Source organism: Alloalcanivorax dieselolei B5, assembly GCF_000300005.1.
Taxonomy (GTDB): Bacteria; Pseudomonadota; Gammaproteobacteria; order Pseudomonadales; family Alcanivoracaceae; genus Alloalcanivorax; species Alloalcanivorax dieselolei.
In genome coordinates this window covers 2062675-2293360 of sequence record NC_018691.1, presented here as the reverse complement: position 1 = coordinate 2293360, position 230686 = coordinate 2062675, and the positions used below count along the sequence as shown (strand labels likewise).

General features: G+C 60.7%; 192 protein-coding genes, 4 tRNA genes and 2 pseudogenes (2 of these 198 running past the window's edge). 89 read left to right on the top strand and 109 right to left on the bottom strand.

Annotated features, from left to right (window positions below):
• The 10 genes from B5T_RS10325 to B5T_RS10280 form a co-directional block, all read left to right on the top strand.
• Nucleotides 1-1501 carry the 3' portion of a type VI secretion system Vgr family protein gene (locus tag B5T_RS10325; protein ID WP_014994446.1) on the top strand. Its footprint begins 1337 nt before the window's first position, so only the last 1501 of its 2838 coding nucleotides appear in the window; its start codon lies beyond the left edge, outside the window; it ends in the stop codon at nt 1499-1501.
• A gap of 56 nt (nt 1502-1557) precedes the next feature.
• Entirely contained in the window at nt 1558-3201 is a 1644-nt protein-coding gene (locus tag B5T_RS10320; RefSeq protein ID WP_014994445.1) for a hypothetical protein, read from the top strand.
• A complete protein-coding gene (locus tag B5T_RS23450; RefSeq protein WP_014994444.1) occupies nt 3198-4346 on the top strand; it encodes a hypothetical protein in 1149 nt (382 codons plus the stop codon). The genes B5T_RS10320 and B5T_RS23450 overlap by 4 nt, the downstream gene beginning before the upstream one ends.
• Nucleotides 4347-4356: 10 nt before the next feature.
• The gene (locus B5T_RS10310) at nt 4357-5172 is read left to right on the top strand and encodes a hypothetical protein (protein WP_014994443.1); all 816 of its coding nucleotides are present in this window, start codon (nt 4357-4359) and stop codon (nt 5170-5172) included.
• Nucleotides 5173-5463: 291 nt separating this feature from the next.
• The gene (locus B5T_RS23605; RefSeq protein WP_014994442.1) at nt 5464-6240 is read left to right on the top strand and encodes an STY4534 family ICE replication protein; all 777 of its coding nucleotides are present in this window, start codon (nt 5464-5466) and stop codon (nt 6238-6240) included.
• 115 nt (nt 6241-6355) lie between these two features.
• Nucleotides 6356-6862, top strand: a complete 507-nt coding sequence (locus tag B5T_RS10300; RefSeq protein ID WP_014994441.1) for a JAB domain-containing protein — start codon at nt 6356-6358, stop codon at nt 6860-6862.
• An 89-nt stretch (nt 6863-6951) separates the two neighbouring features.
• Nucleotides 6952-7545 carry a DUF3275 family protein gene (locus B5T_RS10295; protein WP_014994440.1) on the top strand — a complete coding sequence of 198 codons (594 nt, stop codon included), beginning with the start codon at nt 6952-6954 and terminating at the stop codon, nt 7543-7545.
• A gap of 121 nt (nt 7546-7666) precedes the next feature.
• Nucleotides 7667-8308, top strand: a complete 642-nt coding sequence (locus B5T_RS10290) for a hypothetical protein (RefSeq protein ID WP_014994439.1) — start codon at nt 7667-7669, stop codon at nt 8306-8308.
• Nucleotides 8309-8402: 94 nt separating this feature from the next.
• Nucleotides 8403-9512, top strand: a complete 1110-nt coding sequence (locus tag B5T_RS10285; protein ID WP_014994438.1) for a DUF6094 domain-containing protein — start codon at nt 8403-8405, stop codon at nt 9510-9512.
• 110 nt (nt 9513-9622) lie between these two features.
• Nucleotides 9623-11890, top strand: a complete 2268-nt coding sequence (locus B5T_RS10280) for a helicase-related protein (protein ID WP_014994437.1) — start codon at nt 9623-9625, stop codon at nt 11888-11890.
• A gap of 112 nt (nt 11891-12002) precedes the next feature.
• On the opposite strand, the gene B5T_RS10275 is transcribed toward B5T_RS10280, so the two are convergent.
• The 6 genes from B5T_RS10275 to B5T_RS23830 form a co-directional block, all read right to left on the bottom strand.
• Nucleotides 12003-12302 (bottom strand): hypothetical protein, encoded by a 300-nt coding sequence (locus B5T_RS10275; protein WP_022995558.1) that lies wholly within the window; start codon nt 12300-12302, stop codon nt 12003-12005.
• A 310-nt stretch (nt 12303-12612) separates the two neighbouring features.
• On the bottom strand, nt 12613-19926 hold the full coding sequence (locus B5T_RS10265) for an RHS repeat-associated core domain-containing protein (protein ID WP_014994435.1): 7314 nt from the start codon (nt 19924-19926) through the stop codon (nt 12613-12615).
• A gap of 17 nt (nt 19927-19943) precedes the next feature.
• Nucleotides 19944-20693, bottom strand: a complete 750-nt coding sequence (locus B5T_RS10260) for a hypothetical protein (RefSeq protein ID WP_014994434.1) — start codon at nt 20691-20693, stop codon at nt 19944-19946.
• A 62-nt stretch (nt 20694-20755) separates the two neighbouring features.
• The gene (locus B5T_RS10255) at nt 20756-21091 is read right to left on the bottom strand and encodes a hypothetical protein (RefSeq protein WP_014994433.1); all 336 of its coding nucleotides are present in this window, start codon (nt 21089-21091) and stop codon (nt 20756-20758) included.
• A gap of 55 nt (nt 21092-21146) precedes the next feature.
• Nucleotides 21147-22457, bottom strand: a complete 1311-nt coding sequence (locus tag B5T_RS10250; protein ID WP_014994432.1) for a hypothetical protein — start codon at nt 22455-22457, stop codon at nt 21147-21149.
• Between the two features lie 344 nt (nt 22458-22801).
• On the bottom strand, nt 22802-23182 hold the full coding sequence (locus B5T_RS23830) for a DUF2493 domain-containing protein (protein WP_014994431.1): 381 nt from the start codon (nt 23180-23182) through the stop codon (nt 22802-22804).
• Between the two features lie 244 nt (nt 23183-23426).
• Here B5T_RS23830 and B5T_RS10240 point away from each other — a divergent pair, with 244 nt between their 5' ends.
• The 5 genes and pseudogenes from B5T_RS10240 to B5T_RS22575 form a co-directional block, all read left to right on the top strand.
• On the top strand, nt 23427-23711 hold the full coding sequence (locus B5T_RS10240; protein WP_014994430.1) for a hypothetical protein: 285 nt from the start codon (nt 23427-23429) through the stop codon (nt 23709-23711).
• Between the two features lie 73 nt (nt 23712-23784).
• Nucleotides 23785-24261 (top strand): RadC family protein, encoded by a 477-nt coding sequence (radC, locus tag B5T_RS10235; protein ID WP_014994429.1) that lies wholly within the window; start codon nt 23785-23787, stop codon nt 24259-24261.
• A gap of 102 nt (nt 24262-24363) precedes the next feature.
• Nucleotides 24364-25687: pseudogene (locus B5T_RS22885) on the top strand (IS3 family transposase).
• A gap of 208 nt (nt 25688-25895) precedes the next feature.
• On the top strand, nt 25896-26168 hold the full coding sequence (locus B5T_RS10220) for a hypothetical protein (RefSeq protein ID WP_022996807.1): 273 nt from the start codon (nt 25896-25898) through the stop codon (nt 26166-26168).
• A 653-nt stretch (nt 26169-26821) separates the two neighbouring features.
• Nucleotides 26822-27076, top strand: a pseudogene (locus B5T_RS22575) (DDE-type integrase/transposase/recombinase); the annotation flags it as partial.
• A 302-nt stretch (nt 27077-27378) separates the two neighbouring features.
• On the opposite strand, the gene B5T_RS10210 reads toward B5T_RS22575, so the two are convergent.
• From B5T_RS10210 to B5T_RS10190, 5 genes are all read right to left on the bottom strand, one after another.
• Nucleotides 27379-27984, bottom strand: coding sequence for a TetR/AcrR family transcriptional regulator (locus B5T_RS10210; protein WP_026949633.1), 606 nt, complete (start codon nt 27982-27984; stop codon nt 27379-27381).
• A 240-nt stretch (nt 27985-28224) separates the two neighbouring features.
• Nucleotides 28225-29457 (bottom strand): NAD(P)/FAD-dependent oxidoreductase, encoded by a 1233-nt coding sequence (locus B5T_RS10205; protein ID WP_026949632.1) that lies wholly within the window; start codon nt 29455-29457, stop codon nt 28225-28227.
• A 75-nt stretch (nt 29458-29532) separates the two neighbouring features.
• Entirely contained in the window at nt 29533-31182 is a 1650-nt protein-coding gene (locus B5T_RS10200; protein WP_014994422.1) for a GMC family oxidoreductase, read from the bottom strand.
• A 17-nt stretch (nt 31183-31199) separates the two neighbouring features.
• Nucleotides 31200-32612: a cytochrome P450 gene (locus B5T_RS10195; RefSeq protein WP_026949630.1), complete on the bottom strand. Its 1413-nt coding sequence runs from the start codon at nt 32610-32612 to the stop codon at nt 31200-31202.
• A gap of 12 nt (nt 32613-32624) precedes the next feature.
• Entirely contained in the window at nt 32625-32945 is a 321-nt protein-coding gene (locus tag B5T_RS10190; protein WP_014994420.1) for a 2Fe-2S iron-sulfur cluster-binding protein, read from the bottom strand.
• A gap of 123 nt (nt 32946-33068) precedes the next feature.
• Between B5T_RS10190 and B5T_RS10185 the strand changes: the two genes are divergently transcribed.
• From B5T_RS10185 to B5T_RS10125, 13 genes are all read left to right on the top strand, one after another.
• The gene (locus B5T_RS10185; protein ID WP_014994419.1) at nt 33069-34133 is read left to right on the top strand and encodes an AraC family transcriptional regulator; all 1065 of its coding nucleotides are present in this window, start codon (nt 33069-33071) and stop codon (nt 34131-34133) included.
• A 195-nt stretch (nt 34134-34328) separates the two neighbouring features.
• Complete coding sequence (locus B5T_RS10180) at nt 34329-35261, top strand: metal-dependent hydrolase (RefSeq protein ID WP_014994418.1); 933 nt, start codon at nt 34329-34331, stop codon at nt 35259-35261.
• Nucleotides 35258-36097, top strand: coding sequence for an SDR family NAD(P)-dependent oxidoreductase (locus tag B5T_RS10175; protein WP_014994417.1), 840 nt, complete (start codon nt 35258-35260; stop codon nt 36095-36097). Before B5T_RS10180 ends, B5T_RS10175 begins: the two co-directional genes overlap by 4 nt.
• 20 nt (nt 36098-36117) lie before the next feature.
• Entirely contained in the window at nt 36118-37113 is a 996-nt protein-coding gene (locus B5T_RS10170) for an alpha/beta hydrolase (RefSeq protein ID WP_167321214.1), read from the top strand.
• 32 nt (nt 37114-37145) lie between these two features.
• The gene (locus tag B5T_RS10165; protein WP_014994415.1) at nt 37146-38795 is read left to right on the top strand and encodes a flavin-containing monooxygenase; all 1650 of its coding nucleotides are present in this window, start codon (nt 37146-37148) and stop codon (nt 38793-38795) included.
• Nucleotides 38792-40297, top strand: a complete 1506-nt coding sequence (locus tag B5T_RS10160) for an acetyl-CoA acetyltransferase (RefSeq protein ID WP_014994414.1) — start codon at nt 38792-38794, stop codon at nt 40295-40297. The genes B5T_RS10165 and B5T_RS10160 overlap by 4 nt, the downstream gene beginning before the upstream one ends.
• Before the next feature lie 19 nt (nt 40298-40316).
• A complete protein-coding gene (locus B5T_RS10155; RefSeq protein ID WP_014994413.1) occupies nt 40317-41501 on the top strand; it encodes an acyl-CoA dehydrogenase family protein in 1185 nt (394 codons plus the stop codon).
• The gene (locus B5T_RS10150) at nt 41473-42393 is read left to right on the top strand and encodes an alpha/beta fold hydrolase (protein WP_026949629.1); all 921 of its coding nucleotides are present in this window, start codon (nt 41473-41475) and stop codon (nt 42391-42393) included. Before B5T_RS10155 ends, B5T_RS10150 begins: the two co-directional genes overlap by 29 nt.
• Nucleotides 42394-42403: 10 nt before the next feature.
• The gene (locus tag B5T_RS10145) at nt 42404-43585 is read left to right on the top strand and encodes a lipid-transfer protein (RefSeq protein ID WP_014994411.1); all 1182 of its coding nucleotides are present in this window, start codon (nt 42404-42406) and stop codon (nt 43583-43585) included.
• Between the two features lie 12 nt (nt 43586-43597).
• Nucleotides 43598-44056, top strand: a complete 459-nt coding sequence (locus B5T_RS10140) for a MaoC family dehydratase N-terminal domain-containing protein (RefSeq protein WP_014994410.1) — start codon at nt 43598-43600, stop codon at nt 44054-44056.
• On the top strand, nt 44053-44472 hold the full coding sequence (locus tag B5T_RS10135; RefSeq protein ID WP_014994409.1) for a MaoC family dehydratase: 420 nt from the start codon (nt 44053-44055) through the stop codon (nt 44470-44472). The genes B5T_RS10140 and B5T_RS10135 overlap by 4 nt, the downstream gene beginning before the upstream one ends.
• 38 nt (nt 44473-44510) lie before the next feature.
• Nucleotides 44511-45335, top strand: a complete 825-nt coding sequence (locus tag B5T_RS10130) for an SDR family NAD(P)-dependent oxidoreductase (protein WP_014994408.1) — start codon at nt 44511-44513, stop codon at nt 45333-45335.
• Nucleotides 45336-45339: 4 nt separating this feature from the next.
• The gene (locus B5T_RS10125) at nt 45340-46500 is read left to right on the top strand and encodes an acyl-CoA dehydrogenase family protein (RefSeq protein ID WP_014994407.1); all 1161 of its coding nucleotides are present in this window, start codon (nt 45340-45342) and stop codon (nt 46498-46500) included.
• A gap of 203 nt (nt 46501-46703) precedes the next feature.
• Here B5T_RS10125 and B5T_RS10120 read toward each other — a convergent pair whose 3' ends face one another.
• The 4 genes from B5T_RS10120 to B5T_RS10105 form a co-directional block, all read right to left on the bottom strand.
• Entirely contained in the window at nt 46704-48488 is a 1785-nt protein-coding gene (locus tag B5T_RS10120) for an AMP-binding protein (RefSeq protein WP_026949627.1), read from the bottom strand.
• A gap of 340 nt (nt 48489-48828) precedes the next feature.
• Nucleotides 48829-50448 (bottom strand): class I adenylate-forming enzyme family protein, encoded by a 1620-nt coding sequence (locus B5T_RS10115; protein WP_014994405.1) that lies wholly within the window; start codon nt 50446-50448, stop codon nt 48829-48831.
• Between the two features lie 116 nt (nt 50449-50564).
• Nucleotides 50565-51608: a BtrH N-terminal domain-containing protein gene (locus B5T_RS10110; RefSeq protein ID WP_014994404.1), complete on the bottom strand. Its 1044-nt coding sequence runs from the start codon at nt 51606-51608 to the stop codon at nt 50565-50567.
• 93 nt (nt 51609-51701) lie between these two features.
• On the bottom strand, nt 51702-53342 hold the full coding sequence (locus B5T_RS10105) for a 3-(methylthio)propionyl-CoA ligase (protein WP_014994403.1): 1641 nt from the start codon (nt 53340-53342) through the stop codon (nt 51702-51704).
• A gap of 659 nt (nt 53343-54001) precedes the next feature.
• On the opposite strand from B5T_RS10105, the gene B5T_RS10100 reads away from it, so the two are divergent.
• From B5T_RS10100 to B5T_RS10075, 6 genes are all read left to right on the top strand, one after another.
• Nucleotides 54002-55399, top strand: a complete 1398-nt coding sequence (locus B5T_RS10100) for an OmpP1/FadL family transporter (protein ID WP_229683006.1) — start codon at nt 54002-54004, stop codon at nt 55397-55399.
• A 35-nt stretch (nt 55400-55434) separates the two neighbouring features.
• Nucleotides 55435-58512 (top strand): Ig-like domain-containing protein, encoded by a 3078-nt coding sequence (locus tag B5T_RS10095; RefSeq protein WP_014994400.1) that lies wholly within the window; start codon nt 55435-55437, stop codon nt 58510-58512.
• A 118-nt stretch (nt 58513-58630) separates the two neighbouring features.
• Nucleotides 58631-59596, top strand: coding sequence for an alpha/beta fold hydrolase (locus B5T_RS10090; protein ID WP_080530903.1), 966 nt, complete (start codon nt 58631-58633; stop codon nt 59594-59596).
• A complete protein-coding gene (locus B5T_RS10085) occupies nt 59577-61079 on the top strand; it encodes a flavin-containing monooxygenase (protein ID WP_014994398.1) in 1503 nt (500 codons plus the stop codon). Before B5T_RS10090 ends, B5T_RS10085 begins: the two co-directional genes overlap by 20 nt.
• A 24-nt stretch (nt 61080-61103) precedes the next feature.
• Nucleotides 61104-61967, top strand: coding sequence for an SDR family NAD(P)-dependent oxidoreductase (locus tag B5T_RS10080; RefSeq protein ID WP_026949626.1), 864 nt, complete (start codon nt 61104-61106; stop codon nt 61965-61967).
• Between the two features lie 32 nt (nt 61968-61999).
• Nucleotides 62000-62911 (top strand): metal-dependent hydrolase, encoded by a 912-nt coding sequence (locus tag B5T_RS10075; protein ID WP_026949625.1) that lies wholly within the window; start codon nt 62000-62002, stop codon nt 62909-62911.
• A 72-nt stretch (nt 62912-62983) separates the two neighbouring features.
• On the opposite strand, the gene B5T_RS10070 is transcribed toward B5T_RS10075, so the two are convergent.
• From B5T_RS10070 to B5T_RS10045, 8 genes are all read right to left on the bottom strand, one after another.
• A complete protein-coding gene (locus B5T_RS10070; protein ID WP_014994395.1) occupies nt 62984-64582 on the bottom strand; it encodes a GMC family oxidoreductase in 1599 nt (532 codons plus the stop codon).
• On the bottom strand, nt 64575-65687 hold the full coding sequence (locus B5T_RS10065; RefSeq protein WP_014994394.1) for an acyl-CoA dehydrogenase family protein: 1113 nt from the start codon (nt 65685-65687) through the stop codon (nt 64575-64577). The genes B5T_RS10070 and B5T_RS10065 overlap by 8 nt, the downstream gene beginning before the upstream one ends.
• Nucleotides 65688-65696: 9 nt before the next feature.
• A complete protein-coding gene (locus B5T_RS10060; RefSeq protein ID WP_026949624.1) occupies nt 65697-66857 on the bottom strand; it encodes an acyl-CoA dehydrogenase family protein in 1161 nt (386 codons plus the stop codon).
• Nucleotides 66858-66900: 43 nt separating this feature from the next.
• Nucleotides 66901-68451, bottom strand: coding sequence for a long-chain-fatty-acid--CoA ligase (locus tag B5T_RS10055; RefSeq protein WP_014994392.1), 1551 nt, complete (start codon nt 68449-68451; stop codon nt 66901-66903).
• Nucleotides 68452-68500: 49 nt separating this feature from the next.
• Nucleotides 68501-68896 (bottom strand): PaaI family thioesterase, encoded by a 396-nt coding sequence (locus tag B5T_RS22570; protein ID WP_014994391.1) that lies wholly within the window; start codon nt 68894-68896, stop codon nt 68501-68503.
• 43 nt (nt 68897-68939) lie between these two features.
• Nucleotides 68940-69401 (bottom strand): PaaI family thioesterase, encoded by a 462-nt coding sequence (locus B5T_RS22565; protein WP_035451349.1) that lies wholly within the window; start codon nt 69399-69401, stop codon nt 68940-68942.
• A gap of 78 nt (nt 69402-69479) precedes the next feature.
• The gene (locus B5T_RS10050; RefSeq protein WP_051015466.1) at nt 69480-70496 is read right to left on the bottom strand and encodes a BtrH N-terminal domain-containing protein; all 1017 of its coding nucleotides are present in this window, start codon (nt 70494-70496) and stop codon (nt 69480-69482) included.
• Nucleotides 70497-71366, bottom strand: a complete 870-nt coding sequence (locus B5T_RS10045) for a metal-dependent hydrolase (RefSeq protein ID WP_014994388.1) — start codon at nt 71364-71366, stop codon at nt 70497-70499. It lies immediately after the preceding gene.
• A gap of 382 nt (nt 71367-71748) precedes the next feature.
• Between B5T_RS10045 and B5T_RS23500 the strand changes: the two genes are divergently transcribed.
• Complete coding sequence (locus B5T_RS23500; RefSeq protein ID WP_197020991.1) at nt 71749-72018, top strand: efflux RND transporter permease subunit; 270 nt, start codon at nt 71749-71751, stop codon at nt 72016-72018.
• 115 nt (nt 72019-72133) lie between these two features.
• On the opposite strand, the gene B5T_RS23825 is transcribed toward B5T_RS23500, so the two are convergent.
• Both B5T_RS23825 and B5T_RS10035 read right to left on the bottom strand, forming a co-directional pair.
• Nucleotides 72134-72310 carry a patatin-like phospholipase family protein gene (locus tag B5T_RS23825; RefSeq protein WP_373287361.1) on the bottom strand — a complete coding sequence of 59 codons (177 nt, stop codon included), beginning with the start codon at nt 72308-72310 and terminating at the stop codon, nt 72134-72136.
• Between the two features lie 2000 nt (nt 72311-74310).
• Nucleotides 74311-74859, bottom strand: a complete 549-nt coding sequence (locus B5T_RS10035) for a hypothetical protein (RefSeq protein ID WP_022996806.1) — start codon at nt 74857-74859, stop codon at nt 74311-74313.
• Between the two features lie 132 nt (nt 74860-74991).
• Here B5T_RS10035 and B5T_RS10030 point away from each other — a divergent pair, with 132 nt between their 5' ends.
• From B5T_RS10030 to B5T_RS10020, 3 genes are all read left to right on the top strand, one after another.
• Nucleotides 74992-75369: a SaoD/DsrE family protein gene (locus B5T_RS10030; protein ID WP_014994383.1), complete on the top strand. Its 378-nt coding sequence runs from the start codon at nt 74992-74994 to the stop codon at nt 75367-75369.
• An 89-nt stretch (nt 75370-75458) separates the two neighbouring features.
• Nucleotides 75459-77333 (top strand): MobH family relaxase, encoded by a 1875-nt coding sequence (gene mobH / locus B5T_RS10025; RefSeq protein WP_080530899.1) that lies wholly within the window; start codon nt 75459-75461, stop codon nt 77331-77333.
• 100 nt (nt 77334-77433) lie between these two features.
• Complete coding sequence (locus tag B5T_RS10020; protein WP_022996805.1) at nt 77434-78381, top strand: tyrosine-type recombinase/integrase; 948 nt, start codon at nt 77434-77436, stop codon at nt 78379-78381.
• 186 nt (nt 78382-78567) lie between these two features.
• Here B5T_RS10020 and B5T_RS10015 read toward each other — a convergent pair.
• The 6 genes from B5T_RS10015 to uvrY form a co-directional block, all read right to left on the bottom strand.
• Nucleotides 78568-78654, bottom strand: a tRNA-Leu gene (locus B5T_RS10015).
• 45 nt (nt 78655-78699) lie between these two features.
• Nucleotides 78700-78773, bottom strand: a tRNA-Cys gene (locus B5T_RS10010).
• A gap of 48 nt (nt 78774-78821) precedes the next feature.
• Nucleotides 78822-78897 (bottom strand) — tRNA-Gly (locus B5T_RS10005).
• An 81-nt stretch (nt 78898-78978) separates the two neighbouring features.
• The gene (pgsA, locus tag B5T_RS10000) at nt 78979-79584 is read right to left on the bottom strand and encodes a CDP-diacylglycerol--glycerol-3-phosphate 3-phosphatidyltransferase (RefSeq protein WP_014994380.1); all 606 of its coding nucleotides are present in this window, start codon (nt 79582-79584) and stop codon (nt 78979-78981) included.
• Between the two features lie 111 nt (nt 79585-79695).
• A complete protein-coding gene (uvrC, locus tag B5T_RS09995) occupies nt 79696-81516 on the bottom strand; it encodes an excinuclease ABC subunit UvrC (RefSeq protein WP_014994379.1) in 1821 nt (606 codons plus the stop codon).
• Nucleotides 81517-81655: 139 nt separating this feature from the next.
• Nucleotides 81656-82306, bottom strand: a complete 651-nt coding sequence (uvrY, locus tag B5T_RS09990) for a UvrY/SirA/GacA family response regulator transcription factor (RefSeq protein ID WP_014994378.1) — start codon at nt 82304-82306, stop codon at nt 81656-81658.
• A gap of 274 nt (nt 82307-82580) precedes the next feature.
• Between uvrY and B5T_RS09985 the strand changes: the two genes are divergently transcribed.
• Genes B5T_RS09985 through B5T_RS09970 form a run of 4 tightly spaced genes read left to right on the top strand, consistent with a single transcriptional unit; the run spans nt 82581 to nt 86269 of the window.
• Nucleotides 82581-84260, top strand: coding sequence for a carbon starvation CstA family protein (locus B5T_RS09985; protein ID WP_014994377.1), 1680 nt, complete (start codon nt 82581-82583; stop codon nt 84258-84260).
• 5 nt (nt 84261-84265) lie between these two features.
• Nucleotides 84266-84541 carry a cory-CC-star protein gene (locus B5T_RS09980; RefSeq protein ID WP_148279384.1) on the top strand — a complete coding sequence of 92 codons (276 nt, stop codon included), beginning with the start codon at nt 84266-84268 and terminating at the stop codon, nt 84539-84541.
• Nucleotides 84542-84580: 39 nt separating this feature from the next.
• On the top strand, nt 84581-85597 hold the full coding sequence (locus tag B5T_RS09975) for an ArsA family ATPase (protein ID WP_014994375.1): 1017 nt from the start codon (nt 84581-84583) through the stop codon (nt 85595-85597).
• Nucleotides 85598-85636: 39 nt separating this feature from the next.
• Nucleotides 85637-86269, top strand: coding sequence for a LysE family transporter (locus B5T_RS09970; protein ID WP_014994374.1), 633 nt, complete (start codon nt 85637-85639; stop codon nt 86267-86269).
• Between the two features lie 5 nt (nt 86270-86274).
• Here B5T_RS09970 and B5T_RS09965 read toward each other — a convergent pair whose 3' ends face one another.
• The gene (locus B5T_RS09965) at nt 86275-86685 is read right to left on the bottom strand and encodes a PaaI family thioesterase (RefSeq protein ID WP_014994373.1); all 411 of its coding nucleotides are present in this window, start codon (nt 86683-86685) and stop codon (nt 86275-86277) included.
• 201 nt (nt 86686-86886) lie between these two features.
• Here B5T_RS09965 and B5T_RS09960 point away from each other — a divergent pair, with 201 nt between their 5' ends.
• Nucleotides 86887-87573, top strand: coding sequence for a GntR family transcriptional regulator (locus B5T_RS09960; RefSeq protein WP_022996798.1), 687 nt, complete (start codon nt 86887-86889; stop codon nt 87571-87573).
• A 22-nt stretch (nt 87574-87595) separates the two neighbouring features.
• Here the strand turns inward: B5T_RS09960 and B5T_RS09955 are convergent, their stop codons facing one another.
• From B5T_RS09955 to B5T_RS09925, 7 genes are all read right to left on the bottom strand, one after another.
• Complete coding sequence (locus B5T_RS09955; RefSeq protein ID WP_014994371.1) at nt 87596-89167, bottom strand: long-chain-fatty-acid--CoA ligase; 1572 nt, start codon at nt 89165-89167, stop codon at nt 87596-87598.
• 127 nt (nt 89168-89294) lie between these two features.
• Nucleotides 89295-90446 carry an acyl-CoA dehydrogenase family protein gene (locus tag B5T_RS09950; RefSeq protein WP_014994370.1) on the bottom strand — a complete coding sequence of 384 codons (1152 nt, stop codon included), beginning with the start codon at nt 90444-90446 and terminating at the stop codon, nt 89295-89297.
• A gap of 42 nt (nt 90447-90488) precedes the next feature.
• On the bottom strand, nt 90489-91667 hold the full coding sequence (locus B5T_RS09945) for a thiolase (RefSeq protein ID WP_014994369.1): 1179 nt from the start codon (nt 91665-91667) through the stop codon (nt 90489-90491).
• Complete coding sequence (locus B5T_RS09940; protein WP_014994368.1) at nt 91664-92053, bottom strand: Zn-ribbon domain-containing OB-fold protein; 390 nt, start codon at nt 92051-92053, stop codon at nt 91664-91666. The genes B5T_RS09945 and B5T_RS09940 overlap by 4 nt, the downstream gene beginning before the upstream one ends.
• A 60-nt stretch (nt 92054-92113) precedes the next feature.
• Nucleotides 92114-93811: a long-chain-fatty-acid--CoA ligase gene (locus B5T_RS09935; RefSeq protein WP_014994367.1), complete on the bottom strand. Its 1698-nt coding sequence runs from the start codon at nt 93809-93811 to the stop codon at nt 92114-92116.
• Between the two features lie 13 nt (nt 93812-93824).
• On the bottom strand, nt 93825-94982 hold the full coding sequence (locus tag B5T_RS09930; RefSeq protein ID WP_014994366.1) for an acyl-CoA dehydrogenase family protein: 1158 nt from the start codon (nt 94980-94982) through the stop codon (nt 93825-93827).
• A 213-nt stretch (nt 94983-95195) separates the two neighbouring features.
• Nucleotides 95196-96260 (bottom strand): AraC family transcriptional regulator, encoded by a 1065-nt coding sequence (locus B5T_RS09925; RefSeq protein WP_014994365.1) that lies wholly within the window; start codon nt 96258-96260, stop codon nt 95196-95198.
• A gap of 303 nt (nt 96261-96563) precedes the next feature.
• On the opposite strand from B5T_RS09925, the gene B5T_RS09920 reads away from it, so the two are divergent.
• The 8 genes from B5T_RS09920 to B5T_RS09885 all read left to right on the top strand — a co-directional run bounded on the left by B5T_RS09920 (nt 96564) and on the right by B5T_RS09885 (nt 105391).
• A complete protein-coding gene (locus B5T_RS09920) occupies nt 96564-97400 on the top strand; it encodes an FAS1-like dehydratase domain-containing protein (RefSeq protein WP_014994364.1) in 837 nt (278 codons plus the stop codon).
• Entirely contained in the window at nt 97400-98563 is a 1164-nt protein-coding gene (locus tag B5T_RS09915) for an acyl-CoA dehydrogenase family protein (RefSeq protein ID WP_014994363.1), read from the top strand. Before B5T_RS09920 ends, B5T_RS09915 begins: the two co-directional genes overlap by 1 nt.
• A gap of 23 nt (nt 98564-98586) precedes the next feature.
• Nucleotides 98587-99939, top strand: coding sequence for an MmgE/PrpD family protein (locus B5T_RS09910; RefSeq protein ID WP_014994362.1), 1353 nt, complete (start codon nt 98587-98589; stop codon nt 99937-99939).
• Between the two features lie 68 nt (nt 99940-100007).
• Nucleotides 100008-101204, top strand: a complete 1197-nt coding sequence (locus B5T_RS09905; protein ID WP_014994361.1) for a CaiB/BaiF CoA transferase family protein — start codon at nt 100008-100010, stop codon at nt 101202-101204.
• A gap of 1 nt (nt 101205) precedes the next feature.
• Nucleotides 101206-102027, top strand: coding sequence for an HpcH/HpaI aldolase/citrate lyase family protein (locus tag B5T_RS09900; RefSeq protein WP_014994360.1), 822 nt, complete (start codon nt 101206-101208; stop codon nt 102025-102027).
• A 282-nt stretch (nt 102028-102309) separates the two neighbouring features.
• Nucleotides 102310-103347 carry a phosphotransferase family protein gene (locus B5T_RS09895; protein ID WP_014994359.1) on the top strand — a complete coding sequence of 346 codons (1038 nt, stop codon included), beginning with the start codon at nt 102310-102312 and terminating at the stop codon, nt 103345-103347.
• Nucleotides 103348-103373: 26 nt separating this feature from the next.
• Nucleotides 103374-104111: an SDR family NAD(P)-dependent oxidoreductase gene (locus B5T_RS09890; protein WP_014994358.1), complete on the top strand. Its 738-nt coding sequence runs from the start codon at nt 103374-103376 to the stop codon at nt 104109-104111.
• A gap of 65 nt (nt 104112-104176) precedes the next feature.
• Nucleotides 104177-105391: an acyl-CoA dehydrogenase family protein gene (locus B5T_RS09885; RefSeq protein ID WP_014994357.1), complete on the top strand. Its 1215-nt coding sequence runs from the start codon at nt 104177-104179 to the stop codon at nt 105389-105391.
• Here the strand turns inward: B5T_RS09885 and B5T_RS09880 are convergent.
• Nucleotides 105388-106233 carry a helix-turn-helix transcriptional regulator gene (locus B5T_RS09880; protein WP_014994356.1) on the bottom strand — a complete coding sequence of 282 codons (846 nt, stop codon included), beginning with the start codon at nt 106231-106233 and terminating at the stop codon, nt 105388-105390. The genes B5T_RS09885 and B5T_RS09880 overlap by 4 nt on opposite strands.
• Nucleotides 106234-106322: 89 nt before the next feature.
• Here B5T_RS09880 and B5T_RS09875 point away from each other — a divergent pair, with 89 nt between their 5' ends.
• The gene (locus B5T_RS09875) at nt 106323-107837 is read left to right on the top strand and encodes an MFS transporter (protein WP_014994355.1); all 1515 of its coding nucleotides are present in this window, start codon (nt 106323-106325) and stop codon (nt 107835-107837) included.
• A 50-nt stretch (nt 107838-107887) separates the two neighbouring features.
• Here the strand turns inward: B5T_RS09875 and B5T_RS09870 are convergent, their stop codons facing one another.
• From B5T_RS09870 to B5T_RS09845, 6 genes are all read right to left on the bottom strand, one after another.
• Nucleotides 107888-108169: a putative quinol monooxygenase gene (locus tag B5T_RS09870; protein ID WP_041716978.1), complete on the bottom strand. Its 282-nt coding sequence runs from the start codon at nt 108167-108169 to the stop codon at nt 107888-107890.
• Between the two features lie 213 nt (nt 108170-108382).
• Nucleotides 108383-109654: an HlyD family type I secretion periplasmic adaptor subunit gene (locus B5T_RS09865; protein WP_014994353.1), complete on the bottom strand. Its 1272-nt coding sequence runs from the start codon at nt 109652-109654 to the stop codon at nt 108383-108385.
• Nucleotides 109651-111840, bottom strand: a complete 2190-nt coding sequence (locus B5T_RS09860; protein ID WP_014994352.1) for a type I secretion system permease/ATPase — start codon at nt 111838-111840, stop codon at nt 109651-109653. The genes B5T_RS09865 and B5T_RS09860 overlap by 4 nt, the downstream gene beginning before the upstream one ends.
• Nucleotides 111837-113228 (bottom strand): TolC family outer membrane protein, encoded by a 1392-nt coding sequence (locus B5T_RS09855; protein ID WP_229683007.1) that lies wholly within the window; start codon nt 113226-113228, stop codon nt 111837-111839. Before B5T_RS09855 ends, B5T_RS09860 begins: the two co-directional genes overlap by 4 nt.
• A 75-nt stretch (nt 113229-113303) precedes the next feature.
• Complete coding sequence (locus B5T_RS23385) at nt 113304-118169, bottom strand: Ig-like domain-containing protein (RefSeq protein ID WP_051015465.1); 4866 nt, start codon at nt 118167-118169, stop codon at nt 113304-113306.
• A 566-nt stretch (nt 118170-118735) separates the two neighbouring features.
• Nucleotides 118736-118823: transfer RNA gene (locus B5T_RS09845), tRNA-Ser, on the bottom strand.
• A gap of 151 nt (nt 118824-118974) precedes the next feature.
• Here B5T_RS09845 and B5T_RS09840 point away from each other — a divergent pair.
• Genes B5T_RS09840 through B5T_RS09820 form a run of 5 tightly spaced genes read left to right on the top strand, consistent with a single transcriptional unit; the run spans nt 118975 to nt 121636 of the window.
• Nucleotides 118975-119661, top strand: coding sequence for a Bax inhibitor-1/YccA family protein (locus B5T_RS09840; RefSeq protein ID WP_041716977.1), 687 nt, complete (start codon nt 118975-118977; stop codon nt 119659-119661).
• Entirely contained in the window at nt 119661-120047 is a 387-nt protein-coding gene (gene tusD / locus B5T_RS09835) for a sulfurtransferase complex subunit TusD (protein WP_014994348.1), read from the top strand. Before B5T_RS09840 ends, tusD begins: the two co-directional genes overlap by 1 nt.
• Nucleotides 120040-120354 (top strand): DsrE family protein, encoded by a 315-nt coding sequence (locus B5T_RS23380; protein ID WP_167321213.1) that lies wholly within the window; start codon nt 120040-120042, stop codon nt 120352-120354. Before tusD ends, B5T_RS23380 begins: the two co-directional genes overlap by 8 nt.
• Nucleotides 120355-120356: 2 nt before the next feature.
• On the top strand, nt 120357-120617 hold the full coding sequence (locus B5T_RS09825; RefSeq protein ID WP_014994346.1) for a hypothetical protein: 261 nt from the start codon (nt 120357-120359) through the stop codon (nt 120615-120617).
• 32 nt (nt 120618-120649) lie between these two features.
• A complete protein-coding gene (locus tag B5T_RS09820; protein WP_014994345.1) occupies nt 120650-121636 on the top strand; it encodes a glycosyl transferase family protein in 987 nt (328 codons plus the stop codon).
• A 216-nt stretch (nt 121637-121852) separates the two neighbouring features.
• Here B5T_RS09820 and cysG read toward each other — a convergent pair whose 3' ends face one another.
• From cysG to B5T_RS09790, 6 genes are read right to left on the bottom strand one after another with little or no spacing between them, the layout of a single operon-like run.
• Nucleotides 121853-123265, bottom strand: a complete 1413-nt coding sequence (gene cysG, locus B5T_RS09815) for a siroheme synthase CysG (protein ID WP_014994344.1) — start codon at nt 123263-123265, stop codon at nt 121853-121855.
• 32 nt (nt 123266-123297) lie between these two features.
• Nucleotides 123298-124590, bottom strand: coding sequence for a serine--tRNA ligase (gene serS, locus B5T_RS09810; RefSeq protein ID WP_014994343.1), 1293 nt, complete (start codon nt 124588-124590; stop codon nt 123298-123300).
• Between the two features lie 46 nt (nt 124591-124636).
• Nucleotides 124637-125044, bottom strand: coding sequence for a fluoride efflux transporter FluC (locus B5T_RS09805; RefSeq protein ID WP_148279248.1), 408 nt, complete (start codon nt 125042-125044; stop codon nt 124637-124639).
• Entirely contained in the window at nt 125041-126372 is a 1332-nt protein-coding gene (locus B5T_RS09800; RefSeq protein WP_041717485.1) for a replication-associated recombination protein A, read from the bottom strand. The genes B5T_RS09805 and B5T_RS09800 overlap by 4 nt, the downstream gene beginning before the upstream one ends.
• A gap of 28 nt (nt 126373-126400) precedes the next feature.
• Nucleotides 126401-127012: an outer membrane lipoprotein chaperone LolA gene (gene lolA / locus B5T_RS09795; protein WP_014994340.1), complete on the bottom strand. Its 612-nt coding sequence runs from the start codon at nt 127010-127012 to the stop codon at nt 126401-126403.
• A gap of 12 nt (nt 127013-127024) precedes the next feature.
• Complete coding sequence (locus tag B5T_RS09790; RefSeq protein ID WP_188832189.1) at nt 127025-129370, bottom strand: DNA translocase FtsK; 2346 nt, start codon at nt 129368-129370, stop codon at nt 127025-127027.
• A gap of 363 nt (nt 129371-129733) precedes the next feature.
• Here B5T_RS09790 and trxB point away from each other — a divergent pair, with 363 nt between their 5' ends.
• The 5 genes from trxB (at nt 129734) to B5T_RS09765 (ending at nt 135531) form a co-directional block, all read left to right on the top strand.
• Entirely contained in the window at nt 129734-130681 is a 948-nt protein-coding gene (gene trxB / locus B5T_RS09785; protein WP_014994338.1) for a thioredoxin-disulfide reductase, read from the top strand.
• 6 nt (nt 130682-130687) lie between these two features.
• Nucleotides 130688-131389 carry a leucyl/phenylalanyl-tRNA--protein transferase gene (gene aat, locus B5T_RS09780; protein WP_014994337.1) on the top strand — a complete coding sequence of 234 codons (702 nt, stop codon included), beginning with the start codon at nt 130688-130690 and terminating at the stop codon, nt 131387-131389.
• A gap of 75 nt (nt 131390-131464) precedes the next feature.
• Nucleotides 131465-131974 carry a sigma-70 family RNA polymerase sigma factor gene (locus tag B5T_RS09775; protein WP_014994336.1) on the top strand — a complete coding sequence of 170 codons (510 nt, stop codon included), beginning with the start codon at nt 131465-131467 and terminating at the stop codon, nt 131972-131974.
• Nucleotides 131975-131984: 10 nt separating this feature from the next.
• Entirely contained in the window at nt 131985-132965 is a 981-nt protein-coding gene (locus tag B5T_RS09770; protein ID WP_041716976.1) for a FecR domain-containing protein, read from the top strand.
• A 142-nt stretch (nt 132966-133107) separates the two neighbouring features.
• Complete coding sequence (locus tag B5T_RS09765) at nt 133108-135531, top strand: TonB-dependent siderophore receptor (RefSeq protein WP_014994334.1); 2424 nt, start codon at nt 133108-133110, stop codon at nt 135529-135531.
• A gap of 46 nt (nt 135532-135577) precedes the next feature.
• Here B5T_RS09765 and B5T_RS09760 read toward each other — a convergent pair whose 3' ends face one another.
• A complete protein-coding gene (locus B5T_RS09760; protein WP_014994333.1) occupies nt 135578-137578 on the bottom strand; it encodes an acetoacetate--CoA ligase in 2001 nt (666 codons plus the stop codon).
• A 197-nt stretch (nt 137579-137775) separates the two neighbouring features.
• On the opposite strand from B5T_RS09760, the gene B5T_RS09755 reads away from it, so the two are divergent.
• Together B5T_RS09755 and infA are read left to right on the top strand one after the other, a co-directional pair.
• Nucleotides 137776-138525 carry an arginyltransferase gene (locus B5T_RS09755; RefSeq protein WP_014994332.1) on the top strand — a complete coding sequence of 250 codons (750 nt, stop codon included), beginning with the start codon at nt 137776-137778 and terminating at the stop codon, nt 138523-138525.
• Nucleotides 138526-138600: 75 nt separating this feature from the next.
• Entirely contained in the window at nt 138601-138819 is a 219-nt protein-coding gene (gene infA, locus B5T_RS09750; RefSeq protein ID WP_014994331.1) for a translation initiation factor IF-1, read from the top strand.
• 75 nt (nt 138820-138894) lie between these two features.
• Here infA and clpA read toward each other — a convergent pair whose 3' ends face one another.
• Both clpA and clpS read right to left on the bottom strand, forming a co-directional pair.
• Complete coding sequence (gene clpA / locus B5T_RS09745; RefSeq protein ID WP_014994330.1) at nt 138895-141168, bottom strand: ATP-dependent Clp protease ATP-binding subunit ClpA; 2274 nt, start codon at nt 141166-141168, stop codon at nt 138895-138897.
• Between the two features lie 69 nt (nt 141169-141237).
• Nucleotides 141238-141621 carry an ATP-dependent Clp protease adapter ClpS gene (clpS, locus tag B5T_RS09740; RefSeq protein WP_014994329.1) on the bottom strand — a complete coding sequence of 128 codons (384 nt, stop codon included), beginning with the start codon at nt 141619-141621 and terminating at the stop codon, nt 141238-141240.
• A 447-nt stretch (nt 141622-142068) separates the two neighbouring features.
• On the opposite strand from clpS, the gene B5T_RS09735 reads away from it, so the two are divergent.
• A complete protein-coding gene (locus B5T_RS09735) occupies nt 142069-142341 on the top strand; it encodes a cold-shock protein (RefSeq protein ID WP_014994328.1) in 273 nt (90 codons plus the stop codon).
• Between the two features lie 28 nt (nt 142342-142369).
• Here the strand turns inward: B5T_RS09735 and icd are convergent, their stop codons facing one another.
• Nucleotides 142370-143632 (bottom strand): NADP-dependent isocitrate dehydrogenase, encoded by a 1263-nt coding sequence (gene icd / locus B5T_RS09730; RefSeq protein WP_014994327.1) that lies wholly within the window; start codon nt 143630-143632, stop codon nt 142370-142372.
• Nucleotides 143633-143741: 109 nt separating this feature from the next.
• Here icd and B5T_RS09725 point away from each other — a divergent pair, with 109 nt between their 5' ends.
• The 8 genes from B5T_RS09725 to B5T_RS09690 all read left to right on the top strand — a co-directional run bounded on the left by B5T_RS09725 (nt 143742) and on the right by B5T_RS09690 (nt 151160).
• On the top strand, nt 143742-144365 hold the full coding sequence (locus tag B5T_RS09725; protein WP_014994326.1) for a pseudouridine synthase: 624 nt from the start codon (nt 143742-143744) through the stop codon (nt 144363-144365).
• Nucleotides 144366-144423: 58 nt separating this feature from the next.
• Nucleotides 144424-144891 carry an NUDIX hydrolase gene (locus tag B5T_RS09720; protein WP_014994325.1) on the top strand — a complete coding sequence of 156 codons (468 nt, stop codon included), beginning with the start codon at nt 144424-144426 and terminating at the stop codon, nt 144889-144891.
• Nucleotides 144892-144916: 25 nt separating this feature from the next.
• Nucleotides 144917-146035, top strand: a complete 1119-nt coding sequence (gene mnmA, locus B5T_RS09715; protein WP_014994324.1) for a tRNA 2-thiouridine(34) synthase MnmA — start codon at nt 144917-144919, stop codon at nt 146033-146035.
• On the top strand, nt 146032-146676 hold the full coding sequence (hflD, locus tag B5T_RS09710) for a high frequency lysogenization protein HflD (RefSeq protein WP_014994323.1): 645 nt from the start codon (nt 146032-146034) through the stop codon (nt 146674-146676). The genes mnmA and hflD overlap by 4 nt, the downstream gene beginning before the upstream one ends.
• 143 nt (nt 146677-146819) lie before the next feature.
• Complete coding sequence (purB, locus tag B5T_RS09705; RefSeq protein WP_014994322.1) at nt 146820-148187, top strand: adenylosuccinate lyase; 1368 nt, start codon at nt 146820-146822, stop codon at nt 148185-148187.
• A gap of 2 nt (nt 148188-148189) precedes the next feature.
• The gene (locus tag B5T_RS09700; protein WP_014994321.1) at nt 148190-149317 is read left to right on the top strand and encodes a cupin domain-containing protein; all 1128 of its coding nucleotides are present in this window, start codon (nt 148190-148192) and stop codon (nt 149315-149317) included.
• A gap of 11 nt (nt 149318-149328) precedes the next feature.
• Nucleotides 149329-149754, top strand: coding sequence for a GNAT family N-acetyltransferase (locus B5T_RS09695; RefSeq protein WP_014994320.1), 426 nt, complete (start codon nt 149329-149331; stop codon nt 149752-149754).
• 44 nt (nt 149755-149798) lie between these two features.
• Entirely contained in the window at nt 149799-151160 is a 1362-nt protein-coding gene (locus B5T_RS09690; protein ID WP_014994319.1) for a TrpB-like pyridoxal phosphate-dependent enzyme, read from the top strand.
• A gap of 45 nt (nt 151161-151205) precedes the next feature.
• On the opposite strand, the gene B5T_RS09685 is transcribed toward B5T_RS09690, so the two are convergent.
• Nucleotides 151206-152600, bottom strand: a complete 1395-nt coding sequence (locus B5T_RS09685) for an MFS transporter (protein WP_014994318.1) — start codon at nt 152598-152600, stop codon at nt 151206-151208.
• Nucleotides 152601-152696: 96 nt separating this feature from the next.
• Between B5T_RS09685 and B5T_RS09680 the strand changes: the two genes are divergently transcribed.
• Entirely contained in the window at nt 152697-154817 is a 2121-nt protein-coding gene (locus B5T_RS09680; protein ID WP_014994317.1) for a hypothetical protein, read from the top strand.
• Nucleotides 154818-154841: 24 nt separating this feature from the next.
• Here the strand turns inward: B5T_RS09680 and trmB are convergent, their stop codons facing one another.
• The gene (trmB, locus tag B5T_RS09675) at nt 154842-155528 is read right to left on the bottom strand and encodes a tRNA (guanine(46)-N(7))-methyltransferase TrmB (RefSeq protein ID WP_041716975.1); all 687 of its coding nucleotides are present in this window, start codon (nt 155526-155528) and stop codon (nt 154842-154844) included.
• 160 nt (nt 155529-155688) lie between these two features.
• Here trmB and B5T_RS09670 point away from each other — a divergent pair, with 160 nt between their 5' ends.
• The 3 genes from B5T_RS09670 to B5T_RS09660 all read left to right on the top strand — a co-directional run bounded on the left by B5T_RS09670 (nt 155689) and on the right by B5T_RS09660 (nt 158476).
• Complete coding sequence (locus B5T_RS09670) at nt 155689-156612, top strand: toxin-antitoxin system YwqK family antitoxin (protein ID WP_014994315.1); 924 nt, start codon at nt 155689-155691, stop codon at nt 156610-156612.
• A gap of 111 nt (nt 156613-156723) precedes the next feature.
• Entirely contained in the window at nt 156724-157452 is a 729-nt protein-coding gene (locus tag B5T_RS09665; RefSeq protein ID WP_014994314.1) for a hypothetical protein, read from the top strand.
• A gap of 19 nt (nt 157453-157471) precedes the next feature.
• On the top strand, nt 157472-158476 hold the full coding sequence (locus B5T_RS09660; RefSeq protein ID WP_014994313.1) for an aldo/keto reductase: 1005 nt from the start codon (nt 157472-157474) through the stop codon (nt 158474-158476).
• A 54-nt stretch (nt 158477-158530) separates the two neighbouring features.
• On the opposite strand, the gene B5T_RS09655 is transcribed toward B5T_RS09660, so the two are convergent.
• From B5T_RS09655 to B5T_RS09635, 5 genes are all read right to left on the bottom strand, one after another.
• Nucleotides 158531-159427, bottom strand: a complete 897-nt coding sequence (locus B5T_RS09655) for a DUF2167 domain-containing protein (RefSeq protein WP_041717479.1) — start codon at nt 159425-159427, stop codon at nt 158531-158533.
• Between the two features lie 119 nt (nt 159428-159546).
• A complete protein-coding gene (locus tag B5T_RS09650) occupies nt 159547-160059 on the bottom strand; it encodes a hypothetical protein (RefSeq protein ID WP_051015464.1) in 513 nt (170 codons plus the stop codon).
• Between the two features lie 195 nt (nt 160060-160254).
• Nucleotides 160255-160716, bottom strand: coding sequence for a hypothetical protein (locus B5T_RS09645; RefSeq protein WP_014994310.1), 462 nt, complete (start codon nt 160714-160716; stop codon nt 160255-160257).
• Nucleotides 160717-161140: 424 nt separating this feature from the next.
• Nucleotides 161141-162172 (bottom strand): aldo/keto reductase, encoded by a 1032-nt coding sequence (locus B5T_RS09640; protein ID WP_014994309.1) that lies wholly within the window; start codon nt 162170-162172, stop codon nt 161141-161143.
• An 83-nt stretch (nt 162173-162255) separates the two neighbouring features.
• The gene (locus B5T_RS09635; RefSeq protein WP_014994308.1) at nt 162256-163458 is read right to left on the bottom strand and encodes an MFS transporter; all 1203 of its coding nucleotides are present in this window, start codon (nt 163456-163458) and stop codon (nt 162256-162258) included.
• 133 nt (nt 163459-163591) lie between these two features.
• Between B5T_RS09635 and B5T_RS09630 the strand changes: the two genes are divergently transcribed.
• Entirely contained in the window at nt 163592-164521 is a 930-nt protein-coding gene (locus tag B5T_RS09630; RefSeq protein ID WP_014994307.1) for a LysR family transcriptional regulator, read from the top strand.
• A gap of 151 nt (nt 164522-164672) precedes the next feature.
• On the opposite strand, the gene B5T_RS09625 is transcribed toward B5T_RS09630, so the two are convergent.
• The 4 genes from B5T_RS09625 to B5T_RS09610 form a co-directional block, all read right to left on the bottom strand.
• Nucleotides 164673-166847, bottom strand: coding sequence for a malate synthase G (locus tag B5T_RS09625; protein ID WP_014994306.1), 2175 nt, complete (start codon nt 166845-166847; stop codon nt 164673-164675).
• Nucleotides 166848-166996: 149 nt separating this feature from the next.
• Nucleotides 166997-167866 carry a tRNA 2-thiocytidine(32) synthetase TtcA gene (gene ttcA / locus B5T_RS09620; protein ID WP_014994305.1) on the bottom strand — a complete coding sequence of 290 codons (870 nt, stop codon included), beginning with the start codon at nt 167864-167866 and terminating at the stop codon, nt 166997-166999.
• Between the two features lie 41 nt (nt 167867-167907).
• A complete protein-coding gene (locus tag B5T_RS09615; RefSeq protein WP_014994304.1) occupies nt 167908-168705 on the bottom strand; it encodes an SDR family oxidoreductase in 798 nt (265 codons plus the stop codon).
• A 240-nt stretch (nt 168706-168945) separates the two neighbouring features.
• Entirely contained in the window at nt 168946-170088 is a 1143-nt protein-coding gene (locus tag B5T_RS09610) for an ATP-NAD kinase family protein (RefSeq protein ID WP_014994303.1), read from the bottom strand.
• A 108-nt stretch (nt 170089-170196) separates the two neighbouring features.
• Here B5T_RS09610 and B5T_RS23375 point away from each other — a divergent pair, with 108 nt between their 5' ends.
• Nucleotides 170197-170370, top strand: a complete 174-nt coding sequence (locus tag B5T_RS23375) for a PA1571 family protein (protein WP_167321212.1) — start codon at nt 170197-170199, stop codon at nt 170368-170370.
• Here B5T_RS23375 and B5T_RS09605 read toward each other — a convergent pair.
• From B5T_RS09605 to B5T_RS09595, 3 genes are read right to left on the bottom strand one after another with little or no spacing between them, the layout of a single operon-like run.
• Nucleotides 170303-171469: a 4-phosphoerythronate dehydrogenase gene (locus B5T_RS09605; RefSeq protein ID WP_014994302.1), complete on the bottom strand. Its 1167-nt coding sequence runs from the start codon at nt 171467-171469 to the stop codon at nt 170303-170305. The two genes, B5T_RS23375 and B5T_RS09605, sit on opposite strands and share 68 nt — an antisense overlap.
• A 38-nt stretch (nt 171470-171507) precedes the next feature.
• Complete coding sequence (locus B5T_RS09600; RefSeq protein ID WP_014994301.1) at nt 171508-172374, bottom strand: fructosamine kinase family protein; 867 nt, start codon at nt 172372-172374, stop codon at nt 171508-171510.
• A gap of 55 nt (nt 172375-172429) precedes the next feature.
• Entirely contained in the window at nt 172430-173497 is a 1068-nt protein-coding gene (locus B5T_RS09595; protein ID WP_014994300.1) for an AraC family transcriptional regulator, read from the bottom strand.
• A 169-nt stretch (nt 173498-173666) separates the two neighbouring features.
• Between B5T_RS09595 and B5T_RS09590 the strand changes: the two genes are divergently transcribed.
• Entirely contained in the window at nt 173667-174095 is a 429-nt protein-coding gene (locus B5T_RS09590) for an SRPBCC family protein (RefSeq protein ID WP_014994299.1), read from the top strand.
• Nucleotides 174096-174128: 33 nt separating this feature from the next.
• Nucleotides 174129-176777 carry an efflux RND transporter permease subunit gene (locus B5T_RS09585; RefSeq protein ID WP_014994298.1) on the top strand — a complete coding sequence of 883 codons (2649 nt, stop codon included), beginning with the start codon at nt 174129-174131 and terminating at the stop codon, nt 176775-176777.
• A gap of 192 nt (nt 176778-176969) precedes the next feature.
• Here the strand turns inward: B5T_RS09585 and B5T_RS09580 are convergent, their stop codons facing one another.
• The 29 genes from B5T_RS09580 to rpsB all read right to left on the bottom strand — a co-directional run bounded on the left by B5T_RS09580 (nt 176970) and on the right by rpsB (nt 208105).
• Entirely contained in the window at nt 176970-177884 is a 915-nt protein-coding gene (locus B5T_RS09580; RefSeq protein WP_014994297.1) for a cation diffusion facilitator family transporter, read from the bottom strand.
• On the bottom strand, nt 177881-178612 hold the full coding sequence (locus B5T_RS09575; RefSeq protein WP_014994296.1) for a peptidoglycan DD-metalloendopeptidase family protein: 732 nt from the start codon (nt 178610-178612) through the stop codon (nt 177881-177883). The genes B5T_RS09580 and B5T_RS09575 overlap by 4 nt, the downstream gene beginning before the upstream one ends.
• A gap of 34 nt (nt 178613-178646) precedes the next feature.
• Nucleotides 178647-179570, bottom strand: coding sequence for a DUF368 domain-containing protein (locus B5T_RS09570; protein WP_014994295.1), 924 nt, complete (start codon nt 179568-179570; stop codon nt 178647-178649).
• Complete coding sequence (locus B5T_RS09565; protein ID WP_041716972.1) at nt 179567-180226, bottom strand: protein-L-isoaspartate(D-aspartate) O-methyltransferase; 660 nt, start codon at nt 180224-180226, stop codon at nt 179567-179569. Before B5T_RS09565 ends, B5T_RS09570 begins: the two co-directional genes overlap by 4 nt.
• Before the next feature lie 39 nt (nt 180227-180265).
• On the bottom strand, nt 180266-181333 hold the full coding sequence (gene truD / locus B5T_RS09560) for a tRNA pseudouridine(13) synthase TruD (protein ID WP_014994293.1): 1068 nt from the start codon (nt 181331-181333) through the stop codon (nt 180266-180268).
• Nucleotide 181334: 1 nt separating this feature from the next.
• On the bottom strand, nt 181335-181817 hold the full coding sequence (ispF, locus tag B5T_RS09555; protein WP_014994292.1) for a 2-C-methyl-D-erythritol 2,4-cyclodiphosphate synthase: 483 nt from the start codon (nt 181815-181817) through the stop codon (nt 181335-181337).
• Nucleotides 181814-182548 (bottom strand): 2-C-methyl-D-erythritol 4-phosphate cytidylyltransferase, encoded by a 735-nt coding sequence (gene ispD, locus B5T_RS09550; RefSeq protein ID WP_237740378.1) that lies wholly within the window; start codon nt 182546-182548, stop codon nt 181814-181816. The genes ispF and ispD overlap by 4 nt, the downstream gene beginning before the upstream one ends.
• The gene (locus B5T_RS09545; RefSeq protein ID WP_014994290.1) at nt 182532-182846 is read right to left on the bottom strand and encodes an FtsB family cell division protein; all 315 of its coding nucleotides are present in this window, start codon (nt 182844-182846) and stop codon (nt 182532-182534) included. The genes ispD and B5T_RS09545 overlap by 17 nt, the downstream gene beginning before the upstream one ends.
• A 43-nt stretch (nt 182847-182889) precedes the next feature.
• A complete protein-coding gene (gene eno, locus B5T_RS09540) occupies nt 182890-184179 on the bottom strand; it encodes a phosphopyruvate hydratase (protein ID WP_014994289.1) in 1290 nt (429 codons plus the stop codon).
• A 26-nt stretch (nt 184180-184205) separates the two neighbouring features.
• Nucleotides 184206-185054, bottom strand: coding sequence for a 3-deoxy-8-phosphooctulonate synthase (gene kdsA / locus B5T_RS09535; protein ID WP_014994288.1), 849 nt, complete (start codon nt 185052-185054; stop codon nt 184206-184208).
• Nucleotides 185055-185057: 3 nt separating this feature from the next.
• Nucleotides 185058-186683, bottom strand: a complete 1626-nt coding sequence (locus tag B5T_RS09530; protein ID WP_014994287.1) for a CTP synthase — start codon at nt 186681-186683, stop codon at nt 185058-185060.
• Nucleotides 186684-187130: 447 nt separating this feature from the next.
• Nucleotides 187131-188399, bottom strand: a complete 1269-nt coding sequence (tilS, locus tag B5T_RS09525) for a tRNA lysidine(34) synthetase TilS (RefSeq protein WP_014994285.1) — start codon at nt 188397-188399, stop codon at nt 187131-187133.
• Nucleotides 188399-189370, bottom strand: coding sequence for an acetyl-CoA carboxylase carboxyl transferase subunit alpha (gene accA, locus B5T_RS09520; RefSeq protein WP_014994284.1), 972 nt, complete (start codon nt 189368-189370; stop codon nt 188399-188401). Before accA ends, tilS begins: the two co-directional genes overlap by 1 nt.
• Nucleotides 189371-189600: 230 nt before the next feature.
• Nucleotides 189601-193104: a DNA polymerase III subunit alpha gene (dnaE, locus tag B5T_RS09515; protein WP_014994283.1), complete on the bottom strand. Its 3504-nt coding sequence runs from the start codon at nt 193102-193104 to the stop codon at nt 189601-189603.
• Nucleotides 193105-193141: 37 nt separating this feature from the next.
• Entirely contained in the window at nt 193142-193780 is a 639-nt protein-coding gene (rnhB, locus tag B5T_RS09510) for a ribonuclease HII (protein ID WP_014994282.1), read from the bottom strand.
• Nucleotides 193777-194922 (bottom strand): lipid-A-disaccharide synthase, encoded by a 1146-nt coding sequence (lpxB, locus tag B5T_RS09505; protein WP_014994281.1) that lies wholly within the window; start codon nt 194920-194922, stop codon nt 193777-193779. The genes rnhB and lpxB overlap by 4 nt, the downstream gene beginning before the upstream one ends.
• Before the next feature lies 1 nt (nt 194923).
• Nucleotides 194924-195694, bottom strand: a complete 771-nt coding sequence (gene lpxA, locus B5T_RS09500; RefSeq protein WP_014994280.1) for an acyl-ACP--UDP-N-acetylglucosamine O-acyltransferase — start codon at nt 195692-195694, stop codon at nt 194924-194926.
• A 116-nt stretch (nt 195695-195810) separates the two neighbouring features.
• Nucleotides 195811-196248, bottom strand: a complete 438-nt coding sequence (fabZ, locus tag B5T_RS09495) for a 3-hydroxyacyl-ACP dehydratase FabZ (protein WP_014994279.1) — start codon at nt 196246-196248, stop codon at nt 195811-195813.
• 78 nt (nt 196249-196326) lie between these two features.
• Nucleotides 196327-197355, bottom strand: coding sequence for a UDP-3-O-(3-hydroxymyristoyl)glucosamine N-acyltransferase (lpxD, locus tag B5T_RS09490; RefSeq protein ID WP_014994278.1), 1029 nt, complete (start codon nt 197353-197355; stop codon nt 196327-196329).
• Nucleotides 197356-197358: 3 nt separating this feature from the next.
• Nucleotides 197359-197856: an OmpH family outer membrane protein gene (locus tag B5T_RS09485; RefSeq protein WP_014994277.1), complete on the bottom strand. Its 498-nt coding sequence runs from the start codon at nt 197854-197856 to the stop codon at nt 197359-197361.
• A 75-nt stretch (nt 197857-197931) separates the two neighbouring features.
• Nucleotides 197932-200295 (bottom strand): outer membrane protein assembly factor BamA, encoded by a 2364-nt coding sequence (gene bamA, locus B5T_RS09480; protein ID WP_014994276.1) that lies wholly within the window; start codon nt 200293-200295, stop codon nt 197932-197934.
• Nucleotides 200292-201605: an RIP metalloprotease RseP gene (gene rseP / locus B5T_RS09475; protein WP_014994275.1), complete on the bottom strand. Its 1314-nt coding sequence runs from the start codon at nt 201603-201605 to the stop codon at nt 200292-200294. The genes bamA and rseP overlap by 4 nt, the downstream gene beginning before the upstream one ends.
• Before the next feature lie 69 nt (nt 201606-201674).
• Entirely contained in the window at nt 201675-202847 is a 1173-nt protein-coding gene (ispC, locus tag B5T_RS09470) for a 1-deoxy-D-xylulose-5-phosphate reductoisomerase (RefSeq protein ID WP_014994274.1), read from the bottom strand.
• The gene (locus tag B5T_RS09465; RefSeq protein ID WP_014994273.1) at nt 202844-203668 is read right to left on the bottom strand and encodes a phosphatidate cytidylyltransferase; all 825 of its coding nucleotides are present in this window, start codon (nt 203666-203668) and stop codon (nt 202844-202846) included. The genes ispC and B5T_RS09465 overlap by 4 nt, the downstream gene beginning before the upstream one ends.
• Nucleotides 203662-204450 (bottom strand): polyprenyl diphosphate synthase, encoded by a 789-nt coding sequence (uppS, locus tag B5T_RS09460; protein WP_014994272.1) that lies wholly within the window; start codon nt 204448-204450, stop codon nt 203662-203664. The genes B5T_RS09465 and uppS overlap by 7 nt, the downstream gene beginning before the upstream one ends.
• Nucleotides 204451-204607: 157 nt before the next feature.
• Nucleotides 204608-205165: a ribosome recycling factor gene (gene frr / locus B5T_RS09455; protein WP_014994271.1), complete on the bottom strand. Its 558-nt coding sequence runs from the start codon at nt 205163-205165 to the stop codon at nt 204608-204610.
• A gap of 43 nt (nt 205166-205208) precedes the next feature.
• Entirely contained in the window at nt 205209-205970 is a 762-nt protein-coding gene (gene pyrH / locus B5T_RS09450; RefSeq protein ID WP_014994270.1) for a UMP kinase, read from the bottom strand.
• Nucleotides 205971-206386: 416 nt separating this feature from the next.
• Nucleotides 206387-207268, bottom strand: coding sequence for a translation elongation factor Ts (gene tsf, locus B5T_RS09445; protein WP_041716970.1), 882 nt, complete (start codon nt 207266-207268; stop codon nt 206387-206389).
• 75 nt (nt 207269-207343) lie between these two features.
• Nucleotides 207344-208105 (bottom strand): 30S ribosomal protein S2, encoded by a 762-nt coding sequence (gene rpsB, locus B5T_RS09440; protein WP_014994268.1) that lies wholly within the window; start codon nt 208103-208105, stop codon nt 207344-207346.
• Nucleotides 208106-208558: 453 nt separating this feature from the next.
• Here rpsB and map point away from each other — a divergent pair, with 453 nt between their 5' ends.
• The 7 genes from map to B5T_RS09405 all read left to right on the top strand — a co-directional run bounded on the left by map (nt 208559) and on the right by B5T_RS09405 (nt 217812).
• Entirely contained in the window at nt 208559-209353 is a 795-nt protein-coding gene (gene map, locus B5T_RS09435) for a type I methionyl aminopeptidase (protein WP_014994267.1), read from the top strand.
• 119 nt (nt 209354-209472) lie between these two features.
• Complete coding sequence (locus B5T_RS09430) at nt 209473-212181, top strand: [protein-PII] uridylyltransferase (RefSeq protein WP_014994266.1); 2709 nt, start codon at nt 209473-209475, stop codon at nt 212179-212181.
• A gap of 20 nt (nt 212182-212201) precedes the next feature.
• The gene (dapC, locus tag B5T_RS09425) at nt 212202-213383 is read left to right on the top strand and encodes a succinyldiaminopimelate transaminase (protein WP_014994265.1); all 1182 of its coding nucleotides are present in this window, start codon (nt 212202-212204) and stop codon (nt 213381-213383) included.
• 33 nt (nt 213384-213416) lie between these two features.
• The gene (locus B5T_RS09420) at nt 213417-213761 is read left to right on the top strand and encodes an ArsC family reductase (protein WP_014994264.1); all 345 of its coding nucleotides are present in this window, start codon (nt 213417-213419) and stop codon (nt 213759-213761) included.
• A 64-nt stretch (nt 213762-213825) separates the two neighbouring features.
• A complete protein-coding gene (dapD, locus tag B5T_RS09415) occupies nt 213826-214860 on the top strand; it encodes a 2,3,4,5-tetrahydropyridine-2,6-dicarboxylate N-succinyltransferase (protein ID WP_014994263.1) in 1035 nt (344 codons plus the stop codon).
• Nucleotides 214861-214883: 23 nt separating this feature from the next.
• Nucleotides 214884-216014, top strand: coding sequence for a succinyl-diaminopimelate desuccinylase (gene dapE, locus B5T_RS09410; RefSeq protein ID WP_014994262.1), 1131 nt, complete (start codon nt 214884-214886; stop codon nt 216012-216014).
• A 226-nt stretch (nt 216015-216240) separates the two neighbouring features.
• A complete protein-coding gene (locus B5T_RS09405; RefSeq protein WP_014994261.1) occupies nt 216241-217812 on the top strand; it encodes an aldehyde dehydrogenase family protein in 1572 nt (523 codons plus the stop codon).
• Nucleotides 217813-217987: 175 nt separating this feature from the next.
• Here the strand turns inward: B5T_RS09405 and B5T_RS23065 are convergent, their stop codons facing one another.
• Together B5T_RS23065 and B5T_RS09395 are read right to left on the bottom strand one after the other, a co-directional pair.
• Nucleotides 217988-218905, bottom strand: coding sequence for a DMT family transporter (locus tag B5T_RS23065; RefSeq protein WP_014994260.1), 918 nt, complete (start codon nt 218903-218905; stop codon nt 217988-217990).
• Entirely contained in the window at nt 218887-219750 is an 864-nt protein-coding gene (locus tag B5T_RS09395) for a Dyp-type peroxidase (RefSeq protein ID WP_014994259.1), read from the bottom strand. Before B5T_RS09395 ends, B5T_RS23065 begins: the two co-directional genes overlap by 19 nt.
• 211 nt (nt 219751-219961) lie before the next feature.
• Between B5T_RS09395 and plsB the strand changes: the two genes are divergently transcribed.
• Nucleotides 219962-222466 carry a glycerol-3-phosphate 1-O-acyltransferase PlsB gene (gene plsB, locus B5T_RS09390; protein ID WP_041716968.1) on the top strand — a complete coding sequence of 835 codons (2505 nt, stop codon included), beginning with the start codon at nt 219962-219964 and terminating at the stop codon, nt 222464-222466.
• Nucleotides 222467-222559: 93 nt separating this feature from the next.
• Here plsB and B5T_RS09385 read toward each other — a convergent pair whose 3' ends face one another.
• The 8 genes from B5T_RS09385 to B5T_RS09350 all read right to left on the bottom strand — a co-directional run.
• Nucleotides 222560-223243, bottom strand: coding sequence for a class I SAM-dependent methyltransferase (locus tag B5T_RS09385; protein WP_014994257.1), 684 nt, complete (start codon nt 223241-223243; stop codon nt 222560-222562).
• 59 nt (nt 223244-223302) lie between these two features.
• On the bottom strand, nt 223303-224118 hold the full coding sequence (locus tag B5T_RS09380) for an undecaprenyl-diphosphate phosphatase (protein WP_014994256.1): 816 nt from the start codon (nt 224116-224118) through the stop codon (nt 223303-223305).
• A gap of 5 nt (nt 224119-224123) precedes the next feature.
• Nucleotides 224124-224561: an acyl-CoA thioesterase gene (locus tag B5T_RS09375; protein ID WP_014994255.1), complete on the bottom strand. Its 438-nt coding sequence runs from the start codon at nt 224559-224561 to the stop codon at nt 224124-224126.
• On the bottom strand, nt 224561-225238 hold the full coding sequence (tsaB, locus tag B5T_RS09370; RefSeq protein ID WP_014994254.1) for a tRNA (adenosine(37)-N6)-threonylcarbamoyltransferase complex dimerization subunit type 1 TsaB: 678 nt from the start codon (nt 225236-225238) through the stop codon (nt 224561-224563). The genes B5T_RS09375 and tsaB overlap by 1 nt, the downstream gene beginning before the upstream one ends.
• Before the next feature lie 61 nt (nt 225239-225299).
• On the bottom strand, nt 225300-227219 hold the full coding sequence (locus tag B5T_RS09365) for an ATP-dependent DNA helicase (RefSeq protein WP_014994253.1): 1920 nt from the start codon (nt 227217-227219) through the stop codon (nt 225300-225302).
• A 347-nt stretch (nt 227220-227566) separates the two neighbouring features.
• The gene (locus tag B5T_RS09360; protein ID WP_014994252.1) at nt 227567-227953 is read right to left on the bottom strand and encodes an SCP2 sterol-binding domain-containing protein; all 387 of its coding nucleotides are present in this window, start codon (nt 227951-227953) and stop codon (nt 227567-227569) included.
• Between the two features lie 138 nt (nt 227954-228091).
• Nucleotides 228092-228907, bottom strand: a complete 816-nt coding sequence (locus tag B5T_RS09355; RefSeq protein WP_014994251.1) for a polyphosphate kinase 2 family protein — start codon at nt 228905-228907, stop codon at nt 228092-228094.
• A 583-nt stretch (nt 228908-229490) separates the two neighbouring features.
• Nucleotides 229491-230686 carry the 3' portion of an ammonium transporter gene (locus tag B5T_RS09350; protein WP_014994249.1) on the bottom strand. The gene runs 124 nt beyond the window's last position, so 1196 of the gene's 1320 nt are visible here — the last part of the coding sequence; its start codon lies beyond the right edge, outside the window; its stop codon occupies nt 229491-229493.

Here is a 230686-nt window from a genome sequence, read left to right as displayed (position 1 = left end):
CCCTGGCGATGCGTCTTCGGGGATTTGGGTGCCGGTGGCCGAGGCTCTGGCTGGTCCCAACTGGGGCGCCAACTTCCTGCCCCGGATCGATAGCGAGGTCTTGGTCGAGTTCCGCCAGGGGGATATCGACCAGCCAGTAGTCATCGGCCAACTCTACAACGGCGAAGTGAAGCCGCCGTTCGGTGTCGCCCGGGAAGACGGCACCAACCACGCCGGCACCGTCAGCGGCCTGCAAACCCGGGAGCACGACGGCCAGGGCGACCACAGCCCGACCCTGCAGCGTCTGCTGCTGGACGACACCCCGAAACAAGTGAGCGTGCGGCTAGAAACCAGCCTGGCCCGCAGCGGCCTGGGGCTGGGCTATCTGGTGGATTACAGCGTCACCCCGGGACCCACCCGGCGTGGCGCCCTGCGCGGTCAGGGCTGGGAACTGGCCACCCAGGCCTGGACCACCGTGCGCGCCGGCCGTGGATTGCTGATATCGGCCAGCGCCAAGGCCAAAGGCCAGGGCACCCAGATGGAAATGAACGAAGCGGTGGCCCAGCTCAAAGGCGCGGAACGCACCGCCCAGGCCCTGCATGACGCCGCCACCGCCGCCGGCGCGCCGGGCCTGGCCGGCAATGCCGCGCAAACCGCCTTCCGCGAGGCTCTGGACCCGCAAGTCGACGGCCGCTACACCGCTCCGGTGGCCGGCCAGTCGCCGTTCAAGCCGAGGCCCGGCAGCCGTGAAGACAGCGACCAGCCAGTGGAAACCTTCGCCGATCCGAAACTGGTATTGGAAAGCCCGGATCACATCGTCCTCAACAGCGACAAAAGCGCCGCCGCCATGGCCGGCGAGCACCTGCACATCACCACCCAGAGCGACGGCCACATCAGCGCCGGCGATAATCTCGCCCTGGCCAGCGGCGGCAGCGCCGGCCTCTACAGCCACAAAGGCCCGCTCAAGATCATCAGCGAAAACGGTCCGGTCTCCCTGCAGGCCAACGGCGGGCCGCTGGAACTGCTCGCCGACCAGGCCATCACCGCCACCAGCAGTGAAGGCAAGGTCAGCGTCCTCGCTAAGGAAAAAATCACCCTGCAAAGCGGCCAGACCGAAATCGTCCTCGACGGCGCCAACATCTTCTTCCGCTGCCCCGGTACCTTCACCATCAAAGGTTCCATAAAGTCGTTGGAGCCGGGCCAGGCCGGCAGCGTTTCGATACCAGCCCTGCCCTCTGCCAAGTCAGACCTTCCAACCCATGAGGCGGTGGATTGGATCGCGTTGGATTATCGAGATCCCGATACGGGGGTGGGCATCGCCCAGGCGGATTACGACATTCTGTTCCAGGACGGTTCCACGGTGTCGGGACAGTTGGACGCGAACGGCGAAGGCCGGCACGAACGAGTGGACAATAAGCCGGTGGAGAACGTGGTGTACAAACCGCGCACACCGGAGACCGATCAGCCCTTAGCCTCCCTCTTCGATCTTCAAATTCCAGACGCCGGTGATAACCATGCCTGAGACGCCAGGCACACCGGACTATCAAGGAAGCGTCGTTCAGTGAAGGAGTCACAAACATGAGCCCGCCTGGCAACGGCCCCGCAACGGAACAGGAGCTACGGGACGCCCTGGCATTCCTGACCGACACCTATGTCCGTTTTGATGAGGGGCGCCGCGATGTGGCGATCTGGCTTTGGGAAGCGATTCAGGGGGATTTCAACCTGGATCGCAGTACCGGACAGGTCACGTTCGACGCCGCGATTTCGATGATCCCGGTGGTGGATCAAATATGCGATGTGCGCGACATCATCGCGAACTGCATGCACCTCAATGAGGACAGCTCGGACAAATGGTCCTGGATCGCGTTGTGTCTGACGCTGATTGGCCTTATCCCCTCCCTGGGTTCACTGCTCAAGGGTGTGTTGAAGATCTTCTTCCTGTTTGTCCGCCGTTTTGGAGGGCGTCAGCTTGCCACAGCGATAGAAGAGGCCATGACCTGGGTGATCACTTTCCTGCGCAAGAAAGAGGTGGAGCAGTACTGGAAGGCCCTTAAGATCGACGACATCTTCGGCTATCTCGCCGACGAAACCCGCAAGTTGAAAGGAAGAGTAGATCCTGGAAGTCTGACTCGGGCGTTCGACACCGGCATCGCAAAATTTCGCGAACTGACGGACAAGGTGAAACTCGTCCCTGTCGTAGGGGCCCGCGCCCAAGCGGTCCTGGAGACCGTGCTGAAGATTCGCCGGCAATTCGACAACTATGTCGGCGAGGCAATTGCTCCGATCCAGGAGGTGCTGGACCAGATCATCCGCCGCCTGGACGCTGAGCACCTGCTGTACCGCGGCGCCCGGGTCAACACCCTCAACGTGCATTTCCGAGGAACACTGCCTCAAACCAAGGCCGTGACCTTGATGCGCCAGTCAGACCCACCGCCGCGGTGGTTGAAGGAAGGCGAGCCGCCGCACCCGGGGTTAAATCCTAAGGATGGGGATCTTATGGATGATCTACGGGGAGACTGGCTTGATTTATTGGAGGAGAAGCGGCTCACCAACAGCGACTTTCCAATGCTATCAGATAGGCAGATTACTACATTTCATCGTGTTCGCCCCGATGTCCTTGAGGGACCGCAAAAGCTATATCGTGTGACTTCACCCTCCAACGGCGCAGCCGGAGACTGCTGGATGTTGGAGGAAGACTTTATGAGGTTGATGAAACAGGCGGAGGACCCGAAAAGCGATTGGCGTCAATTCCTGGCGGTGTGGCCCCAGTGGAACCCCAATGGGCAATTCGTGGTGCTGGATATCCCCGCAGGAGGCCGTGTGAATGTGTGGCGTGGTCCCGCCGCCAGTCAGGTCTTGGAGCAAGTGCCTGAAATGGAAGGCAAGTATCTGGAAGGCGGATGGGAGCAAATCGTTATTATGACTGCAGATCAAGGCAATCCGACCGGTACCGTTTCAGATACTTTCCGGTTTTTCCGGCAGTCCGATGACATGAGTGGACGATTGGACCCGACAGAACTGGACTACTCCGCCTTTAAAGACTTACCAGAGGCAGAAAAGGCTCGTCACGTCAGTCTGCGGGAAGCCGTCAATGACCCGCGCATCCAAGGTCCCTATGATACTGGTTGGGGCACCACGGACTTCGACGCCCAGTTGGAGGACGTCAAACTGGGCCTGCCTAATCTGCCTGGGCAAGTGACGAAACAAGGAGACGGCTCATGAGCGGCTCGCCTATGACCCTGAACGTATGGCAAAAGCGTCAGGCCACGGTGCTGTATCACTACACCTCGCAGGCGTACTTACAGGGCCTGAAGGACCGGCTGGATGTGCTGATCGGTGACACGGAAATCACTCTTGATACGGCGCTTCAACAGGGCCGGGACCAGTACATCGCCAATCCGCGCTGGGGATGGCGGGACACCGCGGCCAACTGGAGCACCTACGGCTTCCCGGCGTTGAAGGAATGGCGGCAAAGTGTGATTCATCAGATCGCCCGGCGGGCCATTGAGGTTTATAGCAACACAGGCGCAGAAAACTGCTCCGGCATGCTCCGGAACCTATCCATGGGCTGGACTACCCCCGAGGAGGAAAAACAGTTCGAGGAGGCTTTCAGCGAAGTTTACGGCTATGCCACTTATATCGACAGCCTGATTGGACCACCAAAAAACATGACGGAAAGCGCCTTTAATTCGTATTGGTACGGCTCCCGCACTGACCCGAGCAACCCGGGGATAGCCCACCTTTTCCCCCGACTCCCCAAGTATGTCGTCCATATGGCTGTCGAAGCGGAGACGGGGAAGAAGCCGCCACGCACAGGCGTGTATGTACCTCAAGACGACCCGCTAGGGGCGCTCCAGTTTTGTTGGACAGGAGGGGAAACCAACGGCAGCCCTGGGAAATGCGTCACTTTCAATGATCTGGGAAGAAAGATCATTCAAGCAGCGGGAAGGGATAACTTTTGGGTCAAAGGCCCCGAGCTTGTTAACGCGGTCAAACAATACGCACCTTCGGAATACGAGACTTTTGTGCGCAACCTAAGAGGGCGCAACTTCTCCCCTTCGGAATTGGATAACCCGAATATGGCCAGTCGTTTCCTGAGAAACGAAGGTATGGCACTCAACTCCTGCAAGTGGTACTTCGTCGAACAGATTGAAGGCGAGTACGACGACGCTGTCGAGCCGGTTGATGTTCCGGTACGCCCTCCCCGAACCCCCGGTGGTCAGCCGTGCCCTGAGTCCGGCTGGTGGTTCACCCCGGCAAAAGCGGGCTCCCGCCGTTATTTCAAGAAGGGAGAGGTCATGCCGAGTTTCAAGGGCAGTGCTTACGGGGATACGTTCTGGCAGTGGGATGCCAGGCAGGGACAGTAAGACCTGAGCGATGAATCGACCAGCATATCCTTGCAAGAGCGGTTATCGGCACCGCACCCAGATCATCGGTGAGGCTTGGGACATTGATGGTGAACACTGGGCCGTCCGCAAGCGGGTGCGCTCCCCCCACGGTATTTTCATTGAATACGGCTGGCGGATGGACCAAGTGCCCGGCCCTGGCATCCCCTCTCGGGGTGTCAGCCTGATCCTCACGCCGGTATTGGCTCAGGCTCTGCATGACCTCCCTATCTTCAATGAGGCCAAGGCGGCCTTGGGGATCAGCCATACCGCCTTGAATCAGTTACGTCGACGGGTGGCCATGCGCCACCGGGACCAGTTGGACCGCTGGTGGCGGGACCGGATTGATGACCTTAAAACCCTGCCGATAGACACTTTCGCTCGCTGCTACGGCGTGCATCCGGACACCGTCAAGGCCTACCACCAGCGGCTGGTCGGCCCAACGCAGCCCGGCACCAACCGGACGTGGGAATACCAGAGGGTAAACCAACTAATGGTGATGTTTCTGGATCACCACGCCGACACCGGGTTCACCGACCTGCGGCACGCCAAGCAGAATCCCACCATCCCCATGGGGGAATACGGCTATCGAGAGGAGACCCCGCAAGGCCCGGTTTACTTGTTCACCTCCGACACGCTGGTCAAGGCCATTCCGGAATTCACACTCAAACGGATCTCCCGCGCCCTGGAGGCAACCGGTTGGGTGGAAGCCTCGACCTGGGTCAACGGCGAAAAACCCATACCGAAGCCACGACGCATCAGCGGGCGCCGTAGTCTGTACTATCACGTGCATCGCCCCAATTCGTGACCTTACTCCGGTGCGAAGGGTTGCGCTGGCCCCAAAAGCTTGACACCCCGCCGCCATCGTTGATTAGATATTGATCGAACACCCTCACCGCTGGGATAAGCGGCCCCTTGAAAAAAGCCTTATCGGATCGTGAAACGAGGCAGCCTTCGGGCTTCGATCCACTCTCAACCTTCGCCAGCCGGCAACCTTCGACACCTTTTTCACTTTCACCCCAACGGGGAAACACGTCCCCATGGGGCACGCTTATGCGTGGTGTTTCTCCGTGTTTTCTTAACGTTAAGGAGAATCACCATGAACCCAGCTCAGTCCACTCAACCGACTCAATCTACTCAAGAAAAGCAATACTTCGATCTGCACACCACCGGCATCGGGTACCTGAACCGTATCCGCGAGGTATCTCCCAAGAAGGGCAATCCCTTCCTGGCGTGCAACATCGCGGCGCTGTCCGGCGCCGCCGACGATGTGGTGTACACCCGCTTCGACTGCCGTGTCAGCGGCAAAGAGGCCGAGGCGTTGGTCCGGCAGTACGAGGACGCCGTGAAGCAGGATCAGAAAGTCTTGATCAGCTTCAAAATCGGCGACTTGTGGGCCGATACTTTCACTTACACCAAGGGTGACAAAACCGGCCAGACCGGCGTTAGCCTCAAGGCCCGCCTGCTGTTCATCAGTTGGATCAAGGTGAACGGTCAGTTGGTCTACAAAGCGGAAAAGGCGGAACGGCCGCAGTTGGAGCAGGATCCGTCCGGTCAAGCCAGTCAGGGTGGCCAGGACGATCAGGCTGAAGCCACGTCTTCCGAGGACAGCCCGGCACCCGCTGCCGAGGCCTCTTCCTCACCGAAGGAAGCACCGCGTCAGTCCGCGCAGATCGCACTACCTGAAACCGTTCAGTTGTCCAAGGACGCGCCGGACTTCCAGGAACGCAAAGCGGCGCTGAAGCAGCAAGGCTATCGCTTCGACGGTCAGGCTAAAGTGTGGCGCCTGCCCACAGATGCGGCCAAGTCCGCCATCGAGGCGCAACACCAAGCCAACGCCCAAGACTGGGCGCGCAGTGCTCAGGCCACCGCTTGATTTTTTTAACCCTCAATCCAGGCCCCGTTTTCGGGGCCCTTCATTCCACCCACCGTCCCGGGGGCCTTGCCCCACGGGGTCAGTGCCTCCTTAGATTATTCATCAGGAGGTTTCCATGTCGTTCAATAACGTCCCTGTCGTCCATGACGGCGCTCTCCGCACCCCCATCGACTACACCAGTATCCAAACGCACCCGGTTATTCGCGAAGCGATTGGTATCCTGGAGGCCCAGCTCTTCAAACGCGAAGCCTCGCTGACCAGCTCTCTAGCTGTCCGCGAATATCTCCGTCTGCAGTTGGCCAGCGAACCTTTGGAAGTGTTCGCCATCGTCTTCCTCGACAATCACCATGGCGTCATCGCCTACGAACCCTTGTTTCGAGGCAGCATCAGCGGCGCTGCGATCTACCCTCGTGCCGTAGTCAGACGGGCCATTGAGCACAACTGCTCCGCGGTCATCTTCGCCCACAATCACCCTTCAGGCGACACTGAACCCAGCCGGGCCGACCGGGATGCAACAACCCGTTTAAAAGCGGCCCTGGACCTGGTGGATGTCCGTGTTCTGGACCATTTCATCATCGGCAAAGGCACGCCTCTGTCCTTCGCCGAAGAAGGCTACTTGTAACCCCCCGGGGCTCATCGGCCCTCCCCCTTTTCCATTCCAAGCTCTGCCCTGCCCGCCAGGGCTTTTCCTTTCCTTCTGGAGTCTGTCCTATGATTTCCTTATCTGGCCAATTGGCCATCCGCACCATTCACGGGCGCAACGGCGCGTTCAACGTTGGCCGCCTTTCCACCTCCATCGGCGATTTTGTCGTCAAGAATGCGGAGCTGGATCAGTACCACGAAGGCAAGTACGACGGTGATTTTCTGATCACCGCCATCCGTCCCACCCACTACCTCGCTAACGGACGACTGGTGATCGAGATTCGCGCTCAGTTGGACGGTATGACGCTGTCCGGTATCGATGCCCTGAGCAACGACGATGCCAGCCGTCTCAGCACGGAAGAACCCGACCCGGCTGACGAGCCCATTCAGCCAACGGCCCCTGCCCCTCAACCCTCAGCGCCCAACGCTGCACCCGCACCGCCGGAGGAATCCTCCGCGCCCCAGGACACACCGTCCGAGGGCCAGGCGAACGCGGACGGGGACGACGCCAAGCTGTTTGGCCCCCTGTGGCCTCTCTCAGACGCCGTGAAACTCGACGCCACCGTGGACCGGCGCCGGCTCCGCCAACAGTGCGACCGGCTCCATCAACTGGGGTACGAGTTCGCGCCCCTCTCTCAGGACTGGCATCGCGTCAGCCCTTGAGAGCCCTTCTCACGTCATCAGCACCACGGTCCTGTGGTGCTTGCGCGCTGCGCTAACCCTTCGGTGTCTTGGGCCTCTGTCGGCCCGCACTGCCTTTCACTCGGATAATCAGGAAACCACCATGTCTACCTCTACTCACTGCACACCGCAGGCGCTCTATCGCATCGAAGAATGCCCCGATCTGATGGTCGATGGGCACGTCGGCGATGAGCGCGGCAACCTGGTGTTCTTGTCCCTCTGGGGCCGGGACACCGCCATCCAATCCTTTCTCGCCCGGCTGACGCTGGGGCGTGATGAACAAGGCCTGGACCATTTCCACCTGATCTTGGAACACGACAGCCGCGTTTCGGTGTTCGTGCCCAATACGGATCACCTGGAAAAACGCACCACCCGGGCCTATCGCCAGACCCTGTTCGGCACCCTGGTCCATGTGTGGCTGTTCGACACACGCTGCCTGACGCCGGACCGCACCAACGGCACCGCGCTCACGCTGCTGCCCCACGGCGTCCCCAATACCGATCCACGGTTATGGCAGGCCGTGCGGGAGACCTGCGCCCTGCCCCTGCTGGATCATTGGCGCGACACCGTGCTGACGCTGCTGTGGGACCTCAACATGCTGGGACGCCTTCCAATGACCCTCGGGCCGCTGGAAGGGGTTCGACTCACGCTGGATCTGCCGCGACTGACGGACCTGCTCGGAGAACGCATTCGGGCCGGGGCGCTGACCGCGTCACCACAGCCTGGCAAAGCCCGGGCCGCCTAGCGGCCTGGGTTCCGGCAACCGCCTTTCAAACCCCATCCGGGCAGGGATTTCCCTGCATGACTTCCACACCGCTTATCACAATCAGGAGAGCCCTATGGCTTTGATGTTCCCGCGCCTGGCGCGCAACTTCGCTCGCAATGGGTACTTCCCCACGGACGAGCCCACACTGGAGCGGACCTTGTCCGCTCTGCGCCCCGCCGACGGTCCCATGGCGATACTCGACCCCTGTGCCGGCGAAGGCGTCGCCCTCGCCGAGGCGGCACACGCCCTGGGCCGCGACGCTGTCACGGCCTACGCCGTGGAGTACGACGGCGAGCGCGCTCAACACGCCCGGACCTTGGTGGATCAGTGTGTTCACAGCGACCTGATGGACATGATGATCACACGCCAATCCTTCGGGCTGCTCTGGCTCAATCCGCCCTATGGTGATTTGGCCAAGAACGCCGACGGGGTGACCGACTACGCCGGCAAAGGCCGGGCACGGCTGGAAAAGCTGTTCTACCAGCGTGCCCTTACTTTACTGCAGTACGACGGCATTCTGGTGTTCATCGTCCCTGCCTACGTGCTCGACCGAGAGTTGGTGGGCTGGCTGACCCGCCATTTCACAGATTTGACGGTCCACCAGGCGGTGGAGACACAATTCAAACAGGTGGTGATCCTCGGGCGCCGAGTTCGGCAACGGGACACCGTGCCCGCCGAGGCCAAAGCGGCCCGCGATCATCTGTTGCGTATTGGCCAAGGAGAAGCGGCCGCGGACACGCTGCCGCCCACTGGGTCCCATCGTCACTACACCGTCCCCTGTACCCGGGTTCTGCCCGAGCACTTCTACCGTGTCACGCTCGAACCTCAGCAGCTGGCCGAAGAGGTGCATCGTCTGCGAGGGCTGTGGCCCACGGCGGACGCCTGCTTCGGCGCCACACACCGCCCGGCCCGGCCGCCGGCTTGCGCGCTCTCGCAGTGGCATCTGGCGTTGGCCTTGGCGGCCGGCGCCATTTCCGGGGTGATTACCGCCCCCAGTGGCAAAGTCCTCGCTCTGAAGGGGGACACCCACAAGGAAAAAACACAGACCTCGGAGTTCGCCGAACGTGAGGACGGCTCCATCGCGGAAACGCGCATTCTCACCGACCGATTTGTTCCGGTGATCCGGGCCTGGGACATGACGCCCGGCTCCGCGACGCAGGGGCAGATCCTGACCATTCGCTGACCCCATTTCGGCGTGTCACGCCGGAATATCCACCCCACATAGCCACCCCACCGGGGCCACACCGCCCCGAAGGGGCGTGGTGGGCCCGTCATTCAATGAGGAGCTTCACCATGAAGACACTTACCCCCTCCACTCCAGTTTCGTCCGTTGTCTCCAGCGACCGTGACGAGGCCGCCCTGACTGTGGGGCTGTCCGACTTCGTCGAGGAATTTGGCGACGAACTGCTGGCCGCCCTGAATCAGGCGAACCCGCCCGTCTTTGACGGGCAGCCCCGCCAGGAACGTGAACAGGTCCTAGATGGCCTCTCCCGGACGTTGTTTCTGGCCCAGGCCCGGACGGTACACGCCGTCACCGAGTTGCTGATCAACCGCGGTGAACCCGCCGCGATCGTCAACGGGGAAATGGGCTGCGGCAAGACCACCGTGGGCATTGCCACGGCGGCGGTGTTGCACCGGACCGCGGGCTACCGGCGCACGCTGGTGCTTTCCCCACCCCACCTGGTCTACAAGTGGCGACGGGAGATCCTGGAGACCATTCCCGACGCCCGCGTCTGGGTGCTCAATGGCCCGGACACGCTGTCCAAGCTGCTGAAACTGCGGGAGACATTGGGCTCTCCCGTCGAAGGGCCAGAGTTCTTCGTTCTGGGCCGCGTGCGGATGCGCATGGGGTTCCACTGGCAGCCGGCGTTTCAGCGCCGGCGGCGCCAACACGGCGAGGAAGCGGTCTGTCCGGACTGCGGCCGGACCCTCACCGACCCGGACGGCGAGCCGATCCGGCCCGCGGTCCTCGACGCCGAGGACACCCGCCGCAAATGCGACGGGTGCGGCACACCGCTTTGGACGTTGGTGCGCCCCAAGGGGCTGTCCGCGACAGACCGCTCCGCAGCGGTGATCAAAGCCCTGAAGCGGATCCCAACCATCGGGGAAGTGACCGCCCGACGGCTGATGAAAACGTTCGGCGAGGCCTTCCTGGCGTCCATGCTGGGGGACAACCTCTACGAGTTCATCAACCTGATGGACGCCAACGGCCAGTTGGTGTTCTCCGACCGGCAGGCTCAGCGCATGGAGCGCGCCATGGCCAATATGGAGTTCGGTTTCGGCGAAGGCGGCTTCCAGCCTTCTGAGTTCATCAAGAGACAATTACCTCAGAACACGTTCGACCTGCTCATCGCCGACGAGGCGCATGAGTACAAGAACCGAGGCTCCGCCCAGGGCCAGGCCATGGGCGTCTTGGCGGCGAAGGCCCGCAAGGTTCTTCTGCTCACCGGCACCCTCATGGGGGGCTACGCGGACGACCTGTTTTTCTTGCTGTTTCGGGCATTGCCTTCTCGGATGATCGAGGACGGCTACCGCCCGACACAGCGAGGCAGCTTGTCTTCCGCCGCCATGGCGTTCATGCGGGACCATGGGGTGCTCAAGGATATTTACTCCGAGAGCACCTCCGCGGCCCACAAGACCGCCAAGGGCAACAAGGTCACGGTTCGGACCACCAAGGCCCCCGGCTTTGGCCCAAATGGCGTACTGCGTTACGTACTGCCGTTCACGGTGTTCCTGAAGTTGAGGGACATCGGTGGCGTGCTGCCCCCGTATGACGAAGCGTTCCGTGACGTGGCGATGACCGAGGAACAGGAAAGGGTCCACCAGACTCTGGCCTGCCAACTCACCGCCGAGCTAAAGCGGGCTCTGTCGCGCCGCGACACGACCCTGCTGGGCGTGGTGCTGAACGTCCTGCTCGCTTGGCCAGACACCTGCTTTCGGGCAGAGACGGTCAAGCATCCTCAAACCCGGGAGCCACTGGCCTTCGTGCCGGCACAGTTCTCCGACACCGACGTCATGCCCAAAGAGGCGGAGCTCGTTGAGATCTGCCGGGAAGCCAAGGCGGAAGGCCGTAACACCCTGGTCTACACCGTCTACACCGGCCACCGTGACACGACGGCCCGCCTGAAGGGCATCCTGGAGCGGGACGGGTTCAAGGTGGCGGTACTGCGCGCCAGCGTGGACGCGGCCCGGCGGGAAGATTGGATCGCCGACCAGTTGGAACGGGGTATCGATGTGCTCATCACCAACCCCGAACTGGTGAAAACCGGCCTGGATCTGCTGGCCTTTCCCACGATCGTGTTCATGCAATCCGGGTATAATGTGTACTCGCTGCAACAGGCCGCCCGCCGCTCCTGGCGGATTGGCCAAACGCAGCCGGTGCGGGTCATTTACCTGGGCTACGCCCGAACATCACAGATGACCTGCTTGGGGCTCATGGCGAAGAAAATCACCGTGGCCCAGAGCACCTCGGGTGACGTGCCGGAATCCGGACTCGACGTTCTGAACCAGGACAGCGATTCGGTGGAAGTGGCCTTGGCCAAACAGCTTGTCACAACGTGAATGACCTTCGGCGGCCCCATGGGCCGCCTCCCCTTCTACCCCCACTATCATCCTGCTCTCAGTCCACCTTATCCGTTAAACAGGCGCATATGAGTACGCTCAAGCCCATCTACTAGTAGAACCGCTCGACAAAAATCAGCCCAAACACGAACCCAATCAGCGCCAGAACGCCGGGAATGACATAAACCCATACAAAGGTATTCCTTCCCATCTCGCCCCTTGAATAGCGCTTATAGCCAGCGTCATAAAAGAAAGCCCCCAAAATCAAAAGGAAAAAGAATGCACTGGAAATATCTAGGACTCGATCCGGGCCGACCCAGACCCACCAGGCACCAGATCGAATAGCCGAAAAGTAGACAACAATCACCTGTAAGACCAGAAAAACAGGTTTAATCATCACTCGTGCCACCATCAACTCTACCCCTCAAGAGCATCAAAAAAGACTCCCAAAGAGACCGATAAGGGATAGAGCAGCCCCCACAACCATCATACTCTTTCCGTATAATGGAAGTCTTTTCTCGGTCCTCTTTCTTGTTTTCCTAACGTTATCAGCAGCGCGATACGCCTTTTGACTCCTGAGAATATGCTCCTGAAGTCGAAAATTAAACTGAAGGTCTCCCGCTTGCGGCAATAGGTAAAAGATAAAACCGAATAGCACCAGTCCTACTCCCAGCCCTGTTAGCCTTATCGCATCAAAAGAGCCATACAGATTATTGAGCCATTCATTTATCATAGGCGGACTGCATCAAGTTTGTATTTGGTTTTCCTGGGTAAAGTACAAACCCTCCCCCTGCCCCGCCAAACAGTGCGTCTTTAACTGATCCATAGTTATTGAGGGTAGTCTGAGCTAACGCCGATCCCTGAAGAATCGACAGTCCCAGAGACACATCCGACGCCCCGTATGAACCGATACTAACTGGCAACTGTCCTATAGCTCTATTGGCCGAAGAATAATCAGCCACCTCAGTGATATTAGCGAATTTCGTTCTTGCCAGAGCGCTTCCGGCCGACACCACGTCTGGAATGCGCCCAACCGGGACACGCCCACTAGCCAGGTCAAACATTAAATTACCGCTCACCGCTGCAAGCTGAGCATCTTGACTACCAGGAAACAGAACCTGCGCACCCAGCTCAAACCCACTCGATGGGACGCCAGCTTCTTGGTCTCTAACCGCGCTGACAAAATTTCGGAAGTTCAGACCGAAATCAAATGAGGACTTCGCAACCGTTGTCGTTCCAAAGCTAATCGCTCCAACGCCCGCAGCCTTTGTAATCAACGTCGGCTCTGGGAGCCCCAACATAACCCCACCTCCAACGGCAGTCGCTCCACCCACGAATACACCGGCCCCACTTGTAATCATGCCAAGCCCCGAACTAAAGGCATCATTCCACTTCACCAAGCCCATTGGATCATTGTAATTGATCGGATTATTTCCAACATAGGCGTAGAAATTAATTCCACCTTCGAAGCGTGCAGGATCTTCACTAATGAAACGGCCGATCTCCGGGTCATAATAGCGAGCTCGATAGTAATAAAGACCAGAGTTTCTATCGTATTCACGCCCCGTGTACAGCAGTGTGTTTTCAGTCCCTGGCATCGACTGGCTTAGGGGCATCCCGAATGCATCGAAAGTTGTTCTCTCTTCCACGGCTCCGTTGTGTCCCGTCAACGCTGAGACACTGTTGAGGTGGTCATTATGGAAGGTATAGTTGGTCCTGTCGTTCTGATCTTCGGAGTAATAACTAAAACCATTGAGCAGCTCATCCACAACCACACCATGCAGGTACGAATTTTTTAAGACTCCGTCCAAGTCGTAAGTCGAGTCCAAATGCTCGTCTTCCAGGTAATGAAGGCGCTCACCATTACGAATACGATAGCCAGCGTGATCGTACTCAAACAACTTTCCATTGATCTCCGAAGCTCGCCCTTTACCGTCATAGGTCACGGTGTACAGTGGCACCCCATTGGCATCAAGCTTCTCTGTGACACGACCACTATCATCATATTTAAACTGTCGATATATCGGCCCGTTCATACTTCCAACCCGGATATTCATAAGGCGGTTTCCAGAAGGGCCTTCGTTACAATCATCGACATCAAAACAGTAGTGGTAGGTAACTCCGTTCCGAACCTCTGTTCGCCGATTGCCCACAGCATCGTAACTATACGCGCGGTCTTCGGCATCGTTCGTACTGTCTACCCTGACCAGCCTATATAGCGCGTCGTAATCATATATAACCGTTCTTCCACTAGCGGTATCACTAATCTGAACTATGTTGCCAACATGGTCATACAGATAGTGTAAATCTTCCACCGCTGAACCATCTGCAGACAGGCTCTGAAGCTGAACTAGCCGGTCGTCATTGTCGTACTGATAGTGTGTTTCAGCGCCATTGGACAGTAGCCGATCGATCAGACGCCCAGCGCCGTCATAGTGATAACTGGCCGTGAGATACTCTGGATTGCTCATTCCGACTAGCCGGTTCATGCTGTCGTACTGGTACGTTGTTACATCCCCTTTTGGCTTGGTTTTCGTAGCAAGATTTCCGGCTGGATCGTAAGAGTAAATCCAATCCTTTATATCCCCCCCACGGTCATCGAACATTTTTTTCCTTTCATACCGCGCAGTGTATTGGTAATAATACTTCTGCTCTTCCTCTTCATCGATGCCGGCTATATGTGGCTTCCCGAAACCGTAGTAACCCCAATCATAAGAAGAGCCATCTTGTAGGTAATCAGCACCTACAAGTCGATTCATTTTATCATAACTGTTGCGTTGTCGGCGCCCAGAGCGATCTTCAGTCAAAAGGGGATTGCCAGCTTCATCGTACAACAAAACTCTGTCCGTCTTGTCCTCCCCTGGTTCAACAACGGGATCTTGAGTTTCAAGTAAACGTCCGAGATCGTCGTAAACAAAGGAGGTCACTTGGCCTTCCGCATCCGTGATACTGGTTACGTTCCCCAACAAGTCATACGTATACCGAGTGTCCCCATTCAAGGCATTTCGCTCTAGTACCAAACGATTCAGCTCATCATACTCACGATAAATCGTTGCGCCTTCATTGTTCCGAGGATGCCCCGTGTCAGCCATCGCGTTCGCATCTTTGACGTGTGTGATGTTACCGTTAGCGTCATAGGTTGTCTGACTAACCCGGCCTGCCTCAGTTTCAACCTGTATAAGGCGCCCCATCGCATCATAAGTATTACGGACACTATGACCGTTGGGATCGGTGGCCAAGATCAACCGACCACCAAGGTTGTATTTAAAAGTAAAACGGTGTCCATTGGCATCGATCCGAGCCGTGCGACGTCCCATACTGTCGTACTCGTGCCTAACCGTATTTCCATTTGGGTCGGTTTCGCTGAGCCGGTTGCCCATTTCATCATAAGTATACGAGGTACTGTACCCTAAAACGTCCGTTACTTTAATTAACCTTCCTGCCGCATCGTATTTGTTTTTCGCATAGGTACAAACTGTATGACCAGACATATAAGGGCATTCCGAAGAAAGAATACTCCCAGTGTGATGTAACTTTTTTTCTACGACCTTTCCATTATCATCGTAAACATTTTCATGAATGTTCCCATCAGGTGTTGTAACTTTCGTAACGCGATCCAAATCGTCATAAGCGTAACGAGTGGTAACTTCCATCAAGCTAGAGTCTGTAGCCGACCTGCGTCGATGTAGCGTTTCTGTCAACACCCTGCCAAGGACATCGTAGGTATAAGTAGTGGTAATGTCTCCGCCACTCGTTGCACCACTGACGACCTTGCTTTGAACATTGATGCCGTCACTTTTGTAGGTGTAGTGCGTTATCCTCTGCCGACTGGGGACAGAAGGGTCGATAAACTCAATATGCTGCTTGATTTGGCCAAACGCCTCACCACTGGCGTAATAGGTGTAACGTTCCAGAAGGACATTTTCTACCCCATTGACCGTCGCTCGAATTTCATACAACTTACCTTTTACCGCATCACCCGCCTCATCCGTAGTTTGGTAATAGGTTCTCGTCATACGGTTCCCACGCTTATCGGTCACGGCGGTGACTTGCCCGTACAACCCATAGCTATAATCGATGGTGTTTCCCAATGGATCAACTTCTCGTGTAATCAGCCCATCAGTATCGGATGGGTCCGAGCTTATGCTTCTATCCATTTGGTAAGAGTATTGGGTTAGACCACCCATAGCATCACGCTTCTTATAACGCAGCCCATCTTCGGTATTCTCAAATTGGAGAACGGCGCCATTGGGTTCCTTAAGTTTGATTAGCGCCCCATTATTCTTATCGTAAAAATGCTCTCTGACAAATCCCCTCGGGTCTGTAACCCGGGTCCTCTGACGATAAAGATCGTAATCCAGAACCTCTGTCTCACCCAACGCGTTCACATAACTGAATGCCTTATTATTGTCGTAGTAGGAAAAAGCGACGGTTTCGCGAGTGCCGTCTCTACCTTGGGGTTTAATGATTTCATTCAGTAGATGTCCATCCCGGTGATAGGTGTATTCCGTCGCATTCCCTTCCGGATCAATGGCTTTTATAAGATTGCCAGCCTCGTCATACTCGTAATGCCTGCGAGGAGCCCCGGACCAGTCCGTCACCGATGAAAGCCTGCCGCTTTCATTATAAGAGAACCAAAGCCCAGAATTACGCTGCCGATCGATATTCCAATTATCGGTGATTTCTTGAAGCCTTCCATTCCTATCATAATGCATAGTGAGTTTATTTCTATAGGGGTCCTCTATAGATATCAGCCTCGCATCCGTTATGTCCCGCTCCAGCAAGTCCCAGTCTACCCTTTCAAAAACATACTTCACCCCATTCGCAAAAGTGAGCGTATACTGGCCACCTTCAGGCGTATGCAGTTCCAAACTCGTGAACTCACCAAGCGGGCCATCCACAATACGGCGCTCACTACTGCTATCGGAGTTGAGAATAAAGGTGTGCTCCCCTCCTCGTTCATCGATATAACTTATAGAGGAAGCAATCCCATTTTCATTCTCTGGAGCATCCTCTACAGAGCAATTTGGGCATTTTCCGTAATCATTGGAGCTTAGGTGCATATTATAAGAGTGCGTCCATCCGTAACCCATCGAATTACGGTTGTACGCCATACCCTTTCTATTTGAATTATAGGTTCGGGTAAACACATATGACATCCCGCGCCCTTTAATTTGAAAATCCGTTTCATCATGATACATATTGCCTGTCACCGTAGAAACCGGATCCACCGTGGAGGGGGTGCGAATCAAATCATTATTGGTAACCGATGCGGGATGTTTGTCCGTAAAAATTTCGTTATTGAATTCTGGCTGAGCAGGAGGCCCTCCAGTATCGGCCAAAGACAGATTGATACTGCCGTCGACCCAACCACCACCGGCCAAAAAAGTGTCATTGCTAATATTAAACCCCAGACTTGCAAGACTGCCATCCGATTCATCATAGATTTTTTCAACATAGACACTAAAAAGATTGTGCCCCGTATCGGTTTTACGAGAAGGGATCGTGTACTCCCATCTCGCGGGATTTTCCCCAATAGTTCCACCAAATAGCAACGCATTCCTGATTCTGAACACTACAGCAGCCTCGTGAAGAAGAGACTCTCTGCTGTCAAGAGTCACATGATTGGCAGTACTAAAGCCTTTATTGTTATCAAGGAAATCGTATTTCCCCTCCTCTCCGACACCAAAAAAATTCTTGTAGTAGGCTTCGAATTGATTCTTGAGTTGACCAAGTGTGGTACCTTGGGAAAAGGAATAACCGCACAAGCTGCCCGCATTAAGCGGCGCGCCAGAGCCATTCTCCGCAATAAGGTCATCTATGTTTTCCGCGCAGTTAACCATAGATATAATGTTTGGACCCCAGAAATCGTTCCAGTACGTGAGAAACGCTGCCCTGTAATTATCTGAGGACTGTGGCACCTCTTTAAATACCTCCACCTTCTCCTGTCCGGTGTTCGTATTGTGCAAGAAGAAGAATGGTCTGGTTCCATATATATCGCGTAAAGAGTATGACCACGGTGCTGCGACCTGCCTGCGATAGTTAAACTTCGAATACATAGCCGTCATTGCACTTTCAGAGGCATCGGCAATGTGCATCAAGTCCACGCTGGCCTCACTGGCCAGAGCCATTTGGATGCCACGCACCGTTGATATAGCATCAAACCCTGTTAGCTCTTGCCATATCTCATGCTCAAGAGAGGACCCTTCGTGTCCAACAAGCTCAAAATGATCATTGGCAAATGAAGACGGCTTGTCGTTCAGCCAAGTGCCGTTGAACCGAACCCCTTTCATATCGATTAGCAGGCCACCGGGCATGATTGAAAACGCCGTTGACCCCAGATAATCCACCTCGTGCGTTGAACTGACGATACCGACGAACCCTTCCATCGGTGAGTACACATGATTCAAAGCATCCAGCTTTTGAGTGTTCTCAACAAATCGGGTGAAGTATTGGTTCATAGCCACGTTAAGAAGTCCACCCGTCAGCTCGTCCTGAGCTATAGGGTCATCCAAAAGACGGGGTTCTCCGGTATTGATAACGCCGTTTCCGTTTTTGTCGACATAAGGCACACCACTGCTGTTGTTGATGATGGGAAAGTGCTCATTTGCTTCCAGCAGCTTTTCCGCCGCCCGGTGTACCTGAGACCAGTTCGAGGTATCGCCCCCGGTGCCGATAAGGTAGTAACCTCCAAAGATCAGATTTTGATAGGTCGCCTCAATGACGTGATCATCACCTCCAGTTGTCGACGGCGCCCCATCCAGTTCGAACGTGACATTGAATCGGCGACCTAGAAAATCATCGCTATCGTTCTGCCAGGCAATGAGAATTGGCGTATGAATGACCTGACCGTCCAAACGCACCGTCATCTGATGATGCTCAAAGGGGCCCCCAGCCGTTTCGCTCCCCTCGAAGTAACTTAGCGTAATGCGCTTTGTTGACAGATCCGCCAGCGCTATCGGATCAGAAGTGGAATCCAAAATAAAAGGAGGAGAGATATTACCTGTGAAAGAGAAGTTACCTAATTCATATCGGATAACCAGGTATTTGGCCCAGTCGGGATCGTTCTGATCATCATGCTCGGAGACGCTGTCATAAGTCGTCACCGCGCCAGTAATGTTATACGGAAGGGAGGCCGGAAGAAGGCCGTCATTCGCGGGTACAATCACCCCTGGGTCAGCTACATCCTCCAGCGTCTTACCTGGATGATTGGCATGTAGCCACGTCAGTATTTGCTCCTCATAGATCTCCAGAGGCCCTTTGTCTCTGTAATCTGCGTCATCATTATCGATGGCGTGGTAGTATCGGTCGTAGTCAAAATCGACGACACCGTATACCTCGATATTCTGGTTGTGAAATTCTCTTAGCTTCCAAGATGGATCGACATCGATCCACTGACAACGACCTGGTGTGGCGGAGCAGTCCACTCTGGGCGGAAAGGCACCACGGTAATCAGAGAATGGCACACTCACCTGAACCCAGGCATGTTCGAACTCGATGGTCGGGGTACCGTCCACATCAGCCAGATTCACATTTTGAATACCCTGGTCATCCATGATCGCCGCCGCCAGTTCGATGTTCTTCACACCGATCCAGTTGGCCACATCTTCGGCAGGCGCACTCACTGTCGCTTTGGCGTAACGGGCCGGAATATTCTGCGACCGGTACATGGCAATCAATACGGATGCGATGTCCACATCGCTGCCCCGCTGGCCCATGAATGTATTGATCGTGTTTGAACGGGATCCGTGATACAGCGCGTACTCGTGAGTGTTGCGAACGTATTCATACATCGCGGCCACACTTTCCAAGGCTTCGGCCTTCTGGGCGATCAGTCCCTGCTCGCAGCCCCCCTCTTCCGGAGGGCACTCGAACAGAATCTCCCGAGTTTGCGCCAGTGGGTCGGCATGCGCGCTCCGTGCGCCAAACAACGCGAACAGGCACAGCACAATGGTGTACACCATCGCGCTCAAGTACCGACGATAGACTAGGAACTCTCGGTTCCCCCCTAATGGAAAATTCGGCAGGCGATTCATGATCTCGTCCTTGATTTTTATGGGTTCAACTTGAACGTTCGGCGGTGTCGAGTGCGCGTCTGGAAGGTCGGCGTGGAGGGGAACCGTTCGGCCTTCCCCCCAATAAAGGCCGAATCCCCCTCCGATGTCGTGATCGGTTCAACGGGCAGGGGCTGTTTTCCAAGGGTGAAGCGCCTTGAAAGCCTTTCGATTGCTCGGGCACGTTCTTCAGGTGGCAGGGCCAATGCAGTGCCCACGTCCTCTTCCAGACTATCCAGCACGTCAAATACTGCGGGCGTGATGGGCTGGATGATCGATGAGCCCCGGTTCGGTGCGGTTGAGCCATTAAATAACGTCGTCAGTCGCCGCCATACTGAGCCCTCTTCTTGATCCTGAGGCTTCAGATGGTGGGTCATGCCCTTGAGCGTGTTGATTTCATTACGTAAGGCAGTCAGCGCCGCCTTGTCCGAATCCACCACTGCCACACTTTGAGTACGAGTCGTCAGCGCGGCGTTTTGGTCGTTGGAGTCTTGAAGCGTCAAGGTTGAACCCGAAGGAACGGCCATGCGTTCAATTTCACGCTTTACCGCACGCACCTGTGCCTTAACCGATTCATACTCTTCCGGTCTTTCTTCAAGACGAATAGCGTCAATGACTGAAGCACCAATGGCCTGCACCGCCGCCCGGTCAGTGGCACTCAGTGGCGTGTTGTGGGACCGTTCGTCTCCTACCGAAGCCACCGCCACGACCATGAGCGCGCTCGCGGCAATGCATTTTGTTTTCTTCATGGTTCTCATCCCTGTATCGATGCTTCAAAACGGTTCAGCTTCGCCTCATGAGGCCGGAGTAGCTATCGGCTGATCCCCATCCGGTCAATAATCGGCGCACCATCGTAATCGCAGGCATTTGCCTCGATCGTCACGCGTTTTCCGGAGAGCATTGCGCCATAGGCCAGCGAGGCGAGTAGTTTCGTACCACCGTCCTCAGTTCCGTCCCCACCGAACACCGCCTGATTATCGATACACCCAGTAGGGCCGACGTCCTGATCAAAGTGGAGATGCACCTTATTTGAAGCCGGTTCGACCACTACTTCAGTAATCAGAGCACTCTGCGACGCCGCATGGGCGACCCCAATGGCAAATACGCCAATCAGTCCCAGTGTGGAAATCTGGATCGTCCGTTTCATCGTCATTTCTCCTTTTTTATTCCATGTAGAAAGAACTCACATCTTCCATTTGTCTCTACATAGAGGACATGAGAGGGATAAGTATTGTCGGGTCGAGATCCGCGGCTCCCACGGCTGGGGTGTCTTCCACCAACTCGGTATCCGTGACGCCCAAGGCACCTCCGTTACCGACACGGCCAGGGCTGGAGGAGCTTTCGGCGTACTGTTGCTCTACTTCCTTTCGGCCACTGCCAACGGGATTGCCCGATGTATCCAGTGTTTCCAGGCTCAATGATGCGATGGGATCGAGGGATACGATTTGATTGTCGGATACGTCCAGGTGGACAAGGTTAACGGCCCACTCCAAACCCGTGAGGTCTGTGATCCCTAAATTGCTGGCATCCAAGGTCGTCAACTGAGCAAGATCACCGCGATTCAGAGCATCCAGAGCACCACGGCCAAGGGCGACGTTGATCGCCCGCCTCAAATTGGCATCCGGAATGCTCACCACGGTGTGTAGATTTCCTGAGTCCAGCCCGTCGGCCGCCGCCATGGCGCGAACCACCAAGGCCGTGTCATACGCCCGCGCTTCCCAGCTCCCATTCGACGCCTGATTCAAGGCCATGGAAGACAGCCAAGCACTTGCGGCCGCGGTGTTGCCGACCAGCAGCGCCGCGTGAGCAGCCAGCGCCTGCAACACTATTGGCTCGGCACTATTCATTTGGCCAACTAGGTTAGCCACTCCGTCCTCTATGAGCGGCGTCAAGGCACTGTCTTGACTGACCCACGGTGCAAGCCCCTTTACCACCAGGGCCGTTACAAAGGGGTCAGAGCCACTCTGCTGCCCCAACGGCCAGCCATCCTGACCAACCTGTGCGTTCTTGAGGTAGTCCAGCGCGGGTTGGATGGACACATTCGAACCCCCGGCTGCAGTACCAATGCGAGCCAGGGCTTCCAAGGCGAGTGCGGTGTCCAAGGGGGATTCCAGGTAATGTGAACTGAGGCCCCAACCTTCGTGTCCGGAAAGGGCTGGGTCTTGAATCTCACTAAGTCGAGGTATCCACTGACTGGCGGTATTGGTACCAGAAGCAGACAAAGCCACCGCGCGGCGGGCGCCATAGTCCACATTATTGCCGGCGCGATTCTGTAGCCAGGTCACACCCCGATAATAGGCCTCTGTACGTGCGCCACTGGCATGGAGAGCCTTGACCACTTCTGTGGTCGCGATAAATCGCTCCGTTTCGAGCACACCCCAACTGCCGTCCGCATTCTGTTGCTGTGTCAGCCAGGAACGGGCCTGCTCAATGGCACTCTCGTAAAGAGCGGATGCGGATAACGGTGCCCCCAATAAAAACACCACCATAAACGGCAGCATAATGCGTCGCATAGCCTTATTCCCTTAGGATTCTTTATGGAGGCCCAATCTCCATAGGGCCTTGTTTCATCCCAAGCTAAGGCTTCTTAATGACACTTATACTCCGCTCTCCCCCGCAGAAAGCCGCAACATCCTGCTCTTTATTATGATTTTTTTATGATATTTTTTTCCTGCCTCCGTTATTTCCTACAGGTGGGCTGAGGCTTCTCTTGCCTCAGCGGCACGCCTATATCAGCCACCAGCAAAAGACTTCAGCCGATAAGGGTTTGGTCAATCAGGCCATCCACGACGTTAGCGCCGCAACCAAGCTTTTCCCACAGAGCCTCTGCATCATCAGCACAGATGGGACAAACCCTCTAACAGGCTTTGGGTTGATGTCGATTTCCATACGGCATCCAAATCGGAATACCTTCCCTCACCGCCAGACTTAATAAATGACCGATGCCTTGCCCGCCGTTCAGAGCGACAATGCCATCGGGATTCCCGTGCTCTATCAGCAGGCGATTCAGGTGCCGCCAAGCGTTGTCACCATGGCGCCGTACATTCAAGGCATAGACAATGTGGTCAATCCCGTTCGATGCGGCCCAGCGTTGCGCAGTCTCCGCATGCGGGTGGCCACCGTGAATCAGCGCCACATCGATCTTCCGGAGCGACAACAACTGCCCCAGCGCCTTGAGACAGGCATGGGGGGAACCGCCTGCCTCACCACCACAAATCAATACTCGATTACTGTCCATAATAACAGTATAGAGTCTCGTCCTTGAATCCTGCAACAATAGGTTTGGCTCTCGCCGCACAAACCGTGTGGCCCCTTGCCTTAACGCCCTGCCGGATCGTGAAACGGGGCGCGGCCGCTTGGCTCGATCCATCTTCTAACCTCGCCTTCCATGGCTCTCTTTCAATCATTTCACCCCACGGGGAAACACTTCCCCATGGGGCGCATCCGCGCGTGTTTCTCCGTGCTTATTCAGGAGACGCACCATGCCTACGATCCAACCCCGTTTCCCTTTGGGAGCAACTGTCATCACACCGGGTGCCGCTGCGGCGTTTGCCGACGCCAACGTTCACCCCGCCCACTATCTTCAACGTCACCGTCATGGCGACTGGGGCGAGATGCCGCCAGAAGACCAGGCATCAAATGAAGAAGCACTCACTGAGGGATACCGACTGATGTCGAGCTATGCCATCGCCCCTCACACCACGATCTGGGTCATTACGGAAGCGGATAGGAGCGTCACCACGCTGCTCCTGCCTTCCGAATACTGATTGACCTCGACTTTTCCTCTCCACCCGGGAGCCCCTCCCGGATGGAGGGACTCCCAGTATTCTGGGATTTATCATGAAACGTCACTCATCACTCCGTGAGGCGGAGCAAGCGATCATCGACGCGGCCTGCGGGCTGTTGGAGCGCCGACTACGCCGGCAGTATCATCGGCACACCGAGGTGTTCGACAAACCCGATGACGCAGCGAAGTACTTTCAACTCAAGCTGTCCAGTCAAGAGCAAGAAATGTTTGTCGGCATCCTCTTGGACAATAAACACCGGATGCTGCGGTACGAGGCATTCTTCCAGGGCACCGTCGACAGCTGTGCGGCGCATCCGCGAGAGATCGTCAAGGCCGCGTTGTCCTGCAACGCCACGAGCCTGATACTGGCGCACAATCACCCATCAGGCGTGCCTCAGCCCAGTGCCGGTGACCGCGAAGCGACAGACCGAATCGACTCCGCGTTGGAATTGATCGGCGTTCGCTTACTGGACCACATCATCGTCGGCCATGGTCAATGGTTCAGCTTCAGCCGACATGGCCTTCTCTAAGCTACGCCCCGCATTTTGAACTGCCCCCCGAAAGTTGGACACTCACCCAATCGTAGGGGGGGTTAGATGAACAAGCACGCGGACTAATTCAAACTTGAGGTTGTGCTTTATCATGAGAGCCAGGGTGGCGGTGCTTTGCGCACCGCCACCCACTTTGGCCTTGACCATGGTACCGTGCGTACGTGGGTGTCGGTTTATCGTCAGCATGGAGCTGACGGTTTGGCTCAACGTAAAGTAAACGCCATCCATACTATGATGTGGCATTCAAACTGGAAGTCCTAGACTTTCTAGATCAGGGCAGATCGATTCGGGAAGCCAGCACTCGCTTTAATATTCCAAGTCGCTCTACCATACGAGAGTGGCAACGCCGTTACGAATCCGGTGGCGCTGATGCCCTAATCCCCCGTCTCCGAGGCCGCCGCCCGATGAAAAAGCCTCCGAAGCCCAGCTATAGACCAGCCGGAAAGATGACATCGAAAGAGATGGAAGAGGAGTTGATGTAACTGCGGGCAGAAAACGCCTACCTAAAAATGCTGAAGGCCTTGGCTCAAACAAAGCGATCAGCCGTCGAGAAAAAACGCTGATTATTAATGAGCTAAGGCCTGAGCATGCGCTTACGCACCTACTGCGTATCTCTGGACTTGCACGTAGTGTTTACTACTACTGGCGCCAAGCACTGAAACGCCCGGATGCCTATGTTGCTGAGAAGCAACGCATCCAATGTATCTTCCACGCTCACGAAGGACGCTATGGCTACCGGCGCGTGACATTGGCATTACGCCGTGAAGGTTGCTGCCTCAATCACAAGACTGTATGGAAACTGATGGGGCAGTTAGGCCTGAAATCCAGGGTGCGCCCCAAGCGCTATCGCTCATATCGAGGGAAAATGGGCCGTGTCGCGCCCAACAGGCTGCAACGAGACTTCCGGGCTGACCGCCCCCACCGTAGATGGGTTACAGATGTTACAGAGTTCAACATCCAAGGAAAGAAGATCTACCTCTCGCCCGTGCTGGACTTGTATAACCGGGAGATTGTGGCCTACGAGGTCGCGCTCACTCCTCAGATACAGATGGTGACGACAATGCTGGATGGAGCATTGGAGCAAGTTGAGGACCCCAAGGGGTTGGTGCTGCACTCTGATCAAGGTCGGCAGTACCAAATGTCAGCCTATCGCAATCGACTAACTGCTCGAGGCGCCGAGGTCAGCATGTCTCGCTCCGGCAACTGCCTGGACAATGCGGTGACGGAAAGCTTCTTCGGGGTCTTGAAAAACGAGTTCTTCCATGGCCAACGATTTGGTAGTGTGGATACCTTCATTGAAGGGCTCAAGGATTATATCCACTACTACAACCACGAACGCATCAAGGTTAATTTAGATGGCCTGAGCCCTGTAGAGTACAGGACTCGGACCTTGAGCATCACCTAGATGAACCGTCCAACTTTCGGGGGGCAGTTCATTTTGCAGGGCGTTTTCGTTTGGGGCACCAGGTCAAGGTAGACGTATTTGCCCAAGACGTTGATACACAAACTATTGAATTTGCCCGCCTTTCAGGCGTATAACGTCTGGCAGTGCCCATTAGAGGATGCGATGGCCACTTTAGGGATAAAATTCCGAGAACTGAGGATGGAGTCCCATGTCTCAAGCGCGATGTTTCGGTGACCGCAACGGCCAGACCGTGTGGGTCACCATAGGGTATCGAGAAAGCCTGCGGGGGTATTACATGGTCGTGGAGTCACAAGACGCGAAGGGCCGCCGGCACGCCATGTACTCCAGTGCTTTCCGGCGGCAGCTGCTGAGTTATCAACGGGAGCTGAAGCGATTAGGCATTACCGTCCCCCAACAGGTATTCCGGCAGGCGGCCGAGCAGGGCTCACGGCACCAGGCGTTGTATTCGCTGGATCCATAGGGCGATCCAGGTAACGGACACCCCTATTCCCACACGCCTTCCGGCGGAAACCCGCCGCTCTATGTCACAATATGCCATCACCCGCCGCCACGACGGTCATCGTGGTCCCTTGCCGCTTGCGGCATGACGCTCTGCCGGATCGAGAATCAGGGCAGCCTTCGGGCTCCGATCCTGCCCTCCCGCCTATAACGACACTATAACGGCGCACCTACGAAGGGAGGCGCTCAACGACGCGCCGGTGGTGAACCGGCGTTTCTTCTTTTTACTGTGGATCCCATCTTCAACGCGACACCATCGGGCTCATCGACGGTGCCGGCACCGGTGCGGGCTATTGCTTTCCCCTGGTCGTTTCCCTTTTTTCTATTTTGAGACGGCCCGGGGAAGGCAATGGCCTTCATCAACCACGCCGGCCGCCTGCCGCCGGACACCGGCAGCGCCCCTTTGTGCGGACCACTCCGGTGGCCGCGCCCGCTCACGTTCCGGTCCCACACCCTGATCTGGACCAGGCAATGGTGATGGTTGCACGGCAAGGCCAAAAGACTATTGCAAGGGTTTTGTTCATCAACACGCGGGTGCTGCATTCCACCTCTTTCCGCACCCGCCCGCATCCCAATCTGAACCGCCCCGGCTTTACCGGAGACTCCATATCTTGAGATGTTTACGCACACTGTATCGTCGGTTGGCGCGTAGCAACGTCGAAGAAAACGGCACTGGTACTGGACGCTCTGGAGCAAGCCCTGTGGTCACGAAAGCACAGGCAAGGATTGATCCACCATAGTGATCGGGGAAGCCAATATCTCTCGATCCGCTACACAGAACGTATGGCTGATGAGGGTATCGATGCCTCAGTCGGCACCACCGGCGACTCCTACGACAATGCGCTGGCCGAGACCATCATCGGCTTATTTGTAGTAATTCAGACTTGACCTGACAGTTGCCGATTCTTCAGCAGGTGTCTGTCAGGTGAAGTTCAGCCTATTAACTTTTACTTCTGGATCGACTTCTTATCCCACAAGGTGCGACTGGCGTTCTACCGCAACACTTCCTCCCCTGGTGGTGTATTATTGCTGTAGCAATTCAGCGTAACGTACAGATCTTCCTTTAACGCTTCCAGGCTGTTGTATATTTTCCGGCATAATGATGAAACTTCTTGGGGAACCTTCTTATGGAAGCGCTCGCAGATGTCACTGGTCTGCGGTAATACTATGAATCACATACCTTCGTTTAGCACCGCGTCGCGGATCATGCGCCAGACAAAATCGCCTATCTCCTCGAGCGTATAGCGACCATCGTCGCTAAACCAAGTGGCTACCCAGTTGAGCGCACCGAGGCCTATAAGACGCAGCAAATCCAGATCCACTTCCTTTCGAATTACCCCTTTCTCCGCCAGTGACTTAAGCATAGTCGCCCAGAGGGACTCATAACGGTCGCGCAGCTTGATCATCTCCTTACGTGCTTCGCCGCGCAGAGAACGCCACTCAAACAACAGTACATAGACCATGTCCGAGCCGCTGACCAGCATCTGAAGGTGCGCATTGATGCCTCTACGCAATTGCTCCACGGGTTCCGCCGCACCGGCCACGGCTTCGGAGACAGCAGTCGAGGTTTGCTCCAAACCAAGGCGCATCAAATCAACAAGAATATCCTCCTTGGCCTGATACCGGTAATGAAGGCTGCCGGGCAGCAGATCACACGCTTTTGCGATTTCTTTCACCGTGGTCCGGTCATAGCCCTGCTCCCGAAACAGTCGAGCGGCGGATGTCAATACAAACTGACGATCAGACCGGGCCGGGCCGACCTGGCGCTTTTTTTTCATGGTTTTCTCCTCCGGCCTCGGGGTGCGGCGCGAATCCGAATTGCGAGAGCCCATTGCCTGCATCAGACCGACGACTCCCCCCGGAATGGCTCGTCGCGCCGAAGATCCGCGCGGCCCCATTGATTTTCTCACAAGTCATCGGGTGAGCACCACCGGCCTTGGTCAGCTGGCCGGGAAAGAGACCCGGGCCGCGTGCGGTCTGCGTCGCACCGCATGGCGGCGCTGCTTCAGTATCAAGCCTTATGCCAACGATTTCAATTCGGTGCTCGGATCCTTCAATGCTTCAACACTGACGTCCTTGCCTTGATATACGAGCTTCTTCCCGACCATGAAGGCCATGGGCATATTTACCGCGTCAACGGCCACCAGCCGGCTTCCCTGTAAATAGAATACCACAAACGCTTCATCCGAGGGATTGCCGCGAACCACCCGCTGATCGTGGTTTTGAGATAACCCCACCATTTGCAAGCGTACGTTAAACTGGTTCGACCAGAACCACGGCACGCTTTTATAGGGCACGCGCTCACCCATAAGCGTCGCGGCCGCCGTACGGGCCTGATCGACGGCATTCGCCACGGACTCAAGTCGTTGCATCTTTTCAAATAACAGATTCCGGTGGCGGGTACAGTCGCCGATCGCCAGGACAGCGGGATCCGCGGTACGAGTAAACTCGTCAACGACAATACCGTCATCACAGGGCAAGCCCGCGGCCTCGGCCAGAGCGGTTTCCGGAAGAACACCGATGGAAACAAGCACGATATCGGCCGGCACGATACCGCCGTTCGCCAATCTCACGCCAGTCACACAACCTTGCTCTCCCGCTTCGAAGCCGGTAACCGCGGTGTTCAAACGTACATCCACGCCGGCGTCAGTATGCTTGGCGTAAAAGAATGCGGACATCTCCGGCCCAGTAACCCGTTGCATAAGCCGATCAGCGGCTTCCAGTACGGTGACATCGACGCCGCTCTTGTTTGCGCTGGCGGCGACCTCGAGACCGATATAACCGCCACCCACGATGACCAAACGTTTCCCTGCAACTAATTGTTGACGCAAGTTATCCGCATCGGCTATATCATGCAAATAGTGAATGCCTTTCAAGTCCGCTCCTGGCGCATTCAAACGCCGAACACGCGATCCCGTGGCCAGGACAAGTTGATCGTATTTCAAGGTGCTCTGGTCCGACAACCGGATGATCTTGTTGTTTCGATCGATTTGCACGACTCGCACACCGAGCCGCAACTGATGACCCGCGTTTTCATATATTGAGATCGGCTTCAAATACAGTGAACCCTGATCAACTTCGCCTGTCAGGTAATTCTTGGACAGAGGCGGGCGCTGATAGGGTGGGTGGGGCTCTTCGCCCACCAGAATCACTTTATGCTGATACTTCTTTTGCAACAGTGTTGTCAAAAGCGCTCCCGCCGCGTGCCCGCCGCCAACGATGACCGTCGTTTGTTTCTGATTGTTCGTCATAGCCTGTCTCTTTTTTACTGTGCCTTGGGGTCCAATTTCACGATTACAAACGCCATGGGGACGAGCACGCCGCACTCAATACCGCGATCGGCCGCGGGACACCTTGAAATCCTCGAGAATCATCTCAGCCCCCTTCTCGCCAATCATGGTCGCCGGCTGATGAGTATTTCCGCCCACCAGGGTCGGCATAACGGAAGCATCAACCACCCGCAGGGACCGGAGGCCATGCACGCGCAGTCGGGGATCGACCACCGCCATTGGATCCAATCCCATCTTACAGGTACCTACAGGGTGGTAGGCCGACTCGCCGCTACGCCTCACCCATCTGGCGAGCTCTTCGTCACTGCGCAGCGTCGGTCCCGGCGATATCTCGACCTCGTGGTGAGACGCGAAAGCCGGCTGCTCCAGAATCCTGCGTACTAAACGCACCCCCCGAACGAGTTTCTCGACGTCGGTGGGCTCAGCCATATAATTGGGGTCTATCAGCGGTGCCGCGAAGGGATCGGCACTGTGCAAACCGACGTGGCCGCGCGACAAAGGCCGGAGCCCATAAATCATCACGATGTAACCATAACCGCTCATCGCGGTCTTCATGTCCCGCCCGTGATCAGCGTACAGCATCGGCCCGAAATGCAGTTGCAAGTCGGGGATCGGCTCTTCCGCACGGGAACGAATAAACCCACCGGCCTCGGCGCCGTTACTCGACAGTACACCGCGGCGACCGCTCAGATACTGCAGCAGGGCCCGAAGGCCCTTGAACCAGTAGCTCGGATGCATGGAAATGCTCTGGCGGTCGCGCGCTCTAACACGCACGAACACGTCGATGTGATCCTGCAGATTCCGTCCGACGCCCTCCAGCTCATGACGTAATTCAATCCCGTGCCGGGACAGTTCACCGCGCGGCCCAATTCCAGAAAGCATCAGCAACTGCGGAGAATTAAACGCGCCGCCGCAGAGTACTACTTCGCGCCGGGCACGGACCTGAGCCAGCCCCTTCACGCTCCGATATTCGACACCGGTGGCATGGCCGCCCTGGAGCAACACACGCGTGACGTGCGCTCCGCTGCGGACAGTCAGGTTGGACCGAAACGCCGCGGGTTCGAGATAGGCACGCGCATTACTACAGCGCGCGCCGTCCTTCTGATAAACATAGTAGTAGCCCACGCCTTCCTGTTCACGTCCGTTGAAATCCGGGTTGCGCCGGTGGCCCGCCTGCATCGCCGCCTTGACGAACGCCGTGCTTAGCGGATTGGTATAGCGGCGCTCGGCAATATTAAGCGGGCCACCCCGACCATGAAACGCCGTTTCAAGAGCCGCCAGCTCCGGCTCGAAATGTTCGGATCTTCGGAAGTAAGGCAACACATCGGCATACGACCACCCTTCGCAACCGAGCCGTGCCCACTCGTCGTAGTCCCGGGCATGTCCGCGAATGTAGACCTGCGCGTTCATGCCGCTGGACCCGCCGACCATCTTACCTCGTGGCTGATATAAGGCACGGCCATACATGTGCCACTGCGGCTCGGTATTGAACTGCCAGTTGACGCGACGACTGAAGATCAGCTGCAGAAAGCCCAGCGGCATATTCACGAACGGATTGCGGCGGCTCTCCGGACCTGCCTCGAGCAACAGCACCGAATGGCGGCCGCATTCGGATAGACGGTTGGCGACGACGCATCCGGCCGAGCCCGCCCCAACCACGACATAATCGAACTGTTCGGGTGACATCGGCTCCGGACGTAAATTCAATTTTTTGCGGTCAACTTGACCATTAGCTTGGAATAGCCCCGCACAAAGTTGGACTGCACACGCTCGGGCTCACCCACGACCTCTATGTTATCAAAGCGCTTGAGTAACTCTTCCCACAAAATCCGCAATTGCAACTCAGCCAGACGGTTTCCCATGCAACGGTGAATGCCGTAGCCAAAGGAAATATGATTCCGCGCGTCCTTGCGATCAATAATAAGCTGGTCGGGATTTTCGAACTTTCGTTCGTCCCTATTACCCGAGGCATACCACATCAACACGCGGTCCCCTTTCTTAATGGTCTGACCACGCAGCTCCACGTCCTGCGTGGCAACCCGGCGCATGTGCGCGAGTGGAGTTTGCCAGCGGATAATTTCCGAAACCATGTTCGGAATCAATTCCGGGTTTTTCTTCAGCTTGATGAATTCCTCGGGGAACTGATTCAGGGCCAACACACCGCCGCTCATGGAGTTGCGGGTAGTGTCATTGCCGCCAACAATCAGCAGCGCCAGGTTGCCGATAAACTCCATCGGACGGTTGATCAAATCCCGGGTATCCTTGTTACTCTGTAGCATGCTGATCAAGTCGAAACCCGGAGGCTCACCAGCCTTGCGTCGTGCCTCCTTGTCTCGCCAAAGCCTCGAGAATGACCAGGCCATGTCCGCGGCATCGTCAAACATGATGTCTTCGTCGGTAAACTCGCCACCAGTCGCCGAAGATGCTCCGGACAGTCGGTCCGACCAATCAACCAGCTTGTGACGCTGCTCGTAAGGGAAATCCAGCAACGTTGCCAACATGCGCCCGGTCAACTCCTTGGACACTGCCGGCACCCAGTTGAAAGCTTTGTCCAGGGGCAGACTGTCGAGCACCTCGGCGGCGCGCTGCCGGATCAGCCCCTCCATTTCCTTGAGATTCTGGGGTGCCACCACACCTTGGACCGCCCGGCGTTGCACATCATGTTTTGGCGGATCCATGGCGATGAACATTTCCACCGACAACCCTTCCGGAGGATCACCCAGAATGATTTGTGGCTCGGAGGAAAAGAGCTCGTGATTTTTATCGACGAACAAAATGTCTTCATAGCGTGTCACCGACCAGAATGGCCCGAACTGGCTGCTTTTCTGGAAGTGCACCGGTGCCTCATCACGTAACCGCTTGAAATAGGCACCCCACTGATCTTGCCGATACAGAAAAGGGTTGCTGGTGTCAATATCCTCAAGTGCCAGGGTATTGACGTCAGGCACGGGCCGTTCGAGAAACTTGACCTGTGGGCGTGTTGACCCCAGTGCCTTTTTCTTCGCTTTCATCAGAGATTTGAGTGCCTTGATCTGTAAGTGCATAGGCACCAATCTCGATGTGGCATTAATCATCTTTGTTTGCATGGCATCGTTCGTGCCTGACTTGGTTGACATGGTGACCTCCCGCTACATCTGAAATTCAGGCAACAGAACGGTCATACCGTCCATCGCCTCAGTGGTTCGAATCTGACAGCCCAGCCGAGAAGTTTCTGCCCGCTCCGGAGTCATGGACAACATCTGCTCTTCAGCATCATTTATTTCCCCGGTCTTTCCGAACCATTCATCGGTCACTATCACGTGGCAGGTGCCGCAGGCGCATTCCCCACCGCAGTCTCCGTCGATGCCGGGCACAGCGTTATTAACAGCAACCTGCATCAGCGAGGAACCAGATTCAAACTCGGCAATGTGCTCGGTACTGTCATGCTCAATGAACGTAATCTTACCCAAGACCTTTCTCCAGCAAGTAACTTAATGACTGCATCGTGGTTGTTGATTCGCTTGCCAGGGAGGTCATTTATTGACACACTGGGGTCATTTAAAGACAGGCATGCCTATCAACGGACAGTATCAATGACACAGCAGAAGGGTGAACCGAAAGCTTCGGAAGGCGGCATTCCGTCGAACTATTCACGACTTATTGCCCGCGAGCTGGACTTAACCGTCAGCCAGCTACCCTCGTTGCTGCAAGGTACCGGTCTCGGTATCGCGCAATTTCTGGGCGAGGACAGTCTGCTCACGCCAGCTCACCAGGTGCGTATTTTGCGCAATGCACTGGCGTTGTCGGGCCAGTTTGAATTCGGCTTACGGCTGGGTAAGCGTCTGACCCCGGCGACCCACGGCGCCATCGGTTTTGCCGCCTCGAGCAGTCCGGACCTGCTCACCGCGCTACAGGCGATTCAGACATTCCTACCTACTCGCGCAAGCATCGTCGAGCTACACCTGCAGGAAGCTGAAGAACACCTGGAATGCCGACTGGACTTCCAAGTGCCGCTGGACGCGGATATCGAGCGTTGCCTGGCGGATACCATGATCGTGGTGCTGCTTGAATTCGGCGAGTTCGTTGTCGGTCGCCCATTACATGAGGCTGAAATTTGTTTTACCCACCGGACACCTGAGTACCACGCGATGTACTCGGACTACTTGCCCGGTCGCATTCGTTTTGGCTCCGATAAGTTCACACTAAAACTGCCGATGGCACTGTGCCGGGAACCGAACGCCTCCGCCAATCATGAAAATTACCGCCTGGCTCTTGAGCAATGTGAATCAATGCTTGCCGAGCTTCAGAACCACAAGCCCAGCTACCAGACCCGGCTTAAGAAGATGATGCTATCGAGACCCCCCGGTTCGCTCAGCGAAGACGAAGCAGCGGCCTCCCTTTTCATGAGCAAACGCACTCTCGCTCGCAAGCTCAAGGAGGAAAACAGTAGTTTTAGGAAAATTCGTGACGAAATCCTATCCCGGCAAGCGATCAGCTACCTGTGTGACAGCAAGCTTTCGATCGAAGCCATCGCCGCGTTGATGAACTATCATGACGGAGCCAATTTCAGGCGTGCCTTCAAGCGCTGGTTCGGTCTTTCGCCCGATCAGTACCGGCAGCACGCCGGTTCCCGGCACACTCTACCCCCTGCCCCCTAGGGTCGTCCGGTACCACGCTCCGGCATTCCGTTTCCTTTCTTTTGTACCGTATCTCGACCGGCCTTTCCCGCCGGTCTGACGCGATCTGTTTCCCGGCGCGCGAAGATATCCACTGACTGCTTTTTTTCGGGCCTTGACATTTGGTCAATCGCCCAAATAAAGTGACTCAACAGTCGAACTACTCAGGAGGTCGACATGGTGATCGCGAGCCGCAAGATTGGTTACGATGAAGTCGAACACAGGGATTTGAATTTCGGCATGAGCCCGGAGACGGTGCCGCGCCACTGGTTCAACAACGATCCGTGGATCACTCACTGGATGAACGCGATCCTGGCCGCGGTGCCGGACGGCGAGCGCTGGGTCATGCAGGCCACGAGTAAGCAACTCGAGAATCTTCACGATCCGTCAGTGCGCAAAGCCGCGATCAGCTTTATTCGACAGGAACGCTCCCATGCACGGGAGCATGACGCCATGAATGAAGCGATGGTCGCGCACGGCATTCCAATAGACCGGGCGGAGGCCGTGTTCAAGGCGATCAGAAAGCCCCTTCAACGCTACCTGGGCGGCGCCACCCAGTGCGCCATGGCCGCGAACTTCGAGCATTTCACGGCCGTGATTTCCCAGGTAATGCTCGATCATCCGGAACTGTGGGACGATACCAGGCAGGAAGTCGCCGCCATGCTGTTCTGGCACTTCGTGGAGGAGACGGAGCACAAGTCAGTCAGTTTCGACGTGTTCGGAGAGGTAAGCGGGGGCGGCGTCCGCGCTTACGCAATCCGCATGGCGACGCTCGCTCTGGGTACAGCCCTTTTCCTGCCTCTGGTGCACGGTAACTGGCTGTATTTCCTCTGGAAAGATCGGCAGCTCACGAACATCCCCTCGGCACTGCGCGCCATTAAGTGGTTGTACTTCGCACCTGGAATCTTCACCCGAGCTTTTGTGATCGATACGCTGCCTTTTCTCTCCCCCCGCTTCCATCCATGGGACGCCGATAACCGGGAAGTCATCCACGCCTGGAAGCGCGCCTACGAGGAAACCGGTGATGCCCAGCAGGCTTACCAAGCATTCCGGCAATGGCATGACGATAACAGGCGTGACACAACAGCGGAACGAGTGACGGCGGCGTGAGCGGTGCCAAGCGTAAAACACTGAAACCCTCCGAGGGGGCAGCGGCCCTGGTCACGGGGGCGGGCAGCGGCATCGGCCGCAGCTTCGCCTATGAGATCGTGCGCCGTGGCGGATCAGTGATCTGCGCGGATATAGACCGCCAGCGCGCCGAGCAAACCGCCAGCATACTCTCGGAATTGGGCGAAGGTCGGGCTGTCGCCTACCGCTGCGACGTAGGTAGCGAAAAGCAGATGGCCACGCTCGCCGACAAGGCCGAATCGCTGCTCGGACGGCCAATGACGTTGGTGGTCAATAACGCCGGGGTGGGCGTAGGCGGCCGCATCGGAGAAGTGCCGCTTGGCGATTGGCGCTGGTGCCTCAAAGTCAATCTTTGGGGCGTCATTCATGGTTGTCACTTCTTCGCACCCAAGCTGCGCGCACTGGGCTACGGCGGCATTGTCAACGTGGCTTCGGCCGCCGGTTTCGGCGCGGCGCCGGAGATGAGTGCGTATAACGTGACCAAGTCCGCGGTCCTTTCACTCTCCGAAACTCTGGCGGCCGAGCTGACCGGCACCGGCGTGCATGTTTCGGCCCTGTGTCCCACCGTGATACCCACCAACATTCTGGACAAGGCGCGCCTGCCCGAGCACCGCGGCGATTTCGCCCATGCGGCCATGCGCAAGTGGACCTTCGCCACCAGCGACCAGGTGGCACGCCGGACCCTGGACGCCCTCGATCGAAAGCAGCTTTATGTGGTGCCGCAGTTCGACGGGCGTTTCATATGGCGGTTCAAGCGCTACGCGCCGCGGCTATACGCTCGCGCGCTGGGCGAGGCGTATCGCCTAGCCGGGGGCTGATATCCGGCAGGAGGCAAATCATGACATCATTCTCGGCAAGAGTTGCCGACCGTGGTTTTCGGCTACTGATGAAGCGCGAGCCGGCTAGTCCCGACGAGTTGGTGATGCGGTTACGGCGCATCGCCGCGGTGGCCCGCCTGCCGGGCGGGCTGCCGTCCGGAGTCACCGCGCGCAAGACCACCATTGGCAATGAACCGGCCGTGCCACCCGGCGTGCCGGCGGTGCGTGTCAGCCCCAGTCAGCCCACGGCCACCGTGCTGTATCTCCACGGTGGCGCTTTTATCAGTGGCCGTTTCCCTACTTATGCTGAGCTTTGCGGGCAGCTGGCCAAGAGACTGAACGCACGCGTGTTCTGGATCGACTACCGCCTAGCGCCGGAGGCGGCCTACCCGGCCGCCCTCGACGATGCCCACCATGCCTACAAGGCGCTGGCCGAGGACTATCCTGACGAGCCGCTGGCCCTGATCGGAGATTCCGCGGGTGGCAACCTCACTCTGGCCACGCTGCTGAGGCTGCGCGATGCGCAGGCCGCCTCGCCCGATTCCTCCCCCCGCATGCCAGCCTGCGCCGTGTCGATCTCGCCCGGCGCCGATGCGGTTGGCGATACACCGTCGCGCCAGGCCAACGCGGCCAGCGATGCCATGCTGACTCCACGCATGATCGAGATGGCCACCAATCTGTATCTGGCCGGCCATGATCCCCGGGATCCCTATGTCTCACCGATATACGGCGATTTCCGTGGCCTGCCGCCTCTTTTGCTCACTGTGAGCGAATCCGAGGCCCTGCGTGATGATGCCTATCGGGTAGCGCACCGTGCGCGCCAGGCCGGCGTGGCCGTGACCCTGCGCGCCCGCTGGAATATGCCACATGTGTGGCCGGTGTTTCATTCCATGTTGCCGGAGGCGCGCCAGGACGTTACCGAAATAGTCGGCTTTATGCGCCGGCATTTGTCGGCGCCCGTAGCATGCACCCGGGCCGTGGCACGGACGAAACTGCGCCTCGCGCATAGCGGCTAAGCGACCTGCCAAAAACTGGAAGGAGGACCACTATGAATGTCGCGGAGGACCGGATTCAACAAAGCCGTCGTGGCCAGCGGGCGCCGCGCCACGGGAGCGCTGAACCCGACCACGAGATTTTGATCATCGGCGCCGGCTTCGCCGGAATGGGCGCGGCCATCGAGCTTCTCAGCCGCGGCGTGAAATCCTTATCGATCATCGAGCGTGCCGCCGATGTCGGCGGCACCTGGCGCGACAACCGCTACCCCGGCGTGGCGGTGGACATCACTTCTTTCGTCTACTCTTTTTCCTTCGAGCAGAATCCGAACTGGTCGCGGGTCTTCGCGCCGGGTGACGAGCTGCAGAACTACGCCCGCCGTGTGGCCAGCAAATACGGCCTCTATCCCTACATACGTTTCGGCGTCAGCGTGAAGCGTGCCGAGTTCGATGAAGGCGAGCACTTGTGGCGGGTGACAACCGACAAGGGATGTGTCACCGCACGCCACCTAGTGTCCGCCACCGGCGGGTTGATCTCGCCGAAGATGCCGGATATCGAAGGGGTCGAGGATTTTCAGGGCGAGCGCATGCACACCGCGCGCTGGGACCACAAAGTGGATCTCACCGGCAAGCGGGTGGCGGTGATCGGTACCGGCGCCACCGCGGTGCAGCTGATTCCCGAAATCGCCCCGCGGGTGGCGCATCTGGATGTCTATCAGCGCACGCCCATCTGGGTACTCAAGAAACCGGATGTCCGTATGCCGGGCTGGATGCGCACCGTCTTTCGTTGGTCGAGCCTGGCCCAGCAGGGAGTACGTACCACCACCGATGCGCTGACCGAATCGTTGATGATCATCGCGGCGGTTTACTATCGGCGCTTTCCCTGCCTGGTGCACTGGGCCCAGCGCGCCGGCGTCAACAACATGCGCGAGCAATTGCCCGATAACCCGGAGTTATGGGACAAATTAACCCCGCGATATGGCTTCGGCTGTAAGCGGCCGACATTTTCCAACAACTACTTTTCCACCTTCAGCCGTAGCAACGTCGATCTGATCACCACTCCTATCCAACGCATCACTCCCAAGGGCATCGAGACCATCGATGCCATTGAGCACGAGATCGACGTGCTGATCCTGGCGACCGGCTACAAGGTTTTCGAAAAGGGCAATCTGCCGTCCTATGAAGTCGTGGGACGCGGCGGTGTGGATCTGGGCGAATTCTGGGAGCGGAACCGTTACCAGGCCTACGAGGGCCTGACAGTACCCGGCTACCCCAATCTCTACATCATGCTGGGTCCATACGCGCTGATTGGTTCATCCTATTTCAAAATGGTCGAGGGTAACGCGATTCATGTGGCGCGCTGCATCGAGGCCGCCCGAAAGCGGGACGCGACTTGCGTGGAGATTCGTCAAGACGTGCACGATCGCTACTTCCGGAATATCCAACGACGCCAACAAGGGACGGTGTTCCTTAACCACAATTGCGCGGCCTCTAACAGCTATTACTTCGATCATCATGGCGACGCGCCCATGCTTCGACCTTCTACCTCTTTCGAGATGCTTTGGCGAGCGAAACGCCTGCCCATGGCTCATTACCATTTCAAAAAGGCCTATCCGGCAGGATGGCTATCAGGTGACTCAAGGCTGACGTCCAACAGCAGGCCTTTTCCCGGAGATGATACCGTTGCGGAGGTTATTCGCCGATGACGACTCATGAGGAAACAACACCGGTGCTGGTCGGCGCCGGCCAGATCAGCGCGCGCGAACCGGATACCGAGCGCACCCCCATAGGCCTGGTCGCCGAGGCTGCCCGAGCCGCGGCGGCGGACTGCGGTGTGACCGGGGTTCTGGGTCAGATCCAGTCGTTAACGTGTCTCAACATATTGGCGCCGTCTTATTCCGATGCCCCGTCCACCCTGGCGCGGCATCTGGGCATCGACCCCGGCGAGCGCTTCTACACCCCCATAGGCGGGAACATGGGTCAATGGCTGGTCGGTTACTATGCCGATCGCATCGCCGCCGGTGGTCTCGATTGTATCTTGATCGCGGGCGGCGAGGCGCTTGCCACACAGATGCGCGGCAAGGGCGCCGGCCTGTCCGGAGTGCTGGACACCGCCACCGGCGAGGGTCCGCGACTGCTCGGCGATGACCGCGAGCCGACCAATTCGGCGGAACAACGCCACGGGCTCAATCTGCCCATCCAGATCTATCCGTTGTTCGAGCAGGCGCTGCGGGGTCGCTACGGCCTTGACCCAGTCGAGCACCGACGAATGCTGGGCGAATTCTATGCCCGATTCAACGCCGTCGCGGTCGACAATCCGCGAGCCTGGCGCCGCGACCCTTTATCGGCGGCCGATATCGCCGAGCGCTCACCCAAAAATCGCATGGTCGGCGCGCCCTACACCAAGCACATGAACGCCCTCATCGCGGTGGATCAGGCCGCCGCGCTGGTGATGATGTCCGTGGCCAAGGCCCGGCGGCTGGGCATCGACCCTGAACGCTGGGTGTACCCCCTGGCCGCGGCAAACGGCCACGATCATTGGTTCGTCTCCCAGCGGGCGGATCTTTCCCGCTCGCCGGCGATCACCGCCTGCGGCGAGCGGCTGGCAGCGACCAGCGGACTCGGGATCGACGCGATCGATCACCTGGACCTGTACAGCTGTTTCCCCAGCGCTGTACAGATGGCGCGCGACGCGCTGGGTATCTCCGTGCATGATCCCCGGCCACTGACCGTCACGGGCGGCTTGGCTTACCATGGCGGGCCCGGCAACAACTATTGCACCCACGCCATTGCCGAGATCATGAACCGTATCCGCGCCGACCGAAGCACCACCGGATTGGTCAGCGGCGTAGGCTGGTACATGAGCAAGCATTCGCTGGGGCTCTACGGCGGAAGACCGCCCGTCGGCGGTTGGCGGCCGATCGATCCGGCCGGGCTGCAAGCCGAGATCGACGCCGGCCCCGTCGTGGAACTGGTGGAGCAGGCGCAGGGCAAGGCCCGCATCGAGACCTACACTGTCATGCACGACCGCGCCGACCGCCCGGTCCAGGGTATTGTGCTGGGCCGCCTGAGCGATGGTCGGCGGTTTGTTGCCAACACTCCCACCGACACGGACCTGCTCAATGCCATGACGAACGAGGAATTTCTCAATCGCACGGGCCGCGTGCACCACGATGGCAAACGCAACCTATTTACCCCGGAGGGGTGAGCGCAAGGAGGAGACGATAATGAGCATCGCGTCCGAAGCCCAGTTCGACCAAGCCCGCGTAGCCGAACGCATGCGTGACATTCGCGAGGCCACCCGCGTCGTGAGCGAAGGCTTTTCCCGGGAATACATGCGCGAATGCATCGATAATCACCGATTCCCTCAGGAGGCCTGGGAAGCGCTGGGCGAATATGGGCTGCTTGGCATCACCATTCCCGAGGACCTGGGGGGCTCGGGCGGCGGCCAGGTGGAACTGGTCGCGCTGATGGAAACGCTGGCCGAGGCCGGGCTGGTGCTGCCCATGCTGTTGCTCACTGGCTTTGCGCGAGTGCCGATCATCCGCAATGGCACACCCAGGCAAATAGAGCGGTTCGTCAAGCCGACAATCAGCGGGGCCGAGAAACTGTGCTTCGCCATCACCGAGCCGGATGCCGGGACCAACAGCTTCGCGATGTCCACGCTGGCGACACCGGATGGTGACGGCTATCGGCTGACCGGGCGCAAGGTTTTTATTTCCGGTGCGGCGGACGCCGATCGAATGCTGGTCGTGGCCCGCACCCAAAAGGCCGGCGAAGTCAAACGACGCACTGAGGGTATGTCCTTGTTCGTGGTGGATACCGACGCGCCCGGCGTGGAACTACAGCCCCTGAATATCGACGTCGGTTGGCCGGAGCGGCAATACCTGGTTTTTTTCGATGACGTCAAACTCGACGCGGGTCGCTTGATCGGCAACCCGGGACAGGGCCTGGCCGGAATGTTCGAGGCGCTGAATTCGGAGCGCCTGCTGGTCACCGCCATGTCCGTGGGCCTGGGCAATTACGCTCTCAAAAAGGCAGTGGCCTACGCCAACGAACGCAAACCTTTCGGCACCCCCATCGGGGGTTATCAGGCTATACAGCACCGGCTGGCCGAGGCCAAGGCCGAATTGGAGGCAGCACGGCTGATGATGATCCACGCGGCTGCGACGTTCGACGCCGGTAGCGATGCCGGTACTCATGCCAACATGGCGAAATTGCTGGGCTCTCGCGCGGCGGTCAAAGCCGTCGAGGCCGCCCTGCAGACCCACGGCGGCTACGGTTTCGACCGGGACTACGACATCATCACGCTATGGCCTTCGGCACGGTTAATGGAGGTTGCACCAATCAACAACGAAATGCTGCTCAACTACATCGGAGAACATGTCCTTGGCTTACCCAAATCCTACTGAGACGCGTGACGTGATCGAGCGTGACGGATTCACTGCCCCGGACGGGCGGCAAATCGCGCTGTGGCGCTGGCCCGGATCGCGCGAACGCCCCACCCTGCATTGGGCCCATGCGACGGGCTTCCATAGCCAGGTTTACCGCTCGCTGCTCGACGAATTGGCTGACGATTGCAACGTGCTGGCCTGGGATATGCGGGGCCACGGGGCCAGCGCCGAGGCGGCCGATATTAAAACATTCCGCGGTTGGGAAACGTACTACGAAGACCTTGTCGCTTGGCTGGAAAGTCTGGATGAGCCTGTCTGGCTTGCGGGTCATTCGATCGGTGCCACGACCAGTATCATGGCCGCGGCCCGACGACCGGACAAGGTGCGGGGCTTGATCCTGGCGGAACCGGTGATCATGGACCCCTGGCAGGGCTGGCGATTGTGGTCGGCCAAGCTGCTACGCCAGTCACAGCGGTTTTCACTGGCCGCCGGAGCCGCACGTCGCCGCAGGGTGTTTGACTCGCGCGCCGCCGCACTGGAGAACTTTCGTGGCCGTGGTGGCTTCAGAACCTGGCCGGAAGCATGGCTGGAAAACTATGTTGAGCACGGCCTCGTGGCCCATGATGATCGTTTTCGCTTGGCCTGTACGCCGGAATGGGAAAGCACCACCTTTGCCCATACCGAACACAACCCCTGGCCCGCCGTCCGACGATTGCGGTGTCCGATGGTCGTGCTGGCCGCGGAACGCGCCTCAACCTTCTCGCCAAGGGCGCGCCGGCGCCTACATGCCTTGCTACCCTCCGCCGAGTTGAACGTTCTGTCTGGAACAACCCATTTTTTGCCCATGGAGAGACCGGAAGTGGTGCGGGATGCAGTGCGACAAGCAATGCACGGTGATACTAGAGGGTAAGGAGAAAAGCATGAAACACACAGCGGTGATCAGCGGCGTCGGCATGGTGCCGTTCGCGAAACCCGGCGCCAGCGCGCCCTACTACCAGATGGGTGCCGAGGCGGCGCGTCAGGCCCTGGCCGATGCCGGGCTGGACTACGCCAAGGTGGAGCAAGCCTACGTGGGCTATGTCTACGGCGATTCCACCTGCGGCCAGCGAGCGCTCTACCCAATCGGCATGACCGGCATTCCCGTGGTCAACGTCAACAACAATTGTTCCACCGGCTCGACCGCCCTGTTCCTGGCACGCCAGGCGGTGGAGTCCGGCGCCGCCGACTGCGTGATCGCCCTGGGCTTCGAGCAAATGAAGCCGGGAGCGCTGGGCAGCTACTACAACGACCGGCCGACCCCCTTCGAACCCTTTGACCGGATCTGCGAGGAGCTGGTGGGACAGCCCGAGGTGCCGCTGGCGATCCGCTATTTTGGCGGCGCGGGCATGGCGCACATGGACAAGTACGGCACCAAGGCGGAGACCTTCGCCAAAATACGCGCCAAGGCGAGCCGGCATGCCGCGCGCAACCCGGTGGCGCTGTTCCGCAAGGAAGTGACAGTGGAGGAAGTGATGGACTCCCCGGTGTTGATCGGCCCAATGACCCGCCTGATGGCCTGCCCGCCGACCTGCGGCGCGGCGGCGGCCATCGTCTGCTCCGAAGCCTTCGCCAGGGCCAACGCTCTCGATCACCGAGTGCGCATCCTGGCGCAGGCGATGACCACCGACACACCGAGCACGTTCGAGGCGCGCAACATGATGCAACTGGTCGGCTATGACATGACGCGCGCCGCCGCCGATCAGGTTTACGAGGCCGCTGGCATCGGTCCGGAGGAGCTCGACGCCGTGGAACTGCACGACTGCTTCGCCACCAACGAGCTGCTGACTTATGAAGCACTGCGGCTGGCGCCGGAAGGTGGCGGCGAGCAGATGGTCGAGGACGGCGACAACACCCACGGTGGGCGCGTGGTTACCAACCCCTCGGGCGGGCTGCTTTCCAAGGGTCATCCATTGGGCGCCACCGGGTTGGCGCAATGCACCGAGCTGGTCCAACAGCTGCGAGGACAGGCCGCGGACCGCCAGGTCGAAGGCGCGCGCATTGCGCTCCAACACAATCTCGGCCTGGGCGGCGCCTGCGTGGTGACGATGTACCAGGCCACCTGAAGAGGACGAACTATGATCGACACTAAACACATTGGGCTGCGCCTGCCGACCGTCAGCTTCGAGGTCGAGAAGGGGCGGTTACGTTTTTTCGCCAAAGCCACCGGCGAAACGCGGCCCGAGTACCTCGACGAGTCGGCGGCCCGGGCAGCCGGCTACCGCAGCCTGCCGGCACCACCAACCTTTCTGATGGGCGCCGACCTCGATGCCGGAACCATGACCACGTTGCTCGAAACGCTGAACGTGCCGATCGGACGCATCCTGCACGGCGAGCAAAGCTTCACCTATCACGCGCCGGTATGTGCCGGCGACGTGCTCAGCGTCGAGTCAAAGATTAGCGACATCTACGGCAAGAAGAGCGGTGCGCTCGAATTCATCGTCAAGGATTCGCTGATCAAGGACGCGACTGGCGAGACCGTGCTCGAGGCACGCAGCGTGATCGTCGTCCGCAACCCGCAGGAGAACGCAGCATGAACGCCCCCACTCGTGACCAGGTCAAGGTCGGCCAGGCGCTTCCGCCGCTCGAGCTTCCGCCCATCACGCGCGCAACGCTGGCACTGTTCGCCGGCGCCTCGGGTGACCACAACCCGATCCACATTGACATCGACTTTGCCAAGGCCTATGGCATGCCGGACGTGTTCGCGCACGGCATGCTGCCGATGGCCTATTTGGGCCGCTTTCTGACCCAGTGGGCACCGCAGACCCGGCTGCGCCGGTTCTCGGTCCGCTTCGCCGCCATCACGCCAGTCGGCGCACGGCTGAGTTGCACCGGCAAGATCGTTGAAATCACCGAGGACGGCCACGAAACACTGGCCCGGCTAGAGATCGGCGTGGTCGATAAACAGGGTGAAGTCAAGCTCGCCGGCGATGCCCTGGTGGCGCTGGCCTGAAACACGTCCTTTCCATCACCAACAAAGCAGGACTGCGTATGAAACTTCAAGATAAAGTGGCCATCGTCAGCGGCTCAGGGCGCGGGATAGGCCGGGAAATCGCCCTCAAACTCGCCGCCGAAGGCGCCAGCGTGGTAGTCAACGATCTTGATGCCTCCCCGGCGGAGGAAACGGTCGCGGCGATCAAGGACGCCGGCGGCAGGGCCGTGACCTGCATCGGCAGCGTGACACAGGAGGATTTTGCCGAACGCTTTGTGAACACGGCAATCGAACAGCTGGGCGGTCTGGACATCATCGTCAACAACGCCGGCTACACCTGGGACAACGTGATTCAGAAAATGAGCGATGAGCAGTGGCAGGCGATCATGGACGTGCACGCCACGGCGCCCTTTCGCATTCTGCGCGCGGCCTCCGAATACTTCCGCGTGCAGGCCAAGAAAGAAGCCGCCGAAGGGCGCGAGGTATTCCGAAAGGTGGTCAACATCGCCTCGATCGCCGGCACCGGCGGCAACGCTGGACAGGCCAACTATTCGGCCGCCAAGGCGGCGGTGATCGGCCTGACCAAGGCGATGTCCAAGGAATGGGGCAGGCTCAAGGTGAACGTCAACTGCGTGGCCTTCGGACTGATCAAAACGCGCCTCACAGAGGCGGAAGCAGGCTCTGATGCGAGCATCGATGTGGAGGGCCGCAAGATCAAGGTGGGCGTCAACCCCGATCTGCTCAAGACCATGGAGGCCATGGTGCCGCTCGGGCGCGCCGGCACGCCGGCCGAGGCCGCCGGGGCCGTCTATCTGTTTTGCACTCCGGAGTCGAACTACATCAGCGGTCAGACGCTGCTCTGTGGCGGCGGGTTCTCAATGTGAGGCCATGGACACCATGACGTTTAATCAATCACCCTGGATGGACGAAGAACTAACGCTGTTCCGCGACAACGTCCGGAAATTCATCGCCACCGAAATCACCCCCTTCGAAGAACATTGGGACGCCCAGCAGCACGTCGAGCGCACGCTGTGGACAAGGGCAGGCGCCGCCGGCCTCCTGTGCACCGACGTGCCGGAGAAATACGGCGGGGCGGGGGGAAGCTTCGCCCATGAGGCCGTGATCCTCCAGGAGCAGGCCCGTGCCGGCAATACCAGTTGGGCCAAGGGCGTTCATGAGATCGTCAGCCACTACATCGTCAGCTGCGGCACGCCGGAGCAGAAGCGTCGCTGGCTTCCCAAGCTCGCCTCCGGCGAGTGGGTGGGGGCCATTGCCATGACCGAGCCGGGCACCGGCTCGGATCTACAGGCCGTGCGCACGCGGGCCGAACGCCAAGGCGAGAACTATGTGGTCAACGGGTCGAAAACCTTCATCTCCAATGGCCATCACTGCGGCCTGCTGATCGTCGTCTGCAAGAGCAATCCGGCCGAGGCCGCCAGGGGCGTCTCGCTGCTGGTCGTCGAACAGCCGGGCGAGCAGCCCGGATTCCGCCGCGGCCGGCTTCTGCACAAGATCGGCCAGAAAGGCCAGGACACCGCTGAGTTGTTCTTCGATGATCTGCGGGTGCCGGCCGAGAACCTACTCGGCGGCGAAGAGGGCCAGGGTTTCTACCAACTTATGAACCAACTGCCACGAGAGCGCTTGATCATCGGCGTCGGCGCCATCGCTGCCGCCGAGGCGGCCCTGGAGCACACCTTGGCCTACGTGCGCGAGCGCAAGGCCTTCGGCAAGCGCCTACTCGACTTCCAGAACACGCGCTTCCGGCTCGCCGAGCGGCGCACCGAAGTGACTCTCGGCCAAGTGTTCATCGACCACTGCATCCAGCGCCTGATCGCCGGCGCACTCGACGCGGAGACGGCCTCAATGGCCAAATGGTGGTGCACACAAAAGCAGTGCGAGATCGTCGACGAGTGCCTTCAATTCTTCGGCGGCTACGGCTACATGCTCGAGTATCCCATCGCGCGCTTGTACGCCGACGCCCGGGTACAGAAGATCTACGGCGGCACCAACGAGATCATGAAGGAGCTGATTGCGCGGGGGCTCGATTGAATGCGATTCACGTCACCGGGCTTCCGTCAGCCGGATGGCGATATCGCCAGTCCCCGGGGCCGCCGCCGCTGGCGTTGACCCCACCTCGCGATAGATGCGCCCGTGGTTGACGTTCTCCATGATCAGCCGGTAACCGGCCGGATCCTATACAAGATTGACAGGTCGGTAACAGCCAGAGCGCGCAAGGCATTTCCAACAGCCCGCTAACCGTGCCGGGCGACACCTTTCCAGTATTTCTCCTCAAGCTGCTTTTTCGGCAGCTTGCCGGCCAAGTTGCGGGGCAGCTCGCCAAAGTCCACGATCTTCGGCAGCTTGAAACCGTACAACCCCTCCGTCTTGCAGTGCTCGATGATCTCCTTGCGAGTGGCCTGCTGGTGCTCTTTGAGCTCAATTACCGCCGCCGGCACCTCGCCCAGGTCCTTGTCCGGCGCCCGCACCACGGCAACGTCAAGAACCGCCGGATGCCGCTTGATAACCGTCTCGATCTCATTGGGGAAAAGATTCACCCCGCCGGAGATGATCATTTCCTTGATCCGTGAAGTCAGGTACAGAAAACCATCCTCGTCCACATAACCAATCAGACCATCGTCGTACCAGAGCTTGCCCTCGACCCCGATGTAATTCTCCTTCATCTTCTCTTCGCTGAGGCCGACATAGTTCAGCGCAAGGGCCATCGGGGAGCGCACGAGCACCTTCCCTTCCTTGCCGGGTGGGGTCCAGGTGCCGGTCTCCTCGTCATAGATCCGGCATTCCGCCGCCCGCAGCTTGCCAACGCTGTCGTAGCGCTTCGGGTTCTTCTGGTAGTCCTCGCTGGCGAGAACGCTGATCAGGCCGCTCTCCGAAGCGCCGTAGTATTCATGGAAGACATCATCCGACGCTCCCTGGCGGCGGAACAGTGCGTTGATCTCGCGCTTGACCTTGGGCGGACAAGGCGCCGCCGCGCAAATGATTACCCGCATGCTGGAAAGGTCGTATTGGGACTTCAGAGCCTCGGGCAGTGCCAGGATGCGCTCGAGCATGGTCGGGGCGACGAAGGTCCAGTTGATACGCTCGTCCTGAATAAGTTTAAGCATGAGCTCGGGATCGAACTTGCTCATGGGCACCGCAGTGCCGCCGAGAAAGAACGGCAACACCGCGATCTGTACCCCGGCATGATACAGCGGCCCCGGAATCAGCGTGCGGATGTTGTTGCTGATCGGATCCCGGATCTTGCCGATCTTGTAGAAATGAAAGGCCGATATCTGCATCAACCCCAACCGGGTCACCTCCTCCTTGGAGGCGCCCCGCCGCGCCTCGGCCGAATCCGATGTCAGCCGGTCCCGGTCGATGTTGATGTATTTCGGCGTCCCTGTGGTACCGCCGCTGTAGGTCTTTGGGGCCATGCCCAGCTTGCCGCTTGGGAGTATGGACCGGCTGTCCCGGATCAGTGACTCGTAGGCGATCATACCCTCGGGCAACTCGTCAGCATCAACCACGATGAAGTGTTCGACGGTGGTCAACTGATCACGAACCGACTGTACCGCTTCCACAAAGGCGCCCCCCAATACCAGAGCCTTTGGCGAGGCCTTGTTGATACATTCCGCCAACTCCTTGGGCTGGAGATGCCAATTGAGCATCGGCATGGGATTGTCCCTGAGCGTACAAGCCAGCATCAATTCGAACCATGGCGCGCCGTTGTGCATCACCTCGGCCACCGCCTCGCCTTCGCCGATACCCAGCCGGTGCAGGCCATTGGCCAGGCGGAGAACTCGATCCCTGAATTGACCGAAGGTGACCCGACGATCACCGTCGACAATCGCCTCACGATCTCCCCAATGCTCCCATAGAGCAAGCAAGAATTGCCGCGGAAGCTCCTGTCGCTTAAGCCGGCTACGCCACGCGGCCCGGACGCCACCAATCGCCAACGCGCCCCAACCAAACTGGCCTAAAATCTCCCTGAGGGCCGCACGGGCCTCGGGCATTGCTTTCAGCTGGGCTATAGCGGACATTTCGAAGATCTCCTGACTGGTGTTATGTTGTTATGGCAGGCGCGAGACGGGGTTGGTAACCCGCCCGTTTCCGTGGTTTCCACCGAACCGGACGCGCGCGAAGCTGGACCGCAACCCGTTCAAACTCGTCGACGATTCCGGTGTTGTCGAAACGCTTAAAAGTTCCTCCGACAGGATGCGCAGTTGCAATTAGGCCAGCCGGCTGTCTATGCAACGGTGGAAGTTTCAGCAGCACCATTTGTTCCCGACCATGGTTGTGTGACAGCAGCCTAGCGAGGTCATTTTTTGACAATACGGGGTCATTTGGAGACACCCAATGAGAGGCATGACGGCGAACCGGCTACAGGGCTCGCAATTCCTTCTTCAGAATCTTGCCCACCGGATTGCGGGGAATGGCGTTGATCAGTTTCATCTTTTCCGGCAGCTTGTAGACACTCATGCCCTGCTCCCTCAAGTAGTCGTTGATTTCCTCCAGGATCGGTGGGTTATCCTCGTCAACAGGCACCACGCAAATACAGATCCGCTCGCCCATGATCTCGTCCGGTTGGGGTATGACCGCGACGTCCCGTACCTTGCCGAAGCCCAGCACCGCGTTCTCCACCTCCACACTGGAGATATTGTAACCACCCCGAATCACGATGTCCTTCTTGCGGTCATAGAACCCTAGGTGCCTGTCATCCCGCACGATGAAAAGGTCGCCGGTGCGGAAAAAGCCGTCATAAGTGAACGAAGCCGCGGTAATATCCGGGCGCTGAAAGTAGCCCGCGAACACACCCGGGCTGCGATAGCAAAGCTCGCCGATGCCACCTGGTTCGGTTATCTCCTCATCCTCATCGCCGAGAATTTTCAGCTCGACCCCGCTGACGCCGGAAGGCCATTGGACTCCTGCCTTGCCCCACCAGGGCAGGTGATCCACCCGCATCTCCAGGTCCGGCACATCGGCCGGGCCGGCTACCAGACTGGTGCCCTCGTTCTGGCCCCAGATGTTGACGATCTCGATGCCCCAGCGGCGCTTGAACTCCTGCATCGACCAGGCCGAGGGGGGCGCCGAACCGGTGGTGATGGTCCGCACGCTGGAGAGATCCAGCTGGTCCACGTTGGGCAACTTGACAATCATGTTCAGCATTGCCGGTACCAGAATCGTGTACTCGATGTGCTCCTCGGTCAGCTGGCGCAACAGGATTTCCGGCGTAATCGGATGATGCAGCACCAGGGTGCCCCCCGCCGCCAGCCAGGGGAGGTAGTTCACCCCTACCGCCGTCATGTTCACCAGCGGTGCCACACACAGAATGCGGTCACCCTCGCGCAGGCCACAGGTGGTGAACACCAGGTTGGTCATGTACTCCCAGTTGTTGTGGCTCATGGGGCAGCCCTTGGGGTTTGACTCAGTGCCCGAAGTCCAGCACAGGGTGAAGATGTCATTGGCATCCACCGGCACCTCCGGGACCCGGCCCGGATCTCCATGGGCGATATCGGTCAGCGCCGCCAGACCAATGTAGTGCTCGAAGCCCAGCTCCTGCCCCAGGGCCCGGTAATCAAAGCCGTGGAAGCTTTCCACCGAGGCGTAGAATCTGGCGCCGGTGATCTCTTTCACATAGCCCACATCCTTGCTTCGCCATTGCAGGGGCAACGCGGAAAGCAGACCGCCGGCCTTGGCCGCCGCCAGATAGAGCATGGCCAGCTCCCAGATGTTCGGCAACTGCGCCACCAGTAGGTCGTCCTTGCCGAAGCCCCGGCGTGCCAGCTCGGCGGCGGTGGCGTCCACGGCCCGACCAAACTCGGCCCAGCTGAGCCGCTGGGGCGGTGTGCCGACCAGCTCGTCACGATTGGGGGGATCCACCACCGCTTCCCGGTCCGGGTAGGCGGCACGATTGGCGGCAAAGCGATCCAGCAGGGTTCTGTCACCCCAGTAGCCTTTATCGGAGTATTCCTCGATCAGTTCAGGTTCGTGTAAGATCATTTACCCTATTCCTCCAAGCTTATTGGCCCCAACCGAGTCCGCGCTCGCTCGCCTTGTGGTTCATGGACGGCATCCGCGAGCGGCGGGTCGGGTCTCGCCGGCGCTCACCGCCGACTCTACGGGCTTGCCGCCTCCTCCAGCGCCTGCACCGCGCGTTGCTCGGATGACGGGAGTTGTTCGGCATGGGCGACGAGCGCCCGCCAGTCAAGCTGATCGGCGGCGGCATATGTAGCAAGACGGCTCCAGGCGTTGGCGCAGTCGAGCAGGACGTCGGCGGCACGGGCAAAGGATCGATCGCCCGTGAGGCGGGCAACCTCGGCGCAGAATTCCGCTTCGAGGCGGCGGAACAAGCCACCGCCTGTGCCGGCTTTCTCGACGAAGACCGGTAAGACCCTTAGCGATGCGTTAAGCTGGTCATCAGTCAGGCTATCTCCCCAGGTGGCCAGATCGTCGACGAAGATATTGACGCCCTTCAGGCCGGAGGCGACCACACCATCGGCGGGCAGGTCCGCCGGATCGAACAGCGTCGCATCCGTGCCGCGCATATTGCGCGCCGCGCTTGCCGCTGCATCGCGCGCCACCGGCAGTAGCTCAGGCAGCCGATCAGGAAAGCGTATCGGGTAAGTCGCGTGGCGATTGGGATTGGGAAAGCCATGGGAGGCACGAGCTCGCGCCAGAGCTTTTAGGGGGACTTCCTGCACCTCCTCGCGATCGTTGTCCACCACCCGGGCGACGCCGCGCCTCTCGTCGTAGCCGATGACGACGATGTCATGACGGGTGTTGGATAAACGTACCCTGAGATACGGCAGCTCGGCGATGTCAGCCCAGATCATCACGGGACGGCCGGCGTCGATTTCGTCGGCGACCCAGCGCCAACCCTCGTCGGGATCGTCGGTTTGGCGACGCTCGGTTTCAATGCCGAGGCGGTGGCAGAAGTCGAGCTCCATGTCACCGTTGCGCCCTACCAGGTAGATGGGAGGCGTGAGCTCGGATACTCTCATATACATAAAGGACAGCCCGCCGCCGAGGCCGAACACGAGCCCCTCGCCCGGCGGCCCGTCCCAGCCAAGCCCGGCCCATTCCAACAGGTCGCGCAGTGCGCCCGAGCCGCAGTGCCCACCCATCCGGTGGGGATAGTTGGAGATTTGCACGCTTTTCATTCCACTACTCCAGCTGTGTTCAAAGACCTGAGCCAACGCCGGTTGGCGTACCGCGAGCTCACTCCGCCGACGAGGCGCGGATCGAGGCCTTTTTTAACCACCAACCTCTGGCAACGAATAGTCCTTGAACTGCTCGCGCAATTTGGCCTTCTGTAGCTTGCCGGTCGCCCCGTGCGGCAGTTCGTCGACGAATACCACGTCATCCGGCAGCCACCATTTCGCGACCCGCTGGCTCAGATAGTCGATCACGCCCTGCTTGCCGAGCTGGCTGTCCGGCTCGCGCACCACCACCAGAAGCGGCCGCTCGTCCCATTTCGGATGATGCACCGCTATGACCGCTGCCTCGGCGATCTCGGGATGCCCCACCGCTTCGTTCTCAAGATCGATGGAACTGATCCACTCGCCTCCGGACTTGATCACGTCCTTGGTGCGGTCGACGATCTCCATGTAGCCTTCGGGATCGATCTTGGAAACATCGCCGGTGCGGAACCAGCCCTCGCTGTCGAAGGCCTTGGCGCTGGCTTCAGGGTTTTCGTAGTAGCCGCTGATGATCGCCGGGCCGCGCACCAGCAGCTCACCGAAGGACTTGCCGTCCCGCGGCAGCGCTTGACCGTCGTCGTTGACGATCTTCATCTCCACCCCGAACACCGCACGCCCCTGCTTGGCCTTGATGTCGAACTGCCGATCAAGCGGCAAATCGGCGTCCTTGGGACGGATCATCGAAACCGTGCCGATCGGACTCATCTCGGTCATGCCCCAGCCCTGCAAGCCTTCGACGCCGTACTTCTCCTGGAATTCGCGCATCATCGCCCGTGGCGCGGCCGAGCCGCCGATAAGAACACGCTTGAGCGAGGTGAACTTCTGCTCGGTCTTACGCATATGACCAAGAAGCCCGAGCCACACGGTGGGCACACCCCAGGCCTCGGTGACGCCCTCGTTATTGATCAGCTCGGCCAGGCTCTCGCCATCGAGCTTCGGCCCCGGGAAGACGATCTTCGCGCCCACCATTGGCGCGAAGTAGGGGACGCCCCAGGCGTTAACGTGGAACATCGGCACCACCGGCAGCACGGCACTCTCCTCGCCCAGATTCATTCCGGGGATGGTCAACACCGAGAAGGCGTGCAGCAGCGTCGAGCGGTGCGAGTACAACACCCCCTTGGGATTGCCGGTGGTGCCGGAGGTATAGCAGAGCGACGAAGCGGTATGCTCGTCGAACTCCGGCCAGGCCATTTCATCGGACTGCTCGCCGACCAATTCCTCGTAGCACATCACGTTGGGCAGCGAGGTTTCGGGCATATGAGCGCGGTCGGTCATGACGACATAGCCCTTCACGCCTTCAAACAGACCTTGCAACTTCTCCAGCAATGGAACGAAGGTCAGATCAAGGAAAATGTACTGATCCTTGGCGTGATTGACGATGTAGCCGAACTGCTCGACCGGCAGACGCGGATTGATTGTGTGACAGATCGCCCCAATACCGGAGACCGCGTAATACAGCTCCAAGTGCCGATAGGTGTTCCAGGCCACCGTCGCGATGCGATCCCCGGCCTGGACGCCCAGCGACTTGAGCGCGTTGGCCAACTGGCGGCTACGCTTGGCCGCATCTTCGTAGTTGTAACGGTGCAGGCCGCCTTCCGGAGTCCGGGACACGATCTCCTGCTCTGGATAGCTGGCGGCCGCGTACTCGATGATCTGGGAAATCATCAAAGGCCGGTCCATCATTAATCCACGCATCTGTCTCTCCTCAATCAGTCGATTTTCTCTGGCGGTTTCTGTCGGATGGCGTATTCGAAACCGCAACAGTCGACAGAACAAAATAGTATTTTTGAGCGCACTGGAGGCCCCGCGATTGTAATCGGGCGTGGCCAAGGCCCCGAACGCACCGGAAAGACGGCGATCTTTGCTCGCCCACACCCTCCCGAGCGCACCAACGACGGCGCCCCCAAGGAAGAAACCCTATGTTGCTTCCTACCAAGCGCTTGCTCAAGACCCTATCCTGCTTTAGCTTCGATGGGCAAGAACAAGAGCCGTCCCAGAACGGCCAAGGACCACTGTCCGCGCGATGTCCCGAGCCCGTGTGCTGCTCGCGAAACCGGAGCATCACGCCGCCAGTGGCCGGGCAGCTCCAAGGTGCCGAAAGTGGCCCAGATCCACGAGGACTTCCCCCGCACCGGGACCGGCAAGGCCAGAAGCGCATCATACGCACCGAACTGCGCGACTTTTCGCTGGGGCGGAAGAAGGCGGCTGGCGGCGACAACACCGTAAAACCTTAAATTTTCATTGACTGATAAGCAATTTTTCGTATTGCCTCAAAACCAAGTCCAGCGCATTGTTTGTTCGACCAAACAAAACATGTCAGATGCCACCCCGAATAACAAAAAGGATGATTCCCAATGACGATAATCAGGTCTCACCATCAGTCCCGCGAACACCTTTTCTTCTCCAATGCCGGTCTTCGGGTCCGTCGTGTCTTGGCCGTTCTGATAGTCGTGCTGCTCCCATGCGAGGTAATGGCCGGAGCGGGCGATGCAGCAAGCACCTACGGCCTGGGCCCCATTCACGCCGGTTCGGCCCAGGCGTTCAGCGCTTTCCACAGCGGTGCTTGGGCCACCTACTACAACCCGGCGGCACTTGCGCGCTCGCCGGAAGGTGAACTCACAGTGGTCTTTCAGCATGGTCACCAGGAGTTACGTGCCGAATCACTTGGCGGAGCCGCACCATTCGATCGCGAAAACGATGTGCTCACGGACCAGAGTTCGGAGTTGCTGCTTCTTGGTATCAAGACCCGTGTCGCCGGCGCGGCGGACTTGGACACACCGATTTATCTTGGCATTAACGTCGGCGTGGATGAGTATGCCTCCAACGCACTGCCCTTCGCGGCCAATACCAGTCAGGAAGGCCAGTTCCTGCGTTTTGAGTCGCAACCCTTGTATCTCGCTTTTGGTGGGGCGGTTAGCAACCTCCTGCGCGGCGTTGATATCGGTGCCTCGGCAAGACTCACGCTGGCGGCCCAGGCCCGCCTTGAAGCGGTCTCCGATCTGTCCGGCAATACCGACTCCGAAGAGCTCTCCCTGGAAGCCGAACCGACATTGACGCCCTCGCTGGGCATTAACGTCAACCTGAGCGATACGCTGTGCGGTTCGAGCGCCTGCCTGCCTTTCGCGCTTAAACCGGAGCTGGCGTTGTTCTATCGAGGGGAGTCGGAGTACGACGTCAGCGTGGACGCCAACGTGGTGATTCCCGGTGTCATACCCGAGCCGGGCCTTGATCTTGCGCTGGCCACTCTCGACACGTTCCAGCCCCAGGTATACGGAATCGGATTGCTGATGCCTTTAGGTAAGTTCGAGCTGGTTGCGGCTGTAGAGCGCCAGTATTGGTCCGATCTTGAGAGTGAATTCGCCGGTGACACGGTCAGGGACCAGGCTGGACTGCGCTTTAATGACACCACCGTTCCCCGCATCGGCGTCCGTTACACGTGGTCGGACGCTCTTAAACTTTATGGGGGCGTGGCCGTCGAGGATTCCCCACTTCAATCGACCCGGTCCCAGGATGTCAACTTCCTCGACAGCGACCGTATCGTGGTCGGTGTTGGCACCGATTACCGCCTGAAACGCGCGCCGGTGATCAATATGCCCCTTGTGATGTCCCTGGCTTATCAATACCAGCAGCTTGATGAAAGAGAGTTCAACCTCACATCCATCAACTCGCCAACCAATCCCAGCCCCTACGAGACCATTCGCGTGGATGGCGACATACACGTCATCTCGGGTTCCCTGTCACTCAAATTCTAGACCGCGATGGCGGAGCTGAATTCAGGAGAGTAGAGATGAATAAACAAATAAACATTCGGCCGCGGTACGTTTCGTTTGCCCTTTGGGTGTTCGGGCTGATGTTGATCAGTGCGTGCGGCGATGACGAAGGCAAAGTCGTCAATCCATGGCGCGCTTCGGACACACTGGTGTTCGCTTACCCCTACCCTGGCCAGCAGGAGGTGCCGACGAGCGGCAATGTCGTGCTGCGTTTCTCCACCACACTGAGTGACGAGGTGAGCGGCGATGTCGAGGACCGTCTGCGGCTCGCCGACGACGCCGGAAACGCCGTGCCCTTTACCCCGGAAGTGATCGATGGCGGCCGGGGGCTGGTACTGAAACCACGGACTTCACTGTCGCCCAATACGCATTATCGGCTGAGTGTCAGCGAGGCGGGACTGGGGCGTATCGACGATACCGTGTTCAAAAATTTTCGATTTCACACGATGGGCGCCCATGCGGGGTTCGCCGACGCCGTCGGCAGTGACGGCTTTAAGATACTTGGCATCACACCTCTGGATCCCGATCCACTGCTGGCCGGCATCCAGGATGCCAGAATAAATGATATGAGCACGCTACGCATGGTCTTCAACCGGCCGCTCGACCCGGCCACCACCGTTTATGGCAAGCAGATCACGCTTATCGACGACCAGGGCCAGCTGATCGACGCCTCCGTGCTAATGCAGGGGCGCTATTTGATACTGGATCCGCGCCAGGACCTGGACTCGGTGGAATACACGTTAGCATTATCGGGGCTCCGCAGTCGTGCTGGTTCTCTACTTCCGGAAGTCGAACGCCAGTTCACACCCATGGGCACACAGCCGCGCGAAACCACGGTCATCAAGGTCGGTTCCCTAGGCGAGCAACAGCCGGACCTGCAATCCCAGTTGACGGGAAGACCGGTCAATCAGGTGCCACTGGACAGCTTTATCATCGGTGACAGCGCCGTTACCGAACTGACAGGCTCGTTGGCCGCGGACCTGGGCTTTGTCCCGGACTTTGCCGATGCCGTCCCCCTCCGGGTGCCGGCCGGCACGGTACTGCGAGGCGCGCCGGTCGATGTCAACATTCTGGGGGAAATCCCCGCCGGTATCGATACCGGCGACCTGCAGATTACCCTTCTCAGTGACGCCAACGGCTATCTGATTCCCAATCCCTTCAGTACCGAGACGACGGCGCCTCGCTATGCACTGCTCAGAATGGATGCGGCCATGACCGCGGAGGGAACCATCGCCAATGCCGCCCTCAGTCAGAATCTGCTCAATATCCAGGTCGTCGGTCTCGCCATTGTCGAGGATGGCAAGCTGGTGCTGGATGCCATCTCCGTGGTCGACCCCGACATTCTCGGCCTTGAGAAGGCTGGTGCCCAATTATCTTTCCGCATGGAGTCCTTCGCCGGGCAGCGAAACCCGCCAATGCCTGAGCCGGATCTACGCCCTCTGGAATTACAATCCTGGTCGCCGGGTGAGGACTTCCAGGCCAACACACGCCCGGGGGATCCGGTCATTCTGAACTTTAACAAGGCGATTGATCCTGCGTCGGCGTTTCTTGATGGCGCTATCAACGTCCAGGTTAACGGCACTTCGCTACCACCTGAAGACGTCTCGATGCGTGTCGACGGCGCCACCGTCATCCTCGAAGGCACCGGAATCGTGGAGCACAACCAGGACGTTGAAATCATACTGACCAGCCAACTACGGGACACGGCGGGCAACCCTCTGAGCAAGGATTACACCCTTGATATGCGCCTTGACGATCTGTTCTTGCCGAATGACAACCGCGACAGCCTTCGTGCGCCCTTGGTAGCCGCCGTTTTCCCCGGATACCCCTGTGCTCTGACCGACGCCCGGTTAATCGGTGAAAGATCACGATGGCGTAACGGACGCTGCCAGGGCGGCCAGGGAAGCGACCCCCTGTTCCCCGTGGTCGGGCTTTTTCGAGAGTACCCTATACGGGTCATCTTCAACCGCCGTATAGATCCGGCAACAGTCAACGGCGACACTTTTTTCGTCGAGCGTCGCGATGCCGGTGGGGATTGGCAACCGGTGCCAGGCCACCTCGACGTGCTGGCGCAACGGGTTGAGTTTTTCCCTGACAGCCCTTGGCGAGACGGTCAGCTATATCGTTATACGTTGCGCTCGGAGCCCAACAGTCCCGACTGCGGAAACAACGCCATCTGCACACAGGACGGTGCTGCCTTGCAAACACGCCAACTGTCACAGAGCAGCGACACGGCTCCAGCGCCGCGCGAGGGAGGTCCCGATATGGTAAACCACTTTGTCGTGACCGGTGACGATCAGCGTTATACCCTCGTATCCCTGCGTTCCCTACCGACGGTCGATGTAAATGCCAATCTACAGGTCGACAATTCAGAACAAGGTGCTACCGACAACAATGGTGTCATCAAGGCGCCCGCCAACCACCTGCGGTTGGAGCTGCGGGACACCGGGGGCGTGATTACCAACGCCAACCTGGGCTGCTCAATTGGCGAGGACTGTCCGGAGAAACGCTTCGCGTTCGTCAGCACCGGCGCGTTGCAGGCCGGCCCCCGGGAATACGACTCCGCCGTCTCCATCAACCGTAGACTGATTGACGATAACCCGGACACGGATGATCGGACCACGGGCGCTGTTCGTGTTTCCGTCTTTCCAACTACGCTGACCACCACGGAGGTCTTTCTCGAAGCCAGAGCGTTAGGCCTCATCACCATTGGTCTCGAGACAGGTCCCTTGGTTCTGCGTTTACTACCCGAGGGCGATTCACCGTTTATTGAAGGCTACATCACTGAGACAGAGGACGGTCCCTGGTTCAGCACCACCTTCGACCTGTTGATAGACGCGCCTGAACTGGAACCTAGGCTGATTATTGAACTTGGGCACGATATTCGCAGCAAACGGGTTAACAACGTCACTCTCGAAGGACCGCTTCGGTTCGTCGACGATGGCAGACTGATACTCAAGGTCTCCAATCCCGACCCGCTGACCATTCCCGCCAACATCGACCTGATCGGCATCGGTCTGGCGTCGGTTGAACTTGAAGCACCTCCCTTGGGAGTGGACCTGACCTTCACGTTCCTTCCGGTGAAGGATTTTTAACGTGATTTACCCCGGCCGTTACAAACTGGTCTGAAAGGGGCTGGAGAAGCATTGCCGTTGATATATTCAATCTGTAATATTGGTTGGACGACCAAATTTATTGCCAGAAGAGTTGACTATGACTGACTCTCAGACGACGACATCCTCCGCGCATTGCGGCCTTCGACGCAGTGTTCGGGTGCGATTCACTGGCAGTGACGGGTTGAACCTGTGGGCCAGCCGCCATGGTGAAGACACGGCGCCCCCCGTATTGCTCCTGCACGGCGGCGGGCAGACCCGCCATGCCTGGTCCGACACGGCGATCGCACTGGCCGATGCCGGCTACTGCGCGTTTAGCCTGGACGCACGAGGCCACGGCGAAAGCGACTGGTCTCGAGAAGGCGACTACAGTGCCCGAGCCCTTGCAGCGGACCTCAGCGCGGTGATTCGCTCGCTACCGGCCCGGCCGGTTATCGTCGGCGCGTCCATGGGTGGCCTGACCGCTTTGCTCACGCTTGGCGAAGACGCCTCCCTGGATTGCGAGGCACTGGTACTGGTCGACGTGGCGCCAAGATTGGAACCTCGGGGCGTCCGCCGGATCATCGAATTCATGCGTCATCATCAGGACGGATTCGAGACGCTGGAGCAGGTACGCGACGCCATCACCGCCTACAACCCGCGCCGCCCGCCATCAAAAGATCTCTCCGGGCTACGCAAAAACCTGCGGCAACACAGTAATGGCCGGTTTTACTGGCACTGGGACCCAGCTTTTCTCAACCACGCGAACGCGCCAACCAAGGCCGGGAGCATGTTCGACCGAGCAAGGCTGGAGCTGGCGGCCCGCCAGTTGGACGTACCGGTGCTTTTGATACGTGGCTACTACAGCGATGTTCTTAGTGACCGGGGCGCAACAGAGCTGCTCACTCTAATCCCCGAGGCACGTTATGTCGTTCTGGAACAGGCCGGCCATATGGTCGCGGGAGACCGTAACAGTGTTTTCACCGAGGCGGTACTGCAATTTCTGAAAGAACGGCCAGCCGCCACCGAGCCGGAATCGTGCCGCACTGCCGCTACGGAGCAACACCATGAAACACCCTTATCTTGATGTTCTGATCGTCGGAGCGGGCCTGTCGGGAATTGGCGCGGCTTGTCACTTAAAGGAAAAATGCCCCAACGTCCGTTTTGGAATCGTTGAACGACGCAAACGGATCGGAGGCACCTGGGATTTATTCCGCTATCCCGGCATCCGCTCCGATTCCGACATGTTTACCCTGGGTTATAACTTTCGGCCCTGGACCGATACCAAGATGCTTGCCGACGGCCCTTCTATCCGTCGGTATATTGACAACACCGCACGCGAATACGGTGTGAAACGCCGAATCCAGTTCGGTCTGAAAGTGATCTCGCAATCCTGGCATAGCGAAAACAAACACTGGATCGTCAAAGCCATCGACGAAGCAACCGATGAGGAGCACCAGTTCAGCACCGGCTTTGTATTCAATTGCACCGGATACTACAAGTACGACTCCGGCTACACACCGGAGATTCCGGGGATCAACCAATTCCGCGGTGACGTAATCCATCCGCAACACTGGCCGGAAAACTACGATTACAGTGGCAAACGGGTGGTGGTTATTGGCAGTGGCGCCACTGCCGTGACGCTGGTTCCGGCCATGGCCGACAAGGCGGATCATGTAGTGATGCTGCAGCGCTCGCCCACCTATGTAGCCACCGTGCCGGAGCAGGATCTGATATCCAGGAACCTGCGCCGCATTCTGCCGGAGATGGCCGTTTACCGGCTGGCCCGGACCCGCAATATTCTGTTGCAAAGAGCGGTATATCGACTTTCTCTGAGTAAGCCCAAGGCGATGCGACGCCTGCTTTTGGCGACCGCGCGCCGGCAGCTCGGCCCGGAGGTCGATATGCGGCATTTCCAGCCCCATTACAATCCCTGGGAAGAACGCATGTGCGCCGTTCCCAAGGGTGATCTCTTCAAGGTTATCCGCGAAGGCCAGGCCTCCGTGGTCACCGACCACATCGAAGCGGTCACCGAAACCGGGGTCCAATTGAAGTCCGGCGCTCATATCGACGCTGATGTTCTGATCACAGCCACTGGCCTTGATTTGCAGCTGTTCGGTGGTGCCAGATTGGAAGTCGACGGCCGTGAGGTTCATGTGGCGGACGCCCTGATGTACAAGGGACTGATGCTCGAAGGGGTACCAAATATGGCCCTGGTGTTCGGTTACACCAACGCTTCTTGGACGCTGAAGGCCGATATCGCCTCTGAATTCGTCTGCCGCCTTCTGAATCACATGCGCGATATTGGCGCCCGGGTGGTCACACCCGTCGATGGACAAGGGAGCAAGACCCAGATGAACTTTCTTAATTTACGTTCCGGATATGTTCTTCGCGCCAACGACCGCCTCCCTCGTCAGGGCAGCAGGACCCCCTGGCAGAATCTTGATGACTATTTGCGTGACCTGCCCGCATTACGCTATGGCAACCTCGAGGATGGCCACCTTCGTTTTGAGGGAAGTGGCATCAAGCGCGGAAGGAACCGCGTATTTCGCAAGTTACTGAGTGCCTGATCCGCCTACCTGTTGGAGCATATTATGAAACGTTTTTACGGGAAAGTCGCTGCGATTACTGGTGCCGGTTCAGGCATAGGTCGAGCGACCGCCATGCTGCTGGCGAAGAAAGGCTGCCATTTGGCTCTGTCGGACATTGACGAAAACAGTCTAAAAGACATCGCCATCGACCTGCGCGACTACCCGGTCAGAGTCACCACCCATGTTGTTAATGTAAGCCGAAGGGATGAGGTGTATCGGTATGCGGATCAATGTGTCAAGGAGCACGGACAGGTTAACTTGATAATGAACAATGCCGGCGTTGGACTCGGAGAAACCGTCGATGCCATGAGCTATGAAAACTTCGAATGGCTTATGAATATTAACTTCTGGGGGGTGGTATACGGAACCAAGGCTTTTCTGCCTTATCTCAAGCAATCCGGCGACGGCCATGTGATAAACATCTCCAGCATCTTTGGCATCATTGGAGTCCCCACCCAATCAGCCTATAACGCCGCGAAATTCGCTGTTCGAGGGTTCACCGAGTCGCTGCGCGAAGAACTGGACATTGAGCGAAGCCGTGTTAGTGCAACCTGCGTGCACCCGGGCGGCGTCAAGACCAACATTGCGCGTAATAGCCGAATGGGTGATATGGGGAACATAGCCCCGGGCAGCAAGGAAGAAATTACGGAACTTTTCGATCGCATCGCCCGGTCCACGCCGGAACAGGCTGCCAACGCTATCCTCCACGCGGTTCGCAAGAACCGACGTCGCGTGTTGATAGGTAATGACGCAACGATACTGGACGCCGGCCAACGCCTGATGCCGGCGGGCTATCAGTGGCCCCTCGAAGCGTTCTTTCGAATGCGACAGGGGCGGCAAAAAATGTCTAGTCAATCATCGCAATAAGCAGGATCAAACTTCAAAAAGAGGGCCGAGTCATGGCTTTAAAGAAGAGAACTAGTGCAAAGACGTCCAATGTCCTGAACGGTGCGTCAGTGGGCATCCCACCCCGTCACATAGACTTCCAGTTTCCGAACACAACACCAAAGTACTTCTATGCTGACAACGCTACGGCAACCACATTCTTTGCCATGCTGTCCGGGTTCTTTCCACCCGGTGAGCGCTACTTCATGGATTCGGTGCGTTATTTTCGAAACCGTGTCACCGACAAGCAGCAGCGAGCGGCCATTTCCGGATTCATGGGGCAAGAAGCCATTCATGGTCGCGAGCATGACCGCCTTAACGAATTGCTTGCCGAGAGCGGCTTCGACATGGACACTCCGGACCGCTTCGTAAAATTCGGCCTCCGCATTCTGAAAATGTTGCCGAAGAGAACCCAGCTTGCCGCCACTACTTTCATGGAACATTTTACCGCCTTGCTTGCGGAGCAGCTATTGGAAGACGAGACGTTTCAAAGTCTGGCCGACCCGGAGATGATAAAGATATGGCAATGGCATGCTCTTGAGGAGCTTGAACACAAATCTGTTGCTTATAACGTTTACGAAATCATCGGCAATAGTCACGGTGAGCGGATCGCAGCGACGGCGGCATCCCTGGTTGTGCTCTTGCCGATGTTGGGGATCACTTGGGCATGGATGCTCGCCAAGGACGGGAAGCTGGGCAGCGTCAAGGACAATGCCATTGGATTGAACGTACTGTTCGGTCCAAAGGGATTTGTCTCCGGGATTATGCGCCGCCTTCCGGAGTTCGTTGATCGACGTTACCATCCTGACAATCACGACACGCGGGCACTGGAAGATACGTGGCGACAACGCCTGTTCGCTGAAAACGGATCACTATACCGAGCTTACAGAAACCGTCCCGAGGGCGACCAAGTCAAGATGGCCTAATATCCGAATTCCGCCGCCCCAAAAGACCTGGGGACGACATTAGCACTACCGTTTGGTGGCGCTAATGTCGTCTCATTGTTGATCCTGAATGATATAACCAGCCGCTTTCTCGCCGATCATCATGCTTGCCGCGTTAGTGTTGCCACTGATCAAAGAAGGCATGACGGACGCATCAGCAACGCGCAATCCTAACACGCCCCTGACTCTTAACCGATCATCCACTACGGCCAGATCATCCACCCCCATACGGCAAGTGCCCACCGGATGATAAATAGTTTCAGCGCGCTGCCTGATATCGTCCTCAATTTGGGTATCGGTTACCACATCGCTCGCCGGTAGATCTTCTCCTCCAAAAACCTCGGCGAAAGCTTTTGTCTGGAACACCCGCCGAGCCAGTTTGACGCCCTCTCTCAGGACGCCAAGATCGTCAGCATCGGAAAGATAACAGGGATCAATGAGCGGAGCGCTGAGAGGGTTGCTATCGGCGAGACGAATCCAACCGCGGCTTTTAGGCCGCAACTGGCATACATGAATGGTGCAGCCAAAGCCTGACGTGAATTCCCTGCCATGATCGCGCAGAAATGCGGGCAGAAAATGCATCTGCACATCCGGGCGCGCCCCTTCGCCGACATTAATAAACGCACCCGCCTCAGCCGCATTGCTGGCTAGAAAGCCGCGCCGATGGCGGAAGTACTCATAGAACGCTCGCATCAAACGCGGTAGAAAGTAAGGGGAGAAGCCAATCGACTGTTTGCTACGATCGTGAATCGAAATAGTCATGTCCAGGTGGTCTTGAAGATTACACCCCACCTCTGGGCAGTCGACCAGACAATCAACGCCAACACTTTGTAAATGGTCACGGTCACCAATGCCTGAAAGCATCAGCAAATGGGGCGAGTTGATTGCCCCACCCGAAAGTACGACTTCCCGATTTGCCCGAACGGTGTGAGATGTGCCGGCCGTATCGCTATACTCGACGGCTACCGCACGTCCATTTTCGATCACTACCCGGGAAACCATTGCATTAGTCAGAATGGTCAAATTACCGCGGCTCCTCGCCGGATCGAGAAACGCCCTCGCGGCGCTCCAGCGTCGCCCATCTTTTTGCGTCACTTGGAATTGGCCGAAGCCGCGCTGCGATTCACCATTGAAATCATCGTTACGCTTTTCGCCTAGTTCTTCCCCGGCGCGAATGAACAACTCAGTCAGCGGATTAGGATCCCTGACCCGAGTGACGTTCAGCGGTCCTCCGTTACCGTGCCAGGCGTCCGGCGGATACTCCTCATTGTGCTCATGCGCGTTGAAGATGGGCCGGACATCATCCCACCCCCAACCCTTCAGCCCGCTGTCCCGCCAAGCATCGTAATCCTCAGGTTGTCCACGAATATAAACCATGGCGTTGATCGAGCTACTACCACCGAGAGTTTTTCCACGGGGCCAATAGAGCCGCCTACTGTCAAGCGCTCGTTGAACCACTGTTTGATAGCCCCAGTTACGCTTGCCCTCCCGGATCAAACCGATCACCCCGAACGGCACGTTCACAAACCCGCTGTTGTCGTGCGGACCCGCCTCCAGCAAGCAAACAGAGAATCGGCCGGACTCGCTTAGTCGGTTGGCCAGAACACAACCGGCGGATCCCGCTCCGACTACGATGAAATCATATTCATCCACGATCGAACTCCTCTCCGAGGGCGGCGATACGATCAAGATGGTAGTCACCATGGCCGTGTGTTAGGGAGCAGTGCGTCATGAGACGAAAGTAATGGCCTATATCAAGCTCTTCGGTGACCCCGATACCGCCGTGAATCTGGATCGCCAGTTGCGCGATCTTCACCCCCTTGTCGGCATAATACGCCTTGGTGGCCGAACAAGCGTGTTCCCGCTCAAGCGTATCGTCTAGATCCGCTTTGACGGAAACCATGAACAGCATCGACTCCAACTGTTGAAGATCCGTGAACATATCCACGAGGTAGTGTTGAATTACCTGGAAGCTGCCGATCGGCGCACCGAACTGCTTCCGCGTCTTTGCGTAATCAAGAGTGCGCTGATAAAGCGCACTGGCGGCGCCATACATACGCGCGCAATCGAGCGCCTGCAGCCAGGCGACCGCCTTGCTGACGGCGCGCTCCACCTTCACGCCGCGAGAAAGAATCATCTCCTCGTCAATCACCACGTCATCGAACAGCACATCGGCAAGCCGGCTACCGTCCAAGCCCCGATAGCGGGTCACCTCGCAGCCTTCAAGCGGCACAAGGACCAAGGTCAGCTCATCGCCAAGCATCGCCGTCGTCAGCACCTTATTCGCGCAGCCACCATCAGGAACGAAATTCTTCCGTCCAGACAGTTTGCCACCGTTAATCGACAGGGATGGCTTCAAAATATTGTATCCGGCGTGATAGTCATAGAGCGCGCATGCCACCCTCTCATCATCATCGACAATGGATTGCAATACCTTCAATGCCCGCTCAGTACCCAGATACTCGAGAAGTTTTCCAGGACCGATCACCAGATCGACATAGGGGTCCAGACATAAGACGGCGCCAGCCTCCCTAACAATCATCGCCACGTCGATCAGATCGCCGCCATAGCCTCCGACCGACTCAGGAAACGGCAGACCAAACCAGCCTAGCTCGCGCATCAAATCCCATCGTGATGGATCGCAATGATTGAGTTGGTTGAGTTGTTGTATGTAGGTATCAAAACCATAGTGATCCTTGAGATACCGCCGTGCCGTATCGGCAACCATGGTCGTGTTATCGGAAAGATTGAATTCCATTATGACCTCTCATAAACCTAACAGCATCTTGGCAAGCACGTTCTTCTGAATCTCGTTCGATCCGCCATAAATCGTGCAGGCACGAAGAAAATTGTACCGACGAGGGGAATGATTAAAGCTTTCATTACCCACCGCTGATGAACTATCCCAGACAAGCGACATCAACCCGCCCATCTCGACCATCGCTTGGGACATTTTCTGCTGTAGCTCGGTACCCTTGATCTTGAGACCGGAAGACTCCGGTCCAAAAGGTCTGCCCTCGTCTGTCGCGGCAACGGTCCTAAAGTTGGTGTACTCCAACGCCGTCAGTTCGACTTCCAACTCGGCCACACGTCGTCGCGCCTGTTGCTTATCGATGTAATAAGGAGCTTCGTCAATAGCCCTCTTCATGCGAGCCAATGCATAGTGACTGTCGGCAACGCCGGCGATCGTTGTGCGTTCATGCGTTAACAAAAACTTGGCGATCGTCCACCCCATACCCTCCTTCCCCACCAGATTGTCCAGCGGCACCTTGACATCGGTGAAATACACTTCGTTGAGGTGATGGTGCCCATCAATGGTATAAATGGGACGAACCTCGATACCCGGCGTGTTCATATCTATTAGCAGGAAAGAGATACCCTGTTGCTTCTTGGCATCGGGGTCGGTTCTAACAAGACAGAACATCATGTCCGCCCAATGCGCTTGGGTGGTCCAAATCTTCTGGCCATTGACCAGGTAGTGGTCCCGTTTGCGCTCGGCGCGGGTTTTAAGGGATGCGAGGTCCGATCCGGCATTGGGCTCGGAATAACCCTGGCACCAAAGCGTCTCGCCGCTCGCTATCCCGGGCAGCCATCGCTCTTTTTGTTGCGCGGATCCGAACGTGTAGATCACAGGGCCTACCATGGCGACACCGAAGGGACTTACCGGAGGCGCCCCAGCCATGGCCCTTTCAAGATCAAAAAGATAACGTTGTGTGGCGGTCCATCCCGGACCTCCGTATTGTTCAGGCCAAGTTACCGCCAGCCAACCCTGTTTACCGAGCCGTTTCTCCCATCGCTGTTGCTGCGATTTTTCCGGCATTTCGCCAAGCGCGGAAATACGACTAATCTCTTCAGGAATATTTTTCCGCATCCATGCGCGTATCGTCTTTTGAAACTCCTGCTCTTCCTGCGTAAATTGCAAATTCATAATTTTCCTCATCCAAGCAAGTGGTTTTGACGAGAATGATAAATCAGGTAACCGATCGCCCCATCCGGCCCCAGTAGGGTGCACGCAGCTCATTCTTGAGAATCTTGCCGGCGCCACTTATCGGCAATGGTTCACTACGGAACTCGATACTACGGGGAAGTTTGTAGCCGGCAATCAACTCCCGGCAATGGCTCAACAGCTCTTCTTCCGTGAGCACATGGCCTTGGCGAGGCACGACGATTGCATGCACCGTTTCAACCCATTCATCGTGGGGAATCCCCACCACCGCGCATTCCTGTACCGCGGGATGACTATAGATAGCACTCTCAACTTCGACCGAAAATATATTCTCCCCACCACTGATGATCATGTCCTTGACGCGATCGACGATGAAGACAAACCCGTCTTCATCCATATAACCGAGATCACCGGTATGCAACCAGCCGTTACGCAGGGCCTCAGCGGAGGCTTCCTCCATTCCCCAATAACCCAGCATGACGTTCGGACCTCTGGCGCAGATCTCGCCAACTTCGCATCTCGGCCGCTCGGTATCATCCTTGTCAAAAATGGCAACCTCGACTCCCAGCGCGGCCCTGCCCGCGCTTCGAAGCTTGTCGCCTCCAGGCACATGGAAATCGGGTGGCAAGGCGGTGATGATGGGTGACGCCTCCGTCTGTCCATACCCTTGAGCGAACAGAGCGTCCGGCATCTGCTTCATGGCGCTGATCAATACTGACTCAGGCATAGCCGACGCTCCATAGAGCATGCGCTTGACGCTACTTACGTCGAATTCCTTTATTTTTCCGGAGGACACCAGCAGATTGATCATCGTTGGCACGAGCAGGGCATGTGTAACTCTTTCACGCTCAATAAAAGAGAGCACATCGTCTACATCGAAACGAGGTACGATGCCGTGCGTGCCACCAGCTAGCGTCACGGCAAAAGTGCTTGCCATATCGGCCAAATGAAACATCGGAGCCGCATGCATGTAGATCGTGCCGGACGCATAATCCATTTCCGGCACCACATTAAGCGCATTGAAGACAAGGTTGTCATGGCTCAGCATCACGCCTTTCGACCGCCCGGTGGTCCCCCCGGTATAGAACAATCCGGCAAGCTCGCTCCCTCCTTCGCTGATATCCCGCATCGGATCTGATTCAGCGATAAGCGACTCATAGTCGACACACCCGTCCGGTAAACTACCGTCGCCCATGAAAACCACATGTTGAACGGTCTCAAGCAGCGGCCGTAGTTTTGACAGCATGTCGCTGAATGCATCATCGACAAACAGGATGGACGATGCGGAATCGTTCAGACTGTACGCGATCTCTGGCGGTGCCAGGCGGATATTGACGGGATTAAGAGCCGCGCCGGCCCATGGCACGGCGTAAAAATATTCTAGGTAGCGGTCGCTATTGAGTGACAAGATCGCGACGCGATTCCCGCTTTCCGCTCCCAAGGCGCGAAGGCCCGCGGCCAGGCGCGCAACACGATTCTCAAAAGCGCGCCATGACCGCCTTCTATCCTTGTAAATCGTGGCGATGCCGTCAGGATTTTGCTGGACCGCACGACGTAATGTTTGCGATATGATCAAGGTATTCTCCCAAGTCGCTCAAAAATCATCAGCCCCCAGTTGAAAATACTTAGCGGCTATAGATAAAGCGCCCGATTGACACAAGCGTTTTATCCAGATAAACGTCGACGGAAACGACTACGAAACGTCTTCCTGCACGGACAATACAAGGCTCGGCACGAATCGTGCCCGCAAACGCGGGCCGTAAATAATCAAAGGTCATACTACTGCATGACGGCTCTTCGACCAGATCAAGCGATTCCATCAAATAAAGAGCTGCCGTTATTTCGGCAAAACTGGCGAGAATGCCGCCATGAAAGGTACGCAACAGAGGATTACCGATATGCTGTTCTCGAAAGCATAACCGGCAAGAGAACCCCTCATCAGAGGTCAGCGCCTCAAGACCTAGAAACTCCACAAATGGAGTATTTTCAAGCATTTCTTTTTGCGCTTTATTCAGAGCCATGTCAGCCAACCCGTCATCTGGCGATTCAAAAGCGATCGCTCTTTCATACTTTACCCTCCCCTTTCATGGCTGAATCGAATGCAGGCCCGAGAGTACCGACGGCAAACGAACCGAATACCGTTGCCAGCAAGTTATGATCGGAATAAGCGCAACCTTGTCCGCGCACATAGGCGATATCACCTCGTACCGCGTAACACTCCACCTCGCTGTAGATTCCCTCCCCCGCGGGTACAGGCCGAATGAAATCCACACGCAGATCGATGGTCGCAATCGGACGCATGTCACCGAGTCGGGAAAATATTGCCAACCCGCAATTTGTATCCAATAGCGTGACAACAACTCCTCGGTGAAGCCCCCCGTGTCGATCGCAAAGCGCTGGACGGCAGGAGAGACTCATGGCGGCACGCCCTTTGCCAACTTCCTCCACTTCCACGCCGAAGGCGTTGAACAAGGGATGGGATGTGCCAAAGAAGGTCTTGGCCATGGTTAAATAACGATCTGACATCGAATCGCTTCCCCCTTTTCATTGGCCTGGCTCACTCAGAGCCAGTGTCTCGCTCCGGGTCCGGTCGCTTTTGTCTAATCAGCCCAGAGCATCTAGTGCACGCTTCACATAACGCGACTCGTGTGATTTAACCCGATTAATAGCCAACTCGATATCGGCGGAAGGAAATGTCGTTGCCTCGGAAGCCATTTTCAAAACAGCCGCCAAGCCGGACCAAGCCGCTGCCGCGCCTCGCATGAGCTCCACTAACTTCGCATCTCTCACCACGGTAATCCGTGCACTGGCCTCTTCCAAAAAGTCGGCGTAAAGGGTGCGAAATCCGGCTCCCCCAGTACCGCGCTTTTCGATCACCTGGTAAGCAAAACGCAACGACCAGCGCCAGTTTTCGTCAGCCGCCCAATGTGACAGCCCGTCAATCCAAGTATCCAGCGCCGTGAGACCGCTAAAACGATCGCCGTTCGCCAGAGCATAGGCATTGTCAAAGATGGCCCTCCGAATACGTTCCGGAGTTACGCTGGCTTTGATAGCTTCGGGGGCAAACAGGTTGCCGTTATGAATAAAAGGGGGTGCGGTGGAGAAGTGCGCGTCGGCCAAATTAGCCGTAGATACCGCGATCAACCCCGGGCGTTCGGTATCACTGACCAACACCTCGTCCCGCTCCTCGTCATATAACCATGCCACGATGGCGTGCCCTGGAAAATGTGTGCTGCTTTGGAAGTAGGGCAAATGGAAAATGTCAGTTAACAACAATGCGGGTCGATTCTCATTCAGCCCCCCTTTGAGATCCGTATTGGCGGACCGTTGATCGCGGTAGCTGCGCCAGGAAAAGGGAACATCCAAAGTATTGAATACGTTTTCCTCGAATTCCATTGAACGCACATGGACGATGAAAGGGGTATTGGAGGCTGCAGTCTCCACATAGGTAATGCCGAGTCCGGCCCCAAGACCAAAACAGCAAGCCTCGCTCATCACCAAGCCGTGGAACTCAAGCAAGTCACGGATGGCCGAACTGCCACAGTGCCTGCCCGGCCTGTGGCAGTGACGCGCCCCGATCTTTTGCCTTACAGCCGTTTCAGACACTTCTCCGCCGACCATTCAGGCGGCCTCGCTCACCGGCTCGGTTTCATATACGGCGGCCGATGCCCGCATCGGATCACCATGCTCTCCGTACTCCTTCAACCATGCCGCGACTTTCTCCGGCATGCCCGTTTCCCAGGGGTGGAATCCCGGACGGAACCACGCAATAAACTCGGGCAACATGCGGGTCAGAATACCGCGATGACCGTAGAGCCGGTTTAGACCACGCAGCACTACCGTCGGCCGTCGCATCGCACCGTCAAGACGCAACATATTCACGAACACCGGTCCGACGACCAGGTGCACCATCAGCATGGCAACCACCAAGGCCGAAGCGCGAGTCAAATAACCCCCGCCTGCCGCGGTTCGGTATACATCGTACGCCACTGCCTTGTGCTCAACCTCTTCCACACCATGCCAGAGAAACATCGCCCGCATTACCGGATCCGCATCTCGGAACATATCCGTTTCATCCTTGAGCATCGCCTCGCCCAGAGTGGCGGTAAAATGCTCGAAAGCCGCGGTCATCGCCAGTTGATACTTTTCCGGCATGTATTTCTGTGTCGTACGAATAAAACGACGCAGGTTGCGGGTAATTTGATCGACATCGATTCCCTGCGCCTCCATCACGTCATTGAAACGATCATGGACAATACCGTGCTGCCCCTCCTGACGAATGAAATGGCGAATATCTTCACGCAAGCGCTGGTCCGTCACCTGATCCTGGAAATGACGCACCGACTGGATAAAAAACCGCTCCCCCTCGGGGAAGTGCACCGACAAGGCGTCAAAAAAACGGGTTAAAACAGGATCACCGCCATTCCAGTGGCGCGGCACAGAGGACACGTCGAAATCTACTTTACGGGGCTGAATAGAGATTGCGCTCATCAGGGCCTCCATTTAGAACATTACAAGTGTGTATCATACGCTTGCTCGGTATTTTATTGGTTGTCCAACCAATTTTCAATATTTGCTTTTCCTGATAACCCAGTGATTTGAAGAAGCACTACCAGAGAGAGGCAATACCGTCCACGGAGGCAAGGGCTCAAATGAGCTTCCACAAAAAATACCTTAAAAAACAATAACTTAACAAAAACTTAACGAGATGTGCACACCATATTCCTGACTACGCAGGTAATCCCGATAGCGATGCTGATAACAGTCACCGGCATGGTGCAGACCCGAGTCAGATCCAACCTGATGAGCTTGGATACGCCGGACTTTGGCCTGCTGATGAACAGGCCATCATCATTCTCAAGCTGTGGGATGAGTGAGCGGCCCCGTCCGGGTGCAGCAGGTCAATGAACTGGCGCAATTGGTTGAGCCGATCCCCGGCAACCGCCACGAATTCCTGCAGCCAATCCAGATGCGCTTCAACGAGCTGCTCGCCGGCGTGCGCACGGAATTGGTTATCAAGGTGTACGGCGACGACTTCGATCAGCTGGAGCAACTGGGCATGGCTATCGAGACCGCTATCGGCGACGTGGAGGGCATCGCCGATATCCAGATGGAGCAGACCGCACCGGCCTACCGATGCTGACGATTATTCCGAACCGCACTGACACAGTCCGGGCTGGACGTGGATGCGATGCAGGACCAGTTGGCGACTGCTATGAGCGGAACCATGACGGGTCGCTTCAGCTCCATCATGTTGGTCAAAAGCGGACTTGTGCCCGAGAAAACAGATCGACGGTATAAACGCGCTTCCCGTCCGAACCGTAGTGATGGATGAGAAAATCAAGTGGTGAGTTGCTGACAATGCCACCGTCCCAGTAGGCCTTGCCGTCAATGACCGTCCAGGGGAAACCCAGCGGCAGGCTGCCGCTCGCCAGGATATGCTGAGGGCGTCAACATAGCTGTCAAAGACTTCGAACTCCGCCGTAGTGACATTGACAGCACTGAGGAGCAGCCGCACCAGGCTCGTCTTGAGCGCTGCGAAATTCACGTATTTCACAAGAAGCTCCTTCCCCGGCGCGGTGTCGTAGTAGCTCGTCCAGTGTATCGGGAATTCGGTGTGCGAACAGAACGGCTGCATCCAGCGGGGTCGGAAAAAGCACGGCACTTCAAATCACACAATTGAGTTCCCGGAAATCCCGCTGTGATCCAAGCCCTTGCTACCAGTGTGTAATGTACGGTGGCTGACGGTTTAAATGCACATTTTTGATATCGCACTCTTTTTAAACCAGTCCTGCCCCGTTATTAAGGAGCCATCGCCCAAGGAACACGGGCGGGCGGAGCGCATCGCGTCCGAAAGGACCGCAAGGAAGGAGGGCAGGCATGTCACCAGTGCGTTGCTTGGGGGGACCGCCGAGGTGAGGCGGTGTGGGTCATCATCAGCTATCGGGAAAGCCTGCGGGGGTATTACATGTTGGTTGAGTTTCAGGACACCAGAGGGAGCCGTCACCGGATCTATTCCAGCGCGAACTGGCGTCAATTGCTGGGCTGTCAGAAGGCGCTGGCGCACCTCAGGGTGCGTGTCCCCCACTTGGGCACGGGTGGCGCAACAGAGTGCGCGTCACCAAGCGGCCCATACCGTGGTAGTGAGAGAATAAACAGTCATGACTCCAATACAGGAAGCAGGAGACTGGAAGGGACGTCCGATCTGGGTCACCATTGAATTTCGAAAACTACTCCGTGGATACCACGTCACAGAGAAACCCAAGCGTCCTCGACAGCCCGGCCCTTCACTCTATTCCTGCCTTCATCGTCGGCAACTGAGCCTTCTCCAACAGGCGTTGACGCAGCTGGGGGGGGGCGTGCCCCATTGGGTCTTCAAAAAGGCGGCGGAAGTGGCCCGCCACGAACCTCTCTCTTAACTCTCTTGAGTGACGACGGTGACGGCAGAGCCTCCCTGCGCCCGATGATGCCGTGACATCGCGTCGTTATAGAGAATCGTCGGCTTTCCAGCCCCGGTTATGCTCTGGCGGTATAGCCACCATCATGCCACAATACCCCCATCACCCGCCGCCACGACGGTCATCGTGGTCCCTTGCCGCTTGCGGCATGACGCTCTGCCGGATCGAGAATCAGGGCAGCCTTCGGGCTCCGATCCTGCCCTCCCGCCTATAACGACACTATAACGGCGCACCTACGAAGGGAGGCGCTCAACGACGCGCCGGTGGTGAACCGGCGTTTCTTCTTTTTACTGTGGATCCCATCTTCAACGCGACACCATCGGGCTCATCGACGGTGCCGGCACCGGTGCGGGCTATTGCTTTCCCCTGGTCGTTTCCCTTTTTTCTATTTTGAGACGGCCCGGGGAAGGCAATGGCCTTCATCAACCACGCCGGCCGCCTGCCGCCGGACACCGGCAGCGCCCCTTTGTGCGGACCACTCCGGTGGCCGCGCCCGCTCACGTTCCGGTCCCACACCCTGATCTGGACCAGGCAATGGTGATGGTTGCACGGCAAGGCCAAAAGACTATTGCAAGGGTTTTGTTCATCAACACGCGGGTGCTGCATTCCACCTCTTTCCGCACCCGCCCGCATCCCAATCTGCCCCAACCCCGCACACCGCCAAGCCACACCCCGAAAGGGTGTGGCTTTTTACGTTGCGCCCACGATCTTGATGTCACCAATCACGACCCTGCCCCAACCCACCAAAGGACCGGCAAAGCCATCGAATGGCGCAAAGGGCCGATACCGGCAAAAGGGCGACGGGAAGGGGCAAATCGAAGGGCAAAGGCCCTATCCGAAAGGGCCGCAGTGCCGTCGGCGCTGCATGACAAAAGGCAAAGGGCTAGAAGACTGTCCCACCCAAAAGGGAAGACACGTCACACACTGGCCATCGAGAGGCACGGATCGGCCCAATAGTATCCATAATCAGCAACCATTCAGGCTCTGCGTTCATTTTCCTCCCCATAGTACCCCGCATCCGCCCTTTGCTCCTTCCTCCAGTAGCGGATCATCTCGTCCAGGCTGTCACGGTCATGGGATTCTACCTCTGGATTATCTCCCAGATCCCCCCAGTCATCGAAGGTCAGTTCATGCAGCGCCTCCACGATCTGGGCGATAGGGGCGTTACGATCCCAGTCAATAATAGGCCATCCATCCGGGTCTTGGTTAACCGGCAGGTTACAATAACGCCACCACCCACCTTCATCGAACTCACAGCCCAGATTCGATTGCCCCCAACGCAGTACGGCCCTCACAACCGCCAACTTTGATGGGCCAAAAACCCAGTCGTACTCATGCAGGAAGTTGGGCCGATCCTGCCCTCCACATCCCTCGCAGGCATACCCGAACCGGTCACGGTGTGCTTTCCAGAACTGCTCCAGCGCATCCAGTGTTTGCAGCCTGACGAACATAACGCCCCCATCAAACAATTTACCCTCCGGCAGCGGAATATCAATGGGGCGCAAAGACCTGTCTATCGACGTCATTGAATGGCTCCTCAATCTGACGAAGTACGCAACCTATAACCCGGAACGCGAAGGGCGACTCCGGTGCATGTTTATTTCTAGCGCTTGACGCCATTGTTACGCCATAACAATTTCAATCATCAGGAGTCCCACATGAAAGTCGCCTACGTCTTCGCTACCCACATGGCCTCCACCTTCAAACTAGCCACCATGATCCTGCCCCAGCTCGAAGCCGATCACCATGGCGCCGAGGTCGTCGGTATGTTCTTCTTCGATGACAATCTCATTTGTCTGCGTCAAGGCGATCCAATTGGGGAGCGCCTAGCCCGAGTTGCCAGACAGAAGGACATTTTGCTGATGATGTGTGATCAATGCGCGGTACGGCGCAATCTGGCCGAGGGCACCTTCGAGCAATGCGGCAGCGGCGAGGCCAAAGCAAAAGATACGGTTGAAGGCGTGCAAGCCGGCTGCTTCCCTCAGCTTTACAACGCCCAGGGAGGGAACCCACCTGATCACATTATCACGCTGTAAGCCCCAGGACTGCAGCAACCCATAATCCCAACACACTCCGTCTCTATTTCCCCTCCCTGTGCCCCCACAACAGAGCTACCGTCCGCCGCATGATGCGGACAACACTCCAACAGGTTCGGCGCTGGTTCCAAGCACCCAATGACGCCACTGTGCCTCAACGGCCTTCCAATGGCCGTTTTGAGGTCCAGCGCGCGGACGCCCTGTTGGCACCCCACAACGGCCTGATTTCCACTTTGAAGGGGCTGGCCGGCGTCCCCGAATCCCATTGGCAGCGATTGTATCAGGCCTTGCTCGACCGTTTCGCCGCCCTGGTCCAGCTGCTCCCCGCATCGGAAGCCCACCACCACGCCGGACCAGGTGGCCTGTTGCGCCACGGCCTGGAAGTGGCCCACAACGCCCTTTTGTTGAGACGCGGTATCTTGCTGCCGCCGAACGCCAGCCCTGAAGAGCAAGCCAGTCAGCAAGACCTGTGGACCTACGCCTGCTTTACCGCTGCCCTGCTCCACGACCTGGGTAAGCCGGTGGTGGACCAGGAGATCACGCTTTACCAGACCGATGGATCGGACCGCGCCTGGACGCCCGTGTCCGGCCCTATGCCCGAGGGCTGTCAGTATCAAATGACCTTCCGGCACGGGCGCGTCCATCGCCAACACGAACGGATTGCCCCGCTGCTCGCCCCCATCCTGCTGCCGCAACACGGCCTGGACTGGCTGGCCTCGGCCCCCACCCTGCTGGACGCCTGGTTGGCGGCCATTCAGGGGGCAATGGAAGACGCCGGCCCCTTGGGCGCCATCATCGCCAAAGCCGACCGGCGCTCCGTCGCGGAGAACCTGGCCGGTGGCGTCACGCCTCAGATGCCCACGACGCGGGTCAAGCCTTTGGCGGAGCGGCTGCTCACCGGGTTACGACACCTCATCACCTCTGGAGAGCTGCCCCTCAATCGCCGCGGCGCGGCGGGCTTTACCGATGAGCACCATCTCTGGGTGGTATCAAAGCGCGCCATTGATGCGCTGCTGGTGCATTTGATCGAGGAAGGCCAACCCGGCATCCCCACTCGCAACAGCCGCGTGATGGATGAGCTGCAACAGCATGGGATCGTGGTGCCGAATGAGGATCGGGCCATATGGCTTTGTGACATCACGATAGGCGACTGGCGCCAATCGTTAACCTGCCTGAAGATCGACCTCAGCCGAATCTGGCCAGATCCGGATCAGCGCCCTTCAGACACCGGCGTCACCGTCCACCCCAGTGACACTAAGCCCGCGACGGAAACGGATTCCGATGAGGAAAACGGGGGCAGTCATGACAGCCGCCCATCGGCGCCGGATGTGCAAGCACCGTCCCTGCCCGCCGATGAGCCGGACTTGCCCTCTCCGCCTTCCTCAATGCCCACCAGCCACGCGGGGACCCGCAGCAGCGAAACCATCGCCGATGACTTGGCGTTGCCGCTACCAATGGATCTCAACGCTGGCGGAAACGCCGACGAAGAAACTACCCAGGACACCAACAAACAAATCGAAGCGAACACGGGCGCACCAAGCAACGCCCCGCCCACCATACCGGCGCCATCTCCACCCCAAGAAACCAACGAAACCGGGCAGGCAACGGGCGACGCCGGCAAACAGTTTTTGGCGTGGTTACGCGATGGCTTGGCCACGGGCCGACTGGCGATTAACACTCCCCAGGCCCGCATCCATGTTATCGAACAGGGCCTGGTTCTGGTTTCTCCCGGCATTTTCAAAGACTTCAGCGCGGCGCGCTGGAATCACGTTCAGAAGCGCTTCCAAAAACTGAAGCTGCACCAGCGGACCCACGACAACATGAACATCTGGACCTGCAAGGCGGCCGGCGCCCGCAAGCAGGCCCTGATGAAGGTGTATTTGATTTCAAAGACCGAGGTGAGCGAGTTGGGATTGACGCTGCCCCCGCCCAATCCGGCGGTCAGATTACTACTAATGACTTAGTCGTTTGGTCATTTCAGCCTCAAATGAAAAATCGATACCCTTTAGCCCGGGCACTCGGATGTGCCTGTTCACACACAATCCACTCACGGAGGAATACAAAATGCTCCCCTCAAGGATGACTTTTAACGATCTTTGCGCGGCTTATGTTCGCTTCAAGCTGCTGAAACCCAACACCGTCCTCATGTACCGGACGTCCGTAAAAAGCTGGCTCAACAACTCCGATATTGAATACATCCATGAGGTGACAGAGGATGCGGTCATCGACTGGCGTAATCTGCGCCTACGGACTGTCCGGCGGACGACCTGGAATCTGCACCGCCGGCACCTGCGCGCGCTCTTCAATTTCGCCATGCACCCCAAACGCCGTTGGGTCACGTCCAACCCCTTCAAGGAGGTCCCCCCTGCCCCCGAACCGGGTCGGCTACCCAAGACCGTGGCGGTTCCCCTCCTCGACCACGTCATGACTCTGCTAACACGTCATCGCGGCACGTCAAAGGGCATGGCGCCCCGATGGTTCTGGGGGATCGTTGTCCGGACGTTTTTCTTTACGGGACTGCGGCGTTCTCAGTTGCCGGGGATCCGATGGAAAGACCTCCACCTCAACGAGAAATATCTTCTTCTGCGCTACGAGACCAGCAAAACATTACGGGAATGGCCGGTTCCTCTTCACGATGACTTGATTCAGGATTTAGGGTACCTGGAGCAACAAACACGCGATGTATTGGGGCGCGCTCCGCTGCCCGATGAACAAGTCTTCAACGGTACTCTGTTTAATCCGCGCTACGAAGGCTCGGTGCTGACGCCGGATCACATTACCCGCTTTTTCCAGGATCTGACGAGAGAGTTGGGTACGCCCATTTCCGCCCACCGCCTCCGGCATACCATGGCCACACAGTTGGCGCCAACCGGCCAGCTAAAGAGCCTTCAGGACGTACTCGGGCACACCAACATTAAGACAACAATGGGGTATATCCACCCCGATGTCGCCCAGCTCGGCGGATTGGTGTCGCACCTCCCCAGCTTGCGTCCCATTGGCCGGTCATGTTAAAAGCATCGGTGTTGGGCTTTTCCAGCAGCTAACGGTATCCGGTAGGTTTCGTGTTTCGTTAGAGTTGGCTGGGAGGAACCTCATCGCGAGGTTATCCAAGACACCACAGGCAAAAAAAGCCGGGGACGGCATTCCCCGGCGGCTAATTGCCAAGATTTAGAGGTGTCTTGGCGCACCTACGAATCCTGGTGCGGGTAGCCGGACTCGAACCGGCACGACCTAACGGTCGAGAGATTTTAAGTCTCTTGTGTCTACCAATTTCACCATACCCGCTTGATCTCGGGGCGCTCGTGGTAGAGGACTTCCGCGGAGAGGGATTGGAGGCGCGGGTCGGAATCGAACCGGCGTACACGGAGTTGCAGTCCGCTGCATAACCACTCTGCCACCGCGCCTGAAATCTTTAAAGAACAAAAAACCTCGGCTTCGCCGAGGTTGGGAATTGGAGCGGGAAACGAGATTCGAACTCGCGACCCCAACCTTGGCAAGGTTGTGCTCTACCAGCTGAGCTATTCCCGCTTTAGCGCCGACTGTTTGCCTCGACGCGGATCAGCATTCTACTCATGCCCCCTGGTCTGTCAACCCATTTTCTCTGTTTTTTCAGGGTCTTGGACGCGAACGCCGGAACTGCGGCGCCGCCGCCTTCAGATACAGGAACATCGACCATAAAGTAAGCAACATGGCCACGTACAGGCACAGGTAACTCAACCAGAGGATCGGCGTCATCAGCATGCCGCCGGCAATGTCATAGCCGGGCTGGACCGCCAGCAACAGCGTTATGGCCACCATCTGGGTCACCGTCTTTATTTTGCCAATGGCGCTGACCGCCACCTTGGCTCGCAGGCCCAATTCCGCCATCCACTCCCGTAGAGCGGACACGGTGATCTCCCGGCACACGATGACCATGGCCGGAGCAGTGAGCCAAAGCGTAGCATGTTGTTGCACCAGCATCAGCAGTGCCACCGCCACGATCAGCTTATCCGCCACCGGGTCCAGAAAGGCACCGAAGGGGCTGGTTTGCCCCAGCTTCCTGGCCAGGTAGCCATCCAGCCAGTCGGTCAGCCCGGCGGCCAGAAACAGCACGGCCGCCACCATATTGCTGCCTTTGAACGGCAGGTAAAACGCCGCCACCAGGACCGGAATAGTAGCGACGCGGATCAGGGTCAGGATGTTGGGCAGATTCAAAATCGGAGAGTGAGCAGGCATGAACTACTTCGACCGGCTGAAAAAAAACCAGTATAGCGGAATCCCGCCATCTTCTCATTGCCAGACCGCTTTTGTGGGTATGGTGTGTGGCAGCCGCTCAGGCAGGGCAAGCTAGCCGTGGAACCAGTCGTATATGGTTTGGGCGGTCTGGGCGTTGACGCCCTCCACCCGGGCCAGTTCCTCCCTGGACGCATTGCGCAATTGCTTGAGGCCGCCAAAATGGCTCAGCAGTGCCTTGCGCCGCTTGGGCCCCACTCCGGGAATCTCCTCCAGCCCCGAGCGGCGGGCCTTGGCCCGGCGGGCACGGTGCCCGGTGATGGCGAACCGGTGGGCCTCGTCACGGATCTGCTGCAGCAGATGCAGCGCCGAATCGCCGCCGCCGGGCACCAACTCGCGACCGTCAGGCAGATACAGCGCCTCGAGCCCGGGCTTGCGGGTCGGCCCCTTGCCGATGCCCATGACCAGAATACGGTTGTCCAACTGTAAGGACTGAATCACGTCGAAGGCGCGCCGCATCTGCCCCTTGCCGCCGTCAATCAACAACAGGTCCGGCAAACGCCCCTCCTCCTTGACCACGCGCTGATAGCGGCGGCGGACCGCTTCCTCCAGCGCCTGATAGTCGTCACCGCCCTGGTCCGGGGTCACATTGAAATGACGGTAATCGCCCTTGCGCGGTCCATGCTGATCGAACACCACGCAGGAGGCCACCGCCCTTTCTCCCTGGGTATGGCTGATATCAAAGCACTCCACGTGGCGGATCGGCGCGTCCGCCTCCAACAGGGTCTCCAGAGCGTGGAAGCGGCTCTCCAGATGCTCGCGGGCCGCCAGATCCCCGGCGATGGTCTGTTCGGCGTTGGTTTTGGCCATGTTGAGCCAGGCGGCCCGCCCTGCTCTGACCCGCCAGGCCAGCCTGATCTGCCGCTGGTAGCGGCTGGACAGGGCTTCCTGCAACGCCTCGGCACCGGGAAATGCCATTGGCAGTAGAATTTCCTTCGGAATCGACTGTTCATCCCGCTCGCCCAGGTAGTACTGGGCCAGGAAGGCCTCCAGGATTTCCTCCTGATTATCCTCACCGCGGGTATCCGGGCGGAAGCTGCGATGCCCCAGCACCCGGCCCTGCCGGACCATCAGCACTTCGATCACCGCCAGGCCATGACGGGTGGCTATCGCCACCGCGTCCACATTGCCGCTGCCGGCTTCCACATTCTGCTTCTGCTGCACCGCCTGCACCGCGGCCAGTTGATCGCGTAACTCCGCCGCGCGCTCGAACTCCAGCCGCTCGGCGGCGGCTTCCATTTCCCGGGTCAGCCGGCGGGTCACCTCGCGGCTACGGCCGGAGAGAAAATCTATCGCCATGCGTACCTGGGTGGCGTAATGCTCCTCGGATACCAGATCCACACAAGGCGCGGTACAGCGATGGATCTGATACTGCAGACAGGGGCGGGAGCGGTTACGGAAGAAGCTGTCGCGGCAATTGCGGATCAGGAACACCTTTTCGATCAGCGCCAGCGTTTCGCGGACACTGCCGGCGCTGGGATAAGGACCGAAGTACTGGGCGCCGGGGCGGCGGCTGCCACGATGAAAGGTCACCCGGGGAAAGCGGTCCGAGGTGGTGATCTTGATGTACGGATAGGACTTATCGTCCCGCAGCAGAATGTTATAAGGAGGCCGCAACGTCTTGATCAGCGACTGTTCCAGTAACAGCGCCTCCGCCTCGCTGGCGGTGACGGTGGTCTCCACTGCTTCGATCTTGGCCACCAGCGCGCGGGTCTTGGCGGAATCCACTCGCTTCTGGAAATAGCTGGAAAGCCGGGCGCGCAAATCCCGCGCCTTGCCCACGTACAGCACGCCGCCTTTGCCGTCCAGCATACGATATACCCCAGGGGTGCGCGGGCAATGGGCGAGAAAATGCTTGGCGTCGAAACTGGACAAGTTCACTCCGAATCGGTGGGCGGCGGGACCAGGCGCCTAGGGCCTGTTCACCCGGAACGCAAAACGCCCGTGCCGGAGCACGGGCGTCGCCTAGTTTAGCAAAATCCGGGTTTGGCAAAATCCGATTGGCGGATACCGTTTACAGAGCCACCGCTTCATGGGCGTTGACCAGACCATGGCGCACCGCGATCAGCGCCATTTCCATGTCACTGGTGATGCCGAGCTTATCGAAAATCCGGTATCGGTAGGTGTTGACCGTCTTCGGCGACAGGCACAACTGATCGGCCACGTCCTGCACTTTGAAGCGGTTGACGATCATCGTCATGATCTGCAGTTCCCGCTCGGACAGCACATCCAGCGCCGCCGGCGTCGGCTTGTAGGCACGCAATGCCATCGCCTGCGCGATGTCCGGGCTGATATAACGCTGACCGCTCTGCACCACCTTGATCGCCCGGACCATTTCTTCCAGATCCGCCCCCTTGGTCATGTAACCGGCGGCGCCGGCTTCCATCACCCGGGAGGGAAACGGTTCTTCCTCGCAAACGGTTACCGCGATGATGCGAATGCCGTCGTCCTGCTTCATCATCTTGCGGGTGGCGACCAGTCCGCCCATGCCGGGCATCTTGATGTCCATCAGCACCACGTCCGGTTCCAGATCGCGGGCCAGTTTCACCGCCTCCTCTCCGGAGGCGGCCTCCCCAATGACCCGGATGCCATCCTGGTCACTCAGCATCCGGCTAATGCCGGTACGCACCAACTCGTGGTCGTCCACCACCATTACTTTGATCATCGTCGAATCTCCCCCACGTCGATCCTTGAGTGTGGTTTTTGTTGTCGGAAGTCACCCCGGTTCCCCCTTGGCATGGCTTCCTCTCCATGACTAACAGACAGAGGCCGGACATCCGAAAAGGCCCATTAAGCCTAACCCGCGACGGCCGCTCTGCCTAGAGAGCGCACTAACATTGAGCGCTTTGGACTTTGGTCGCATTGACCAGCTTCACACTTTGCGGTTAATTCTGTGATGGACATGTCTTACTCGACTGCGCAGCGAATAAGGATTAATCATGAGCGCCATCGTCTTATTGATCCTCGGGCTGGGCGGCATGGCCGCCGGCTATTTTTTCTATTCCCGTTTTATCGCCGATAAAATCTACAAACTGGACCCGGATTTCGAAACACCCGCCCATTCCATGGAAGACGGCGTGGATTTCGTACCCACTAACAAATTCGTACTCTGGGGCCACCATTTCACCTCCGTGGCCGGCGCCGCGCCTATTGTCGGCCCGGCCATCGCCGTGATCTGGGGTTGGTTGCCCGCGTTTCTATGGGTGGTGTTCGGTACTATTTTCTTTGCCGGGGTCCACGATTCCGGCGCGATCTGGGCCAGTGTCCGCAATCGGGCGCAGTCGGTGGGCAGCCTCACCGGCGAGGTGGTCGGTCCGCGCGCCCGCAGCGTGTTCATGATCGTTATTTTCCTGGTGCTGTTAATGGTCAACGCGGTGTTCGGCGTGGTCATCGCCCGTTTGTTGATCAATAACCCCGGCGCCGTGGTACCGGTATGGGGCGCCATCGCCGTGGCGCTGGTGATCGGCCAGTTGATCTATCGCTGGAAACTGAATCTGGCGGTGGTCTCCCTGCTTGGCGTGGTGGCGCTGTACGCCTTGATCTGGGTCGGCCCATCGGTCCCCATCGCGCTGCCGGAAACCACCTTCGGCCTTTCCGCCAATGCCGCCTGGATCCTGATTCTGTTCGCTTATGCCGCCATTGCCTCACTCCTGCCGGTGTGGGTGTTGCTGCAACCCCGTGATTACATCAACGGACTGCAGCTCTTTGTCGGCCTGATCCTGCTTTATGGCGCCATGCTGATCGCCAATCCCACGGTGGTGGCGCCTGCCCTCAACGTTAACGTGCCGGAAGGCACGCCGCCGTTGCTGCCCTTGCTGTTCGTTACCATCGCCTGCGGCGCGATCTCCGGGTTCCATGGCCTGGTCGCCTCCGGCACCACGTCCAAACAGTTGAACAAAGAAACCGACGCCCGCTTCGTCGGCTATTTCGGCGCTATCGGTGAAGGGGCCCTGGCCCTGGCCGCGATCCTCGCCGCCACCGCCGGCTTTGCCTCGCTGGCGGACTGGCAAGAGGTCTACTCCAAGTTTGGCGCCGGCAGTCTGAAGGCCTTCGTCGATGGCGGCGCCACTATTCTCAGCGCCGGCACCGGCATTGATGCGGCGGTCTCGGCCACCATGCTGACGGTGATGGCGGCTTTGTTCGCCGGCACCACCATGGATACCGGCCTGCGCCTGCAGCGCTATATTTTCCAGGAATGGGGCGAGATCTATAACGTCGCCTGGATGCGCCGCCCGGTACCCGCCACGCTGTTGGCGGTGGGCGCCTGCATACTGCTGGCCTTCGGTGCCGGTGGCGCGGACGGTTCCGGCGGACTGTTGATCTGGCCGTTGTTCGGCACCACCAATCAGCTGCTGGCCGGCCTCACCTTGCTGGTGGTCACGGTGATGCTGGTGCGGCTTGGCCGCCCCACCCTCTACACTCTGGTGCCGCTGGTGTTCCTGCTGGTGATGACGCTGGCGGCGCTGCTGATCCAGTTACGTGGCTTCTACGAAAAACAGGACTGGTTCCTGTTCACGCTGGATCTGGTGGTCCTGGTGGCGGCGGTGCTGGTGACTCTGGAGTGCACCGCCAGTCTGCGTCGCCACAAGAAAGCCCGGGAAGCCGAGGTGGAAGGGTGAAAGCGGTGACCCTTCTCGGCAATTTCAAGCGCTGGTATCGGCGGGCCGGGGAACTGGGGGCGGAGTATTACAACGCCCCCTACCGGTCCGCCATTGCCCGCGCCCGCCGGGACGAAGATGACCTGTTCATGCTCATGGTCTTCTCCGAGACCATGGGCATTCCCAATCCGGCCAGTTGGTATACGCTGGAACTGCAGCCGCTGCTGATGGAGCGATTCCACGACTGGCACCAACGCATGGGCATGCCCCATTCACCACTGGATAATTTCCGTTGTTGCTGAGCGCTATCGCCAGCAAGCTCGTCAACGAGACTCACCACAATGCCGGAACTCAATCTGCATGACCTTCTGAGCCAGCACCGGCAGTTGATGGTCGGTGGCAAGGGCGGCGTGGGCAAGACCACGGTGGCGTCCGCGCTGGCCCTGGCCGCCGCCAATCTTGGCCGCCGCACGCTGCTGGTATCCACCGATCCGGCCCACAGCCTGGCCGATGCGTTTGACCGCGAGATCGGCAATCGGGAACAGGCTCTGGCGGTCAATCTCACCGCCCTGGAAGTGGACCCCGAACAGGAGGTCGACGAGCACCTGCAGCGGGTGCGCGCGCAAATGGCCCGGTTCGCCAGACCCGAGCAACGCTCGGCCATGGAGCACCAGCTCAAACTCAGCCGCCAGGCGCCCGGGGCCCAGGAAGCGGCGCTGCTGGAGCGCCTTACCACTATTATGGAAGAGGCCCGCGAGCGCTTTGACCTGGTTGTTTTCGACACTGCCCCCACCGGCCACACCTTGCGCCTGCTGAGTTTGCCGGAGGTGATGGCGGCCTGGAGCGAGGGACTGTTGCGGCAACACCGCCGCTCCGAACAGTTGGGCAAGGTGCTATCCCACCTGACCCCCGGCCGCGATCTGGACAGCCCGGTCAACACCCCGGAAGAACATCAACTGGCCGGCCTGGATGACCGTACCCGTGATCTGGCGGCCCCGCTGATCGAGCGCCAACGCCGCTTCCAGAAAGCCCGCCGCCTTCTCTCCGACCCCGAGCACAGCGCTTTTCTATTCGTCCTCACACCTGAGCGCCTGCCCATTCTGGAAACCGAGCGGGCCGTGCACAGCCTCAAGGAGGCCGGCATCCCGGTGGCCGGCGCGGTGGTCAACCGCGTGCTGCCGGACGGCGCCGAAGGGGCCTTCTTCCAGGCCCGACGTGAGCGCGAGCAAAGAATGCTGCGGGAACTGGCACAACGGCTGGACCCGCTGCCCCGGCGGCAAGTACCCTTGTTCGTCGATGACATTCAGGGATTGTCGGCGCTCGAAGCGTTTGCTTCCCGCCTGCTGAGCACGCCTTAGACGTCTTCAGCGCCGCCTTTTTTCGTTAACGGATATCCCATGGCTCTACACACCTGGTTCGCATTTTTCGTGGCCTGTTGGCTGATCTGCCTGTCACCCGGCGCCGGTGCGGTCGCTTCCATGTCCACGGGATTGCGCTACGGTGTTCTGCGCGGGGGCTGGAATATCCTGGGTCTGGAGCTGGGCCTGGTGCTGCAGATCGCCATTGTCGCCGCCGGCGTTGGCGCCCTGCTCGCCACCTCGGCGCTGGCCTTCGCTCTGATCAAGTGGTTCGGGGTCGCCTACCTGCTTTATCTGGCGGTCCGACAATGGCGCGCCCCCACGCAGGACTACGATACCCTTGGCGACGACCATCAGGGGCGCCGCCGTGGTGTGCTGCTGATTCGGGGCTTTCTGATCAACGCCAGCAATCCCAAGGCCGTGGTCTTCCTGCTCGCGGTCCTGCCCCAGTTTCTCGATCCTTCACGGCCCATGGCTCTGCAATACGCCCTCATGGGGCTGACCCTGATTACCGTGGACGTGGTGGTGATGGCCGGCTACACCGGGCTGGCCGCCCGGGCGCTCAAACTGCTGCGCAGTGCCCGCCAACAGCGGCTGGTGAACCGCGGCTTCGCTGCCCTGTTCGCCGCCGCCGCCAGCCTGCTCGCCACCGCCCGCCGGGCAGCGGTCTGACCGGGCTACTCGTTACGCATCAGGAAGGAACCGCGACCGGTGGCCAGCTTGCGGCCTTCGGCGTCGAGCACATCGGCGCTGCCGACCATGACCTTGCGGCCGGCCTTGATGATCTCGCCACGGCAGACGATCTCCCCCTGCCCGGTGGGCCGCAGGAAGCTGACATTGAGATCCACCGTGATCGGGCCGGCGTCGCGTTGATGGTAGGCACGCACGCAGGTGCCCAACACGGTGTCGATCAGCACGCAATAAATGCCGCCATGCACCATGCCGTAGGCCTGTAGCAGCTCAGGAGTAACCGGCAAGGCGATTTCGGAGCCGCCATCGTCGTTGACCCAATTGATCTTGATGCCAAGGTGGCAACGGAAGGGATTGTTGTTGGTCCAGTTGATTTCGTCTTCGCGAGTCCAGCTCATTAACCTGCGCTCTCCTGTCTGCTTGGCTGAAAAGGGAAAATGGCCGTTGCGGCCAGCATCCGGACCGGCGCATTGTATACTGTATACAGTAGACGAACCACGCTGGCCGCCGCTCCCTTGCACCGGGCCGGAAGCGGGTAAATCCTGTAAACTCCCGCCATCACTCGGGAAAACACTGTCTTAGCGTTTGAGAAACACACTATGCCGCGAACCCAAACCGACCCTTTCGCTCCCGTCCGCCGCCGCTCCATGGAGGAGGAAGTCTACATACGCATGCGCGAAGCGATCCTGCGCGGGGACATCGCCGGCGGCGAACGCCTGGTGCAGGAGGACCTGGCCAAGCGTTTCGGTACCAGCCGCATCCCGGTGCGTGACGCGTTACGCCGGCTGGAGGCGGACGGCCTGGTGGAGACCGAGGGCCGGGGCGCTTATCGGGTCAGTTCCTTCGGCGTCGATGACGTCAAGGAAATCTACGCCCTGCGCGAACTGCTGGAAGGCCACATGGTGGCCCAGGCCTGTCCCCAACTCGGTGACGAGGAACTGGACGAGCTGGAGCAGTTGCAACAGGACATGGACCAGGCCGCCGATGATGGCGACTCCGCCGCCTATGTGGCACTCAATCAGCGTTTTCACCGGGTGCTCTACGATGCCGCCAATCAACCGCGCACCCAGAAAATCGTCCTCACCCTCTGGCAGGGGGTGCCACCACTGACGCCGATCACCATCGAGAACCGCATGGCGGAATCCAGCCAGGAGCACTGGGCCATCGTCCGGGCATTACGCGCCGGTGACGCCGCAGCGGCGGCCGAGGCCATGCGCCGTCATATCGCCGCCGCCGGTGAAGGGCTGCTGGCCCATGTCTCCAGCGGCGGCGCCGGGTTGCGTTGAACGGGGAACGAGATCGCGCCGGTCAGGACACCCGGCGGGCACGGCCCCGCCAATAGGGCTCCCGCAGCTCTTGCTTGAGCACCTTGCCGGCGCCGGACAACGGCAGGCTGTCGCGGAATTCCACCGAACGCGGACACTTGTAACCGGCCAGATCATCGCGGCAGAAATCGGTCAGTTCCTCGGCGGACACCTCAACGCCGGATTGCGTCACCACCACCGCGTGCACGCTCTCCCCCCAGGTGTCATGGGGAATGCCGATCACCGCGCAACTGGCCACCGCCGGATGCCGGGCCAGCACGTTTTCCACTTCCGCGCAGTACACGTTCTCACCGCCGCTGACGATCATGTCCTTTATGCGGTCGACGATGTAGATGTAGCCGTCCTCATCCATGTAACCGCCATCGCCGGTATGCAACCAGCCGCCGCGCAGGGTTTCCGCGGTGGCGTCCGGATTGTTCCAATAGCCCAGCATGACGTTGTCTCCCCGCGCCACCACCTCCCCCACGGTGCCCCGGGGCACTTCCCGGTCGTCCTCGTCGACGATGCGTACTTCCATGCCCCAGGTGGCTTTGCCGGCGGAACGGATGCGGCCGTTGTTCAAGGCCTCGCCACGGTGATTACGCCAGGAGTTCAGTGTGATCATCGGCGATGCCTCGGTCATACCGTAGGTATGAGTGAACTGGGCATCGGGAAACACCGCCAGGGCCCGTTCCAGCACCGGCAGGGAGATGGGCGAGGCACCGTAGGCGACCCGTGTCAGGGAGCTCAAATCGTGTTCCCGCACCTTGGGGTGATCCACCAGCATCTGAATCATGCTTGGCACCAGAATCACATCGGTGATCTTTTCCCGCTCGATGGCGGCCAGCACCGCCTCCACGCGGAAGGACGGCATCATCACCGCGGTGCCGCCCACCACAATCTGGGTGATGAATTTGGCAACGCCGGCGGTATGGAACAGCGGAGACACCAACAAGGTGACGAACGGATCAGGCGGGTCGCTTTCCGCCAAGCGGCTGATGGCGCAGCTCCAGAGATTGTCATGGGAAAGCATCACGCCTTTGGGAAAGCCGGTGGTGCCGCCGGTATACAGCAGCACCGCCAGGTGGTCACCGCCGAAGCGGCCATCTTCCACCGGCGTCGCCCGCGCCAGAAAATCCTCGTAGTGAATCATTCCCGCAGGCCCATCTGTCTGGGTAGATGGCGTCTCCCCCAGATGCAGAACATGGCGCAGCCCCGGACACCGCGCCTTGAGCGTGTCCACCATCGGCAGGAAAGCGTCGCTGACCAGCAGTATCTCCGCTTCGCTATCGTTGAGAGAGTACGCCATCTCCTTCACGTTCCAGCGGGTATTCACGGCATTGGCCACCGCGCCCATCCACCACAAGCCAAGAAAATACTCGGCGTGGTAATCGCAGTTGGCGGCCAATATCGCCACCCGGTCTCCGGCCTGTACGCCCAGGCCAGTGAGCCCACCGGCCAGCCGGGCGCAACGGTCAGCCAGCTCGCGATAGCTGCGGCGGCGTTCGCCATCCACCGTGGCCAGGCGTTCCGGCGCCTGCTGCGCCGCGCGATGCAACCCCTGGGTCAGATACATGGGCGATACTCCCCTGCCCGGCAACGGGCATGAGCAACAATATCGTGGTCAGACATGATTCACCTGTGAGGCGGAATAAAAAGCACGCACGACGGTTGGCCCACCGCCATGCGTGGAGAGCGAACTGCTAACGCACCGCGCGTAACATATTGCGCGCGATGACGATTTGTTGAATCTGAGTGGTGCCTTCATAGATACGGAACAGCCGCACGTCACGGTAAAACCGTTCGATGCCGTACTCGGACATATAGCCGGCGCCACCGTGAATCTGCACCGCGCGGTCCGCCACACGACCGCACATTTCCGAGGCGTACATCTTGCAGCAGGCGGCTTCGGTACTGACGTTTTCGCCATTATCCCGGCGCCGGGCCGCATCCAGCACCATGCAACGAGAGGCGTAGATCTCCGCCTTGCTGTCGGCCAGCATCGCCTGTACCAGCTGGAATTCACCAATGGCCTGGCCGAACTGCTCGCGTTCAGCGGCATAGCGGAGAGCATCGTCCAGCATCCGTTCGGCAACGCCGACACAGATGGCGGCGATATGAATCCGCCCTTTATCCAGCACTTTCATGGCGGTCTTGAAACCGACGCCAGGCTTGCCACCGATGATGTTGGCCGCCGGCACCCGGCAGTCCTCGAACACCACATCACAGGTATGGGCGCCTTTCTGGCCCATTTTACTGTCCGGTTTACCCAGCGAGATTCCCGGAGTTTTGGCGTCGACGATAAACGCGGAAATGCCGCCCGCGCCTTTCACCTCCGGATCGGTACGCGCCATCAAGGTAAAAATACCGGCCTGCGGCGCGTTGGTGATAAAGCGTTTGGTGCCGTTCACCACATAGTGATCGCCGTCCCTCACCGCACTGGTCCGCAGGGAAGCGGCATCGGAACCGGCCCCCGGTTCGGTCAGCGCGAACGACGCCATCACCTCACCGGTGGCCAGAGATGGCAACCATTGCTGTTTCTGCTCATCGGTACCGTCCATCAGGATCCCCTGGGAACCGATTCCCACGGTGGTGCCGAACAACGAACGGAACGCCGGTGAGGTGCGTCCCATCTCGAACATCACCAGCACTTCCTCTTCCATGGTCAGACCGAGGCCGCCGAATTCCTCGGGGATGGTCAGCCCGAACAGACCGATCGCCTTCATCTCCCTGACGATGTCCTCGGGGATGGCGTCGTGCTCCGCCACCCATTCCTCGTTGGGCACCAGCCGTTCGCGCACGAAACGGTTGATCGTGTCCAACAGCGTATTCATGGTTTCCTGATCACGTATCATGATGGCCTCCCGGCGGCATTGCCGCCTTGAATAATCAGCGCCTCACAGCGCCGCGGCGGTACCCAGAATGGCGGTGGACTGACTGGACAGCGTGCCGCCGTTGCCATGCACGATCGCAGTTTGCGCACCGGCGACCTGGCTGTCTCCAGCGTTACCACGCAACTGACGGACGCCCTCGATGGCGGCGAAAATGCCGTACATACCCGGGTGGCCCCAGGACAAGCCGCCGCCATTGGTGTTCACCGGCAGGCTGCCACCGGGGGCGATGTGACCGTCCTCCACGAAAGCCCCGGCTTCGCCCTTGGCGCAGAATCCGAGGTCTTCCAGGAACAACAAAGTATTGATGGTGAAAGCGTCGTAGAGCTCCGCCACATTAATGTCCTTGGGTCCCATTCCGGCCATGGCGTAAGCGTCACGCCCGGATTGCGTGGCGGCGGTAACGGTCAGATCCGCCATGCTGGAGATTTGCCGATTCCACACCGCCGTACCCTGGCCGAGCACATACACTGGCGGCTGCGGCAAATCGCGGGCGCGGTCGGCGCGCACCAATACGTAGGCGCCGCCGCCATCGGTGACCAGACAGGCATCGCGCACGGTCAGTGGATCGGACACCATGCGCGCATTGAGCACATCGTCCACTGTCAGCGGATCACGCATGAACGCGTCCGGATTCTTCCGCGCCCATTGGCGCGCCGACACCGCCACTTGCGCCAGTTGCCGGCGGGTGGTGCCGAACTCATGCATATGGCGGGAAGCCGCCAGCGCATACGCCGACATCGGCAGCATCGGTTGATAAGGATGCTCGTAGGGTTGCGGGTCCATCAGCAGACGGGCCTTGCCAATTTCCTTGCGGCTCAATGTGGAGGTGCGCTGGGCGCTGCCGTAGGCCACCAGCACCGCGTCACACTGACCGGACTCCAGTGCCTGCATCGCCGGCATCAGATGGGCGATGAAACTGGAACCGCCGATCATGGTGGCGTCGACGAAACGGGGGCGGATCCCCAGATACTCCACCACCGGCATCGACCACATGGCGGATGAAGCACTGGCGGTGCACAAACCGTCGATGTCCTTCATGGTCAGGCCGGCATCGGCCACCGCCAGGCGCGCGGCCTGGGCCAGCAGTTCCATGTCGGTATAGCCCGGTGCCTCGCCACACCCGAAGGTGGCCACGCCGGCGATGGCGAATTTGCCGCGCAAATGATTCAGATCACCGCTCATTGTGCCGCTCCTTCCATCGCATGAAACACCAACACGCCACGCCCCTCATTGACCGCCACCCGGGCTTTCACCGCCATGCCGATTTTCACTTCTTCCGGGGCCGCGTTTTCAATCCGGCTCATCAGCCGGACGTTTTCTTCAAGATCTATCAAAGAGACGTTGTAGTCACCACCGGCTTCCGGTTTGCGCCGCACCGTGGTCACCGCATAGACCGTCCCCTTGCCGCTGGGGCTGAACCACGACAGGTCGCCGCTGCCACAACCGGGGCACAGTTCACGTGGAAAGAACACCGCATCACCACAATCATTGCAGCGTTGAATCTCGAAACGCCCCTGATCCAGGGCCGCCTGATAGATGGCCTGCACGCCACCTTCTTGGTTAACCATGTTTGCTCTCCTCGTCATTACTGCCAGCCCGGTGGCAAGGCCACCCGGCGAATCGTCCGATCACGCGTCCCCGGCCGCCACAACATCACCGTCGCCAACCAGCGCCCGCTGTTCGTCCTGTAGCTGACGCCAGAGGATCTTGCCGGCGCCGGACTTCGGTAAGGCATCGACGAATTCCACCCGGCGGGGTGCCTTGTACACCGCCATTTTTTCCCGCGCCCAGTCGATCACCTGCTCTTCGCTGGCCTGGCCGCGATACCGCTCTTTAAGAACCAGAATCGCCATGACCACTTCACCACGGCGGCTGTCCGGTACACCAATGACACAGGCCTCCTGAACCGCCGGATGGTCATACATGAAATTTTCCACTTCCGCCGGCCAGACTTTATAGCCGGACACGTTGATCATGCGCTTGAGCCGGTCCTTCATGAAGAAGTAGCCGTCCTCATCGATACAGGCCAGATCACCGGTACGGAAAAAACGGCGGCCATCGCGTTCAAGAAAAGACTCACGGTTGGCCGCGTCGTTGTGCCAGTACCCTTCCATCACCTGTGGTCCGCTGGTGATCAGCTCGCCCACTTCGCCCCGCGGCAAGGGTTCCAGGGTTTCCGGATCGACCACACGGGACTCCACGCCAAAGGTGGGCACCCCCAGGCACTGGCGTTTGTTACGGTGCACCGGATTGGCGTGCAAAAAAGCGGAGGTCTCGGTCAGACCATAGGATTCGTTGAACGTGATCCCGTGGTCATCCTTCAAGGTCCGCGATACCGCTTCCGGCATCGCCGCGCCACCGCCAAAGATCAAGCTCAGGCGCGACAGGTCATAGTCGGCGATATCCGGCTTGGCGAAGAAGTCGATGACCATCGCCGGCGGCGCGCCCCACACACTGACACCCCACTGGTCGATCAGCCGCGCCGCCATATCCCGATCCCAGCGCGGCAAAATCACCGTGGTGGCGCCCAGGAGAATCGGCATGTTCATGCCGCTTTGCAGACCCAGCATGTGGAACATCGGCGCCACCGACAGAAACACCGACTCGGCACTGAGAGCACGCCACAACGACGAGGAATAAATAGCGTATCCGAGAGTGCGGTGAGTATGGATGCACCCCTTGGGGTGACCGGTGGTACCGGAGGTGTAAGGCAGCACACACATCTGATCGGCGTCAAAGGCGGCCGGCATCGGAGTCTGTTCCGCGGCCAGAGCTTCGGCCCAGGTCACCACCGCCGGATCCGTCACTTCGTCCTGCTCCACCGCGATCCAGCCCGGGACCAGCGGATCTCGCGGATCGTTCAGGTAATCCCGGTACTGATGCAAAATCACCCGGGTAACCAGGCCGCTGTCCACACAGGGGCGCAGATTGCTGTAGAGGTCGGCGGCGCAAAACGCCAGACGGGCGCCGCTATTTTCGAAATAGTAGCCCAGTTCCTCATGGGTGCTCATGGCATTGACCGGCACCACCGCCGCCCCCAGCGACATCACCGCGTAGAAGGCAACGGTGAACTGCGGGCAGTTCTGAGTGTAGAGCAGTACGCGATCACCCTTGGTCACGCCGCACTCTTGTTGCAGATAGCCGGCCATGCGCCGGACGTCCCGCTGCAGATCGTGATAGCTCAGCACGCCGTTGTAAAACACCAACGCCGGCCGATCCGGGTAACGCGAAGCAGAAATACGCAGGTTACCCACCAGCGTGGTTTGCGGAGCGCGAATCCGCTCGGGCAATCCTTTCGGATAGAAAGACAGGTGAGGAGAGGTCATCGATGCGCTCCCGTCATTGATCCATGGAACGGGCGATGATTTCCTTCATGATCTCATTGGCGCCGCCATAGATCTTGCCCACCCGGGCATCGGTGTACATCCGCGAGATCGGATACTCTTCCATGTACCCGTAGCCGCCATGCAGTTGCAGACATTCATCGATGATCTGGCAGTTCAACTGCGTGGTCCACCACTTCGCCATGGCGGCGGTGGGCACGTCCAGCTCGCCACGCATGACTTTGTAGACACAGTCATCGACAAAACAGCGGGCCACCGTCGCCTGGGTCTGACACTCCGCCAATTTGAACCGGGTGTTCTGCATATCCATCAGGCGCTGACCGAACACCTTGCGGTCCTTCACATAGGCGGTGGTCTCATCAATGGCCTTCTGCATGGTGGCCACCGCGCCCACGGCGATGAACATACGCTCGCGCGGCAGCTGTTCCATCAATTGCACGAAGCCCTTGCCCTCGGCGCCGCCCAGCACATTCTCCGCCGGCACCCGTACCTCATCGAAAAACAACTCCGCGGTGTCCTGCCCTTTCTGGCCGATTTTTTCCAGAATACGCCCACGGCGAAAACCGCTGACTTTATCCGTCTCCACCATTACCAGGGAAATACCGCGGCTGCCCTTGGCCTGGGTGTCGGTCTTCGCCACCACGCAGATCAGCTCGGCGTGATAGCCGTTGGTGATAAAGGTTTTGGAGCCGTTAATCACATACTCATCACCGTCACGCAGCGCGGTGGTGCGCACGGCCTGCAAATCGGAGCCGGCGCCCGGCTCGCTCATGGCGATGGCGGCCACCCGCTGACCACTGGCCAATTGCGGCAACCATTTCTTGCGCTGCGCCTCGGTGCCGTAATTGAGAATGTAGTGAGAAACGATGCCGCTGTGCACGCTGATGCTGAAGCTGCTCACCTGGGCGCGGGCCTGCTCCATGCAGATCACCGCCTCGTGGGCGAAGGTGCCGCCGCCACCGCCATACTCGGACGGGATACTCGCGCACAGCAGGCCCAGCTCACCCAGCTTGGGCCAGACCTCATGATCCGGGCGGCGCTGTTTGCGCCATTTTTCCTCCTGAGGGACGAACTCACGCTCAAAAATCTTGCGCACGGAATCCTGAAAAATTCTCAGCTCGTCATCAACCCAGGCGGGCTGCCACTGTGTCATTGGTATTCTCCTTGGCAAGGGACCCTTACACGCTTCGCACGTGCCTGACCACGCCGTTGACTGTTTTTGTTGTACTCAGCATGCCCAACGGCCGCTGCACGACCAATGGCCATCACCATCAAAACCATTGGCCATTCTGTTCTCCAAGGCACCCCGCGCACCGCCAGCGGTGATGGATTTGGCCAAGCCGGCTTCCGCATTGCATACTTGTCTTCATTGCATATTCAGATAGGGGCGCGCCGCCCTTAGTCGGGTGTAGCGGTATTCTCCCGGCGGCAGGCCGGTCCATTTCTTGAACGCGCGATGGAAGGTGCTCAGTTCGGAAAAACCCAGCTTTGACGCCACGTCCACCAGGTTCAGGTCCGGGCGCGACAGATACTCGATCGCCGCATCGCAACGCAGATTGTCCTTCAACCCTTGATAACACTGGCCTTCATCGCGCAGGCGCCGGCGCACGGTTTGCGGGGTCATACCCAGCACCGAGCCGACTTCTTCCAAGGTTGGCAATCCGGAACTCAGATGACGGCGCAGCAGCCGGCGAATCCGCTCGCTGCAGGAGGTTTCGTCCCGATAACGCACCAACAGGTTGGCCGGTGCCTGGCGCAGAAAGGAGGTCAGGCTCAAACGGTTCTGCACCACCGGCAACTCCAGCCAGCGCGATTCGAAGGTGAAGCCGAAGCAGTTGTCGTTGGCCTTCAACGGCGCGTCGAAAATCAAATGGATGCGATTGCTTTTGCCATCACCCATGTCCTGATAGCTCACCTGCTGCAAGGGAATCCGTCGTGCCGCCAGCCAGGACGCCAGGCCCCAGGTGAAGAACATGAACATGCGTTTGGCGTAGCTCAGACAGGCTGGCTCGTCACCTTGGTCACGGACACACACATGGGCGGTTTCCCCTTGCACCACAAGACGCGGCACAAAGTCCTTCAGCAATAAATGATAAAACGTGAAACCACGACGCAAGGCATCGCCAAGGGTTTCGCACTGGATCAGGTCTTGGCACATATGAGCGAAGGCCCCCAATGGCACCGGGTGGCTGCACAGGCCGAAGAATTCATCGCGAAGATCACGCCGCAACAGGTACATCAGCCGCGCGTACTGGTCCTGGGAGACGCGGGACAATGGTGATTTCAGCAACCGCACCGGGATCCCGGCACGTTGCATCACCGGCTCCGGGTCCACGCCGTGTCGGCACGCACCCGCCAGCATTTGCTCCACATGATGAATGGAAATGGTATGACTGGTGGTCATCGCCGAGCCGTCAAACCGGATATTCATCACTATCCTCCGCGGTGGAACCAGACCGGGCCGGTCCACCATTGGTATTTGTTGTTAGCGCCTGCCTTGCTTGGCCGAATCCGACACTGACGGGGAGCCGTCGGCGCGTCTCTGTACTTTTTCGCCAAACCCGTCGGGATCAGAGAATGACAGGCTCGCTTTCCTGTTGCGCGATCAATGTATACTGTATACCGTATACAAAAGCAAATCGGTTCCTTCTCTTGATGTGACTCCCCTGCCGAGCCCACGGGTAGTCCGATTTCTTTTTTATATGCCTGTTTTTATCTATTGCGGAGCCTGCGCATGGCCTTGGATAACGCGAATAAATGGCTGGGCAAGGAGCAGATCCAGGACGACAGTCTGGACCTTCACGCCCTGGCCCGGGTGACCGCCACACTTGGCGGTGCCCCCCTGAGCAGCGGAGACCCCCTTCCCCATCTGTGGCAGTGGGCATTCTTTCAACCGGTTTCCGGCATGGACACCCTGGGGCCGGACGGCCATCCCCTCCCCGGTGATTTCCTGCCGCCGATTCGCGACTGCCAACGTATGTGGGCCGGCGGCGAAGTGCGTTTCAACAGCCCATTGCGTGCCGGCGTGCCAGCACGGCGACACAGCCGGATCGAGGACATCAAGGAAAAACACGGCCGCAGCGGCTCACTCACCTTCATTACCGTGCGGCACCGCTACCTCCAGGATGACGAGGAGAAAGTGAGTGAGCGGCAGGACATCGTTTACCGTGAGCCGGTACCGCTGAAGGCCTCCATCGGTGAGCCCATGCCGGCGCTGCAATGGGCCGATACCATTGAACCGGAAGCCACCCTGCTGTTCCGCTATTCCGCGGTGACCTTCAACTCCCACCGCATCCATTACGACTGGCCCTACACCACCGGTGAAGAAGGCTATCCGGGCTTGGTGGTACACGGACCTTTGATCGCCACCCTGGTGATGCGAGCGTTTGACCAGGCCAATCCGGACAAAATCGCCAAGGTATTCCGCTATCGGGGCATGCGTCCGTTGATCGCGCCTGAGCCTTTTCAGGTCGGCGGTGTTATTGAGTCCCCCGGGGTTGCCCGGGTCATGGCCGGCAACGAACAGGGCCAGGCCCATGTCGGTGAAGTTGAATTCGAGGAGACCCGTTAATGATTCAGTACGATAAAGAAGCCCTGGATGCCATCCGCGACGGTGTGCGCGGCCTGTGCGCCGGATTCGACGACGCCTATTGGCGCGGCGTCGACGAACGCCAGGACTTCCCGGAAGAGTTCGTTACCGCGCTGACCCAGGCCGGATGGCTCGCGGCGATGATCCCGGAGGAGTACGGCGGTTCCGGTCTGGGGCTGGCGGAAGCCTCGGTGATTCTGGAAGAAGTGAATCGCTGCGGCGGCAACTCCGGCACCGTGCATGGTCAGATGTACAACATGTTCACGCTGCTGCGCAACGGTTCCGCAGAGCAAAAGGATCATTATCTGCCGCGTATCGCCCGCGGCGAGCTGCGCCTGCAGTCCATGGGGGTCACCGAGCCGACCACCGGCACCGACACCACCAAGATCAAGACCACCGCGGTGCGCAAGGGCGATCGTTATGTGATCAACGGCCAGAAAGTGTGGATCTCCCGCATTCAGCATTCCGACCTGATGATCCTGTTGGCGCGCACCACGCCGTTGGATCAGGTGAAGAAAAAAACCGACGGTATGTCCATCTTTCTGGTGGATCTGCATCAGGCCATCGGCAATGGCATGACGGTCCAGCCCATCGCCAACATGGTGCATCACGTCACCAATGAGTTGTTCTTCGACAATCTGGAAATTCCCGCCGAGGCGCTGATCGGCGAGGAAGGCAAAGGCTTCCGCTATATCCTTGATGGCCTCAACGCCGAGCGCACGCTGATCGCCGCGGAGTGCATCGGTGATGGCCGCTGGTTCATCGACAAGGCCAGCCGCTACGCCTGTGACCGGGAGGTGTTCGGCCGCCCGATCGGCAAGAACCAGGGCATTCAGTTCCCCATTGCCGAAGCGCACATCGAAGTGGAGGCCGCCGACCTAATGCGCTGGCGGGCCTGTGAGCAGTACGATTCCGGCCTCAATGCCGGTGCCGCCGCCAACATGGCCAAATACCTGGCGGCCAAGGCGTCCTGGGAAGCCGCCAACGTGTGCCTGCAAACCCACGGCGGTTTCGGCTTCGCCTGCGAATACGACGTGGAACGGAAATTCCGTGAAACCCGCCTGTACCAGGTGGCCCCGATTTCCACCAACCTGATTCTCTCTTACGTGGCCGAGCATCTGCTCGACCTGCCACGGTCCTTCTAATACGGTCTTTCCAAGGAGCGAACATGAGCGACGCAACCCGGGCCCTGGCCTTGTTTCTCGCCGAGCTGCGCTATGAGGATCTGCCGGAAGCGGTGGTAGCCCGCACCGAGGACCTGTTCCTCGACTGGCTGGCATCCCTGATCGCCGGCAGCGGTCAACACCCGATCCCTCTGTTCGCCGGTTACGCACGGCGCATGGGCCCCGCCTCCGGCCCGGCCCGGAATCTGGTGGACGGCACCGACACTTCCGCCTACTTCGCCGCGCTGGTTAACGGTGCCGCTTCCCATGTGGTGGAACAGGACGATCTGCACAACAGCTCGGTACTGCACCCGGCCACGGTGGTGTTCCCCGCCGCCCTGGCGATGGCTCAGGAACAGGGCAAAAACGGCCGTGATTTGATCGTCGCCTCGGTGGCCGGTTACGAGGCCGGCATTCGCATCGGCGAATTTCTCGGCCGCTCCCACTATCGCATTTTCCATACCACCGGCACTGTCGGTACCTTGGCGGCGGCGGTGGCCGCCGGCAAAATTCTGGGACTGGACCGGGACGGTTTCATCAACCTGCTGGGCAGCGCCGGCACCCAGGCCTCGGGCTTATGGGAATTCCTGCGCGACGCCGCCGACTCCAAACAACTGCACACCGCCAAGGCAGCAGCGGATGGCGTGCTGGCCGCCTGTCTCACCGCCGACGGGCTGACCGGAGCGCGCAATATCCTCGAAGGCGATCAAGGGCTCGCCGCCGGTTTGTCCCGGGATGCCGATTCCCGTTTTCTCAATGACCGCCTCGGTGAACGCTGGGCGCTGTCGGAAACCTCGTTCAAGTTCCACGCTTCCTGCCGCCATACTCACCCGGCGGCGGACGCCCTGCTGGCGGTCATGCGGGAGCACGACCTCAAGGCGGACGACATCGAATCCGTCACCGCCCGGGTGCACCAGGGCGCCATCGATGTACTCGGCCGCGTGGATGTTCCCGCCACCATCCACCAGGCCAAGTTTTCCATGGGAACGGTGCTGGGCCTGATTGCGCTGCACGGCCATGCCGGTCTGGCGGAGTTCCACCAGATCCCGCTGGACGATGCCGCGGTCGCCGCGTTTCGTGACAAGGTCACGATGCAGCTGGATGCGGAGGTGGATAACGCCTACCCGGCGCGCTGGCTCGGCCGGGTGGATGTGGTCACGCGGGACGGCCGTACCCTGCACGGCAGTATCGATGAACCCAAAGGTGACCCCGGCAATACCCTCAGCCGGGCGGAACTGGAAGATAAGTTCCGCCGTCTGGCGCGTTTCGCCGGTACCCTTTCCGAGGACGCCATGGGCGCCGCCATCGAACGGGTCTGGACGCTGCACAACGCCGACAACGTCACTCCCCTGATTTGATTCGAATTGCGGGCCGCCGACCTGCCCTTGCCAGAGAAAGCGCCCATCGCAGCTGTAGGAGCACAAGAATGAGTACTACCGTTTCGCCCCGGCCCCTGGACGGCATTACCGTGGTCAGCCTGGAGCATGCCATCGCCGCGCCGTTCTGTACCCGCCAATTGGCGGACATGGGCGCGCGGGTGATCAAGGTGGAGCGCCCCGGCGTCGGCGACTTCGCCCGTGGCTATGATGAACGGGTCCACGGCCTGGCTTCCCACTTTGTCTGGACCAACCGCTCCAAGGAAAGCCTGACGCTGGATCTGAAACACGATACCGCCACACCGGTACTGGAACGCCTGCTTGAACAGGCCGACGTGCTGGTGCAGAACCTGGCTCCCGGCGCCGCCGCCCGCCTCGGACTGTCGTTCGACGCCCTGCATGAGCGTTTCCCCAAACTGATCGTTTGCGACATTTCCGGTTACGGCGAAGGCGGTCCTTACCAGGATAAGAAAGCCTACGATCTTCTGATCCAGAGCGAGGGTGGCTTCCTGTCCGTCACCGGCACCTCGGACGACATGGCCAAGGCCGGTTGTTCCATCGCTGACATTTCCGCCGGTATGTACGCCTACACTCATATTCTCAACGCTCTGCTGCTGCGCCAGAGCACCAGCAAAGGCAGTCGTATCGACGTCTCCATGCTGGAGAGTCTGGTGGAATGGATGAACTACCCGCTCTACTACGCGTTCGAAGGCGCCGAACCGCCGCCGCGCACCGGTGCCGCCCACGCTACTATCTATCCTTACGGCCCATTCGACACCGGCGATGGCGGCACCGTGATGCTGGGGCTGCAGAATGAACGGGAATGGCGAGTGTTCTGCGAACAGGTGCTGCTACAGGCGGAACTGGCCGACGATGAACGTTTCGCTTCCAATTCCCAACGGGTGCATAACCGGGCAGCGCTAAAATCATTGATCCTTGGCGTCTTCGCGGAGCTGGACGCCGAGGAAGTCATTCGCCGCCTCGACGACGCGCGCATTGCCAATGCCCATGTCAACGATATGCACGGCGTCTGGCGGCACCCGCAACTGGCCGCCCGGCAGCGCTGGACCGAGATTGGCAGTCCCAAGGGGCCGCTGCCGGCCTTGCTTCCTCCCGGAGCCAGCAATGCTTTCGAACCGCGCATGGACGCAGTACCGGATCTGGGGGAACACAGCGCGGCCATTCTTACCGAATTGGGCTACGCTGACGGCGACATCGAACAATTCCAACAGGCGGGAGTAATCTGAGATGGCCGCACGCGCTTCCCGTGATGCCCGCACCATGCTGTTCGTGCCCGCCACCCGTCTGGAGCGGGTGGCCAAGGCCCAGGCCAGCGGCGCGGACCTGGTGATCATCGATCTTGAAGATGCGGTGTCGGAAACGGATAAAGCCGAGGCCCGCCAAGCCCTGGCCGACTTCCTCGAGCACGCCACGCCCCCCGTGTTCGTGCGCGTGAATGGCGCCAGCACCGACCACTTCGCGGCGGATCTTGCCCTGTGTGCCCAAGCCGATGCGGTGCACGGCATCATGCTGCCGAAAACCGAAAGCGCCGAGGATGTTCAGCGTGCCCGCATTGACGGCAAGGCGCTGTGGCCACTGGTGGAAAGCGTGCGCGGCGTGATTAACATTCCGCACATCGCCGCCTGCGATGGCATCGAACGGCTCACCTTTGGGGCCTTGGATCTGAGTCTGGATCTGGGCGCGGAAGCCGGCAGCGCAGGCGCCGTTACCGTCCTGGATCAGTGCCGTGCGCAACTGATCCTGCACAGCCGGCTGAACCGTCTGGCCGGCCCGGTGGAAAGCGTGGAGCCGGATTTCCGTAATACGGAAAAAGTGGCAGCGGTGGCGTTGCGTGCCGCGCAAATGGGGTTCACCGGTATGCTCTGCATTCATCCCGGGCAGATCGAACCGGTGCGGCGGGCGTTTTCCCCCACCAGCGAGCAACTGGCATGGGCCCGTCGGGTGGTGGACGGCGTCGCCGAACACGGCGCCACTTTCCAGTTGGACGGACAGATGGTGGATGAGCCGGTGATTCAACGGGCCCGCCGTTTGATCGCCACGGCGGAATAAATTCATCGGACGATTATTCATCGCCCTTTTTCGTTAAGGGAAGCGAAATCACTCCGCATCACGGGCAGCCGAGCGGCGTTGTTGGGTGGAGCCCAAAGTGCCGCGGTTCACTCGATGCGGGTCTGAACGGAGAGCCCCATTCCCGTTATTCCTCGCTGAACCCTTTTCTTTAGCAGCGCCTGCTTCCGCCAGGAGAACAGCTTCGTCGCTTCCGACGATGCCGCCCAACGTCGAGACACTGCTACTCTATTGACTCATAACCAGAACAACGGTGGGTGCGGAATGAAGGACTGGCAATCGCTCGTCGATCTGCGGGCACTGAACACCTGGATGGAACAGCAGGGTCTGGGCAAAGGCGATATCGAGAATCCCCTGCCGCTAGCCGGCGGCACCCAGAATCTTCTGTTGCGCTTCCAACGTCACGGCAAGGACTATGTGCTGCGCCGCCCTCCCCGCCATCTACGCGCCAATTCCAACGACACCATGCGGCGGGAAATGCGTTTACTCGCCGCGCTGGCCGATACCAACGTGCCTCACCCGCGCCTGCTGGCCGCCTGCCCCGAAGAAGACGTGATTGGCGTTGCGTTCTATTTGATGGAGCCCATCGACGGCTTCAACGCCACTTGTGATTTTCCTGAGTCCCACGGCGCCAGCGCCGACCAGGTGCACCGCATGGGCCTGTCCCTGGTGGAAGGGATTACCGCTCTCGGCGCGGTGGATTACGAAAAAGTCGGACTGAGCGGCTTCGGCAAGCCCGAAGGCTTTCTGGAACGTCAGGTACCGCGCTGGCGCGCCCAGTTGGAAAGCTATCAGGCTTTTTCCGAATGGCCCGGTGCCGATGGTATTCCCGGCGTGGATCGCGTCGGCCAATGGTTGGAGCGTCATCGGCCCGACACATTTCAGCCCGGCATCATTCATGGCGACTACCATCTCGCCAACGTGCTTTACTGCCATGACCGTCCGGAACTGGCCGCCATTGTCGACTGGGAACTGACCACCATCGGCGATCCGCTTATCGACCTTGGCTGGCTGCTGGCCACCACCCCGGATCACCTGGATCTGCGGATCAATCAGGAAGGCGACTCATTGGCTGCGGCCTTTCCTGACCGGCAAGCGATGATCGAACACTACCGCACCCGCAGTGGTCGCGATCTCAGCCACATCGAATGGTACGGCGTGCTGGCCTGCTACAAGCTCGGCCTGATCCTGGAGGGCACCTACGCCCGCGCCTGTGCCGGCAAGGCGCCGATGGAAACCGGCGAGCGCCTGCATAACCGCACTATTACGCTGTTCGAGCGCGCTCTGGGCTGGATCTCCTGACATCTCGGCATAAAGTGGAGAACGATATGAATGATCTGGATTTCAGCGGGAAAACCGTTTTGGTGGTGGGCGGATCCAGCGGTATCGGTAACGGCATCGCTCAGGCATTCCGCCGGCGTGGTGCCGATGTGCACGTCTGGGGCACCCGTGCCAGCGCCGGCGATTACGCCGATGACGAAGGGTCCGATCTTGACGGTCTGGGCTACTCCCAGGTGGATGTCTCCGACATGGACGCCATTGAACGCCTCACTCCCGGCTTCTCTCAACTCGATATTCTGATTCAATGTCAGGGCACGGTGATTTATCGACGCGGTGAGTTCGAGCGAGAAGGCTGGGACAAAGTGATCGCGGTCAACCTCGATAGCCTGCGCGCCTGTGCCATGAAGTTTCATTCCATGTTGCACGAAAGCCGGGGCAGCATGATCGTGGTCAGTTCCACTGCCGCCTTCCATTCCACCCGCGGCAATCCCGCCTACAATGCTTCCAAGGCCGGCGCCGTGGCGTTGGTTCGCACGCTTGGGGAAGCCTGGGCTTCGGATGGCATCTCGGTAAACGGCATCGCCCCAGGGCTGGTCGCCACCAAGCTAACCAGCGTCACCACGGAAAACCCCAAACGTCTGGAGGCCTCTCTGGCCAATATTCCCGCCGGGCGCCTTGGCACCCCGGCGGATATGGCCGGCGCCGCGCTGTTTCTGGCTTCCCCCCTGGCGGACTACATTCGCGGCCAGACCCTGGTGGTGGACGGCGGACTGATCCTGTCCTGACAGCCTGATTCCGTTTTTCCAGCGACTTTTCCCAATCTCTTTTCCCAAAAAAAGGGGGAGCTTCCATGAACTTCGATCATTCCGAACAAACCCTGGAGCTGCTGGCGCGCTTGCAGCGCTTCATGGACACCTATATCGCGCCGCGGGAACAGGAACAGCATGACTGGGTCACCGACCCGGCCAGGGTCTGGCAACCCTGGCCCGGGCTTGAGGAGCTGAAGGAAAAGGCCCGCGCCGAAGGTCTGTGGAATCTGTTCCTGCCGAAGGAGTACGGTGATCTCAGCCCCGGACTCAGTAATCTGGAATACGCACCGCTGTGCGAAATCATGGGACGAATTCCCTGGTCCGCCGAGGTGTTCAACTGCTCCGCCCCGGACACAGGCAACATGGAAGTGCTCGCCAAATACGGCAATGCCGAACAACAGGAGCAATGGCTCAAGCCGCTGATGGACGGAGAAATCCGTTCCGCCTATCTGATGACGGAACCGCAGGTGGCCTCCTCCGACGCCACCAACATCGAAACCGAAATCAAGTCCGACGGCGACGACTACGTCATCAATGGCCGCAAGTGGTGGATCTCCGGCATCATGGATCCGCGCTGCAAGGTGCTGTTGTTAATGGGTAAAACGGACCCCGACGCGCCTCGCCATCAACAACAGTCCACCGTGATTATTCCCCGCGACACGCCAGGGATTCACATCGTCCGCAATCTGACGGTATTCGGCAGCCTCAACTCACCGGGCGGTGAAGCGGAGCTGCGCCTGGAGAATGTGCGTATCCCCAAGCGCAATCTGATTCTCGGCGAGGGATGCGGCTTCGAAATCGCCCAGGGTCGGCTCGGCCCGGGCCGCATTCACCATTGCATGCGCTCGATTGGCCAGGCTCAGCGCAGCCTCGAAATCATGGCCCGCCGGGTGGAGAATCGGGTGGCGTTCGGTCGCAAACTGTCCGAGCAAAGCAGTATTCGCCAGGACATCGCCCGTTCTTTTTGCGATATCGAACAAGCCCGCCTGCTAACACTGAAAGCCGCTGACCGTATGGACAAATACGGCAACAAGGACGCCAAGGATCTGATCGCGGCGATCAAGGTGGTGGCGCCACAGATGGCACAGAACGTGACCGACCGCGCTATCCAGGCCCATGGCGGCATGGGGGTCAGCGACGATACGCCGATCGCTCACTTCTTCACTCTGAACCGCTTCGTGCGCATCGCCGACGGCCCCGACGAAGTCCACATGTCGCAATTAGGTAAAATGAAGATTCAGGAATACAACGATTAACCCTCTATAGCCCGCCGGGAATCGGTGCCGCCTACACCGTTCCTGGTGTCATCATCGAAATACACCAACATGCGTAAATGATGGTGTTCATCCACGATCAGCATCTCGTGCCTTAGCGATCGCACCCGGCCATCGTCCCCTGTCAGACGGCTGATGCCACGTTGATAGCCGTGCCGGTCCGGCTCGTCCCACCAATGCCGGAACGGTTCCGACAACCGTCTCATATCATCGACAAACGCCAGCATCGTCGGATCCTCCGGCGCCACCGCCAGATCGCAACGAAAGTTCGCCAGCAGCTTCCGCGCCTCCCGCTCCCAGTCCGGCATTCGTTCACGCAAACCGGCGTCACGAAACACCAGCCGCAGCAGGTTGCGCTCGGTGGCGGCGCGATCGTTCAACCCGAACCAACGATCCGCGGATGGGTTCCAGGCTACCAGATCCCAGCGCAAATTCATTACATAGGCCGGACAAGGTGCAAGCTGATCCAGAACCGCTTGCGTTAACGGGGAAACCGCTGTGGCCTGGCGGGCCTCATAGGCCGGCGGCCGCTGTTGCGCCAGCAGGAACAAATGGCAGCAGTCCTCGTCATCCAGTTTCAGCACCCGGGACAGATTGAGGAGAAAGGTTTCCGAGACATTGATATCCCTGCCCTGCTCGAACCACGTATACCAGGTGATGCCGACACCGGCGAGCGCCGCCACCTCTTCCCGACGTAATCCCGGGGTGCGGCGGCGGGGCCCGGAAGGCAGCCCCACTTCCGCCGGTGTCACACGCTCGCGACGTTGCCGCACGAATTCCGCAAGCTCGCGCCGGGTGCGGGCCAGTGATTTTACCGGGCTCATTCTGTTAGTCCTGCTAATAGCATAAGGGCTTAAATTGTACGGTTAGTAGAATCCCTCAAGAATACCGCTTCTTCCATAGGAGAAGCGAGATGACCTCATACTGTGAATCCCCCACTCCTTCGCCACCATTGGCGAGCCGTGCCGGTCCACGCCAATGGGCTGGCCTCGCCGTTCTGGCGCTACCAACCCTGTTACTGGGTCTGGACGTGACGCTGCTCTATCTCGCCTTTCCGGCGCTGGCCGCGGACCTCAAGCCGGACAGCGCCCAGGCGCTGTGGATCATGGACATTTATGGCTTCTTCATCAGCGGTTTCCTGATCACCATGGGTACACTCGGCGACCGCATCGGGCGCCGTAAACTGCTGATGCTGGGCGCCGGCGGCTTTGCCCTGGCCTCATTGCTCGCCGCCTTCGCCAGCACCGCTATGCAACTGATCGTGGCGCGGGCGTTACTCGGTTTTACCGGAGCAGCCCTGATGCCCTCGACCCTGGCGCTGATCAGCAACTTGTTTCGTGACCCATCGCAGCGAGCGCTGGCCATCGGTATCTGGGCCACCATGTTCGCGCTGGGCATGGCCGCCGGCCCGTTGGTGGGCGGTATGCTTTTGGATCATTTCTGGTGGGGGTCGGCCTTTCTTGTGGCTCTGCCGGTGGTGGCGGTTCTGTGGCTCTGCGCCCCCTGGTTGCTCCCCGAATACCGCGATGAAACCAGCGGACGGCTGGACCTGCCCAGCGTGGCACTGTCCCTTCTGGCTCTACTGCCGCTGATCTACGGCGTTAAGCACTTCGCCAGGCACGGCCTGGACTGGCAAGCGGTCGCCGCACTGCTGATTGGTGTTCTCGGCCTGCTTTTGTTCATCAAACGACAGCAACGCCTTGCGGATCCCTTACTGGACTTGAGCCTGTTCCGTGGCCGCTCATTCACCGCGGCCCTGCTGATCCTGCTGGTGGGACTGATGGGAGTCGGCGGCGCCATGCTGCTGGTGACCCAATACCTGCAACTGGTCAGCGGCCTGTCTCCCCGCATCGCTGGTGCCTGGATGGGACCGCCAGCCCTGGCGATGCTGGTGGCGGCCATCAGCGCACCGCTACTGGCCCGACGCTTCCCGGTCGGACGGGTGGTGGCCGGAGCGCTGCTGTTCTCGGTGCTGGGATATCTGATGCTGGCCCGGGTGGACGCTGAAGCACGAACGATACAGGTCGTCAGCGGCTTTGCCCTGATCTATCTGGGCTTGGGCGCCATCGCCGCGCTGGGTACCGATCTGGTCGTGGCGGCGGCGCCACCAGGCAAAGCCGGCTCCGCGGCTTCGCTGTCCGAGACGGTACAGGAATTGGGGGTGGCACTGGGCGTCGCCGTGTTAGGCAGCCTCAGCAGTGGCCTCTATCGCGCCGGCGTTACCGAACAACTGGCCGGGACTATACCCGCGGTCGTCAGGGAAAGCCTTTGGGAGGTGGTGTCCATGGCGGACCGTCTACCCGCGGGAGTGCTCGATCAAGCGAGGGAGATTTTCACCCAGGGCCTCAACCTTACCGCCCTGATCACCGCCGTGGGCATCGGCCTTCTCGCCATGGTGCCAATGATCGCACTACCAGGCGGGCGCTGAATGCTGGCAAGGGAAATGGCCCGGCGGCGCCACGCCATTTCCCCACGGACTTATTGCGCCAACTGGAACAGTTTCACATCAGGGCGTCCCGCCAGCAGATCCTTGAGACCGCCACCCAGCTCCTTCATATTTTCACGGTGCGCTTCCAGCGCCGCCTGATCCGTGTATTGCTCATAGATCATCACCACATCCTTGTCGTTCAGGGACTGGTGAACGTTATAGGCGTGATTGCCTTCTTCCTTGCGTACTTCCGCGGCGATCTTGTTCATTTCCGCCGCCAGAGCGTCCCCTTTACCGGCCTGCGCTTGCAGCACAGCTACGATTCCAAGCATGTTGTTTTCCTTACGTTGTAAACAATTAGCAACCGGCATGCTGGCACAAGCGCAGGGGTGACGAGAGCCTCTGACACTATTAGTTACGTTTTCCGTTCAGGAGGACGGTGTCCATGGCGCAATGTCGGTACACCATGCCGGTGCCGCGCCAAAATCGACCGACCAGTCCGTCCACTCAGCCCTCTTGCCCTGGCCATTTATGATGATCCGGAACTAGCGCTCCCGAAGAGCCTCTCCGGCGTGATCGATCGGTTTCATCAGATACTCGAAAATGGTCTTCTCACCGGTGCGGATGTCCACCTTGGCGATCATGCCCGGTACGATCGGAAACCGGGTACCCGCATCAGTGATCAGAGCGTCCGCCTTGGTACGAATAAATACACGGTAATAGAAAATCTCGGGTTTGACCTCATCCTGAATGGTATCCGGCGAAATCATCGCCACCTCGCCATCCAGGTCGCCATAAACGGTATAGTCGTAAGCAGTGATCTTCACCTTGGCGGACTGACCGGGGTGAATGAAGGCGATATCCCGGGGAGAGATCCGCGCTTCCACCAGTAACTGATCGTCCAGTGGAACGATTTCCATCAGACGGCCATTCGGCGGAATCACCCCGCCCCGGGTACTTACTTCGATGTCCTTCACCACCCCCCGTACCGGCGAGCGTAATGTCAATCTAGACAGGGTGTCCGAGCGGCCCCGCACCACCGAGGACAATGCGTTGGCCTCGGCCTCGGCGCGGGCCAGTTCTTCCCGTGCGAGAATCAGGTATTCAGAGCGGATTTCGCTGGCCTTCAACTCCAGCTCCGAGAGCTGGCGCCGTAAGCGCAGTACTTCCACGTTACTGGCAGCTCCGATTTCCAGCAGCGATTTGGTCAGTTGCAACTCTTCACGCACGATGCGCTGAGACTTATGAACGCCGGCCAGAGACGATCTCAACCCTCGGCGCCGCGTTTCATACAGCTCGGTTTCGGCGGCGATGAGCTCAGGATAGGCCTGTAATGCATCAGGGAATATCAACGGCGTTTCGTTGACTTCCGCTTCTAGCCTGGCGACGGTCCCCAGAGCCGCGCGGTAACGGGCCGCACTTTCTTCCATACTGGACTCGGTCTTGGTCAGGTCCAGTTGCGCCAGTACCTGCCCGGCATCAACGATGTCCCCTTCCCTGACCCGCAAGTCCGTCAGGATCCCGCCCTCCAAGGACTGGATGATCTTCTCCCGGGAAGACGGGATCACCCGGCCATCGCCCGTTGATACTTCCACCACTTCGGCGAAATAGGACCACGCCAGCAATGCGGCTATGACCAGACAAACGAGCCAGACAATGCGAGTTGAGCGAACCACGGTGGCATCGTCCACTTCGTCGTTGTAATGGCGATGATCATTATCGTAATCCAGCAGAGACGCCGTTCCCCCGGCTGCGCTCATCGACAACCCCGTGGCTTCCAAGGGGGAGGAATTGACGGCTTTATCGCTCTCTTTCATGGCCGGGTCCCTTCCTCGTTACTTTTCGCGGACTGAACCGGTGCCTTTTTTGATAGAATGGACAGTACTTTGGCGCGCGCATCGTCCAACAAAATCTGGCCATTCTCCAGCACGATGATGCGGTCGACCAGATTAAGCATACTCATCCGGTGTGTCGCCACCACCAGGGTTCTGTGTTCCAACCAGTCACTCGTTCTCTGAATGAATTTCTTTTCCGCTGTCTCATCCAATGAGGCGGTGGGCTCATCCAGCAGCAGAACATTGGGCTGCCGCAACAGCAGGCGGGACAATAATAGGGACTGGCGCTGGCCACCGGACAATCCGAGCCCGCCTTCAAGAATTGGATGATCAAGCCCGTCGGGCAGCGTTCTCAGATAATCGCTGGCACCGGTCATGTCCATGGCGGCGAGTAACTCCTGATCAGACACATGGGGGGCACCCAGCATCAGGTTATCCCGCAGGGTGCCGTGGAACAGTCGCGCGTTCTGGCTGAGGAGACCGACATCCCGACGCACATCCGCCGGATCGATATGGGTGAGATTGACGCCGTCCAGGAGAACCTGTCCGGAGCCGGCTTCGATGGCGCCGGCCAGAGCCTGCAGAAGCGTGGATTTGCCCGCGCCATTGCGTCCCAGCACACCAATGCGCTCTCCCGGGTTGATGGTCAGTGACTTCACCGCCAACGCCGCGGTGGGGGCCTCGGCATATTGGAACACCGTCTGCTTCAACTGATAGTGACCGGTGACGAACGGCCGATGAACCCGTTTTTCCTCCTCCGGGTGATCCACCGCGCGTTCCATGATCTGATCCAGACTGCTCATCGCCACCTTGGCATGCTGCCATTTGCTCATCACATGCGTGATCTGAGACATCGGTGCCATCATACGTGATGCCAGGATCGATGCCGCCACCAGCGACCCCACCGATAATTCCGCTTCCATCACCATCGGCGCACCAAACAGAACGATGACGGCGAATACCCCGCTTTGTATCGTGTGACTCCACACCACCAGAGTATTGGCGATGTAACGCAGCTTCAGATTGACGTCGGCGGTGATCGCGTTGTAGTGATTCCACTGCTGCTGAAAGCGCGCTTCCGCTTGCAGCGATTTGACGTCCTCCAATCCCTGGATAGTTTCCACCAGCATGGCATTACGTAATGAAGACTCGCGCATGGCCTCGTTGGCGAGAACATGCAGGCGACGCTGCGCCAGCAGGCCGGGGATGATCATCAGCACCACCGCGGCCAGCGGCACCAGCACCAAGGGACCGGCGATATACCAGAGCACGAAACAGAACAGGAAGAAGAAAGGCATATCGGCGAAAGCCGTTACCGTACTGGAGGTGAGCAATTCCCGAATATGCTCCAGCTCGCGAATCTGGGCGATAAAGGACCCGGTCGAGCGCGGCTTTTCCGAGTTTTTAATGCGTAACGCGTGGCCAAAGACCCGATCGGACACTCGCATATCGGCCCGCTTGCCCAACAGATCTGTGATATGAACGCGGCTTCTGCGCAGAATGAAGTCAAACACCATGGCCACCAGTACACCGGAGAACAGGACGTATAAGGTGGCATAGGATTCCGCCGGAACCACGCGGTCGTAAACCTGGCGGGAAAACAAAATGCCGGCCAATGCCAATAGATTGGCTACCAGCGATGCCAGCATCACATGTCCGTAGGGCTTCAGATCACGAAGGATGATGCGCCGGAACCAATTGGACTGATAAGGCCGGACATAATCGTCCACCCGGGCGTCGGGGGCCGAACGGGTCGGTCTCAGGATCAGTGTGAGAACCACATTGTCGATCAGCTCCTGACGGGGAAGCTGACTTTTGAGGCCCTGATCGCCACTGTAGGACAGAGCCACCGTCCCATCACCGCCGATGCTTTCGGCCACCGCTACCTGACCGTCCTTGAATTGCACAACCAGAGGAAACCGCCAAGGTGTCAACGACATTCGGCCAAGATCGCCGATCTTGCAGGCCAGTCCCAACTGACGAGCCATGGCCTTCAGCACATCGCCGGGGCTCTGTCCCATGCTCCAGGCGGCGGTCAGATGAACATTCTCCTCGGAGTATTCCAAACGATAATGCCGGGCCACCGCCAACATGGCTTCGGTCCAGGGTCCGTAGTCGGGAGCCGGCGTGGCTTCGACCGGGGTTTCTTCAACGTCCGGGGTACTCATGGCTGAATCGGTACTCCCTGTACGGCGGCGCTGCTCAAACCAAACGCCGCGCGGATTTCCGCCACGTTGTAAAGACAGTCGATTTGCAGGCGGCGCAGATCAAATCGGGTGTTCTGCTGCTCGAAGCGGGACTGGTGGATCTCCTGTTCCGTATTGAGAATGTCCAACAGCGAGCGCGTTCCCAATGATAAATACTGTTGCCGATACAGCTTTTGCGTTTCGGCGATGCTGTTATAGCGGTTGTTCAGCAATTCGAGGCGCCCGGACAAGCTGAGTGTCTGTACCTTGGCCTCCCGTAACCCCAGAGAGACTTCCCGGTAGGCGGCATCCCGGGCGGCATTCGCCGCCTCAAGGGCATAGTCAGCCGCCCGCCGGCGGGCCTTTAAGGCACCGCCTTGATACAGCTTGCTGCTTACCCCCACGGAAACGAAAACGTCATTGTCCCGATCCATCGCTTCCAGCTCCGCGGGCCGATCATTCAGATAGTGCTCGAAATCCGCCGAGATCGAGAACGTCGGTAACATTTGCGCCCGCGCCTGCCGAATCAGCGAACGGGCCTCGGCCCGCTCCGCTTCCGCCCGCATGATCCGGGGCACATTATCGAAGTCTTCCTCCACACGAAGGCAGGCGTCGGCCAGATGATCGGGAAACTCCGGAGATACCGTGACCGGCCCGGGGGCATTCAACAGGCTTTGCAGATTACGCTGCCAGGCATCACTTTGTGCCTGGAACTGCAAAACCGTGGCCTGGGCCGCTTCTTTGCGGGACAGCGCCTGAATCTCGTCCGACCGGGTGGCGGCGCCCTTGGCGGCCCGCTGAGACGCCAACTCCTGTAACTCTCCAATGGCTTCCACCTGCTCCTCGGCAATCGCCAGCAGGGTTTGATAGCGCTGAACCTCAATCACCGCCTGAGCGGTTTGCTGGGCAAGCTGGTCCACTGCCAAGAGCACGTTGGCCCGGTCCCGTTCCACCCCGTGGGAAGCCGCCGCCACCGAACTGGACACCTTGCCGAAGTCATACAACATCTGGGAGGCCGAAGCGGTCAGTGCTTCTTCAGAGCGTCCGGTGGAGTCCCGGTAGCCACGGCTCAGACCGGCACTGAGTTCGGGATAATAGCCCGCGCGTGCCACCGCCACCTGCTCGTTTTGCTGAAACAGGCGGCCTATGGATTCGGCGATCACCGGATGTGTATTCACCGCCCGTTGAACCGCGCCGACAATATCGAAGTCTGTTTCTCTTCCGTACACCGGAACTTGCTTGATGGAACGTTTCGAGTCATCGATATCAATACCGGCTTCCCCTGCCCCGGCTTCGCCAAGACAAACGCAGATCATCACCATCGCTAACAGGTATGGACGATGAACTCCCTTGCTTCCATGAGACCGCATTTAGATCCTTAACTGCAGCTTTCCCTGGGAAGCACCGGACCTTTCGGCCCGGTGCCGGTGTGCATCGTAGGTGCCTCAAATCACCGAAACGCCGCTTTGTACCCACAGTTCACTGGGATTGCCCTCCTGGCTGTAGACCACGTAATCAGTGCCGTCCACGGTGGAGGTACCGGTACTCTGCCAATCTCCGATCAGTTCCACCGTATCGTCCTGATCACCGTCTATGAACAGCACATTGTTGGCATCGGTCATTGCGATCAACGATGCCAGGTCGATGGATATCTCGTTGGCGCCGGTGCCGCTGATCGACAGATGCTCGATATTGTTGATCGTCGCCGGGTCGACATAGTCGCCCGCGAGGCTGTCAACGAAGTCGAGAGAAATGCCATCACCAGTCAACAGCAATGTATCCTCGCCGGCACCGCCGTCGAAAGTATCGTTACCCAGGCCTTCGTAGACCAGGGTATCGTTACCGTCCCCGCCATTGAGGGTGTCGTTGCCGTTGCCACCGCGCAGCCAGTCATCTCCGGCGTTGCCGTTGAGTACATCGTCACCATCGTAACCATAGAGACGATCACCACCCGCCGTCCCTTCCAGGGTGTCGGCACCCGAGGTGCCATCAGTCACCGGATTATTCGCCGCGTTCAACAGGCTGAGCTCGGCCAGATCGGTAACGCTGTCGGTAGCGGTCTGCCCGTCGAGGTCCTCCCCTGTAATGGTATAGCTTGGCAGCAATCCGAGATCGGTTCCGAGCAAGGCATCCGCCAGATAGATCGAAGCCAGAAACTCGTTGATCGCGAGATTATCGATGGCGCCGCCGTCCGCCGCGGTAATCGTCAGTGTCGGTGTGAGATTGAGAGGGAAAAGATTGTAGTCGCTGAACTGGATATCCAGTCCCAATTCATCAGCCAGCGCCTGAGACCAGTTCAAAGTCTGGTTCCCTGCTCCCAACAGCCCCAGAATCTGGTTGATGCTCAACAGCGAAGACATCTCGATAGTGACCGACGCCAGATTGTTATTCGGGTCGTAGGCAGAGAACATCTGATGGTTGAGATCAAGGAGCCCGATCGCTTCCACACCAATCAATCCCAGCAGACTGCCGCCATCGACATTCACTACCGGACCGGAAGCATCGACGTCAAAGCCGACCGAATTGGAATCCGGCGAGACGTTGCCCGCCGCATCGGTGATCGTGGCGGTAGCGGTGTAGGTACCGTCATCCAGCCATTGGGCCACATCCACATTGGCCGTACCCGCGGTCACCTCATCCGTGGTTACGGTGTGTTCAGCAGTGTAGACCGCGCCACCGTCTCCGGTGAAAGTCAGAATGATGACATCACCCGCCTCGGCGCCGGCAGGCAGGCCTACCTCCGCCTGTACCCCGTCCACCATTTCGTTGCTGTCGACGATACCGTCGGCGGCATCGGCGATGCTCAAGGTCGGCGCATCCGGAGCAACGGTGTCCACTGTCACATCAAAGGAGGTACTCGGATCCGAGGTGTTGCCCGCTTCGTCCGTGACCGTGGCCGTGAAGCCATAAGTACCATCGGCCAGTGCGGCCGGGACGACAAAACTCCAGTTACCGCTGGCATCGGTCTGCACCGTGCCCACGGAAAGACCATCCTGGAAAATCTCCACGGTGCTGTTGGCTTCCGCCATACCCCTCAGAGTAGGCGTATCATCGTTAGTGCTGCCGCCGGGCAGTATCGGGCCGGTGCCGGGATCCACATCGTCCAGCGCATCTTCGATGGTCGGCGCGGCTGGAGCCAGGGCATCCACACCGATCGTAGCTGGAGCACTGGTATTACCGGCTTCGTCCGTGGCGGTAACACTCACATTCGTGCCATCGGCCAACGGGGTATCCGGTGTCACGCTCCAATTACCGCTGCCGTCCGCTTCCACCGTGTAGTCCGGCGTACCATCCCCGTTGATATCCACATCAACGGTACTGCCCGCTTCGGCGGTACCAGTAAGGATCGTTCCGTCAGTGGGTTCCACCGTTGGTGCCGCCGGTGCGGTGGTATCTACGTTCAACTCGAACGCCGTGCTCGGATCCGAGGTGTTACCCGCCGCATCGGTCGCCGTGGCGGTAAAGCTGTAGTCCCCTTCCGCCAGCTCGGTGCTGGGTGTGAAGCTCCAATTGCCGCTCGCATCGGCGGCAACTGTTCCCAAGGACACACCATCCTGGAACACTTCCACCGTGCTGCCCGCTTCAGCCGTCCCAGTCAGGGTCGGCGTGGTGTCGTTGGTGCTGCCTCCAGTCAGCACCGGATCGGTCCCCGGTGCCACATCATCCATCACCTCGGCGATGGTCGGCGCCGCCGGGGGCGTGGTGTCGTTCAGGTTTTCGTCCACGATGGTGGTGGCAGAATCACTGGTATTACCCGCCGGGTCCGTGGCCGTGACACTGACTTCCGTGCCATCCGCCAACGGCGCGTCCGGCGTCACACTCCAATTGCCATCGGCATCCGCTTCCACCGTGTAGTCCGGGGTGCCATCCCCGTTGGTATCCACGTCAACCGTGCTGCCCGCTTCGGCGGTACCAGTAAGGATCGTTCCGTCAGTGGGTTCTACCGTTGGAGCCGACGGCGCGGTGGTATCTACGTTCAACTCGAACGCCGTGCTCGGATCCGAGGTGTTACCCGCCGCATCGCTGGCCGTGGCGGTAAAGCTGTAGTCCCCTTCGGCCAGCTCGGTGCTGGGTGTGAAGCTCCAATTGCCGCTCGCATCGGCGGCAACTGTTCCCAAGGACACACCATCCTGGAGCACTTCCACCGTGCTGCCCGCTTCAGCCGTCCCAGTCAGGGTCGGCGTGGTGTCGTTGGTGCTGCCTCCAGTCAGCACCGGATCGGTCCCCGGTGCCACATCATCCATCACCTCGGCGATGGTCGGCGCCGCCGGGGGCGTGGTGTCGTTCAGGTTTTCGTCCACGATGGTGGTGGCAGGATCACTGGTATTACCCGCCGGGTCCGTGGCCGTGACACTGACTTCCGTGCCATCCGCCAACGGCGCATCCGGCGTCACACTCCAATTGCCATCGGCATCCGCTTCCACCGTGTAGTCCGGGGTGCCATCCCCGTTGGTATCCACATCAACGGTACTGCCCGCTTCGGCGGTACCAGTAAGGATCGTTCCGTCAGTGGGTTCCACCGTTGGTGCCGCCGGTGCGGTGGTGTCCACCGTCAGAGCACCGCTAGCGGTGCTCTCATTGCCCGCGGCGTCAGTGGCCGTCACCGTCACGGTGTAATCACCATCGGTCAGTGCCGGCAGATCACCATCAGCCAGCGTCCAGGTGCCATCACCGTTGTTGGTGGCGGTATAGTCGTTGCCGTCCACCGTCACCACGAGGCTGGCGTCCGGATCGTCCACCGTCCCCGTCAATTCCGGGGTACTGTCGTTGGTAACCAACGCATCCAAGGCCACCACCGGCGCCGTGGCGTCCACACCGATCGTAGCTGGAGCACTGGTATTACCGGCTTCGTCCGTGGCGGTAACACTCACATTCGTGCCATCGGCCAACGGGGTATCCGGTGTCACGCTCCAATTACCGCTGCCGTCCGCTTCCACCGTGTAGTCCGGGGTGCCATCCCCGTTGGTATCCACATCAACGGTACTGCCCGCTTCGGCGGTACCGATAAGTGTTGCTCCATCGGTGGGCTCCACCGTCGGCGTCGCCGGTGCGGTGGTGTCTACATTCAGTTCAAACACCGCGCTCAGATCCGAAGTGTTGCCGGCCGCATCCGTGGCTGTCGCCGTGAAGCTGTAATCGCCTTCGGCCAGTTCCGTCGTCGGCGTAAAACTCCAATTGCCACTGCCATCGGCGGTAGTGGTACCGATCTCCGTGCCATCTTGGAAGATCGCTACCGTGCTGCCCGCTTCCGCTGTCCCGGTCAGGGTCGGCGAGGTGTCGTTGGTGCTGCCTCCGGTCAGCACCGGATCAGTGCCCGGTGCCACATCATCTTCTGCCTGAGTGATGACCGGAGCATCAGGACCGCTTCCATCCGGAGCCACCGCGGTGACCGGTTCGGACTCATTCCCCGTTCCGTCGGTCAGGGTCACTTCCAGTTCTTCACCATCTGTTTGCGGTTCAGTCAGTTCGACGGTGAAGTTGCCATCGTCATCCACCGTGCCTTCGCCAATCACGTTACCGTCGGGATCCGTGATGGTGACTTTGCTTCCAGGTTCACCTTCGCCGGTGACGGTGGTGCCGTCCCCGCTCACCTCAACGTTGGTCGGCGCGTCCGGCGCGGTACTGTCCGGCGCGGTGACCTGGCCGGGCTCCGATTCATTGCCCGCCTCGTCGGTCAGGCTGACATCCAGTTCCTCGCCATCGACCTGCGGCTCGCTCAATTCGACTTCGAACTCACCCTCCGCGTTGGTTTGTCCTTCGCCGATAACATTGCCGTTGGAATCACGCACGGTGACCGTGGAGCCCGGTTCACCCCGCCCCGTCACTATCCCCCCATCCTCGCTCACCGTCAGGTCCGTGGGGGCATCGGGAGCCACGTTATCGTCCCCGGATCCGCCAGAACTGGAACCGGAAGAAGAATCACTGATCAGGAATGCCGCCGCCGCACCACCAACCGCCAGCGCCGCCAACCCCCAATCCCCACCTCCCGAGGCTGCCTGGGCAAAACCGAAGCCTCCGGCGCCATCGGACTGGCCCAGCCAGAGAATACCTTCATCATCAAGAAGTTGAAGTTCGTTGGCCGCCTCCTCCCCTTCACCAGCGGGATAGAAATTGGTGATGGTGACTTGCTCACCATTCTTGAGGGTAATGACGAGATCGTTACCCACCCGGCTGGTGAAATCGATCTGGTCGGGGCTCAGGGGCATTTGAACCACATTCCCGCCCCCCATGAGCGACACCGTGTCACCCCAAGGAGCTTTCGTGACAGCGCCGCTGGATTTTTCCAGGATGTTAATAATTTTATCAACCATGTTCCCACTCCTTCGGAACGCACGGCGCGAATATCTTTTTTGTTCGTAACCGTTGCGTTAGTCAGTGAAATCCGTTCATGACTTAGCCGGCTGCTTGCCCTGGTTACAGCGAATAACGACGCCAAGCACGCAACCGGCAAACTGCGTCATATGCTGTTCAGTTTTGTTCACTTTTAGCGCAATCCTTTCTTTACGGCAATACACCTTTGTATTGCCTCACTGGAAAATTCCAATTCAATGAAGGTGCGACCACTAAAACTCTCCCTTTTTTTAAGGGCGCTGCCCGAGGAAGCCAAGGAAGTTAAAAACACCGACCTATTTAATAAATGCTTGTTTAATAAGGAATTGAATCTCAATAAAACCAAAATGACATCATTACTCTGGCACTGAAACACTTCCCCTTTTTCATCAGCAATGGAGAATACAGCCACTGAAAAACCACCATTGAAAATGCCGTGACACAGGCCGAAATTTTACAATTCGAATCACACCGAAAGATGGCGAGGAGGAACAGGGCGGGAAAGCCATACGAAAACGCCCCGCGGAGCGGGGCGTTTATAGAGGTATGGCGGAGAGGGTGGGATTCGAACCCACGGACGGTCTCCCGTCGGCGGTTTTCAAGACCGCTGCTTTCGGCCACTCAGCCACCTCTCCGATGGGCGCCAATCATACCTGAGACGAATTGGCAGTCAACGGGGAAAGATCAAGAAAATTGCTGTAACCCCGTGATTCGTTGGGAAAATCTTGATTTTGGCGCGGACGTCCCTATTATCGTTGATACACTTTGTTTTGTGAGCGATTGATCATGCGCAACCAACCGAATCCCTATGTCGCCCCGCACGCCAGTGGTGGAGCGGTAGTCACTGGCGAACGTGCCGCCCAGGTGCTGAAAAACACCTATATGCTGCTGGGCCTGAGCCTGATCGTGGCCACCGGCGCCTCCCTGTTCGCCATGTCCACGGGAATGGGCTATATGAGCCCGATCCTGACCATCGTCGTTTATTTTGGTCTCCTGTTCGCCACCAGCAAGCTGCGGAATAGCGCCTGGGGCATTCTGGCCGTGTTCGGCCTGACCGGTTGGCTGGGTTTCACCACCGGACCGATCATCAACATGTACGCTCAGATCCCTGGCGGCATGGAAATCGTCAGTCTGGCACTGGGCGGCACCGCCACCATCTTCGTGGCCATGTCCGCCATCGCCCTGGTGACCCGCAAGGACTTCAGCTTCCTCACCAACTTCATCATGGTGGGTATTCTGGTGGCGTTCGTCGCCAGTCTGGCGGCGTTCTTCTTCAACATCCCGGCTCTGGCACTGGCGGTGTCCGCGGCGTTCGTGCTGCTCTCCTCCCTGCTGATCATGTGGCAGACCAGCGCCATCATTCACGGCGGCGAGACCAACTACATCATGGCCACCGTGACCCTGTTCGTATCCATCTACAATCTGTTCCTGTCCCTGCTGCACCTGTTGACCGCCCTCACCGGCAACGATTGATGCAGTTCAGTATCCTGGTGACCGCCGGGCCGGAAACGGCGGCGGCGGTCACCGCTCTCCACACCACCGAAGCGGTGTTGCGTTCCCCCTACTCCCTGTTTCAAGTCTTCTTTTACGGTGACGGCGTCCACCTGGCCAACCGGCTGATCCATCCGGGACGTGACGGCGAGGCCGTGGCCAGCCGCTGGCAATCCCTGGTCAAGGACAGCGCCCTGCCCGCCCGGGTCTGCGTCGGGGCCGCCCTGCGACGAGGCGTTACCGACGATACCGAAGGCCAACGCGCCGGGCTCGACGGTGACAATCTGGCCAAGGGCTTCCAACTGGTGGGGCTCGGCGACTGGGTGGAGGCAACCCGCCACAGCGACCGGGTACTGCACTTTGGCTGATTCCATTCTGTACATACTGCATCGTGGCCCCCGGCACTCTCCGGATTGGCGCGAGACTCAGGAAATGATCCTCACCGGCGCCGCCTTCGGCCTCCAATCCACTGTGTGGATAACCGACGGAGTACTGCGCGCGCTCAACCGCCTCGCGGCACCGCAAACACAGCTGGAGCAGTTGCAGGCCTTCGCGGTGCGCTGTGTGGCCTCCGCCGAAGCCCTGGCCGACCATCCCCTGGATGGCGTTGAACCACTGAGTGCCGGCGACTTACATCATCTGCAAGCCGCTTCGGATCAGACCCTGGTGTTTTGACCATGCTGCATCTCATTGCTTTCGACGATCTGGACAGCGAGCAGGCGCGGACCTGCCTGGCCCTGTATCAACCCGGCGATCTGTGCGTGTTCGTCGACCACGGCCATCTGGTGGCGGCGGAGTTTCCGCTGCAAGGTCCGGGCTACCTGCTCGGCGAACCGCCGTTGCCGCCGGCACGGCGCGCGGACCTGGAATGCATCAACTATGACCGGCTGGTGGCTCTGACAGCGGAATACGGCCCGGCCACAAGCTGGTATTCTTGACCCACCCTGTTTGATCTAACGCGAGTCCGTCCATGAGCGAGCATGCCTTCGCCCCTTTCGTCCGCACCCTGGGACGCGGTAAGCGCGCCCGCCGCAGCCTGACCCGGCAAGAAGCCGCCGAGGCCATGGGGCATATTCTTCAGGGCGAGGTGACCCAGGCGCAGATTGGTGCCTTCCTCATGCTGTTGCGGGTCAAGGAAGAAACCCCGGAGGAACTGGCCGGCTTTCTCGACGCCTGCCGCCCGGTGTGCAGCCACTATTTAATCGGCTTGCCGAAAGCCGATGTCGACTGGCCAAGCTACGCCGGCAAGAAAAAGCATCATCCCTGGTACTTGTTGGCGGCCCGGTTGCTGGCGCGCAACGGTGTGCGGGTGTTCATGCACGGCGGACCCGCCCATACGCCAGAGCGGCATTATACCGATGAGAGCCTGCGCAAACTCGGCTTCAAGCTGCCACGCACGGTGGCGGAAGCCGGCGAGCAATTGCATGATGAAGGCTTTACTTATCTCGGGGTGGAGCAGTTTTGTCCGCCGCTGAGCACGCTGTTGATGCTACGCTTTCAGTTGGGGCTGCGCTCGCCGATCAACACACTGTCGCGCAATCTCAATCCGGCCCAGGCCGCCCTGAGCCTGCAAAGTGTGTTTCACCCCGCCTATCTGAATCTGCATCAGGAAGCGTCCCGTCTCTGCGGCGACCGCAATCTGCTGCTGTTCAAAGGTGAAGGGGGAGAAGTGGAAATCCGCCCGGATGCCCGCACCAGCATCGGCGGTCTGCGTGCCGGGGAGCCGGTGGAAGCCACGCTCGACGCCGCCCTGCCCCGGCAAACACCGCCGGGCACCGTGTCCACCGACCATCTGCGGGCGGTGTGGCATGGCGAGGAAAGCGACGCCTATGGCGAAGCGGCGGTATGCCGAACGGTGGCGGCGACCTTGTGGGGGCTGGGTAAAGCGAAGGATCTGGAGGCCGCCACCAAGGCCGCTCAAACGTTATGGACGGAACGCAAGCGCGACGCGCTGTAATAATAAATAGTCCAACAGTTCGTGCTCAGCAGCTTCCCGCGGATCGGAACGAAGTCGCCGTAGGAGCTTGCCTGCAAGCGAATCTTTTGCCCGGAAGCCTAATTCGCTTGCAGGCAAGCTCCTACAACCGCCTTGTAGCGATCCTCGAATTAGAATTCCCGGCGCCTGCCGATATGGACCCGGATTGGTGGTGTCTCCAGGTTTGAGCGTCAGGCGTCAGGCGTCCGGCGTCGAGCGTCCGGCCTCTCCGAACCAGCGATAACGCGGATGCAAACTGACCACACTGCCGACGATGATCAGGGTCGGCGCGTGCACGGTGCGTCCCTCGAGGGCCGCCGGCAGGGAATCCAGCTGGCCGGTGATCACTTCCTGAGCGTCGGTGGTGCCCCGGGAAACCAGGGCGATGGGCGTATCCGGCGCGCGGCCGTGGGCCATCAGTTGGGCACAAATCTCCTTCAGCCCCACCAGTCCCATGTAAAACACCAGGGTTTCCTGCTCCGCCATCAGATTGGGCCAGTCCAGGTCGACGCTGCCGTCACGGCGATGGCCGGTGACGAAACGTACGGACTGGGCGTGATCGCGGTGGGTCAACGGGATGCCGGCATAAGCGGCGCAGCCGGCGGCGGCGGTCACGCCGGGCACCACCTGGAAGTCGATACCGGCGGCCACCACGTTTTCCAACTCTTCTCCGCCGCGCCCGAAGATGAACGGATCGCCGCCTTTCAAGCGGCACACCCGTTTCCCCTGACTGGCGTAGTGCACCAGCAGATCGTTGATCTCTCCCTGGGGCAAGGCGTGCTGATCACGGGCTTTGCCGACGTACACTTTCTCCGCGTCAGCGCGGGCAAGAGCAACGATCTCCGGGGCCACCAACCGGTCGTACAGCACCACGTCCGCCTTGGTCAGCAGATGGTGCCCCCGGAAGGTCAGCAAATCCGGATCACCGGGGCCAGCACCGACCAGATAAACCTCTCCCCGCGCCGCCGCCGGGTTGCCGTCGATACCGGCCAGGGCACGTTCCAGGGCGTGTTCCGCCTCGCTTTCATGACCGGAAAGCACCTGCTCCATCAGCGGACCATCCAGCTGCGCCTCCCAGAACGCTTCCCGCTGACGGCGCCCTGGCAGACGCGCCGCGACGCTCTCCCGCAGACGGCCCAGAAAAGTGGCCAGCCGGCCCCAGCGCGCCGGCAGCCAGGCTTCCAGTTGATCGCGAAGACGCCGCACCAGTACCGGCGACGCCCCGGATGAGGTGATCGCCACAAACAGCGGATTACGATCCACCAGAGCCGGGAAAACGAAGCTGCTGAGCTCGGGCCGCCCGACCACGTTGACCGGCAGGCCACGGGCATGGCATTGCCCGGCGATACGCTGGTTCAGGGCATCATCATCGGTACACGCCACCACCAGCCGTGCCTGATCAAGATCGCCTTCTTGATAGACCCGTTGCCGGCAGTCACCGCCGCCCTGCTCCACCAAAGCGCACAAATCGGTGCGCCATTGCGGCGCGATCAAACGTATCACCGCACCGGATCGGTGCAAAAGACCGGCCTTGCGCAGGGCGGTGTCACCACCGCCCACTATCACCACGGTTTGCCCGGTCAGTTTCAGACCAAGGGGAAGAAAATCCATCGTCAGCTGGCGCCCTTGTGTTGTGGAGCGCCTCAGCTCAGACGCTCCTTGCCTCTCAGGTAGGGCCGCAGTGCCTCCGGCACGGTCACGGAACCCTCTTCATTCTGATAGTTTTCCAGGATCGCCACCAGGGTGCGGCCTACCGCCAGCCCGGAACCATTCAAAGTATGTACCAGCTCCGGCTTGCCGGTTTCCGGGTTGCGCCAACGGGCCTGCATGCGCCGCGCCTGATAGTCGCGGAAATTGGAACAGGAAGAGATTTCCCGGTAGCGCTGCTGGCTCGGCAGCCATACTTCCAGGTCATAGGTCTTGGCGGCGGAGAAGCCCAGATCGCCGCCGCACAGGGTCACCAATCGGTAAGGGAGATCCAGTTTTTGCAGGATCGCCTCGGCGTGGCCGGTGAGCGCTTCCAGCGCCTGCTCGGACTCTCCCGGGCGCACCAACTGTACCAGTTCCACCTTCTCGAACTGATGTTGGCGGATCATGCCGCGGGTGTCCTTGCCATGGCTGCCGGCCTCGGAGCGGAAACAGGGCGTGTGGCAGACGTAACGGCGCGGCATGGTCTCGGCGTCGAGAATCTCATCCGCCGCCAGATTGGTCACCGGCACTTCCGCGGTGGGGATCAAATACAGCTCGCGCTCGCCGCGCATTTTGAACAGGTCTTCCTCGAACTTCGGCAACTGGCCGGTACCAGCCAGCGCTTCCGGCCCCACCAGGTAAGGCACGTACAGTTCCTGATAACCGTGTTCGCTGGTGTGCTGGTCGAGCATGAAGTCGATCAAGGCGCGATGCAGCCGTGCCAATTGCCCGGTCATGACCGCGAAGCGGGCGCCGGACAGCTTGCTGGCGCGCTCGAAATCCAGCCGGCCCTCACTCAACCCCTCGCCGACGTCGACGTGGTCCTTGGGCTTGAAGTCGAACTGGCGCGGCGTGCCCCAGCGGCGCACTTCCACGTTGTCGTCCTCATCCGCGCCCGGCGGCACTTCCTCCGCCGGTGCATTGGGCACCCCCATGAGGAAAGCGCGCAGCTCGTCCTGAATCTCTTTTGCCCGGGCCACTTCGTCATCGAGCTGGGCATCCAGGGTCTTCAGCGTCTCCGCCACCTTGGCCTTGGCCTCATCCACCGACAAACCGGACTGGATCAGTTCGCCGATCTGCTTGGAGGCCTTCTTGCGTTGAGCCTGCAGATCCTGGGAGCGAATATCGGCTTCCTTGCGGCGCCCATCCAGCGCCCGAAAGCCGTCCAGGTCCAGGGAATAACCCCGTTTTGCCAGTGCATCGCGGATGGCTTCGCCATTGTCCCGCAAGGCCCGAATATCAAGCATGGTGGCTCCTTTGCGCACTCATAAGATGTGAGGATTCAAACAAATATCAGGATTCAAACAACACACGTCCCACCGCCAGGCCCAGACCGGCCAGCGAGACGCAGGCCACCACCGAAACGGCGGCGTATCCCAGGGCCAGCCCCAGGCCGCGGCTCTCCAACAGGCGGACCAGCTCGAAGGAAAAGGTCGAGAAGGTAGTCAGGGCGCCAAGCATGCCAGTCATCAATGCCAGCCGCCACAGTTCACTGGTGGTCAGGCTCGCCAGCATCACCGCCAGAAAACCAAACAGGAAGCTGCCAGCCAGGTTCACCGCGAAGGTGGCCCAGGGCCACGCCGGCATCGCCGGTACCCCTACCCAGAGAGCGGTAGCATAGCGCAAACAGGCGCCCACCGAGCCCCCCAGGGCCACCGCCAGCCAGGGCAGGATATTACCGTCCATTATGGTTCGGATCATGAGTCACCCTCGTAACGTTGCCACTGACTGTCGCGGTTGCGGCGCCGTAACTGGCGCAGCTTTTCGGCGATGCGGATTTCCAGACCGCGTTCCACCGGTTCATAGAAACGGGTGTCACGCAGCGTCGGTGGAAAATAATTCTCGCCGTCGACGAAGGCATCGGGGTAATCGTGGGCGTAGTGGTACTCCGCGCCGTAGCCTTCCGCCTTCATCAATTTGGTGGGCGCGTTGCGCAGATGCAGGGGCACCTCATTACTGGGGTGCTCGGCGACGAATCGCCGGGCCGTATTATAGGCGTCGTAGACCGCATTGCTCTTCGGTGCCACGGCCAGAAAAACAATGGCCTGGGCGATGGTCAGTTCGCCCTCCGGACTGCCAAGCCGCTCCTGTACTTCCCAGGCGTTCAACGCCAGCGTCAGGGCCCGCGGATCGGCGTTGCCGATGTCCTCGCTGGCCATGCGCACTACCCGCCGCGCCACGTAGAGCGGATCGCAACCGCCGTCGAGCATGCGCGCGAACCAGTACAGGGCCGCATCCGGATCGGAACCGCGCACCGACTTGTGCAAGGCACTGATCTGGTCATAGAACAGATCCCCGCCCTTGTCGAAGCGGCGCACCGCGTCACGCAACACTTCCTGCATCAACGGCCGGTTGACGCGTGGCTGATCGCCGTCCGCCAGGTCCATGGCCACTTCCAGCATATTGAGCAGGCGCCGCGCGTCGCCGTCGGCATAGTCCAGCAGCAAATCGCGGGCGTCGGCCTCGAGAACCATGGCGGCGAGATCCGGTTGACGCAGGGCCCGGTCCAGCAGCCCGGACAGGTCCTGCCGCTCCAGGCTGCGCAGGCGATATACCCGGGCCCGGGACAGCAAGGCGTTGTTGAGTTCGAAAGAGGGATTTTCGGTGGTGGCGCCGATGAAGATCACCGTACCGTCTTCCACGTGGGGCAGAAAGGCGTCCTGCTGCGCCTTGTTGAAGCGATGCACCTCATCCACGAACAACACCGTGCGGCGCCCCTGCCCCAACCGCGCCTTGGCCTGTTCCACCGCCGCACGGATGTCCTTTACGCCGGACAATACCGCCGACAAGGTGATGAATTCCGCGTCCACGGCCCCGGCGAGAATCAGCGCCAGCGTGGTTTTTCCAGTGCCCGGCGGGCCCCACAGAATCATGGAGTGCAGTTGCCCGCGCTCCACTACTTGACGCAGGGGCTTGCCGGGGGCAATCAGATGGGACTGCCCGACATAATCGTCCAGCGACAATGGCCGCAGCCGCGCGGCCAGCGGCTGCGCATCGCCACGGGTCTGATCGGCGAACAGATCATTCATGGTGCGCGCCACCACCCCCGCTCATGATTCACTCCTGACGGATAACGTCGGTGCCTTCCGGCGGTGTGAAGGAAAACCGCTCCGCCGGCAACGACCGGTTCAGGGTCAGATCCTGAAAACGGATCAGGGTCTGCTGGCCGAGCGCATCGCGCAAACGCATGGAATGCGGCGTGTCGCCATGGAAGGTGACATCCAGGGTATCGAACAGCGGATCGGCGCCCTTGGGCTTAAGCCGGTAGGTGACGTTGGCGCCGTTGCTTTCCAGTTCGGAAATCTCGAACGCCTGCCCTACCCGCTGTGGATCGCCGCCGAACAGCAACGCCGGCGTGTTACCCAGGTCCGGTGTCAGCGGACGGACCACCACCTGCTCCAGATCCACATCGTACACCCACACGGTCTTGCCATCGGAAACCGCCAGTTGTTCGAACGGCACCTCGGTCTTCCAGTAAAACCGGTTGCCCCGGGCCACGTCCATGGTACCGCTGGCACTCTGCTGGCGGTCACCGTCGGAGTCCACCATGGACTGCTCGAAGTGGCCGCTCATGCTGCGCAGTCCACCGAGTTTGGCGAGCAGGGTTTCGGTGGCGGATGCCCAGGCCAGGGACGGCATCAATAGTGCCAATACAAGCCATTTTGCCATTGCTCTTTATCCTCAGGCGTCCGGCGGTGGTGGCGCCAGCACCTCTCGTTGTCCGTTGTGTCCGGCCTCGGAGACCACGCCGGCCATTTCCATGGCTTCCACCAGGTTGGCGGCGCGGTTGTAGCCGATCTTCAGTTTCCGCTGCACCGAGGAAATGGAAGCCCGCCGTGATTGCGTCACATAGGCCACCGCCTCGTCATAGAGCGGATCGCTCTCTTCATCGCCGCCACCGGCGATTTCCATGCCGGGCATGGGCGCGTTCAGATCCGAACCGCCGTCAAGAATTTCTTCCAGATAGTTCGGTTCGCCCCGCTTGCGCCAGTCATCACAGACCCTGTGCACTTCCTCATCTGAGACAAAGGCGCCGTGCACCCGTTCCGGAACGCTTTTGCCGCCGGGCAAATAGAGCATGTCACCATGGCCGAGCAACTGCTCCGCCCCGCCCTGGTCCAGCACGGTACGGGAATCGATTTTCGACGATACCTGGAAGCCGATGCGTGACGGCACGTTGGCCTTGATCAGACCGGTGATCACATCCACCGACGGGCGCTGCGTGGCGAGAATCAGGTGGATGCCCGCGGCCCTCGCCTTCTGCGCGATACGGGCGATCAACTCTTCCACTTTCTTACCGACGATCATCATCATATCGGCGAATTCATCAATGACGATAACGATGTACGGCAGCTTCTCCGCCAGCGGCGGCTCCTCTTCCAGGTCCATCGGGTCATTGGGCTTCCACAACGGATCCTTGAGTGGCTCGCCGGATTTCCTGGCCTCCTCCACCTTGCGGTTATAGCCGGAGATATTACGCACGCCCATGGCCGCCATCAGGCGGTAGCGGCGTTCCATTTCTCCGACCCCCCAGCGCAAGGCGCCGGCGGCTTCCTTCATGTCGGTGACCACCGGCGTGAGCAGATGGGGAATGCCGTCATAGACCGCCAGTTCCAGCATCTTCGGATCGATCAGGATCAGGCGCACATCGTCCGGGTTGGACTTGAACAGCATGGACAGCAGCATGGCGTTCACGCCCACCGACTTACCGGAACCGGTGGTACCGGCCACCAGCAAGTGCGGCATCTTGGCCAGGTCGGCCATCACCGGGTTACCGGAAATGTCCTTGCCCAGGGCCATGGTCAACGGCGAACTGGCATCGTCGAACATCCTCGAGCCCACCACCTCGGTGAAACGGATCATCTCCCGCTGTTCGTTGGGAATCTCGATCCCCACCGTGGTCTTGCCGGGGATCACTTCCACCACCCGCACGCTGATCACCGCCAGGGAACGGGCCAGATCCTTGGCCAGGTTGGTGATCTTGGACACCTTGATGCCGGCGGCGGGCTGGATCTCGAAGCGGGTAATCACCGGTCCCGGCTGCACCGCCACCACTTCGGCGTCGACGTTGAAATCCTTGAGTTTGATTTCCAGCAGACGCGACATGGCGTCCAGCGCTTCCTCGGAGTAACCGCCCTTGCCGTCCTCATCCACCTGATCCAGCAAGGACACCTGCGGCAGGTCGCCGGAGACTGCGGCGGTAAACAGCTTTTGCTGCTTCTCCTTTTGTACCCGTACGCTTTTCTCCACCGGTTTGGCGGGCTGGGCGATCTTCGGCGGCGTGCGGTTTTCCTTTTTCTTGTTGGCCTCGGTGATCACCCGGGCGCGCTGCTCACGGGCGGCCTGGGCCGCCTTGCGCTCCTCGCGCTGCTCGCGGCGTTGCTCGAACCAGGCCGGCACCTTCTGGCCAATAGTCACCACTAGTTCACCCAGGCGCTCCGTCAGGGCGATCCAGGACAGATCGGTGAACACGGTGATGCCAATCAGAAACAGCGCCACCATAACCAGGGTGCCGCCCAGGGCATTGAAGGCATCCAGGGCGCTGCCACCGACCACCTGGCCGAGTATTCCACCGGCGTCCTCCGGCAGGCCGCCGGTGGCGAAGTGCATGTAGGCCAGGGCCGTGCCGCCGATCATGGTCAACACGAACCCCACCAGACGCAGGCTGAACATGGGCCAGCTGCCCGGCAGACCGGCGTGGCGCTCGCGCAATACCTTGAACGCCCAGAACCCCACCAGCACCGGGAACAGATAGGCCATCAGCCCAAACAATCCCAGTAACAGATCGGCACAGAAAGCGCCGGCGCGGCCGCCGGCATTACGCACGCTGTCCACGTGCCCCACATAGGACCATCCCGGGTCGCGGCTGTCGTAGCTGATCAATGCCAGAAGCAGATACAGCGACAGGGCGATCAGGGCGATGACCATGCCTTCCACCAAACCCCGTTTGAGATGGCGGGAAAAACCGGATTGAGTGTTACCGGCGGCTGCCTTTGTCACGCCTCGCCTCTTGCGTTTGGATTCCATAGAGCCCGTTTATGATCTCAAAGCTTGCCAGTGTTTTTCCCTTTGTCGTGTAAAAGCTGGAAAAAACATGAACTCAATGCCATAACAATTTGAAAACTATGGAATTGTACAGAATTAGCGCCTCTCGAGCCAGCGCCCCGACCGGCTCTTGCGCCCGCAGTATCCCGCGCCTGGGCCCGGGCAACAAGGGCCCGGTGGTGAGGTTATCGTTGCCTCAAATCGCACTCATAGCCGGAGCCGCCTTCACCGGGCCATGAAAGTATTGTAGCTTGCTCATCCTTGAAACGGCCCGTCGGCGACACCATAACGTCGCCACTTCTTACGCAGACCCAGTTTTCAGGCCCTGACCTGGTGGAGGATTCAATGAGCGACGTGCAGCACCATCGACTGATCATTCTGGGTTCCGGCCCTGCCGGCTACACCGCGGCGGTCTACGCGGCCCGGGCCAACCTGAATCCGGTGGTGATCACGGGCATCCAACCCGGCGGGCAGCTGACCACCACCACCGAAGTGGATAACTGGCCCGGTGACGTGGAGGGCCTGCAAGGCCCGGATCTGATGGTGCGCATGCAGCAGCACGCCGAGCGCTTTGAAACCCAGGTCCTGTTTGATCACATCAACGAAGTGGTGCTGGACCAGCGCCCGTTCGTCCTCAAGGGCGACTCCGGCACCTACAGCTGTGATGCCCTGATCATCGCCACCGGGGCTTCGGCCATGTACCTGGGCCTGGATTCCGAGCAGGCGTTCATGGGCAGAGGTGTTTCCGCCTGCGCCACCTGTGACGGTTTCTTCTACCGGGGCCAGAAAGTGGCCGTGGTGGGCGGTGGCAACACCGCCGTTGAAGAAGCCCTGTACCTGTCCAATATCGCTTCCGAGGTGGTGCTGATTCACCGTCGCGACAAACTGCGCGCGGAAAAGATCCTGCAGGATAAGCTGTTCGCCAAGGACAACGTCACCGTCATGTGGGATCACGTGCTCGACGAAGTGTTGGGCGATGATTCCGGCGTCAACGGCATCCGCGTCAAGTCCACCAAGGATGATAGCACCGAGGAACTGGAGCTGCAGGGTCTGTTCATCGCCATCGGTCATAAACCCAACACCGACATCTTCGCCGGTCAGTTGGACATGCACGACGGCTATATCCGCATCCGCAGCGGCCTGGAAGGCAATGCCACCGCCACCAGCGTGGCGGGCGTGTTCGCCGCCGGCGACGTGGCCGATCACGTATACCGTCAGGCGGTGACCTCCGCCGGCTCCGGCTGCATGGCGGCGCTGGACGCGGAGCGCTATCTGGAAACCCTGGAAGACTGATCGCGCATGATCCCCTGGTTGCCCGCCGGGGGGCCTTTTCCCGCCGTGGAAGAGGCCCTTGAGGAGCCCAACGGGCTGCTCGCCGCCGGCGGCGACCTCTCCCCCTCCACACTGCTTTGCGCTTATCGCCAGGGCATCTTTCCCTGGTACGACGACACCCAACCGATCCTGTGGTGGTCACCGGCCCCGCGCTGTGTATTTCGCCCCGGAGACCTGCACCTGAGCCGCCGTACCCGGCGCACCCTGCGCCGCTGGAACCCGGAAATCCGTCTGGACCAGGATTTCGCCGGGGTCATCGACGCTTGCGCGGCCCCCCGCGCCGGCCAGGACGGCACCTGGATCACCCGCGACATGCGCGACGCCTATCTGCGCTTGCATCATCTGGGCCATGCCCATTGCGTGACGGTGCATGACGACCAGGGTCTGGCCGGCGGCATCTATGGTATTCATCTGGGTGGTGTGTTCTTCGGCGAGTCCATGTTCTCTCGCCGCGATAACGGTTCTAAATGCGCGCTGGCGGCGTTATGGGCGCTGGCGCCGGAGCTGGGCATCCAGTTGCTGGACGCCCAGGTGGAGAATCCTCACCTGATGCGGCTGGGCGCGGTGTTGATGCCGCGACAGGAATTTCAGACAGCGTTGCGCACCTTGATCACCGACTCCACCCCACGGACATGGCCGTATTTGCGTTCGCCGCCCGTCATCCCATAAAATGCGAACCATTATCATTTATGGGCAACCTTTCGCCCCCTCTGGCTACACATTTTGGCTACCAAGGGACCTATTGTGTCGGGCACCAAATTGGCACGACAAGCTGATATCCATGCCATTTATAGTGATCATCAGGGCTGGCTGCAGAACTGGTTGCGCCGCAAGCTCGGCAATCATCATGACGCGGCGGATCTCACCCACGACACCTTTCTGCGGCTGATCGCCGGTCACCGGGATGTGTCACGGCTTGGCGATGAGCCTCGTGCTCTGCTGACTCACATTGCCCGCTGTCTGGTCATCGATCACTGGCGCCGGCGGGATGTGGAACAGGCCTACCTGAACGCCATCGCTCACTTGCCCGCCGCCGAAGCGCCGTCACCGGAAACCCGCTGGCTGATCCTGGAAGCGCTGTACCGGATCGATGCCATGTTGCGCGATCTTCCCGCGCTCACTCGCCGGATTTTTCTTTTGTCCCAGCTCGACGGCCTGAAATACCAGGATATCGCCGAGCGGATGGCAGTTTCTCTACCTACCGTCAAACGGCATATGCGCAAGGCCTTTCTGGCCTGCCTGAGCCTGGAATAGGGGCGCGCCGATGCCGACCAGACCGCCCCCGACGTCTTCGCCCCCGATTGAACCGGCCATTCTCGAAGAGGCCGCGGACTGGCTGCTCCTGCTCGAATCCGGGGAGGCCACTCCAATCGACAGGCAGAATCTGGAGCGCTGGATAAGTCAGGGGCCCATGCATCAGGCGGCCTGGCAACGAGCGGAGTCCGTGCTCGATACCTTCCAACGGGCGTCAGGTCCCGCGACCCACCGGACGTTTTCACGATTGGAAAACGCGGGCCGGCGGCGGGCCATGAAAACCCTCACCCTGATGTTGGCAGCGGCGCCCACCGCCTGGCTCGGCTACCGTTACCTGCCCTGGTACAACTGGCGGGCCGACCTGTACACCCATACCGGGGAGCAACGGACTCTGGATCTGGCGGACGGTACTCAGCTGGTGTTGAACACCGCCACCGCCGTGGACGTGGACTTTTCCGAACGGGAGCGGCGACTGACCCTGCGAGCCGGCGAAATACTGGTGACCACCGGCGCGGATCCCTCGCCCCATCCGCGCCCTTTCGTGGTCCAGACTCCGCAGGGCCGGTTGCGAGCCTTGGGCACACGCTTCGCCGTGCGCCGGCTCAAGGATGAAACCGTGCTGTCCGTCTTCGAAGGCGCGGTGGAAATCAGCCCGGTCCATGCCGACAAGACCGTTGTTCCCGCCGGTCAGCAGCGTCTGTTCAGCACCTCGCGGATACGACCTTCGGAACCGGTTCCCGACGACGCCGCCCTATGGGAGAAAGGCATGTTGCTGGCCAGGGACATGCCCTTGCGAACCTGGGTGGAAGAGCTCGGCCGCTATCGCAACGGTATTCTGCGTTGCGATCCGGAGATCGCGGATATGCGGGTGTCAGGCGCGTTCCCGCTCCATGACAGCGATGCCAGCCTCGAGCTGTTGAGCAAGACCCTGCCGGTGGAGATCAGCCGGGTCTCCCCCTGGTGGCTCACGTTGCGCAAACGACAACCGTGACGGCGGCGTTCCCGTCATTTGCAAAAAAAACTGATACTTTTTCCGTTCTCGTTCGGTGTAGCGGATAGAAAGGCGTTTTCCGGTCCTTCACATCCCGGAAATGCCCTGTCCGACACATAAGACATCAACGGGGACGACGTCCATGACAGCACTTAACGGCCCGCTGCCGGGCCAGGCGCGCAAGAGCGTCAACAACAAATCAGCGGCATTCGCTCTGGCCATGAGCTGTTCACTCGCCGGTATCGGCGGTGCCATCACCTTGACGCCTGCCACGGCCTTCGCCCAGCAAAGCACGGCACGACAGCACTTCTCGATTCCCCCCGGCAAACTGAGTGACGTGCTGGCTCAATTCGCCGCCCAGGCCGGGGTGCCCTTGTCCTTTGATCCGCAAGTGTTGTCCGGTATGCGCAGTGACGGCCTGGAAGGCACCTATAGCACGCAAGAAGGCTTTCAGGCGCTGCTGGCGGGCACGGGATATGGGCTGCAGTCCAAAGGTGAAAGCGGCTACTCCCTGCGCCGGATCCCGTCGGACCCGGTTACCCTGTCGCCAATCAGGGTGGATGCCGGAGCGGGCCAGGAGTCGGGCTACGGCCCGGTGACGGGTTATGCCGCAACACGCAGTATCACCGCCACCAAGATGGATATTCCTCTGATCGAGACGCCGCAAAGTGTCTCCGTGGTGACGGCGGATCAAATCGAAATACAGGATGCGGAGTCCCTGCATCAGGCACTGCTGTATACCCCCGGCGTGGTCCCCATGGGCAGCGACAATCTGGTCAGCGATGGTTTGATCATCCGCGGATTCAACGTCACCGGCTCCTCTCCGATGTACCTTAATGGCAGTAAATTGCCGCGCAACACGTTCAGTGGTGTCTCCGAACCCTACGCCATGGAGCGCATTGAAATGCTCAAGGGGCCGGCCTCGGTACTGTATGGCAACGCGGCACCCGGCGGCATCGTCAACATGGTCAGCAAGCTGCCGCAGAGCAAAACCTCCCGGGAACTGAAAGTGCAAGCGGGCAGTTTTGACCGCAAACAACTGGCCGGCGATTTCACCGGTGCGCTCACCAAAGACGGCAGCCTGTCCTACCGTGTTACCGGTTTGGTGCGCCGAAGCGATACCATGACCGACCATATTCCCGATGACCGTGATTTCGGCCAGCTGTCATTGCGCTGGCAGCCCAGCGACGATACCTCCCTGACCCTGCTGGCCAATAGTCAGCACAACGACACCGTTTATCTGTACGGGTTGCCCCTGGAAGGCACGGTGCGACACAACGTCAACGGCGACATCGACCGTGACCTCTTTATCGGTGAACCCGATTTCGATAGCTTCGAGACGCACAACAAGACCCTTGGCTATCTGTTCAGCCATCGCCTGAACGACACCTTCACCTTCCGTCAGAACGCGCTCTATTTCGACGCCGAGACCGATTGGGACTACCTCATCATGGGATCGCTGGATGCATCACAACGCCTGTTGTCCCGCACCTCCGCCGCCCGTAATGACAGAGACCGCACCTTCACCCTGGATAACCAGCTGCAAGCCAAGTGGCACTGGGGACTGGCTGAACATACGTCATTGATTGGTCTGGATTACGAGCAAAGCCGGTTCAAGCGCACCCAATACCGTGGTACCGCCGAGGCGCTGGATATTTTCAACCCGGTGTACGGTTCTCCGGTGGCGCTGGACACCACTCCCGTCAGCGATACCACGCAAGACAGTGACAAGCTGGGTCTGTATGCCCAGGAACATATCAAGATCGACGGCCATTGGGTGGTAATGCTGGGCGGTCGTTACGACCAGGTCGACGGCAAAGGCAAGGATCACCTGGCCGGGATATCGGCCACCATCTATGACGAGCATGCCTTCACCGGCCGTGCCGGTCTGCTTTATCTGTTCGATAACGGCCTGGCGCCGTACATCAGCTACGCCGAGTCGTTCGAGCCGATCTCCGGCCAGAATGCTGGCGGTCAGGCGTTCGAGCCCACGGAAGGGAAACAGACTGAAATCGGCCTGCGTTATCAGCCGCGGAGCGGCTTCACCTCCATCACTGCGTCAGCCTACCAACTGACGCAGGAGAACGTGCTGACCAGCGACCTGGCCAATCCCGGCTTTTCCGTGCAGGAAGGCGAGGTCGAGTCCAGCGGCTTTGAATTGGAAGCACGGACCAACCTGAGCAATGGCCTGAACCTGATTGCCTCCTATGCCTATATCGACAATGAGGTCACCAAAAGCAACAGCGGCACGGAAGGAAACCGGACCAACGGCGTGCCGCGGAACATGGCCTCACTGTGGGCGGATTATGCCTTTGACGGCTCCCTCTATGGGCTCGGACTGGGCGCCGGCGTCCGTTACATCGGCGAGACGCGCGATATTGCCAATACCGTCGCCGTGCCCAGCTACACCGTGGTGGATGCCACGCTCCGGTACCGGCTGTCACCACAATGGCTGATGACGCTGAATGTCGACAACCTGTTCGACGAGGAATACGCCACCTGCAGTTATGCCTGTTTTTACGGGGTGAAACGCTCGGCCACCGTCACCGTCAAATACCAATGGTGAAATAACGCCGGACGCGGGGGCATCCTGCCCCCGCCGTTCGCGCTCATCAGCCGGTCTTCACCTGCCCGGCCCCATTGGCGGTGTCACGGCGTTCGGCGTAGTCGATATAGAACGCCAGGCTGTCCGGATTGGCCATGGCATCCGGGTTGGCCACCTTGTCCAGAGACTGCCCCAACAGCAGCTTCTTGATGGGCAGCTCCATTTTCTTGCCGGTGAGTGTGCGCGGTACTTCCGGCGCCGGCACGATGTCGTTGGGCACGTGCCGGGCGGACAGGTTGTCGCGGATCGCCGCCTTGATCCGGCCTTTCAGATCGTCGTCGAGAAGCTGCCCTTCGCGCAGCACCACGAACAACGGCATGAAGGATTCTCGTCCCAGGTATTCCAAATCGACCACCAGGCTGTCGAGAACTTCCGGGAGTTCTTCCACCACCCGATAGAATTCGCTGGTGCCCATGCGGATCCCGTGGCGGTTGATGGTGGTGTCAGAACGGCCATAGATCACCGCGCCGCCGCGCGGGGTGATGCGGATCCAGTCACCGTGGCGCCAGATGCCGGGGAACACGTCGAAGTAGCTGTCGTGGTAGCGCAGCCCTTCTTCATCGTTCCAGAAATACAACGGCATGGACGGCATCGGCTTGGTCACCACCAGTTCTCCCACTTCGTCCTCCAGGATCCGGCCGCCGTCGGACATGGCGTAGGTCGCCGTGCCCAGATAGCGGCATTGCATCTCTCCGGCGTAGACCGGCAGTATCGGACAGCCGCCCACATAGGCCGCCGCCACATCGGTACCCCCGCTGATGGTGGCGATCATCACGTCGCCCAGTTGCCCCATGATCCACTGGTACCCTTCCTCCGGCAGCGGCGAACCGGTGGAACCCACCGATCTGAGCCTGCCGGGACGCAGCCATTGGCCAGGCTCGATTTCCGCTTTCTTGCAGTTGAGAAAATAGGCGGCGCCCGCGCCGAAGAAGGTCAGTTCGGTCTCCTCGGCGAAACGCCACAGGGTGCCCAGGTCCGGGTAACCGGGATTGCCGTCGTACAGACAGATGGTGCTGCCCACCATCAGACCGGTGATCTGCGAATTCCACATGATCCAGCCGGTGGTGGTGAACCACATGAAGCGGTCCTCCGGCCCCAGGTCCATGTGCAGGGCGTGACCTTTCAGCCCCTCCAGCAAGGTACCGCCATGGCCGTGCACGATGGGCTTGGGCATGCCGGTGGTCCCCGAGGAATACACCACCCACAGCGGATGGTCGAACGGCACCTGTTCAAACGCCATTGGCGCCTCGCCGGCGACCATGTCCTGCCAGAGATCGGCCCCATCCAGACGGGCCTCGGGGTTGAGGTAAGGCAACAGGATCACCTGCTCCACCGTCGGCAGCGCCTCACGCAGCCCCTGTACCACCTCCAGGCGGTCGAAATCCTTGCCGCCATAGCGGTAACCGTCCACCGCGATGATCACTTTCGGATCGATCTGACGGAAGCGGTCAAGCACGCTGCGGGTGCCCATGTCCGGGGAACAGCTGGACCAGATCGCGCCAACGCTGGCGCAGGCGCAGAACGCCACCACCGTTTCCGCCACATTGGGCAAATAGGCCACTACCCGGTCTCCGGGGCCGACCCCACGCTGACGCAACCGGTCGGACAGGGCCGCCACCTGTCGGCGCAGTTCGCCCCAGGACAGGGATTGCAGTGGGCGAAGCTCGGAACGGGAGAGGATCGCCGGACGATCGGGCTGGTCATGGTGAAAACGGAAGATCTGCTCCACCAGGTTCAGCCGGCTGCCCTCGAACCATTGGGCGCCGGGCATTTCATGGCTGTCGAGCACCTCGCTGTAGGGCTCCGAGGCGGCCACGTCGAAGTACTGCCAGATCGCTTCCCAAAAGGCTTCCAGATGGTCCACGGACCACCGCCAGAGGGCGTCATAATCGTTGAAACGCTCGCCCGTGCGCTGCTCCAGCCAGCCTTGAAAATGATGCAGGCGGCTGTTGCGGATGCGTTCCTCGCTGGGTTGCCACAGGGGCACCGGATCGATTGTTGTCATCATAGCTCTCCTGAACGCGGCCTCTTTGCAAACCGAGGCCGTTTGTTGTTATAGCCGCGTGAATCGGGCTTCGAAAGCCTATCCAACTCCGCGCGCCGGCGAAAGGCACAAGTATTCACGGACCACCCGTCCACACGGTAAAAGCAGCACCACACTCGGACGGCTGGCCTTGGTGGCCCCCTGTTGGATAAACTGGCCCCATGAGTGATCTGTCCGAACTCCGCTTTTTCCGCACGCCGGCCCACCCCTGCAGCTACCTGGAAGGCCAGCAGGCCGCCACGCTGTTCGTGGACCCTCAGGTGCGCCTCAATGCGGCCCTGTACAGCGAGTTGTCCCTGCTCGGCTTCCGCCGCAGTGGCGACTACCTGTATCGGCCACATTGTGAGGCCTGCCACGCCTGTCTGCCGGCACGGGTGCGGGTGGCGGATTTCCAGCCCCGCCGGCGGCAGAAACGGATCCTGCAGCGTAATAGCGATCTGATCGTACGACAGGAGCCTTCCCGGTACACCCGCGAATTCTACCGGCTCTACTCGCTGTATATTCGCGAACGCCACGGCGACGGCGACATGTATCCGCCTTCCGAGGAGCAGTTTTCCAGCTTCCTGACCTGCGCCTGGACCGATACCCGCTTCTACTGTTTCCGTGATCCGGCCACCAAAAAATTGCTTGCCGTGGCGGTCACCGACGCCCTCAAGGACGGCCTGTCGGCGGTCTACACGTTCTTCGACCCGGCCGCCGCCGAGCGCGGCCTCGGCGTCAATGCCCTGCTCTGGCAAATCGAGGAATGCCGCCGTCTGGGCCTGCCCTATCTCTACCTGGGCTACTGGATCAGCGAATGCCGCAAGATGAGCTACAAGAGCCAGTACCGCCCGCTGGAACTGTTGATCAACGACGAGTGGCAGGAGTTTCACCCCCCCACTCCTCCGGGGCGTCGCTCTCCCATCGCCTAAACCTTTGCAGCAAGCGTCCAATTCCGGCACAATTGCGCCTCCCTCCGTAGCCGACGACATCAGGGTACGCGCTGAATGGCGAAAGAAGAGCAAATTGAATTGGAAGGCGTGGTTCTTGAAACCCTTCCCAACACCATGTTTCGTGTGAAGCTGGATAACGGGCATGTAATCACCGCCCATATCTCCGGCAAGATGCGTAAATTCTACATCCGGATCCTCACCGGCGATCGCGTCAAGGTGGAAATGTCCCCCTATGATCTGAGCAAAGGGCGTATCACCTTCCGCATGAAGTAATCACGGTTTTCTTGATATAAAAAAACCCGGCATGCCGGGTTTTTTTGTTAAGCCAGCCATCCATGGCCGCGATCTTCAGCAGGTGGCTTCCTCCTGGGAGGCGTCCACGGTCAGCAGCAGCTTGTCGTCGCGAACCACAACTCGTGCGCGACCACCCTGCTCCGCCAGCTCTCCAAACAGCAGCTTCTCCGCCAGCGGCTTCTTGATCTGCTCCTGGATCAGACGGGCCATGGGACGGGCGCCCATATCCTTGTCATAGCCGTGATCGGCCAGCCAGGTGCGGGCATCCGCCTCCACCTCCAGCACCACGCCTTTCTCATCCAACTGCGCCTGCAGTTCCACCAGGAACTTGTCCACCACACCGAGAATGGTTTCCCGGCCCAGCGGGTTGAACTGGATGATGGCGTCCAGCCGGTTGCGGAACTCCGGCGTGAAGGCTTTCTTCAACACTTCCATGCCATCGCTGGACTGATCCTGCTCGGTGAAACCGATGGAGCGCTTGTTCAACACCTCGGCGCCCGCATTGGTGGTCATGATCAGGATCACATTGCGGAAGTCCGCCTTGCGGCCGTTATTGTCGGTCAGCGAAGCGTTGTCCATCACCTGCAGCAGAATGTTGAACACTTCCGGGTGCGCCTTCTCGATCTCGTCCATCAACAACACGCAGTGCGGTGTCTTGGTGATTGCTTCGGTGAGCAAGCCACCCTGGTCGTAACCGACGTAGCCCGGAGGCGCGCCGATCAGGCGGCTGACGGTATGCCGCTCCATGTACTCGGACATGTCAAAGCGCACCAATTCCACGCCCAGTGCGCGAGCCAGTTGCCGACTCACCTCGGTTTTACCCACCCCGGTGGGACCGGCGAACATGAACGAGCCGATCGGCTTGTTATCCGCCTTCAGCCCGGCTCGGGACAGCTTGATCGCCGCGGAGATGGCATCGATGGCCTCGTCCTGACCGAACACGGTCATCTTCAGATCCCGTTCCAGATTACGCAGCACTTCCTTGTCGGAAGAGGACACCTGCTTCGGCGGAATCCGCGCGATCTTCGCCACCATGACTTCCACGTCATCCTGCTCGATGATTTCACGGCGCTCGTTTTCCGGCCGCAGGCGCTGCCAGGCACCGACCTCGTCGATCACATCGATGGCCTTGTCCGGCAGGAAGCGGTCATTAATGTAGCGCGCGCTCAACTCCGCCGCCGAGCGCAGTGCCGCGTCGGTGTACTGCACACCATGGTGCTTCTCGAAACGGCTCTTGAGCCCCTTGAGAATACCCACGGTGTCCTCCACCGACGGTTCCACCACATCCACTTTCTGGAAGCGGCGGGACAGCGCCCGGTCTTTTTCAAAAATGGTCCGGTACTCCTGGAAGGTAGTGGAGCCCATGCATTTCAGGTCCCCGGAAGCCAGCAACGGTTTAAGCAGATTGGAGGCGTCCATGACACCGCCGGAAGCCGCGCCGGCACCGATGATGGTGTGAATCTCATCGATGAACAGAATCGAGTTGTCCTGCTTGCGCAGTTCCGCCAGCAGACTCTTCAGCCGCTTCTCGAAATCACCGCGGTATTTGGTACCGGCCAGCAACGCGCCCAGATCCAGGGAATAGACCACCGCGTCCTGCAGCGGCTCGGGCACCTGCCCTTCCACGATCATGCGCGCCAGACCCTCGGCGATGGCGGTCTTGCCTACACCCGGCTCGCCCACCAGCAGCGGATTGTTCTTGCGCCGCCGGCACAGGATCTGCGCCGCCCGTTCAATCTCGAAAGCACGGCCCACCAGCGGGTCGATTCGATCGGCCCGGGCCAGTTCGTTCAGATTGGAGGCATAGGCTTCCAGGGCGTTGGCGGAAGCCCCGCCTTCGGGACCACCGCCAGCCTCGATGTCCGGTTGCTGCGCATCGTCGCCCTCCTGTTGCGGAGACACGCCATGGGAAATGAAATTGACCACATCCAGACGATGCACATCCTGGCTGTTGAGCAGGTAAACCGCCTGGCTCTCCTGCTCGTTGAAGATCGCCACCAGCACATTGGCGCCGGTCACCTCCTTCTTGCCCGAGGACTGCACGCTGAACACCGCGCGTTGCAGCACCCGCTGGAAACCCAGCGTCGGTTGCGTGTCACGCTCATCGTCACCGTCATCCGGTAACAGCGGCGTGGCATCGCTAATGAACTGAGTCAGGGCCTCGCGCAGCTCATCCAGATCCGCGCCGCAGGCGCGCAGCACTTCCAACGCGGCATCGTTGTCCAGCAGTGCCAACAGCAGATGCTCCACGGTCATGAACTCATGACGGTGGCTTCGTGCGTGATGGAACGCCTCGTTAAGGGTAAGTTCCAGTTCTTTGCTGAGCATAGGCTACCTCACTACTCGTCACCCTTGGTGTCGGGCTTGCCGGCCTGAGATCAGGCCCTTGGGCCTAAATCAGGCCTTCTCCACCTGACACATCAGCGGATGCTGATGTTCCTGGGCGTAATCGACCACTTGCGCGGCCTTGGTCTCGGCGATATCCCGGGGAAACACCCCGCACACCGCCTTGCCCTCGGTATGGACCGTCAGCATGACACGAGTGGCCTGCTCGCGGTCCATACGAAAAAAGGTTTCCAGTACCTCAACGACGAAGTCCATCGGTGTGTAATCGTCGTTGAGCATGATCACTTTATACATGGGCGGGCGCTTTAGCCGTGGCTTGCTCGCCTCCACGGTCAGATCGCCCTGACGATCGGGATCCGCCGGCTGATCCGGCCCCAGGCGTATTCGCGCCCCCCGTTCGTTACCCGTGAAAAACACCTTGTGCTGCCTTTTCATGCGTCTCTCTGAAGTTTGTATACCCGCGGGCGCCGACAGGCAATCCACTAATTGGGGCATTAACCGTGATTTTTCAATCCCACCATCAAGACTTGACACTCAGTTATCCATGATGAAAAGTTGGGCAGAGCGCGACCCAGGGGATCTCTGAATCCAGCAATGCCGGATGTTCCGGGACTTTCCGGCCCGTTCGGCACATCTCAATTCATATCATGCCGAGGCCGGCGGCACGGCTATCATAGCAGCCCGCTATGATAGCCAGAGCAAAGGCCCATGGCCGGCGGCGTTGATGTTGGATATTGACGTCAGTGATCCAGGCCCCGCCCGGGCGGGGATAACAAAAACAATGTACAGCCATAGGTTACCGTGCGATGACCGGTTGTCATACAGAACACCGGCACGGCGGGACACCCGGAACAAACCCCCGGGGTAACATGAGGGACGACCATGGCAACGGGAACGGTAAAGTGGTTCAACAACGCCAAAGGGTATGGCTTCGTTCGGCCGGACGAAGGTGGCGATGATCTGTTCGTGCACTACTCCTATATACAGGAGAAAGGTTACAAAACCTTATACACCGGACAGAGTGTGGAATATGAGCTGCTCGAGGCCAGCAAGGGTTACCATGCGGTGAACCTGAAGCCGGGAGCGGTTCCCACCACCCGCCGGCACCGGACGGGCCGGAGGCGGGAGCGGGAGAAAAGCGCCCTCTCCACCTGAGTGAGCGCTTCACCGGAGGGGACTGGAATCAGTTCCCCATGTGTTCGATCACGGCATCGCCGAATTCGGAACACTTCAGCAGCGTGGCATCGGGCATCAGACGCTCGAAGTCGTAGGTCACGGTCTTGGCGGCAATCGCCCCTTCCATGCCATTGATCACCAGATCGGCGGCGTCTTCCCAGTCCAGGTGGCGCAGCATCATCTCGGCGGACAGGATCAGCGAACCCGGGTTCACCTTGTCCTGACCGGCGTACTTCGGCGCGGTGCCGTGAGTGGCCTCGAACAGCGCCACGGAGCCACCGATGTTGGCGCCCGGCGCGATGCCGATACCGCCCACTTCCGCCGCCAGGGCGTCGGAAATGTAGTCACCGTTCAGGTTCAGCGTGGCGATCACGCTGTACTCCGCCGGACGCATCAGGATCTGCTGCAGGAAGGCATCCGCGATCACATCCTTGATGACGATCTCTTTCCCGGTACGCGGGTTCTTCATCACCATCCATGGGCCGCCGTCAAGCAGCTCGGCGTTGAAGCGGTCCCGGGCCAATTCGTAGCCCCAATCCTTAAAGGCCCCCTCGGTGTACTTCATGATGTTGCCTTTGTGCACCAGGGTGACGGAATCCTTGTCATTGTCGATGGCGTACTGGATCGCCTTGCGGACCAGACGCTGCGTGCCCTCGCGGGACACCGGCTTGATGCCGATACCACAACCTTCCGGGAAACGGATCTGGGTAACACCCATTTCCTCGCGCAGGAAGCGGATCAGTTTGGTGGCTTCGGGACCGTCCGCGGCCCACTCGATGCCGGCATAGATGTCTTCGGAGTTTTCACGGAAGATCACCATGTCGGTCAGTTCGGGGTGGCGTACCGGGCTGGGTACCCCTTCGAACCATCGCACCGGGCGCATACAGGTATAAAGGTCAAGCTCCTGGCGCAGGGCTACGTTCAGAGAACGGATCCCACCGCCCACCGGAGTGGTCAACGGTCCTTTGATACCTACGGTGAATTCCCGCATGGCCTCCAGGGTTTCTTCGGGCAGCCATACATCCGGCCCGTAAACCCGGGTGGCTTTTTCACCGGCATAGATTTCCATCCAGGTGATGCCACGCTTGGCGCCATAGGCTTTTTCCACCGCGGCGTTAACCACTTTCATCATCACCGGCGAGATATCAACGCCGATGCCGTCCCCTTCGATATACGGAATAATCGGGTGGTTGGGGACATTCAGGGATAGGTCCGCATTAACGGTGATTTTGTCACCGTCTGCCGGAACCACGATCTTTTGGTATCCCATCTACACTACTCCCTCTGAGAATAACCGTGGAATTCGGTTGCCGGGCGAGTATACCATCGAGTGAATAACCTTGCTTGGCCTTCATGGGCCCGAACCGACGAATTTCCCAATGGCCCGGCTTATTTTGTTTAACAAACCCTTTCAGATGTTGTCCCAGTTCACCGACACCCGCGGGCGCCGGACGCTCAAGGAATTGCTCCCCATGGAGGGCGTCTACCCCGCCGGCCGGCTGGACTGGGACTCCGAGGGATTGCTGCTGCTCACCGATGACGGCGGCCTCCAGGCGCGCATAGCCAGTCCGCGCTTTCACCTGCCGAAAACCTATCTGGTACAGGTGGAAGGCGCTCCCGGCGACGAGGATCTGGAGCCGTTGCGCCAGGGCATCACGCTCAAGGACGGCCCCTGCCGGCCGGCGCGGGTTCGGCCTATCGACGCTCCTTCGTTATGGCCGCGCCAGCCGCCGGTGCGCACGCGGCTCACGGTACCCGACCAGTGGCTGGAACTCACCATAGACGAAGGTCGCAACCGTCAGGTGCGGCGCATGACCGCGGCGATAGGCTTTCCCACTCTGCGGCTGGTGCGCTGGCGCATCGGCGACTGGAGCCTGGATGGCTTGCAGCCCGGTCAGTGGCGTGACGAAACCGTGCACCTGCCCAAGGCGCCGGCGCGGGGCGGGCCATCCCGGCGCCGCGCTCCTCCACGTCAGCCGCGAGGGAAAGCGCGCCGGTCGTGACGAGCCCCCCGGCGTTGCGCTACCATCTGGCGCCCGCCATGCCTGGAACGGCCAATCTATGAACAGCTTCGAACCGCACATTACGGTAGCCACCGTGGTGGAGCAAGACGGACGCCTGTTGTTCGTGCGTGAACACCAGGACGGAGAACTGGTGCTCAACCAGCCCGCCGGCCATGTGGAATTCGGCGAGGACCTGATGCAGGCCGCCTACCGCGAAACCCTGGAAGAGACGGCCTGGCAAGTGGAAGTGACCGACCTGCTCGGCTGGTACATTTTTCAGCCGTTCAAGGGCGCCGGAGTATACTACCGGGCCTGTTTCGTCGCCCGTCCGCTGAAACATGACCCGCGCCAGAAACTGGATCGCGGTATCGAGGAAGCGGTCTGGCTGACGCCTCAGGAATTATCCGCGCTGCAAGCCGAGCACCGCAGTCCGCTGGTAGCGCGCTGCGTCTCCGATTACCTGAGCGGCCGGCGTCTACCGCTGGACAGCATTTATCAGCACCCCTGGCCTTTGCAGCAGGGTTGAATCCATCACTACACGGTTGGTCACCATGTCGGAACTGCCTTCTCCGTCCACTCTTGCTCCTCAATCCACCCGCGTCATCGTCGGCATGTCCGGCGGTGTCGACTCCTCGGTGGCGGCCGCCCGTCTGCTGGAGGCGGGCTATCAGGTGGAAGGCCTGTTCATGAAGAACTGGAACGAGGACGACGGTACCGAATACTGTACCGCCCGGGAGGATCTGCTCGACGCCATGCAGGTGGCCGGCGTATTGGGTATGGAGCTGCATACGGTGAATTTCGCCGGCGAGTACTGGGACCGGGTGTTCGAGCACTTCCTCGAGGAATACCGGGCCGGCCGCACTCCCAACCCGGACATCCTCTGCAACAAGGAAATCAAGTTCCGCGCCTTCCTGGATCACGCCGTGGCGCTGGGCGCCGACGCCATCGCCACCGGCCACTACGCCCGGGTCGAGCATGGGCCCGGCCCCGCCCGGCTGCTGCGCGCGGTGGATACCAACAAGGACCAGACATACTTTCTGCACGCGGTGGGCGGCGACAAATTCGCCCGCACCCTATTCCCCCTGGGTGACCTGCACAAACCGGAAGTGCGCCGCCTGGCTGGGGAGAAAGGCTTCGACAACCACAAAAAGAAGGATTCCACCGGCATTTGCTTCATCGGCGAGCGCCGCTTCAAGGACTTCCTGGAAACCTATCTGCCGGCCCAGCCCGGTGTCATCGAGGATGACCATGGCAAGGTGATCGGCCGGCACGACGGACTGATGTACTACACCCTGGGTCAGCGCCAGGGTCTTGGCATCGGCGGTCGCGCGGACGGCAATGATGAACCCTGGTACGTGGCCGGCAAGGATCTGACCCGCAACGTGCTGATCGCGGTGCAAGGCCATGACCACCCGCTGCTGTTCAGCCGCGAGTTGACCAGCGCGCCGGTGGACTGGGTGGCGATGTCGCCGCCGGCCCTTCCGGCCCGGCTTACCGCCAAGACCCGCTATCGCCAGCCCGATCAGGCCTGTACCGTGGAGAGCGCCGGCGACGGCCGGGTGCGGGTGGTGTTCGATCAGCCACAACGAGCGGTCACCCCTGGGCAGTCGGTGGTGTTTTACGATGGCGACGCCTGTCTCGGCGGGGCCGTGATCGAGGAGACACGATGACCGAGCAATCCCTGTCCCTACAGCAACAGCAAATGCTGGCTCTCGGCGCGGTGTTCGAGTGCGCGGTCATGGCCGACCAGATCGCCACCCGTGGCGACGCCGATCCGGCGGTCCTGGAGTCACTGTTCGAATCGGTCTTGGTGATGGACGCCACCGACTTCGACACCATCTACCCGCGCCCGGCCCGCTTCCAGGACGGCCTGCGCCTGCTGCGCAAGAGCCTCAACAGGGAACAGAATCGGGATGCCGCCCGCCCTCTCAGCTATGGGCTGGCGCTGCTGCATCTCTCTTCAAAACTGCGCAAGAATGACGACGTGGTGAATATCCTGCGCAACCGGCTGTTGGCCCTGGAAGGTCAGCGCGCCCATTTCGAGGACCTCACCCAGCCCGGCTTTTGCCACCGGCTGGCGGGAATCTACGTGGATACGCTGGGTACGTTTCGGTTTCGTATCCGCGTCCAGGGCGACCCGGCCAAATTGCAGGACGAGGACAACGCGGCCCGCATCCGCGGCCTGTTCCTGGCCGGTGTGCGAGCCGCCTTTCTGTGGCATCAAATGGGTGGTCGGCGCTGGCGTTTACTGTTTCAACGCAAAGCGCATCTCGACATTCTAAACAGCATAAAAATCAATGAGTTAAAATAGTTTTATAAAGTGGAATGTAATGATAAATCGCGACTTACGAGCCGCGATTGTTCCACCCTTCGACCTTCGTCATAACCCACGCGGCGCCCCCCGATTTGCTGTATGATAGCGCCGCTTTCGGTTTTCCTGTCTAGGAGTGCTTCATGTCCAGCCTTACTCACCTTCGTGCCATTTCTCCGGTGGACGGCCGCTACGCCGGCAAAGCGGATGCCCTGCGCGACATCACCACTGAATACGGCCTGATCCGCTACCGGGTTCATGTGGAAGTCAGCTGGCTGGAACAGCTGGCCCACGAGAAGGCGATTCCGGAGGTCCCGCTGATGAGCGGCAAGGCCGCCTGGCACCTGCGTGGCATCACCCGTGAATTCGAGGAAAAGCACGCCGAGCGCATCAAGGACATCGAGGCCACCACCAACCATGACGTCAAGGCGGTGGAGTACTTCATCAAGGAGTGCATGGCCGAGCACGAAGAGCTGGACAAGATGACCGAGTTCGTGCACTTCGCCTGCACCAGCGAGGACATCAACAACCTCTCCTACGCGCTGATGCTCAAGGAAGCGCGCGATGCCCTGCTGCCGAAACTGGATCAGGTCATCAACGCCATTCGCAAGCTGGCCCATGCCAACGCCGACCGGCCAATGCTGTCACGCACCCACGGCCAGTCCGCCTCTCCCACCACCGTGGGCAAGGAAATGGCCAACGTGGTGGCACGCCTGCAACGCCAGCGCGAACAATTCGCGGCGGTACCGGTGCTCGGCAAGATCAATGGCGCGGTGGGCAACTACAACGCCCACCTGGCGGCCTATCCGGAAGTGGACTGGGAAACCTTCGCCCGCCGTTTCGTCGAGGGTCTGGGACTGACCTTCAACCCGTTTACCACGCAGATCGAACCGCACGACTGGATCGCCGAATACTTCCACGCCCTGATGCGCTTCAACACCATCCTGCTGGACTTCGACCGCGACGTCTGGGGTTACATCTCGCTTGGTTACTTCAAACAGAGAACCGTGGAAGGCGAAGTGGGCTCCTCCACCATGCCGCACAAGGTCAACCCGATCGACTTCGAGAACTCCGAAGGCAACCTGGGCCTGGCCAACGCGATGATGGATCACCTCGCCGCCAAGCTGCCGATCTCCCGCTGGCAGCGCGATCTCACCGACTCCACCGTGCTGCGCAATGTGGGCGTGGGCCTGGCCCACAGCCTGATCGCCTATGAAGCCAGCCTCAAAGGCATCGGCAAGCTGGAAGTGAACCCGGCTCGCCTGGAAGAGGATCTGGAGCACGCCTGGGAAGTGCTGGCCGAGCCGATCCAGACGGTAATGCGCCGCTACGGCATCGAGCAGCCCTACGAAAAACTCAAGGCCCTGACCCGTGGCAAGGCGATCACCGAGGAGGCTCTGATTGCCTTCATCGACACCCTGGCGATCCCGGAAGAAGCCAAGGCGCGGCTCAAGGAAATGACCCCGGCCTCCTACGTGGGCAGCGCCGGCCAGCAGGCCCGGACGGTCTGACCTTGGCCACTGAACTGCCCCGCTTCACGCTGCCACTGCCGGTGGAGACCTTTCTCCAACGGCACTGGCAGCGGCGCACGCTGTTCATGCCTGCCGCCGCCCGCGGCCTTGACTACCCCGACGCCGACACCCTGGCCGGGCTGGCACTGGAGGCGGAGGTGGAATCCCGGCTGATCCGGGGCGCCGGTGATGGCCCCTGGTCGTTGCAGCAGGGGCCGCTGGAAGAGGATGCGTTCGAGGGCCTGGGCGAGCAGGACTGGACCCTGCTGGTACAGTCCGTGGACCACTTTCTGACACCGGTGAGCCTGCTGCTGGACGATTTCGGCTTCGTGCCGGGCTGGCGCCTGGAAGACATCATGATCAGCTACGCCGCCGAGGGTGGCAGCGTCGGCCCGCATTTCGATCAGTACGACGTGTTTCTGATCCAGGCCAGCGGCCATCGCCATTGGAGAATCGGCCCGCACTGTGACGACGCCACGCCGCAGCGCACCGATACGCCGCTGAAGATGCTGGCGCACATGCCCTGCGAACAGGAGTTTCACGCCGGCCCCGGCGATGTGCTGTATCTGCCTCCGGGCGTCGCCCACCATGGCGTCGCCAGTGACAGCGATTGCGTCACCTGGTCGGTGGGATTCCGCGCCCCGGATTACCGTGACCTGCTGGCGGAAATGGTGGCCGAATGTCTGGCCAATCAGCCTGAGCAGCTCTACGGCGACGCCGGACGTGCGCCCTGCCCGGCCCCGGGACGGCTCGAACAGAACGATCTGGACAACCTGCTGTCTGCTTCCCTGGGGCTGTTGGACCGCGCCCAGGCCGCCCGGGCGGTGGCCCGCTGGCTGAGCACACCGCGTCAGAACGGTCTTGATTTTATTGTGGACGAAGAGCAGATTCGCGCCGGCGCACCGGACGCCGTGCTGGTACGGCACGGCGGTGTGCGCCTGCTTCGTCAGGGCGACCATGCCTGGCTCAACGGCGAATGCTGGACACTGGACGCGGAGCAAACCGCCCTGGTGGACCTGCTGGCCGGACAGCGCCGCTACCGCAACGACCAGTTGGAGCCGCTGCTGACCCGGTCCGCCCGCGAGCTGCTCAATCATTGGATCGATCAGGGCTTCTTTGCCCCGCTTTAACCGAGAACACCATGGCCTTTAGCATCATCGAAACCACTTGGGACGAACACGAGCCGGCACTGCGCCTGCTGCGCGAAACCATCTTCATCGGCGAGCAGAGTGTGCCGGAAGAACTGGAGTGGGACGGCGAGGATCCCGGTGCCTGTCATTTTCTCGCGCTCGACCAGCAGAACCAGCCAGTGGGCTGTATCCGCCTGCAGAGCAGCGGCCAGATCAGCCGCCTGTGCGTGCTCTCGAACAACCGCAACAGCGGTGTCGGCAGGGCCCTGCTGGTGGCCGCCGAGGAAGCGGCTCGGGCCCGTGACATGCAGGAGATCTTCCTCAACGCCCAGACCCACGCCACCAGCTTCTATGAAGCGGCGGGCTTCGCCAGTTCCGGCGGCATTTTCATGGATGCCCATATCCCGCACCGGCAAATGATCAAGTTGCTGAAATAACCCGTCACGTCACGACGGAACAATAATCAGAAGAAGAGAGCCCCATGTCCGACACCACCCAGTATTTCCTGGAGCAATCCCGTCTGCCACGCCAGTGGTACAACATCATGGCGGACTTCCCGGAACCGATGGCCCCGGTGCTGCATCCCGGCACCCGTCAGCCGGTGGCCCCTTCGGATCTGGCGCCCTTGTTCCCGGATACCCTGATCGCCCAGGAAATGACCGCCGAACGCTATGTGGAGATTCCGGCAGCGGTGCTGGACATCTACAAGATGTGGCGGCCAAGTCCGCTGATCCGTGCCCGGCGGCTGGAAAAAGCCCTGGATACGCCGGCGCGCATCTACTTCAAATACGAGGGCGTGAGCCCCGCCGGCTCGCACAAGCCGAACACCGCCGTGGCCCAGGCCTATTACAATGCGGAAGCCGGCACCCGCCGTCTGACCACCGAAACCGGCGCCGGCCAGTGGGGCTCTTCCCTGGCGTTCGCCGGCAGCCTGTTCGGTCTCGAGGTGCAGGTATTCCAGGTCAAGGTGTCCTATCAACAAAAGCCCTATCGGCAGGCACTGATGCGCACCTACGGGGCCGAGTGCATCCCCTCCCCGTCCAATCTCACCAACGCCGGCCGCGCCATACTGGCGGAGAACCCCGATCACCCGGGCAGCCTCGGCATCGCCATCAGCGAGGCGGTGGAACTGGCGGCCCAGGCCGATGATACCAAGTACGCCCTTGGTTCCGTGCTCAACCATGTGATGCTGCATCAAAGCATCATCGGCCAGGAAGCCCTGCTGCAGATGGAAATGGCCGGCGACGATCCGGATATACTGATCGGCTGCACCGGCGGCGGCTCCAACTTCGCCGGCCTGGTGTTTCCGTTCCTCGGCGAGCAACTGCGTGGTGGCCGCAGCCGCCGCATCCTGGCGGTGGAGCCGGCGGCCTGCCCGACCCTGACTCAGGGCCGGTTCGCCTACGACTTCGGCGACACCGCCCACCTGACACCGCTGACCAAGATGCACACCCTGGGCTCCAGCTTCACCCCGCCGGGCTTCCACGCCGGCGGCCTGCGTTACCATGGCATGGGCCCGCAGGTTTCCCACGCGTTGCAACTGGGGCTGATCGAAGCCCGCGCGTACGCCCAGACCGGCTGCTTCGAGGCGGCGGTGCAATTCGCCCGCCACGAAGGCATCGTGCCGGCACCAGAGTGCTCCCACGCGGTCAAGGCCGCCATCGACGAAGCTCTGCGCTGCAAGGAAGAAGGCCAGGGACAAACCATCCTGTTCAACCTGTCCGGCCACGGTCATTTCGACATGCAGGCCTACATCGATTTCTTCGATGGCAAACTGGAAGACCGTGAGTACGACGCCGCCGCCGCGGAAGTGGCGCTGGCGCAGTTGCCTCAGCTCGGTTGAGGCCCGTGACGGCAACACGCGGAATCGCGGCTTGTGCGCCGCGATTCAATCCTCCGACCGGGTAAACCGCCACGCGCACCACACCGCCAACAGCGCCATCGACAGCACCGCCATGAACACCACCGGAGCTGCCCGCTCGGCGCTTTCCGGCGACAGACCTTCCGCCACTCCGGTCAGATTGGCCGCCAACCCCGCCAGCGCCGCGCCCACGGCACCACCCACCTGACGAACCCCGATCAATGCCGAAGAGCCAATGGCCCGGTCTTCTTCCGCCAGCGCCCGCAGCAAGCGCCGGTTCATCAGACTGGAGCCCCAACCCAGGCCCAGACCACAGATTGCCGCGCCCATCAATACCCAGAGCACCGGCGACGTCATAACGGCAGCCAGCAACAGCACCCCGAGTAAAACCGTCAACGCGCCGATGCGAATCCAGCGGCGCTCGCCCTTCCGATCCGCCCCGGAAACCGCCAGCGCCGCCAGTGTCCAGGCCATCGCCTGCACCGCCACCACATAACCGGCCCGCAACGGCGACAACCCCTGTAGTGCTTGCAGAATCGGCGGGCCATAGATCAGCAACGCCATGGACGCCGCCGTCACCGCCGCCATCGCCGCGTAACCGGCCCCCACGGTGTGCCGCAGTTGCCAGGCCCCGGCGGGCAACAGGCGGTTCTCTCCGCGTTGATCCCGCCAGCGCAACCACGTCAGCATGCCGATCGACAACATCAGCAGTCCCAATACCCAGAGCCAGTGTTCCGCCAGACTGGCCAGCACCAACGCCACCACCCCCACCGCCAACAATCCCAGCTGCGGCCAGGGCACCCGGGCACCGCGTTCCGCCGGGGCCGCGCCACGAAACAGCCGCAAAGCGGCGAGTATGAACAGCAACGCCTGGGCCGAGAACAGCCAGAACACGCCACGCCAGCCACCGCTCTCGGCAAACACACCCCCCAGCAAGGGGCCGAGCACCGTGGCCAGCGCCCAGATCGCGGTGGCCGAGGCAAACACCCGCGCCAAATGCCGTTCCGGGAAGAACCGCGACACCGCCACCATGGCGAAACCGGAAATCCAGCCCCCGCCAACGCCCTGCACCCAGCGGCCGGCCAGAAAGGTGAAAATATCCGGCGCCAGCGCGGACACCGCGCACCCGGTCGCCAACACCAGTCCGGCGCCCGCGCTGGCACGCGCCAAACCGTATCGCTCCGCCAGTCGCCCCGCGCTGGCCACGGCCAGGATCGTTCCGATCATGAACAGCGCCACCGCCCAACTGAAATACGCGTAGCCGCCCAATTGCCGCGCCACTGTCGGCATGATGGTGGCGGTGACCAGACTTTCCGCCGCTCCCACCCAGATACCGAGCCAGATCAGCAGCAGGCGCGGCCCGCGCTGGCCTGAACAGAGATCACGCCAAGTGTCGGACTGGGGCGCTGTGGGAACGGGCATGCGGGGCCTCCCTGCCGGCAAGTTCACGAATTCAGCGACGGCGACACCGCAAGGCCGATGATTTCGGTACACTCGTGCCGCTGCCGGAGTTGGATTATGCGCTATTTCTGCCTGTTTCTCTGTTCACTGGTTCTGTCCGCCTGCGACGTCGGTTCACGCCCCGATGTGCCGGCCAGCAATTACCAAGACGAGTTTCTGCTGCTCAGCCATCAGAGCGTGTCCCGGCCCGGCTACGAAAACGAGTTCCGCATTAATGCCCTGCTTCGCACCCGCATTGATACCGACCACAGCCAGGATGACGACGCCTTGTGGCTGCGGACCACCCTGCCCTGGATGAGCATCGACACCTCCATGGGCCGGCTGGACACCCGCGACCTGAGCGACACCAACCAGCGCCAGCAAGAAACGCTGCGAATGATGAGGGCCGGCACGCTCAGCCGTATCAAAAACGGCGAGATAGTGGAGATCCGTCCGGGCGAGCCGGAACTTCATGACAGGCTGATGGCGAAACTGGATCCGAAGCTGAAGACGCTCATCGGGAACAACACCCCGGTGGCGGTGCCCGGTCTGCCCGCCGATCCACAGCCCGGCGACCACTGGAGCGAGGACACCGCTTTCATTGGCTTGCCCGAGGCGGAAGCACGCTTCCAGGTACTGGACCGGGATGGCGACCGCGTTCTGCTGAAAGCCGACTTCGAGGGCGACTCGGTGACCGGTGCCGGCCGGCTGGTGGCCCGGCTGCCTTCCGGCATGCCGGTGATCGCCCTGCTCGCCATCACCGTTGAGGTACCGGGCAGCGACGCCGTGATCCACCAGCGTCTGGCGCTGGTCAGTCAGCGTCACTATCAGCGGAAGCTGGATCTTCAGGGCATCAATCCGCTGCGGGTCCGATTCAACCGGGACATGATCAAGCGGCAACTCGACACCCCGTCCTACACCGGGTATGCCAACCCACTGCATGACCGGGCCGCGCTCGACCGGTTCGCCGATGCGCTGACGGAAAGTCTCTTCTATACCGTGCAGGAAAACCGTCTGCCACTGGAAGGCGACACCGCCCTGGGGCTGCAAACCGAACAAATCGACCCGCTGTTCCGTTCGGCCCGTTCCGGCCAGATCGATGGGCTGATGGTCAACCGGCTGGCGGAACGCAACTATCTGCTGGGCTTGCCACTGGCTTCCCCTCGCAATGAGGAGCTGCTGACAGTGCCCGCCGGAGCAAACCTGCACCAGCTCGGACAAATCGATGTGACAGCGGATCTTCACATCCACGTGCCCGGCGAACCGGTGGTGCTGGCAAAAGACGATGCCTTCCCACCCGGTATCCAGGTAGCGCGCTGGCAGCCTCGGCGAGTGGATCTGCACTTCGACGGCACCTCCAGCGCCCGGGTGGAGCCGCTGGGCGCGGACGGTGAACCGCTGGCGTTCAGTGCACTGACTTACCCGACCGGCATCGACCAGGAACACCCGGACCAGGACCGCTGGTTCACCGATCAGTTGACCTTGCATGGGCTGATGGAAACGGCCACCTACCAGACCAGGGACGCCGATATCGCCGCGCTGCGACTGATCCCGTTGAGCATCGAGTCACGGCCGGTGACCTTCCATATCCGCCCCCTGCCGGACTCCGGCGATCTGCATCCACCCGGTGTGCGCCATAACCCGCGCCGCCTGCCGAAGCCGCCCGAACAACCGGAAACCCTTCTGCGGCAGCTCGAAGTCACCGGGCAGAACGACAATAAAGTGATCATCGGCGGCCCGCCGGCGTTGAGACTCTGCCATCTCTCGGTAAAAAGTGGCGCCGAGGACCTGGAGAGCCCGCCCCGGTTCCAGTGGGACTGGGGCGCCCGTCCCGACCATGAGCGCTATTTCACCGGTGCTTTTGTGTTGAGCAACGATGACGGCTTCAATCATCGTTTTCATGACCGCACCCTGACCATTGAAGCCCGCTGCCCGAGCCGGGTGGAAACCGTTTCGGTGACACCTGAGAAACCAGGTTGTGCCCGTTTCCAGGGCGATAACGGGGTAGTCATCCCGGACCACTGCGGGCAGTTGCCGGATGCTGGTCTGGAAGCACGGGATCAGACCGGTCTGCCGCTGGCGCCGGTCGGCCAGGACGGCGAAGTGCGGCACTTCTGGGGATCGGGTATTCAGGAGGTGGCGTTCATGCGCGGCCATGATCCGGTCACCCGAACCCTGACCGTGACCCTGCTGGAGTAATCACGCCGGCGCCGAAGGAACCGCTCAGGCGGAACCGGCGCCATCCCCCAGGGACGCCGTCAAGCGCCACAAATGGTGGCCGCTGAGACGGTATTTCTCCTCGAAGTCGGTCAACGCCACCTCATCTTCCGGCAACGGTTGCAAGGACGCCTCGACCCCGGCCAGCGCCAGCGCCGCCGCCAACTCCTCCAGATACAGCCGCCAGTTACTGCGTGCCTCCAACTCGCCGCCCAGGGCGAGCAGATGCGGAAATACCGGGTGTCCGTGCCAGCGCCGCTTCAGGTGGGCGCTCTTTGGCCACGGATTGGGGTACAGCAGATAATGGCGTTGCGCACGCCAGCCGGCATCCTGCGCCAGCCGCCAGAATCCGGCGCAATCGCAACGCACCAGCCGCAGGTTTTCCGGCAGCGCCTCGCCGAAACGCCGCTCGCCCCGCTGCAGCCGGTGTTCGGACTGGTCCAGTCCGAGCACCCTCGCCTGCGGGAAACGGCGGGCCAGCATCACCGAGGAACGGCCGGTACCACAACCAGAATCCAGGATCAGCGGCCTCGCATCATCGCCGAGCCATTGCCGCGCCCGATCAAACGCCTGACGGTCATGCTCCGCCAGCGGCGCCCGCCAGGGCTGCGACAAATGGCGGCGCACGGTAGCCTCCAGGCGCTCGTGCGGTCCGGTCTGGTTCGACACCACGGGGGAACTGTTGGCAAACATGAAATTGTTGTGATCCGCATGAAGTTGGGATGGCGACCGTTTGCTATTCTTTCGGCAAGCCGCACGGAGGCACCATTATGCGTTTTAAAAGACCGTTTTTCCTCCCGTCGACGGATTTATCGGGGCACCGATAATAATGGTCCGCCGATGCCTCGTATCATTGCTTCTGCTGTGCGCCGGCCTCAGCACCGCCGAGACAGCCAAACCGCCGGCGAACGCTGCCCTTCAGGGCGAGTTCGGAGTACTCAATCAACAAGGCGCGCTGATCGAACATCGGCGTCTCAAGGACGGCAAGCGGCACGGCGAGCAACGCTATTACTATGAAAGGAGCGGCGAAAGGAGCGGCGAAAACGGGCAGGAAGAAGGGCGTGTGGAAAAGGGCCCTCTGAGACGCATCGCCCAGTACCGGAATGGTGTTCAATCCGGCCTGGAACAGTGGTTCGACCGCGCCGGACACCTCACCGAGGAGATTCCCTACCGGAATAATCAGGTACACGGCCAAGTGCGCCGTTACTACCCTGACGGTAATCTGCGCGAACAAGTCTGCTTTGTCCGGGGCAAGAAAAACGGCGTGTTCAGCTATTTTGACGAGAGCGGCCACGTCACCGCCCGGGGCACGGCGCAAAGTGCCGGCATCGTCGAAACACGCTTCTGGGGCAAGGACGGTGAATTGACCCAGCACCAAGTCGAGTATCGACGAGACTCGGAGGGGCGCTTCCTGGACAACGCGCCGCTATGGCTGATCATTACTGCCCGCTACCACCAGCACCAGCCGATCCAGGCTGACATTCACTACGCCGAGACCGGTGAACGCTGGCTTGAGCGTTTCGAAAAGGGCGCCCTGGTGGAACTTCATCATACCGTCAACGGCCTGCCCGAGGGTCTGAAGATCAGCCGGAAAGGAACACGAGTCTACCGGGAGACCTATGTCAAAGGTCGCTTGCATGGCCCCTGGCGTCTGCAAACGGCCACCGGTACGCCCTTGCTGTGGGGGCAATATCGTGACGGCAAACGGGTCGGCGAATGGCATCAGCGCGGCCCCGACGGCACCATCGAAACCATTAATGCCGGCGATGGCGGATAACAACGCCTGAACCGCGTACTCTTTCCACCATCCAAAGGATGAGTATCGCCACAAATCAATCCGCCCTCAGCAGGGCTATGATAACAAGCGCATCATGACCAAGAGGCCGCCATGACCCCATTCATCCGCACCCTGGCCCTGCTACTGGGCCTGATCCTGACTGGCCCTGCCCTGGCACAGATGTCCATCCATGTGATCCAGCGGGCCGACGCTGAAGCTCTGGTGCCAATCATCGAACCGCTGCTGCCGGAAGGCGGCTCCGTCAACGCCTACCAGGGCCGGCTGGTGATCCGCACCAGTCAGGAGAATTTTGATCAAATCCTCAATGCTCTGGGCGACATGCCCGCCGCGCCACGCACGGTATCGGTGGTGTTGCGGCGGCACCAGAACAGCGAAGGCGACGACCGCGTATTGAAAGTCGAAGGCGGCAGGGTCATCGTGAGCGACGGTCGCCACCGGCAGCAGCGCGAGGACCAGTACCGTATCAACACCCTCTCCGGGCATCCGGCCAGTGTGGGTCAGGGTACGCTGATCGCCCTTGCCGGCAGCCAGCTGCCCGCTTTATTGAGCCTGAAACAAGGGATCGATATTCTGCCTCTGCTCACCGCCGACAATCAGGTGCGCCTGCGCATCAGCCAGCGCTTCGAACAATTGAGCCATGGCACCGTCGCGGACACCCAGAGCACCGCCACCACCCTGCAAGTGCCCCTGGGCCAGTGGACGCCCTTGGGAAACATAGAAGTGCGCGAACAAACCCGGAGCCAGGGCTTGGGCGGCGTGAAGCAACACGGCAGCACCGTCACCCTGCCGCTGGAAATCAAAGTCGATCTGGTCCACTGAGCAACCCACGGGAGCGGCAATGGAAACCACCACACTGGCCAACAGCGGCCTGACCTGCAGCCGTATCGCCCTGGGCACCCGGACCATGGGCACCGGAGCGCGGGACAGCGCCGCAGCGGGCGCGGGATGGGATCGCCATAACGCTCTGCAGGCCATCCTGGAGGCGGTGGAAAACGGCATTACCACCATCGACACCGCTCCCCTGTACGGCTTCGGAGAATCCGAAGCGCTGGTGGGCGAAGCGCTGCACCGTGGCCGTCTGCGACAGCATGTGACGCTGTCCACCCAGGCCGGACTGGACTGGCACGACGGCACCCCGTTCCGTGACGCCCGGCCGCAACGGCTGTTCGAGGAAGTGCACGCCAGCCTGCGGCGCCTGCGCACCGATGTCATCGATCTGTATCAGGTGCACTGGCCGGATCTGGCCTGCCCGCTGGAAGACACCGCCGGGGCCATGGCCACACTGCGGCGCCAGGGCAAGATCCGCGCCGTCGGCGTCAGCAACGTCACCGGCCAGCAGCTGCGCGCCTTCCACGCCATCTGTCCACTCACCGCAGTCCAGGCCCCCTACAATCTGTTCGAACGGGGTATTGAAGAGGATCTGCTGCCCACCGCCCGGGAGCTGGGCATCAGCGTGCTGGGTTACAGCGCTCTGTGCCGTGGCCTGCTGTCCGGCAAGATGCGTCCGCACACCCGTTTCAGCAGCGACGACCTGCGTAACCATGACCCCAAATTCCAGCCTCCCCGCTACGCCCAGTACCTCGAGGCGGTGGACGCCCTCAACACGCTGGCCCGCGACAACGGCTTGAGCGGCGTGCTGCCGCTGGCGGTACGCTGGCTGCTGGACCAGCCCGGCGTCGATCTGGCCCTCTGGGGCGTGCGCCGCCCGGAGCAGATCCTGCCCATGCTGGAGTTGGACGGCTGGCATCTGGATGATGCTTTGAACGCGGAGATCGAACGTATACTGGCCGAGACGATCACCGACCCGGTGGGGCCGGAGTTCATGGCGCCAGCGGGGCGGTAAGTAGGCAGGCTCCCGACGCGTTGTGCTGCCTGAGCTCTAACTGCCATTAGAAGCTCACGTCTTGCGGCGTTTGAACAGTCTGCCAAGCATCGCGCCCGCGCCAACCACGATCAGCACGCCGAATTTCTTCAGGAATACCAGCGCTGCAGCGAGAAATCCCGTTTTAGTAATTACCTTTCCGGCGACCAGTGCACCAATACCGTAGGCCGCCATCTGATCAATACTCGGATCAAAATCCTTGTAGCGATAACCTTTATTGAATTCTGCCAAAGCCAGGACCGTATCCAACTGTGAGTCTATGATCTGCTTTTGATCCATGCCGGCAATGAAGTTCAGGATCAGCACGCCTTTGCGTCCCAGAACCCGAATGTTGTAGTTCAAGGTGTTGACGTCCTGATCCCCGAATTTGATTTCCTTTGCCCAATGCAGTTTATGCGACGCTTTATCGTAGAACGGCTTTGATGCCCAGCCGACGAGCTCCATGGACTCGTACCCTTCTTCGACACGTTGCCGGCTGTACTCCGAGGTCCCTTCCTTCATCTGCGACAACAGTGCGTCATAATCGATGGTGTCGGCATCCTCATCGGACACGTACCCCTCTTCCTCATATTCAATAGTCACGCCCCAGGCGTCTTCATCAAAGGGGGTGGCATTGGATGGGAAGAGCATTCCCAATACCGCTTCAGCGGTATCGGGGGGATTGCCCCACACTTCGACCAGAACCTTTTCCGAGTCTTGCGGATTCAAATAATAGAAGCTGTCCGGAACAGTCAGTTCGGCAACACCATTGGGCAAACTGATCTCGCCCTGCTGACGGTCGAGCGAGTCCCATATCCGCCGCATCTCCGCCACATACCGCTCCTCTTCGGGAGTCAGTTGCGGTTCTTCCGCAAAGCCCAAGTTCGCTGAAAAAAGCGCCAAACACACAACCAGTACTTTTATGTACTTCACAACATCCCCCACTGATATCTTCATATATGCCATGAGCCATATAAATTTAGTTGACAAGGCATACGATGAGCCTTCCTAACCCGGATCTCCTATGGGCAAACCCAAAGCTCATAATCCACTTACTTGGAGAAAAATCCCAGCTTCGCTGGCCCTTCCACTTTAAAGGTTTCTATAACCTCTCCACTGGACTCATCTTCAAGCCAGACGGAGGAATGCTCCTCCGACAATTTTCCTTTTATCACGTAATTCTTACCAGGCTCAGGGGCGAATTCCACATCGCCCTTGACTTCGTAGACCGTCCCCATAAAAGCCCGTAAAGGCATGGCATACTCGGTCCGGCCTACAATAGTGAAGACATGCGGCTCCGCGGGAACCTCATTCTCCAGAAGCACGACGGTCAACATATCCCCCTGGCCATAACTGGCCTCCAGGCTTTCGAATCGGCTGTTCTTGATCCTGCTTCCGTCGATGTGAGAAAGATAAAAAAGATCCGCTTTGCCCCTGTCGATCTCCTTTGAGGAATCCTTAATCGTAGCAATGTCCCCGTCGTACCCTTCCGGGAGGGAGGACGGCAACCCCGCGCAGCCACTCACAAAAACCACAAAAAAAGCTAGCATACCCACTTTTCTCATCGTCATATCCCTTATGTTAACTATCCCAAAAAAATCACAACCAACACATTAATCATTAAAATTAAAAAAGAGACAATGTCAGAAATCACTTCTCGGACCTTAGACCAAAGCCCCGTCAAGGCCCAATAGCCCTACTCTTTACCTGTAACAATCAGAGCCCGCAAACCGACACATCCTACAGCACATCCCTTGAAATTATCCCGCACCTATTTTTTTATCTCTATCACGAAAAAACGCCCTTAAAACCATATTAAAAATAAAAATCAAAGTTACCCCCGAAGCCACCCTTCCAATAACATTCTTAGCCTTGGAAAATCGATTCCTTCCCATATATTCCAAATTATATATGCGATGCACACCATCCCCGGGAATATAATCCATATTCACCTCTTTCCCCAAATAGTACTCTTTCATCCTTTTGCACTCGGAAAAGCTCGTACTTCCCACAAATGAATCTTCACCAATATAGAGATAGATGAGATAGGATTTCGTCCCAAATTTCACACACTTCACGCCATCAACTACTCCATGCACATTGAGCGGCTCCTCGTTAGTCATATTCCAAAGCCACACCAACGAAAGCAGCAGGAAAATATTTATCACTATAAACAGCTTAACCCTCGAATTTCTCTTTAACACGGCCAGCACCAGTTTCAATAAGTTTTTCTCTTTTTGTGTAAGCCCTTGCTTACACAATACAAGGTCATCGCGTAATAATGGAGGTGCGTTATACCTTTGCTGGCCTTGGAGACATAAACTCGGAGGTCGTACAGCGCCACTGTAGGAGCTTGTCCGGGGCGGCGGGCCGCTGCAAGCGAATCTTAGGCCCTGAAGCCCATTCGCTTGCAGGCAAAGCTCCCACAGCGGCTTCGAAGCCCTTCTGTGCCAGCGGTCGGAAGAGCGCTTGCGCTAGCCGCTTACCTCGAAGCGGAGCCGCGTTACGCCTTTGCGGGACCCTGCTTCACCGCGTTCCCGCAAAGGCGTAACGCGGCTCCGCTGACCATAATTGAGGGCAATTCCAGATCTCACCAAACCGCTGTGAACCAAAAAAACGCGTTTCCGGAGGCAGATCTACTCTCCTTCACACTAAAGGCGACGTCCGCTCGGCGAACTGGCCGTTCCAATAGGGATAGTAGGGATACGGCGGCGTCACCGCGCTGGCCTTATCGAGCCGGGCGGCCTGTTCCTCCGTCATGGACCAGCCCACCGCACCCAGGTTGTCGCGCAATTGCTGTTCGTTGCGGGCGCCAATCAGTACCGAGGACACCGTGGGCCGGCGCAGCAGCCAGTTGATCGCCACCTGTGGTACGGTTTTACCGGTTTCCTCCGCCACCGTTAGCAACGCATCCACCACGTTGTACAGCCGCTCTTCCTCCACTGGCGGGGCGAAGCCGGCGGTTTCATGCAGACGGCTGCCCTCGGGCAAGGGCTGCCCACGGCGGATTTTGCCGGTAAGGCGCCCCCATCCCAGCGGGCTCCACACCAGCGCACCCAGTCCCTGGTCCTGGCCCAGCGGCATCAGTTCCCACTCGTAGTCGCGTCCGATCAACGAATAATAAGTCTGGTTGGCGACGAAGCGGCTGTAGCCGTAGCGATCCGCCGCCGCCAGGGACTTCATCAGTTGCCAGCCGGAATAATTGGAGGCGCCGATGTAACGGACCTTGCCGGAGCGCACCAGATCGTCCAGCGTCGCCATCACCTGTTCCACCGGCGTCATGGCGTCAAAGTGATGCAGTTGCAGCAGGTCGATGTAGTCGGTGCCGAGCCGCTTCAGCGACTGTTCCACTGCCCGCACCAGATGATGGCGGGAGGCGCCGACGTCATTGGCGCCCTCTCCGGTTCGCAGGCTCACTTTGGTGGACAGAATCACCTGGTCTCGACGACCGGCGACGGCGGCCCCGAGCACGTCCTCGGAGGCACCGTCCGAGTACACGTCGGCGGTGTCGAACAGGGTCACGCCGGCCTCCAGACACAGGTCCACCAGCCGCCGCGCTTCGTCCACGCCGCTATTGCCCCAGGCGCTGAACAGCGGTCCTTTGCCGCCGAAGGTGCCGGCGCCGAAGCCCAGTACCGGCACTTTGAAACCGGAGTGTCCCAGATAGCGGTGTTCCATGATCGTTTCTCCTTGGTCTGATGTCATTCGCCTGCAGGCAGGCTCCCACAGCGGCTTCGTAGTGACGTTCGAGGGAACCGGCCTCAGACACAGTCCCCGGTTTCAAGCAGCGGCGCGCGCTGCCGTTCCCGCCGCAGCGCCCACAGCGCCAGGGCGAGGCCGGACAGCGTGACCGCCGAGGCCACCCAGGGGATGCCGGTCAAACCGGTGCCGGAGTGAATCACCGCGCCGCCGAGCCAGGCGCCCAGAGCGTTACCCAGATTGAAGGCGCCGATATTGAAGCTGGAGGCCAGACTGGCGGCGCCTTCGGCGCGGCTGAGCACCCACAGTTGCAGCGGCGCCACGGTAGCGAAGCTGGCGGCACCAAGCAGGCCGACGAACACCACCGCGGTGACCGGGTGCTGTAGTGCCGGGCCGGTCATCGCCAGCACCAACGCCAATATCGTCAACGTCACGCCGATGGCGCGCGGCAGGTTACGGTCGGCCAGCCGGCCACCGGCCAGATTGCCGGCGATCATGCCCACGCCGAAGACCAGCAGAATCGAGGACACCTGCGCTTCGGAAAAGCCGGCCAGGCGGACCAACATGGGCTGGATGTAGGTAAAGACGGTAAACACGCCGGCGTAACCCAGAACGGTGGTGAGCAGCCCTAGCAACACAATGCCGCGCCCGATGACGCGGAATCCGTCGCGGAATGATTCCCCGCCCTGCCCGCCCTGATCGGCGGGCACCAGGGCCAGGATCACCAGGGTGGCCAGCACGCCGACCCCGGTGATGGCCCAGAACGAAGTCCGCCAGCCGTACTCCACGCCCAGCCAGGCCCCGGCCGGCACGCCCAGCAGGGTGGCCACGGTGAGGCCGGTGAACATGATGGCGATGGCGCTGGCGCGCCGGTGCGGCGCCACCAGAGAGGTGGCCACCACCGAGCCGACGCCAAAGAAAGTGCCATGCGCCAGGGAGGTGATCACCCGCGCCACCATCAACGTGGTGTAGTTGGGCGCCAGGGCACAGGCCAGGTTGCCGACGGTGAAGATTAGCATCAGCCCCACCAGTACCCGCTTGCGGGACAGGCCGCCGGTGGTGGCGGTCAACAGAGGCGCGCCGACGAACACGCCCAGGGCGTAGCCGGAGATCAGCAGGCCGGCGGCGACGATGCTGACGCCCAGATCGTCCGCCACCTGCTGCAGCACGCCCATAATCACGAATTCGGTGGTGCCGATACCAAAGGCACCGATGGTCAGCGCGTACAGCGCCCAGGGTATGCCGCCCTGTTGCGGGTCTTTCATGACCGTTCTCCGTGGGAGTGGGATCGAGAGACGGCATGCTAGGGCTTTACCTCTTTCACAAAAACAATATAGCCTTTTATTCACTTTCAATACTTCATTGAAAATAACCCTTCAATCCTGCCTTGGACGAACCATGGAAAGACTCAGTGACATCGCGCTGTTCCTGCGGGTGCTGGATCAGGGCTCGATCAGCGCCGCGGCACGCACCCTCGACCTTTCCGTGGCGGTGGCCAGCCAGCGCCTGAAACGGCTGGAACGGGATCTGCAGGTGCGTCTGCTGCATCGCACCACCCGCCGTCTCCACCCTACCCCTGAGGGCCGGCTTCTGGCGGAGCGGGGACGGTTACTGGTGGAAGACCTGGAAGCGCTGGCCAACGGGCTCCGGCAAAGCGCCAACGAGATCAGCGGCACCCTGCGACTGGCGCTGCCGCCGGCGTTCGGGCGCCAGTATATTTCGCGGCTGCTGCCCGGTTTCCTGCAACGCTACCCGCAAGTGCGCCTGGACGTGCATCTGAGCGACGACCAGGTGGACCTGGTGGGGGAAGGGTTTGATCTCGCCATCCGTATCGGTGTGCTCAAGGACTCCTCGCTGGTGGCGCGGCGGCTGGCCGACGACAAGCGGGTGCTGTGCGCCTCCCCCGATTACCTGGCCCGCCACGGCGTACCGACCCATCCCCGGGAACTGGCCAACCACCCTTGTCTGCTACTGACCAGTCATCCGGACCGGCAGGACGTCTGGGATCTGCGCGACCCGGACGGGCGGCCATTCCCGGTCAAAGTCAGCGGCCCGGTCCGGGCCAATCAGGGGGAGTTACTGACCGAAGCCGTGCTCGCCGGTCTGGGCATTGCCCAGCATTCGCTCTGGCACATCCACGAACACCTGTGCCAGGGCCGTCTCAAGGTGGTGTTGGCGGATTATCAATTGGCCGACACCGCCATCCACGCGGTGATGCCGCAACGCAAGCAAGTGCCGCCAAGGGTGCGGGCGTTCGTGGAGTTCGTATCGGAAAGTCTGGGAGAAGCGCCGTTGTGGGAACGGCTGCCGGAGGGAAGCCGGGCGTGAACGGGCACCCCGGCTCGAATCCGTCTCTGTGGGACGAGTTGCTGTAGGAGACTGCCTGCAGGCGAATCTTTCGTTCAAGAGCCCATTCGCCTGCAAGGCAAGCTCCTACAGCGGCTTCGTAGTCCCCTTCGTGGGAAGAAGCGGGCCCGGATTAACCGGCCAGTTTGGCTTTCAGTTCACGGCGACGGCGGTGCAGGACCGGCTCGGTGTAGCCGCTGGGCTGCTCGCAGCCCTTGAACACCAGATCACAGGACGCCTGGAAGGCGATGCTGTCATCGAAGTTCGGCGCCATGTCCATGTAGGTCGGGTCACCGGCGTTCTGCTTGTCCACCACCTGCGCCATGCGCTTCATGGACTCCATCACCTGTTCCTCGGTGACAATGCCATGGTGCAGCCAGTTGGCGATGTGCTGGCTGGAGATACGGCAGGTGGCGCGGTCTTCCATCAGGCCCACGTTGTTGATGTCCGGCACCTTGGAACAGCCCACGCCCTGGTCGATCCAGCGCACCACGTAGCCGAGGATACCCTGGGCGTTGTTGTCCAGTTCCTGCTGGATTTCATTGGCGGTCAGTTCGCCTTCCAGCAACGGAATGGTGAGGATGTCGTCCAGGGAGGCGCGACCGCGGCTGGCCAGTTGATCCTGTACCTGCTGCACGTTCACTTCGTGATAGTGCATCACGTGCAGGGTGGCGGCGGTGGGTGACGGCACCCAGGCGCAGTTGGCGCCGGCTTTCGGGTGACCGGCCTTGGTGGCCATCATTTCCGCCATTTCGTCCGGCTTCGCCCACATGCCTTTACCGATCTGGGCCACGCCTTGCAGGCCGCATTCCAGGCCGATATCCACGTTCCAGTTTTCATAGGCGTTGATCCAGGGCATGCCTTTCATATCGCCTTTGCGCGCCATCGGGCCCGCTTCCATGGAGGTGTGCATCTCGTCACCGGTACGGTCGAGGAAACCGGTGTTGATGAAGATCACCCGGTCCTTGGCCTGACGGATACATTCCTTCAGGTTCACGGTGGTACGGCGCTCTTCGTCCATGATGCCGATCTTCAGGGTGTTGGCCGGCAGGCCCAGCGCTTTTTCCACGCGCTCGAACAGTTCCACCGCGAACGCCACTTCTTCCGGACCGTGCATTTTCGGCTTCACGATGTACACGGAGCCGGTGCGGCTGTTGCGGAAATCGGCGCCGTCCTGCTTCTTCAGATCGTGGATGGCGGCCAGCACGGTGACCATGGCGTCCATGATGCCTTCCGGGATTTCCTCACCGTTGTGCAGGATCGCCGGGTTGGTCATCAGGTGACCGACGTTGCGCACCAGCAGCAGGGAACGGCCCGGCAGCACCAGCTTGCCGCCGTCCAGCGCGGTGTATTCACGGTCCGGGTTGAGGGCGCGGCTCAGGGTGCGGCCGCCCTTGTCGAAGCTTTCCTTCAGGTCGCCTTTCATCAGGCCCGCCCAGTTGCGGTACACCTCGACTTTGTCCTCGGCGTCCACCGCGGCGACGGAGTCTTCGCAGTCCTGGATGGTGGTGATGGCGGATTCCAGCAGCACGTCCTTGACGTTGGCCGGGTCCTCGGCGCCGATCGGATGCTGATCGTCGATCTGGATTTCCGCGTGCAGGTTGTTGTGCTTGAGCAGCACGCCGCTGGGCCGCTCGGCGTCGCCCAGGAAGCCGCGCAGCTGGCCTTCGTCGGCCAGTCCGGATTCGCCCTCTTTCAGGCTCACCACCAGCTTGCCGTCGCGGATCGCGTAGCCGGTGCTGTCCTTGTGGGAGCCGCTGGCCAGCGGGAAATAGGTGTCGAGGAAATCACGGGCAAAGGCAATCACCTTGTCGCCGCGTTTCGGGTTGTAGCCGCCGCCGCGCACGGCGCCGTCTTCCTCGGAGATGACGTCGGTACCGTAGAGCGCGTCATACAGGCTGCCCCAGCGGGCGTTGGCGGCGTTCAGGGCGAAACGGGCGTTCTTCACCGGCACCACCAACTGCGGACCGGCGATGTGGGCGATCTCGTTGTCCACGTTCCGGGTGGCCACTTTGAAATCATCGCCTTCCGGCAGCAAGTAGCCCAGCTCGGTGAGGAAGCGCTTGTATTCCGGCAGGTCGATCTGCTTGCCCTTGCGCTCCAGGTGCCAGCCGTCGATCTTCTGCTGGATCTCGTCACGCTTGGCCAGCAGAGCCTTGTTGCGCGGCGCCAGGTCGGCCACGATCTGTTCCAGCTGCGCCCAGAAGTGTTCCACATCCACACCGGTACCCGGCGCCACTTCGTTGACTACCAGATCATGAAGTTCAGCGGCGATTTCCAGTCCGCCCTTTTTAATGCGATCGGTCATGTGCTCCTACCTTCTGGTCGAGTCGAAAACAAGGCCCGGGCGGCGCGGTGCGCGAGGCCCAGAGGCCGGAAAGCGGCGGCATTTTACCCGAAACACCGCCATGATTCATGCCATCAACCGTTTCTGGCGTGACGCACCGGTCAGCCCGTTCAATGGCCGCCGAACAAATTGACCACATCCAGACGATGGGCCTGCTGCCCTGCGCGCTGCACGCCGTCTTCCAGGTGTTCGAAGTCAAACAGGCGGGTGTCCGCCAGTTGGGAGGGGGCAATATTCTGAATCGCGGAAAAGATGCTCTCGATACGGCCGGGATGCTCACGATCCCAGTTGTTGAGCATTTCCTTGATGGTCTGGCGCTGCAGATTCTCCTGGGAACCGCACAGGTTGCAGGGGATGATCGGAAAATCCTTGTAGCGGGCGAAGCGCACGATGTCCTTTTCCCGGCAGTAGGCCAGCGGGCGGATCACCACGTTCTTGTTGTCGTCGCTGCGCAATTTCGGCGGCATGGCCTTCATCTTGCCGCCAAAGAACATATTCAGGAACAGGGTCTCGACGATGTCGTCACGGTGATGGCCCAGGGCGATCTTGTTGGCGCCGATCTCCTCGGCGAAGCCGTACAGACTGCCCCGGCGCAGCCGTGAACACAGCCCACAGGTGGTTTTTCCTTCCGGCACCTTCTCCTTGACGATGGAATAGGTGTCCTTCTCCAGGATGTGGTAGGACACCCCTTCCTTCTCCAGGTAATCCGGCAGTACATGCTCCGGGAACCCCGGTTGTTTCTGATCCAGATTCACCGCCACCAGCTCGAAGTTGACCGGTGCGGAAAGCTGCAGATTGCGCAGAATCTCCAGCATGGTGTAGGAATCCTTGCCGCCGGACAGACACACCATCACCTTGTCGCCGTCAGCGATCATATTGTAATCAGCGATGGCCTTGCCCACTTCCCGCCGCAACTTCTTCTGCAGCTTGTTGAAGTGAGTGCGATGCTTGGCATCGAGACTGTCGGTGACGCTTGCCATGGCAACCTCTGAACGGGCTCTGCGGGTTGGTGAGTAAGGGGTCAGGTGACTTTGATCTTGCGGATCAGGCGGCGGTACAACGGTGGGCACCATCGTTTCAGATACACGCCCATGCGCTCGCGGCCGGCGATGATAACCTGATCGCGGCCACGCTGCACGGCCTCCACCACCCGCCGGGCGCACTCCTCGGCGGCCAGGCCCTGCTCCTGGGCCGCGTCCATGGTGCCCTGGGCGGAGCCGTCACCCACCAGCGCGTTCACCGACACCTGGGTACGGATGAAACCGGGCATGACCAGGGTGACCCGGATACCTTCATCGTACTCTTCCGCCCGCAGCGCCTCGAAGAAACCGTGCAGGGCGTGTTTGCTGGCGCTGTAGGCGGAACGCAGCGGGGTCGGCAGCTCCCCCACCAGCGAGGTCACCACCACGAAACGGCCGGCTTTGGCCGCCCGGAACACCGGCAACACCGCCTTGGTCAGCGCCACCGCGCCGAAGTAATTCACCGCCATGATGCGCTGATCCACCGCCACGCCGGTGTCACGCACCAGCGAACGCTGGGAGATGCCGCCGTTGTGCACCACCTGATCCAGCCGCCCGAAGCGGGCCATGACCTGCTCCACCGCCGCCGGCATGGCATCAATGTCGGTCAGATCCAGCGGCAACACCAGATGCTGGTCGGCGTTCACCAAGGCGTCGCGCACCCGCTCCAATTCCTCCCGCCGCCGGGCGGACAACACCAGCCGAGCGCCATAGCGGGCGTATTCCGCCGCCAGCGCCTCGCCGATACCGGAGGAGGCGCCGGTAATCCAGATCACCTGATCCGCCAGGGAAGCCATCATCTAAGTCCTCTTTGTTTTGATAAGCACTTACACGCAACACGCTGGCACGCCATTCGCTGCTAAAGCAGCTTCCCACAGAGGGACTTCGAAGCCGCTGTAGGAGCTTGCCCTGCAAGCGAATCTTTTGCGCCGAAAGCCGAATTCGCTTGCAAGGCAAGCTCCTACAGCGGCCTTGTAGCGATCCGCGAGTTCATTGCTTCGAAGCCCGTAAGCGGCCTTTTAATCCTGGCGCCCGACCATTTACGTATCACCGGCGTCCAGCGCCACCCGATACAGCAAAGTATCCTCATAGCCGCTGGTCACCGGCCACAGTCCGCACAGTTCCTGATCCAGCTCGGCGTCACCGGTGTCCACCAGCAATGGACGCCCTTCCAGAGTGGCCAGCTTACCCCGGCTGGCGAGGATCTGGACGCGGTCCTTACCGAGACGGCGGATCACCGCCGGGCTGAACTGCTGATTGCCACGGCCAAACAAGTGTCCCTGACCACCGATCACGGTCAGCAGCGCTCGCGCCGGCGCTTCGCCGATACACTCCAGAATCGCTTCGGCGCCCACATCCGCCGCCACTATCTCGCCATTGCGGATGATATCCACCCCGAGCAGCGTGTTCGGCAGCCCCAGTTGTTCCATCACCACCGCCAAGGTGGAACCGGAACCGACCAGGTAATAGACGTCATCCTCCAGAGTGTCGATGATCCAGGCGGCGATTTCGGTGACCACCAGGTCCTCCACTTCGCGGCCGCCGCATTTCACCTGCTGCAGGTAACGCCCCTCTTCCGGCACCATCAAGCTGCCATAGTAACGGGCACGGACCTCGCCGTGGCGGAACGCCTCTTCGTCGATGTCACGGACCTCCGCTTCCCGCAGCGCCACCAGCCCACCGTCGCGCATATCCGCCAGCAAATGGCCGGCGGCTTCCGGGTTCACCGCGTACACCGCCGAATGCATTTTGCAGCCGGCCGGCACGCCCAGCACCGGAATGCGCTGCCCCACCGCGTCCACCAGATCCCGGGCGGTGCCATCACCACCGGCGAACAGCAGCAGGTCGACACCCGCCGTCACCAGAGCCGCCGCCGCCTCACGGCTATGCTCGGCTTCGCTGGCCGGCGGCGACTGTCCCACGCTTTCCGCCTGGAGACCGGCGTCCCGGCAGCTGTGTTCGCCCATGTCGCCGCCCCAGGTCAACCAGCGCAGCGGCCGCGCCGCCGGTCCCAGCGCTTGCAAAGCCCGAGTCATGCGCTCCACCGCCATCGGCCGCGCGCCCCGGCGCAGCGCCTCGGCACGGGTTTCGGCACCGTCACTGCCTTTCAGGCCGACGGCACCGCCGATGCCGGCGAACGGATTGACCAGTACCCCCACGGTTAGCGGGGATTTTTCGTCCATCGTCATAAAATCATCATATCCAACAACAAGAATGGCCGTGCCGGGGGAGATCACCCCGAACCCAAAGGTCAGCCCTCCATGGAGGGTCGGATTAACGGAGAGACTACCATGAGCCGCACTTCCCTCTCCCGCTCGCCGGGATCCGGAGATTTCAACGACGCCGCCCTGGTGGACGAACAGGGACGCGAGATTCCGATCACCGAAGCGATGATTCTCAAGGCCTGTCGAGAGCTGGAGCAGGCATGGCGCTACCCGCGCCAGGCGGATCGAAAAGCAGGCTGAGCAAGGCGCTCAGCACCGGCGCCACCTCACCACGGTGACGCCAGTGGTGCAGTTCATGGCGCGGCGGATAGTCCCGCCGCAAGGCATCGAACGCCCTCCCCGGGTCGGTTTCATCGACGCTGGCACGCAGACGGCGATCGTCGTCGTCAATCCGGTAGGCCCGCTGTAACAACGCCAGCAGGTCATCCTCGTCCGCCATCGGGTGTTCCAGTATCGGCCGCTCCCCGTCCATCACCGGAACCCCCGCGCTTTCCCCCCGCCACAAACGGAAGGCCTGGTGGAGCATGGTGGTGCCCAGCCACTTCCCTTCCACGCTGTAACCGGCCACATGCGGGGAACCAAGACGCACCCGCGCCAGCAGCCCGGCATCGATTCGCGGCTCCCCCTCCCAGACGTCCAGCAGCACCAGCGGCGCGTTGGCGTCCGCCAGTCTCTCCCGCAGCGCCTGGTTGTCGATCACCGCGCCCCGGCAGGTACTGAGCAGCGTTTGCCGCGGGCCGAGACGCAACAAGCGCTCACGGTCGAGCATATGGAAGGTGGCATCCGGCCCCTGGCGAGTCAGCGGCACGTGCAGGGTAACCAGATCCGCCGCCAGCACCGTATCCAGGTCGGTCAGCGGCACCACGGTATCGGCTCCGGTCCGCTGCAGCGGCGGATCACAGGCCAGGACCGTTACCCCAAGGGCGCTCAGCCACTGCGCCACCCGGCTGCCCACGTTCCCCAGGCCGACAATGCCCACGCTGCTGTCGCGCAAGGTCCTGCCCTGTTCCCGGCAGGCCAGCAACAGCGCCTGCAGCACATACTCCGCCACCGCCCGGGCGTTGCAACCCGGCGCATGGGCGAAGGCCACGCCCATGGCTTTGAGCGCCGCCCGGTCCACGTGATCGGTGCCGATGGTGGCGGAGCCGACGAAACGCACCGGGGTGCCCTCCAGCAGCACCCGGTCCACCCGGGTAACGGAGCGCACCAGTAACACCTCGGTGTCGGCAAGGTCGATCCGGGTAAGGCGGCGGCCGTCCACACGGCGCACCGTCCCGAGCCCCTCAAAGGGCGCCAGCCCCGGCATGTTTTCATCAGCGACAATACGAATGGGAGTCAAAGCTCAACACCATCAACAAGGGATCATGGATCGCGCTGTCAGTAGGACAGCAGGGTCCGGCAGCTGCGGGTGATGGCATTGAGGTAGCCGCCACCGAACAGCACGAAGTGGTTGAGCAGATGATACAGGTTATAGAGCGTCTTGCGCTGCACCACGGCGGGATCATGAGGGTCGATACCATAACCCCGATGACATTCTTCCGGCACCGGGCCGAACAATTCCAGCATGGCCAGATCCACCTCCCCATGGCCGTAGTACACCGCCGGATCGAACAGCACCACGGTGCCGTCGGTGAGCGTGCCCAGGTTGCCGGACCACAGATCACCGTGCACCAGCGACGGCGCCACCGTCACTTCGCAGAGCCAGTCCATGGCCAGCGCCATCACCGCTTCCACCTGGCCCGCCTCCGCCGCCGGCAGCCCGCGCTGACAGGCCCAGCGCCATTGTGGCGCCAGCCGTTGGTTGACGAAGAAGGTGGCCCAATCCGGCGACGGTGCATTGTATTGGCGGCTGGCGCCGATCCAGTTATCACGGTGATAACCGAACTGTTCCCCGGGCACGGAATGCAGGCGCCGCAACAGCTCGCCCAGCTCCCGCCATTGTCCACGGGAAAGGGATTGCCCCAGTTCCAGCCATTCCAGAATCAGAGCCTGGCCGCCCGCCAGCGGGCCGAGGTAACGCCAGCCCGGCACTCTCACCACTGGCGCCAGCCGGGTCAGCCCGTCCTGTTCAGCCTCCAGCGGGTCGCCATCGCTCATCCATTTGAGGAAGAAGCGCTGCGCCGGGGTATGGATGATCGCGGTGAGCCCGGCACCGCTTTGCCCAAGCGGTTGCAGCCGGCAGTCCCGGCCGGGCAGCGACCACAGTATTTCCAGTTCCCGGGCGGCGGTGTCGATATCGATCATGATGGTTCGGGTTGTTGGTTCGGGCAATCAATCCCCGGCGCGCCGGGGACCAGCGTCAGCGCTCCATTTGATGGATCGCCATCCGTTCGTTGCGGGCCCGTTCGGTTAATTGCCGGCGCCGGTATTCCCCCGGCGCGCACCCCTGCCAGCGGCGAAAAGCGTGGTAGAAATTGGCGATATCCGAAAAGCCCAGATCCTGGGTCAGTTGCTGCATGTCACAGCACGGTTCCACCAGTTTACGGCAGGCGTGTTCGTGCCGCACCTGGTCGCGCAAATCGGCGAAGCGCAGCCCCTCCTGACGCAGTCGCCGCTGCAGCGTACGGGTGGTCATGTTCAATGAGGAAGCCACCTTCTCCACCGACCAGGCACCTTGTCCCAGAGTTTCATACAGCCGCTCACGCACCTGTAGACTCACCGCCGCCGCCCGGGTCAGCGCGCCAAGCAGTCGATCCGCGGCGCGTTCCAGACGGCGCCTATAATCCGGATAGGCACCGGGCAGCGGCGAGGTCAACGCCGCTTCATCGAACAGCACGGCATTACAGGGAGCCTCGAAGACCAGCGGACATTGAAAGAAGGCACGGTATTCGTTCAGTTGTGGCGGTGGCGGGGCCGGATGGCGGAAGGCCGCCTCCCGTACCGGGAAACGCCCACCGGTGAGGGAGCGGCCAATGGCGACGATGGTGGCCACCACCAGTTCGTTGTGGGTGCGGGTCTGGGTAAACTCCAAATCCGGATAATGCGGGAACACTTCCAGGGCCACGGCATCGGGTTCGTGACGCAGGGCGAACCCCAGGTACGGCACCAGCAGGTCCTTGTAGCGGAACAGCAGCGCCAGCCCCTGATCCAGGGACGCGGAAGCCGCCATCAGGTTACCGATGATGTCCAGATTGCCGTAGTGGTTGTCTCTGCCCACATGCAGACCAAAGAGCGGATCCCGGGTTTCGGCGAACGCGGTGCTGAGCACGGTATCGATCTGCTCCACCCGCACATAGCACTCCGCGCGCCCGACCATGTCCGCGCCGATCCCGGCTTTCTGAAACAACGCCTGCACGTCCAGGCGGCTGCGCAGTGCGATCTCCATTAACGCCGGCAGGTTGGATGCCGGGAACAATTTGCTCGCCATGTGGTTTCCTTACGTAGTGGCTTTCGCCTTTGTTATTTTTTTATCACGCTAGGCAGGACGCGGCCTTCGGTCAAGTTTCCAGTGGATAATGGCCCGATTCGCCTCGGCACTGAACTGGCCGCGATCCATCGCGACGGGTAATCTTGGCGCAAACCCTGACGAGCCTGCCATGCTGAAACGCTATTTCATCGACGACGTCACCGACACCGCCGCTTCCCGCCGTCAGGCTTTCTCCCTGTTCACCCGGGTGGAAGACTGGCCCGACTGGTGTTCGGTGGTTCGCTATGCCAGATTGTTCGGCGGCTGGCGCCCCGGCGCCACCCTGCTGTTCGTTATCGACCTGCCCGGCCTGCCCCCCGCGCCGGTGGCGGTAAAAGTGCTGGAAGTGGTCGAAAACGAGCGCATCAGTTGGGGACTGTCGTTGCCGCTGGCGAGGATTCAGCACCGCTTTTCCTTCATTGACGACGATGAAGGTGGCTGCCGGTTGCATCAGGAAGAGTGGTCCGAGGGCGCCCTGACATTGCTTACACTCCCCTTCGGCAAACTGATTCATCGCTTTGATCGCCGTTTCGCCGCCGAATTCGCGGCGATGTTTTAGAGCCTGTTAATAATAACCGGTCCGAGAGGTTCCATGACCCATCGACTGTTCTTGAGCTATTGCCGGGTGGTGCTGCGCCATCCACTGTTCTGGCTGCTGATCGTGGCTTTAGTGAGCGCCACCGCCGCCTGGCAGGCACGACACTTCAAACTGGACGCCTCGGCGGATTCTCTGGTGCTGGAGAACGACCAGGCGTTGCAGTACTACCGTGGTATCGCCAAGCGCTATGGCGGTAGCGATTTCCTGGTGGTCACCTACACCCCCAAGGATCGCCCTCTGTTCCAGCGCGATACCCTGGAACACCTGTCACGACTGCAGGACAGTCTGAAGAAAGTGGATCGGGTGGCCTCGGTTTACAGCATGCTGGATGTGCCGCTGCTGTTCAGCCCGCAGGTGGAATTCACCGATCTGGCCAGCGGCTACCGTACCCTGCTTGAAGCGGACACCGACCTGGCCCTGGCGAAGAAGGAATTCACCGAGGAAAACCCTCTCTATCAGGACCTGCTTGTCAGCCGGGACGGCAACACCACCGCGCTGCTGCTGACGCTGGAAGACGATCAGCATTACCGCGACCTGCTGGCACAACGTACGGAACTGCGCAAGAAGCGACGCGAAGACACGCTCAGCGCCGAAGAAGAAGAGCGGCTGGACAGGGTCTCCCGGGAATTCAGCGACTACAGCAGCCAGCTGCAGGCGGAAAGTACCCAGCGTATCGAGCAGGTGCGCGGCATCATGGACCAGTATCGCGATCAGGCGGGACTGTTCCTTGGCGGTGTGCCGATGATCGCCAGTGACATGGTCAGCTTCATTCGCGCCGATCTGGAGATCTTCGGCATCGGCGTTCTGGTATTTCTGATCCTGGCCCTGTTTCTGATTTTCCGCCGCCCCCGCTGGGTGGTGGTGCCACTGGTCTGCTGCGGACTCACCGTGTTGATCGTCACCGGCTGGCTCGGCTTCATGGACTGGAAGGTCACCGTGATCAGCAGCAACTACATCTCGTTGTTGCTGATCATCACCATGTCCATCGCCATTCACCTGACCGTGCGATACCGGGAACTGCACGAAGAAAACCCCTCGGCCACCCAGGCCTGGCTGGTACGGGAAACCGCCGCCCATATGATGCGGCCCTGTGTGTACATGATCCTGACCACCATGGTCGGTTTCTCGTCCCTGGTGATCAGCGACATCCGCCCGGTCATCGACTTCGGCTGGATGATGACCATTGGTCTGGCGGTGGCGCTGGTGGTGTGTTTCCTGGCCTTCCCGGCCCTGCTGTTGCCATTGCAGCCCGGCACTGCCCCCGGCGGTAGCGACCTGACCCGCAAGTTGACACTGGGCTTCGCCACCATCACCGAAAAAAGCCGGCTGCCACTGCTGCTGGCAGCGCTGGTGATCATCGCCCTGGCGGTGTGGGGGATGAGCCGTCTGACGGTGGAAAACCGCTTTATTGATTACTTCCAGAAGGACACGGAAATCCACCAGGGCATGCTGCAGATCGACCGCAAACTGGGTGGTACCACACCGCTGGATATCATTATTGATGCGCCGCCGAGGCCGGAACCCAAAACACAAGACCACCACACCGCCACGTCCGAGCCGGCGTCCGACGATGGTTTTGGCGCGACGGACGAAGATCCTTTCAGCGCCGGTGACGACGGCTTTGGCACGGACGGCACGGATCAGGCGGGCGATCCTTTCGCCGCCGACAGTACCGACTCGTTCAGTGCCGACCCCTTCGGTGCCGACGATGGCGGCGATCCGTTCAAACAGGCTTCCGCCGGTGAACGCCGTCTGCGCGACGCTTACTGGTACACCCCCCACCGGCTGGGCCAGTTGATCGAGATCGAGGAATATCTCAAGTCCCTGCCGGAAACCGGCAAGGTGCTGTCCATCGCCACCACTTACCAGGTAGCGGAAAAGCTCAATGGCGGCCCTCTCAGTTACATGCAGTTGATGCTGCTGGCGAGCTTCATTCCCGACGATCTGCGTTCACAGCTGGTGAATCCATACATGTCCGAGGACGGCCGCCAGGTACGCATCAGTGTGCGGGTGATCGATTCAGACAAGAATCTCAATCGCGATGACCTGCTCAAGAAGATTCGCGGCGATCTGCTGGAGAAGTTCGACCTGCAGCCCGAGCAGGTGCATCTCACCGGTGCCATGGTGCTCTATAACAACATGCTGCAGAGTCTGTTCGATTCCCAGATCAAGACCCTCGGCTATGTGTTCGTGGCGATCATGGTGATGTTGCTGATCCTGTTCCGCTCGTTGCCGGTGGCATTGATCAGCATGGTGCCGAGCCTGGTCAGCGCGGCGCTGGTACTGGGTTTGATGGGCTGGATCGGTCTGCCGCTGGATTTGATGACCATCACCATTACCGCGATCACCATCGGCATCGCCGTGGACGACACCATCCACTACATACACCGCTTCCATGAGGAATTGCCGAAAGACAACGATTATGTGGCCACCATGTACCGCTGCCACGGCTCCATCGGCAAGGCGATGTACTACACCTCTCTGGTGATCATCGCCGGCTTCTCGATCCTGGCGATTTCCAACTTCAATCCCACCGTCTATTTCGGGCTGCTCACCGGCCTGGCCATGCTGGTGGCGTTGCTCAGCAACCTGACATTGTTGCCGGCCTTGCTGATCAGTGTGAAACCGAAGTTGAGGGTGTGAGGGCTCCTGCGCTCGCCGGTTACCTCGAAGCGGAGCCGCGTTAGGCCTTTGCGGGACCCTGTCGAACACGGACGTTCGACCGGGAGCCTACACGGACGTATTCACGGCGTTTCCGCAAAGGCCTAACGTGGCTCCGCTGTCCCTGCTGGACCCCCCCGGTTTTCCCTGAACCGCGATAAGCCTTTCCTGGCGTCAGACGTCCTGACGTTCATCCACCGGCACCCGGGGCGCTCCCGGCACCGGGTCCTGGTGAATGATCACCTCGGCGTTGGGAAACGCCTTGCGGATGTCCAGACGAATGCGCTCGCCGAGGGCATGAGCATCGAGCAATGACATGGTTTGGTCCATGTCCACATGCAATTGAATAAACAGCGTCCGCCCTGAAAGACGAGTGCGCAGATCATGGAATCCCAGCGCCTCGGTATGGGCTCCGACGATGGCGCCAATACGATCTCGGGTATCCCCTTCCACCTCCCGGTCCAGCAGCAGCTGACTGGCCTCCCAGCCGATCTGCCAGGCGGAACGCAGCACGAACACCGCGATCAGCATCGCCACGATGCCATCCGCCTCAGGGAAGCCGAACCAGGCGATCACCAGCGTGGCGATAATGCCCAGGTTCACCGCCAGATCGGAGAAGTAATGCAGGCTGTCCGCCTGGATCGCGGTGGAGCCGGTGCGACGGATCACGTAGCGTTGAAAAATCACCAGGGCGCCGGTCAGGACAATGGAAAACACCATCACGCCGATACCCAGACCAGTGGCTTCCAGCGGTTGTGGATCCAGCATTTTGAGGATCGCTTCCCGCCCCAGAAACACCGCCGAGCCCGCCACCAGTACCGCCTGGCCCAGCCCGGCCAGCGCCTCCGCCTTGCCGTGTCCGAAGCGGTGTTCCTTATCCGGCGGTACCAGCGAATAGCGAATGGCGGCGAAGTTGACCAGCGAGGCCAGCGAGTCCATCGCTGAATCCACCAGCGAGGCCAGCAGGCTGACCGAGCCGGTGGCGCTCCAGGCCAGCGCCTTGACCACGATCAGCACCATGGCCACCGCCACCGAAGCCGAGGCGGCAAGAAGCAATAAACGATGGGACGCGCGGGAATGATCGGTCATGATTTCTTCGGTAACAGAGGAAGCGGGTCCACCGGCTGTCCATCCCGGCGAATCTCGAAATGCAATTGGGTGCGAAAGGTGCCACTGGACCCCATGGTGGCGATCTTCTGACCGGACTTCACCTGCTCCCCCTCCTTCACCAGTAAGTTATCGTTGTGAGCATAGGCGCTCAGCCAGCGATCATTATGTTTGATGATCAGCAACTTGCCGTAACCAGTCAGCCCCACCCCTTTATACACCACCGCCCCGTCCGCCGCGGCCACTACCGACGCACCGCGACGCCCGGCGATGGCGATACCGCGAGGGCCGCTGCCGGCGAAGGAAAAGCGCTGCACCAGCTCTCCATCCGCCGGCCAGCGCCAACGCACGTTGCTGACTACTTTCGGGGTCGCTGGAGGGGCCGGTTTGGCGACCGGCTTGACGGCCGGCTTCGCCGTCGGTTTGCTGCTTGAGGCGGTACTGCGTGGACGGGTTTTCGGTACTGCCGCGGCGCGGGAGGAGAAACGGATCACCTGTCCGGGATAGATGGTGTAAGGCGCTTTGATGCCATTGGCGCGCGCCAGCGACTTGTAGTCCCAGCCGTAGCGCCAGGCAATCGAATACAAGGTCTCGCCGCGAGCCACCTTATGGCTGCCGGAAGTCACCGGCTGGGAGCGGGATGACTTGCCGTACAGGTCAACCACCGGCGGCGGATTGCTTACCGCACACCCGCCCAGCCACAGTGTCAAAGTTATCCAGACCAGAACGCGCAAGTAGAAGCCTTTAGTCGGTCGTCTCCTTGGCGACATTATGCACAGGTGCGGCCAGGGAAAGTAGCCAGACCACAGCCATTCCCAATAAAGCGGCAAGCACGGCGATGAGAATTTGCGTCCCTTCGCCGGTGGCCTGAGCGTATTGATGCGGCGTCAGCCAATGCTCTCCGAGGCCACTTTCGTCACCGATGCGCCAGGGCCAGAGTTTGACCAGCGAACCGGCCATGAAGCCGCCAAGCAGCGCCATTACTGTGTCGTGGTAACGACTCAACAGCCACTTCAGCAAATGCACGAAGCTCAACAGCCCCACCGCGCAGCCGCCCGCGAAAGCAGCCAGCAATGACCACTGGCCGTCACGCACCGCCTGCAGAACCGGCTCATAAAGCCCGAGTAAAAGAAGGATAAAACTGCCGGAAATGCCCGGCAGAATCATCGCGCAGATAGCCACGGCGCCACCCAGAAAAAACACCAGCGGGCCGGCACCGGCCCCCTGCAGTCCCGGCGCCAGCGAAATCGCCACCGCCGCCAGAGTGCCGGCCAGAAAGGTAGCCCATTGGGAAGGGCCTCTTCGTACCAGCGGCTTGAGAATCATCGGGATGCTGGCGGCAATCAAACCGGAAAAGAACGCCCACACCGGTACCGGATGGTGTTCCAGAAACCAGGTAATCAAGCGCGCCAGCAAGGCGATGCTGGTGAGGATGCCCGCCAACAGAGAAATCAGGAAAGTGAAGTTGCCGGCACGCCAGAACGCGGCAAATCCCTGCCGTCGCCAGATCGTGATCAGACCGGGGCGAACCCCGCCCAGAGTGGCGATCAGTTCCTCATAGATGCCGGTGATCAGCGCCAGGGTGCCACCGGAAACCCCGGGCACCACGTCGGCCGCGCCCATGGCGATGCCCCGGCAGTAGACGCCGGGCCGAAACAAAGCGGTCATTGCACGCCTCTCTGAAAGGGCACGAAGCGCACCGGGTCCAGCGCCCGCGACACCAGTTCGTTGCCATGCCGATCCACCACGGTCAGCCGTTGTTGGCGATCCCCCACCGGCATCACCAGACGGCCTCCCTCGGCCAGTTGGGCAAGCAGTTCCTCGGGGATGTCCGGACGGGCGCAGGTCACCAGGATGCCATCGAACGGGGCCGCCGAGGACCAGCCGAAGCCGCCGTCGGCATGGCGCAGCTGCACCCGGTTGGCCAGTCCCAGCTCACGCAGCCGCAGCCGGGCGGCATCCTGCAAAGGGCGGATCCGCTCCACCGAACAGACCTGACGGGCGAAAGCGGCCAGTACCGCGGTCTGGTAACCGCAGCCGGTTCCCACCTCCAGCACCTTCTCCGGAATCGCCTGCTCGATCAGCAGCTCGGTCATGCGCGCCACCACCCAGGGCTGGGAAATGGTCTGCCCGTGGCCGATCGGCAGGGCGGTATCGTCATAGGCCTGATGGGACAGCGCCTCGTCCACGAACAAATGCCGTGGCGTGGCGCGAATGGCTTCCAGTACCCGTTCATCGGTGATCCCCGATTCCCTTAGCCGGCTGATCAGCCGTTCCCGGGTACGCGCGGACGTCATGCCAATCCCACTTCGTCGGTCTGTCATGTTGCTAAAATCCCAATGGGGCCAGACGCCCCCCTGATATCAAAGCCTTTCCCGCGAGCGCCGTTCCGGCCCGCGAGTCTCCAGCAACTCCGCCAGCACGGTGGTGGCGAAGGCCCCGGCCGGCAAGCGGAAAGATAAATACAGGGTATCGTCCCTGCTGTCCCAGTCGAGGCCGGACACCGGCAGGCGGGTGGCGCGGCGGGCCGCGTCGACACCCTGCCCCGCCAATCCCTCGATGACCGCGACCCAGGGGGCCAGCACGGTCTGTTCCAATATTTGGCAAGCGCCCGATGATGCCATGCCCCCGGCGCCGGGCAAAGGCCCGGTGGGATGAACTTCTCCGGCACTCAAGCGGGTTTCGGCGTCCGGTTCATCGGCGGCGGCGAATAATCCACGGCTGCCGTCCGGTTGCAAAAGGTCGCCGTCCAGCAGCCGGTCCCAACAGCCGCCGCGCACCCGCTCCGCCAATACCGCGTTGAACAGACCCGAGCGCACCGCCGACAGCCACAGGCCGCGCAAGGTGCGTTTGCGAGGCGCCTCGCCCTCTCCGCTCAGCCAGATCAGTCCGCGCTGCCAGTTACTGTCGTCCCGGCCAAAGCGCTGCTCGCCGAAATAGTTGGGTACGCCCAGGCGGGCGATCAACGCCAGACGCTCCGCCAGCGCCGCCGGATCCGCCTGGACCTGACGCAGGCGCAGTTGGAAAGCATTGGCGCGATGGGTACCGCGATTCAACTTGCGCCGGTGGCGGCGAGCCTGCAACAGCCGCACCCCCGGCGGACAGTCCAGGTCAGGGTCCGGTTTGCCGGGCAGATGGAGACTGAACCACTGGCGGGTGATGGCGCGGCGGTCCTTAAGCCCGCTGTAGCCCACCGAGAGACGATGAATGCCGGCCTGCTGGGCCAGCCACAACGCCACGTCCTCGGTGTTCCAATCGGTTTTCTCGATCTCCAGCCAGAGGTGCTCGCCCTCTCCTTCCGGCGTCACTGTCATGACCTCGTCGACGCGAAAGTCAGCGAACTGCTCCCGCATCAGGGCGCGCCCCAGCGGCGCGCCATGGGCCGGCGGCCGCGCCGGGGCGCCGCCGTTGTTCAAAACGGCGCCATTCAACTCAGTCTCGTTCAAGCAACACCACCGACTGCACCGCGATACCTTCGCCCCGCCCGGTGAAGCCCAGCCGTTCCGTGGTGGTGGCTTTCACCGACACCGCGTCCAGCGCCAGCCCCATCAGGTCGGCGATACGTTCACGCATGGCCTGCACATGGGGAGCGATCTTCGGCTGCTGGCAGATGATGGTCAGATCCAGATTCAGCGGCCGCCAGCCTCGACCGGTGACATCCTTGAGCACCGCTTTCAGCAAGACGGCGGAGTCAGCGCCTTTCCAGCGCGGATCGGTGTCCGGAAAATAATGGCCGATGTCACCCAGCGCCAGGGCGCCGAGCAGCGCATCACTGAGCGCGTGCAGCGCCACGTCGCCGTCGGAGTGAGCTTTCAGGCCACGCTCATGGGGAATGCGGATACCGCCGAGGACAACGTGATCGCCGTCATCACTGAAGGCGTGAACGTCGAAACCCTGACCAATACGCAGGCTCATGATGACTCCTCCTGGCCGGAGTCCAGTCCCTGGCGGCGCAGATAAAAGCGTGCCAGCGGCAGGTCTTCCGGTACCGTGATCTTGATGTTGTCGGCGTTTCCGGCCACCAGCCTCGGCCGCCAGCCACGCGCTTCCATGGCCGACGCTTCGTCGGTGATGGCGTCATCCGGCGCCGCCAGCGCCTCGGCGAGGGCCGCGGCAGGGAACAATTGCGGGGTCAGGGCCCGCCAGATCAGGCTGCGGTCCACGGTGGCGTCGATGCATTGGCCAGGATCCGCCCGCTTGATGGTATCCACCACCGGGCAGGCCAGGATTCCGCCCTGCTCTCCGACGCCGTCGATCAGCTTCTGGATATCCGACAGGCGTACCAGAGGGCGGGCCATGTCATGTACCAACGCCCAGGCGTCCGGGGCCTGTTCCAGCACCGCCTGGAGGCCGGCCCGCACTGACTCGGCGCGACTGGCGCCGCCGGTGACGGTGTGGATACGCGGGTGGTCCTGGAGCGACAATCCATTAAGCGACAATCGCGGCCACCAGGGGTCACCCTCAGCCACCGCCACCACCACACAGGACAAGGGCGCGAACGCCAGCAACCGTTGCAAGGTATGTTCCGCCAGGGTGCGGCCTTCCAGCGTCAGATATTGTTTGGGCAGGCTGGCGCCCATACGCGCGCCGACACCGGCGGCGGGCACCACCGCGTACAAAGGGAAAGGCTTAACGCTTGTCGTCACGGGGTGTGTCCGGTTCCAGGATCAGGAAGAAGGTCTCGCCGTCACGGATCATGCCCAGATCCTTGCGCGCCAGCTCCTCCACCGCATCGCTGCCTTCCTTGAGATCACGTACGTCCGCCGCCATCAGGCGGTTCCGTTCACTGAGCGTGTGGTTTTGTTCGGAGAGCGCCTGAACCTCCTTTTTCAGGGTCGCCACATGGCGCAGGCTGCCCTCCCCGAACCACAGGCGCACCTGCAGTACCACCAGCAGCAAAGCCAGAACGGCGAGCATGACCTGGCGGGCCGGGGACAGTTTCATGGGCAATCCTCATCACGGGCGGCCGCTGGCCGCCCGTCGCTCCTCACAGGAATTTGAACTCTTTGCGGCCTTTGTAGGCGGCACGGCCCAATTCCTCTTCGATACGGATCAGACGATTGTATTTGGCCACTCGGTCGGAGCGGCACAGAGAACCGGTTTTGATCTGACCGGCGGCGGTGGCCACCGCCAGATCAGCGATGGTGGTGTCGGCGGTCTCACCGCTGCGGTGGGAAATCACCGCGGTGTAACCGGCGTCCTTGGCCATCTTGATGGCGTCCAGAGTCTCCGACAGGGAACCGATTTGATTGAACTTGATCAGGATGGAATTGGCCACGTTCTGGTCAATCCCCTGCTTGAGGATCTTGGTGTTGGTGACGAACAGATCGTCCCCCACCAATTGAACCCGGCTGCCCAGGGTCTGGGTCAGGATCTTCCAGCCTTCCCAGTCGGACTCATCCATGCCGTCCTCGATGGAAATGATCGGATAACGGTCACACAGCTCGGCCAGATAATCACTGAAACCGGCGGCATCCATGCTGCGCCCTTCACCGGCGAGCACGTACTGGCCGTCCTTGTAGAACTCGCTGGAGGCGCAGTCCAGGGCCAGGGTGATGTCGTCACCGGCTTTGTAACCGGCCAGGTCGATGGCCTTCATGATCGCTTCCAGGGCCGCTTCGTTGCTGGGCAGGTCCGGAGCGAAGCCGCCCTCGTCACCCACCGCCGTGCTCAGGCCCTGTTGCTTCAACACGCTTTTGAGGGCGTGGAACACCTCGGCGCCGTAGCGGATGGCCTCGGCCACGGTGGGAGCGCCCACCGGCTGGATCATGAATTCCTGAATATCGACGTTGTTATCCGCGTGCTCACCACCGTTGATGATGTTCATCATCGGCACCGGCAGGGAGTACTCGTTGTCGTCGTCCTGCAAATCGGAGATGTATTCGTACAACGGCTTTTGCTGGAATTGCGCCGCGGCCTTGGCGGTCGCCAGGGACACCGCCAGGATCGCGTTGGCGCCGAGACGGCCTTTGTTGTCGGTGCCGTCGGAGTCGATCATCAACTGATCCAATTCACGTTGGGCGACGGCATCGCGGCCCACCAGCAATTCGCGGATCTCGGAATTGACGTTGCCCACGGCCCGGGTCACCCCCTTGCCCAGATAGCGGTCTTTGTCACCGTCACGCAGTTCCAGTGCTTCGCGGGAGCCGGTGGAGGCACCACTGGGGGCACAGGCACTGCCGCTGGCGCCGGATTCGAGAATCACATCGGCTTCAATAGTGGGGTTACCGCGGGAATCCAGAATTTCGCGGGCCTTGATGTCGACGATCTTGGACATGGGAGAATTACTCCAGAATTTCAAATTCAGTCGTTGTCGAAGGCGGGGAAGGCCTTGACCGTATTATCCAGGGTTTGCAGCTGCGCCAGGAATGGCTCCAGGCGATCCAGACGCAGGGCGCAGGGGCCATCACATTTGGCGTTGTCCGGGTCGGGATGGGCTTCCAGGAACAGGCCGGCGATGCCCTGGCTGATACCGGCACGGGCCAGTTCCGCCACCTGGGCGCGGCGGCCACCGGCGGAGTCGCTGCGGGCACCGGGCATTTGCAGGGCATGGGTGACATCGAAGAACACCGGATAGCCGAAGGTCTTCATGATGCCGAAGCCGAGCATGTCCACCACCAGGTTGTTGTACCCGAAGCTGGAGCCCCGCTCACAGAGGATCAACTGGTCGTTACCGGCTTCCTCGCACTTGTGCAGAATGTGGCGCATCTCTTGGGGCGCCAGAAACTGGGGCTTTTTGATGTTGATGATGGCATCGGTTTTTGCCATTGCCACCACCAGATCGGTCTGCCGGGCGAGAAACGCCGGCAGTTGAATGATGTCCGCCACTTCCGCCACCGGCGCCGCCTGATAAGGCTCGTGCACATCGGTGATCACCGGGCACTGGAAGGTCTGTTTGATCTCCTCGAAGATCTTCAGTCCTTCTTCCATGCCCGGCCCGCGAAAGGAATGCAGAGAGGACCGGTTGGCCTTGTCGAAGCTGGCCTTGAACACCCAGGGGATCCCCAGCTTTTCGGTGACCCGGGCGTAATGCTCCGCCACCTGCAGGGCCAGGTCCCGGGATTCCAGCACGTTCATGCCGCCGAACAAGGCCATCGGGGCGTCGTTGGCGAAGCGCAGACCGTCAAGCTGGATGGTTATCTGGCTGCTCACGGATTAACTCTCCTTGTGGGCCAGCGCCGCTTCCACGTATCCCTTGAACAGACCATGGCCGTCGCGGGGCGTGGAGGTGAATTCCGGGTGGAACTGGCAGGCCACGAACCACGGGTGGTCCGGCACTTCGATCACTTCCACCAGTTCGCCGTCGTGGGAGCGGCCGGCAATGCGCAGACCGGCGCCTTCCAATTGCGGCAGATAGTTATTGTTGACCTCGTAGCGGTGCCGGTGACGTTCAACGATATGAGAACGGCCGTAGCACCGGGCCGCCACGGAATCCTCTTCCAGCACGCATTCCTGGCCACCCAGACGCATGGTACCACCGAGATCAGAGGTTTCCGAACGCAGCTCCTTGCTGCCATCCTCGCGCGTCCACTCGGTAATCAGCGCCACCACCGGTTGCGGGGTATCCGGCCTCAATTCGGTGGAATGGGCGTCTTTCAGGCCGGCCACGTGGCGGGCGTATTCGATCAACGCCAGTTGCATGCCGAGGCAAATACCCAGATAGGGCACCTTGTTTTCCCGGGCATAGCGGATCGCCGCGATCTTGCCCTCGGTGCCCCGGTCGCCGAAGCCGCCGGGCACCAGGATGGCGTCCACCGACGCCAGCTCACCGGTGCCGTTGCGTTCGATCTCCTCGGCGTCGATATAGCGGATGTTGACCCGCGCATGGGTGGCGATGCCGGCGTGCATCAGCGCTTCGTTGAGCGACTTGTAGGCGTCCGCCAGCTCCACGTACTTGCCCACCATGCCGATGGTGACTTCGTGCTGGGGATGCAACTGGGCTTCCACCACCCGGTCCCACTCGGACAGGTCCGGCTGCGGCAGATCAAGGCCGAATTTTTCCACCACGATGGCATCCAGTCCCTGCTCGTGCATGCCGCGCGGGACCTGGTAAATGCTCTTGCAGTCCGGCGAGGAGATCACCGCGCGGGCTTCCACATTGGTGAACAGCGCGATCTTCTCACGGGCGCTCTGCGGAATCGGATTATCGGCGCGGCAGACCAGAATGTCCGGCTGCAGACCGATGGAACGCAGCTCTTTCACCGAATGCTGGGTCGGTTTGGTTTTGATCTCGCCGGCGGTGGCGATGTACGGCACCAGCGTCAGATGCACCAACAAGGAGCGGCTGGAACCCAGTTCCACACGCATCTGCCGCACCGCTTCCAGGAACGGCAACGACTCGATGTCGCCGGCGGTGCCGCCGATCTCGACGATGGCCACGTCGGCGTCACCGGCCCCTTCCTGGATCTTCAGTTTGATTTCGTCGGTGATGTGCGGGATCACCTGCACGGTGGCCCCCAGATACTCGCCACGACGCTCCTTGTCCAACACGTCCTGGTAGACGCGGCCGGTGGTAAAGCTGTTGCGGCGGCTGAGCCGGGCACGGATAAAGCGCTCGTAGTGCCCCAGGTCCAGGTCGGTTTCGGCGCCGTCCTCGGTGACGAACACCTCCCCGTGCTGATAGGGGCTCATGGTGCCTGGGTCCACGTTGATGTAGGGGTCCATCTTGATCAGAGTGACCTTCAGACCACGGGCCTCGAGCAACGAGGCCAGGGACGCCGAGGTGATTCCCTTGCCCAGGGAAGACACCACACCGCCAGTGACAAAAATATAACGTGCCATGCACCCACCAGAATCAGTCATGGATTGAACGTGCCCAAGCCGTCCCGACAACTTCATATTCATCGACCGTGCCACTGATCTTTCCACAACCTGCCCCAGGCCCCAAGCCCCGGAGGTGAGAAAGCGCCAACGAAACACCAAAAAATCGCCGGGAGCGATTTTTCACATCGTGCCAGCGATGGCCCGAAGGGAGGTCGCCATGGATGGCATGACCTCAAAAAAAATACCTTTGCTCACCGCGGTGGGCAAAGGTGTGTTCTGTTTCGGCTTGGAACGGACGTACCGCCGGGTCTCGGTATTCCTGAAATATCAGGGAGTTGGGCTACGTCAGGATGGGACGAAATAGTAACAGAACGGCTGCCGCCAGGGAACCACTGTCGCAGCGCGAAAACGGGTAAAAACGTAAAAGACGGCAAGCGAGCAAACGGCTTCGTCGTCCGCGCCCGCCTACCACCGTAAATGCCACGGCCGGCAGCGGTGCCGGTCCACGCCATCGGCGACGCCGATCATTGGCACCGACACCAATTCATCATCCTGATACAGCAGCGGCCATTGGCGGCGACGCCAGGGCGGCACCCCGGCCACGCGCCACAACTCCGAAACCTGCTGATGCTGACCGTGACGGTGCACACGCTCACCGCCCGCGAAAGGCCGCAGTTGGACGTCACCGGGCGGTACCCACACGGTCACCGCGCCCTCCCCTGGGAGCAGACGCCAGAGACCGGAATCCGGGGGCTGATGACCGTCCCGCCAGTCCAGCGGCCGGCTGAGCGGCTGCAAGTCACGGTCGCGGAGCAAGTAGAGATCACCGCGATAGCGACGCAGTGTGCGCCCCCCCCAACTCACCCGGGCCTCCCGGTCCGATGGCGCCCGCAGCAGAGCGTGGATTTGCCCGGTGACGGCCAGGGACGGCGGCGGCGCCCCCGCCTGATCCAGCCACCAGCGCAGCACATTATCCCGACGTTCACGGCTCAGCGCCGCCAGCCCCCCCAGGGGCAACCGATCCCTCTCCGCCGCCAATCCCCGAGCATCCTCGGCGGCCCTTTCGTCCAGCAAGGTGGCGGCGTCCGCCATCACCCCGGCGGTGCGAGCCAGGATCGCCGGAGCGCCCGGCCAGGTGGTGGCCAGGCGGGGCAGAATCTCGTGACGCAGCCGGTTCCGGCGCAGACTGATATCGGTGTTACTGGGATCCTCCACCCACTCCAGGCCCCGGCGGCGAGCCTCGCGCTCCAGCTGTGCCCGCCCGAATGCCAGTAGCGGCCGCCACAGTCGCAGCCCATCCAGCGAGGAGTGCTCGGACATCGCCGCCAGCCCTTGTACGCCGGCGCCACGCAGCAGGTTCAGCAACACCGTCTCGGCCTGGTCGTCACGGTGGTGGGCGGTGATCACGGCGGCGCCGGCGGCCTGTTCGCTCAGAGCCTGGTAGCGGGCGGCACGGGCGCCAGCTTCCAGATTCACATCGGCCGGCACGTTGACCCGGACTTCCTCGAACGGCACGCCCAGTGCCTCGGCCCGGGTTCGGCAGAATACCGCCCAGTCCGCCGACCGTGCCTGCAATTGGTGATTGACGTGCAGGGCCCGCAGGCGGGGACCGAGACCGGCCTCCACCAGCAGGTGCAGCAACAGGGAAGAATCAAGACCGCCGCTGAATGCCAGCAACAGGGGCCCGGGCGGGGCCTGGGCCGCCGACACGCGGGGGACGGCGGCGTCGGACATCACTCATCCACGGGGTCGCTGATGAAGTTGCCGTAGCTCATCAGGCGCTCGTAGCGGCGCTGAATCAGTTCCGGCTGCTCCAGAGCGTCAAGGCTGTTGAGGGCGGCGGTCAGGGAGCGGCGCACGGCGTCGGCGGCCTGGTCGTAATCACGGTGGGCGCCGCCCAGCGGCTCCTGCACCACTTCATCGACGATGCCCAGTTCATGCAAACGGTTGGCGGTCAGCCCCATCGCTTCCGCCGCTTCCGGCGCCTTCTCGGCGCTGCGCCAGAGGATCGAGGCGCAGCCTTCCGGGGAAATCGTCGCATAGGTGCTGTACTGAAGCATTTGCAAGTGGTCGCAGACGCCCAGGGCCAGCGCGCCGCCGGAACCGCCTTCGCCAATCACGGTGGCGATGATCGGGACTTTCAACTGGGACATCACCCGCAGATTACGAGCAATCGCCTCGGACTGCCCGCGTTCTTCCGCGTCGATGCCAGGAAAGGCACCCGGGGTGTCAATGAAGGTGAAAATCGGCATCCGGAACCGCTCCGCCAGCTCCATCAGGCGCAACGCCTTGCGGTAGCCTTCCGGATTGGGCATGCCGAAGTTACGGCGTACCTTTTCTTTCACTTCCCGGCCCTTCTGGTGGCCGATCACCATGATCGGCCGGTCGTCCAGACGGGTAATGCCGCCAACGATGGCCGGATCATCAGCAAAGCTGCGGTCGCCGTGCAGTTCGTCAAAGTCGCCGAAGATTCGCTTGACGTAGTCCAGCGTGTAGGGACGCTTGGGATGCCGGGAAAGCTGCGAGATCTGCCAGGAGCTCAGCTTGCTGAAAATGTTCTCGGTAAGCGCGATCCCCTTCTCCTGCAGCTTGGCGATCTCGTCGGAGATACTGACCTCGCTGCCGGTGCCTACGAGTCGCAGTTCCTCGATTTTGGCTTCCAGTTCCGCAATAGGTTGTTCAAATTCGAGGAAATTCGGATTCATGTGCTACCCCTTGTCACAGTGCGCTCAAGTGTAGCCGCAATACAATGACAGCGTCGAGATACCCGGCTGGGCGTAAAGTTGCAAGTTGTTACCAAGTGCCCGAGAGTCGCGGTCCCCAGACCAGCGGGGTCCCGCAATTCGCTGTCACGCTTACACGCTAACCCCGGGGGCCGCCCGGCGAATTGCGTGTTAGCGTGCCGGCGTGTTGCGTGTAAGCGAGGTCTTCTCCTCTAATACTCCAACTGCACCGACGTCTCGCCGAAGCGGTTGCGCAGCTCATCCACCAGGGCTTCGTGGGGGCTGATTTTCCACTCATCGCCAAGCGGCATGGCCACATCCGCTTCCTTGTGAGCGAGCCGCAACGTCACCGGGATCGCCCCGCCCCGGTACGGCGCAAACAACCGGTCCAGGGTGTCCGGCAGTTGCTGCTCCACCGGCACCGACACGCACAGGCGGCGGGCGAACACCTCGCGGGCCTGGCGCATGTCCATGACCTCGTCGGCCACCAGATTAAAGCCGCCGGAGTAATCGTCGTTACGGACTCCGCCGCGTACCACCAGCAGAATGTCCTTCTGGATACGCTCACCGAACTGGGCAAAGGTCTTGCCGAACACCGATACTTCCAGCCGGCCGGTCTTGTCATCCAGGGTAACGAAGGCCATGCGCTCACCGCTGCGCTTGCTGCGGGTAATACGCAACGCCACCACCAGCCCGGCCACCGTGGCGGCCTCGCCCTTGGCGGTGGGTTGCAGGGCATTGAAGCGGGCGCTGACGAATTGCCGGACCTCGTGTTCGAACTGGTCGATGGGGTGACCGGTCAGGAACAGGCCCAGGGTATCGCGCTCGCCGTTGAGACGCAGTTCGTCATTCCACTCGCGGGCCGGCTTCCACTCCACCACCGGGGTTTCGGCGGTCTGCATGGAGCCAAACAAATCCGTCATGCCGGCTTCTTCGTTGCGGGCGTCCTGTTCCGCCGCGGCGATGGCATCCGGCAAAGTGGCCAACAACGTGGCGCGATCACGGAAATGACGGTTCGGCCCTAGCTTGTCCAGGGCTCCGGCACGCACCAGGGCTTCCAGGGAACGGCGATTGATCTTCTTCAGGTCGATACGGCGGCAGAAGTCGAACAGATCGTCGAACCCGTCAGTGTCGCCACGGGCACTGACAATCGCCTCAATGGGGCCCTCGCCCAGGCCCTTGATCGCGCCCAGGCCATAGATGATGTCGCCTTCCGGATTCACCGTGAAACGATAACCACAGGAGTTCACATCCGGCGGCAGTACCTTGAGGCCCATGGAGTGACATTCATCGATGAAGGTCACCACCTTGTCGGTGTTCTGCATATCGGCGGAAATCACCGCCGCCATGAATTCCGCCGGGTAATGGGCCTTGAGCCAGGCGGTTTGATAGGCCACCAGGGCGTAGGCGGCGGAGTGGGATTTGTTGAAGCCGTAACCGGCGAACTTCTCCACCAGGTCGAAGATCTTCATCGCCAGATCCGGGTCCACACCCTTCTCTTTCGCGCCGCTTTCGAAGATCTCCCGCTGCTTGGCCATCTCCTCCGGTTTTTTCTTGCCCATGGCGCGGCGCAGCATGTCCGCGCCGCCGAGGGTATAGCCGGCCAGGACCTGGGCGATCTGCATCACCTGTTCCTGGTAGAGAATCACCCCGTAGGTGGGCTTGAGGATCGACTCCAACCATTCATGCTGGTACTGCGGATCCGGGTAGGCCAGCGGTTCCCGACCGTGCTTCCGGTTGATGAAGTTGTCCACCATGCCGGATTCCAGCGGACCGGGCCGGTACAACGCCACCAAGGCGATGATGTCCTCGAACACGTCGGGCTTGAGCTTCTTGATCAGCTCCTTCATGCCCTGACTTTCAAGCTGGAATACGGCGGTGGTGTCGCCACGTTTGAGCAGATCGAAGCTGGGCGAATCGTCCAGCGGAATCCGCTCGATCTCCAGCGGCCCGTCCCCTTCGCGCTGGCGGCGCACGTTCACCGCTTTCATCGCCCAGTCGATGATGGTCAGCGTCTTCAGACCGAGAAAGTCGAATTTCACCAGCCCGGCTTGCTCGACGTCGTCCTTGTCGTACTGGGTGACCAGGTTTTCGCCGTGCTCGTCGCAGTGCAAGGGCGCGAAGTCGGTGAGTTTGCCCGGCGCGATCACCACGCCGCCGGCGTGTTTGCCCACGTTTCGGGTCAGGCCCTCCAGTTTGAAGGCCATCTCCATGATTTCATTGACCGCTTCCTTGTCCGGGTTGCCGTCGTCCTCGAGGAAATCCCGCAGCGTTTCTTCCTGCTCCAGTGCCTTCGACAGGGTCATCCCCGGAGTGCCGGGAATCATCTTCGAAAGCCGGTCGGCCATGCCGTAGGGTTTGCCCTGCACGCGCGCCACGTCCCGCACCACCGCCTTCGCCGCCATGGTGCCGAAAGTGATGATCTGACTGACCGCGTCACGGCCGTATTTATCGGCCACGTAATTGATCACACGGTCGCGTTTTTCCATGCAGAAATCGACGTCGAAGTCGGGCATGGATACCCGCTCCGGGTTGAGGAACCGTTCGAACAGTAGGTCGTAGGCGATCGGATCGAGGTCGGTGATCTTCAGTGCGTAGGCCACCAGGGAGCCGGCGCCGGAGCCCCGCCCGGGTCCCACCGGCACCTGATGTTCCTTACCCCACTGGATAAAGTCCGCCACGATCAGGAAGTAACCGGGGAAACCCATCTGGTTGATGATGTCCAGTTCGAACTTGAGGCGGTCATCGTAGATCTTGCGGCGCTCGGCGTAGTCCGGCGCCTGCGGATCGAGAATCTTGACCAACCGCTCCTCGAGCCCGTCCCGGGACACTTTCTCGAAGTACTGCTCGATGGTCATGCCTTCCGGCACCGGGAAATCCGGCAGGAAGTTCTTGCCCAGGCGAATATCCAGGGTGCAGCGACGGGCGATCTCGACGCTGTTTTGCAGCGCCTCCGGCAGATCGGAAAACAGCTCCGCCATTTCCTCCGCGCTTTTCAGATACTGCTCTTCGGAATATTTTCGTGGCCGGCGCGGATCATCCAGGGTGTTGCCGTCGTGAATACAGACCCGCGCCTCGTGGGCTTCGAAATCCTCGCGCTTGAGGAAACGAACGTCATTGCTGGCCACCACCGGAATGTCCAGCTCCGCCGCCAGCGCCACGCTGGCGTGCAGGCAGTCCTCATCGCCGGGGCGCTGGGTGCGTTGCACCTCCAGGTAGTAACGGTCACCAAATACGGTTTTGTATTCCGTGGCCCGTTCCCGCGCCAGATCGGTCTTCTCCGCCAGCAGCCATTTACCCACGTCGCCAAACCGGGCGCCGGACAACACGATCAGCCCCTCGTTGAGCTCCAGCAGCCACTCGCGCCGGATCAGCGCCCGTTCGCGCACCTGGTTGGTCTGCCAGGCGCGGCTGATCAACAGGGTCAGATTGCGGTAGCCCTGTTCGTTCTGCACCAGGCAAGTGATATAGCTGGGCTCGTCTTCAGGATCATCCGCCTGCACCCACAGGTCCGCGCCCATCACCGGTTTGATCCCGGCATTCTGAGCATTGGAATAGAACTTGATCAGTGCGAACAGGTTGTTCTCATCGGTGACCGCCACCGCCGGCATGCCCTGGGCGGTGCAGGTCTTGATCAGTTCTTTCACCCGCACCACCCCATCCACCAGGGAGTAGTCGGTATGCAATCGCAAATGGACGAAACGGGGTTCGCTCACGAAAAAGCTCCTTGATTCCCGCCACGGCTGCGGCGGGTCAGTTCGATTCGATCAGGGCCGCTACCGGGCCAAAGGAACGGCGATGTTCTGGCAAGGGACCGAGCCGGCGCAACGCTTCCAGGTGCACCGCGGTGGGATAGCCCTTGTGACGGTCGAAGCCGTAATCGGGATGCCGCTGGTGCAACGCCACCATTTCCGCGTCCCGCGCCACTTTGGCGAGAATCGAGGCGGCGGCGATGGCCGGCACCCGGCCGTCCCCTTTCACCACCGCTTCCGCCGGACAGGCGAAGGACGGGGTCCGATTACCGTCCACCAACACCGCTTCCACGTCAATGGGCAGCGCCTCCACCGCCCGGACCATGGCCAGGTGAGTGGCGTGATAGATGTTCAGTTGATCCACTTCCGCCGCCTCGGCGCGGCCCAAAGCCCAGCCCCGGGCCCGTTCACGGATCAATTCCGCCAACCGCTCGCGGCGTTTGGCGGTGAGTTTCTTGGAGTCCGCCAGCCCCTCTATGGGCCTTGCCGGGTCCAGCACCACGGCGGCGGTCACCACCGCCCCCACCAGCGGCCCCCGGCCCACCTCGTCGACGCCGGCCAGCACCATGCCCGGTTGCCAGGCAAAAGCGCTGGGCACGAACGGCTCACTCAGATCATATTCAGGAAAGGGATGGTTCATCGCTGTCCTTCCAACAGGCCGGCAACGGCAGCGGCGGCCTTGACGCTGGCGCCACCACGCAAGGCTTCATGCACCCGGGTGAAATCCTCCCGCAACGCGGCCACCCGCCGCGGTTCATGCAACCAGCGATTCACTTCCCGCGCCGCCGCCTCGCCGCTCAACTGATCCTGAATCAGTTCCGGCACCATGGCTTTCCGGCAGAGCAGATTGGGCAAGGCGACGAATTCGCTCTTCACCAATCGCGAGACGATGGCATAGGTCACCGCGCCCACCCGGTAGCCCACCACCATGGGTTTTTTCAGCAGCAAGCCTTCCAGGGTGGCGGTGCCGGAAGCCATCAGTACCACATCGGCGGCCGCCATCACCGTGCGGCTGTGCCCGTCCACCACCGTCACCGGCAACGCCGGCGCCGCCCCCAGCGCCAGTTCGATTTGCTCGCGGCGGGCCGGGTTAGCAGCGGGAATGACAAAACGCAGCGCCGGATTATCCCGGTGCAGGCGCACCATGGCATCGAGGAACGGCGGCATCAGTTGGGACACCTCTCCGCCCCGGCTGCCCGGCAGCACCGCCAGCCACTGGCCGTCCCCGGCCAGGCTCAGCTCATCGCGGGCGGCGGCGGTGTCCACATCCAGATCGATCATGTCCGCCAGCGGGTGGCCGACAAAGGCCACCGGCACGCCATGCTCCTCATAGAACAGCGCCTCGAACGGGAACAGCGTCAACATCAGGTCCACGTCCCGGCGGATCCCCTTGACCCGCCCCTGGCGCCAGGCCCACACCGACGGGCTGACGTAATGAACGGTGCGCAGCCCGGCGGCGTGGGCGCGCTTGGCCACGCCCAGGGTGAAATCCGGGGAATCGATGGTGATCACCACCGCCGGGCGCTTTTCCAGCAAGGCGTCCACCAACTGGCGGCGCAGACGGAACAGCTCCGGCAGGTGGGAGAGAACCTCGGTGATACCCATCACCGACAGCTTTTCCATCGGAAACAAGGTTTCAAAACCGGCGGCGATCATGCGTTCGCCGCCAACACCGAAGAAACGGGCATCCGGGTAACGCGCCCGCAAGGCCTCGATCAGGCCGGCGCCGAGAATATCGCCGGAAGCCTCGCCGGCCACCAGGGCGATCAGCGGCGCGTCCATATCAGCGAGTGATGCCCCGGGTGGAGTCACGCAGCGAGTCCACGAACAGCTTCAGCTTATCGCACTGCCCGGCTTCCGGATCCAGCTCCGCCAGTGCCTGTTCCAGGGTCATACCCTGGCGATAGACCACTTTGAAGGCCTTGCGCAGACGGTTGATGACTTCGCTGTCCCAGCCACGCCGGCGCATGCCTTCGAAGTTCATGCTGCGGGCGGAGGAAGGATTGCCACCGACCATGACGTAGGCGGGGACATCCTTGACGATCAGACTGCAGCCGGCGGACATGGCGTAGGAGCCGATGTGACAGAACTGGTGAATGCCGGTCATGCCGCCAAGAATCACATTGTCGCCGATGTGCACATGGCCGGCGATGCCGGTGGCATTGGCGAAAATATTATCGTTGCCGATCATGCAATCATGGGCGACATGCACCGTGGCCATTAGCAAATTGTTGTTGCCGATGCGGGTTAGCCCCTGATCCTGCACGGTGCCGCGGTGAATGGAGACGTGCTCTCGAATGACGTTACCGTCACCGATCTCCAGACGAGTGGGCTCCCCCTGATATTTCTTGTCCTGGCAGTCCTCGCCCACCGAAGCGAACTGAAAAATGCGGTTATTGGCGCCGATGCGGGTCGGTCCTTTGATCACCACATGGGGGCCGATAACAGTGCCGGCACCGATGGTGACGTCAGGCCCGATCACGGAGTACGGCCCGACTTCAACGTCCGCCGCCAGGTCCGCTTTGGGATCAATAATGGCTGTGGGATGAATCATAGGTATGCGTGTCCACCCTGGGCTGGTGTGTCGTTCCGAATGGTGCAACCGCCGCCAGTATAGCCAAGAGTCCAAAGGGCGGCGATGGCCGTGACGCCCGCCCGAGCGGGCGTGAATCAGACTTTCTGTTCCGCCACCAGCATGTCGGCGGAGGCCACCAGTTGGCCTTCCACTTCCGCGCGGCAGGTGAACTTGAGGATACTGCGGCGCAGCATCAGCCACTCGGCATGCAGCGTCAAACGGTCACCGGGCACGACCTGGCGCTTGAAACGGGCATTGTCCACGCCCACCAGCAGGTAGATGTAACCGTCCGCCGGGCGCTTGTTCTCGGTGACGAACCCGAGGATCCCGGCGGCCTGGGCCATCGCCTCGATGATCAGCACGCCGGGCATGATCGGTTCCTGCGGGAAATGGCCGTTGAAGAAAGGTTCGTTGATCGTGACGTTCTTGTACGCCTCGATGCGCTTGCCCGGCTCCACGTTCACCACCCGGTCCACCAGCAAAAACGGATAGCGGTGGGGCAAGTATTCCCGCACCTCGTTAATGTCCATCATGATATGTATTCCGAAAGCAAAAACCCCCTGTCGGGGGCGTGACATCCGATCGTCGCTGGGCCTGACGCGGCCTGGGATTCAGTCTTCGCTGCTCCCGCCCCGCGCCTTTTCCAGACGACGAACCCGCCGGGACAACTCGTCCAAGTGGCGAAAACGCGCCACATTACGGCGGTAACGGTCCTGTTTGTCCACGGGCAGCGCCGACCCGTAAGTGCCCGGTTCCGTGATCGAACGGGACACCAGGGACATGCCGAGAATCTGTACCTGGTCACAGATTTCCAGGTGACCCGAGATTCCCACCGCGCCGCCGATCATGCAGTAACTGCCAATACGGCTACTGCCGGCAATACCGACCTTGCCGGCCAGGGCGGAATGATCGCCGATCACCACGTTGTGGGCCACCTGAATCTGATTATCCAGGATCACCCCATTGCCGATCACGGTGTCCTCGATGGCCCCGCGATCAATAGTGGTGCCGGCGCCGATCTCCACGTCCGCGCCGATACGCACACCGCCCACCTGCGCTACCTTGGTCCAGCCCGCGCCATTGAAGGCAAAGCCGAACCCGTCCGCGCCGATCACGGCATGGGAGTGAATGGTAGTCCGCGGCCCGATGGTAACACCATGATAAATTGTAACATTCGGCCAGATACGGCCCTGCCCACCGATCCGGGTGCCGGCCCCGATGACGGAATTGGCCATCACCACGGTGCCTTCACCCAGCTCCACACCGGCGTCAATCACTACATTCGGGCCCAGCGATACCGACTCCGGTACTGTCGCGGAGGGGTCCACCACTGCGCTCGGGTGGATCCCGGCGGACACCGGCGGCGCGGTATCAAAGAAATGACTGGCCTTGGCAAACGCCAGGTACGGGTCCTTCACCACCAGAGCCGGCACCGGACAATGCTCCCGTTGCTCCGCGCTCAGCAGCACGGCGCCAGCGCTGGTGTTCTCCAGGAAGGCACGATAGCGGGAGTTGGCCAGAAAAGTGAGCTGCTGTGGGCCGGCCGCCCCGATGGTGCCGAGACCGCTGACTTCGGCGTCCGCCGGACCATGCAGTTCCGCATCCAGCTCCCGGGCGAGAAATTCCAGAGTAACCGTCATTGATTATTTCATGCGATTGAGTTGTTGGGTAACGTCCTTGGTGATGTCCGGCTCATCGCCCTTCAAGTACACCACCGCCTGGCCATTGAGGACCATGTCCAGATTACGCTTGTTGGCCACCGCTTCCACCGCCTCGCGCAGTTTCGGCTCCATCACATCCAGGATTTCCTGCTGGCCACGCCCCAGTTTCTTTTGCGCGGATTGACGCAGGTTCTGCACCTCGATCATCTTTTGCTGTCCCTGGGTTTGCAAGCGCTGGCGTTCGTCCTCACCCATGGTCATGCCTTCCTTGTCGAGGCGATTGCGCAGCCCTTCCACTTCCTTGCCCAGTTGCTCCAGCCGTGACTGGTCACCCTGCAATGATGATTCCAGTTTGCTGTAGCGGGTCTTGAATTCGTCGGCCTCCTGCAAGGCGCCGATCGGATCCACCACGCCAATCCGCATTTCCGCGCTGGCCAGCACCGGAAACAGCATCAGTACAACAAGCAAGCTCTTCTTCATAACCGCTCCTAACCCTTCCCTTCCCAATAACAACAAAGGCCCGGCGCCGCCGGGCCTGCCTCTATCCGATCTCTATCAGAACGTTTGCCCCAGAGAGAACTGGAACACTTCGGTATCGTCGCCGGACTCGTTGTTGATCGCCTTGGCCAGGTTGAAGCTGAGCGGACCGATGGCGGTGAGCCAGCTCAAACCGATACCCACCGATGCCCGCAGATCCTGGACAGCGAAATCAGCATCGATATCATCCCGTTTGGTCTCGAAAATATTACCCGCGTCGGCGAACAGGAAAGTCCGCACGCTGCGAGATTCCGCCGCGAACGGCGTCGGGAAGATCAATTCCACGCTGAGTTCGGTCAGCAGGTTACCCCCGATCGGATCGGGATCGGGATCCGTTTCGCCGCGTTGCGCGTAATACAGCGCATCGGACCGGGGACCCAGGGAGCGGGATTCATAGCCCCTGACAGAACCGATACCACCGCCGTAGAACGCCTCGAAGAACGGCAGGACTTCGTTGTCGCCATAGCCATCGCCGTAGGCAACGCTGCTGCGGGTACGCAGGGTCCAGCGGTTGGTGATCGGGAAATACTTCTCGCCATCCCAGCTCAATTTATAGAACAGGTAGTCGGAGCCTGGCACCGCCACTTCCAGATTCAGCGTGCTGGCCCAGCCACGGTCCGGCAGCACGCCCCGGTTTAGGGTACTGGTACGCAAGGTGGCGTTGGTCTTGATCTCGTCGAAGGTGCGGCCTTCTTCTTCCATGAAGCGGGCGATGTCCACGGCGATGAATTCGCCGTCGGAAATCTTGGTGCGCTCCAGGCCACCGCCGAAGCTCAGGCGGGTGTATTCGGAAATCGGGTAGCCGAACGTCACCGAGCCACCGGCACGGTCCGCGGCATAGGAGGAGACCCGGGCCTCATCGAAATCAATCTTGGAGTAATACAGACTGAAGCCCCGACTGACGCCGTCCAGGGTGTAGTACGGGTTGTAGTGAGAGAAGCTGTAGGCGTCTCGGATGTCACTGCGGCTGAGCGCGAAGGACACCCGGTTACCGGTACCCCGGAAGTTGTTCTGGCTGATGTTGGCGCCGAACACCACGCCGGAGGCGTCGGAATAACCGACATTGGCACCGATGGAACCGGACGGCTGCTCCTCCACCTTGTAGTTCACATCCACCAGATCATCGGAACCGGGTACCGGATCGGTGTCCGCCTGCACCGCGCTGAAGTAACCGAGGCGCTCCAGGCGTTGACGGGACAAGTCGATCAGCGCGGTATTGGCCGGCGCCTGCTCGAACTGGCGCATTTCCCGGCGCATCACTTCGTCGGAGGTTTTCTGGTTGCCGCTGTAGTTGATGCGGCGAACGTAAACCTTGCGCCCCGGCTCCACGTAAAACACCACGTCGACGGTGTTGTCGTCGTCGTTGGTTGCCTGGTCGATACCACGCACCTCGGCGAAAGTATAGCCTTCGTTACCGAGGCGGCGTTTGATCAGATCACTGGTGTAGGTGACCTGCTGCTGGCTGAAGACCTGGCCCTTGTCCAGCACCACCAGCGAGCGCAGTTGCTCCTCATCCACCACCAGATCACCGGCCAGTTTGATACTGTTGACGGTGTACTGCTCGCCTTCGTTGACGTTGACGGTGAGCGCCACCTTTTCCCGATCCGGGGTCACCGCCACCTGGGTGGATTCAATGGAGAAGTTGATGTAACCGCGGTCCAGGTAGTACGACCGCAATTGCTCCAGATCACCGGCCAGCCGTTCCCGGCTGTACTTGTCGTCACCCTTGATGAACGACCAGAAGTGAGATGACCGCAGGTTGAAGACCTTGAGCAACTCATCGTCATCGAACACCGTGTTGCCAACGATGTTGATGTCGTTGATGCGCGCGGATTTACCTTCGTAGATATCGATTTTCAGCGCCACCCGGTTCCGCGGCAAAGGCGTCACCTCGGCGTTGATATCCGCGCCATAGCGGCCCTGGGCCACGTATTGCCGTTCCAGCTCGCCGGAAATGGCTTCCAGGGTGGACCGCTGGAACACTTCGCCCTCGGCCAGACCGGCTTCGGTCAGCCCCTTGCGCAGGGCATCCTCCTCGATCGACTTGTTACCGGACAGCTCGATGCGGGCAATGCTCGGCCGTTCGGAGACCATCACCACCAGATCGTCGCCGTCGCGCCCCAGTTGCACATCCTCGTAATTGCCGGTGGCGAACAGGGACTGCACCGACTGCACCACGCTTTGCCGGGTCACGGTGTCACCAGGCTGAATGGGCAAGGTGGCGTATACCCGCTCGACGGGAATGCGTTGCAGCCCCTCCACGCGAATATCCCTTACTTGAAACGGCACGGCTTCCTGGGCTTGTACCAGCGCGGGGCTCAGCGCCCCCAGAGTCAGCAGTACCCCGCCGAACAGGGTTTGGGTCGTTTCCCGGTATCTCATGAAAACTGTCGCACCAGATCGTTGTAGATGGCCAACAACATGAAACTCATCACCAGCGTCAACCCCACCCCTTGAGCGGTGGTCAGGAACCGCTCGGGCAGGCTGCGCCCGCGAATCATTTCGATGATGCCGAAAAGAATCCAACCGCCGTCCAACATCGGCACCGGCAGCAGGTTGATAATACCCAAGGTGATACTGAGATAGGCCAGCAGCATCAGGAAGCTGAGAATTCCCACCTCCGCGCTCTGGCCGGCCACCTGGGCAATGGTCACCGGCCCACCGAGACTATCCAGTGGCAAGTGACCAGTAAACAATTTGGCGATACTCGCCCACACCACGCCGGACTGGTCGGCCAGGCGACCGCCGGCGGCATCCAGCGCCGACAACGGATTATAGCGCTGCTCGACGATGCCGCCAGGCAACACTCCGAGTTGACCGACCACGCGGTCCTCCACCGTCACCGGCTCGGGATGCAACGTCAGGGAATGCTCGCGGCCGTCACGCAGCACGGTGGCCGGCAGAGCCTGCCCCGGACTTTCCTGCAGCTTCTGCCGCCAGGCACTCCAGCCCGGCACTGGCTGGCCGTCGGTGGTAAGCACCTGATCGCCGGTCCGCACGCCGGAGCGCTGGGCCCCGCTGCCCTCGGCGATCTCGCCGATCACCACCGCCGGGCTCAGGCCCAATACCGGCAATGGCGATTGTTCCGGATCCCGGGACCAGGCGCTGATATCCAGTTGCCGGGTCCGCTCCTGGCCACGGCTGTCCCGCACCTGCACCGGCACCGGCTCGGCGTCCCCCAGACGCAGCACCAGCCGCCCCATCACGTCCTGCCAGGTGTCGACCTTGCGACCACCAACGGTGAGCATGCGATCACCGGGCTCGAAGCCCGCCGCCACCGCCGGCGAGTCCGCCGTCGGGTTGCCCACCACCGGCGCATAGCCGCGCTCGCCAGCGGTCATCATCAGCAGCCAGTAAATCAGGAAGGCAAGAATGAAATTGAAGATGGGGCCGGCGGCGTAGACGATCACGCGCTGCCAGGCGGGTTTGCCGGAGAACTCTTCATCCAGAGTGGCATCCTCCGGAATCTCGCTGTCCCGGCGATCCAGCGGCCTGACGAAGCCGCCCAGGGGAATCGCGCTGATCACCCAGTCGGTGCCGCGGCGATCGGTAAAACGGCACAGGCGCGGACCGAAGCCGACGGAAAACGTCAAAACCCGCACGCCAAAGGCGCGCATGGCAAGGAAATGTCCCCATTCATGGAAGGCAACGATGACCAGAATGACGACGACGAAAGCCAGAACCGTCAGCATCGATTGACCTCTGTACAAGCCATCAGCGGCGGCATTGCTGTCTGCCCATCGCGTTTCACACCTTCTCCTTCATCGGCCCAACGTCACTAATTGTTGCCGGGCCAGTTCCCGCGCGCGGCCGTCCAGGTCCATCACTTCATCCACATCGTCACAGCAACCGCCGGGCAAGGCGTCCAGAGTGTTCGCCACTACGCTACCGATATGCTGGAAACCCAGCCCGCCGTCAAGAAAAGCGGCCACCGCCACTTCATTGGCGGCGTTGAGCACGGCGGTGGCGGCGCCGCCCGCCTGCATCGCCTGCCGGGCCAGAGCCAGGCAGGGAAAGGCTTTCTCATCCGGCGGCAGGAAACGCAGCTCGGCAAGCTTGGCGAAATCCAGTGACGGCGCGCCGGAGGCGATCCGCTGTGGCCACGCCAGCGCGCAGGCGATCGGCGTGCGCATATCCGGTGTGCCCATTTGCGCCAGCACCGAGCCGTCCAGGTATTCGACCATGGAATGCACCACGCTTTGCGGGTGAATCACCACGTCCACCCGTTCGGGCGGCATATCGAACAACCAGCAGGCCTCAATGAATTCCAGGCCTTTGTTCATCAGCGTGGCGGAATCCACGGAAATCTTCGGCCCCATGTCCCAGTTGGGATGCCGCACTGCCTGCTCCGGCGTCACCGACGCCAGTTGCTCAGCGGACCAGCCCAGAAACGGACCGCCGGAGGCGGTCAGCAGCACTCTTCGCACGCCCTGGTCCACGCCGCCCCGGGGCAGACACTGGAAGATGGCATTATGCTCGGAATCCACCGGCAACAGCGTGGCACCGTGGCGCTTCACCGCCTCCATGAACAGCGCGCCGGTCACCACCAGGGTTTCCTTGTTCGCCAGCAGAATTTTCTTGCCGGCGCCGACCGCCGCCAGGGTCGGACGCACGCCAGCGGCGCCGACGATGGCGGCGACCACCGTGTCCACATCGTCCAGCCCGGCGACAGCGCACACACCCTGGTGCCCGGCCAGCACTTCGGTGTCAGACCCTGCCGCCTTGAGATGGTTCCGAAGCTCGCCGGCGGCCTGTTCGTCCGCCAGAGCGGCGTAACGCGGGCGCCAGCGCAGACACTGTTCCGCCAGTTCACGCCAGCGATGGCCCGCCGTCAGCGCCACCACTTCATAGCGTTCCGGGTGCAGGGCCAGCACCTCCAGGGTCTGGCAGCCGATGCTGCCGGTGGCACCGAGGACGGTAATACGCTCCTTCACAGCACGCCTCCTGGCAGGGAGAACCAGTTAAGGCCGGCCAGCGCCACCGGTAGAGCGGCGGTGACACTGTCGATACGGTCCAGCATACCGCCGTGGCCCGGCAATACCGAGCCACTGTCCTTGATACCGCGCTCGCGCTTGACCATGCTCTCGAACAGGTCACCCAGCACCGAGGCCAGCACGGTCATCAACGCGACGATCAACAGCGCCGGCAAGGTCGCCCGCAGCCAGCCTGTGGCGTACACCAGGGCCACCACGGCCAATGCCAGCAGAGCACCACCGACCAGCCCTTCCACCGTTTTGCCAGGACTGACCAGCGGCGCCAGCTTATGCCGTCCAAAGGCCCGGCCAGCGAAATAAGCGCCGGTATCGGCCGCCCACACCCACACCAGAATAAACAGCAGCGCCCAGGGGCCGGCCAGACCCAGCGCGCCATGATCCTGCAGCTCCACCACCGCGGCCCAGGACGGTATCAGCAGCAACCAGCCCACCACCACCATGATCGGTGTCCGGAACCACAGCCGGGCGTTACGCGGATAGCCGAGCACCATCACCAACGCCAGCAACCACCACAACGGCAGCGCGTTCAGCACCCAGGCCGGGCGACAGATCTCGACCGCCACCATCAGCAGCGCCAGGGACAGGCACCATAGCAGGCGGGCGCCCTGCCCCGGGCCACGCATCATGCCGGACCATTCCCAGCCACCGACGACGAAAAACACACCGGCGATCACCGCGAACGGCACCCGGCCGAGGCCAAAGACCGCGCCCAGCACGATCGGCAACAGAATCAGAGCGGTGATCACCCTCTGTTTCAGCATGAAGAGTCTCCATCGAGGCGATTGACTTCCTCACCGGAGCGCCCGAAGCGGCGCTGCCGGGAGGCGTAATCCGCCAGCGCCCGATCCAGCGCCTGGCCGTCAAAATCCGGCCACAGGGTTGGGGTGAAATAGAATTCACTGTAGGCGGCCTGCCACAACAGGAAGTTGCTCAGGCGTTGCTCGCCACCGGTGCGGATCAGCAGATCCGGCGGCGGCAGATCGGCCAGACTAATGTGACTGCCCAACTCGGCGTCGGTGATCTCCTCCACCGCCAGCTCACCGTCACGCACCCGTTGCGCCACACGGCGGGCGGCCTGGGTCAGATCCCATTGGCCACCATAATTGACCGCGATGGCCAGGGTCATGCCATCGTTATTGGCGGTCAACTGCTCGGCCTGGTCCATGCCCCGGCGTAAGCCGTCATTGAAGGCGGAGCGCTCGCCGATGAAGCGCAAGCGGATGCCGTTTTCATGCAATTCGGCGACCCTGGCCCCGAGAGCGTGAACGAACAGCGCCAGCAGATGCTGCACCTCGTCCTCGGGCCGGCGCCAGTTTTCGGAACTGAAAGCGAACAGCGTCACTACTTCGATACCGCGACGGGCGGCACGGCGAATCACTTCCCGCACCGTGGCTTCACCGGCCCGATGACCTTCGACGCCGGGCAAATCGCGCTGGCGGGCCCAACGGTTGTTGCCGTCCATGATGATGGCGACGTGGCGCGGCAAAGCCCCGGCGTGGGAATCCAGGTCCGGCGCCGAGGAAACCGGTCGGGTTTCTTCCATCAAGAACCTCCGGGTTGTCGTCCTTGCTTCTCTTGTTCACCAGGCAACGAACGGGCCTGATCCGTTTCGCCGTCCCGTACCACCCGAAACAACGCAGGCGCCGGTAACTGCCGGCGCCCGCACTGACGGCAATGGCCGCTTCAGGATCCCGGGATCCTCAAACGGTCATCAACTCCTCTTCCTTGGTCTTGAGCATCTTCTCCACTTCACCGACCATGCGGTCGGTAAGCTGCTGAATTTGCTCTTCGCCACGACGGGCTTCGTCCTCGGAGATTTCCTTCTCCTTGAGCAAATCCTTGAAGTCACCGTTGGCGTCGCGACGGATGTTGCGGATCGCCACTTTGGCATGCTCGGCCTCGCCGCGCACCACCTTCACCAGATCGCGACGGGTTTCCTCGGTCAGAGGAGGCAGCGGCAAACGAATCACGGTGCCGGCGGTGGAGGGATTCAGGCCCAGATCGGAAGCCATGATGGCTTTTTCCACATCCGGCACCAGACTCTTGTCGAACGGCGACACCAACAGGGTACGCCCCTCTTCCACGCTGATGTTGGCCAACTGGCTCAGCGGCGTGTCCGAGCCATAATAGGACACGTGGACAGTGTCCAGCAGACTGGGATGGGCGCGGCCGGTGCGCACTTTTTTCAGAGCCACGTCCAGAGACTCCAGGCTCTTCTTCATGCGTGATTCCGCGTCTTTCTTGATGTCCTCGATCACCTTTCGATTCCTCGCCTGTTCTTCACTGGGCTGCGCCGCCGTATCATGCGGTTTCGGAGCCCGCTTCCTGTACTTCGGACGCCACCAGGGTGCCTTCACTGCCCCCCAGCATCAGATTCAGCAACGCGCCCTGCTTGTTCATGTTGAACACACGCAACGGCATGTCATGGTCACGACACAGGCAAATGGCGGTCAGGTCCATCACGCCGAGCTTGCTGTCCAGCACCTGATCGAAGGTCAGGCGGTCGTATTTGCGTGCTTCGGGGTTCTTCACCGGATCGTCGTCGTAGACACCGTCCACCTTGGTGGCCTTGAGCACCACGTCGGCGCTGATTTCAATACCGCGCAGACAGGCGGCGGAATCCGTGGTGAAGAACGGGTTGCCAGTGCCGGCACAGAAGATCACCACCTCGCCGTTTTTCAGATAGCGGATGGCGTGCCGGTGATCATAATGCTCCACGATGCCGCTCATGGGAATGGCCGACATCAGGCGGGTGCGGATGTTGGAGCGCTCCAGCGCGTCGCGCATGGCCAGGCCGTTCATGACCGTGGCCAGCATCCCCATGTGATCGCCCGCCACCCGGTCCAGGCCGGCTGTTTGCAGGGCGGCGCCGCGAAACAGGTTGCCGCCACCGATAACGATGCCGACCTGAACACCAATCCCCACCAACTGACCAATCTCCAGGGATAAGGTGTCCAGTACCCGGGGATCGATACCGAACCCCTCATCACCCGCCAACGCCTCACCGCTCAGCTTGAGAAGGATGCGGTTGTAGCGCGGTGAACGCTCCTTGCTCTTGGCCATATCATGCTCTCCGCCACTCATGGAATATCCGCCATTTGCTAATCGTTCGGTCCGTGCGCCTGAAATGACCCGGCCCGCAAGCGTACCGCAGCCACAGGACTCTCGACACACTACCCGCCGCACGCGAGGATGCAACTGTTTAATCGCGCCGGCGAAGATTCGCTCACACGCTTGCCACGCCGTCTCCGCGGGGCCCGCGGACAACATGGCGCGCCCTCATGAAGAGAGAGCGGCCATCGGCGCCAAAGCCATCGGGCGCACCGGTTGGCACCCGGTTTCAATAGGCTGCTTGAAGCCTGTTCATGATCTTAAAAAAACGCCTTGCTGGGGAGCCCAACAAGGCGTTTTGGTGGCGCGGCGGCGTAAAATGTACAGACTTTACGGCCGCCACCCCGACACGCCATGCGGCGCGCAATTTAGCGTTTCGCCTGAGCCATCACTTCCGCGGCGAAATCCACTTCTTCCTTCTCGATGCCTTCGCCCACCACCAGGCGCTCGAAAGCCACCACCTCGGCACCAGCGCCTTTCACCAGGTTGCCAACGGAGGTGTTGGGATCCTTCACGAAGGGCTGATCCAACAGGCTCACTTCCTTGAGGAATTTGTTGATGCGGCCGCCGACCATTTTCTCGACGATTTCCGCCGGCTTGCCTTCCATATCCGGCTGAGCGCGGATGATTTCACGCTCTTTGTCCAGAGTCTCGGCGGGCACCTGGTCGGACTTGACCACCATCGGCGCTACCGCGGCCACGTGCATGGCCACGTCTTTACCCAGCTCGGTATCGCCACCGGACAGGGAAACCAGCACGCCGATTTTGCCGCCGTGCACGTAGGAGGCGACCACGCCGCCTTCCACGTTCAGAGCCAAGGCGCGACGCACCTGAATGTTCTCGCCAATTTTCTGCACCAAAGCCTGACGCGCTTCTTCCACGGAAGCGCCATCTTCCAGCTTCAGTTCAGCGATCCCGGCGGCGTCGGTGACACCGGCCTGCAGAGCGGCCTGAGCCACTTTGTTGGCGAAACCAAGGAAGTTCTCGTCGCGGGCGACGAAGTCGGTTTCGGAGTTGATCTCAACCATCAGCGCGCGGGACTTGTCGTCACTGGTAGCCACGACCACGGCGCCTTCCGCGGCGGTACGACCGGCTTTCTTGGCGGCTTTCGCCTGGCCGGATTTGCGCAGGTCATCAATGGCTTTTTCGATGTCCGCGTCCGCTTCCACCAGCGCCTTTTTGCATTCCATCATGCCCAGGCCGGTGCGTTCACGAAGCTCTTTCACCATTGCAGCAGTTACAGCAGCCATGCTTACCTCTTGAATCTTTTAACAGGGTGTTGAATCAGGTGGTACGGGCCGGAGTATGCCCCGGCCCGACGCGAATCAACCCTCGGCCTGGTCGGCTTCCGAGTCTTCCACTACCTCGACGAATTCGCTCTCGCCGCCGGCACCACTGTTTTTCGCGTATTCCTTGCCTTCCAGGATCGCGTCGGCGGCGGCCTGGACGTAGAGCTGAATAGCGCGAATGGCATCGTCGTTGCCCGGGATGACATAGTCGATATCATCCGGGTCGGAGTTGGTGTCCACCACCGCCACCACCGGAATACCCAGTTTGCGGGCTTCCTGAACGGCGATGTCTTCGTGGTCCACATCAATCACGAACAGCGCATCCGGCAGGCCGCCCATCTCCTTGATACCACCGATGGAGCGTTCCAGCTTCTCCATTTCCCGGTGACGCATCAGGGCTTCTTTCTTGGTCAGCTTGGCCAGGGTGCCGTCCTCGCTTTGCGCTTCCAGATCACGCAGGCGTTTGATGGACTGGCGGATGGTTTTCCAGTTGGTCAGCATGCCGCCGAGCCAACGGTGATCCACATAAGGCATGCCGCAACGAGTGGCTTCCTCGCGAATAGCCTTCTGGGCGGCGCGCTTGGTGCCAACGAACAGCACTTTGTTGTTGCTGGCGGCCAGTTTGTTCAGGAAGCCAATGGCTTCGTTGAACAGCGGCAGGGTGGATTCCAGGTTAACGATATGAATCTTGTTGCGGGCACCAAAGATGAACGGCTTCATCTTCGGGTTCCAGTAACGGGTCTGGTGGCCGAAGTGCACGCCGGCCTTCAGCATATCGCGCATGGTTACGCTAGACATAATGTAAACTCCAAGGGTTAGGCCTCCACGTCCCCTCATGACCCAACCTCCGGTCTCCCGTTCCCTAATAAATAGAGAGGAAGCGCCTGGAAGCACCCCGAGCCATGTGTCGGAACGTGTGTGTCGTTGTTTACCCGGCCGGAGCCCCCATTTCCCGGTATTGGGAAGGGTTATCCGGTCCAAGGCTCCACTCCTCACCGCCGAACGGTTACAATGCGTCACCGCTGACGAGTGAGAAAGCGGGCGCTTTATACCACGACCGCCCCCATCGAGGCAACGGAAAAGACCCGGGCGCCACCCGGCCGGGCCAGCCCAAGTCTCTGAAAACACGGTATTTTTCCCTCGATCTCCAGGGTAGACACCGGACTCGTTCTCGACCTTTACTGACTTCGGTCTTTATGTACCGCGACTCTCATTGACGACGACATCCTTTACCACGAACAGGTTCCTGGCATGAATGTAGTGATCAAAACCCCCGAACAAATCGCCAAAATGCGCGAAGCCGGCCGTCTGGCCGCCGAAGTCCTGGAAATGATTGGCGAGCACGTTCAGCCGGGGGTGACCACCGAGGAACTGGATCGTATCTGCCATGACCACATCGTCAACAAGCAGAAGGCCATCCCCGCCTGCCTGGGTTATGGTGGCGCGCCCGGCCGCATCCCCTTCCCCAAGTCCATCTGCACCTCGGTGAACCACGTGGTTTGCCACGGCATTCCCAATGAGAAAAAGGCGCTCAAGAGCGGTGATATCGTCAATATCGACGTCACCGTGATCAAGGACGGCTGGCATGGCGACACCAGCAAAATGTACTACGTGGGTGAGCCGTCGGTACTGTCCCGCCGCCTGGTGGAAACCACCCGCGAGTGCATGCTGACCGGTATCAGGATGGTCAGACCCGGAGTGCGTCTGGGCGACATCGGCCACCGCATCCAGAAACTGGCCGAGAGCGAGCGCTTCTCAGTGGTACGCGAATACTGCGGCCACGGCATCGGCGAGGGCTTCCACGAGGAACCCCAGGTCCTGCACTACGGCAAGACCGGCACCGGCCTGGAGCTGGTCGAGGGCATGGTATTCACCATCGAACCGATGATCAACGCCGGCAAGGCCTCCAACAAGGTGCTGCCGGACGGCTGGACCGTGGTCACCAAGGATCGCAAGCTGTCCGCCCAATGGGAGCATACCATCGCGGTCACCGCCGACGGCTACGAAGTGCTCACCGCACGCAATGAGGAACAGGACCTGTATTGATCCGTTCGTGTCATCGGTGGTTTGTGTAGAATGAGCGGACGGCACCGCCAGCCCGGTGGCTCGTCCAACCCGGAGGCCGGCCTTGCGCCGGCCCCTTCTTTTATGTGGCAGGTTCCAGCATGACGTTGACGCCCCCTCTGAGCCAGTCCGACCTTCTTGCACGCCTGCGCGGCACCGACCAACCGGGACAGACCGCCCGGGCTTACCTGGAGGAAGGACAGGCGCAGTTGGACGCCGCCTTTGACCAGACTCCGATCGAGGATCTGGTGCACAGCCGCGCCACCCTGGTGGACCGGGTCCTGATCGCCGCCTGGTCCCTGTTCGGCCTGGACCATCTGAGCGACGCCGCTCTGGTGGCCGTGGGCGGCTATGGCCGCGGCGAACTGCACCCCTATTCCGATGTGGACCTGATGGTGCTGTTCCGCCAGCGCCCGGACGAGCAGGCCTGCGGTTCCCTGGAAGGCTTTGTTGCCTTTCTTTGGGACATTGGCCTGGAAATCGGCCACAGCGTACGCTCCCTTGACGAGTGCGTGGCGCTGGCGGCCGAGGACATCACCGTCGCCACCAATATCATGGAGGCGCGCACCCTGGCCGGCGATAACGCGGTCCTGACCGCCCTGGCCGAACGCACCGCCCCGGACCGGATGTGGCCGGCGGACCGCTTCTTCGCCGCCAAATGGGACGAGCAGACCGCCCGCCACGCCAAGCACAACGACACCGAATACAACCTGGAACCGGACCTCAAGAACGCCCCCGGCGGCCTGCGTGATTTTCAGATGATCTCCTGGGTGGCGCACCGGCATTTCGGCGCCGACAGCATTGACACCATGGTCGAAGCGGGCTTCATCACCCGCAAGGAACACGCGCTGCTGCAAAAATGGCTGGCCGAGCTGTGGCGCATCCGCTGGGCGCTACACACGCTCACCGGGCGCAATGAAAACCGGCTGCTGTTCGACCATCAACGGCAACTGGCGGACCGCCTTGGATACCGGGATTCCGATGCCAACCTGGCAGTGGAGCATTTCATGAAAGGGTTCTACCGGGTGGCGCTGGCCATGTCGGTGTTCAACGAAATGCTGCTGCAGTTGTTCGACGAAGCGATTCTGCGCTCCGGCACGCCGGAACTATCCACCCCGAAACAAAGACGCCCGCTCAACCGCCGCTTCCAGGCGCGCAACGATTACCTGGAAATCAGCGCTCCGGACGTGTTCCAGAAGCACCCTTCGGCGATGCTGGAAATGTTCGTGCTGCTGGCCCAGAACCCGGACCTGAAAGGCATTCGCGCGGAGACTATTCGCGCGCTGATCGAAGCCCGGCCCACCATCGACGATCAGTTCCGCAACGATCCGGCCAACACCGCCCTGTTCATGCAGCTGCTGCGCAGCCCCCACTCGTTGTTCACCCAGTTGCGGCGGATGAAGCGCTACGGGCTGCTCGGCAAATACCTGCCCGAGTTCGGCCGCATCATCGGCATGATGCAGTACGACCTGTTCCATATTTACACCGTCGATGCCCATACCCTGCTGGTGATCAAGAACATGCGCCGGCTGCGTTATGACGACATGCGCGAAACGTTCCCGCTGGCCAGCGAGGTGTTCTACCGCCTGCCGAAACCGGAACTGCTGTATGTCGCCGGCCTCTACCACGACATCGCCAAGGGCCGCGGCGGTGATCACTCCGAACTGGGAGCCGAGGACGCCATTGCCTTTTGCCAGCGCCACGGCCTCAGCAACTGGGACGGCAAACTGGTGGCCTGGCTGGTGCGGAACCATCTGACCATGAGTGTCACCGCCCAGCGCAAGGACATTTCCGATCCGGACGTGGTGCACGAATTCGCCCGCGTGGTCGGCGACCTGGTGCATCTGGACTACCTTTACGTGCTCACCGTGGCGGACATCAATGCCACCAATCCGAGCCTGTGGAATTCCTGGCGCGCCTCGTTGTTGCGCCAGTTGTACGTGGAAACCAAGCGCGCCCTGCGCCGCGGCCTGAACAACCCGCTGGACAAACAGGACTGGGTCGACGAAACCCACGAAGCGGCGCTTAAGATGCTGATGGATCGCGATCAGGATCCGCAGGCGGTGGAAGCACTGTGGGCCAACATCGGCGATGAGTATTTTCTTCGCGAAACCCCCTGGGATATCGCCTGGCACACCGAGGCGCTGCTCGGCCGCCCCAATCCGGAAGATCCGCTGGTGCTGATCCGTGAGAACCAGATGGGCCAGGGGCAAACCGAAGGCGGCTCGCAAATCTTTATCTACACGCCCGATACCCAGAATCTGTTCGCCGCCACCGTTAACGCCCTCGACAGCCTGGGCCTGACCATCATGGACGCCCGCATCATCACCAGTGCCGACGGCTTCAGTCTGGATACCTACATCGTCCTGGACGAACATGGCACGCCGATCGGCGATGATTGGCCGCGTATCGAACACATTCGCCAGACCCTGACCGAGACGCTCAAACACCCGGAGAAGTTCGGCACCACGGTAAGCCGGCGCATGCCGCGCCGGCACAAGCATTTCGACGTGCCAACCCAGGTGGTGATCAGCAACGACATCGTCAACGATCGCACCGTGGTGGATATCCACACTCTGGACCGCCCCGGCCTGCTGGCCCACATCGGTCGCATTTTCGTGCAGTTCGAACTGCTGGTGCAGAACGCCCGCATCGCCACCCTGGGAGAACGGGTCGAGGATGTGTTCTTCGTCACCGACCTCAACGGTGATCCGGTGTCCGACCCGGAACTGTGCCAGCACCTGCAGGACACGCTCATGCAGGAACTGGACAAGCGCAATCAGAACGACACTTATTCCACCACTTTTTGATCAAGGAGCGCCGGCGCCTCATGAATCCGGATTTGGAGCAGCTGCATCCCTACCCTTTTGAAAAACTGGCGACGCTGTTCAACAACCTGCCCGCCTCGGACAAAGCCCCGGTGTCATTTTCCATCGGCGAACCACAACATCCGGCACCGGAATTCGTGCAGCAAGTGCTGCGCGAGAATACCGCTTTACTGTCCCGCTATCCGGCCACCAACGGCCTGCCGGAACTGCGCCAGGCCATCGCTGACTGGCTGGTGCGCCGCTTCAAACTGACCGCGGTGGATCATGACCGGCAGGTGATTCCGGTGAACGGCACCCGCGAAGCGCTGTTCGCCTTCACCCAGGCCCTGCTGGACCGGCAGCGCCGGCCATTGGTACTGATGCCCAATCCCTTCTATCAGATCTACGAAGGCGCCACGCTGCTCGGCGGTGGCGAGCCGGTGTACCTGCCGTGCACCAGCGCTTCCGGCTTGCAACCGGATTTTGACGCGGTCGGTGAAGACGTGTGGATCCGCACTCAATTGCTGTTCATCTGCACTCCGGGCAACCCCACTGGTGCCACCCTCTCCAAGGCACAGCTGAAAGCGTTGATCCAACTGGCTGACAAGTACGATTTTGTCATCGCCTCCGATGAGTGCTACTCAGAAATCTATCAGAATCAGGCGCCCGCCGGCCTGCTGCAGGCCTGCGCGGAAATGGGCCGCCACGACTACCGCCGCTGCGTGGTGTTTCACTCCCTGTCCAAACGCTCCAACCTGCCGGGGTTGCGTTCCGGCTTCGTCGCCGGCGATGGCGAAATCCTGCAACGGTTCCTGCGCTACCGCACCTACCACGGCTGCGCCATGCCGGTCCATCACCAGCTGGCCAGTATCGCCGCCTGGAACGATGAAACCCACGTGGAAGCCAACCGCGCCCTGTACGTGGAAAAATTCCGCGCGGTGCTGGACATTCTCGGTGACGAACTTAAGGTATCCGCCCCGGACGCGGGCTTTTACCTGTGGCCGCGCACACCCATCGACGACGAAAGTTTCGCCCGTCAATTGAAGGCGGAAGAGAACGTCACCGTGTTGCCCGGCCGCTATCTGTCTCGCACCGTGAACGGCCGCAACCCCGGTAATAACCGGGTGCGCATGGCGCTGGTGGCGGAACTGGACCAGTGCGTGGAAGGCGCCGAACGCATGCGCGCGCTGATCAAGCGTCTGTAACCGCCGGCATATGAACACAGTAAGGAGCTTACCGTGGCCACTACCCTTTACGGCATCAAGAACTGCGACACCATGAAGAAGGCCCGGGTCTGGCTGGACGACCAGGGCGTGGAGTACGTGTTTCACGATTACAAAAAGGAAGGCGTGCCGGAAGCGGAATTGCGCCGCTGGATCGATACCCTGGGTTGGGAAACCGTCATCAACCGTCGCGGCACCACCTGGCGTAAACTGGACCCGGCCGTGCGCGACAACATGGATGCCGAACAGGCCGTGCCCGTGGCGCTGGACAATCCATCCATTATTAAACGGCCGATCCTCCAGCACGGAGAGACCCTGGTGGCCGGCTTCAACGCCGACCAATGGCAAGCCTTGTTCTAAAAGAGTTTCGTTTTAATTAGCGTCGGGCGCCCCGGTCTGACGTTCGACGCCAAAGGAGATTGTTATGAGCACGATTTTCGCCTTCGCCCTGGGTTGCGGTACCAAGAACCGCGATGACAACTGGCTGGAAGTGTTTTATCCGGATCCCTACCTGAACCCGGATCCCAAACTGATTGAGGTCGTGCGTGAGGAAGTGGGCTACCAAGGCGGCAATGCCGCCCTGGAACTGACCCATCGCCAGGTACAACACCTGGCCCGGGAATGGCGTGAAGCCGGTTTCGAGCATGAGGCCAGCTACGCGGTGGCGTTCCAGGAATCCGAGCGCCCGGTGGTGCTCACCATCCTGGAAACCGATGCCGAGCCGGCCTCCACCCCGGAAGCCTATCTGAAGCTGCACCTGCTCTCCCATCGCCTGGTGAAACCCCACGGCGTGGTACTCAGCGGCATCTTCCCGCTGCTGCCGAACGTGGCCTGGACCAACGAAGGCGCGGTGGATCTGGAAGAGCTGCCGGAGCGTCAACTGTTGGCGCGCCTCAACGGCAAGCTGCTGGAAGTGAACAGCGTCGACAAGTTCCCGAAAATGACCGACTACGTGATCCCCACCGGCGTGCGCATAGCCGATACCGCCCGGGTCCGCCTCGGCGCCTATGTGGGCGAAGGCACCACCATCATGCACGAGGGCTTCATCAACTTTAACGCCGGCACCGAAGGCCCGGGCATGATCGAAGGCCGCATCTCCGCCGGCGTGTTCGTCGGCAAGGGCTCCGACATCGGCGGTGGCGCCTCCACCATGGGCACGCTGTCCGGTGGCGGCAACATCGTCATTTCCCTGGGCGAAGGCTGTTTGCTCGGCGCCAACGCCGGCACCGGCATCCCGCTGGGCGACCGTTGCACCATCGAAGCGGGCCTCTACATCACTTCCGGCACCAAGGTGGAAGTGCTGGACGAAAACGGCGGCGTGGTCGATACCGTCAAGGCCCGGGATCTGGCCGGCAAATCCGACCTGCTGTTCCGCCGCAATTCGGAAAGCGGCGCGGTGCAGTGTCGGACCAACAAGAGCGCCATCGCCCTGAACGAAGAACTGCACAAGCACAACTGACGCCCACACCGATACGGGAGCCCATGGTGAGCAAAACCCTCGACTACGCCCGGGAACTGATCCGCCGCCCTTCCGTTACGCCGGAAGACGAAGGGTGCCAGGACTGGATGATCGAAAAACTGGAAGCCCTGGGTTTCCAGTGCGAAACCCTGTGGTTCGAAGAGGTGCGCAATCTGTGGGCGCGGCGCGGCAACGGCGGCCCGCTGTTCGTGTTCGCCGGGCACACCGATGTGGTGCCCACCGGGGAACGCGAGGAATGGACCCATGATCCGTTCGCCCCCACTATCGACGGAGACTTGCTCTATGGTCGCGGCGCGGCGGACATGAAAGGCTCCATCGCGGCTATGCTGGCGGCGGTGGAGGATTTCGTCGCCGCCCACCCCGATCACGACGGCAGTATCGGTTTTCTGATCACCGCCGACGAAGAAGGGCCGTCGGTGAACGGCACCGTCAAAGTGGTGGAGTATTTACAGGGACGCGACGAGGCCATCGATTACTGTCTGGTGGGCGAGCCCTCCTCCACCAACACCGTCGGCGATGTGATTAAAAACGGCCGGCGCGGCTCCCTCGGCGCCGTGCTCACGGTCAAAGGCATCCAGGGCCATGTGGCCTATCCTCACCTGGCCCGAAACCCGGTGCACCAGGCCACTCCCGCCCTGGCGGAACTGGCCGCCGAGGAATGGGACCAGGGCAACGACTTCTTCCCCGCCACCAGCTTCCAGATTTCCAACATTCAGGCCGGCACCGGCGCCACCAACGTGATTCCCGGCCATTGCCGGGTACTTTTCAATTTCCGTTTCTCCACCGAACTCACCGAAGCGATATTGCGCCAGCGCACCGAGGCGATTCTGGACAAACACGGCCTGGACTATGACTTGCAATGGACTCTGTCCGGGCAGCCGTTCCTCACCGATCGCGGTGCCCTGGTGGACGCCACCGTGGCGGCGATTCGCCAGGAAACCGGCCGCGATGCCGAGTTGTCCACCGCCGGCGGCACCAGCGACGGCCGCTTCATTGCCCCCACCGGCGCTCAGGTAGTGGAACTGGGACCGGTAAACGCCACCATCCACAAGGTGGACGAACACACCAGTATCAGTGAGCTGGACATCCTCACCGGAATCTATCGACAGGTGCTGGAAAACCTTCTGGGCTGACTTATCCGGCGCCCCCAAACCACTGTAGGAGCCTGCCTTGCAGGCGAATGAGCTTTGGCTCAAAAAATTCGCCTGCAGGGCAGGCTCCTACAGTAGCTTCATAGTTCCACGGCTCTCATCCCTGGCGCCCAATCCGACCCTCCCCGGCGCCCCGGCCATGGCATGGCTTTCCCGATCGCTCCACTATTACCGCCAGTGATTCAATGTTGCCGCCGGAGCCGTAACCATGACCGTCGTGATCGACACCAACCCCGCCACCGGCAAAGCCGTAGCGGAACTTAATGAAACCGACCTCGCTACTCTGCCGGAACGTTTCAAGAAGGCGCGCCAGGCTCAGCGGATCTGGGCGGCCAAATCGTTCAGGGAACGGGCCGTGCACATCAGGCGCATGCGCAATTACATCCGCGACAACGCCGAGGAACTGGCCCGGGTAGTCAGTGAAAGCAACGGCAAGACGCTGGTCGATGCCCTCGCCACCGAGGTGTTGCCCTGTGCTCTCTCCTGCCAGTGGTATGGCCGTAACGCGGAGAAAGTCCTGGCGGCGAAACGCCGCCCCGGCGGCAGTCTGTTGTTCGCCAATAAACGCACCGAGATTCGCCGCCTGCCCCTGGGTGTGGTGGGCATCATCAGCCCCTGGAACTATCCCCTGTCGATTCCGTTCGGTGAAATCATCATGGGCCTGATGGCCGGTAATGCCGTGCTGTTGAAGGTGGCCGCCGCCACTCCTGCGGTGGGCCGCGCCATCGAGGGCATCGTCGAGGCCGGCCGGTTGCCGGACGGGTTGTTCCAGCACATCGTCGGCTCCGGCTCGGCAGTGGCCACCGCCTTCTTTGAAAATGGCGTGGACAAGCTTTTCTTCACCGGCAGCGTCAACGCCGGCAAGGTACTGATGGCCCAAGCCGCGCAAACACTGACGCCGCTGTCGCTGGAGCTGGGCGGCAACGACCCGATGATCGTGCTGGCCGACGCCGACCTGGAGCGTGCCAGCAACGGCGCCGCCTGGGCCGGTTACCAGAACGCCGGGCAAAGCTGCGGGGGTGTCGAGCGCGTCTATGTGGAAGCTTCAGTGTACGATGACTTCGTCGAACTATTGGCGAAGAAGACCCGCGCCCTGCGCCATGGTCCCGGCAACGATAAAAGCATCCCGGTGGACATTGGCAGCCTCACCACAGAGGGTCAGAAACGCACGGTGGAACAACATCTGGAAGACGCCCTCGCCAAAGGCGCGCGTATCGAGGCCCAGTCACGACCGGTGGGCGAGGTGGAAAACGGCTATTTCCTGCCCGCCACCCTGCTCACCCAGGTCAGCGACAACATGCTGGTGATGCGTGAAGAAACCTTCGGCCCGATCATTGCCGTCACTGCTGTGGCCAACGCCGAGGAAGCCCTGGAAAAAGCCAACGACTCCAAACTGGCCCTGACCTCCTCGATCTGGACCCGCGACAACAAAAAAGGCCGCGCCCTCGCCGCCCGGCTGGAATCCGGCGTCACCACCCTCAATGACCACCTCTACAGTCATGGCCTGTCGGAAACCCCCTGGGGCGGCTGGAAGGAATCCGGCATCGGCCGCACCCACGGCCCGGAAGGCCTGGAGGAAATGACCCACGTCAAAGCGATCAACTGGGACTTACTCCCGGCCAAGCGTAACCTCTGGTGGTACCCCTTCGACCGCGCCACCTACAAGGGCCTGCTCAACGCCCTGTACTTTGCTTTCCCCAAAAGCCCGCTGCAATGGCTCGGCGCCAGCCTGAAGCTGACGCCGTTCCTGGTCCGGAAAATGTTTGGGAAACAGAAATAAACAAAGTGGACAGTTGATAGTGGACAGTTGACAGCGGAAAGAAATGCGGAAGTGCAAAAGCCATTTGCGTATCAACAAAGTCGGTTCATGCCTTTTCTGTGGGAACAGCGGCTAAAGATCACCTGTTTTTGTTTTTCGCTGTCAACTGTCCACTATCAACTGTCAACTGCTCTTATCATTCCCATATAACAATCAACAAGCCGCTGACCACGATCAATCCAATCCCGGCCCAGGTCCAGGCGTCGGGGAAGTCGCCGAAGATCAGCCAGCCGAGGGTGACCGCGGAGACCATCTCCATATAGCTCACCGGGGACAGGACCGGGGCGCTGGCGTATTCGAAGGCGCGGATGATGAGAAAGTGCGCCAGGGCGCCCACCGAGCCCATCAACAGCATCAGTCCCCAAGTGGCCGGGTCCGGCCAGCGCCAGACCATCGGGACGATTAAACTGAGCACCGCCAGGCCAAACACCGAGGTGTAAAACAGCGTCACCGAGGGACGGCCGCTGCCGGACAGGCGCCGGGTGGTGAGCTGGTACAGCCCGTAGGACACCCCCGCCCCCAATCCCAGCAATGAGGCCCAATGGAACTCGCCCCAGCCGGGACGGATCACCACCAGAGTGCCAAGGAAACCCACCGTCACCGCGATCCAACGGCGCGGGCCAGCGCTTTCGCCCAGGATCAGCGGCGCCAGAGCGGTACTGACCAGCGGCCCGAGAAACGCCAGCGCCAGAGCATTGGCCAGCGGCAGAAAGGCAATGGCACCGAAATAACAAAGGGTGGTACTGAGCAGAAAGGCACTGCGGATCACCTGCAGGCCGGCATGGCGCGGGATCAGCGCGGACAAGGGCAAGCGCCAAAGCAGCAGTGCGCCAAGCAGCAGGAAATGGAACAGATACCGGGCCCAGGTAACCTGAACCACGTGGTATTCGTCGCTGAGGTATTTGGCCAGGCTGTCCATCAACGGCAGGATGCCGACGCCGGCGGCCATCAGCAGGACACCGGTAAGGGGGCGCGGGGCCGGCGCCGGTGCGAGCGGCGACGCCACGCCGACCTGCCCGCCCGCTTGCAGCTGGTTCAGAGCGCGCTCAGCCATTCCTGGCTGGGCGCGTACCACCAGGAGCCCGTGACCGGCCTGCTGTAATCCAGCAGACGATCGCGAACACCGTCGACCATGCCGTACATACGCCGTAGCAGGAACTCGAAACGTTCCCGCTCGCAGGTGAAGGCGATGAAGTAGGAACCGTGCTCGGTGGTGGTGCCATAGGGTACCGAGCGCCGCCAGATTTTCTGCGGCACACCATCATGGTCCACATCGGTGCGGCCCACGTGGGAGTTCTCCGGCATGTTCTCCCCATCGAACTCCACCGCGTCGGCCTTGGTACGGCCGAACACCTTTTCCTGTTCTTCCACCGGCAGGGCGTTGAAGCTTTCGAGTTTATGCACCCATTTCTGCGTGATCATCCAGCTGCCACCCGCCCCGGGCTGCCCTTCCGGAATCACCGCGGCGGCCAGAGCCTTGTCACCGGTGGGGTTGCCAATGCCATCGACGAAGCCGGACAGATCGCGCATATCGTGGTAAACGAAACCCTGAACCTCCAGTTGCAGAGCCAATACCTCACGCAACCGCCGCGACGCCGCCAGGGCGGTGTCAAACAGGTCACTGGGATTTTCCGCCTGGATCCAGATCAACAGATCCCCCTGCGTGGAGGGCGCCTTGCCTTCCAGGGAGAACGGCGGAAAGGTGAATGAGCGGGACAGCTTCCGCCACAGCCCGGGGCCGAACGCCATCAACAGCGGGGTGCTGGCCGGTGCCCGCGCCAGCACATCGCGCAAGGCCTGGCGCACCCCGTCCATGTCGGCGCCAGCGCCGAGGGCGAATTCCAGGAAAAGATGATGGGTATAGTGACGGTCAAACAGGCCGGCCTGGTGTTCGGACACGGGTTACTCCTTTAATACGGGGGTATCGCGAATCAGGATGATCGCGGATTGCGGGAAGAAATGCCATACGGACGGAGCGGTTAATCGGTCCCGGTAACGCTATGACCGTGGATACCGTTCGATTCCGCGCCAGTGTGAATCACCATGGTGGGCGCCATCGGTCCGCGTCCGGTAGAATCGACCTCTACCCGGATACCCAAGAGCTCGCTTTATGAGTCCATGGCTAGGCCTCGACCGACTGTTGTTTTTGCTGATCCGCGCCTTCATGCGGCTATGCACCCGCGCCACGGCACTGCCGGCGGATCCCGAAGAATTGCAACTGGACCCGAACAAGCCGGTGGTCTATGTAATGCGAGATCGCTCCGTGGCGGATGCGGCGGTGGTGCATCAAGCCACTCGCAAGCAGAAGCTGAGTGCCGCCAATTCCTCCCTGAGTCTGGGCAAACAGCATCTGCGCCGCAGCTATTTCTACTTGTACAAACGCGGAGTGACGGGCACCCGGCAACGGGATGCCCTGGTGCCGCCGCGTCTGCGGAAACTGGTGCGTGCCCTGCACGACAACCCGGACCTGGATGTGCAATTAGTGCCGGTGTCGGTGTTCTGGGGACGCCAACCGGAAAAGGAAAATTCCCTGTGGCGGATTCTGTTCTCCGATACCTGGGCGCCACCGGGTTTTATCAAGAAGTTTCTTATCATTCTTACCCAGGGCCGCGATCTGTACCTGCAATTCAGCCCGCCGGTATCCCTGCGCGTGCTTGCCGACCAGTCCGATGATGTGGACCAGGTGGTGCGCAAGACATCCCGTGTTCTGCGGGTGCACTTCCGCCGCCAGCAGGAAGCGGCCATCGGCCCCGACCTGTCTCACCGGCGCACCCTGACCAATGACATCATTCAGTCTCCGGCGGTGCGCCAGGCGATCCAGGAAGAGATCGCCAGCAGCGAGGACAAGGAAGAGAAAGTCACCGCCCGGGCCCGAGGCTACGCGCTGGAAATCGCCGCCGACTATTCCCACACCGTGATCCGGGCGCTGGAGCTGTTTCTCAACTGGGTCTGGAACCGCCTTTACGATGGCATTCGCCTCTATAATCTGGACAATCTCACGCAGGTGGCGAGGGATCACGAAGTGATCTACGTGCCCTGCCACCGCAGCCACATCGACTATTTGCTGCTGTCCTTCGTGGTCTATCGCAATGGCCTGGTGCCACCGCATATCGCCGCCGGTATCAACCTGAACCTGCCGGTGGTGGGCACCATTCTGCGGCGCGGCGGCGCTTTCTTCATGCGTCGCAGTTTCCGTGACAATCCGCTCTACGCGGCGGTGTTTTATGAGTATTTGCACACCATCACCGCGCGCGGCTTTTCCATTGAATACTTTATCGAAGGCGGCCGCAGCCGCAGCGGCCGCATGCTGCAACCCCGCACCGGCATGCTGGCGATGACCCTGCGCAGCTTCCTGCGCGATGCGCGCAAACCCATCGCTTTCGTACCGGTCTATGTGGGCTATGAAAAGGTCATCGAAGGCGGTTCCTATATTGGCGAACTGCACGGCAAGAAAAAGAAAAAGGAATCGGTCTTTGGGCTGCTGAAATCCGTAAAAGTGCTGCGCAGCCACTTCGGCCAGGTGCATGTGAATTTCGGCGAACCGATCAAACTGGTGGACTTCCTCGATGACCACCGGGAAGGCTGGCGCGGCGAGACACTGGACGCCCAGGAGTCCCCGGATTGGTTCAAACAGACGGTCAACGCCCTGGGCCAGGAAGTGGCCACGCGCATCAACGCCGCCGCCGTGGCCAACCCGGTCAATCTGATCAGCCTGGCGCTGCTGGCAACGCCCAAACACACCATGGATCTGCAACAGCTGCGGCAGCAACTGCAGCTGTATATCACGCTGCTGAACGAAGCCCCTTACAGTGACACCGCCTGCCTGGCGGACACCGACGCCGATGCCCTGATCGACTACGGGCTCAAACACGAGTTTCTGTTGCGAGTATCCCACCCCCTCGGCGACGTGGTCACCACCGATCCGGCCACCGCGCTGCAAATGGCCTATGTGCGCAACAACAGCCTGCATTTGTTCGTCTTGCCGGGACTGATCTGCTCGTTGTTCTTCAATGCCCGCAGCCTGAATCAGAGCACGCTGCAGCGCATGGTCGCCCTGCTCTACCCGTTCTTCCGCAACGAGTATTTCCTGCACTGGCAGGAAGGCGACGAACTGACCGATGCGGTCAATCGCATCGTCGGCATGCTGGAAGCACACGGTCTGGTGGAACGTGACGGCGATTGCCTGCACGGCGCGCCGATTCACACCGTGGCATCGGACATGCTGGCCCATCTGGGTCAGACGGTGATGCCGTCCCTGGAGCGCTATTATCTGACCATCCGTCTGCTGGTGCAGTACGGCGGCGGTCGGCTCGAAGCCGAGCAACTGGCGGAGCTGGCCAGCCGCACCACGCAAAGACTGTCGCTGCTGTACGAATTCAATTCACCGGAGTTTTTCGACAAGGTGGTGTTACGCACTTTCATCCAGCAGTTGCTGGACACTGGGCTGGTGTGGAAGGACGAGGCCGGCATGCTGCAGTTCGGCGATCATCTGCGGGCCCTGGATGACGAAGCCCGCCGTATTCTCAGCACCGACGTCAGTCAGGCGATCCAGCGGGTGACGCGAGTCCCGGAGCTGGAACGAGCGCTGGCGGACGAGCCGCACAGCCAGACGTAGAGATTCGCTTGCAGGCAAGCTCCCACAGCGGCTTCGTAGCGCAATTGTGGGAGCCAGCCTGCTGGCCAATCCGGCCCTCTGGCATTGGCACATTCACTTGCGGACGGAGGGTGAAGTGTAGACATCAAAGCGAACGGTCTTGCCCTCGAGACTGTGCGAGGCCGCCACCGCCGCCAGCGGCGGCGCCCGTCGCGGACGCTTGACCACCACCTTGCGCGCGTCCAGGCTCTGCGCCATGGCCAGCAACGCCTGCTCCTCGTCCTCATCCGGGTACCGACACAACTGCTGCAACCAGCGCAGATCCTGCTTTACCGCCGCGCTTTTGTCCCTGGGCGGAAACATGGGATCGAGAAACACCGCGTGGAACGGTCCTTCCAGAACAACCGTCAGATCCCGCGCGTCGGCAAGCGGCAACAGAGTGAGATGGGACGCCAGCGGCGTGCCCGCCGCACGCGCCAACCCGTCCGCCAGCAAGGCATGCAGCACCGGCTCGCGCTCCACCATTAGTACCTGAAAGCCGGCTTGGGCCATCAACGCTGAATCGCGGCCAAGGCCAGCGGTGAGATCGCAGACCCGCGCCGGCTCGTTGACGACTTTCCCCAACGCCTTGATCAATCGCTCATGACGCACCCGGTCCGCGGCCAGACGGTACCCCTGGCGGCCACCGAGGAAATCCACGCACAAAGGCGCTGCTTTTTGCCCCGGCGCCCATAAGGAAAGGCGGTCGTCGACGCGCCCAAGCACCAGTTCAACGCCTTGCTCCCGGGCACTGGCCACATCCTTTACACGAGGGACACCCTTCAGGTCCGGGGCGCCGGGGAGACAGGCCAGAGGTATCAAGACAGCGCCGTTGCCGAATAAATAACGTAGAACAGCACACCGCCCAGCAACAGCCGGTAGATCATGAACGGCAGCATGCCGATGCGATCCAGCAAACGCAGGAAGAACACAATGGTCAGGTAGGCCACCACACCACTGACCGCCACGCCCAGGATCAGGTGCAGCCAGTCCACCGGCACCGTGCTTTCCGCCAGATCCTTGGCCTTGAGCAGGCCGGCGCCAAGAATCACCGGTATCGACATCAGAAAGGAAAAGCGGGCCGCGTCTTCACGGCGAAAGCCCAGCGCCAACGCCGCGGTGATGGTAATGCCACTGCGCGAGGTGCCGGGGATCAACGCCAACGCCTGCGCCACACCGATCAACAAGGCACTGCCCACGCCCATGGTCTCGGTACCGCGCCGACGCGCGCCCAGCACGTCCGCGAGCCACAACAGCACACCAAAAAGTACCGTGGTCACCGCGATCACCATGGCCGAGCGCAATTCGTTCTCGATCAGATCCTTGGCCAGAAAACCGGCGGCCACCGCCGGTATTGTCGCCAGCCCCACCAGCAGGGTCAGACGCAACTCGCTGTTCATGGTGCTGGTGCGGATCCCCTTCAGGCTGCCACCGGTCATCGCCAACAGATCCCGGCGGTAATACACCACCACCGCCAGCAGGGTTCCCAGATGCACCGCCACGTCAAAAGCCAGCCCTTGGTCGGGCCAGCCGAACAGGGCCGAGGGCAGAATCAAATGAGCGGAGCTGGAGATGGGCAGGAATTCAGTAAGGCCCTGGATCAGGGCCAGGATAACGGCTTGAAAGGCATCCATTCGGCTCAGTCTTCCCGGGCGGTAAGTTGGTAACCGGACAAAAACTCCGGCGGCATACGGCGGGGTTTGCCCGAATCCAGCGCCACGCAGACCCAGCGGGTACGGCCACGCAGCAGCGTCAGCCCATCGGATTCACGGATGATTTGATAACGGCGGGTGATACTGATGCGCTCGTCGTTCTCCACGATCCAGGTGCCGACCAGCAGTGACTCCCCTTCGAACGCCGGCGCCAGATAATCCACTTCGGTACGACGCGCCACCATGCCACGGTTGAGCTGCTGGTATTTATCCCAGCCCAACCCCAGCGCCTGGGTGTGGTGCCAGGCGATCTGCTCCATGAAACGCAGATACTCGGTGTTGTTGACGTGGCCCATGACATCAATGGCCTGCTTCGGCACCACCACTTGCAGATGGTGCACATTCGGCAAATCCCACTCGATCATTACTTGCTCCCTATCTGAACCACCCGATCGCGCAAATAAACCGGCTGCGCCTGCTCGGCCGGCACGGTGCGACCTTCCCGTACCGCCGCCACCGCCAGACGAGCCACGGTGGCCGCGCGAGGCATCGCCTCGGCGTCCATCCCGGCCCAGGTCAGGCGGTCGCGCAGCGCGTCCTGGTAAACCGTTCCGGAACCGGCCAGCAGCCAGTCGCCGCCATCCAGCACGGGAATCCGTTCCGGCGCGAACACCCCTTCATCACACAGCGCTTCCACCTCGTCCCCGCCACAGCGATAAGCACCGAGATACACTTCCCCCATGCGGGCGTCGAACACCGCGACGATCCGTTGAAAGCGGGGATGGCGATCATGGGCGGCCAAGGCACAGGATGCCAGGGTGGAGACACCGACCACCGGCAAGTCCAGTGAAAAGGCCAGCCCCTGCACCACCGAGGTGGCGACGCGCACCCCGGTGAAGGAACCCGGGCCCTGACCAAACGCCAGCGCGTCCACCGAGGAGAGTTCGATGCCCGCTTCGGCCAGGAGTTCCTCCACCATCGGCAATACCCGTTCGGTTTGCCGGCGCGCGCCGGGTTCGAACTTTTCCAATACGGCACCGTCCTGCCACAGCGCCACGGAGCAGGCGTCGGTGGCGGTTTCGATGGCGACAATACGGGTCATCGGCTGGCTACTCCCGAGAAGGTCGCGGAGCCGATCCGGCGGAACACGGTGCCGGGCACGGTCAGCGATTCCTGATGTAATCGAAAAAACGTTTCACCACCTCCAGCTTGCGGGTGCGGGTCATGCCCGGCAGGCTGTCGATGAACATGCGCCCGTAGCCCTTGCTGAGCAGGCGCGGATCCGCCACCACCAGCAGGCCGGTGTCCTGCGGATCGCGGATCAGACGGCCGGCGCCCTGACGCAGGGCCAGCACCGCCTGGGGCAGTTGGTAATCACGAAAGGCGTTACCGCCGTTGCGATTGATGTACTCGATGCGGGCCGCCGCCACCGGATCACCCGGCGACGCGAACGGCAGCTTGTCGATTATGACACAGCTCAGCGCATCGCCTCGCACATCAATGCCTTCCCAGAAACTGCTGGTGCCAAGCAACACCGCATTGCCCAGACGCCGGAACTCGTCCAGCAATTCCCGGCGACCGGCCTCGCCCTGCACCAGCAACGGATAGCTCAGGCGCTGGCGCAGAATACCGGCGGCTTCGCGCAACGCCCGATGGCTGGTGAACAGAAAAAAGGTCCGCCCCTCGGCCGCTTCGATCACCGGCACCATGGCTTCGGAGAGCGCCGCGGTATACCCCGGCGAGGACGGCGCCGGCAGGCCATCCGGAGCGTAAAACACCGCCTGGCGTTTGAAATCGAACGGGCTTTCCAGACGCAGCGTCTCGGCCTCGTCCAGTCCCAGACGCTTCTGTAAATGCTCGAAACGGCCAGCCACGGACAGGGTGGCGGAGGTCAGCACCCAGGCACAGGGGTGCTGTTCCCGTTGAGCCCGGAGTTGCGCCGCCACCGACAACGGGGTGCCGTGCAGCACCGCGGTGCGACGAAACGTCTCGAACCAATAGACCCGATTCGGCGCCTGCGCCTCCAACAGATTCTCCAGAGTACGCAGATGCTCCCAGGCGCGTCGGGCACAGGCTTCCAATCCCCGGCTGGCCTTGGCGTGGGGTTTGAGGAAGGCTTCCAGTTCCGAGGTGGCCTCGCGCAGCGCCTGCCCCGCTTCCCGCACCGCCTCCAATTCCGCCACCTCGGACCAGGGCGCGCGGCGTTCCTGCTCACCGAGGCTGAGGCGGAAATCCTGACAAGCCTTATCCAGGGCGCTGATACGACGATTCAGCTCGCCCACATCGATGGCATTGCTGGACGCCTCCGACAGGCTGTCCCGTCCCAGCTCCTGAAGCTGCCGGGTACTCAGCGAATCGCCAAAGAAATTGGCCGCCACCTCGGGCAACTGGTGCGCCTCGTCGAAAATCACCGTGTTGACACTGGGCAGCAGCTCGCTCACCCCTTCCCCGCGCAACGCCGCATTGGCGAAGAACAAGTGATGGTTGACCACCACCAGGTCCGCCTCCTGGGCCTCCCGCCGGGCGTTCATCAAGGGGCATTCGGAATGGCGCGGGCACTCCGCGCCCAGGCAGTTATCCGCGGTGCTGGTCACCCAGGGCCACACCGGCGCGTCTTCCGGCAACTGCTTCAACTCTGCGATATCACCTGAACGGGTACGGCCGGCCCAATGGGCGACGATCTGCAACTGCTCGGCGGTTTCCCGCGTCAGGAAACGGGCTTCTTCCTGGTGCAGTTCCAGGCGGTAGGGGCACAGATAGTTGGCGCGCCCCTTCAGCAGGGCCACTTTGCGCGGTACCGGCAGCGCCTTGAGCACCACCGGCAGATCCTTGAAGAACAACTGATCCTGGAGACTCTTGGTACCGGTGGAGACCAGCGTGGGGCCATCGCCGAGCAGCGCCGGCAGCAAATAAGCCAGGGTCTTGCCGGTGCCGGTTTCCGCCTCCACCAGCAAAGTGCCGTGGGAACGGATCGCCGCGTCCACCGCGTCGGCCATGCGCAACTGGGGCTCGCGGGGGCGATAGCCCTCCAGCAGGCGGCCCATATGGTCGGCATCATTAAGCAATTCGCTGGCGCGAGTCACGGCGTATCCTTGAACCGGTCAGGAAAGGTCGCCGGGGCATGCCGGCAACATCGGGTCGGGTGGCAGAGGATAGCGGATATCGCGGGGAGAGGCCAAAGGGAGGCGCTTGCACGCTTACACGCAACACGCTGGCACGCTAAATCCAAAACCGGATAGCCGGTCCTGGAGACATGCTGGCCCGCCCCTGACTTCCCGAGCAACCAGCCCTTTACGTATGGCTACCAGGCCAGCAAGCATGGCGTGCAAGCGTGTTTGCGTGTTGCGGTCGCATGTAAGCGTGCAAGCGGCGCCCCCATAAAAAACGCCCGGGCCACGAAGGCACCGGGCGTTTGCTGAGAAGGCGGTGATCAGGCAGTGATGTCCTGAATCTGCTTCATCAGTTGCTTCTGATCGTCGGTGGGCTGGGCGGATTGCAGCGCCATCAGCTTGCTCATGTCACCTTCGATACGGATCTGGCCGCTCATGAAGCCCTGCATGCCGGCGGACTGGTCGCCTTCGATGAAAATGCGCTTGGCCAGATCGGGCGGCAGAATCAGAGTGGTGGGCGCTTCGTCGCGATGCCCTTCCTCGATCATACCGCCCACCAGGGACAACGCCTTCTCGCCACCGTCGCCGCTGACCGTAATGTTGATCACCAGATCGGCCAGAGCCGCCGGAGCGGACACGTCGCCGGCCGCATCCCGAATTTCCTTCACTTTCGCGAACCATTCGTCTGACAGGAATTCAACGCTCATTATGTTCTCCTCGCTCAAGGGATAGGGCTTCGAGACGCGCCTTTCCTTTTCAAACGGCCGTTCGAAACTTTCCCGTACCTTATAGAAAGGCTTGGGGGGTGGCAATAGCCGTACGCGGGTCCAAGAAGGCCAAAAAGGTCAATCCTCCGGCTCGGCCAACAAAGTCCGATACCGGCCGATGCACTCAATGTTCTCACGCGGGTAATCCGGCGCCAGATACGCCAGGGTCTCCGCCAGCACATGCGCCACCCGGGCACGGGCGTCGCCCTTGTCGTCATTGGGAATCAGATGCCAGGGAGCGTGCCCCGTATGCGTAGCGATCAGCGTTTCATTGACCCGTTCCAGATACAGGTCGCGGGACAACCAGTTCTCAATGTCAGCCGGCTCGAACTTCCAACGCTTGCGTGGCTTGTTGAGACGCTTGAGCAGACGCTTGCGCTGCTCCTCCGCCGAGGTGTTCAGCCACACCTTGATGATGCGGGTGCCTTCGCGGTGCAAATGATGCTCGAAATCGTTGATGGCCTGGTAGCGGCCAGGCCAGTCCGGCTCTTCCGGGACCTCGACCACCGGCCAGAGCCGCTCGGCCAGGACCGCCTCATAATGGCTGCGATTGAACGCCACCACCTGCCCCCGCGCCGGCAAACGCGGCCATACCCGCCAGAGAAAGTCATGGTTGAGTTCATCCCCCAGCGGCCGGCCGAAGGAATAGGCGCGGAACGCCGCGGGGTCCATGGCCCGCGCCAGAGTACGGATCAGGCTGTCCTTGCCAGCCGCATCCAGCCCCTGCACCACCAGCAACACCCCATAGCGCTGGCAGGCATACAGCCGCCGCTGGTGCTCATGCAATCGTTCCCGGCTCTCTTTCAGTGGTGGCGGCGGTTCACTGGCGAGAGTGGGCAGCTTGCGCACGTCCAGGGTGCCGGCGGCGGGCCAGCCGTAGGGGTCGATTTCCATGCCGGGGTCTCCCATTGCGATACCCCGAGCATAACGGTCCCGGCATGGCGTTGTCGTTACCAAGCATTAAGAGCGCTTATTTGTGGTTCATCGCGGTTTGGCGGGAACTGGAATTACTCTCCATCATGGACAGCGGAGCGGCGTTACGCCTTTACGGGAACGCCGTGAATACGTCCCTGTAGGCTCCCGGTCGAACGTCCCTGTTCGACAGGGTCCCGCAAAGGCAACGCCGCTCCGCTTCGAGGTAACCGACGACTACGGATGCCCTTTCGACCGTGGCCAAACCAGCAAAGAGGAATAGAGGGCATCATCTTCCCTCTCCCGAAAGGTCCATCGTTATTGGAGCCCGGAACGCGGCGGTTCACTCGAAGCGGGGCTGTACGGAGGCCTTCCGGGACCCTGTTTGACAGGGATGTCAAACAGGGAGCCTACAGGGATGTATTCACGGCGATCCCGGAAGGCCTCCGTGCAGACCCGCATCCCCGATGGAGGCCCACATTCTCGTTATTCCGCGATGAACCTCATTTATCTCCACGATGCTTTACCCGACCCGGTGTTCTAAAGCGTCAGGCGTTCGGCGCCTTTACAGGTCGTAGCCACGTTCCTCGTGCAACGCCAGATCCAGACCCTGGGCCTCTTCGTCCGGCGTCACCCGCAGCGGCGAGAACAGCCCCACCAGCTTCAGAACGCCCCAGGTCACCACCGCGGTGTAGACGAAAGTCACCACCACGCCCAATGCCTGCACGCCCACTTGCTGCAGCATGCCGTAGTCCGGCTTGGCGAAACCGAAACCGGAGAACACGCCCAGCTCCGTGGACGCGAACACCCCGGCCAGCAGCGTGCCGAGTATGCCGCCGACACCGTGCACCGGGAACACATCCAGGGAATCGTCGATCCGCCATTTCTGTTTCACCACCAGCACCATGTAGAAACACAGCACGCCGGCGCACAGACCGATCACCAGCGCCGCGCCCGGCCCGACGAAACCAGAAGCCGGCGTGATGGTGCCGAGACCGGCCACCATGCCGGTGGCGATACCCAGCGCCGAGGGCTTGCCGAACTTCAGATACTCCATGGTCACCCAGGCCAGGGAACCGGCGGCGGCGGAAATATGGGTCACCAGCATGGCCATGGCGGCGTTGCCGTCGGCGGCCAGGGCGGAACCGCCGTTGAAACCGAACCAGCCCACCCACAGCATGCCGGCGCCGGTCACCGTCATGGTCATGTTGTGCGGCGTCATCGCCTGCCCGGGCCAGCCTTTACGTTGGCCCAGCACCAGGGCCGCCACCAGCGCCGCCACCCCGGCGGTGATGTGCACCACGGTGCCACCGGCGAAGTCGTACAATCCCAGTTCGGCCAGCCAACCACCGCCCCACACCCAGTGGCACACCGGCACGTACACCAACAGCACCCACAGGCCGCTGAACGCCATCATGGCACCAAAGCGCATCCGCTCGGCGAAGGCACCGACAATCAGCGCCGGAGTGATGATGGCGAAGGTCATCTGAAACAGCGCATGCAGGCTCAACGGCAGGGATCCGGACAGGCTGTCACGGGTCATGCCGGCGAAGAACGCCAGATCCAGACCGCCAATCCAGGCGTTGGCGGCGCCACCATCGGTGAACGCCAGGGAGTAGCCGGCCACCAGCCAGATCAGCGACACCAGACAGGCGATGGCGAAACACTGCATCAGTACCGACAGCACGTTCCGGCCGCGCACCAGGCCGCCATAGAACAGGCTCAGCCCCGGCAAGGTCATGAACAACACCAAAGCGGTGG

Coding starts and splice junctions, on each gene's coding strand:
- B5T_RS23375 (WP_167321212.1), top strand. CDS start 170,197: ATGAGCCGCACTTCCCTCTCCCGCTCGCCGGGATCCGGAGATTTCAAC.
- B5T_RS10255 (WP_014994433.1), bottom strand. CDS start 21,091: ATGAAACGGACGATCCAGATTTCCACACTGGGACTGATTGGCGTATTT.
- icd (WP_014994327.1), bottom strand. CDS start 143,632: ATGGGATACCAAAAGATCGTGGTTCCGGCAGACGGTGACAAAATCACC.
- tsaB (WP_014994254.1), bottom strand. CDS start 225,238: ATGACCCGTATTGTCGCCATCGAAACCGCCACCGACGCCTGCTCCGTG.
- B5T_RS10125 (WP_014994407.1), top strand. CDS start 45,340: ATGGACACCATGACGTTTAATCAATCACCCTGGATGGACGAAGAACTA.
- B5T_RS09975 (WP_014994375.1), top strand. CDS start 84,581: ATGCCGGAACTCAATCTGCATGACCTTCTGAGCCAGCACCGGCAGTTG.
- B5T_RS09950 (WP_014994370.1), bottom strand. CDS start 90,446: ATGATACGTGATCAGGAAACCATGAATACGCTGTTGGACACGATCAAC.
- plsB (WP_041716968.1), top strand. CDS start 219,962: ATGAGTCCATGGCTAGGCCTCGACCGACTGTTGTTTTTGCTGATCCGC.
- dapE (WP_014994262.1), top strand. CDS start 214,884: ATGGTGAGCAAAACCCTCGACTACGCCCGGGAACTGATCCGCCGCCCT.
- B5T_RS09690 (WP_014994319.1), top strand. CDS start 149,799: ATGTCCGACACCACCCAGTATTTCCTGGAGCAATCCCGTCTGCCACGC.
- B5T_RS09635 (WP_014994308.1), bottom strand. CDS start 163,458: ATGAAAGACCCGCAACAGGGCGGCATACCCTGGGCGCTGTACGCGCTG.
- B5T_RS09910 (WP_014994362.1), top strand. CDS start 98,587: ATGAGCGACGCAACCCGGGCCCTGGCCTTGTTTCTCGCCGAGCTGCGC.
- B5T_RS09430 (WP_014994266.1), top strand. CDS start 209,473: ATGACGTTGACGCCCCCTCTGAGCCAGTCCGACCTTCTTGCACGCCTG.
- B5T_RS09875 (WP_014994355.1), top strand. CDS start 106,323: ATGACCTCATACTGTGAATCCCCCACTCCTTCGCCACCATTGGCGAGC.
- B5T_RS09870 (WP_041716978.1), bottom strand. CDS start 108,169: ATGCTTGGAATCGTAGCTGTGCTGCAAGCGCAGGCCGGTAAAGGGGAC.
- B5T_RS10275 (WP_022995558.1), bottom strand. CDS start 12,302: ATGGTGGCACGAGTGATGATTAAACCTGTTTTTCTGGTCTTACAGGTG.
- B5T_RS10170 (WP_167321214.1), top strand. CDS start 36,118: ATGACATCATTCTCGGCAAGAGTTGCCGACCGTGGTTTTCGGCTACTG.
- B5T_RS10280 (WP_014994437.1), top strand. CDS start 9,623: ATGAAGACACTTACCCCCTCCACTCCAGTTTCGTCCGTTGTCTCCAGC.
- B5T_RS10120 (WP_026949627.1), bottom strand. CDS start 48,488: ATGTCCGCTATAGCCCAGCTGAAAGCAATGCCCGAGGCCCGTGCGGCC.
- B5T_RS10050 (WP_051015466.1), bottom strand. CDS start 70,496: ATGGTCGGCGGAGAAGTGTCTGAAACGGCTGTAAGGCAAAAGATCGGG.
- B5T_RS09925 (WP_014994365.1), bottom strand. CDS start 96,260: ATGAATATCCGGTTTGACGGCTCGGCGATGACCACCAGTCATACCATT.
- bamA (WP_014994276.1), bottom strand. CDS start 200,295: ATGAGATACCGGGAAACGACCCAAACCCTGTTCGGCGGGGTACTGCTG.
- tsf (WP_041716970.1), bottom strand. CDS start 207,268: ATGGCTGCTGTAACTGCTGCAATGGTGAAAGAGCTTCGTGAACGCACC.
- B5T_RS10095 (WP_014994400.1), top strand. CDS start 55,435: ATGAATAAACAAATAAACATTCGGCCGCGGTACGTTTCGTTTGCCCTT.
- B5T_RS09840 (WP_041716977.1), top strand. CDS start 118,975: ATGCGCAACCAACCGAATCCCTATGTCGCCCCGCACGCCAGTGGTGGA.
- B5T_RS09985 (WP_014994377.1), top strand. CDS start 82,581: ATGAGCGCCATCGTCTTATTGATCCTCGGGCTGGGCGGCATGGCCGCC.
- B5T_RS09650 (WP_051015464.1), bottom strand. CDS start 160,059: ATGAGAAAAGTGGGTATGCTAGCTTTTTTTGTGGTTTTTGTGAGTGGC.
- B5T_RS10145 (WP_014994411.1), top strand. CDS start 42,404: ATGAAACACACAGCGGTGATCAGCGGCGTCGGCATGGTGCCGTTCGCG.
- cysG (WP_014994344.1), bottom strand. CDS start 123,265: ATGGATTTTCTTCCCCTTGGTCTGAAACTGACCGGGCAAACCGTGGTG.
- B5T_RS10185 (WP_014994419.1), top strand. CDS start 33,069: ATGACACAGCAGAAGGGTGAACCGAAAGCTTCGGAAGGCGGCATTCCG.
- B5T_RS10035 (WP_022996806.1), bottom strand. CDS start 74,859: ATGACGTCGATAGACAGGTCTTTGCGCCCCATTGATATTCCGCTGCCG.
- B5T_RS10300 (WP_014994441.1), top strand. CDS start 6,356: ATGTCGTTCAATAACGTCCCTGTCGTCCATGACGGCGCTCTCCGCACC.
- B5T_RS09610 (WP_014994303.1), bottom strand. CDS start 170,088: ATGGACGAAAAATCCCCGCTAACCGTGGGGGTACTGGTCAATCCGTTC.
- tilS (WP_014994285.1), bottom strand. CDS start 188,399: ATGTCCGACGCCGCCGTCCCCCGCGTGTCGGCGGCCCAGGCCCCGCCC.
- B5T_RS09915 (WP_014994363.1), top strand. CDS start 97,400: ATGATTCAGTACGATAAAGAAGCCCTGGATGCCATCCGCGACGGTGTG.
- B5T_RS09625 (WP_014994306.1), bottom strand. CDS start 166,847: ATGACCGATCGCATTAAAAAGGGCGGACTGGAAATCGCCGCTGAACTT.
- map (WP_014994267.1), top strand. CDS start 208,559: ATGAATGTAGTGATCAAAACCCCCGAACAAATCGCCAAAATGCGCGAA.
- B5T_RS09940 (WP_014994368.1), bottom strand. CDS start 92,053: ATGGTTAACCAAGAAGGTGGCGTGCAGGCCATCTATCAGGCGGCCCTG.
- lpxB (WP_014994281.1), bottom strand. CDS start 194,922: ATGGACGCGCCGCTGATCGCCCTGGTGGCCGGCGAGGCTTCCGGCGAT.
- eno (WP_014994289.1), bottom strand. CDS start 184,179: ATGTCCAAGATCGTCGACATCAAGGCCCGCGAAATTCTGGATTCCCGC.
- B5T_RS09405 (WP_014994261.1), top strand. CDS start 216,241: ATGACCGTCGTGATCGACACCAACCCCGCCACCGGCAAAGCCGTAGCG.
- B5T_RS10290 (WP_014994439.1), top strand. CDS start 7,667: ATGTCTACCTCTACTCACTGCACACCGCAGGCGCTCTATCGCATCGAA.
- B5T_RS09960 (WP_022996798.1), top strand. CDS start 86,887: ATGCCGCGAACCCAAACCGACCCTTTCGCTCCCGTCCGCCGCCGCTCC.
- B5T_RS09720 (WP_014994325.1), top strand. CDS start 144,424: ATGAACAGCTTCGAACCGCACATTACGGTAGCCACCGTGGTGGAGCAA.
- B5T_RS09660 (WP_014994313.1), top strand. CDS start 157,472: ATGGAAACCACCACACTGGCCAACAGCGGCCTGACCTGCAGCCGTATC.
- B5T_RS10200 (WP_014994422.1), bottom strand. CDS start 31,182: ATGTCACCCGAACAGTTCGATTATGTCGTGGTTGGGGCGGGCTCGGCC.
- B5T_RS10160 (WP_014994414.1), top strand. CDS start 38,792: ATGACGACTCATGAGGAAACAACACCGGTGCTGGTCGGCGCCGGCCAG.
- infA (WP_014994331.1), top strand. CDS start 138,601: ATGGCGAAAGAAGAGCAAATTGAATTGGAAGGCGTGGTTCTTGAAACC.
- B5T_RS09760 (WP_014994333.1), bottom strand. CDS start 137,578: ATGATGACAACAATCGATCCGGTGCCCCTGTGGCAACCCAGCGAGGAA.
- B5T_RS10310 (WP_014994443.1), top strand. CDS start 4,357: ATGAATCGACCAGCATATCCTTGCAAGAGCGGTTATCGGCACCGCACC.
- ttcA (WP_014994305.1), bottom strand. CDS start 167,866: ATGGCAAGCGTCACCGACAGTCTCGATGCCAAGCATCGCACTCACTTC.
- B5T_RS10210 (WP_026949633.1), bottom strand. CDS start 27,984: ATGAAAAAAAAGCGCCAGGTCGGCCCGGCCCGGTCTGATCGTCAGTTT.
- fabZ (WP_014994279.1), bottom strand. CDS start 196,248: ATGATGGACATTAACGAGGTGCGGGAATACTTGCCCCACCGCTATCCG.
- B5T_RS09890 (WP_014994358.1), top strand. CDS start 103,374: ATGAATGATCTGGATTTCAGCGGGAAAACCGTTTTGGTGGTGGGCGGA.
- B5T_RS09565 (WP_041716972.1), bottom strand. CDS start 180,226: ATGACAGACCGACGAAGTGGGATTGGCATGACGTCCGCGCGTACCCGG.
- uppS (WP_014994272.1), bottom strand. CDS start 204,450: ATGGAAGAAACCCGACCGGTTTCCTCGGCGCCGGACCTGGATTCCCAC.
- B5T_RS09865 (WP_014994353.1), bottom strand. CDS start 109,654: ATGAAAGAGAGCGATAAAGCCGTCAATTCCTCCCCCTTGGAAGCCACG.
- B5T_RS22570 (WP_014994391.1), bottom strand. CDS start 68,896: ATGGCTCTGAATAAAGCGCAAAAAGAAATGCTTGAAAATACTCCATTT.
- B5T_RS10090 (WP_080530903.1), top strand. CDS start 58,631: ATGACTGACTCTCAGACGACGACATCCTCCGCGCATTGCGGCCTTCGA.
- B5T_RS09355 (WP_014994251.1), bottom strand. CDS start 228,907: ATGGAAATCGACCCCTACGGCTGGCCCGCCGCCGGCACCCTGGACGTG.
- B5T_RS10110 (WP_014994404.1), bottom strand. CDS start 51,608: ATGAAAAGCGTGCAAATCTCCAACTATCCCCACCGGATGGGTGGGCAC.
- dapC (WP_014994265.1), top strand. CDS start 212,202: ATGAATCCGGATTTGGAGCAGCTGCATCCCTACCCTTTTGAAAAACTG.
- B5T_RS09820 (WP_014994345.1), top strand. CDS start 120,650: ATGAGCGAGCATGCCTTCGCCCCTTTCGTCCGCACCCTGGGACGCGGT.
- B5T_RS09580 (WP_014994297.1), bottom strand. CDS start 177,884: ATGACCGATCATTCCCGCGCGTCCCATCGTTTATTGCTTCTTGCCGCC.
- B5T_RS09375 (WP_014994255.1), bottom strand. CDS start 224,561: ATGATCGAGTGGGATTTGCCGAATGTGCACCATCTGCAAGTGGTGGTG.
- hflD (WP_014994323.1), top strand. CDS start 146,032: ATGACCGAGCAATCCCTGTCCCTACAGCAACAGCAAATGCTGGCTCTC.
- purB (WP_014994322.1), top strand. CDS start 146,820: ATGTCCAGCCTTACTCACCTTCGTGCCATTTCTCCGGTGGACGGCCGC.
- B5T_RS23385 (WP_051015465.1), bottom strand. CDS start 118,169: ATGGTTGATAAAATTATTAACATCCTGGAAAAATCCAGCGGCGCTGTC.
- aat (WP_014994337.1), top strand. CDS start 130,688: ATGATCCCCTGGTTGCCCGCCGGGGGGCCTTTTCCCGCCGTGGAAGAG.
- B5T_RS10060 (WP_026949624.1), bottom strand. CDS start 66,857: ATGAATTTGCAATTTACGCAGGAAGAGCAGGAGTTTCAAAAGACGATA.
- B5T_RS10195 (WP_026949630.1), bottom strand. CDS start 32,612: ATGTCAACCAAGTCAGGCACGAACGATGCCATGCAAACAAAGATGATT.
- B5T_RS09955 (WP_014994371.1), bottom strand. CDS start 89,167: ATGTATCTGACCCAGGGGTTGCATCGCGCGGCGCAGCAGGCGCCGGAA.
- B5T_RS10240 (WP_014994430.1), top strand. CDS start 23,427: ATGCCTACGATCCAACCCCGTTTCCCTTTGGGAGCAACTGTCATCACA.
- B5T_RS09880 (WP_014994356.1), bottom strand. CDS start 106,233: ATGAGCCCGGTAAAATCACTGGCCCGCACCCGGCGCGAGCTTGCGGAA.
- B5T_RS10260 (WP_014994434.1), bottom strand. CDS start 20,693: ATGAAGAAAACAAAATGCATTGCCGCGAGCGCGCTCATGGTCGTGGCG.
- B5T_RS09945 (WP_014994369.1), bottom strand. CDS start 91,667: ATGAGCGGTGATCTGAATCATTTGCGCGGCAAATTCGCCATCGCCGGC.
- B5T_RS09895 (WP_014994359.1), top strand. CDS start 102,310: ATGAAGGACTGGCAATCGCTCGTCGATCTGCGGGCACTGAACACCTGG.
- B5T_RS09725 (WP_014994326.1), top strand. CDS start 143,742: ATGGCCCGGCTTATTTTGTTTAACAAACCCTTTCAGATGTTGTCCCAG.
- B5T_RS10140 (WP_014994410.1), top strand. CDS start 43,598: ATGATCGACACTAAACACATTGGGCTGCGCCTGCCGACCGTCAGCTTC.
- B5T_RS10205 (WP_026949632.1), bottom strand. CDS start 29,457: ATGACGAACAATCAGAAACAAACGACGGTCATCGTTGGCGGCGGGCAC.
- trxB (WP_014994338.1), top strand. CDS start 129,734: ATGAGCGACGTGCAGCACCATCGACTGATCATTCTGGGTTCCGGCCCT.
- B5T_RS10165 (WP_014994415.1), top strand. CDS start 37,146: ATGAATGTCGCGGAGGACCGGATTCAACAAAGCCGTCGTGGCCAGCGG.
- B5T_RS10045 (WP_014994388.1), bottom strand. CDS start 71,366: ATGAGCGCAATCTCTATTCAGCCCCGTAAAGTAGATTTCGACGTGTCC.
- B5T_RS09530 (WP_014994287.1), bottom strand. CDS start 186,683: ATGGCACGTTATATTTTTGTCACTGGCGGTGTGGTGTCTTCCCTGGGC.
- B5T_RS09545 (WP_014994290.1), bottom strand. CDS start 182,846: ATGAAACTGTCCCCGGCCCGCCAGGTCATGCTCGCCGTTCTGGCTTTG.
- radC (WP_014994429.1), top strand. CDS start 23,785: ATGAAACGTCACTCATCACTCCGTGAGGCGGAGCAAGCGATCATCGAC.
- B5T_RS10075 (WP_026949625.1), top strand. CDS start 62,000: ATGGCTTTAAAGAAGAGAACTAGTGCAAAGACGTCCAATGTCCTGAAC.
- rpsB (WP_014994268.1), bottom strand. CDS start 208,105: ATGTCTAGCGTAACCATGCGCGATATGCTGAAGGCCGGCGTGCACTTC.
- B5T_RS09885 (WP_014994357.1), top strand. CDS start 104,177: ATGAACTTCGATCATTCCGAACAAACCCTGGAGCTGCTGGCGCGCTTG.
- B5T_RS09465 (WP_014994273.1), bottom strand. CDS start 203,668: ATGCTGAAACAGAGGGTGATCACCGCTCTGATTCTGTTGCCGATCGTG.
- B5T_RS10150 (WP_026949629.1), top strand. CDS start 41,473: ATGTCCTTGGCTTACCCAAATCCTACTGAGACGCGTGACGTGATCGAG.
- B5T_RS10285 (WP_014994438.1), top strand. CDS start 8,403: ATGGCTTTGATGTTCCCGCGCCTGGCGCGCAACTTCGCTCGCAATGGG.
- B5T_RS09920 (WP_014994364.1), top strand. CDS start 96,564: ATGGCCTTGGATAACGCGAATAAATGGCTGGGCAAGGAGCAGATCCAG.
- B5T_RS09585 (WP_014994298.1), top strand. CDS start 174,129: ATGACCCATCGACTGTTCTTGAGCTATTGCCGGGTGGTGCTGCGCCAT.
- B5T_RS10030 (WP_014994383.1), top strand. CDS start 74,992: ATGAAAGTCGCCTACGTCTTCGCTACCCACATGGCCTCCACCTTCAAA.
- B5T_RS10065 (WP_014994394.1), bottom strand. CDS start 65,687: ATGGAATTCAATCTTTCCGATAACACGACCATGGTTGCCGATACGGCA.
- serS (WP_014994343.1), bottom strand. CDS start 124,590: ATGCTTGATATTCGGGCCTTGCGGGACAATGGCGAAGCCATCCGCGAT.
- B5T_RS09755 (WP_014994332.1), top strand. CDS start 137,776: ATGAGTGATCTGTCCGAACTCCGCTTTTTCCGCACGCCGGCCCACCCC.
- B5T_RS10180 (WP_014994418.1), top strand. CDS start 34,329: ATGGTGATCGCGAGCCGCAAGATTGGTTACGATGAAGTCGAACACAGG.
- B5T_RS09600 (WP_014994301.1), bottom strand. CDS start 172,374: ATGATCGATATCGACACCGCCGCCCGGGAACTGGAAATACTGTGGTCG.
- B5T_RS10135 (WP_014994409.1), top strand. CDS start 44,053: ATGAACGCCCCCACTCGTGACCAGGTCAAGGTCGGCCAGGCGCTTCCG.
- B5T_RS09360 (WP_014994252.1), bottom strand. CDS start 227,953: ATGAGCGTTGAATTCCTGTCAGACGAATGGTTCGCGAAAGTGAAGGAA.
- B5T_RS09935 (WP_014994367.1), bottom strand. CDS start 93,811: ATGACCTCTCCTCACCTGTCTTTCTATCCGAAAGGATTGCCCGAGCGG.
- B5T_RS09485 (WP_014994277.1), bottom strand. CDS start 197,856: ATGAAGAAGAGCTTGCTTGTTGTACTGATGCTGTTTCCGGTGCTGGCC.
- pyrH (WP_014994270.1), bottom strand. CDS start 205,970: ATGGCCAAGAGCAAGGAGCGTTCACCGCGCTACAACCGCATCCTTCTC.
- B5T_RS09380 (WP_014994256.1), bottom strand. CDS start 224,118: ATGGATGCCTTTCAAGCCGTTATCCTGGCCCTGATCCAGGGCCTTACT.
- B5T_RS10105 (WP_014994403.1), bottom strand. CDS start 53,342: ATGCGTGGATTAATGATGGACCGGCCTTTGATGATTTCCCAGATCATC.
- tusD (WP_014994348.1), top strand. CDS start 119,661: ATGCAGTTCAGTATCCTGGTGACCGCCGGGCCGGAAACGGCGGCGGCG.
- B5T_RS09900 (WP_014994360.1), top strand. CDS start 101,206: ATGGCCGCACGCGCTTCCCGTGATGCCCGCACCATGCTGTTCGTGCCC.
- lpxA (WP_014994280.1), bottom strand. CDS start 195,694: ATGATTCATCCCACAGCCATTATTGATCCCAAAGCGGACCTGGCGGCG.
- B5T_RS09680 (WP_014994317.1), top strand. CDS start 152,697: ATGCGCTATTTCTGCCTGTTTCTCTGTTCACTGGTTCTGTCCGCCTGC.
- B5T_RS09855 (WP_229683007.1), bottom strand. CDS start 113,228: ATGCGGTCTCATGGAAGCAAGGGAGTTCATCGTCCATACCTGTTAGCG.
- rnhB (WP_014994282.1), bottom strand. CDS start 193,780: ATGAACCATCCCTTTCCTGAATATGATCTGAGTGAGCCGTTCGTGCCC.
- trmB (WP_041716975.1), bottom strand. CDS start 155,528: ATGTTTGCCAACAGTTCCCCCGTGGTGTCGAACCAGACCGGACCGCAC.
- B5T_RS09590 (WP_014994299.1), top strand. CDS start 173,667: ATGCTGAAACGCTATTTCATCGACGACGTCACCGACACCGCCGCTTCC.
- B5T_RS10100 (WP_229683006.1), top strand. CDS start 54,002: ATGACGATAATCAGGTCTCACCATCAGTCCCGCGAACACCTTTTCTTC.
- mnmA (WP_014994324.1), top strand. CDS start 144,917: ATGTCGGAACTGCCTTCTCCGTCCACTCTTGCTCCTCAATCCACCCGC.
- B5T_RS09905 (WP_014994361.1), top strand. CDS start 100,008: ATGAGTACTACCGTTTCGCCCCGGCCCCTGGACGGCATTACCGTGGTC.
- B5T_RS09860 (WP_014994352.1), bottom strand. CDS start 111,840: ATGAGTACCCCGGACGTTGAAGAAACCCCGGTCGAAGCCACGCCGGCT.
- B5T_RS09770 (WP_041716976.1), top strand. CDS start 131,985: ATGCCGACCAGACCGCCCCCGACGTCTTCGCCCCCGATTGAACCGGCC.
- B5T_RS23065 (WP_014994260.1), bottom strand. CDS start 218,905: ATGGCTGAGCGCGCTCTGAACCAGCTGCAAGCGGGCGGGCAGGTCGGC.
- dapD (WP_014994263.1), top strand. CDS start 213,826: ATGAGCACGATTTTCGCCTTCGCCCTGGGTTGCGGTACCAAGAACCGC.
- pgsA (WP_014994380.1), bottom strand. CDS start 79,584: ATGCCTGCTCACTCTCCGATTTTGAATCTGCCCAACATCCTGACCCTG.
- mobH (WP_080530899.1), top strand. CDS start 75,459: ATGATGCGGACAACACTCCAACAGGTTCGGCGCTGGTTCCAAGCACCC.
- B5T_RS09685 (WP_014994318.1), bottom strand. CDS start 152,600: ATGCCCGTTCCCACAGCGCCCCAGTCCGACACTTGGCGTGATCTCTGT.
- B5T_RS09615 (WP_014994304.1), bottom strand. CDS start 168,705: ATGATGGCTTCCCTGGCGGATCAGGTGATCTGGATTACCGGCGCCTCC.
- B5T_RS22565 (WP_035451349.1), bottom strand. CDS start 69,401: ATGTCAGATCGTTATTTAACCATGGCCAAGACCTTCTTTGGCACATCC.
- B5T_RS09665 (WP_014994314.1), top strand. CDS start 156,724: ATGACCCCATTCATCCGCACCCTGGCCCTGCTACTGGGCCTGATCCTG.
- B5T_RS09825 (WP_014994346.1), top strand. CDS start 120,357: ATGCTGCATCTCATTGCTTTCGACGATCTGGACAGCGAGCAGGCGCGG.
- clpA (WP_014994330.1), bottom strand. CDS start 141,168: ATGCTCAGCAAAGAACTGGAACTTACCCTTAACGAGGCGTTCCATCAC.
- B5T_RS23830 (WP_014994431.1), bottom strand. CDS start 23,182: ATGGACAGTAATCGAGTATTGATTTGTGGTGGTGAGGCAGGCGGTTCC.
- accA (WP_014994284.1), bottom strand. CDS start 189,370: ATGAATCCGAATTTCCTCGAATTTGAACAACCTATTGCGGAACTGGAA.
- lpxD (WP_014994278.1), bottom strand. CDS start 197,355: ATGACGGTTACTCTGGAATTTCTCGCCCGGGAGCTGGATGCGGAACTG.
- B5T_RS10020 (WP_022996805.1), top strand. CDS start 77,434: ATGCTCCCCTCAAGGATGACTTTTAACGATCTTTGCGCGGCTTATGTT.
- B5T_RS10130 (WP_014994408.1), top strand. CDS start 44,511: ATGAAACTTCAAGATAAAGTGGCCATCGTCAGCGGCTCAGGGCGCGGG.
- B5T_RS10115 (WP_014994405.1), bottom strand. CDS start 50,448: ATGATCTTACACGAACCTGAACTGATCGAGGAATACTCCGATAAAGGC.
- B5T_RS09930 (WP_014994366.1), bottom strand. CDS start 94,982: ATGACACAGTGGCAGCCCGCCTGGGTTGATGACGAGCTGAGAATTTTT.
- B5T_RS10085 (WP_014994398.1), top strand. CDS start 59,577: ATGAAACACCCTTATCTTGATGTTCTGATCGTCGGAGCGGGCCTGTCG.
- B5T_RS09800 (WP_041717485.1), bottom strand. CDS start 126,372: ATGAATGATCTGTTCGCCGATCAGACCCGTGGCGATGCGCAGCCGCTG.
- B5T_RS09570 (WP_014994295.1), bottom strand. CDS start 179,570: ATGACCGCTTTGTTTCGGCCCGGCGTCTACTGCCGGGGCATCGCCATG.
- lolA (WP_014994340.1), bottom strand. CDS start 127,012: ATGGCAAAATGGCTTGTATTGGCACTATTGATGCCGTCCCTGGCCTGG.
- B5T_RS09805 (WP_148279248.1), bottom strand. CDS start 125,044: ATGATCCGAACCATAATGGACGGTAATATCCTGCCCTGGCTGGCGGTG.
- B5T_RS10320 (WP_014994445.1), top strand. CDS start 1,558: ATGAGCCCGCCTGGCAACGGCCCCGCAACGGAACAGGAGCTACGGGAC.
- B5T_RS10250 (WP_014994432.1), bottom strand. CDS start 22,457: ATGCGACGCATTATGCTGCCGTTTATGGTGGTGTTTTTATTGGGGGCA.
- B5T_RS10080 (WP_026949626.1), top strand. CDS start 61,104: ATGAAACGTTTTTACGGGAAAGTCGCTGCGATTACTGGTGCCGGTTCA.
- B5T_RS09695 (WP_014994320.1), top strand. CDS start 149,329: ATGGCCTTTAGCATCATCGAAACCACTTGGGACGAACACGAGCCGGCA.
- B5T_RS09640 (WP_014994309.1), bottom strand. CDS start 162,172: ATGGAACACCGCTATCTGGGACACTCCGGTTTCAAAGTGCCGGTACTG.
- B5T_RS09790 (WP_188832189.1), bottom strand. CDS start 129,370: ATGGAATCCAAACGCAAGAGGCGAGGCGTGACAAAGGCAGCCGCCGGT.
- B5T_RS10155 (WP_014994413.1), top strand. CDS start 40,317: ATGAGCATCGCGTCCGAAGCCCAGTTCGACCAAGCCCGCGTAGCCGAA.
- B5T_RS23450 (WP_014994444.1), top strand. CDS start 3,198: ATGAGCGGCTCGCCTATGACCCTGAACGTATGGCAAAAGCGTCAGGCC.
- B5T_RS10220 (WP_022996807.1), top strand. CDS start 25,896: ATGTCTCAAGCGCGATGTTTCGGTGACCGCAACGGCCAGACCGTGTGG.
- B5T_RS23605 (WP_014994442.1), top strand. CDS start 5,464: ATGAACCCAGCTCAGTCCACTCAACCGACTCAATCTACTCAAGAAAAG.
- rseP (WP_014994275.1), bottom strand. CDS start 201,605: ATGCTGACGGTTCTGGCTTTCGTCGTCGTCATTCTGGTCATCGTTGCC.
- B5T_RS09735 (WP_014994328.1), top strand. CDS start 142,069: ATGGCAACGGGAACGGTAAAGTGGTTCAACAACGCCAAAGGGTATGGC.
- B5T_RS09595 (WP_014994300.1), bottom strand. CDS start 173,497: ATGGCGAGCAAATTGTTCCCGGCATCCAACCTGCCGGCGTTAATGGAG.
- B5T_RS10265 (WP_014994435.1), bottom strand. CDS start 19,926: ATGAATCGCCTGCCGAATTTTCCATTAGGGGGGAACCGAGAGTTCCTA.
- uvrY (WP_014994378.1), bottom strand. CDS start 82,306: ATGATCAAAGTAATGGTGGTGGACGACCACGAGTTGGTGCGTACCGGC.
- clpS (WP_014994329.1), bottom strand. CDS start 141,621: ATGAAAAGGCAGCACAAGGTGTTTTTCACGGGTAACGAACGGGGGGCG.
- B5T_RS09765 (WP_014994334.1), top strand. CDS start 133,108: ATGACAGCACTTAACGGCCCGCTGCCGGGCCAGGCGCGCAAGAGCGTC.
- B5T_RS10295 (WP_014994440.1), top strand. CDS start 6,952: ATGATTTCCTTATCTGGCCAATTGGCCATCCGCACCATTCACGGGCGC.
- B5T_RS09630 (WP_014994307.1), top strand. CDS start 163,592: ATGGAAAGACTCAGTGACATCGCGCTGTTCCTGCGGGTGCTGGATCAG.
- ispF (WP_014994292.1), bottom strand. CDS start 181,817: ATGAGCCTGCGTATTGGTCAGGGTTTCGACGTTCACGCCTTCAGTGAT.
- B5T_RS09970 (WP_014994374.1), top strand. CDS start 85,637: ATGGCTCTACACACCTGGTTCGCATTTTTCGTGGCCTGTTGGCTGATC.
- B5T_RS09965 (WP_014994373.1), bottom strand. CDS start 86,685: ATGAGCTGGACTCGCGAAGACGAAATCAACTGGACCAACAACAATCCC.